Origin of the sequence: Mycobacterium numidiamassiliense (assembly GCF_900157365.1) — a bacterium.
GTDB classification, from domain to species: Bacteria; Actinomycetota; Actinomycetes; order Mycobacteriales; family Mycobacteriaceae; genus Mycobacterium; species Mycobacterium numidiamassiliense.
Genome location: NZ_FUEZ01000004.1, coordinates 2,738,072 through 2,968,757, shown reverse-complemented (window position 1 = coordinate 2,968,757; position 230,686 = coordinate 2,738,072). Strand labels below are relative to the sequence as shown.

Below are 230,686 nucleotides of genomic sequence, written 5' to 3'. Positions count from 1 at the left end.
CGCGATGGGGCTTTCTGCCGGATTTGGAATCGTCCTTCACTTCAGCGATGGCTCCTTTGCCGTGAATGAGTCGCGGTTTGCTGATAAAGCGATCCGACGACCGCCCCCGAGCTGGCAAATTGTTAGTCCCAAGATGATACGGCCGATGGCGACTGCCTGCACCCCGGAGAGCCGAAACGCCGGCGCCTACCACTCGCGGACCGCGGGAGGCGCCTACCCTTCTCGAAAATGCTTGTTAGTCAGAGTCTTTCAGCGAACCGTGACCCCAGCTGCTCGGCAGCATCGGCACTGCCGGACCGTCATGTACACCGTCTCCGGCCAACGTCGTCAGGCCCGCCGCCGGGGCCGTCTCGAATTTGGCTGCCGCCCCGGCAAATCCGAGTAGTCCGGCCGCCTGGCCGGATTCTGCGACCGCTCCCCCGGGCTGGTCGTGCGGCCCGGGGTCGGCCGCGAGATCGTCCTCCACGTCCATGAATTCGTAGCGGTATGCGCGATCCGTGACTGTCGCTGCCCGGCTCCGCCGGGCGCGTGCCCGCTTTTTGGCCGATGCGGCCGCCGCCGCGGCCGGGGCGTCCGCGTCATCCGGCGAGGGTTCCTCGGATTCGCGACGGGCACGACTGCTCGCGCTGCTGCGTGCCGACAAGCCCGACAGACCGACGGCGTACAACGCATCGGACAGACCGATCCCGGTCGAACTGGTCGGACCGAAGCCGACGCCGGGGCCCCCACCGACCGGTCCGGCACCGCTGGAGGGGGCAGCATTCGCCAGTGCGGGGCTGGTTGCGGGTGCCCCGCTGCTCGCGCTTGCCGGAACGCTGGCCGACACCGCCGGAGCCGGCGCGGTCGGCATCGGAGCGGCCGCCGCGGGCAGTGGCGGCTGGGTCGACAGCGGCACGGCAGTTCCGATAGCAATCGCGGCCGTCCCCGCCGCCGCGCCGGCACCAGCGGCGGCCACCACGACCATCGCCGGAATCACCGCGACGACGGCGAGCTGAATGGCCGTCTGGATGAACGGATAGAAGATCATGAAGGTGTGGAACGTGGCCCAGCCGATCGCGGTCGCGAGCGTCGGCGAGAAGCCAAATGCCTGGAAAAAATTTGTGATCGCGTTGACGAACGGCAACGGCGGAAAGGGCCAGCCACCGGGGTTGAGGTCCTTCGAGACCGGCCACGCGAAGCTACTCGTGTACTGCTGCAGCCATTTGGCGAGTTGATCCATCCAGGACGGATAGGTGGGCGTCGTTTGAGCGTCCGCGGCGGCGGTGGTGGTGTCTGACGCCGTGGTGGCCGCCGCGAGGATCCGCGGTGCGGGCGCGGTCTCCGGCACCGCCGCCAACGCAGATTCACTGACGGCCTGATAACTGGTCATCGTCGCGGCGGCCTGCACCCACATGCGTGCGTAGTCGGCCTCGTTCACGGCGATGGGGATGGTGTTGACGCCAAAAAAGTTCGTCGCGACAAGGGCGCCGTGCACGACATGATTTGCCGCGAGTTCGCCCAGGGTGGGCATGGCGGCCAGCGCGACGGCGTAGGCGCCGGCCGCCGTTTCGTGCACCGCGGCCGCGGTCTGACTCTTCGCGGCGCTGTCGAGCAGCCAGCTCAGATACGGAGCATGCGCTGCGACATACTGCTCGGCGCTGGGGCCCTGCCACGCGCCCGCCTGCACCGCGCCCAGCCGCGCGGTGAGTTCGTCTGCCGCGTCGATATATTCGGCGCTCAGCGACGACCAGGTTCCCGCGGCCGCCAGCAACGGACCCGGACCGGGGCCGCTGCTCAGCAATGTCGAGTGCACTTCCGGCGGAAAGGCCATCCAAATCGGAGTGGTCATCGTCGGTGACCTTGGGAAACGAGCACGAGCACCCCTTCGATGGCTGCGGGCTGAGGGACTTGTCTCCAGTGGTCGTTTGCTGGCGCGGATTAGTTCCACTCGCCACCGCATCGCGTCTTTGCGCGCAGCGCGGGCATGCGCGACGATGCAAGGATGCGGTGTGAGGTTGCACGTGAGGCGCTGTCAGCGCGACTGGACGGCGAGCGTCCCGACGTGCTCCCACAACAGGTCGATGCGCACCTGGACACCTGCCGCGGCTGCCGCACCTGGCTGATCAGCGCGGCGGTACAGACGCGGCGCCTCGCCTCTATTCCGCCCGGAGAGGGGCCGGATCTGGTCAACAAGATCCTGGCCAGCCTCCACGAGGACTCGACGACGCAGCAGCGCTGGATGCGCGCGCTGCGGTCGCACTACCGGCGGTGGGGCCTCATTGCGGTGGGCCTGTTCCAGGTCGCGATCGCGGCCGCACAGATCAGCGGCATCAGCTTCGGCATGGTGTCGGCCCACCACATGCACGGGGCGATGTCGGGTGAGCACCTGATGCACGAGTCCACCGCGTGGTTGCTGGCGCTGGGGACGGCGATGATCGCCGCCGGCATCTGGCCCGTCACCGCAATCGGTGTCGCGGCGATTGCCGGCGCGTATTCGTTGGCGCTCGTGGCGTACGTGGCCGCCGATGCCCTCAAGGGAGAGGTGACCGCGACGCGCGTCGCCAGCCACGTTCCGATACTGCTGGGCCTGGTGTTCGCGGTGTTGGTGGCCCGCGAGCGGGCGGGGGCCGACCGGCCACGGGACTTCGACTTCGACACCGAAATCCCCGCCCGGCCCGCCGGATCCTCGGCCGAACGACGACGCGGCCACCTGTGGCCGATCAACCGCGTGTTGCATTTGCCCGCCCCGGCCGCGGGCACTACGACGGACGGTCGTAGACTCAGCGGACCCGCGCAATTAAGGTGGTTTGCCATGACCGCGTCAAGCGACGACGAGGCCGTGACCGAACTCGCCTTGGCAGCCGCGCGTGGCAATCAGCGAGCGCTCGAGGCGTTCATCAAAGCCACCCAGCAAGACGTGTGGCGATTCGTCACCTACCTGTCGGACGCGGGCAGCGCCGACGACCTGACGCAAGAGACGTTTTTGCGGGCAATCGGTGCGATTCAACGATTTTCGGGCCGCTCGTCGGCCCGGACCTGGCTGCTGGCCATCGCGCGTCGCGTCGTCGCCGACCACGTGCGACACATCCAGTCCCGGCCACGTACGGCACCGGGCGCCAACCCCGAGCACGTGCGCACCAGCGACCGGCACGCCCGCGGATTCGAAGACCTGGTCGAGGTGACCACCATGATCGCCAACCTCACCACCGAACAGCGCGAAGCCCTGCTGCTCACCCAACTGCTCGGCCTGCCCTACGCCGACGCCGCAGCGGTATGCGGTTGCCCCGTCGGCACCATCCGATCCCGGGTGGCCCGCGCGCGCGATGCGCTGCTGGCCGACGCCGAACGCGACGACCTCACCGGTTAGCCCAGCCCGGCGACCCAGTCGGCGGCTTGATTGACGCTGCCCACGGTCTTCACGCCGTGTGGCGCCGGCGGGCGCGCCACCATCACCACCGGAACATCAAGTGCGACAGCCGCATCAAGCTTCGCCCGGGTCATATTGCCGCCGCTGTTTTTGGTGACAAGTGCGTCGATGCGATGCGTCTGCAACAGCGCGAATTCGTCGTCGTAGTAGTACGGGCCGCGGGACAACAGCAGCTGATGCGAGCGCGGCAGTGAGGCGCTGTCCGGTTCCGTGACCGCGCGGATCAGAAACCACGCGTCGCTGCCTGTGAACGCGCCGACCCCGGTGCGGCCAGTCGTGAGAAAAATTCTTGAATAGCCTTGTTCTGCAATCGCTTCCGCCGCTTTAGCGTCTGATTTTACGACAATGGCAGCACCGGGGTCCCACGCCGGACGAGCCAGCACCAGGTGCGGTACGCGCAATGCGTCGCACGCTTCGGCGGCGTGCGCGGTCATGGTGGCCGCGAACGGATGGGTGGCGTCCACGACGGCGTCGATGCCTTCGTCGCGCAGCCAGCGCTTTAACCCGTCGACGCCACCGAAACCGCCGATGCGCACCGGCCCGACCGGTAGGGCGGGATCGGGCACCCGGCCGGCCAGCGAGCTGACGATGTCGACGTGGCGATGCAGGGCTTTCGCCAGCGCCCGGGCTTCGCCGGTCCCGCCGAGCAGCAGCACGCGCATCAGTGCGCGCCTTTGGCACGGCGTGCCGTCGAGTAGAGGTAGCTGTCGGTGAATCCCTCGGCGGCCAACACCTGTCCGACGATGATGACCGCGGTTTTGGTGATGTTGGCTTCGTGCATCTGGGCCGCAAGGTCGGCCAGGGTGCCGCGCAGCACAGTCTGCTGCGGCCAGCTCGCGAAAGCCACTGCCGCGGCTGGGGTTTCGGGCGTGTAGCCGTTGGCGAGCAGTTCGGGAACGATGGTGTCGATCTGGGCCGCAGCCAGGTACAGCACCAGGGTGCCGCCGAATTGGGCGAGGGTTGCCAGGTCTTCGCCGGGCGGCATGGGCGTTGACAGGGTCGACACGCGGGTCAGCGTGACCGTCTGCGCCACCCCTGGAACGGTGAGTTCGCGGTTGAGCGCCGCGGCGGCGGCGGCGAAAGCCGTTACGCCCGGGACGATTTCGTAGGTGATGCCTAGCGCGTCGAGCCGGCGGCATTGCTCCGCGAGCGCGCTGTACAGCGACGGATCCCCGGAATGCAGCCGCGCCACGTCGTGGCCGGCGGCGTCGGCGTCGGCGAGTTCGGCGACGATCTGCTCGAGTGTTAACGGTCCGGTGTCAACGATTTTCGCGTCGGGCGGGCAGAGGGCCAGCAGGTCGTCGGGCATGATCGAACCGGCGAACAGGCACACCGTGCAGCGCTGCAGCAGGCGCTGACCGCGGACGGTGATCAGGTCGGCGGCACCGGGGCCCGCACCGATGAAATAGACCGTCACCTCGTCACCGCCCATTGGGTGACCGGGTGCCGGGGTCGCCAACCGGTGAATCCGCCCAGCGGTTCCCCCTGATAGTGCTGGAAGCGTCGCAGCTGCCCGCCAAGTCGCGAATATGACTGGGCTAGCAAGCTTTCCGATTCGATGGTGACGGCGTTGGCAACCAGACGTCCACCGGCGGGCAGCCTGTCCAGGCAGGCGTCCAGGAGACCGGGCTGCGTGAGGCCGCCGCCGATGAAGATGGCGGATGGGGCCGCCGCACCGTCGAATGCGTCGGGGGCTTTGTCACGTATGTCGATAGCCACGCCCGAGGCCGCGGCGTTGATGCCGATGTTGTGGCGGCGCTGCTCGTCGTGTTCGAACGCCACGGCGGCGCAGCCGGGCCACTGCAGGCACCATTCGATCGCGATGCTGCCCGAGCCCGCGCCGACGTCCCACAGCCGCTCCCCCGGCCGCGGCTGCAGCGCCGCAAGGGTCAGCGCCCGGATTCCGTGTTTGGTGATCATGCCGTCGTGGGCGAACGCATCGTCAGGCAACGGCGACAGGCGCTCGTCGGGCAGGTAACGGACGGCGATCACGTTGAGATCGTCGATGTCCTCGGGTGCTTGACGGGCCCACTCGCCCGCGGTGCCGTCGCGCCTTTTTTCGGCTGGGCCGCCAAGTTGTTCAAGCACGCTGATTTCGGATTCGCCACGGCCATGCGTGTTGAGCAGTGCCGCAAGCGTTTTCGGTGTGGATCGGCCTTGCGACAGCACGATCGCCTGACCGCCGCGGCGCACCGCGGTGTGCGGCTGCGCCGTGACCAGACTGATCACCTCGGTGTCGTGCACGTTCCAGCCCATGCGGGCACACGCCAGCGTCACTGACGACACGTGCGGTAGTACCCGCACGTTGTCGGCGCCGTGCAGGCGGATCAAGGTGCCGCCGATGCCGTGCAGCAGCGGGTCACCGCTGGCGATGACGTGGATCTCGTCGTCTACGGGCAGCGATTCCAGTGCGGGCAGCATCGGCGACGGCCACTCGCGGCGGGGGGCCATTACAGTGTCGTCAAGCAGGGCGAGCTGACGCGGCGATCCGTAAATGACAGTGGCCCTGCGTAATTCGTCTATCGACGATTGCATAAGGCCCGCCATGCCGTCGGCGCCGACGCCGACCACGATGATCATCGCGGCATCCTGCGCCAGATGAATTGCGGCAGCAGCCGCACGACCGGCCAGCCCCGCAATGCCCAGGGAATCCAGACGACCCGGCGACCTTTGGCCAGCGCACGCGCGGTGGCCGCCGCCACCTGATCGGGAGTGCTGGACAGCGGTGCGGGCGCCATCCCTTGAGTCATCCGCCCGATGACGAATCCCGGGCGCGCGATGAGCAGGTGCACCCCCGTGTCGTGCAGCGCGTCGGCCAGCCCGCTGGCGAACCCGTCCAGCCCGGCCTTGGCCGAGCCGTAGACGTAGTTGGCGCGACGTACCCGAACGCCGGCGACCGAGGAGAACACCACCAAGGATCCGCGCCCGGCAGTCCGCATCGCGACGGCCAGATGGGTGAGCAGGCTGACCTGCGCGACGAAATCGGTGTGCACGATGGCGGCCGCGTGCGTGGCGTCGACCTCGGCGCGGGCCTGGTCGCCGAGGATGCCGAAGGCCAGCACCGCGACGCCGATGGGGCCATGGTCGGCGATGACCGAGGCGACCAGCGGGCCGTGCGAGGCCAGGTCGTCGGCGTCGAATTCCGTGGTGTGCACCGCTGCGGCACCGGCCTCTCGCAACGTCGCGACCTGGTCATCGAGCTGTTCGGCCCTGCGCGCGGCCAGTACGACCGTTGCGCCGGGCGCCAGGAGTCGCGCGAGTTCGATGCCGATCTCGCTGCGGCCACCCAGGATGAGAACTGGTCCCGCGCCCGTGTCGTCCACGGCTGCGATTATCACCTGCGCTAGCGTGGGCAGTGATGACGAACACCACTACACGGCTCACTGACGACGCCTTGGCGTTTCTGTCCGAACGTCATCTGGCCATGCTGACCACGCTTCGGGCCGACAACTCGCCTCATGTGGTGGCCGTGGGATTCACCTTCGACCCCAAGACGCACATCGCGCGGGTCATCACCACCGGCGGGTCGCAGAAGGCCGTCAACGCGGATCGGGCCGGGGTTGCTGTGCTCAGCCAGGTGGACGGGGCCCGGTGGCTGTCGCTAGAGGGCCGCTCCAAGGTGAACAACGACGCCGATGCCGTGCGCGACGCGGAATTGCGCTACGCGCAGCGGTATCGCACTCCCCGTCCCAACCCGCGACGCGTGGTCATCGAGGTCCAGATAGAGCGCGTGCTGGGCTCGTCGGATCTCCTCGACCGCAGCGAGTAGCCGGTCGGGTTACTCGGTTCGGTCCCACTTTTCGGGGCAAGCTCATCGCCGTGGTGAATTGACCGGCATTCGTACCGTGATTAGCCTCGCCATCAGGGCATGCGGGGGCATGTTGTCCAATTCGGACCTGCCTCATTCATGAATGGAGACCGCTCGATAGCGATATCGAAGTCGCGATAGCTGGGGAGGATGGGATGTTGCTCCGCACCGATTCGCTGCGCTGTGCAGCCGACCCGTCTTTCCGTGCGGGTGCCGACGTCAAGCGTGAGCCGCTGGGCGGGAGGTCGTCGTGAGCGGGGACCGGATACAGATCGACCTCGACTCGCTTGCCAAGCTGGGCGGGGGACCTCCCCCTCCTGGGATCACACCCGATCAGCTGGCCATGGGACGCTCGCTCATGAGTCAGTTGCTGGCAATCTTTGGCGTCGCTGCTAATACCGGTGATCCTGCTGACACCTCCGCAGCCGATGCCGGGTACGCGGAACGTGACGCGAAGACCAACGACGCCCTCGCCAAATTCCCCGCTAACGAAGCGGACTCGGCGCAGAAGGCGGCCCAGCCGAGCGACATGGCACAGATGGTCCAGCAGATTCCGCAGATGATGTCGGGCATGTTAGGCGGCCTGTCGGGGGCCATGAGCGGTTTGACGCAACCCCTAACCCAGCTCCCGCAGCAGGCGATGCAGGCCATGCAAGCCGGTATGGGTGCGCTGCAGCATGGCGCGGGAGGAGCGGCTGCAGCGGGCGCCTTACCTGCCTCGTTGACGGGCGCCACCAGCGGCGCTGGGCTTGGCGGCGGTGGTGGAGGTCTCGGCGGCGGAGGTCTCGGCACCACACCTACCGCGATGCTGGGGCCGCTTCCTGCTCCGACGGCTGGCACCGAGCCCGCGGCGGCGCACAGCGCATCAACGGGTTCACCGGGTTCCGGAGCACCAACCAGCGCGCCGCGAGGCGGAATGGGCGGGATGCCGATGATGCCGCCCGGCGCCATGCACGGCGCCGGGGGTTCGAGCAAAGACGAAAAGCCGGACACCAAAAGGATTGTCGCGCCGACGGTCAAGAACGGCGCCCCGGTACAGGGTCGTATCACCACGCCCCCGCCATCGCCCGAGGTTGTCAAACGTCTTGAGGGCAAACCGATTGCGAGTCGGCGAATCCTCTTGCCGGATCAGAAGCGGGACGAAAATGATCCAGACTCAAACCGCCAGTAGTCGACCGGCTGAGTCTTGCTCAGCACTAGAGGCGTTGCCTACGAACGTCTTTCGACTTGATTCTGAGCGTAGTCGGTCATCCGAGCTCCAAGATTCGTGCGGCGTCACCAAACAGGAAATGACTCTCCGAACCACATACAGCCGATAGGATCACGCAGTGTCGAATCTGCCCCCGCACCCGACCGGTCCGCCCGTCCCACCGCCCTGGCCACCGGCGATGCCGCCGCCACAGAGACGGCAGTGGCCGATGTTCGCATTTTTGTCAGTCGCACTTCTCATAACGCTCGGCGTCGCCATAGTTGGTTGGTTTCGGCCCGTGCCGGCGAAGCCACCGGCCGCTGCCGCGCCCACCTATTCCAACCAGCAGATCTCTGATGCCAAGACAGCGATATGCAGCGCCTACGCACAGGTGCGCAAAGCGGGGGATGTAGCTGGTGCGCGAAACGGGGGTAGCGATCCGACAGGAATGCTCGCGGTAGCGACTAGCTCCCGGCAAGTTTTCGATGTGGGAAGCCGCTACCTTTCGACAAAACTTGCCGAACTGCCAGCAACGCCATCTGACCTCGCGGCAGCGGTCCGAAATCTGGCAAACATCTATCAACAGCTCGCAATCGGATACCTCGCCGAAGCGCCCGATTCGGAACTCGACCCCTTGGTTCGTGCTGGAAATGACGCACACACAACAATCTCAGGTCTCTGCAAATGAAATTATTGCAATGAGGCCACATCCGCTATAGACAGGCTGCACAAATGATGTTTCCTAGTGGCGAATGGTCACTGACGCTCATCGGTGATCAATGGCCCGATGACGAAGATCTTGCGGCGCTATCGCACGGCAAGTTAAACCGCGGAAATATCAAGACAGGTTTTACGCACTTCGCGGATATGCTGCGCAACGCCCAAAGTGGCCCACTCGCGAACCAACAGGGCTATACGGCCGACGATCTTCGCAATGCTTTCCGTCAAGGCGAAGAACAAGCTCGCCAGGTAGCCGAAAAGAATGGCACTAAAGAGGGCGCGTACGAATCCGCCTACAACAGCATGGTGAGCCTCCAACAAGACTTGACCCATTTGGCTAACGAATACAACCAACAGATCGACGATATTAAAAAGTCGAAGGAACCAACGGAAGCCAAGGTTACGCAGATCGTTGCCGCAATCAATCAAGGCCGAACGCTGGCTAGCATGGCAGCAGCAAAATGGTCCGGCAACGTCTTCGATGCGATGCAGCGGGTTCTCGACGCTGAAGGGCCAGGAGGACAATCGGCTCGGCAGTTCGCGCAGGCTCACGGTCTCGACGCCGGGAATATGTTCCGACACCCAGAGGACCAACAGACCTTGGAACAAGGAGCAAAGAAGTTCATCGAGAACGATGGCTCACCGATGGGCTTCGCCAACGGCGCCAAGCTTCCGCTTAACCAGAACCCCACGCCTCCCGACTCGCCGATTTCGTTGACACACAGCGCCCGTCTTCCGCCTGGGACACTCCCGCCCACGTCTTCGCCATCTAGTACCCCGTCCCCGATGAATCTGGCAAAGAACGCCAAAATCCCAGGACCACAAGCGCCGCCACCCGCACCCGCACAGCCCGCAGCGCCGATGGCGTCCGCTCCTTCGCTGTCTCACGGCGGTGGTGGTGGCGGCTCAATGCCGGGAGCGCCATCGCTCGGCTCGCCTAGCTCGGCCATGTCTGGCCCTCCGACGTCGGGCATGCCCGGCGGACAGTTCGCAGGCGGCGGCCCGCCCCAGACCGCAACCCCGGGCGAGTTGATGCACAGTTTCGACAAGGGTCTGCAGGCCGGCACACCGCTCTCAGGCACTGGCGCAGTACCTCCCGCGCAGACGGAGCCGCAGCTTCCGCCATCGGCACCGACGACCCCGATGGCGGGCACAGGTGTCCCAGTGACCGCGCAGGCATACGAATCGCCAGCGCCCATCTCCCATGCGTCCGCGCCCGAGGCGGCCCCGGCCCCACAAATGATGGCCGGCCCTGCCGCTTCATCTGGCCCCGCCTCGGTCGCACCACCGACGTCGGGTCAACTGCCTGCTTACGCCTCCGATATACGACCCGCCGTCCCGGCAGCCACTGCACCCGCTGCATCACCGAGTCTGCCGCCGTCAATGACACCCGGCTCAGCACCCGTGCATCCGTCTGCTGGGCAAGGCGGTCCCGGCACGCCTACGGTCGTTAGGCAAGCAACCCCGCCGCCGCCACCGGCGTCGCCCTCGGGGTTGGGGACCGAGTCCGTCGCGGCCACCGCCACCGGGGCGCTCGCCGGAGCGGCATCGGCTAACGCCACCGCGCGGGGCCGCCTGCAGCGACTGGTCTCATCAGTCGCCCGCCAACAACCGCGACTGGCCTGGGCAGCCGGAGATCGTCCCGACAACACCACAGTGCTGGCAACCGATTTGGCCAGCGGTTGGATCCCACCAGGAATCGAACTGCCTGCGGCGATCACACTGCTGCCGCCGGAACGCCGTCGCGGCGACCTCGAAACGCTGCTCGGCGAAGTCTCTGTCGCCGCCGGCTACACCCCGATCCACCACATCCCAGAAGAGGACGAGCCCATCCCGACATCACCCCGTCCCCGGCACGTGGCTGAGATCGACGAACTCGGTTGGGAATTAAGCCAAGCCACGCAATGGCGCGACGGGTTACCACGCCTCGCCCACACCTTAGCCAAAGCGGCTTCTGGCGGTACTGGCGTGCTGGACAAAGAAGTTGAGCTCCTGCAACAGCACCTCGCGACCGTCAGCTCCCGCGTCCTCGACAGCTATCCGGAAAACGTCGATCCCCACGATGTCGGCAACTGGCAGCTGCTAGCCGCCATCGACGCGTTGGTAACCGGCGACAAGTCAACTGCCACTTACCATCTCGCGTGGTTCCAGGCGTGCAGCACTACCGCCGAACAAGCACACCAGTAAGCACGGCGCCGGATGCAACTTAGCTGCCTAGACATCAACCAGCTCATCGCGGCAGCGGGCGGCGATCCTTGGAAGATCGACGAGAGTCTTCAAAGTGGCCGTCCGATACAGATTTCCGACTTAGCCAAGGCATTTCATGATGCGGGCCGCTGCACAGCCGAATCCAGCAAGGCATTCGACGAAGCGTGCAGGCGCTTCGAGGCGTCATGGAATCGCGAGAATGGTGATCACCCGATCAACGACTCCGCCGAGGTACAGCGTGCTACGCAATCGCTCGGCGTTCAGGCTGCGCAATTGCCCAAGATCGGTGTCGACCTGGAAGACATCGCAGCCGTCCTTGCCGAGACGCAACGCGTCTCTGCAACGCAGATCTCATCATTGGACGCCCAACTCAAAGATATCGACGGGGCGCTCGGTCACCTCCTCTATGACGACCACGATCCTGCGGAAACGCCCGCGATTCAGCAGCGCATCAATGAGCTGATAAACCTCGCCGACGCCGATACCAAATCGACTTTGAACACGCTGGAATCACTGCGCGACGGCTACACCGATCACCTCGAGAAGGCGGTGACCAATCTACGGGTCGACGACGGCTACGATCCGGCCCCCATTCAGGGAATCGATGACGACGGCAAAATCAGCCACGACGAACACGACCAAAACGCGGTCAAAAACTACGACGCGAAGCAGCGCGAACTCGATCAGGCGCTAGTCAATAGCCCCGGTGGCATGACACCTGAAAAGGCTGATGCCGCAGCACGTTTGCGCGACTATGCCACGGCCACCAACCCGGCTGCCGACCTGGATGCCCGCCGACTGGCCAGCGAACGCCTCGACGATTTCGCTATGGCGCGATTCACCGGCCCCCTACCGACAGATCCGATCCTCGGCGGCGATGCGCGCAGCCGCGCTCAAATGCGACTGGAATGGCAGAAGAAGTTTGAACAAGGGCTCCCTGGTGGACCGCCGATGAACCCCGACCAGGTCACACAATTGCTGGACAATGGCGAGCAAGAGGCCCGCGCCGTCGTCATGCAGCAGGCAGTCAAAGGCCTAGTATCGCAAGGGATGTCACCCAATGCCGCGAAGGCGGTGGCGGGCGATGTCGCGCGGGGCATTCCGTGGGCCGAGATCACCAAACAACAGGGCCAGATTGTCACCCTGGCCGGCGCCGGCGTCGATGGCACGGTTGCCGCACGTGGCGGCCGTCACGCCGTTGATGCATTCACGCCAGAAGATGTAAAGGCATTTGAGCGCGTCGGCAAGGTGCTGGGCGGAGCGGGCGCGGCTGTGGACGTGGCACTGGCATTAAACGATTGGGCGCACGGCGCGGGCTTTGCCGAGTCAGCGGGCAAAGCCGGTGGGAGCATCGGTGGTGGTTGGTTGGGCGGAATGGCCGGTGGCGCTGCGGCTGGATCTGTCATCGGCCCGGAAGGCGCTTTCGTCGGCGCGATTCTCGGAGCGGCGGCAGGCGCGTGGGGCGGGGAGAAGTTAGGAGGATTCGTTGGCGGGCAGCTGGACAAATGACGGCATTTCCCTCATGACTGCCTCAGGCCACGGGCAAATGACGCTTGCCCCTTGGGCCTACGGACTGTTCATTGCGGGAGCCTGCGCGGGACTTGGCGGCGCAGTCGCCAGCTCATTGATCGATGACCGCAAACTTGGGCGAAGGATCTACTGGCTAGGCTGGTTGGTCAACACGTTGTGCTTTTCTCTGGCCGCGCTGCAGCGAGGTTGGCAACCGAGCTTAGGGTTCGGTCTGCTCTGTGTGTTCGTCGCAGTGTTTTACGCCTACATGCGTACGCCGTATTTGAAAATCGGCGGCCGAATCTACGCATTATCGCTCAACGACAGCCAGCCGGATTCGGCTGCGGGCAAAACGACCGGTCCACCCCCGGCGGCACGACCCGATAGCTATCCGACTCATATCGGGCAAGTGTCCGCGCGCAAGATATGGTGGATCTTGGTGGCGTTTACCTGCCTGGTGGCCGTTAACGTGTATTTCTTCGGATGGCCTGCGCAAGCAATTTTCGGGACGGCGGTATTGACGCTTTTCTGCGCGGGTTTCGGTGTCGACGATGCCACGCGCAAACTCCCGATCGCGCGGGGCCAGTACGTCCAGGCCGTCATCGCATCAGTCGTGTCCCTCTTGCTGTGGCTCGCCCCGTGCATCGCCTACCTCCTCGGCTATGCAATCGGGCAGCGGTGGCCGATGGGGCAGGGCAAGCATGCAGCTCCCCCCGATGCGTAACGTGAATTGCCTAGCCGCCGCGCATCAGTAGGCTTGGCTCAGGCTCGAAGGAGGTAGTCGTGTTCGTTGACCCAAAAGCATTGCACTCGGGCGGCAATCAGTCGTACCGCGCGGGTGACCACGCTCAAGAAGCGGCCGGCCATTTATCGCGGGCAGGGTTGCCGTCAGGGATGTTCGGTGAATTCCCGGCAGCTGATGATTTTCACGGTATCGTCAGCGCGGCCCACGTACACCACATGAAAACGCTTCAGGCACACCAAGAGACGCTGACGGGAATCGGTGGCAAAGCACACAAGGCCGCCAGTGGTTTCGTCGACATGGATGAGCAAGGCGCCGCAAAACTGCAAGCGGTGCGGCCCAGCTAACCGGTGCCAGCCACTACGACACAGGCACCACGATCAACTCGTGTGGGCGGTTGTTGACGGCAAGCGCGCCATCCTCAGTGACAACCACGATGTCTTCAATCCGCGCGCCCCACTGGCCCGGGAAGTAGATGCCCGGCTCGATGGAAAAGGCCATTCCCGGAGCCAACGGTAAGTCGTTGCCCGCGACGATATACGGCTCTTCGTGAACCGACAGCCCGATACCGTGGCCGGTGCGGTGTACGAAGAACTCCCCTAGCCCGGCCTCGGCCAACACATCACGCGCGGCGGCATCCACCTGCTCGGCGGTCACACCCGGACGAACGAAATCCAACGCCGCCCGCTGGGCCCGCTGCAACAATAAATATTGTTCCGCCACAACACTACTCGGCTCGCCGAGGCTATACGTCCGCGTCGAGTCGGAATTATATCCCGGCTCATACGTCCCGCCGATGTCGACGACGACGATGTCACCGACCTGCAGTTCACGATCTGAATACCGATGATGCGGATCGGCGCCATGCGGCCCGGAGCCGACGATGATGAACGAAACCTCCGAATGCCCTTCGGCAACAATGGCTTCGGCGATATCGGCGGCAACATCGGCCTCGGTCCGGCCCGGAACGAGGAACTCGGGCACCCGCGCATGCACCCGGTCGATCGCCGACCCGGCCTTGCGCAGCGCGTCGACCTCGCACTCCTCCTTGACCATCCGCAGCCCCCGCAACACGTCGGTGGCCAACACCGGTAGCACGCCCAGCACGCCGACCAACGGCAGCACATGCAGGGCGGGCATCGAATCGGTGACGGCGGTCGCCGCCGGTGCGCCACCCAACGCGGCACTCACCAACTCATACGGATTGTCGCCGTCCACCCAATCGCGCACCGCCACGCCCAGTTCCGAAAGAAACGACCCCCTGAACGAGGCCAGCTCGAGGCGCGGCACCACGACCGTCGGATCACCTGAAGCCGGCAACACCAGCGCGGTGAGCCGCTCGAACGTATCGGCGCGCGACCCAATCAGGTAACGCAGGTCGTAGCCCGGACTGATCACCAGACCCGTCAGGCCGGCCTCGGCGGTCGCGGCAGCCGCCGCGGAAAGGCGGCGCGCATACACCGAAGCGTCGAATCGAGGAGATTCCATGGCAGCCAGGCTAACCGCGCCGCGGCCGCGCTGGCAGGATAGCCCGCATGCCCGCGCCCGTTCTGCTGCTCGACGGGGCCAGCATGTGGTTCCGGTCCTACTTCGGCGTGCCGTCGTCGATCACCGCGCCCGACGGCCGACCCGTCAACGCCGTCCGCGGGTTCATCGACTCGATGGCCGTAGTCATCACCCAGCAGCAACCGAAAAGGCTGGCGGTCTGCCTGGACCTGGACTGGCGCCCGCAGTTCCGGGTCGACCTGATCCCGTCGTACAAGGCGCATCGGGTGGCCGAGCCAGAACCGCAAGGCACCCCCGACATCGAGGAAGTCCCCGACGACCTGACACCCCAGGTCGAGATGATCATGCAGCTGCTGGACGCGTTCGGCATTGCGACGTCAGGCGCCGAGGGTTTCGAGGCCGACGACGTGCTGGGCACATTGGCCGCACAAGAACGCAACGACCCGGTCGTCGTCGTCAGCGGAGACCGCGACCTACTGCAGGTCGTCGCCGACGAACCCGTCCCGGTCCGGGTGCTCTACCTGGGCCGCGGCCTGGCCAAAGCCACCCTGTTCGGCCCGGACGAAGTCGCCGAGCAGTACGGCGTGCCGATCGACCGGGCCGGGGCCGCCTATGCCGAACTCGCGCTGCTGCGCGGCGACCCGTCCGACGGCCTGCCCGGTGTGCCCGGCGTCGGGGAGAAAACCGCGGCGACCCTGCTGACGCAGCACGGTTCGCTGGAGCAGATCCTGGCCGCCGCGCACGACCCAAAATCCAAGATGGCCAAGGGGTTACGGGCGAAACTGTTGGGCGCGACCGACTACATCGAGGCAGCCGGTCAGGTGGTCCGCGTCGCCACCGACGCGCCGGTCACGCTGTCGACGCCCACCGACCACCTACCGCTGGTCGCCGCGGACGCACAAACCACCGCCGAGCTGGCGACCCAGCTGGGCGTCGGTTCCTCGATTGCCCGCTTGCAGAAAGCGCTCGACACGCTCCCGGCGTGACGGCTACTGCGGCCGGCCGACCTCGTAGGTGCCCTTGTCGTCCTGGAAGGTCACCGTCACCTTCTTCTGCGCACCGTCGATGCTGACACTGCAGTCGAAGCTGCTGCCCTTCTTCACGACGGGGTCCGTGCCGCTGTTGCATTTGACGTTCTGGACGTTCTTGGCGCCGTAGCCGTTTGTCTCGTCGCTCAGAATCTGCTGCACACCGGCCTGAGCCTTGTTGATGTCCAGCTTGGTGGTGACGAAAAACCCTGGCTCCCAGAAACCGAGGACCAACACGGCCGCGATCAGCAGGAACGCGACCACGCCGCCAATCCCGCCGATCAGCGCCATCGAACGCTTCTTCGGCGGTTGCTGGTCATAGGACGGGAACTGCTGCGGATACTGGCCGGGCTGACCGTACTGGCCGGGCTGGCCATACTGGCCGGGCTGACCGTACTGGCCCGGCTGGCCATACTGACCCGGCTGGCCGTACTGGCCGGGCTGGCCCGGCTGCGCGTACTGGCCCGGCTGCGCGTACTGACCCGGCTGGCCGTACTGGGCGGGTTGCTGTGCACCGTACTGCTCGGGCTGCGGATATCCGGGCTGTTGCTGGCCGTACTGCTGCGGGTAGGCCTGCTCGCCCGGCTGCTGGTAGGGCGGGTAGCCGGGCGACGGCGTGTACGCCGGGGCCTGCCACGTCGCTTCCTGACCGGACGGCTGCTGTTGCCAGGGCGATCCCACCTGAGTGGGTTCCGAGGACCGATCGACACCCTCGCCGGGCGGTTGCCACTGCTGGCCCGGGTCCGATCCCTGCGGTCCGCTCATCGTCTCTCCTCAATCCCCTTGTGCCTTGCCCGCGTTCTAACGGTAGCCGGGGCCCAGCCTACCCGGCGTCAACTGCGACGACGCCGCGCCGAACGTCATTGATGGCGCGTTTGGCGGTGGCCCGCAGCTCAGCGTCGGGTGCGGCGTTGCGGACCTGGTCGAGCAGATCGAGCACCTGGCGGCACCACCGGACGAAATCCCCCGCCAACAACGGCGAGCCGGTGCCGGTCGCGTCGGCGGCCGCCAACGCCGCGGTCAAATCGCCGCTACGAGCCCAGCGATAGATGACGCCGACGAAGCCGTCATCGGGCTCGCGGCTCGGGGCGATCCGGTGCGTCTGCTCGTCGGCTCGCAGCGCCGTCGACAGCCGCGAAGTCTGATGCAGCGCATGCCGTAATCCCGCCGTCGGCGCCTCCGCGGCGAACGGACCGCCGGGACCGTCACCGCCGCGACTTTCGTAGAGCACCGAGGACACCACGGCCGCCAGCTCGGCCGGCTTCAGCTCCGCCCACGCACCGCTGCGCAGGCATTCGGCAACCAGCAAATCGCTCTCGCTGTAGATGCGGGCCAGTAGCCGCCCGTCGTCGGTCACCCGCGGATCGGTGGCGGGACCCTTGATGAACTCCCGCTCGGTGAGCAGCCCGACGATCCGGTCGAAGGTGCGGGCCAGCGAATTGGTGGCGGCGGCAACCTTCTTTTCCAGCTGCGCATTGTCGCGGTCGATCCGCAGGTAGCGCTCGGCTTCGCGCACCTGGGACTCGACGCCGGGGCTGCTGTGGGAAGGATGCTGACGCAGCTGGGTGCGCAACGACGCCAGCTCCGGATCGTGAAAGCCCCCATCATCGCCGCCACCACCCCGGCGGGTCGACGGAAGCACCAGTTCCGCGGCGGCCGATCGCAGCGCCGACGCCAGGTCGCGCCGCACCCGCGGCTGGCGGTGTTCGACTCGTTTGGGCAGCGACATCGACCCGACCGGTTCCGATGCGCCCGAGTAGTCGGCCGACGAAATCCGGCCCGCCCAGCGATGTTCGGTCAGCACCAGGGGTCGCGGATCGTCGCCGTCGCGGGCCGACTCGATTACCACCGCCAGCCCGTTGTGCCGGCCCTGCGTGATGGTGATGATGTCGCCGCGGCGCAGCCCTGCCAGCGCGTCGCTGGCCGCCTGCCGTCGATGCAGCCGAGATGCGCGGGACTGCGCCTTCTCCATCTCCGAAATCCGGGCGCGGATGCGGGCGTATTCGAGGATCGGCGCGTCAGCGCCGCCCAGCTCGGCGGCGATCTCGTCCTGCAGCCGCTTGCCCCGCTCGATGCCGCGAACCAATCCGACGACGGAGCGGTCGGCCTGGTACTGGGCGAACGACTGCTCCAGCAGCTGGTGCGCCTGCTCCGGGCCCATGTGCTGCACCAGGTTGATGGTCATGTTGTACGACGGCGCAAACGAGCTGCGCAGCGGGAACGTCCGGGTGGACGCCAGGCCCGCCACCGCCGACGGCTCACTGGTCTCTTCGCCGGGGTGCCACAGCACCACGGCGTGGCCCTCGACGTCGATGCCGCGCCGGCCGGCACGCCCGGTCAGCTGCGTGTACTCCCCCGGCGTCAGCGGCACATGTTGCTCGCCGTTGAACTTCACCAGCCGTTCGAGCACCACCGTGCGGGCGGGCATGTTGATGCCCAGCGCCAACGTCTCGGTGGCGAACACCGCCTTGACCAGTCCGGCGGTGAACAACTCCTCGACGGTGTGCCGGAAGGCCGGCAACATCCCGGCGTGGTGGGCCGCCAAGCCGCGCAGCAACCCCTCCCGCCACTCGTAATAGCCGAGCACTTCCAGATCGGCGTCGTCGAGCTCGCCACACCGGTGATCGATCACCTCGGCAATCTGCGCCCGCTCCTCTTCGCTGGTCAGCCGCAGCGGCGAGCGAAGACACTGCTGCACGGCCGCGTCGCAGCCGGCCCGGGAAAAGATGAAGGTGATCGCCGGCAGCAGCCCCGCGGAATCCAGGGTCGCGATCACGTCGGGGCGTGGGGGCGGACGGTAAAAACGCGGCCGGCTCGGTCGTCCCCGGCCCGAATTGCGGTGGCGGGGTTGCCAGTCCGTCATCCGGTCGGCCTCGCGGCGATGTGCGATGTGGCGCAACAGTTCTGGGTCGACCCGCGGTTTGTGTTTGTCGCCGGATTGATCGTTGCCGTAGTCGAACAGGTCGAACAGACGCTTGCCCACCAGGACGTGTTGCCACAGCGGTACCGGCCGGTGCTCGTCGACGACCACCGTCGTGTCGCCGCGCACGGTCTGAATCCAGCCGCCGAACTCCTCGGCATTGCTGACGGTGGCCGACAGGCTCACCAACCGCACCTCGTCGGGCAGATGCAGGATGACCTCTTCCCACACCGGGCCGCGCATCCGGTCGGCGAGGAAATGGACTTCGTCCATCACGGTATACGAAAGTCCTTGCAGCGCAGGTGAATCAGCGTAGAGCATGTTCCGCAGCACCTCGGTGGTCATCACCACCACCGGCGCTTCGGCGTTGACCGACATGTCGCCGGTCAACAGGCCGATCTTGTCGCGGCCGTAGCGCGCGGTCAGGTCGGTGTGCTTCTGATTGCTCAGCGCCTTTATCGGTGTGGTGTAGAAGCATTTACGGCCGGCCGCCAGCGCCAGGTGTACGGCGAATTCGCCGACCACCGTCTTGCCGGCGCCGGTCGGCGCGCAGACCAATACGCCGTGGCCGTGTTCGAGCGCGGCGCAGGCCCGCCGCTGAAAGTCGTCGAGCGCGAAAGGGAGTTCGGCGGCGAACCGGTCCAGCTCGCCCAGCGAGGTCACGCGGCCGCCGGGTCGCGCCGCGGCCTAGGTGACGTCGTCATGCTGTCCGGCGGTGAACGACGGCTCGGGTATCGGCGAAGGCTCCTCGATCACCGACGCTTCGTCGTCTGAGATCTGAACTTGGGCTTCGCGCTTGGCCTTGCGCCTGTCGTGTAGGCGGGCGATCTGGATGGCGAACTCGAGTAGCACCGACAATGCCACCCCCAGCGCCGTCATCGAGAACGGATCGGATCCGGGGGTGAACACCGCCGCGAACACGAACATCCCGAAGATCAGGCCCCGCCGCCACTCCTTGAGCTTTTGATACGGGAGCATCCCCACCACGTTGAGCATGACGATCAGCAACGGGAATTCGAAGCTGACGCCGAACACCACCAGCAGGTTGATCAGGAAGCCGAAATAGCGGTCACCGGACAGCGCGGTCACCTGCACGTCACTGCCGACGGTCAGCAGGAACCCCAACGCCTTGGCCAACACGAAGTACGCCAGCACCGCGCCGCCGACGAACAGCATCGCGGCGGGGATCACGAAGCCGATCGCGAAGCGGCGCTCCTTCTGATAAAGGCCGGGGGTGATGAACGCCCACAATTGGTAGAACCACACCGGGCAGGCCAGCACGATGCCGGCCGTCATCCCGACCTTGAGCCGCAACATGAATTGGTCGAACGGCGCCGTGGCCAGCAGCCGGCACTGCCCGTCGGCGCTGATGTCCGCGCGCGCCGACTGCGGCAGCGAGCAGTAGGGATGGCGCAACCATTCGCCCAGGCTTTCCAGCCCGAACATGGGATGCGAATACCACAGGAATCCGAAGATCGTAGTGGCCAGGATTGCGGCCAGCGAGATCAGCAGCCGGGTGCGCAGTTCGGTCAGGTGATCCACCAGCGACATGGTCGCGTCGGGATTGACGCGGCTACGCCGATGGCGAGGGTTGAGCCGCTTCAGCAGGGCAGCAGTGCGTGCTGAAGTTTTGAAAACGTTCACGAAGCTCGATTAAGGGTGCTCGGGCACCGCGACGGCTTACCGGGATCCAAGCCGGGCTAAGCCGGGCGCGCCTCGGTGTGACCCTGCTCGGTCGCCGCCGGCGGGTCCACCCGCTCCGACTGCACGGGTTGCGGGACCACAGCGGGCGTTACGGGCGTTGCGATGGAAGGCGCTTCGGGCTTGCTTTCACTCTGCATTTCCCGCATCTCGGACTTGAAGATGCGCATCGACTTGCCCAGCGAGCGCGCCGCATCGGGGAGCTTCTTGGCACCGAAGAGCAGGATCACTACGACAGCGAGGATCGCCCAGTGCCACGGACTAAGACTGCCCACTTTGATTACCTCCAGACGTCCACCCGATGCTACCGCAGCACAGCCAATCGCCGGTGGGCCCGCGCCGGGGCCCTACGAGGAAACAGCCTGGTAGGACTCCAGGGCCGCCGCGGCCGCATCCCGTACACGCTGGGCGAGTGATTGCGGTTCAACCACCTGTACGGCCGACCCGAATCCCAGCACCAGACGCGTCATCCAATCCTCGGACGCGTACGTCATGACCGCTTCGCACGATCCGTCCGGCAGCTCGTGCAGCTCACGCATCGGGTAGTACTCGAACATCCAGGACGCCGACGGCGCCACCCGCACTTTGGCCGACGGCAGCGCCGGGTCGCCGTCGAACAGCGAGGTGTCGGGGGGTGCTTGCAGTACCGGTTCGGGCGGGGCGGCGGGCTCACCCAGCTCGGTGGCATCGACGATCCGGTCGAACCTGAACAGCCGAACCCCCTCGGCCTCGCGCGACCACGCCTCCAGATAGCTCTGGCCACCGATCAGCAGTACTCGGATGGGGTCGACGATTCGGCTGGTCAGGGTGTCGTGGGACGCGGAGTAGTAGTCGATGGACAGCGCGTGTTTGTACTGCACCGCGGTGCGCACGGCGGCCGCGGCCCGGCTCTCGATGGGCGCCGGTTCGTCGACGGCGGCCACCGAACCCGAGGCCTCGTGCCCGACCGTTCCCGCTGCGGCCGCGATCTTGGCGATCGCGCTGCGTGCCGCCTGTGGATCGACCACGCCGGGGATGTCGGCCAGCGCCCGCAGCGCCACCAGCAGGCCGGTTGCCTCGGGTGAGGTGAGCTTGAGCGGACGGTCGATGCCGGCCGAAAACGTCACCTCGATGGTGTCGCCGGAGAACTCGAAGTCGATGAGATCACCGGGGAAATAGCCGGGCAGCCCGCACATCCAGAGCTGGTTGAGGTCCTCCTCCAGCTGCTTGGCGGAGACTCCGAGATCGGCCGCGGCCTCCGCGCGGGTGATCCGGGGGTTGGCCTGGAAATACGGCACCATGTTGAGCAGCCGCACGAGCCGCGTGGATACGGGTGTCATGCCGAAACTCCAGCGTGGGCCCGTAACCGGGCCAGCACATCTTCGCGAAGGGCCGGCGGATCCAGTACGACCGCGTCGACCCCGTAGCCTGCGATATCGCGCGCCAGCCGATCGGCCGACCCGATGTCGAGTTCGATCACCTCTCCGCTGCGGCCGCCCAATTGCCGGGGGCCCGCGGGCGTTCCGGCACGCCGCAGGGCGGTGGCCCGCCCGTCTGCGACCCACACCTTGGCCTGCAGACCGGTAGGCGTCTCGGCGACGGTCTCGGCGACGATCTTGCGCAGGTCGACGTGATCGGGCACGGTCACCGCACCTGGCGGACCGATCACCGCGACCTCGGCACCGATCCGCGAGAGCCGGAAGGTGCGAGTGTCGTCGCGGTCGCGGTCATGGCCGACCAGATACCAGCGGCCCTTCTCGGTGACCACGCCCCACGGCTCGACGGTGCGCGTGGTGTAGGGCTCGGCACGAGACGGCCGGTGTGGAAATTGCACCGCCTGCCGAGAATCGATGGCGGACAACAGGATTCCGAGCACATCCTCAGACCCGCGCAGCCCAGGCACCCCCGCCGGAGAAGCGATGGCCACCTGCGCGTCGGGATCGACGTCCACCCCGGCGGCACGCAGCTTGAGTAATGCGCCCTGGGTGGCGGTGATGAGCTCGGGTGACTCCCACAGTTGGGTGGCGACGGCCACGGCGGCCGCCTCGTCCGCGGTCAGCTCGACCGGCGGCAACGAGTAGGCATCGTGGTTGATCCGATATCCCTCGGCCGGATCCAGTGCCGAGACCCTGCCGACCTCAAGGGGGACGCCGAGGTCACGCAATTCGTTTTTGTCCCGTTCGAACATCCGGGAGAAGGCCTCGATGCTTGGACTCTCCGCATAGCCGGCGACGCTCGTCCGGATCTTTTCGGCGGTGATGTAGCCGCGGGTGGACAGCAGCGCGATGACGAGATTGACCAGCCGTTCGACTTTCGAGGTCGCCATTTGTTTCAGAGTAGAGGGCCCCCGCCCGCCGCGTGCACCGACGTGCCGGGGTCCCAGCAGTCACAGAGGCCACATGTGTTTCTGAATGGGCGGGCACGAGTTCCCTGGAAAGTTGATAGCGCAGGCGCTATCAACTTTGCGATCAGACCGTGCCGGCCCGCGGCGGTGCCAGTGTGACTCGTGTGAACGATGCTGGATCTGCAGCGGCTACATGCTGGCGATGAGCCGTTTGACCCGCTCGTCGACCGCGCGGAACGGGTCCTTGCACAGCACTGTGCGCTGCGCCTGGTCGTTGAGCTTGAGGTGCACCCAGTCGACGGTGAAGTCGCGGCCCGCCGCCTGCGCGGCGCTGATGAACTCGCCGCGGAGCCGCGCGCGGGTGGTCTGCGGCGGGTTCTCGACCGCCTCGGCGATGTCCTCGTCGGTGGTGACGCGCGCCGCCAGGCCCTTGCGCTGCAGCAAATCGAAGACCCCACGGCCCCGTTTGATGTCGTGGTAGGCCAGATCCAGCTGGGCGATCTTAGGGTCGGACAGCTCCATGTCGTAGCGATCCTGGTAGCGCTGGAACAGCTTGCGCTTGATCACCCAGTCGATCTCGGTGTCCACCTTGGCGAAGTCTTGGCTCTCGACGGCGTCCAACTGACGGCCCCACAGGTCGACGATCTGCTCGATCTGCGCATTGGGCTCGCGGGTCTGCAGGTGCTCCACCGCGCGGCTGTAGTACTCGCGCTGGATGTCCAGCGCGCTGGCCTGGCGACCACCGGCCAGCCGCACCGGCCGCCGGCCGGTGACGTCGTGGCTGACCTCACGAATAGCGCGAATGGGATTGTCCAGCGAAAAGTCCCGGAAGGGCACACCGGCTTCGATCATCTCGAGGACGAGAGCGGCCGCACCCACCTTGAGCATGGTGGTGGTCTCACACATGTTGGAGTCGCCGACGATGACGTGCAGGCGCCGATACTTCTCGGCGTCGGCGTGCGGCTCGTCGCGGGTGTTGATGATCGGCCGGCTCCGGGTGGTCGCCGACGAGACGCCCTCCCAGATGTGCTCGGCGCGCTGGGACAGGCAGAAGGTCGCGGCTTTGGGGGTTTGCAGCACCTTGCCGGCGCCGCAGATCAGCTGGCGGGTGACCAGGAACGGCAGCAGCACGTCGGAGATCCGGGAGAATTCGCCGGCCCGCACGATCAGGTAATTCTCGTGGCAGCCGTAGGAGTTGCCCGCGGAGTCGGTGTTGTTCTTGAACAGGTAGATGTCGCCACCGATGCCCTCGTCGGCAAGCCTCTGCTCGGCGTCGACCAGCAGGTCTTCCAGCACCCATTCGCCGGCGCGGTCATGGGTGACCAGCTGCACCAGGCTGTCGCATTCGGCCGTCGCGTACTCGGGGTGGCTGCCAACGTCCAGGTACAGGCGAGCGCCATTGCGCAGGAACACGTTGGAGCTTCGGCCCCACGACACGACACGCCGGAACAGATAGCGCGCGACCTCGTCGGGGCTCAGTCGCCGATGACCGTGAAACGTGCAGGTGACACCGAACTCGGTCTCGATGCCCATGATTCGTCGCTGCACATATTCGAGGGTACTTGTTGTCTCAGCCCGAATGTGAGCAGCCGCGCCAGAACGCCGCAGAACGTCGCGCTACTAGCGCCGCGGCGGCCCACGGGGTGGCGCCCCTACGGGGCCCGGAGGCCGCCCGCATCCCCGGCACAGGCTTCCTCAGCCGAAGGGTTCAAGCCACGACCGCTAACGTCCGGCCCGCGCACCGATCCCTCGAACGTCGAATCGCCACCAATCACTTTGGCGCGCAAGTTATCTGGGTCATATGTGACCCCGAGTACAACGGCAAGCCGCAATGCCGGCGCGCTGCCCATGGTCAGCACGCGGGCCGAACATCCCATCGTCAGGCGTACCGCAAATTGCCGTACCTGGGAAAAAGGGGAATTTGAGCTGTAGATTACCTGTGAATTAATTGGTGGATACATAGGATTATAGTCGCCTACTACCAATATCTCGCCGTCAAGGAACCGTCAGGATTCGCCCTCCTGCGTTAACAACACATGACGACGTTAAGAACACGTAATGGAATGATCTCACGCCTGCGCCGCTGTTGCATTGCGTTTCGCCGCTGGTTATACAAGATCCAACCGGGGTCATCGACGCGACCGGTGACTCGGCAAGCCCAAACCGCTTAATGCGTGTGACGCGAGCGCGCACGCATGACTTTTCCATCGATCGAACCTCACAGGTGGGGAAATAACGATTCCAAAAGACGTAGAACAAGCCGCAAACAGAATGTGCCTAAATAGCCCTTTAAGCGATCTCTTACCAATAGAACTCTCACATTTCAGTAATCCCAATCGGTTACTCAGGAGAATCGATGCCACTCGGTAGTGTGCTGCAAGCACTAATGGTGCTGTCCGCAGTTTTAGCTGGCTCAGTACTTGTCGGAACCCTATTTCGTCGGATTAAGCAGCCCGCGGTTGTTGGGGTAATCTTTTTCGGCCTCCTGATAGGCACAGTCCTGTCCGCCAGCCCCCCCTCCATCCAGTCCGCACTCCTGTCGCCGACCGCAAAATCCCTGATCGAGGCCGTGGGCCAAGCGGGCCTCTTGCTGCTGCTGTTCTTGGTCGGAATTGAGCTGCGTACCTACAGCAAATCAAGTAAGCAGGCACCACTCTGGCAGTTGGTGCCGTGCGTGGCCATTCCGATCGTCGTTTGCGCCGCCGCGACCTTGCCCTTCGCGAACCAACTCGTTGGCCCGGATCACAATCCAGTCCATGTGTGGATGTTTGTCGGAATTGCGCTGAGCGTCACCGCCGTTCCGGTTCTCGTCCTGATCATCAAAGACCTCACAGTGCCGGCGCCCATTCCGGGCGTTGCGCTGCGGATAGCGGTCGCGACCGACGCGACGGCCTGGGCGCTGGTGACCGCGTTGATCCTGGTGACCACCGACTTGAGCACGATCTCGGTGACTGCCATCTGTGTTGGCGTCGCCTTGTTGCTGGTAGTGATGTTCGTGCTGCCGCGGCTTCTCCAACGCTGGTACAAGCCGACCCAGCATGGCGCGCCGTTCGTGATCGCCATGTTGGCCTACGCGCTTGTCGGTGGGGCGGCAACGCAGGTACTGGGCATCCACCCCGCCATTGGCGCCGTGATTGCCGGCCTGTTCTTCCCGGCAGGACTGGCCAACGAGGCATCGCAGCGAGCCCTGGCCATTGTTGCGGACATGCTCATTCCGGCGTTCTTCGTTTCCAGCGCCCTGTCTGTGCCGCTGCAGGTGCTGGCGGATTTGTGTCAATGGACTGGTCTGCTATGCCTGCTGACCCTGACCACCGCCGCTTTCGGCTCCAAGATCGCGGTCGGTCTGGTGTCCGGCAGGATGCAACGCTGGCCGCTGAAAAAGTCGGCCGAACTCGGCGTCCTGCTGAATTGCCGCGGCGTCACCGAACTCGCCATTGCGTCGGTGGGTCTGCAATCTCATTTGATCGGTCCCTATGCGTTTGCCATGTTGTGTGCGCTTGCCATCGTGACCACCGCCGTGACAGCTCCGCTATACACGGCGATCAACAGCCGCCCGCGTGTTTCTACGCCACGCGAGGAGGTCCCGGAAGTGGCGCGTGCGGCCTAGGCCTAAGCCCAAAGGCGTCTGTACGAGCCTTCCTGCCTACGTGATGGGCAGGAAGGCTCGTCGCCGGGACACGACCACGTCGATCGCGATCGGTTAAGGGCGCCAGTGGATTTCGCGTCCTTGCCGCCGGAAGTCAACTCCAGCAGGATGTACCTCGGTCCCGGGTCGGACTCGATGCTGTCCGCGGCCGAAGCCTGGGAGGGGTTGGCCGCTGAGCTGTATGCGACCGCCAGCTCGTACCAGTCGGCCATCGCGAGCCTGACCGCCGGGCCGTGGATCGGTCCCTCCTCGGCCTCGATGGCGGCCGCGGCCGCTTCTTATGTCAGCTGGCTGGAGGGCGCGGCCGTACAGGCTGAACACGCCGGGACCCAGGCCAAAGCCGCGGCCGCGGCGTACGAGGAAGCGTTCGCGTCGACGGTGCCGCCTCCGCTGGTCACCTCGAACCGCACCCGGCTCGCGAGGCTGCTCGCGACAAACGTCTTCGGGCAGAACACCTCCGCAATCGCCACCGCCGAGGCCCAGTACGCCGAGATGTGGGCGCAGGATGCCGCGGCGATGTACCGATACGCGGGATCCTCGGCATCCGCGACGGCACTGACACCTTTCGAGTCGCCTCGACAGAACACCAACCCCAGCGGGCAGGCCACGCAATCGACCGCCGTCACCCAGGCGGCCGGAACATCGGCGGGCAATGTGCAGCAGACGTTGTCCGCGGTACCGAGCACCCTGCAGAGCCTGGCGACCGCGGCACCGGCGGCCTCTTCGTCGTCGTCCACGTTGGACACGCTGAACTTGTTGAGCGACCTGATTGCCATCTTCCTTGACCTGCCGGCCGACGTCGCAGCCCTGACCGTCGGCTTACCGCTGAGCATCCTTGGCCTGGTGTCCCTGCCGTTCGACATCGGTGGTTACGGCACCGGTGTGCACACCGACGACATCGTCAGTGGTTGGAACGGCGAAGAGAGCTGGCCGGGCAGAGGGCCCGCGCCCGTCAAGGAATTCCCGGCGCATCTTGCCAATCTCCCCCCGGGCACGGTGCCGCCGGCGCCGAGAGTCTCGGCAGGGCGGGGCGATGCGAACTCCGTCGGCCCCTTGTCCGTGCCGGCGACATGGACCATTGCCACGCCGGCGGTTCGCGCCACCGCGTACACCATGCCCGCGCTGCCCGTCGCGGGGGGCGCCGACTTGGGGCCCACGCTTGGGTCGAGCACCACCTTGGGCCAGATGGCTGTGGCGGGAATGGCCGGGCGGGCCATCGCCGGCACCCTGGGCACAGGTGTCGCCAAAGACGGCGGCAAAGCACAGCGACGAGAGCATGTGCAGGACGCCTCCGGTGCCGTAAGGACCGCGGAAGATACGGCTGCGAATTCAGGTAGCGCGCCGGAAGGCGAGCCCCGGCCTGTCATCACCGGAGTCGCGGCCGAGCTTCGTGAGTTCGTCAAGCTCCGCAACGAGGGAATTTTGACCGAAGACGAATACACCGAGCAGAAAAACCGTCTGCTCGGTCGCTGAGGCACATCTCGTCCAATTTTTGGGGGGTAGCTCCGGCTGTCTGGAAGAGGAATGCGCGAGCAATGGATTTCGGGATTTATCCGCCGGAGATCAACTCCGGCCGGATGTATGCCGGTCCTGGCTCGGGGCCATTGCTCGCGGCTGCGCGGGCGTGGGCGGCATTGGCCGACGAACTGTATGCGGCGGCTGGCGCATACCAGTCCGTCGTATCGGGGCTGAGCGCAGAAGTGTGGACGGGCCCGGCGTCGGCGTCCATGGCGGCCGCTGCCGGACCGTTTGTGCAATGGCTGAGCGGCACCGCCGCCCAGGCAGCGGAAACCGCCACCCAAGCGATCGCCGCGGTCGCCGCCTACGAGACGGCGTACGCCATGACGGTGCCGCCCCCGGTGATCGCGGCCAACCGGAGCCTGTTGGCGGCGCTGGTGGCGACCAACTTCTTAGGGCAGAACACTGCAGCCATCGCGGCCACCGAGGCGCAGTACGCGGAGATGTGGGCACAAGACGCCGCGGCGATGTACACCTACGCCGGCTCGTCGGCGGCCACATCTGTACTGACTGCCTTTGCGTCGCCGCGACAGAACATCAATCCCGGTGGGCAAGCCGCGCAAACCACCGCGGTCACCCAGGCGACCGGCACATCCGCCGGCAGCACCCAGCAAACGCTGTCGGCTGTACCCACCACGTTGGAGGGCCTGGCAACGGCCGCCCCGTCGGCCGCTCCCTCGAGTTCCCTCGACAACTTGAGCAACTTGATCGCAATCTTCCTCGACGCGCCGGCCAGTGTGGCCGGCCTGCTTTCGGACCTTCCCCTGGCGATTGTGGCAGGGCCGGTGGATCTTCCCTTCGGCATTGGTGGAACCCTGACCGGTCTCCACGCCGATGAAATCGTCAGCGGCTGGGAAGGGGTCGCCCCCTGGCCGGGCACCGGACAGGCGCCCGTCCAAGAATTCCCGGCGCCTCTGCTCGACCTGCGTTCCGGCACGGTGCCAACGTTTTCGGCCGGTCTGGGCAACTCCGGCACCGTCGGCGCACTATCCGTACCCTCGGCATGGACCACCGCCGCACCGGAAATCCGTCCGCTCGCAATGGCATTGCCGGTCACCTGCGTCGACCCTGCCGTGGCGGCACCTGTGGAAGCAGGTTCGAGCACCACCCTCAGCGACTTGGGGCTGGCGGGGATGACTGGCCGCGCGATGGCCGGTCCGTCGAGCTCCGGCGGCAGCACAGGCGGTACGACGACGGGAGCACCCGTGACCACCCGCATCGGAAACCCGCCAGCCCCCGGTGACGGCGACGTCGGACACCCCAGACCCCGGATCGTGGTCACCGGAATCGCGCTAAAGATCCGCGAGATCACCAAGCTCCGCGATGAAGGAGAGCTGACCGAGGAGGATTACACCGAACTGAAGAATCGCCTGCTTGGGCACTGACCAGCCAACGCGATCAGGTCTTCTTTGATGTCGCTCTCGCCCAGGCCGCGATATACAGCAGCATCGAGATCACCAAAGCCACCAGAACCCACAAAACAATCGTGAGATCGATCCAGCTTCCGAACACCGGCGAGCCTGGAAGCGCATTTCTCAGGGGTACCACCGCAAACAGCATCGCCGCATACCACGTTGTCAGTGGCGACTGAAACTTCGATGGATCGCGATACGTCTGAATCGCAACATACAAACCAATCGCTGCGATCGCGACAAAAATAAGCAGGATGACAATCGCAAATAGCATCGTGCTCGCCGATCTCTGCAATTCGACCACGTAGGGTGAGGTCTGGTTGGCGCTATTCACCCGATTCACGTGAACTTTCCAGCCGGTCAATCGATCGACGAATGTCACGTCGGCGCGCTGCGGCGCGTCGGTACCCACGAACAATTCCACCGTAACCGGCCCGGTGTAGTAGCTATCGAAGGGCCACCGTTCGATGTCACGCGCCAGAGTTAGCGGAACGGGAAAAACACCGGGCAACATTCCCTTGGACCAGGTGCGCTTGATCGGTGTCGTCGTGGATGTGACTGCCACGGTGAGGTCTTGCTTGAGGCCGTCGGTCGCCGGATCCAACAACTCGGGCCCGGGCTTGACGATAAGGTCGCCGACCAGCTCGCTGTAGGTGTTTTGAATGTTTGCCACATTGAACGTGACGGTGGTGCCATCGCGGGTGGGCGTCCCACGAATTGGCGCGCGTTGGGCCCCTTCGCCGTCGACGTACAGAACGACCGCCGTCAGCACCGCGCAGGCACTTATGCCAACCAAAGCAGCCGTGCCGAGTTTCGTGCGCGGCCACCACCGGCGACGGCGGACCCCTGATTGCGAGTGCTCATCTGGCCGCATCCGCACCCAGTCACCTTTCCTTTTGCGAGTAATTCACCGGCACCCGGACCGGCGTTTAAACGTGGGATCAAGCAAGGGGCGAACCCAGGACCACCGAATTCACGACACGCAGCCTCTAAATCCCGGTGGCTGCCGGTACCCTACTACGCCGCGGGCTGATTTGCCCTGCTGAGAAGGGGTGCTATCAGCTACTCGGACGCTTTCTTATCGGACACATCCTTATCGGACACATCCGCCTCGTCGGAAAGAGCCTTCGGGAGCAGCGTTTCCAGCTGCGAGCGACCAATCCGCCGAAACGCGCGCCGTGGTCGGCCCACGTCGAGGATGGCCACCTCGAGACTGGCCACATCGAGCGAGGATTGGTCGCCGTTCGAGGAATCTGCACTGCCAGCCCGAAGCGCCTCCAGCGCGATCGCCAAAGCGTCGTGCAGATCGGCGTTTTCGGCGTAGGACTCCTTGAGCGCGTTGGCGATCGGCTCGGTGGTGCCACCCATCACCACGAAATGCGGCTCGTCATTGATGGACCCGTCGTAGGTAATCCGGTACATCTCAGGAGGTTTCGTCTCGCCGTAATGCGCGACCTCGGCGACGCACAGCTCAACCTCGTAGGGTTTTGCCTGTTCGGTGAAGATGGTGCCCAGCGTCTGCGCGTAGACGTTGGCCAGCTGACGGCCGGTGACATCGCGGCGGTCGTAGGCGTAGCCGCGTGTGTCGGCGAACTGGATGCCGCCGCGACGCAGGTTGTCGAATTCGTTGAACTTGCCCGCGGCGGCGAACCCGACGCGGTCGTAGAGTTCGCTGATTTTCTGCAGTGACCGCGACGGGTTCTCCGCGACGAAGAGCACACCCCCGGAATAAGCCAGCGCCACCACGCTGCGGCCCCGGGCGATACCCTTGCGCGCGAGTTCGCTGCGCTCGCGCATCGCCTGCTCAGGCGAGATGAAATACGGGAAGCTCACTGCTCACCCCTCGACTCGCTGTCGGGGCCGAAAGTATCTGCGCGCGAACGATTTTCGATGATCTCGCGGGCCAGTCCGGCGATGCGACTTTCCGCCACCTCAACCGCCCCGTCGGCGCCGATGGTGACCGCCGTCGGGAAGATGCCCCGGACAAGGTCCGGGCCACCGGTCGCCGAATCGTCGTCGGCCGCGTCGTAGAGGGCCTCAATGGCGACTCGCAGAGCGGAATCGGCATCGCTGACTTGTGAGTACAGCTTCTTGATCGACGACTTTGCGAAGATCGACCCCGACCCCACCGACTGGTAGCCCTCTTCCTCGATGTTCCATCCGCCTGCGGCGTCGAACGAGACGATGCGCCCTGCGCCTTCCTGGTCGGCCGCGTGGATGTCGTATCCCGCCAGCAGCGGCAGGGCCACCAGGCCCTGCATTGCGGCCGCCAGGTTGCCACGGACCATGATGGCGAGCCGGTTGACTTTGCCGGCAAAGGTGAGGGGCACGCCTTCCAGCTTTTCGTAGTGCTCGAGTTCCACCGCGTAGAGACGAGCGAACTCGACGGCGATCGCGGCCGTGCCGGCGATACCGGTGGCGGTGTAGTCATCGGTGATGTACACCTTGCGCACGTCGCGCCCGGCAATCATGTTGCCCTGCGTCGAGCGCCGGTCACCTGCGATCAGCACGCCACCGGGGTACTTCAGCGCGACGATGGTCGTCCCGTGCGGCAATTGGCCACCCGGACCGCCCGCCGGCGCCCCGCCACCGAGTACCGGAGGCAGCAGCTCGGGCGCCTGACGGCGCAGCATGTCGGCGAACGAGGACTGATTTACAGCGGGGATTCCGGAGAGTGCGGAGTTGGTGGACAGGCGATCAGAGAACGGCCAGGTCACTGTCCGCCCTTTTGGACATACGCACGGACGAAGTCCTCAGCGTTTTCCTCAAGGACGTCGTCAATTTCGTCGAGTAGATCGTCGGTGTCCTCGGACAGCTTCTCGCGACGCTCCTGACCTGCAGCAGAGGTGCCGACGACGTCGTCTTCATCACCGCCGCCACCGCCCCGCTTGGTCTGCTCCTGCGCCATCGCCGCCTCCTGCTTTGTCCGGGCTCATTAGAAAGCCACGCCAGCGCTTGCTGGTATCCCTCTACCCTACCGGTCAACCCCGACGTTTCCCGGCCTAACGACACTTAGCTCGTCAGTTGTTCCACCAGCTCGGCGGCACTATGCACCGAGTCCAGCAGCGCTCCGACGTGCGCTTTACTGCCCCGTAACGGCTCCAGCGTCGGGATGCGCACCAGCGAATCACCACCCAGATCGAAAATCACCGAGTCCCAGCTTGCTGCGGCGATATCGGCGCCGAATCGGCGTAGACATTCGCCGCGGAAGTACGCGCGCGTGTCGGTCGGCGGGTTGTCCACCGCCTCGATCACCTGATGTTCGGTGACCAGACGCTTCATCGAGCCTCGCGCAACCAGCCGGTTGTACAGGCCTTTGTCCAGCCTGACGTCGGAATATTGCAGGTCGACGAGGTGTAACCGGGGCGCCGACCAGCTCAAGTTTTCGCGCTGCCGGAAACCCTCGAGCAGCCGCAACTTGGCCGGCCAGTCCAGCAGCTCGGCGCACTCCATCGGGTCGCGTTCCAGCTGGTCGAGCACGTGCGCCCAGGTTTCGACGACATGGGCGGCCCGTGGGTCAGGGTCGCGACCGTCGACCAGTTTGGCCACCCGATCGAGGTAGATCCGTTGCAGCGCAAGGGCGGTCAGTTCGCGGCCGTCCGCCAGTGCCACGGCGACCCGCAGCGACGGATCCCGGCTGATCGCGTGGACGGCGTGCACCGGCCGGGCCAACGCCAGGTCGCTCAGGTCTATCCCGTGCTGTGGGCCTTCCTCGATCAGGTCGAGGACCAGCGCCGTGGTGCCCAGCTTCAGGTACGTCGACGTCTCGGCGAGGTTGGCGTCGCCGATGATCACGTGCAGCCGCCGGTATCTGTCCGCGTCGGCGTGCGGCTCGTCGCGAGTGTTGATGATGCCGCGTTTGAGCGTGGTCTCCAGCCCGACCTCGACCTCGATGTAGTCGGAGCGCTGGGACAGCTGGAAACCGGGCTCGTCACCCGAGGGGCCGATGCCGACCCGGCCGGAGCCCGTGACGACCTGGCGGGACACCAGGAAGGGGGTCAGCCCGGCGATGATGGCCGAAAACGGCGTCTGCCGGCTCATCAGGTAGTTCTCGTGCGAGCCGTAGGAGGCACCCTTGCCGTCGACGTTGTTCTTGTAGAGCTGCAGCTTCGCGGCTCCGGGCACGCTGGCGACGTGCCGGGCAGCGGCCTCCATCACGCGCTCGCCGGCCTTGTCCCAGATCACGGCGTCCAGCGGATCGGTGCATTCGGGCGCGGAGTACTCGGGGTGGGCGTGATCCACGTAGAGCCGTGCCCCGTTGGTCAGGATCATGTTGGCGGCGCCAACCTCGTCGGCGTCGACCACCGGCGGCGGCCCGGCCGAGCGGCTCAGGTCGAAACCGCGGGCGTCACGCAACGGCGATTCCACTTCGTAGTCCCAGCGGGTGCGTTTGGCGCGCTGGATGCCGGCAGCGGCGGCATACGCCAGCACCGCCTGGGTCGAGGTGAGGATCGGGTTGGCGGTCGGGTCGGACGGCGACGAAATGCCGTACTCGACCTCCGTCCCGATAATCCGTTGCATGCCAACAGCCTAGGCCGGGCGGCGATGTGCCCGCCGCGGCGGGGCGCTGTGGGGGCGCCGCCCGGCCGCGAAGCGCGAGGGGCGACGGCGCAGGGGCGAGGCAGCGGGGTGACTCAACCCGGCGAAGATGGCGCCACGGCGAAGGGCCGACAAACGGCCCGCACGCTGGCGAATGCCCGTTAGGGTAAGGCGCGATGGACCTTTCACTCCGTCGCACCGGACGCGGCCGAGCATCGGCGGCCGCCGCGGCTGAAAGCTGGTTCCTGCAGCGCGGTTTGCCCTGGGTGTTGACCAGGAGGGCCCGCTGGCGACGAATCTGGCCGCGATCGGCACCCGCGCTGGCGGCGTACGCCACGCTGCAGGCCTGCGTGCTGGCGGTCTACTCGATCGTGGGGGGCGGCGACATCGAGATCACCGGGACTCCCACGGCCGCCGAATGGGTCGTGCTGGTCATCGTCGCGTTCGTCCTGCCGCTGATGGCGCTCGTCGGCTGGCTGGTGTCGCGGCTACGGAGCGGACGGACACGGACGGTCGCGGCGAGCGCGTCGGTGGCCGTCGTGGCATGCGGGGCAGTGATCGTATCGGGCCCCACCCAGTTGCTGCAGGAAGCCGTTGTCATTGTCGCGGTGCTGATCCTGACCGGCTGCGGGGCCGGCTCGGTTTTCGGCTGGGCGGTCCGCATGATGCTGTCGCATCTCGCGACGGTGGGCGCGCTGGCCGTCCGGGCGTTGCCCGTGGTGCTACTGACCGCATTGGTGTTCTTCAACACCTATGTCTGGCTGATGGCCGCGACGATCAGCGGCAACCGGCTCGGGTTGGCGATGGCGTTTCTGATCGCCATCGCCGCGGCATTCGTCACCTCCGCAACGGTGGAACGGGTCAGGCCGATGCTCAACTCGACCACGGCGCTGCCCAAGGACACGGCAAGGCTTGCCGATACCCCGTTTTCGACGATGCCAGACGTTCGTAACTGCGCACCGTTGAAAAAGTCAGAACGGCTGAACGTGGTCTTCGTGCTGGCTACCTCGCAGCTGGCGCAGATCCTGGTGGTAGCAGTGGTGACCACTACGATCTATTTGATTCTCGGGCTGATCATCATGAGCCCATCACTACTCAACGAATGGACCCACACCTACGCCAGCACTGCGACCGTGCTGGGATGGACTCTGCCAATACCGGATTCGCTGATCCATATGTGTCTTTTCTTGGGGGCGTTGACGTTCATGTACATCAGCGCGCGCGCCGCCAGCGACGCCGAATACCGTTCGACGTTCTTGGACCCGCTGATCGATGACCTGCACACCACGCTCATCGCACGCAACCGCTACCGCAGCGCCATCGCCACATCGACAGAAAGCGAGTGAACACGTGGCCGACTTGTCTGGAAAGCGTTACGGCGAAGTACTTCTCGTCGAGATCACCGAGTCCGGCCCGCAGGCCACCGTCTACAACAGCTTTCCGCTCAACGACTGCCCGGCCGAACTGTGGTCAAAGCTGGACCCGCAGGCCCTCGCCACCGAAAACGGTGCAGCCGCAGTACTACTCAACGGTCCGCGCTATTGGCTGATGAACGACATCGAGAAGCAGGCCCAAGGGCCGCGAGAGACCAAAACCTTCGGCGGAATCGAGATGATCAAGCAGGCCACGGTTCAACTCACGTCGATGAACCCCGCGCCCTATCTGGCCAACGAGGTGAGCCGCAATACCGTTTTCGTGTTCAACGCGGGCGAAGAGATCTACGAACTCATCGACCCCGACGGACATCGCTGGGTCATGCAGACCTGGAGCCAGGTCGCCGACCCCGACCTGTCACGCGCGGACCTACCCGGGCTCGCCGGCCGGCTCGACGTCCCCGAAGGCTGGACGTATGCGCCGCGGGTGCTCACCGAGACGCTGCGAGTGGACACCACAACCCGGCCCGCGCAGGTGCTCCAAGACAACCTGACGAACAGCTACTCACTCGAATTCGACTGAGAAACAGCAGAACTGGGCTGGGGCCGACATCCGGCCCCAGCGCTACAGGTACTGGCCCAGGTTCGATTCGGTGTCGATGGCACGCGACGCGCTCGACGACTTGCCGGTGACCAGGGTGCGGATGTAGACGATCCGCTCGCCCTTCTTGCCCGAGATCCGCGCCCAGTCATCGGGGTTGGTGGTGTTGGGCAGGTCCTCGTTCTCGGCGAACTCGTCGACGATCGAGTCGAGCAGATGCTGGATACGCAGACCGGGTTGCCCGGTCTCCAGCACCGACTTGATCGCGTTCTTCTTCGCCCGGTCGACGACGTTCTGGATCATGGCACCGGAGTTGAAGTCCTTGAAGTACATGACTTCCTTGTCACCATTGGCGTAGGTGACCTCCAGGAACCGGTTGTCGTCGATCTCGGCGTACATCCGCTCGACAACCTTCTCGATCATCGCCGCGATGCACGCCCCACGGTCGCCGTCGAACTCGGCGAGGTCGTCGGCATGCACCGGCAGCGTCGTGACAAGGTACTTCGAGAAGATGTCTTGCGCCGCTTCGGCATCGGGTCGCTCGATCTTGATCTTCACGTCCAAGCGGCCGGGCCGCAGGATCGCGGGGTCGATCATGTCCTCGCGGTTGGAGGCGCCGATCACGATGACGTTTTCGAGTCCCTCCACCCCGTCGATCTCGCTGAGCAACTGCGGGACCACCGTGGTCTCGACGTCCGATGAGACGCCGGTGCCACGGGTGCGGAAGATCGAGTCCATCTCGTCGAAGAACACGATCACCGGCGTTCCCTCCGACGCCTTTTCGCGGGCGCGCTGGAAGATCAGCCGGATGTGCCGCTCGGTCTCGCCGACGAACTTGTTCAGCAGTTCCGGGCCCTTGATGTTCAAGAAGTACGACTTGGCCTCGCGGGCGTCGTCGCCACGGACCTCGGCCATCTTCTTGGCCAGCGAGTTCGCGACCGCCTTGGCGATCAACGTCTTTCCGCAACCGGGCGGGCCATAGAGCAGCACACCTTTGGGCGGACGCAGCGCGTACTCGCGGTAGAGCTCCTTGTGCAGGAACGGCAGCTCCACGGCATCGCGGATCTGCTCGATCTGGCGAGTCAGGCCACCGATGTCCAGGTAGCTGACGTCGGGCACCTCTTCGAGCACCAGGTCTTCGACCTCGGCCTTGGGGATGCGCTCGAAGGCATAGCCGGCCTTGGTGTCCACCAGCAGCGAGTCGCCCGGCCGTAACTTGCGCGGCCGGGTGTCGTCGTTGAGGGCGTCGGGGTGCCCTTCGGGTAGGTCCTCGGCAACGAGCGGGTCGGCGAGCCAGACGATGCGCTCCTCGTCGGCGTGGCCGACGACGAGGGCGCGGTGCCCATCGTTGAGCACCTCCCGCAAAGTCGAGATCTCGCCAACGGATTCGAATGTGCCGGCCTCGACGACGGTGAGCGCCTCGTTCAGCCGGACCGTCTGGCCCTTCCGCAAGACGGACATGTCGATGTTGGGCGAGCACGTCAAACGCATCTTGCGACCCGACGTGAACACGTCGACGGTTTCGTCCTCGTGAGTGGAGAGGAGCACGCCGTAGCCGCTGGGCGGTTGGCCCAGTCGGTCGACTTCTTCTCGCAGTGCCAACAGTTGTTGGCGGGCCTCTTTAAGAGTTTCCATTAATTTGGAATTGCGGGCCGCCAGCGAGTCGATGCGGGCTTCGAGCTGATGGACATCGCGCGCGGAGCGCGTGCCACCATTTGATTCGGCCGCTTGCTCGAGTTGCTCGCGCAGTACTGCCGCCTCACGACGTAGTTGTTCCAATTCGGCAGCATCGCCGCTGGATAGACCTGCTTCTGGATTGATGCCGAATGCTTCAGAACGCTCTGAGTCACCCATGTTGCGCTCCTTTCCCGCCCCGAAATGATGCGGTGGATCCCTCAACGCTACCGGCCGTTGGCCGTTCATGCGTGTAGTCAAATGCGGTCAAAAGTCGCGTCTTTGCTCCCACTGGTAACCTCGGCGTCGATTTGGGACCACCGAGAGGACACCCCGTGACCGCAAAACCCCTCGCCACAGGCGTAGCGGCCGCCGCGGTCATCAACGCTGTGTTTCCGACTGTGACTTCCATTGCATCCGCTGGTTCGGCGTCCGCTACAAATCACCCCGAGCCTGAAGTCGACGCCGCCACATCGGCCGACTGACTGAGTGGATGCATCGACACCTGCCCGTACTGCTGACCGCCGCCACCGCCGTAGTGGCAGTCGGACTCGCAGGATGTTCGCACACCGAACCCAAGGTCCCGGCGTCGGCGACGTCGTCGGTGGTCCCCCCGGCGTCGACTCCGGTCGTCGTCACTGCTCCCCCGACGGCTCCGCTGCCCGTCCCCGAGGCGCTGACCGACGTGCTGAACCGGCTTGCCGACCCGAACATTCCCGGCGCCAACAAGGTCGGCCTGGTCGAGGGCGCCACGCCGGAGAGCGCGGCCACCTTCGACAAGTTCATCAACGCGCTGCGCGACAACGGCTATCTGCCCATGACTTTTGGGGCGGACAACATCGCCTGGTCGGACAAGAACCCGTCCAACGTGATGGCCTCGATCCGGGTCAGCACCGCCCAGCCGAACCATGCGTTCACGTTCCCGATGGAGTTCACGCCCTTCCAGGGGGGTTGGCAGTTATCCCGCCGAACTGCGGAAATGCTACTGGCTCTGGGTAACTCACCGGCATCGACGACTCCGCCGGTCCTGACGCCGCCGCCGCCGGCCCCACCACCGGCCCGGTGCGCGGCGCCGGCCGGCCGTCAGCTGGGCGGGATGCGAAGGCGGCGCGTCGCCCCGCCGCCCGCTTAGTCGAGGATGAGCGCTCGCGCCACGCAGCGAGGGATACTCGGCCGACCCCGAACAACCTTGCAGCGGGGCGCCTCGCCGAGGGGGCTGTGTTGGGAGGGGGAACCGGCCCCGACGGAAGCCCCGCCGCCGTAGATGTGGATCGGCTGGCTCGAATTCGACGTCTTGCTGGGCGACGTGCGATCGCTCAAGGAAAAGCGTTCGGTGATCCGGCCCGTCGTCGCCGAACTGCGGCGCAAGTTCAGCGTGTCGGCGGCCGAGACGGGTTCGCAGGAGCTGTATCGGCGCGCGGGAATCGGCGTGGCCGTCGTCTCGGGCGAGCGTGCCCATGTGGTCGACGTTCTCGACGCCGCCGAACGCTTGGTGGCCGCACATCCGGAATTCGAACTGCTGTCGGTGCAGCGTTCGTTACGGCGCAGCGACGACTAGCCGTCCCGGCCGGGTCGCTTGCGACCCAGCGGCATCGGGGCGATCACGCCGGGGGCGAGCCGGCGCGTCGCGATCAGGAACGCGGTATGGCCGCGCATCGAATGCTGCGGCCGCACAGCCAGGCCGACGGCGTGCCAGCCGCGCTGCAGCGACTCCCACGCCCGCGGTTCCGTCCAGCACTGTGCCGCCCGCAACGCCTCCACGGCCCTCGACAGCTGGGTGACGGTGGCGACGTAGATCATCAGCACACCGCCGGGCGTCATCAGTCGCGCGACCGCGTCCAGCACCTCCCACGGGGACAGCATGTCCAGCACGGCCCGGTCGAAGGAGCCGTCCGGCAGATCGGAGTCCACGACATCGCCGATGATCAGCCGCCAATTGTCGGGTGCCTGACCGAAAAAGACCGAGACATTGCGCTGCGCATGCTCGGCATGATCGGCGCGCACTTCGTAGGAGACCACCCGCCCCTCGGGGCCCACCGCGCGCAACAGCGAACAGGTCAGCGCGCCGGAACCCGCCCCGGCCTCAAGCACCCGCGCGCCCGGGAAGATGTCGCCCTCGTGCACGATCTGCGCGGCGTCCTTCGGGTAGATGACCTGCGGGCCGCGCGGCATCGACATGATGTAGTCGACCAACAGCGGGCGCAGCACCAAGAACGGGGCGCCGCTGGTGGATTTGACCACGCTGCCCTGTTCCAGGCCGATCAGGTCGTCGTGGGCGATCGCTCCGCGATGCGTGTGGAACTCGGCGCCAGGAGTGAGCTCCACCGTGTAGTGACGGCCCTTGGGGTCGGTGAGCTGGACTCGTTCGCCCACGGTGAGTGGGCCGGTTCCGGACACGCCGTCTAGCGTGCCAGCCGACTCGCTGCTCCGGGTGCTTGGGGTTGTCGGCGCCCGGTCCTAGGCTGCGAGAATGACCGACCAGCCGCAGGAAGGGGTACGACCGGCTTCCAGACCGGCCCTGTCCCCGTCGCGAGCGGCTGACTTCAAGCAGTGCCCGTTGCTGTACCGCTTCCGGGCGATCGACCGACTGCCCGAGCCACCGTCGACGGCGCAGCTTCGAGGGTCGGTGGTGCACGCCGCGCTCGAGCAGCTCTACGGGTTGCCTGCGGCCTCGCGCGGCCCGGACACGGCCAAATCACTGGTGCAGCCCGCGTGGGAAAAGGTGATCGCCGCAGAGCCCGATCTGGCCGACGAGCTCGGAGCCGAACTGCAAGTCCAACTGCTCGAGGAAGCCCGCGCACTGCTGGCCGGCTACTACCGCCTGGAAGACCCCACCCGATTCGACCCGCAGTCGTGCGAACAGCGTGTCGAGGTCGAACTCGCCGACGGCACGCTGCTGCGCGGGTTCATCGACCGCATCGATGTCGCCGCGACCGGCGAGCTACGGGTGGTCGACTACAAGACCGGCAAGGCGCCGCCGGAGGCCAGAGCGCAGGCCGAGTTCAAGGCCATGTTCCAGATGAAGTTCTATGCGGTCGCGCTGTTGCGGTCACGCGGCGTGCTGCCCACCCGGCTGCGGCTGATCTACCTGGCCGACGGCCAGGTATTGGACTACTCCCCGGATCACGACGAGCTGCTGCGCTTCGAGAAGACGCTGATGGCGATCTGGCGTGCCATCCAATCCGCCGGTGAGACGGGCGATTTCCGCCCCAAGGCGTCACGGCTGTGCGACTGGTGCCCGCATCAGTCACTCTGCCCGGTTTTCGGCGGGACGCCACCGCCCTATCCCGGGTGGCCGGAAAAGGCTCGGGCACAAGCCATTTCACACCCTACCCAACCTGCTGCCTGATCGTTCGCCTAGAGCAGCGGCGACATCTCCTGCAGCATGGTGGGTATCAGCTCGCTGACGGTGGGATGGATATGCATGGTGCGCGACAGCGTCGTGTACGGCGCCTTGGCCGACATGACGTCCAGAATGCAGTGAATCGCCTCGTCGCCACCGACACCGAGAATGGCCGCTCCCAAAATCTCGTGGGTGTCGGCATCGACCACGACTTGCATAAAGCCTTGCGTCTCACCCTTTTCCACGGCCCTGCCGACCTTGGTCATCGGCCGCTTGCCGACCAGCGCCTTGCGGCCCGATTCACGGACCTCACGCACCGTCATACCGGCCCGCCCCAGCGGCGGATCGATGTAGAGGGCATAGGTGGTGATGCGGTCGCTGACCCGGCGCGGATCGTCGTCGAGCAGGTTGGCGGCAACAATCTCGAAGTCGTTGTATGACGTGTGGGTGAATGCACCCTTGCCGTTGCAGTCGCCCATCGCCCAGATGTGCTCGACGTTCGTCCTGAGCTGATCGTCGACCACGATGTAGCCCCGCGCGTCGGTCTGCACGCCGGCGGCCTCGAGTCCGAGATCGTCGGTGTTGGGCCGGCGCCCGACCGCCACCAGCAGATGACTGCCGTGGATGGGATCGGCCCCCGCCGTCGGTGTGAGTTCAAAGCCCTTGTCGGCCTTGCTGACTCGCACATCGTCGGCACCCACGATGATCTCGATCCCTTCGGCCTCCAGGATCTCTCTGATGGTGGCCGAGACATCCTCGTCTTCGCGGGACGCCAGCCGTGGGCCCCGTTCGACGACGGTCACCCGGGCACCGAAGCGCTGGTACATCTGGGCGAACTCCAGCGCGATGTAGCTACCCCCGACGATGATGAGATGGTGTGGCAGCGTGTCGATGTCGAGGATCGACACGTTGGTGAGGTAGTCGACGTCGGCGAGTCCAGAGATGTCGGGGACGACGGCACGGCCACCGACGTTGAGGAAGATCCGATCGGCGTGCAGGACGTCATCTCCGACCCGCATGGTGTGCGGATCCTCGAAGCGGGCGTGGCCGCGAAAGACGGTGCAGCCGTCCATGCCGTCCAGCCAGTCCTCGACGTCCTTGCGGTCGGCGAGCATGATGCCGTCCTTGCGTGCCTTGACTTTTGCCATGTCCACGCTGATCGATCCGGTGCCGACACCGTATTCCGTACCGCGGCGCGCCTGGTGCGCGGTGTGAGCGCTGGCCACCAGCGTTTTGGTCGGGATGCAGCCGTTGTTGACGCAGGTGCCGCCGATCAGTTTGCGCTCGACGATCGCAACGCGCTGACCGGCGGCCGTCAGCCGACCCGCGAGCGGCGGACCGGCCTGGCCGGCGCCAACGATGATCGCATCGAAATGCGCTGTCACTTAACGGCCGTGAGGAGATATTCGGTCAGCACGTGACCCGTCAAGGCGACGATGGCGAATCCGCCGAGGATCGCGACCGCATCCTCGAGCAGGGCGATCGGCAAGTCCTTGCCACCGCTGGCGGCCACCAATCGCTTGCGGGCTTGATAGCCGCCCAATGTGCCGAGCACCGCACCGATCACACCCGCGCCCAGCGCGGTAAACGTCCAGTGCGGCCAGGCGCCGAGGACGGCGCCGGCGAAGCCGCCCATCACGAGCCGGGCTCCGAACGATGGCGGCGCCGTGCGCGGCGGCGTCTTCGGCAGTTTGTCGCTGACGAGTTCGGCGACCGCGAGAAACGTCAGGACCACGACCGTGATCTTGTTGTCCACCCAGGATGCCCAGGTGTGGTCGAGGTCGATCCAGTCAAGGGCAGCGGCCCAGGCGACCACGGCGGGCGCGGTCAGCGAACGCAACCCGGCGACTACGCCGATGAGTAAAGCCAGCAGCAAGATAAGAGTGTGTGTCACGAAGACCCTCCTGGGGACGAACAGCCCGGCGACGGTAAAAGGGACAGCCTCTCCCATTACTTCGGGCAGTCCCCCAGGGCGGACGCTAACACACAGAGCGGGGCACTAGAAACGGCAGAATCTGATGTCTGAAGCCAGAATCGCTTTGGCGCCGATGGCGGCGAGCTCGTCCATGATCTCGTTGACGCCGCGGCGTGGCACCAGGGCGCGGATGGCGACCCAGGCATCGTCGGCGAGCGGGGCGATGGTCGGTGACTCGAGGCCCGGCGTGATCGCGGTGGCCTTGTCGAGGACCGTGCGCGGGCAGTCGTAGTCGAGCATCAGATACTGCTGGCCGAACACCACACCCTGAATCCGCGCAACCAGCTGATCGCGCGCCGCCCTGGCCTCGCCCTGGGCGGCCTGATCCACCCGCTCGATCAGCACGGCCTCCGAATCACACAGCGGGTTACCGAAGGCCACCAGGTCGTGCAGGCTCAGCGTGCGTCCGGACCCCACCACGTCGGCGATGGCATCGGCCACCCCGAGTTGCACCGAAATCTCCACGGCGCCGTCAAGCCTGATGACAGTGGCGTCGATTCCCCTCTCGGCCAAGTCTTTTCGAACCAGGTTCGGATAGGCGGTGGCGATCCGCTTGCCGGCCAGATCGGCTGTCGTCCAGTCACGTCCGGCCGGCCCCGCATAGCGGAAGCTGGACGATCCGAAACCCAACGCCAGGCATTCGTGCACCGGCGCATCAGAATCGAGCACCAGGTCTCGTCCGGTGATGCCGAAATCGAGCTCACCCGAACCTACGTAGATGGCAATGTCTTTGGGCCGCAGGAAAAAGAACTCGACGTGGTTGACCCGGTCGATGACGGTGAGATCTTTGGAATCGGTGCGCCGCCGGTAGCCGGCCTCCGAGAGGATCTCGGTGGCCGGCTCGCTCAGCGTCCCCTTGTTGGGCACCGCGACTCGCAACATGCTCATAACTTCCGGTAGACGTCATCGAGGGACAGTCCGCGCGCGATCATCAGCACCTGCGTCCAGTACAGCAATTGGCTGATCTCCTCGGCCAATGCCTCGTCGGGTTCGTGTTCGGCGGCCAGCCACACCTCGCCGGCCTCCTCCAGGATCTTCTTGCCCAGCCCATGTATCCCGCCGTCGAGTGCGGCGACGGTGGCAGAGCCCGCCGGTCGAGTGCGGGCTCGTTCGCCCAGCTCGGCGAACAGATCCTCGAAGGTCTTCACGGCCAGCGATTGTTTCACGTGCCGCGTGGCAAAGTCACGGCGGTTTAGCCCGACGGCGATGCGCGCCAGGCAACGACGCCCCGCCGAGACGGGCGTCCAACCTGTCCGGCGTCATGGATCATGTTGTACTAATTGCCTTTTCGAGAGACCCCTGAATTCAGTCCTGCGCGTCTAGTGCATCGCGGCATCCGAGCGGAGAGAGCACCGTTTTGCCCGCCTCCGAGCGACAACGCCGGTGCGGGGCCGACGGCGACGGGCCGGTCGACGAAAGCTGTTGTCGCTCGGAGGCGGGCAAACGGATAGTCAGTCCGGACGGCGGCCGACGCATCCGAGCCCAGGCTCAGTCCTCCGGGTTGTAGCCGAGGTTGGGGCCGAGCCAGCGCTCGGCTTCGGCCAGGGTCCAGCCCTTGCGCTTCGCGTAGTCGGCGACCTGGTCCTGGGCCATCCGGCCGACCACGAAGTACTGCGACTGCGGGTGCGAGAAATACCAGCCGCTGACGGCAGCACCGGGCCACATCGCCATCGACTCGGTCAGCTCGATGCCGGTCCGCTCCTTGACGTCCATCAACGTCCAGAGCGTCACCTTCTCGGTGTGCTCCGGGCAGGCAGGGTAGCCGGGAGCAGGGCGGATTCCCACGTACTTCTCACCGATGAGCGCCTCATTGTCCAGCTGCTCGTCCGGCTGAAATCCCCAGAACTCCTTGCGGACCCGTTGGTGCATCCGTTCGGCGAACGCCTCTGCCAGCCGGTCGGCGATCGACTCCAGCAGGATCCCGTTGTAGTCGTCGTTGGCTGCCTTGAACTCCGCGATCTTGTCCTGGCTGCCCAGGCCCGTGGTGACGGCGAAGGCGCCGACGTAGTCGGCCAGACCGGTGTCCTTGGGCGCGATGTAGTCGCCGAGCGACCGGTTCGGGATGCCGTCGCGGTGCTCGCCCTGCTGGCGCAGGTTGCGCAACGTGGTCAGCACCTCAGTACGGGTCTCGTCGGTGTACACCTCGATGTCTTCACTACCCGAGCCGACCGCGTTCGCCGGGAAGAAGCCGATCACCCCGTTGGCAGTCAGCCACTTCTCCTTGATCAGGGTGTCGAGCATCTCCTGGGCGTCGTCGTACAGCTTGCGGGCGGTTTCGCCCGAGACCGGGTTGTTGAGGATGTCGGGGAACCTGCCCTTCATCTCCCAGGCGTTGAAGAACGGCTGCCAGTCGATGTACTCGCGCAGTTCGGCGAGGTCGTAATCGTGGAACTCCCGCACACCGATGCCCTGGGCGGGCACCGGTGGCGTGTAGCCGTCCCACTCGATCGGCGTCCGGTTCGCACGGGCCTTCTCGAGCGTCAGCATCGGCCGCTCGTTCTTCTGGGCGTGCCGTTCGCGAAGGGCTGCGTAGTCGGTCTCGGTGGCCTCCAGCAGGGCCGGACGCTGTTTGTCGTCGAGGAGCGCTGCGGCGACCGGCACCGAGCGGGACGCGTCCTTGACCCAGACCACCGGACCGCTACGACGCGGCGACACCTTCACGGCCGTGTGGGCGCGCGAGGTGGTCGCGCCACCGATCAGCAGCGGGATCTCCAGTCCCTCACGTTCCATCTCGACGGCGAAGTTGACCATCTCGTCCAGGGACGGGGTGATCAGGCCGGACAGCCCGATGATGTCGGCATCGTGCTCCTTCGCCGCGTCCAGGATCTTCTGGGCGGGCACCATCACACCGAGGTCGATCACTTCGTAGTTGTTGCACTGCAGGACGACCCCGACGATGTTCTTGCCGATGTCGTGGACGTCGCCCTTTACGGTCGCCATGATGATCGTGCCGTTGGTGTCCTTATTCGCGGCGGCACCGGACTGTTCCTTTTCCGCCTCGATGTAGGGCAGCAGGTACGCCACGGCCTTCTTCATCACCCTGGCCGACTTCACGACCTGAGGCAGGAACATCTTGCCCGCGCCGAAGAGGTCACCGACGACGTTCATGCCGTCCATCAGCGGGCCCTCGATCACCTCGATCGGGCGACCGCCTGCGGCGGCGATCTCGGCCCGCAATTCCTCGGTGTCGGCATCGACGTGGGCGTCGATGCCCTTGACCAGGGCGTGCGTGATGCGTTCGCGGATCGGGAGGCTGCGCCACTCGGCTGCCACCGGATCGTCCGCCTTTTCCGAGCTGTTGAACCGCTCGGCGATCTCGAGGAGCCGCTCAGCCGCGTCCTCGCGACGGTTCAGGACGACGTCCTCGATGCGGTCCCGCAGCTCGGGGTCGATCGAGTCGTAGGGCACCAGCGCGCCCGCGTTGACGATGCCCATGTCCAGGCCGGCCTTGATGGCGTGGTACAGGAACACCGCGTGGATTGCCTCGCGGACGGGGTTGTTGCCCCGGAACGAGAACGACACGTTCGAGATACCGCCGGAGATGTGCACCCTGGGAAGGTTCTCCTTGATCCACGCGCAGGCCTCGATGAAGTCGATCCCGTAGGTCGCGTGCTCCTCGATACCGGTCGCCAGCGCAAAGCAGTTCGGGTCGAAGATGATGTCCTCGGCCGGGAAGCCGACCTCTTCGGTCAGGATCCGGTAGGCGCGCCCGCAGATCTCCTTGCGGCGCTCCAGGTTGTCGGCCTGACCCTGCTCGTCGAAGGCCATCACGACGACGGCGGCGCCGTACTTGCGGCACAGCCTGGCCTCGCGGATGAACTTCTCCTCGCCCTCCTTCATGGAGATCGAGTTGACGATCGGCTTGCCCTGCACGTTCTTCAGGCCCGCCTCGATGACCTCCCACTTGGAGGAGTCGATCATCACCGGGACGCGGCTGATGTCCGGCTCGGCCGCGATCAGCTTGGTGAACCGGTCCATGGCGGCGACGCCGTCGATCATGCCTTCGTCCATGTTGATGTCGATGACCTGCGCACCGACCTCCACCTGCTGCAGGGCGACCGACAGCGCGGTGTCGTAGTCCTCGGCCTTGATCAGGTTGCGGAACCGGGCGGAGCCGGTGATGTTGGTGCGCTCACCGATGTTCACGAATAGGGAATCGTCGGTGATGTTGAGCGGCTCCAGGCCCGAGAGCCGGGTGGCCACCGGGATCTCCGGCAGCTCGCGCGGCGGCTTGCCGTCGACGACCTTGGCGATCTCGGCGATGTGCGGCGGCGCCGTTCCGCAGCAGCCACCGACCAGGTTGACGAGGCCGGCCTCGGCGAACTCGGCGATGTAGCTCGCCTGACGCTCCGGAGATTCGTCGTACTCGCCGAACGCGTTGGGCAGGCCGGCGTTCGGATAGCAGGAGACGAAGGTGTCCGCGATCCGCGCGACCTCGGCGATGTAGGGCCTCATCTCCGGCGCGCCCAGGGCGCAGTTGAGGCCGACAGCGATCGGCTTCGCGTGCCTGATCGCGTTCCAGAACGCCTCGGTCACCTGACCGGACAACGTCCTCCCGGACGCATCGGTGATGGTGCCCGAGATGATCAGCGGCCAGCGGCGTCCGCGCTCCTCGAACAGCGTCTCGACGGCGAACACCGCCGCCTTGGCGTTCAGCGAATCGAAGATCGTCTCGATGATGAGGAGGTCGGCACCACCGTCGACCAGACCGTTGACGGCTTCCAGGTAGGCGGCGACTAGCTGGTCGTAGGAGACGTTGCGGGCCCCGGGGTCGTTCACGTCCGGCGAGATCGATGCGGTCCGCGTCGTCGGCCCGATGGCCCCGGCCACGTAGCGGGGTTTCTCCGGCGTGCTGAACTCGTCGGCGGCCTTGCGGGCCAGGGCAGCGCCGGCGTAATTCAGCTCGTAGGCCAGCTCGTGCATGCCGTAGTCGGAGAGCGAGACCGCGTTCGCGTTGAACGTATTGGTCTCCAGGATGTCGGCGCCCGCCTCGAGGTACTCGCGGTGGATGCCCTCGATGATCTGCGGCTGCGTCAGGTTGAGCAGGTCGTTGTTGCCCTGAAGGGCGGTCGGCCACTCCGTGAACCGCTCGCCGCGGTAACCGGCCTCGTCCGGCCGGTCCCGCTGGATCGCCGTGCCCATCGCGCCGTCGATCACCATAATCCGGTGGCCGAGAGTAGCTGTCAGCTCGTCGGTGCAGTCGGGCCGGATGTTCGGCTCAAAGGCGTTCACGCACTTTCCTTCCGTAACGGAAGGCGTCCTTGACTCTGCCGAGCGTGGCGGATACCGGCACGGACCCGGAACCGTTGCAACGCCTCTCGACCAGAAAATCCTACGTCGTCACCCGACGTCTGGACGCCCAGCTCGACCCGACCCGCTTGGCGATCGTGGTGCCCTTGATCACCAGCTCGCGGATCTTGTCGGCTATGTAGTAGTTACCCAGGTTAACTGAATTGCAGCCGAACGTATTTCGTCTCGACCGCGTCGACGCCGGTTGTTGAAGTCGTCCAAAGTCAGGCCCGCGGCCTGCAATTGGGTGCCCATCGGCAATCACCCCATAAGGATAGACGTGCTATGGAAAAGCCCCGGTCCCGCCGGGTTGGTAGCGACATCGCCGTGCGAGCGCAGCCAGTCGCCCGTAGGCCTTACGCTGATTCTGTGACCCCGCCCGATGGCAGCCCGCTGCCCGAATTGCACAACACCGTCGTCGTGGCGGCGTTTGAGGGCTGGAATGACGCCGGTGACGCCGCCAGCGACGCGTTGGAACACCTCGACGCGATCTGGGAGGCCGATCCGATCATCGAGATCGACGACGAGGCCTACTACGACTACCAGGTGAATCGCCCCGTCATCCGCCAGGTCGACGGGGTGACCCGGGAGCTGGTGTGGCCGGCGATGCGGATCTCGCACTGCCGGCCGCCGGGCAGCGACCGCGACGTCGTGTTGATGCACGGGGTGGAGCCGAACATGCGCTGGCGCACCTTCTGCGCGGAGTTGGTGGCCATCGCCGACAAACTCAACGTCGACACCGTCGTGATCCTGGGGGCGCTGCTGGCCGACACCCCGCACACCCGGCCGGTGCCGGTCTCGGGTGCGGCCTACTCCCCCGAATCGGCGAAACTGTTCGGCCTCGAGGAAACCCGCTACGAGGGGCCCACCGGGATCGCGGGCGTGTTCCAGGACGCCTGTGTGGCCGCCGGGATCCCCGCGGTGACGTTCTGGGCGGCGGTGCCGCATTACGTGTCGCAGCCGCCCAACCCCAAGGCGACGGTGGCGCTGCTGCGACGCGTCGAAGACGTGCTCGACATCGAGGTTCCGCTGGCCGACCTGCCGACGCAGGCCGAGGAGTGGGAACAGGCGGTCACAGAGATGGCCACCGAGGACGACGACCTGGCCGAATACGTGACGGCACTCGAGGAACGCGGCGACGCCGAGGTCGACGTGAACGAGGCCCTGGGCAAGATCGACGGCGACGCGCTGGCCGCCGAGTTCGAGCGGTATCTGCGCCGCCGCAGGCCCGGCCGCGGCAAGTAACCGCGGCGAGTAACCGTGGCTCGTCCTGTTGCCCCGGGTCGCCGACTGCGAAAAGATCGCTAGCTAACCACTCCGGGGCATCCCAGCGGGTTGGACGAACGACGACGATTGGACCCTCCATGGCCGCCCTGTCCGACCCCCCTGACCAACATCCGAAAGCCGAGGCCCCGGCCTCTTTCAACGAAGAAGCCGGTTACCACAAAGGCCTCAAGGCCCGGCAACTTCAGATGATTGCGATCGGCGGCGCGATCGGCACCGGTCTGTTCCTCGGCGCCGGCGGGCGCCTCGTCAAGGCCGGGCCCGGGTTGTTCCTGGTATATGGCGTCTGCGGGATCTTCGTGTTCTTCATTCTTCGCGCGCTGGGCGAGCTGGTGCTGCACCGTCCGTCGTCGGGCTCGTTCGTGTCTTACGCGCGTGAATTCTTCGGCGAGAAGGCCGCTTACGCCGTGGGCTGGATGTATTTCCTGAACTGGGCCATGACATCGATCGTGGACACCACCGCAATCGCCACCTACCTGCGCCACTGGACTTCTTTCGGGGCGATCCCGCAATGGCTTCTCGCGCTCATCGCCCTGGTGGTGGTGCTGTCGATGAACATGATCTCCGTCGCCTGGTTCGGCGAGCTCGAGTTCTGGGCGGCGCTGATCAAGGTTTTCGCGCTCATCGCGTTCCTGGTCGTGGGAATTGTGTTCCTGGCCGGGCGATTTCACATCGACGGGCACGACACCGGACCCGGGATATGGGCTGACCATGGCGGCCTGTTCCCGACCGGTGTGATACCCCTGCTGGTGACAGCCTCGGGAGTGGTATTCGCTTATGCCGGAGTCGAATTGGTGGGTATTGCCGCCGGTGAGACCGCCGAGCCGGAGAAGATCATGCCGCGGGCGATCAACTCGGTGATCGCCCGGATCGCGGTCTTTTACGTCGGGTCGGTGGTGCTGCTGTCACTGTTGTTGCCGTACACCTCCTTCAAGGCCGGTGAAAGTCCGTTCGTCACGTTCTTCTCCAAGATCGGCTTCCATGGCGCAGGCGATCTGATGAACATCGTGGTCCTCACCGCCGCGCTGTCGAGCCTGAACGCGGGACTGTATTCGACCGGCCGCGTCATGCACTCACTCGCAATGAGTGGCAGCGGCCCCAAGTTCGCCACGCGGATGACGAAGCGCGGCGTGCCTTACGGCGGAATCGCGATGACCGCCGTCATCTGCCTTTTCGGCATCGTGCTCAACGCCTTCAAGCCCGGCGAAGCCTTCGAAATCGTGCTCGAGGACGCCGCTTTGGGCATCATCGCGTCCTGGGCCATGATCGTCGCGTGTCAGCTGCGCTTTTACAAGCGGACGCAAGCCGGAACCCTGCAACGGCCGAGTTTCCGCATGCCCTTCACCCCGTACAGCGGCTACCTCACCCTGGTGTTCCTGGTCTTCATTCTGGTGCTGATGGCTTTCGACGAACCGATCGGCACCTGGACCGTCGCCTCGTTGGTGATCATCATTCCGGCACTGTTCGGGGGTTGGTTCCTGGTGCGCAAGCGCGTGCTGGAGGCAGCCGGACACTGGTGAGCGGTCGCTAGGGCTTGCGTAGTTCCTCGTTGTAGGCGCTCGTGGAGCGACCGAGCGCGGCGACTTCGGCGTCCATCTGGGTCATGAGTGCGCCTGCGGTTCTGCGGACCGGGAATTCACCGATGGGAGTGGACAGCACCGGCTTGAGCCAGCGGAACAGGGCCACCCACCGCGGGCAGTACACGCGCTCTTTGCGGCCCTCGATGCCCTCGACAAAGGCCGTCGCGCACTTGTCCACCGAGGTCGTCTTGTTCAGCGGCCACGGCAGCGAGGCGAGCTGCTGCTGGAAAGACGGCAGGTCGGCCTTGCTGTCGCGGACCAGGGCGGTGTCGATCCACGACATGTGTGCCACACCGACGCGCACGCCCAGATGGGCGACCTCGAGCCGCAGCGAGTTCGCCAGATGCTCGTTGCCGGCCTTCGACATGTCGTAGGGCGCCATGCCGGGGGCCGCGGCAAACGCCGCCAGCGACGAGACGATCAGCACGTAGCCGCGTCGTTCGATCACGGCGGGCAGCGTGGCGCGCACGGTGTGGAAGACGCCGAGCAGGTTGACGTCGAGCACCCGCTTGACCGCTTCGGGATCGGCTTGCAGCACGGAGCCGTAGCTGGCGATGCCGGCATTGGCCACGACGACGTCGATGCCGCCGAAGCGTTCGACGGCCTGCTCGGCCGCCGCCTGCATCGCGGGCAGGTCGCGCACGTCGGCGGCGATGGGGAGCACATGCTCGACGCCGCCGAGCTGGATTGCGAAAGTCTCCAGCGCGTCTTTGTCGAGGTCGGTCAATACAAGCTTGGCGCCCTTGTTGCGCAGTCGCTTAGCAACCTCGGCGCCGATCCCCCTGGCGCCACCGGTGATGAAGATGACTTTGTCCTGCAGCGATGTCATGTTCCGACAACGTACCCCTGTGCCGGAACCTCGACTACAAGCCCACCCCGAGCAGGGCATCGATCGCGGTGGCCACCAGCCGCGGGGCGTCCGCATCGTGCCCACCGTATTCCAGGGCATCGGTGGCCCAGCCATCAAGTGCGGCAAGCGCTTTCGGTGTGTCGAGATCGTCAGCCAGGTACTGGCGGACTCGGGCGATCGCGTCGGTAGCGTCCGGGCCTGCCGGCAGCGCCGTGGCGGTGCGCCAATGATCCAGCCGGGCGATCGCGTCGTCGAGCACCTGCTGGCTCCATGACCTGTCCGCCCGGTAATGCCCGGCCAGCAGCCCCAAGCGAATGGCCGCCGACTCAACTCCTTCGGCGCGCAGCCGGGACACCAGCACCAGGTTGCCGCGGCTCTTCGACATCTTGTGCCCGTCCCAGCCGATCATCCCGGCATGAACGTAATGCCGAGCGAATCTCCGTTCGTTGCTTACACATTCGGCGTGCGCGGCGGTGAATTCGTGATGCGGGAAGATCAGGTCGCTGCCACCGCCCTGAATGTCGAGCCCGCTGCCGATGCGGCTGAGCGCGATCGCCGCGCATTCCACGTGCCAACCGGGCCGCCCGTCGCCGAACGGCGAGGACCAACTGGGTTCGCCGGGCCGCACGGCCCGCCACAGCACCACGTCGAGTTCGTCGGTCTTGCCGGGCCGCTCCGGGTCGCCGCCACGCTCGGCGGACAACCGCAGCATGGTGTCGCGGTCATAGCCCGACTCGTAGCCGAACTGGGGTGTGGCATCCGCCCGGTAGTAGACATCCGCATACTCGTCGTCGACGACGTACGCCGCGCCGGAGGCCAGCATCTTCTCGACGAGTTCGACCACTTCCGGGATCGCTTCGGTGGCCCCCACGTACTCGCTGGGCGGCAGCACCCGCAGCGCGGCCATGTCCTCGCGGAACAGGGCGACCTCACGATCGCCGAGTTCACGCCAGTCCACCCCGTCACGGGCGGCCCGCTCGAACAGCGGATCGTCGACGTCGGTGACGTTCTGCACGTAATGCACGTCGCGCCCGAGGTCCAGCCATTGGCGATGGACGAGGTCGAACGCCACGTAGGTAGCCGCGTGGCCCAGGTGGGTGGCGTCGTACGGCGTAATGCCGCAGACGTACATCGAGGCGGTCGATCCGGGCGCCACCGGGCGGACTTGCCGGTCAGAGGTGTCGTAGAGCCGAAGGTCGGGGCCGCGTCCCGGTAACGCCGGCACCGGTGCGGAGGGCCACGACTGCATGCCCTCGACTTTAGGCCCAGCCGGCTAACGCCACGCGTCGCGGATGGCACCGAGCAGGATCGGCGCCAGCTCGGCCCGGCACATCACGAAGTCGGGCAGGTAAGGGTCGGGCTGGTTGTAGCGCATCGGTGAACCATCGAGCCGCGACGCGTGCATGCCGGCGGCCATCACCACGCCGGCCGGCGCCGCCGAATCCCACTCCCATTGACCGCCTGCGTGCAGATAGGCGTCCACGTCGCCGTCGATGATCGCCATCGCTTTGGCACCCGCGGACCCGATCGCCACCGGCTGGATGGCCAGCGCCTGCCGCATCCGGTGCAGCACGGCCGGTGGCCGGGTGGCGCTCACGGCGATACGCAGGGTATGCGGAATGCCGGCCCGCGCAGCACCGTCGGTGACCGTGTCGCTGCGATACACGATGTTGCCGCGCGCGGGCAAAGACACTGCCGCGTCGGTGATTTCGCGCTGCCCGTCGGTGGGCCGCTGCCACAGCGCGATGTGTACCGCCCAATCGTCGCGACCCGGTGTGGAGAACTCGCGGGTGCCGTCCAACGGGTCGATGATCCACACCCGGTCGGACTGCAGCCGGACCAGATCGTCGTAGGCCTCCTCGCTGAGGACCGCGTCGCCGGGCCGCTCGGCTCGCAGCCGGCGCAGGATCAGCTCGTTGGCCAGGCTGTCCCCTGCGTCGCCGAGATGCCAGGGATGTCCGAAACCGACCTGCTCTCGCACCTTGAGCAGCAACTCGCCCGCATCGGCGGCGAGATCGGCGGCCAGTGCGGCATCGGTCATCTCGTCGGCAGCTGGGCTCACCGCTTCAGTATCGCCGACGGCACGGCGTGCCCTAGAACGCCGGCCAGGGAATGGGGCGGTGCCGGTTGGGCGACGGCATGACCGGGTCGTCCAGCAGCGTGTCCGCGCGCCTGCGCAATGCCGCGATTTCGGCGCGGGTGATCTGCCCGTCCAACTGGTCGCCCAGCTCGCCGGGCAGGGCGTCGGCGAGCCTGGCGACCGCCTCGAGCAGTTTGTCGTCGATCGGCTTACCCGCCCAGCCCCACAACACCGTCCGCAGTTTGTTCTCCACGTGCAGGCACACCCCGTGGTCGACCCCGTAGATGTGGCCGTCAAGGTCGCGCAGCACGTGGCCGCCCTTGCGATCGGCGTTGTTGATCAGCACGTCGAACACCGCCATCCGCCGCAACCTGATGTCGTCGGCGTGCATCAGGGTGACCTCGTCGCCGGCGTAGTCGTAGGCCCGCAGCACCGGCAGATAACCCGGCTGCACCTTGTCGGCGGGAAACAGGTCGACCGGGTCGGGGCCGGGCCTTGGTTCGGAGTCGGCGGTGTCGCCGGGTTGCTGCACCCACAGCTGCAACATGCCGGGGCCCGCGGGACCGTGACGAATGATGGTGTAAGGCACGATGTTCCAGCCCAAATGTGCCGAGACCAGGTAGGCGCCGAGTTCGCGGCCCGCCAACGTTCCGTCCGGGAAATCCCACAGCGGCGCTTCACCGGAGACCGGCTTGTAGACGCAGTGCACGGTCGAATCGCCGCACGCGGCCTCGCACAGAAACGTCGCGTTACTGGCCGAGCGGATGCGTCCGAGGATCGTCAGCTCGCCGTTGGCCAGGACCTCGCGATCGTCAGTCCTCGGGGTCATCGGTGGACCCGAGCAGCGCGCTGCGCTTGTAGCCGTTGGTACGTGCGCAGATGTGGCCCTCGGGGTCCAGCGGTTCGTCGCACAGCGGGCATGGCGGACGTCCCGCCGAGATGACGCGGTTGGACCGGGTGGCGAACTGCCGCGCCGACTCCGGCGTCAGGAACACCCGCACCGCGTCGGGCCCCTCGTCGGTGTCGTCGAGCACGACCGAGGCGTCGAACTCGGCGTCGGTCACGGCCAGCAATTCGACCACCACCGTCTGTGCCTCCGAGTCCCACCCCAGGCCCATGGTCCCGACCCGAAACTCCGCATCGACCGGGGTGACGAGCGGGTCGAGGTCCTCGACTTCGGAGGGCTCGGGCGGCACGGGTGTGCCGAACCGCCGATTCACCTCGATCAGCAGCGCCCCGATTCGTTCGGCGAGCACCGCGACCTGTTGCTTCTCCAGCACCACCGACACCACACGAGCGTCGTGTACCGCCTGAACGTAGAAGGTTCGGTTTCCGGGCTGGCCAACAGTCCCGGCCACGAAGCGGTCGGGTGTGCGGAAGACATGAATTGCGCGGGCCATGGCACTTCCAAAATACCGGCAGTTGGCGTCGCAATGCGATTCGATCCGATCGCCGCCGCGGAATTAGTCGGTGGAGCCGCCGACGACCGCGTCGCTTGACGCTGTCTGGCCTTGCGGCTCTTCGGATTTGTCGCCCTGGGGCTCGCTTTTGGGCGGGGGGCCGGCGCGCAGCGCCGCGGACAGCCGGGCGCCGGTGTGGTTGACGTGCAATACGAACGGACGCAGCTCTGTGTACCGGATCACACTGACCGATGCGGGGTCGGCGGTGACGCGCTGGAAGCCGTCCAAGTGGATGCCGTAGGCATCGGCGATCAAAGCCTTGATCACGTCGCCGTGAGTACAAGCCACCCAGAGCGCGTCGCCGTCGTGCTCAGCGGCCAGCCGCCGGTCGTGCTCCCGGACCGCGGCGACAGCGCGCGCCTGCACCTGAGCCAGACCTTCGCCGCCGGGGAACACCGCGGCGCTGGGATGGGCCTGCACCACCCGCCACAGCGGCTCCTTGCCCAACTCGGCGATTTTGCGGCCGGTCCACTCGCCGTAGTCGACCTCGGCGATCCGTTCCTCGATTACCGGCTCGAGACTCAGCGACTCGGCCAGGGGCTCGACCGTGCGGCGGCAGCGCAGCAGCGGGGAACAGATCAGCGCCTTGATCGGCAGGTCGCCGATCCGATCGATCAGCCCGGCGGCCTGCTCGCGACCCTTGTCATCCAGGTCGACGCCCTCGGACCGGCCGGCCAACACGCCAGCGGTGTTCGAGGTCGACCGACCGTGGCGCAACAGGATGACTGTCACGACGACGACCGTACCGGGTGTGGCGAACGGGGACTGATCAGCGCACGACGGGCATCGCACGGGCGACCGCGTCGCGGACCGCCGCGGTCAGGCTGCGCTCGTCGGTGAGGTCTAGATCGACCAGGCTGCGGACCGCCTTCGCGACGACGTCCTCGACCTGAGGAACCGGGCCGGAAAGACGCGGCCGGTAAACTTCGACGACGAGCGAGCGGTGTTCAATGTGGAAGGAAAAGCTGCGTCCATCACCGACTTGTCCATATCCGCTGGCAAAGATGCCTGTCGAAATGTCTTCGACAGCAAACTCCCCATCAGTGGTAGGACGGTCAACGATGACGGTCATGATCTGACCATACCTCGCCAGTACGGTCGGATGTGCTCGACATGGCCATATTGGATGCGTAAGCGTTCCTTACAATGTCAACTTCACGTTCGGCGATCGAAGGCTATTCGTTGCTGCCATCAGAAAAGGGCAAGGAACATCGCGTTCCGAGCTATCTGGTTGTTCTTGCCCTTTTGCTGACGCTGATCGCTGGATGCTCGCGCAGTCCGCTGGACACCACCCCCCGCACGATTGAACCGGCGCGACCGGCCGAGTCGCCGCCGGTGTCCCAGAATCCGGCCGGCGCAGTGCGACCGCTGGCCGGACATGCCGCGGTCGCGGTGTTCGACGGCGGCACCCACCAACTGGCGGTGCTCACCCCCGGCGCCGACCCGACGAAGCCCGCCAGCCTCACCCTTTTCGGGCCGGGGCAGGCCGCGCCGCAAGCCATCGTCCTGCCGGGGCCGGCGACCGCGCTGACCGATGACGACCACGGCGCGGTGTATCTGTCCGCCCACGGCGGTTATTTCGTGGTGGATCTGTCCGCCGGGCACGCGGCGCAGGTGGATGTCGCCGGCGCTCAACAGACCGATTTCACGGCGATCGCCCGCCGCGCGGACGGCAGGCTGGTGCTGGGCAGCGCCGACGGAGCGGTCTACGTCCTGGCCACCCAGGCAACGGGCGGCGCGTCCACCGCGGCTGTGGACAACCGAACCAAGATCTTCACCCGCGTCGATTACCTTGCCACACAAGGGAATACGTCCGTTGTTCTGGATCGAGGACAGACGTCGGTGACGACGATCGGCGCCGACGGGCATGCCGAGCAGGCGCTGCGGGCCGGCGAGGGCGCCACCACCTTGGCCGCCGATCCGCTGGGCCGCGTGCTGGTCGCCGACACTCGCGGCGGCGAACTGCTGGTCTACGGTGTCGACCCGTTGATCCTGCGGCAGGCCTACCCGGTGCGCGGCGCGCCCTACGGACTGGCCGGTTCGCGGGGATTGGCCTGGGTGTCCCAAACCGCGACCAACACCGTCATTGGTTACGATCTGTCAACCGGAATTCCTGTCGAGAAGGTGCATTACCCAACTGTGCAGCAACCCAATTCGCTGGCCTTTGACGAAACGTCGGACACCTTGTATGTGGTGTCGGGATCCGGTGCGGGAGTTCAGGTGATCGAGCATGCGACGGGAACCAGGTGAGCGCGCCGCGGCGTAGCGCGCTGCCGGCCGGCTGGGACACGGAAATGTCCGACGAATACGAGTGGGCGCCGCTGCGCCTGCCACCGGAGGTGACCAGGCTCAGCGCCTCAATCCGACTGTCCATCGAGGCGGAATACCGAGGCTGGGAACTGACCCGGGTGCGGCTCTACACCGACGGAAGCCGACGAGTGTTGTTGCGCCGCAAGAAGTCTCGAGTGAGTAGCCAGCAGCCCGATCAGCCGGAACTGTGACGGCGGACGGGCGCGGTCATCGCGTGTACGGACTGCTGCGCCGATTGTTCTTCAAGGTGCCGCCCGAGCGCATCCACACGCAGGCGTTCGCCGTGCTGCGTGTGGCCACCGCCGCCGGCGTGCCGCGACGGCTGCTGCAGCGGCTACTCGGTCCGACCGACCCCGCCCTGGCCAGCACGGTGTTCGGGGTGCGTTTCCCGGGACCGCTCGGCCTGGCCGCCGGCTTCGATAAAGACGGCCTGGGGCTATCCACCTGGGGCGCGTTGGGTTTCGGCTACGCCGAAGTCGGCACCGTCACTGCACACGCGCAACCCGGTAACCCCGCTCCCCGCTTGTTCCGCCTGCCCGCCGACCGCGCCCTGCTCAACCGGATGGGGTTCAACAACCGTGGCGCCGGGGAGCTGGCCCTGCGTCTGGCGCGACACCGGGCCGACGTGCCGATCGGGGTAAACATCGGCAAGACCAAAACGACACCCGCCGAGGCGGCCGTAGACGACTACCGGGCCAGCGCGCGACTGGTCGGGCCGCTGGCGTCGTATCTGGTCGTCAATGTCAGCTCGCCGAACACCCCGGGGCTACGCGATCTCCAGGCCGTCGAGTCGCTGCGGCCGATCTTGGCTGCGGTTCTCGCCGAAACGTCGACGCCCGTGCTGGTGAAGATCGCCCCGGACATATCCGATTCCGACGTCGATGACATCGCCGACCTGGCCGTCGAACTGGGCCTGGCCGGCATCGTGGCAACCAATACGACCGTGTCGCGCGACGGCCTGCTGACACCGGACGTCGACAAGCTCGGTGCCGGCGGCATCTCGGGGCCGCCGGTGGCGCGGCGCGCCACCGAGGTGTTGCGGCGGCTCTACAGCCGGGTCGGCGACCGCCTGGTGCTGATCAGCGTCGGGGGCATCGAAACCGCCGACGACGCCTGGGAACGCATCACCGCGGGCGCCTCACTGCTGCAGGGCTACACCGGCTTCATCTACGGAGGGGGCTTGTGGCCCAAGCACATTCACGACGGCATCGCGCAGCGGCTGCGCGAGGGCGGGTTCGCCACGCTGCGCGACGCGGTCGGGTCGGCCGCCGAGCGACAGCGACCCCCGGGCTAGATCTCGCGTGCGTCACGCGGACGCCGATGGCCTCTTTTGGCTGATGGTTTCGATGAGCAGTGTCGCGGCCACCGTCGCCCCGTCGGTGCGGATCGTGCCGGCCACGGCGCTCGATCGTGCGCGTGTCTCGGGAGCCAGGGCCGTCTTGAGCGCGGCGGACAGCGACTCGGTGGTCACAGTCGGGCCGATGTGAGCGGTGCCGATGCCCAGTTCGGCCACCCGGCCGGCCCAGTACGGCTGGTCCCCGACCTGGGGTATCACCACCTGAGGCGCGCCGGCCAGCGCGGCAGTCCTCGTCGTGCCCGAGCCGCCGTGATGGACGACTGCGGCCACCCGGCCGAACAGCGCCTGCTGGTTGACCTCACCGACGGCAAAGCAATCGTCCCGTTCGTCGATCAGCGCCAGATCGGCCCAGCCACGGGCAAGCAGCGTGCGGTGGCCCTGCGCGCGGATCGCCTCGATGGCGACCCCGGCGATGTCCTTCGAACCGCCCATGGCCATGCTGCCGAAGCCCACATACACCGGTGGTGGGCCAGCGTCGAGGAATGCCAGCAACTCGGGCGGCAGTGGGCGATCGTCGCGCAGTAGCCACGCGCCGGTTTGGACGACGTCGAGGTCCGCCGGCTTTTGCCACGGGCCCAAGATCGGGTCCGCCGCCAGCCACGGGTGATCGGTCAGGGCATGTCTGCGGACGCTGAATACCGGTGGCAGGCCGATCGACGCCCGGTGACCGTTGAGCATGGGGCCGAATATCGCGTTCGCGTTCTGGCCGTGGATGTCCCACAGCATCTGGTTGTCGATCAGGCCCGGCGGGACCGGCGCCCCCGCAGATGTCTCCGGCGGGTGGTGCGGCGACGGCAGGTTGGTCGGGCTATAGGTCGCGTATTGGTAGTGGATGCCCAACTTCTCGGTCGCCGACCGCGCGCCGGCCGCGATCGGCATAAACCCCGTCGCCAACAGCGCATCACATCCCTCTGCTGCGGCGGCGACCGTCTCGAACTGTTCGCCGATCAGCTCGTTCACGTACTGGTGCAGGTCCGGCGTCGTCGCGCTCGCCGCCGCGCGCAGAGAATCGCGGAACGGCACCATCGGCACGCCGTAACCGGCTATCCGCTCTGCGAGCTGCTCGTCCGGCGGCGCACACACTCGCACCTCCGCGCCGAGGGCCTGCAGCTGCACCGCGAGTCCAATCAGCGGTTCGATGCCCCCACGCGTGTCGTATGTCCACAACAACACCCGCACTTCGCTACTCCCAGTCCCGAAACCCAAGTGAGGCAAGTGATTTGGCGGGGTCGCCAGGCCCTCGGCGGCTACTTCTGTTCGTAGGTGGCGTGGATGTAGGCCCGCGCGATCGCATGGTGGAACAGATTGAACCCGAGGAAAGCCGGGCTGGCGTCCTCGCTGAGGTCGAGTTTGTCGACGTCCACCGCGTGCACCGCGACGTAGTAACGATGCGGGCCGTGTCCGGCAGGCGGCGCCGCGCCAATGTAGCGGCGCATGCCCGCGTCGTTGACCAACTCGAGCGCGTCGCCCGGCAGTTCGCCCCCGCTGCCGGCGTCCTCGGGCAGCTCGGTGACGTCGGCCGGCAGGTTGGCCACGGCCCAGTGCCAGAACCCGGACAACGTGGGGGCGTCGGGGTCGTAGACGGTGACCGCGAAGCTGCGGGTCTCCGCGGGGAAGCCCGACCAGCTCAGTTGCGGGCTGACGTCTTCTCCGCCGGCGCCCATGATTCCGCTGACCTGCGGAGTGGCCAGGGGTTGGCCGTCGGTGATGGAGTTCGAGGTCAAGCGGAACGACGGCAGCTTGGGCAGCGCGTCATACGGGTCAGCCGTCTTGCTCATGGGCAGTCCTCTCGTGTCTGATGTGTTTCCGGGTCGCAATTCTTCACTAGCAATGGGTCAGGAAGTGGGCCAGCACGTCGGTGCCGAACCGTAACGCATCGACGGGTACCCGCTCGTCGACGCCATGGAACAACGAAGAGAAGTCCAAATCCGGCGGCAATCGCAGCGGCGCAAAGCCGAAGCAGCGAATACCCAAGCGCGCGAACGCTTTTGCGTCGGTCCCACCGGAGAGCATGTACGGCACCGTGCGCGCGCCGGGGTCCAGCGCCAACAGGGCGGCGTTCATGGCGTCGACCAGGTCACCGTCGAAAGTGGTCTCATACGGGTCGAGGTCCCTGATCCATTCCCGGGAGACATCCGGGCCGATCAGCTGGTCGACCTCGGCCTCGAACGCCGCCTTGCGGCCCGGGAGAATCCGGCAGTCGATCACCGCTTCCGCCGTGGCCGGGATCACGTTGGCCTTGTAGCCGGCCTTGAGCATGGTCGGGTTGGCGGTGTCGTGCAGCACGGCCGTGAGCATGCGGGCCATCGGTCCGAGCTTTTCGATCATGCCCTCCAGATCTGCCGAGTCGTGGTCGAACGTAAGCCCGGTCTCGTCGCTGAGGGCCGCCAGGAACTGCACGACGGTGTCGACGCGCACCAGCGGAAACCGGTGCCGGCCCAGCCGGGCAACGGCCTCGGACACCGCGGTGACGGCGTTCTGGTTGTGCGCCATCGAACCGTGCCCCGCGACGCCCCTGGCGGTCAGCCGCATCCACGACAGGCCCTTTTCGGCGGTCTCGATCAAATAGAGCCGGCGTTCACCCCCGTCGGGCCGCGGCACCGTCAGCGAGAAGCCGCCCACCTCGCCGATCGCCTCGGTAACGCCGTCGAACAGATCGGGCCGATTGTCGACCAGCCAGTGGGCGCCGTAGCGTCCGCCGTGTTCCTCGTCGGCCACGAACGCGAACACCAAATCGCGTCGCGGCACGATGCCCGCCCGCTTCAGCTGACGGGCGACGACGATCATCATCCCGACCATGTCCTTCATGTCGACCGCGCCGCGGCCCCAGACATAGCCGTTTTCGACCGCTCCGGAAAACGGGTGCACGCTCCAATCGGCCGGCTCGGCGGGTACCACGTCGAGGTGCCCATGGATCAGCAGCGCGCCACGCGAACTGTCGGCGCCTTTGAGGCGGGCGAACACATTCCCGCGCCCTGGTGCCCCCGACTCGAGGTATTCAGGCTGGTAACCGACCTCGGCGAGCTGTGCGGCGACCCATTGCGCGCAGTCGGCCTCGCCCTGCGTCGTCTCAGGCTCGCCGGTGTTGGTGGTATCGAAGCGGATCAGCCTGCTGACAACTGCGACCACGTCATCGCTCGAGTGGTTCAGGTCCTCGGTCTCAACTGTCACAACCACCTTTCCTACCATTGCCCGCGCTGCCCGGCTCGGCGCTGCAACGCTCGCCGGAGGCCCGGCGAGCTGGATTGGGTCCGGGCGGGCCGATCCGATAGCCTTAGCTGCCAACTCTCGTTGGTCTTGTCCGAGTGGCGGAATGGCAGACGCGCTAGCTTGAGGTGCTAGTGCCCTACTAATGGGCGTGGGGGTTCAAGTCCCCCCTCGGACACCGCATACTACTTGTGTTGCCGCACAAGGAAATTCGTTTCGCATCCGCAAGCACTCGCCGTCAGAAGTAGGCTGGACGCACGCCGATGGCCGGGAGTGCAAATCGATGAGTGGTGGCTTTCTCCGGCGGACAGCGACACGGACGTTTCGCGACCGTCACGAGGCCGGCCGCGTGCTGGCCAAGGACCTTGCAACCTATCGCGGGAACGACGGCGTGCTGGTGCTCGGGTTGGCCCGCGGCGGCGTTCCGGTGGCCTGGGAAATCGCTTCGGCGCTGAGCGCCGAGATGGACGTGTTTCTGGTGCGCAAGCTGGGTGTGCCGCGCTGGTCGGAGCTCGCGATGGGCGCGCTGGCCAGCGGCGGGGGCGTGGTGATGAACGACAACGTGGTGTCGCACCTGCACATCACCGACGAGCAGGTGCGCGAGGTAATCGACAGCGAGACAGCCGAGCTGATACGGCGTGAGCAGGCGTACCGAGGCGGGCGACCGGCCGCCGACCCGACGGGCAGGATCGTGATCGTCGTCGACGACGGCATCGCGACGGGCGCCAGCATGCTGGCGGCGGTACGGGCCATTCGGGCCGGTGGACCTCGGTCGATCGTGGTCGCCGTGCCGGTGGGGCCGCGGTCGACCTGCGAAGAGCTAGCGCAGGTGGCCGACGACGTGGTGTGCACGACCATGCCGCCCGACTTTGAGGCGGTCGGACAGGTCTACGGCGATTTCCACCAGGTCAGCGACGATGAGGTGCGAAAACTGCTCGCGACGCCGACGACATGACGCCGCCTACTTGACGGAGTCCTCGCCGCGGCCCTCGGCCGAAACCGCCGACTCCGCGGTCGACGCGGCGGCGGACTGCTCCGTCTCGGCCGGAGCTTCCTCCGGGTAGTCGACGGCGGCGTCCTCGTCCCCGGTGGCGTCGACCTTCTGGTCGACGCCCGCGTCATGTCGCTGACGTTCCCGCAACGCGTCGATGATGAGCAACACCACACCCAGCACGCTGGCGCCGATGCACACCCAGGCCACCAGTTCGTTGCTGGTGACGACCGCGAAAACCAACGCGACAAGCCCGATCAGGGCTAATACCAGGGCAATGATCAGCATCGGTCATCCTCCAGCCGGAGTGCGGGACTGCCATCTAGTGCAGCGTTCGGGTGCCGTCCTCGAAATTTGCCGAGCGTCCGGCACCACAACCGAGGTTAGTTGGCGCCCCGATTGAATTGGTCGAACCCCCCAGCATCCGCGCTGGAGTCCACCGGTGCCGCCGATCCGCGCTGGCCGAGCTCCTCGAGCTGAGATTCCAGGTAGGTCTTGAGCCGGGTGCGGTATTCGCGCTCGAACGTACGGAGTTGTTCGAGGCGACCTTCCAGCACCGTGCGCTGCTGGTTGATGGTGCCCATGATCTCGGAATGCTTGCGCTCCGCGTCGGCCTGCAGGGCGTCGGCCTTCTCCTGGGCCTGGCGCAGCTGGGTCTCCGAACGGGTCTGCGCGTCGGCCAGCATCGCGTCGGCGCGCTGGCGGGCCTCGGTGACCGTGGTGTCGGCGGTGTGCCGGGCCTCGCTGAGGATCTGGTCGGCGTTGGCGCGGGCATCGCTGAGCAGCTTGTCCGACTCGGCCTGGGCGGTGCTGGTGAGCCGGTCGGCGGTGTCTTGCGCCAGGCTCAGCACGCGGGCGGCCTTGAGGGCCTGCTCCTCGTTGGTGCCCGTCGGGGCAGCGACCGGGGCGGCCTTGACCGGCTCCGGCTCGGGCTCGGGCTGGAAGACGGGAGCCACCGGGACGGGCTGGGCGCTGGTGGCAGCGGCGGCGCCGCCACCGGCGGCCACCTCGCGGTCAAGCTCCTCGATCCGCTGGCGCAGATCGGAGTTCTCTTCGATGAGCCGCGTCAGCTCGTTCTCGACCAGATCGAGGAATGCGTCGACCTCATCTTCGTTGTAACCGCGCTTGCCAATCGGCGGCTTACTGAACGCCACATTGTGGACGTCGGCTGGTGTAAGCGGCATTGTTCGTCCCCTCAAGTTCCTGTCAAACGTTCTGGAAAGTGTAGAACGGAGTAGCGGCGGTTGTGCAACTGCCGTCCATCCTGTCACACCAGACTCGGCGGTCGCCGATTAGGCCAATAAATAAGAATCAATTTCAAACACTAAGAGCAATAAAATCCCAATCCTTAGAAATTAGAAATCGCACGCATCAAACCGAAGCCAAACCGTGGCCAAACCGTCTCCGGTGCCGTGCAACGTCGGTCACGCCGCGGCGCCAAACGCGAGCTGCATCCCGATGAACGCGACCAACAGCAGCACCATGATGGACAGATCGAACCGGACCGCCCCGATGGTGAGCTGCGGGATGAGGCGCCGCAGCAGCTTCACCGGCGGATCGGTGATCGACATGATGATTTCCAGGATCACGACGGTGATCCCGGTGGGATGCCAGTCACGGCTGAACGAGCGAATGAACTCGACGACGACCCGAGCGATGAGCAGCAGCCAGAAGATGAACAGCGCAAACCCAAGGATCTGAAAGAACAGCACCAACGAGAGCCCCGACCTTACGATGAGATGTCAGACGCCACGCACTGGCGTGGCAGTCGCCAGCGTACCGACTCGCCGGGCGAGCAGACATCTCACCTGCGGTTCACGTCACGATGGCGGGGCTGCCGCCCTGCGACTCAGCGGGGCAAATCTCGCCTATTGGTAGGCGTAGAAGCCGGTTTCGGCGATCCGGCGACGCTCCTCCGGGCTCACGTCGACATCGGCGGGCGACAACAGGAACACCTTGGTCGCGACCTTGTCGAAGGAGCCACGCAACGCGAAGGCCAGGCCGGCCGCGAAGTCGACCAGCCGTTTGGCGTCGGCGTTATCCATCGAGACCAGGTCCATGATGACCGGGGTTCCGTCGCGGAACCGCTCGCCGATGGTGCGCGCCTCGCTGTAGTCCTTGGGCCGCAGCGTGGTGATCTTCGACAGCGGGTGACCTTCTTCGAACATCATGGCCATCCGGCGCGGATCCATCGCCAGCGCTCCGCGGGTGGAACCGCGCAGCCACGAGCCAAGCCGCGGCCGGCCCATGTCGGGACGGTCGAACTCGCGGGGCGGGACGGGACCGTACCGCGGCTCGTCGGCGTAACCGCCGCGGTAGCCCCCAGGTGCGTAGTCCGCCGGGGCGCTGCGCGGCTCGTCGTAGTCGCGTCCCTCGTAGCGGCCGTACTCATCGTCGAACCGGGCGCGCGGGAAACCGCGGGAGGGAGCGCGGTCGTCGTAGTACTCGTCCTCGTAGTCGTCCATTGGGGCCATACCGAAATAGGCCTTGACCTTGTGCAGTGTGCTCATCTGGTGTGACCCCTTCTAGCCCCTGGGATTATTGATGTCTGTGATGAAGGTGTGACTACAGTGACTACTCACGGTGACGGTAGCCGCCGCGGACCCAATAGCGCGGTACCGACACGCACACACGTCGAACCATGTTTTACGGCCGATTCGAAGTCGTTCGACATGCCCGCGGACAAACCGATGGCCTGCGGATGCGCTTCGAGCACCCGCCGATGCTCCGATTGCAGCCGCTCGAACGCCCGATCGGGATCCCAGTCCAGCGGCGGCACGGCCATCAGCCCCACCAGCTCCAGGCTTTCCGACTCCTCGACCTGCGCGCATACCTCGTCGACGGTCTCCGGCGCCGTCACGTCCACGCCGCCGCGGGACACATCGCCGTCGAGGCTGACCTGGACGTAGACGCGCAACGGGTGGTCCCGCTGCCCCTCGGCCAGCGCCGCCGCCACCCCCCGATCGAGGGCATTGACCAGTTGTGGGCTGTCGATGGAGTGCGCGGTGTGCGCCCAGCGGGCCACCGATCGGGCTTTGTTGCGCTGAATCCGGCCCACCATGTGCCAGTGCAGTTCCCGCGAATCCGTCCGCCCGGAAGCGGCAGAAGCCGCTAGCAACGGGGTGAGTTCGGCCACCTTTGCCGACGCTTCTTGTTCCCGGGATTCGCCGACTGATCGACAACCCAATCGATACAAAATCGCAACATCGGTTACCGGAAAGAATTTGGTAATAGGGAGCAGTTCAATTTCGCCGACATTGCGACCCGCTCGTTCCGCGGCCACCGCTAGTCGTGAACGAACAGCCGCCAGCGCGTGGGTCAATTCCGATTCGCGGTTTTCGGAAGCCGGCATGTCCCCCACCATCGCGGTCACTCCATCCAGATCAGCGACGCCAGCCGCCCAGTGGGCGCGCCGCGCCGATGACTGAAAAGCGCCGCGTCAGCCACCGTGCAGCGCGGATCGATATCGATCGATGTGATGCCCAAATCCTTTAGCTGAAAAGCGATTCCGGCCCTGAGGTCGAGACCGGGAGTTCCGGCCGCCGTGGTGGTGCGACTACCCGGCAGCGCCGCCTCGACCTCGTCGGCCATCGCCGCGGGCACCTCGTAATTGCGGCCGCTGACCGCCGGTCCGAGCAGCACCGAGATGTCACCGACCTGCGCGCCGAGCTTGAGCATCGCCTCGACCGTGCGCGCCACCACTCCTCGCTGCGCCCCGACCCGGCCGGCGTGCACCGCCGCGGCCACCCCGGCGCGTGCGTCGGCCAGCAACACCGGCACGCAGTCGGCGGTCACCACCGCCAACGCCAGCCGCGGTGTGCTGGTGACCAAGGCATCGGTGCCGTCGATCACGGCGCCCGGTGCCTCGTCGACCACCGCGACCCGATCTCCGTGAACCTGGTTCATCCACACCACCCGGTCGGCGCCCAGCCCGATGGCGGTGCCCAGCCGGGTGCGGTTCGACGCCACCGCCGCGGGGTCATCACCGACATGGTCGCCCAGGTTGAAGCTGTCGAAGGGCGGCTTCGAGACGCCGCCCGCGCGGGTGGTGGTCACGCGCCGGATGCGAACGCTCACCCGACCAGTATCCCGGCGCGATCCGGGCGCGGCGCTGAGGTCAGCGGCGCATGAAGGGCGGCACATCGACGTCGTCGTCATCGCCGCCGATGCTCAGCGTCGCGCCGTTGGTGTGCACCGGCACGCTGACGGCGTCGACTGGCTCGAACAACGTCGAGGTCAGCTTGCCGGCCTTGGCCGACTCGATGCGGTGCGCGCCGCCGGTCTTCTCGCCGGGAGTGCCGCTGATGACGGGCTTGCGGCCAGCGCCTGCGGCGTCGAAGCCCGCGGCGATGACGGTGACGCGCACCTCGTCGCCCAGCGAGTCGTCGATGACGGTTCCGAAGATGATGTTGGCGTCTTGGTGGGCCGCGTCCTGCACCAGCGACGCGGCCTCGTTGATCTCGAATAGGCCCAGGTCGCTGCCGCCGGCAATCGACATCAGCACGCCGTGGGCGCCCTCCATCGAGGCTTCCAGCAGCGGTGAGTTGATGGCAATCTCGGCCGCCTTGAGGGAACGACCTTCACCACGGGCGGAGCCGATGCCCATCAGCGCGGTGCCCGCACCGGACATGATGCCCTTGACGTCGGCAAAGTCGACGTTGATCAGCCCAGGGGTGGTGATCAAGTCGGTGATGCCCTGCACGCCGTTGAGCAGCACCTCGTCGGCGCTGCGGAAGGCGTCCATCAGCGATACCGCGGCGTCGCCCATCTGCAGCAGTCGGTCGTTCGGGATCACGATCAGGGTGTCGCAGCTTTCCCGCAACGACGAGATGCCGACCTCGGCCTGGTTGCCGCGCCGCTTGCCCTCGAACGAGAACGGCCGCGTCACCACGCCGACGGTCAGCGCCCCCAGCTTGCGGGCGATGCTGGCGACGACGGGCGCGCCGCCGGTGCCGGTCCCGCCGCCCTCGCCCGCGGTGACGAACACCATGTCCGCCCCACGCAGCAGCTCCTCGATCTCGTCCTTGGCGTCCTCGGCGGCCTTGCGCCCGACCTCCGGGTCGGCGCCGGCGCCCAGCCCGCGGGTGGAGTCGCGCCCGACGTCGAGCTTGACGTCGGCATCGCTCATCAACAACGCCTGCGCGTCGGTGTTGATCGCGATGAACTCCACGCCCTTGAGGCCTTGTTCGATCATCCGGTTGACGGCGTTGACGCCGCCGCCGCCGATACCCACGACCTTGATAACGGCCAGGTAGTTATGCGGGGGGGTCATCATTCGTCTTCCTCCCTGGTGGCTTTGTTCTCCCCGGTGGGGTTCCTCGCGTACAGTTACGGTTCCCTGGCAAACTCTCAACCTCAACCATAGAGTTAGAGTTATGTCAAGTAGTTCCGTGCAACACGAACGGTATGGGTACGACCCGCACTAACCCCGCAGGCGCGCCGACGCGCGTCGTGCAAATTTTCGGCGTGGCATTGCGCGGCCCTGGGTGGCCGAGCGCTACTCGGTAGCGCTACTTGACGGTCGGCAGGTCGGGACTCGACACGTCGTAGGTCTTCCCGGGTTGGGTCAACAGCGCGGCGAGCTTCTCGGCCTTTTCGTCGGTGCGGTCGGTGGTCCCCCAGATGACCACTCGGCCGTCGCCGAGGGTGAGCGTGATCGACGCCACCGAGGGGGCGGCGATCCGGCCCACCTGGCTGGCGACCTCGGGGCGCAGCGCGAGCAGCACCTGTAGCGCGGCTTTGGTCGCCGGGTCGGTGGGCCCGGGATCGGCGACATCGATGTAGGGCAGCGCCGGCGGCGGCGGGCCGGTCGCGAAATCGACGCCGTCACGGTCGAACAGGTGCGGACCATCCGGAAAGTCCTTGACCGCCACGGGAACTCGCTCGACGACGGTGATCCGCAGCGCCGAAGGGTACTGACGCTGCACCCGGGCGCTGGCGACCCGGCGGATCGCTGCCACCCGGTCGGCGACCTGGTTGGTGTTGATCTGCAGCAGGGGCGTCCCGATCCGCACCTGCGCGGCGTCCAGGACCTCTTCGCGGGTCACCGCCCCGATTCCGGTGATGACGATGTTGCGCGCCGACATCGCGGGCGTGAAATACAGGATCAGCGCAAGCCCGATCCCGACGATGACCAGCAACACCGTCGCGAGCAGCATCTTCAACCCTCGAACGACGCCTCGCGCAACGGGTTTGGGCTCGTTGGCCATGCGCCCGTTGGCCCGGCGTTTGGCGTCACGGCGGGCTTCCTCGATCGCGGTGGCGCGGGCCTGCGCGGCGCGGCGCTCCTCGCGTTCCCGGCGGGCGCGGCGCCGCGGACCCTCGAATTCGGTCTGGTCGTCGGCGGTTTCACCGGTTTGCGGCGCGGCGCCCTCGACCAGGATCGGTTCGGTGATGGCGTTATCGGTCGATTCGGCGGCGGAGCCGGCGACCACGTCGGTGGGTGTGGCGTCGTTGGGCTCGGTCATTGCAAGACCCCGGGCCTTCCGGGAGCGCTGCGATTGGCCCGCACGCGCAGCGCGGTCACAATCTCAGGACCCAGCAAGGTCACGTCGCCGGCACCCATCGTGACGATGATGTCGCCCGGGCCCGCAGCGGCGGCCACCTGTTCTGCAGCAGCCGAGAAGTCCGGCAGGTAGCGTGCCGGCACGCTGACGTGCTCGGCCACGCTGGCCCCGCTGATGCCGGCGAGCGGTTGTTCGCGGGCGCCGTACACGCCCAGGACGAACACCTCGTCGGCGGCGTCCAGAGCGTGGCCGAATTCGGCGGCGAAAGCCTTTGTCCGCGAATATAAATGGGGCTGGAACACCACCAGCGCGCGACCGTCGCCGCTTTGATCCAGCAGCGTGCGGACGGCCGCCAGTGTCGCGCCGATCTCGGTCGGATGGTGTGCGTAGTCGTCGAACACACGCACCGAGGCCTTGCCCGCACCCGAGGTGCCGACCAGCTCAAAGCGGCGTCGCACTCCTTCGAATCCGGCCAGCCCGTCCAAGACCTCGTCGGCGGGGGCGCCGACCTCGACCGCGGCCAGCAGCGCGCCCAGTGCGTTGAGCGCCATATGCCGCCCGGGCACCGACAGCCGCATCACCCGCGCCGGCTCGCCGACCAACTGGATGTGCGCGACGGCTTCGGTGCCGCGTTGTTCCCAGGACAGCAATGTGCCGGCCAGATCACGGCCTTGCCCAGATCCGTAGCGCAGCACCCGAATTCCCAGTTCGGCGGACCGCTCCGCCAACCCGGCCGCGCCCGGATCGTCGGTGCACACCACCAGCGCGCCGCCCGGGGCAAGGCGTTCCACGAACGAGTCGAACACCGCGACGTAGGCGTCGGCACTGCCGTAGAAGTCCAGATGATCGGTCTCGATATTGGTGACCACCGCGACGTTGGGGGTGTACTCCAGTAGCGAGCCGTCGCTTTCGTCGGCTTCGGCGACGAAGAAGTCCCCGCTGCCGTGATGGGCGTTGGTGCCGGCCTCGCCGAGTTCCCCGCCGACCGCGAAGGACGGGTCACGCCCGCAGTGCTGCAGCGCGACGATCAGCATCGACGTCGTCGTCGTCTTGCCGTGGGTGCCGGTGACCATCAGCGTGGTCCGCCCGTGCATCAGCTTGGCCAGCACGGCCGGACGCAGCACCACCGGGATGCCGCGGCGCCGGGCCTCGACGAGCTCGGGATTGGTCTTCGGGATCGCGGCGTGGGTGGTGATGACGGCGGTGACGCCGCCCGGCAGCAGATCCAGGGACGAGGCGTCGTGTCCGATGCGGATCACGGCACCCCGGGCCCGCAGCGCGTGCACACCGCGCGATTCCTTGGCGTCGGATCCGGACACCATTCCGCCGCGGTCCAGCAGGATGCGGGCGATGCCCGACATCCCGGCTCCCCCGATGCCGACCATGTGGACCCGCCGCAGCTCGGGCGGCAGCTGATCGGCGCTCACCGTCGTCCCCTGGCTGCCTGCCCCCTATCGCGGGCTCGTCGCGCGATGTCCAGCGCCGCCTCCGCGACTTGGAGCGCCGCGTCCCGATGCCCCACCAGCGCGGCGGCCGATGTCATCGCCGCCAGCCGCGGCGGATCGGTGAGCAGGCCGGCGACCTCGCGGGCGACCAGGTCCGGCGTCAGTTCAGCGTCAGCGACCAACATGCCGCCGCCGGCGTGGACCACCGGCAGCGCGTTGAGCCGCTGCTCGCCGTTGCCGATCGGCAGCGGCACATAGATCGCCGGCAGGCCGACGGCGGACACCTCTGCCACCGTCATCGCGCCGGACCGACAGATCGCCAGGTCTGCGGCGGAGTAGGCCAGGTCCATCCGGTCCAGGTAGGGCACCGCTACGTACGGCGGATCGCCGGGATCGGGGGTGCGCAGCTCGAGGGTGTTCTTGGGTCCGTGAGCATGCAGGACGGCCACGCCGGCGGCGGCCAGGTCGGCGGCGGCGGCGGACACCGCCCGGTTGAGCGAGACCGCGCCCTGCGACCCGCCGAACACCAGCAGCACCCGCGCGTCGTCGGCGAAGCCGAAGTGCCTGCGCGCTTCTGCCCGCACTGCGGCGCGGTCGAGCGAGGTGATCGCCGCGCGCACCGGCACCCCGACCACTTCGGCGCGCCGAAGGCCGGAACCCGGTACCGCGGAAAGGATCCGGTCGGCGGTGCGGGCGCCGACCCGGTTGGCGATCCCGGCACGGGCGTTGGCTTCGTGGATCAGCACGGGGACACGCCGCCGCACCCCGGGGATGCCGCGGGCGGCCAGGTAGGCCGGCAGCGCCACATATCCCCCGAATCCGATCACCACATCGGCATGGACGACGTCGAGCACCGCGCGGGTCTCCCGGACGGCGCGCCATACCCGCGGTGGCAGCCGGGCCAGGTCACCGGTGGGTTTACGCGGCAGCGGGACCGGCGTGATCAGCTCGAGGTGGTAGCCGCGCTCGGGCACCAGCCGCATCTCCAGCCCGCGTGCCGTGCCCAGCGCGGTGATGCGGACGTCGGGATCAAGGGCGCTCAGGGCGTCGGCGACGGCCATCGCGGGCTCGACATGGCCCGCGGTACCGCCGCCGGCCAGCACGACCGACAATGCGGCACCGGCGGGCGAGGGACTTGCCCCCTGCCCGCCGGTCGGCTGCCTGATGGTGTTGTTCACCCGTAACGCTGACCTTCCAATGCGCGAGTGCGCCGTGGTTGACGCTGACCGGCCGCTTGGCTGACGCGGCGTTGGCCAGATCCATGATGCCTTGAACGGGGGTCCGAGCGGGCAGCTGTTCGGGGTATAGCCGGCCGCATGGGCGGATCGGGGTTGCGGGCGGGCTTGCGCGCGGGCGCCTCGGACGCCTTGCGGGCGGCGCCTTGGGCCGGCGACCTGGTCGGCTGCGCGCGGGTGCGCTTGCGATCGCGAAACGCCTCGAGACGGGTCGGCACATACGGCTCGGGCAGCGACAGCCGCAGCAGCCGGTTCACCTTGTCATCGCCCCCGGCCCGTAGCGCGGCCACGGCCTCCGGCTCGTGCCGGGCCGCGTTCGCCATCAGCCCGATCATGAAAAGTGTTGCCGCCGTTGATGTTCCACCCGCCGAGATGAGTGGCAGCTGCAGGCCGGTCACCGGGAGCACGCCGATCACGTAGCCGATGTTGATGAACGCCTGGCCCAGCACCCACATCGTCGTGGTGGCGGTCAGTAACCGCAGGAACGGGTCGGCGGAGCGACGCGCGATCCGCATGCCGGTGTAGGCGAACAAGCCGAACAGCGCCAACAGCCCAAACGCGCCGATGAAGCCGAGTTCCTCGCCGATGATGGCGAAGATGAAGTCGTTGTGCGCGTTGGGCAGATAGTTCCACTTCGCGGTGCCCTGGCCCAGGCCGTCGCCGAAGATGCCGCCGTGGGCCAGCGCATACTTCGCCTGCCGCGCCTGATAGCCGGTGTCCTGGGGGTCGTTGTCGGGGTCCAGCCAGGACCGCACCCGGTCGGACCGGTAGCCCGCGGACATCGCCAGGACCGCGCCGGCCATGAACACCGCCGCCAGCGAGGTGCCGAAGACGCGCAGCGGCAGCCCGGCGTACCACAGCAGGGCCAGCAGGATGATGCCCAGCGACACCGTCTGCCCGAGGTCGGGCTGCGCCACGATCAGCGCCAGCGCGATGACCGCGGCCGGTACCAGCGGGACCAGCATCTCCCGCAGCGAGGCCCGCTCCATGCGCCGGGCCGCCAGCAGATGCGCACCCCAGATGGCGAACGCGATTTTCGCCAGCTCGGAGGGCTGCATCGAGAAGCCCGCGACCACGAACCACTTCCGCGAGCCGTTGGCCAGGTGGCCGATCCCGGGAACGAGCACCAGCACCAGCAAAATGATGGTGACGACATAGCCGGTGAAGGCGACCCGCCGCAGGAACCGTACGGACATCCGCATCGCGACGTAGGCCGCGATGAGCCCGATGACCGTCCACAGCACCTGCTTGCCGAAGATCACCCACGCCGAGCCGTCGGCGCCGTAGGACCGCACCCCCGACGCCGACAGCACCATGATCAGGCCGAGCGTCGTCAGCAACGAGGTGACGGCGATGATCAGGTGGAACGAGGTCATGGGCCGGCCCAGCCAGGCGCCAAACCGGGCCCGTGTCCCGCCCTGGCTGTTGACCTGCGCCTTTGTCGGCTCTTTTGCCCGCCCCGCGGTCTGCTTCGAGTCCTCGGCCCCGGTATCACTCGCGGTTTCGATCGCGTCCGTCGCGGCGTCGGCGTCGGTGTTGAGGGCTGACTCCGGCGCCGCGGCCGACGAGTCCTGGTCGGCCTGCGGCGTCTCGTTCGTTGCTTTGCCCCGGCGCAGTCGCCGGGTCAGCGGGTTACCCACACCCGCCTACCGAAGCGCCGCGTGAACGGCGGCGGCGAAGGCGTCGCCGCGATCCGCATAGCCCTCGAACTGGTCGAACGATGCGCCCGCGGGAGCCAGCAACACCGTGTCGCCCGCTTTGGCCAGGTTCCGCGCCGCGGCGACCGCGGCTGTCATGACACGAGTGCCGAGTTTCTCACCAGAATCATCCGTCACATCTGCATCAGGAATCACAGCAGTCGCATTCATACCAGCATCCTCGCCTGTCACAACCTGGACGACGGGGACATCCGGCGCGTGTCGCGATAACGCCTCTGCAACCTCTTGGCGGTCCTGGCCGATGAGCACCGCGCCGACCAGCCGCGATGCGACTCTGGCGACCTCGGCGTCCACCGATGCGCCCTTCAGCAAACCGCCGGCCACCCACACCACCCGGGGGTAGGCCATGATCGACGCCTCGGCGGCGTGCGGGTTGGTGGCCTTGGAGTCGTCGACGTATCTGATCCCGTCGGCGACGAGCACCACCTCGGCCCGGTGCCGCCCCAGCCGAAACGAGGCGATCGCCTCCGCGATCGCCGCCGCGGGCACATCCACGCTGCGGGCCAGCGCCGCGGCGGCCAGGGCGTCGAGCACGCCGACGGGCCCCGGCACCGGTATCGACGCGACCGACAACAGCGCCAGGTCGTCGGCGAACGCCCGATCCACCAGCCGCCCGTCGCGCACCCCGAGTTCACCGGCGGCCGGTTCACCGAGCCGGAAACCGGCCCGCACCGGTGCTGCCGCGGTGTCCAGCAGCGCGGCAGCCCGGCTGTCGTCCAGCCCGACCACCGCGACCCGCCCGTCCAGCACCCGGGCCTTCGCCGCGGTGTACTCGGCCATCGTCGAATGCCAATCCAGATGGTCCTCGGCGATGTTGAGCACCGCGCCGGCCTCGGGCCGCAGCGACGGCGCCCAGTACAGCTGGAAGCTGGACAGCTCGACGGCCAGCACGTCGGCGGGCTGCTCGAGGACGTCCAGCACGGGGTCGCCGATGTTGCCGCACAGCACGCTGCGCAGGCCGCCTGCGGTCAACATGTCGTGCAGCATCGACGTCGTCGTGGTCTTGCCGTTGGTTCCGGTCACCACCAGCCAGCGGCGCGGCGGCCCATAGTGCCCCGCGGAGTCCAGCCGCCAGGCCAACTCGACGTCGCCCCAGATGGGGATTCCCGCCGCGGCGGCCGCGGCCAGCACCGGCGTCGACGGCTGGAATCCGGGACTGGTGACCACCAGCGCGTACTCGGCGATCCCGGCGATCGCGGCGGTGGCGTCGACAGTCGTGACGCCGCTCTCCGCATACGGGCGCAGCATGGCCGGGTCGTCGTCAAACAGGGTTACCGCTGCTCCAAATCGCTTGAGCGCGAACAGGATTGACCGCCCCGTCACCCGCGCGCCGGCCACCAGCACGGGCGCACCCGGCGCCAGGGGCTCCAGCCCGGTCACGTCAGGCGCCGATCGCGGCTAGCCACTCACCGTAGAAGAGGGCAACGCCCAGACCGCAGGTGATGGCGGTGAGCAGCCAGAACCGGATGATCACCGTGGTTTCGGCCCAGCCGCTCAGCTCGAAGTGGTGGTGAAACGGCGCCATCCGGAACACCCGGCGCCCGGTCGTGCGGAAGGCCAGGATCTGCAGCACCACCGAGCCGGCCTCGGCGACGAACAGCGAACCCAGCACCACCGCAAGGATTTCGGTGCGGCTGGTGATCGACAAACCCGCGACGATGCCGCCCAGGGCAAGGGATCCGGTGTCCCCCATGAAGATCTTGGCCGGCGCGGCGTTCCACCATAAAAAGCCGATGCACGCTCCGGCGGTCGCGGCGGCGATCAGCGCCAGGTCCAGCGGGTCGCGCACGTTGTAGCAACCCAGGCCCGGCGCGGTGACGCAGGCGTTGCGGTATTGCCAGAAGGTCACCAGCACGTAGGCGCCGGTGACCATCGCCATGCTGCCCGCGGCCAGCCCGTCCAGGCCGTCGGTGAAGTTGACCGCGTTGGACCAGGAGGTGACGATGGCCACGCAGAACAGCACGAACAGCGCGGGAGTCAGTGTGACGGTGGCAATTTCACGCACGTAGGACAGATCCGGGCTGGCCGGTGTCAGGCCGTTGGCGTTGTGGAACTGCAAAACCAGCACGCCGAACAGCACCGCGGCGGTGATCTGCCCGACCGTCTTGGCCGTCTTGTTCAGTCCCAGGTTGCGCGAGCGGCGCAGTTTGATCAGGTCGTCGAGGAAGCCCACGCCACCCAGCACGGTCGCCAGGCCCAGCACGAGCAGGCCCGAGGCGGAAATTCCTTCGCCGTCGAACGCCAGCCCGGCCAGGTGGGTGCCCAGGTAACCGGCCCAGATACCCGCCAAAATCGCCACGCCGCCCATCGACGGCGTGCCGCGTTTGGTGTGGTGGCTGGGCGGACCGTCCTCACGGATCTGATGGCCGAAGCCCTGCTTGGTGAACAGCCGGATCAGCGCGGGGGTCAGCAGGATCGACACGGTCAGCGCGATGGCGACGGCGACGAGGATCTGTCTCACGGGCGAGCCTCGGCGTCCGCGGTCAGCGCTTCTGCCAGGGCTCCGAGCCCGGCCGAGTTCGATGCCTTGACCAACACCACATCGCCGGGTTGCACTTCGGCCCGCAACAAAGCCAGGGCGGCGTCGCTGTCGGGCACGTTGACGGCCCCGCGATCAGCCGCTGGATCGGTTTCAGAGCCCCACGAGCCCTCCATGACCGCTCCGTGGTGCATGGCGCTCATCGACCTCCCCATTCCCACGACAACGAGTCGAGACACATCTAAGCGCACCGCCAACCGGCCGATGCGATCGTGCTCGGTAATCGCGTCCTCGCCCAGCTCGGCCATTTCGCCGAGCACCGCCCAGCTGCGCCGCGGCTGGGCGTCGTGTTGCTGCGCGCCGTGGGCGATCCAGGCCAACGCCTGCAGCCCGGCCCGCATCGAGTCCGGGTTGGCGTTGTAGGCGTCGTCGATCACCGTGACACCGTCGGCGCGGGTGATCACCTGCATCCGGTGCCGCGACACCGGGCCGGCGCCGGCGAGCGCGTCGGCGACCTGCTCGACGCGGGCACCGCATTGCAGCGCCACCGCACCCGCACACAACGCGTTCGTGACCTGATGATCGCCGTACACCCCGAGTTGAACCTCCGCTTGGGTGCCTTGTGCATGCAACGTAAAACGCGGCCTGGCCAATTCGTCCAGCGACACGCCTTCGGCCCACACGTCGCTGGGACCCGAGTCGGTGATCGATTCCCGGCTGACCCGGATCACCCGGGCCTCGGTGAGCTGGGCCATCGCGGCCACCGTCGGGTCGTCGGCGTTGAGGACAACCGCGCCCGATGCTGAGACCGATTGCGGCAGTTCGGCTTTCGTTTGCGCGATGGCTTCGCGCGAACCGAACTCGCCCAGGTGCGCGGTACCGACGTTGAGCACCACTCCGATGGCCGGCGGGGCGATCTGGGCCAGCGCGGCGATATTGCCGGGGTGGCGCGCCGACATCTCGAGAATCAGGTAGTCGGTGCGCCGCGTAGCGCGCAACACGGTCCAGGGATGGCCCAGCTCGTTGTTGAACGATCCCGGCGGGGCCACCACCTCGCCCAGCGGGGCCAGGACCGCGGCCACCAGGTCTTTGGTGGACGTCTTTCCCGACGAGCCGGTGATTCCGATGATGATCAGGCCCTCGGCCACCAGTTCGGCGGCGACGGCGGCGGCCAGCTTGGCCAGTGCCGCCAGCACCGCCGCGCCCGAGCCGTCGGTGTCGTGCTCGAGCACACCGGCCCGGAGGTCGTCGGCCGCGCGCGGGGCCACCACGATCGCGGGGACGCCGACCGGACGGGCGGCCAACACCGCCACCGCGCCGGCCGCGACGGCCGAGGCCGCGTGGTCGTGGCCGTCGGATCGTGCGCCGGGCAGGGCCAGAAACAGTCCGCCGGGGCCGATGGCGCGGGAGTCGAATTCGACGGTGCCCGTGACGTGCAATTCCGCGGCGGCCTCCGGCGAGATGTCGGCCAGGGTTCCGCCGACGATCTGGGCGATCTGGGCCACGGTCAGGTCGATCATCGCTGTGCCTTCAAGGCCTCTAACGCCTGGGCGAGCTCCACCCGGTCGTCGAATGGGCGCACCTCGCTGCCGCTGCGTTGCCCGGTTTCGTGGCCCTTGCCCGCGATGACGACGACGTCGCCGGGGCCGGCCCAGCCGACGGCGTGCCGGATCGCCTCGCGCCGGTCGCCGAGCTCGACGACCTGGGCTTTGCCTCTGGCGGCCCCCGCCACGATCTCGCGCCGGATCGCCGCGGGATCCTCGCTGCGCGGGTTGTCGTCGGTAACGACGACGAGATCGGCCAGCTCGGCGGCCACTTCGCCCATCGGCACCCGCTTGCCCGGGTCGCGGTCGCCACCGGCGCCGAACACAACGGCCAGCCGACCGCCCGGCCGCTTCAGGGTGGTCAGCACCGCCCGCAACGCACCCGGCTTGTGGGCGTAGTCGACCAGGGCAAGGAAATCCTGGCCGCAGTCGATTTCTTCCAGCCGCCCGGGGACACGGGTTGTCAGCATTCCCGGCGCAGCCTGCTCGACGGAAACCCCGACCAAATCTATAATCGCCAGTGCGACAAGGCAATTGGCGATGTTGTAGCGGCCCGGCAGCCGGATGCCGACCCGGCTCGCAGCCCCGTCGGGCCCGACGGCAGTAAACTGCTGGCCCCCGGCGCCCTCCAGCGCGATGTCGATGGCTCGCCAATGCGCGGGCTGGCCTTCGGCGCTGACGGTGATTGCGTCACCGGCCCGGGCGGCCATCGCGCGCCCGGCATCGTCGTCGACGCACACCACGACGCGTCGCGCGCGCAGCGGCGAGGCCGGATCGAACAGCAGCGCCTTGGCATCGAAGTAGTCGGCCATGGTCGGGTGGAAGTCCAGGTGATCACGGGACAGGTTGGTAAAGCCGCCGACCGCGAACCCGGTGCCGTCCACCCGCCCCAACGTCAGGGCGTGGCTGGATACCTCCATCACCACCGTGTCGACCCCGCGGTCGGCCATCGCCGCCAGCATGGCCTGCAGCGCGGGGGCCTCCGGAGTGGTCAGGGCGCTGGGGATGTCGGCGCCGTCGATGCGGATGCCGATGGTGCCGATCAGCCCGGCCACCCGTCCCGCGGCGCGGAGACCGGACTCCATCAGGTACGTCGTCGTGGTCTTGCCGGACGTTCCGGTGATGCCCAGGACCGCCAGCCGGCTGGACGGGTCGCCGTACACCGTCGCGGCCAGGCCGCCGAGCACGCGACGTGGATCCGGATGCACCAGCGTGGGCACCGCGCTGGCCTGAGCAGCCATTTCGGTGACCCCTGCGGCATCGGTGAGCACCGCGACGGCGCCGCGTTCGATCGCATCGCCGGCGTACCGGGCGCCGTGTGTGGTCGCGCCGGGCAGGGCGGCGAACAGGTCGCCGGGCGCCACGTCCTGGGCGCGCAGCGTCACGCCGGTGATCGGCACGTCCGGGACGGGGGCATCGCGGTCGGCCAGCACCGCGCCGACCTGCGCCGCCAGCGCAGGCAACCGCACCCCCGCGCCGGCGGTGGGCCGCAACTCGGTGGGCACCGGCACTCCTGTCACACCTCCGTTAGCCATGATCAGCCATGACACCCTACCTAGGCAGGCCAACGCCCGCGGTCCTCCCGCCCTACCGGGCGCCCGCCGGTCGGGTGTGCGGTGACGGCTTCGCGGGTGCGGTGGTGGCGCGACTCCGGCCCCGATCCCGCCCTGAGCGCACACCCGAATCCGTCAGCGCACTGTCGATGCCCTCATGGGGTCCACCCGGCGACGAACATGCCCTCGGGAGCCGCCCGCAACACCGGGTCGATCAGCAGCGCGTAGGTGTGCGGGCGCACGCCGCCGATCATGGCCGGGAGAGCCGAGTTTCAGGTGGCCTGCAGGGTCAGCGGCGGACCCGGGTCCGGCGACAGCGGGACGTTCTCACGCTGCATCAGCCAGCCGGCGATGTTATGGAACAGCGGGGCCGCCGAGTGTCCGGGGGTGCCGTCGGCGTTGCGCTCCGGGTTGTCCATCATGATGCCGATCACGTAGCGCGGATTGTCGACCGTGGCCATCCCGGCGAAGGTTATCCAGTAGACGTTGTCGAAGTAGCAGCCGCAGCCGGGGTTGATCTGCTGGGCAGTACCGGTCTTGCCGGCCATCTGATAACCCGGCACCGCCGCAGACGGGCCGGTGCCCTGCTGGTAGCCCATCGGATCGCGTTGCACGACGGCGCGCAGCATGCCGCGCACGGTCTGCGCGGTCTGGGGGGAAACCACGCGGACGCCCTCGGGGCGGGGTTCCTCGGTCCGGGTGCCGTCGGCGGCGATGGTGGCCTTGATGATCCGCGGCGGGATTCGCAGGCCGTCGTTGGCGATGGTCTGGTACATGTCCGTCATCTGCAGCAAGGTCATCGAAAGACCCTGGCCGATAGGCAAGTTCGAGAAGGTGCTGCCCGACCATTGGTCAATGGGCGGGACCAGCCCGGCGCTCTCGCCCGGCAGCCCGACGTTGGTGCGCTGACCCAGCCCGAACTTGCGGACCATATCGTAAAACCGTTCTGGGCCAACGCGTTGCGCCAGCATCAGCGTGCCGACGTTGGACGACTTCCCGAAGACGCCCGTGGTCGTGTACGGCATCACACCGTGGTCCCAGGCGTCGTGGATGCTGACGCCGCCCATCTGGATGGAGCCGGGGACCTGCAGCACCTCGTCGGGGTTGGACAGGCCGTATTCGATGACCGACGAGGCGGTGATGATCTTGTTCACCGAACCCGGCTCGTAGGGCGACGACACCGGCAGATTGCCCAGCTGCTTGTCGCCCTGACGCCCGATGTCCTGGGACGGGTCGAAGGTGTTGTCGTTGGCCATGGCCAGCACCTCACCGGTCTTGGCGTCCAGGACGACGGCCGAAACATTGTGCGCCCCAGACACGTTCCTGGCCTGCTGCACCTGCTGCTGCACGTAGAACTGGATGTCGTCGTCGAGGGTGAGCTGGACGGTTGAGCCGTTGACCGCCTTGTGCCGGTTGCGATAGCTGCCGGGGATGACCACGCCGTCCGAACCCCGGTCGTAGGTCACCGAGCCATCGGCGCCCGCGAGGACGGAATCCAGGCTGTCCTCGAGCCCCAGCAGCCCATGCCCGTCCCAGTCGATGCCCCCGACGATGTTGGCGGCCAGCGATCCCCCGGGGTACTGGCGCAGATCCTGTCGCTCAGAACCCACTTCGGGATACTTGTCCGAAATCGCGCTGGCGACAGCGGGATCGACGGCGCGGGCCAGGTAGACGAAGTTGTCGCTGGTTTGCAGCTTCTTCAGTACGGTCGCGAAATCGGGCTTGTTGTTGAGCCGGGCCGAAACCTCCTTTGCGATGTCCTGCAGCCGAGCCTGCGGATCGGGGGCAGCCGGGTTCTTGCGCTTGGCCTCCTCCAATTGCTCGCGAATCTTCTTGGGCTGGAACGTCAAAGCGCGTGACTCGATGGTGAAGGCAAGTTGTTCGTTGTTACGGTCGACGATGCTGCCGCGGACGGCCTTTTGAATGTCGGTGACCTTGAGCTGCCCCGCGGCCTGTGCCCGCAGCGCTGGAGCATCGGTCACCTGGAGCATGAACAGCTGCGCGCCCACCACCAGCATCAGCACCAGGATGACCGCGTAGCCGGCCCGATGCCGGAACGCGAATGACCCTCCGCGGCCGCCCATTTCCATGACCTGGCGGGTACGCCGCTCCGTTGCCGAGTGACCAGTACCGCCCTCGGATCGTGCTGCCCCCTGAGACTGACTGGCTTCCTTTGCTTTCCGGAATCTCTTCGGTTCCCGGATATCCTTCGGGCTCACGGCTGTCTCCGTCCGGGTTCGCTTCGACTGCCGGGTCGGCTTGGCAACCGGCGACTTGCCGGGACCATGTGTCGGTTGCGACCGGCGCGTCCGCCGGGATTCGCCGCGGCTCACCGGCGAGCGCCCGGCGTCACAGCGACGGGCGGGACGGACGGCTGGCCGTTATTCGGCGCGAACCCCGGCACGGCGGGCGGCAGCACCCAGGCCCCGGGTATCAGCGGGCCGCCAACGACGGGCGCCGGCGGCGCCACTCCCCGTTGCACCGGAACCGGCACCTCCGGGGGTAACTGTGCGGGCACCTGCCCCGGCACTGGAACGGGCAATCCACCAATCGGAATCGGCACTTCGGCGGGCGCGGCAACGACCGCCGGATCCGCCGGCGCCGGTAGCCCCGGCAACGGCAGCGGCTGCACACCCGGAGGTTGGCCGAAGGCCGGTCCGCCGGGCATGCCCGGCAGCGGCGGAGCCGCCGGTGGCAGGTGCTGACCGCCGACGGTCGTCGACCCGTCCGGCGCGCGCAGCAGCGCCTCGGGCCCAGACCTGCCCGGCACCAGCGGAGCACCGGGAGCGGGCTGCATGCGAACCGGGACCTCCGGCGCAATCGCCGCCGGTGGCGGTGGGGGTAGCGGAACCGCGTCAGGAATCTTGGCGTTCAGCGGCGGCGGCGGGACACCGTCTGCCGGCTTGGGCGTCCCGACCACCACCCAGTTGCCGGTCGGGTCCTGGACCAGGTGGGCGGTGTCGCGGGTGGGGATCATGCCCTGCTTGCGGGCCGCCTCGGCCAGGGCCGGCGCGGCCTCGGCCTCGCGCACCTCGCGTTCCAGCGACTCCTTTTGCTGTTGCAGCATCCGGTTCTTCTCGCGGGCGTGACTCAACCGGTAGGAGCGCTCGGCAGAGTCGGTGGACAACCACAAGGTGAGGCCCAGCCCGAGACCGAGCGCACCGATGACCAGCACGACGAAGGGAACCTTGCTCATCAGCGTACGCGGCCGCAGGTCGATGGACGCCAGCCGGGCCGCCAAGCGCTCGGTCAGCTTGGGCCGAATAGTCCTGGGCGCCTTGGCTTTCCGCGCTTTGGCGCGCGCCCGCGCCTGCCGGGTACTCTTGGCGCGGCCCGACCGTTCGACCGGCCGGGCGTTGGGGCTGGTCTGCGGACCGGAATTGTGCACCCGCGCTTCGCGACTGGAGGTCGACGCCTTTTTGGGCCGGCTGCCACGCGAGGCCGTCTCGGCCGCGGTACGCCTGCTCGTGCGGGCGGAACCGTCGCGTCCACGCCGGCGATCACTGCCGCCTGCGCGTTTCGGCGCCTCGCGCTTGGATTTCATGCGTCGCCCTTCCCGGTTGCCTGGCGCTGCGGTTCCACGTCGTGTTCCACCCGTTGCACGGCTCGCAATCGCACCGCGTTGCTGCGCGGATTGCGTTCGACCTCGGCCGCGTCCGCGCGTTCGGCCCCGCGCGTCAACGACCGGAACCGCGGTCCGCGACCAGGCAATTCGACCGGCAGGTCAACCGGCGTCCGCGACGCGACCGCGTCGGCGAACACCCGCTTGACGATCCGGTCTTCCAGCGATTGGTAGGCCATCACCGCCACGCGCCCCGCGACCCTGACCGCATCCAGCGCGGCCGGCAGGGCGCCGCGCAGCGAATCCAGCTCGTCGTTGACCGCGATGCGCAGCGCCTGAAAGGTCCGCTTGGCCGGATGCCCGCCGGTGCGCCGGGCCGGAGCCGGAATCGCTTGGTAGAGCAGCTCTACGAGCTCGGACGTCGAGGTGAACGGAGCGCGGGCACGCTGGCGGACGATATGCGACGCAATACGACGGGCGAAGCGCTCCTCGCCGTAGCGGTGCAGGATCTGCGCCAATGCTGCCTCGTCGTAGGTGTTGACGATGTCGGCGGCGGTCAGCGGTGATTCCGGGTCCATCCGCATATCCAGCGGCGCATCCTGGGCGTAGGCGAAGCCCCGTTCGGCACGGTCCAGCTGCATGGACGACACGCCGAGGTCGAACAGCACTGCGTCGACGGATTCGCTTGCTGCATAGCCTGATTCGACCAGCGCATCCTCGATGCCGTCATACCTGGTGTGCACCAGCGTGACCCGGTCGCCGAATGGCGCCAGCCGGTCCCGGGCGATGTCCAGGGCGCTGGGGTCGCGATCGAGCCCGATCAGCCGCAGGCCGGGCAATTCGGTCAAGAACCGTTCTGCATGTCCGCCCGCACCCAGGGTGGCGTCGACCAGGACGGCCTCTGATCCGTCCGGGTGGAGGCGAGTCAGCGCCGGGGTAAGCAACTCGACGCAGCGCTGCAGCAGCACAGGGATATGACCGAAATCATCTGGATTCCCTGCCACTGCCACACCTTCCCACGTCTGAGGGAACGCCATCGCACTCCATTCGGCCCGAAGTGCCGCCCCTGCACCGAGGTCTCTGTCCGAAGAGACGAACCTGGCGTTGGGGAAGTACGCCAGGGTCGGTTCGGGCAGAGGCCACGATGCACGGGCACGCGCCTCAGATAATGTCGCCGAGTGCTTCATCGCTGGCCGCGGAGAAGTTCTCTTCGTGGGTCTGCTGGTAGTCGTTCCAGGCCTGCGCATCCCAGATCTCGAGGTAGTCGACCGCCCCGATCACCACACAGTCCTTCGAGAGGTTCGCGTAACGGCGGTGGTCGGCGGACAGGGTGATGCGGCCCTGCGCGTCGGGATGCTGTTCGTCGGTACCGGCGGCGAGATTGCGCAGAAACGCTCTCGCTTCCGGATTGCTGCGTGAGGTCTTGCTCGCCCGGCGGGCCAGCTGCTCGAATTCCGTTCGCGGGTAGACAGCGAGGCTGTGGTCTTGGCTCTTGGTGACCATCAACCCCCCTGCCAGCGCGTCGCGGAACTTGGCGGGCAACGTGAGCCGCCCCTTGTCGTCGAGTTTGGGCGTGTAGGTGCCGAGAAACACCAGCTCACCTCCTACCGAGACCGGCTCTCGTCTCGCCCAAACACTTCAGCCACCATACCCCACAACCCCCCACTTTTCCCCATAAATCGAGTGTCGTCGCCGTGTTTCGCGGGCCATTTCCCACACCTGGCCGCATCGGGGCCACCCGGGGGCACCGCGGCATCCGCGGGCCACGATGAGAAACCGCATCTCAAAGGGCAGAAGTTGCCCAGTGGGGCGAAGTGGGGCATCTCGGTGGGGCCAAGTGGGGCTCAATCCGAGCTCGATTGGGGCTCAAATCGGTCTCGCGCACAAAACTCGCGCACAAAAAAGGGGCAGCCGTTGTGGCTACCCCTTAGCGCCGGTGTGTCAGGTGGTCCCGCTACTCATCGAAGCGGCGGCGGAACCGGTCCTCCATCCGGCTGGTGAACGAACCTCCGCCACCTTTATTGCGACGGCGCGGCGCCCCTGGCGCCGGTCCGGAATGGTCCGAACGTCCGGACAGCCGCGGGCCGGTGATGGCATACACCACGCCGCCGAACATCACGATGAAGCCGACGACGCTGAGAACCGGGAAGCTACCGATCATCGTGGCTTTGAACGCCACCCCGGAAACCAGCATCGCCAGACCGATGACGAACAGCGCCACGCCTTGCAGGCGCCGACGGGCGGTCGGAGCGCGGAATCCTCCGCCACGGACGCTCGACGCGAACTTGGGATCCTCGGCGTAGAGAGCGCTCTCGATCTGATCGAGCATCCTCTGCTCATGATCGGAGAGTGGCATTCGTCCCTCCTTGCCGGCAATCTGGCACGTAACTATCGGATAGCACGCGGGTCCCCATTGTAGGGGCATCTAACGCAAATGATACGAGGTCAATCAGCGCCGTACCACCGGTTCGGCACCGATTCTATCCCCGCAGCATCCAGACAATACTGTCGTGGACCAACGGCCGTGCGTTACAACCTGCTTGGGAGAACTTGTACAGTTGTGCGCCCGTTGCCGCCACCGCCCCGTATTGCGAGCACCAGCGGGTCCGATAATGGCGGTTGCACGGGCACGGCACAGGCGCTAACGGCCGGATCACCAGATGAGGAGGGCACCGCGAGTTGGCGATATTCCTCATCGATTTCCCGCCGGAGGATATGGAGCGCCGTCTCAGTGACGCCCTGGCAGTTTATGTCGACGCGATGCGATATCCGCGGGGCACCGAAAATCAGCGGGCCGCCATGTGGCTCGAGCACATCCGGCGACGCGGATGGCAGGCGGCGGCCGTGGTCGAGTCCAAGGTCGGTTTGGGTCGCAAAGCGCCGTCGGCCGAAGAACTGAGCGATGCGCCGTTGCTGGGCGTCGCCTACGGCTACCCCGGAGCGCCCGGCCAGTGGTGGCAGCAGCAGGTGGTGTTGGGCTTGCAGCGCGGCGGCTTGCCACCTGATGACATCGCCCAGCTGATGAACAGCTATTTCGAGCTGACCGAATTGCACATTCATCCCCGCGCCCAGGGCCGTGGCCTCGGCGAGGCGCTGGCCCGCCGGCTGCTGGCAAATCGCGACGAGCGCAACGTCCTGCTTTCCACGCCGGAAGCCGGCGATGATGAGGCCAACCGCGCCTGGCGGTTGTACCGGCGGCTGGGTTTCACCGACATCATCCGGCGCTACCACTTCGCCGGTGATCCACGGGCATTCGCGATCCTGGGCCGCCGACTGCCGCTTCCGTGACGACCGGGGCGCAACGCAGCGGCCCGCATATCGGACGACTCGCCGAAGCGACACACCGGATCTGGCACGATGACCTGGTGCACGCCAGCTCTCCCCCGCGTCAAGCCCGAGCTGCCACCCCTCGGCACCGCCGACTGCTGGCCCTCGCGATGCTGCTGCTCGTGGTGCCGCTGGCGACCGGATGCCTGCGGGCCAGGGCCTCGCTGACCATCTCGCCCGATGACTTGGTGTCCGGCGAGATCATCGCCGCGGCAAAACCGAAAACTCCAAAGGACACCGGTCCCCAGCTGGACAACAACAATCTCCCGTTCAGCCAGAAGGTGGCGGTGTCGACCTACGACAGCGACGGCTATGTCGGGTCGCAGGCGGTGTTCTCCGACCTGACCTTCGCGGAGCTGCCGCAGCTGGCCAACATGAACTCCAACGCAGCCGGGGTGAACCTCTCACTGCGCCGAAACGGCAACCTGGTGATTCTCGAGGGCCGGGCGGATCTGACGGCGCTGACCGATCCCGACGCCGACGTCGAGCTGACCATCGCCTTCCCCGGGGCCGTGACCTCCACCAACGGCGACCGCGTCGAGTCGGACGCGGTGTCGTGGAAGCTGAAACCGGGAGTCGTGAGCACGATGACAGCCCAGGCCCGCTACACCGACCCCAACACGCGGTCCTTCACCGGGGCGGGCGTCTGGCTGGGCATCGCGTCCTTCGCGGCCGCCGGCGTGGTGGCACTGCTGGCCTGGCTCAGCCGCGATCGCTCCGAGCGGATCACCGCCCCGCGCGACCAGCTGCCCGGTTAAACCCGCTGCCCGGTCAGACCAGCTGCGCCGGCGACCAGTAGGAGATCATCTCCGCGAACGTCTGGAATGCGGGGGCGGACAGCCCGTACGTCGCCTCGAGGTGGATGCTCAGCGGGAAACCGAGCTCGGCAACCCCGTCGACCACCCGCTTGTACAGGTCGAGCATCAGTTGGCGTTTCCGCGCGGGGTCGCAGCCGCCCAGCCGTTTGACGAAGTCCTGCTCAGCGGCCACGGCTTCGTTGCCGGGGTCCTGGATGAGCCAGTTGATCAGGCCGACGCGGCTCTCCACCTGCGGGACGAACCCGAACGACAGCAGGATTTCGGGCCGGTGATCGGTGGTCTTAGCGAACTCGGTCAAAAAGCCCACAATCGCGTCGGAATACAGCAGCTGGGTCATCGCGTAGGTGGCACCCTGGTCACACTTGAAATTGAACCTGCCGATTTCGCCCTCGCGGGTGGGGATCAGGATCACCCCGCGATTGGGCAGCAAGTCGCGATAGATCGACAGGGCATCGGTGGGCGCGACCCCGGACCCCTCGCCGTCGTTCATGGTGCGCGGAACGCCGACGAAGACCACACCTTCCATGCCGGCGTCACGCAGATCGGTGAGCCGCCGGCGTAGCGCTGGTTCGTCGGTGAACGCGGTGACCTGCGTGCACAGGCCGTTGATCCCGGTCAGCTCGGGCTTGATGATCGACCAGAAGTCGAGCACGTCGAACTTGGGCTTGATCGGCACGGGACGATCGTCGTCCTCGGCGATGATTCCGGGGATCATGACGTGCCGGATCCGGCCGTCGAGCCCGGACTCGGCCGAGTACCGCACCACTTTGTGCGCCTCTTCTTTGGCCCGTTCCCGACTTTCGTCCGTGTTCGGCGGCACCAGCTCGAGCGCGATGGTGTTGAGAGTCACGCGACTCAATCTCCTTCAAGACGACGATTGCCCGGGCCGCCTCGCGGCCGCGAACCCTCGCCAGCATAGGGGCGTAATAGTGAGGCAGTCGAAGCAACTCGGTCTAGCCGCGCCGAATACACTGGTCGGGCCTACAGAGCACCAAGTCACGCCAGCAGAAAGGGGCGCGGCGCTGAGCGTCGAAGCAGCGGCCACCGTCGAATTGACCGGCGCCATCACCGAGCAACTGCGCCGGTACTTGCACGACCGGCGCACCGAGACCGCCTATATCGGAGACGACTACGGTCTGCTGGTCGCCGTGCTGGAAGACTTTGTGCTCACCGGGGGCAAACGCCTGCGGCCCGCGTTCGCCTATTGGGGCTGGCGCGCGGTGGCCGGCGGAGAGCCCGATTCGGATGTGCTGCTGCTGTTTTCGGCACTGGAGTTGCTGCACGGCTGCGCTCTGGTGCACGACGACGTCATCGACGACTCCTCCACCCGCCGCGGCCGGCCGACCGCCCACGTCCGCTTCGCGTCCCTGCACCGCGACCGCAAGTGGCGCGGTTCGGCCGATCGGTTCGGGATTTCGGCCGCCATCCTGCTCGGCGACTTGGCACTGAGCTGGGCCGACGACATCGTCTTCGGCGTGGATCTGTCGCCCGACGCGCAGCTGCGTATCCGCCGGGTCTGGGCCGACATCCGCACCGAGGTGCTCGGGGGGCAGTACCTCGACATCGTCGCCGAGGCCAGCGCCGCCGAGTCGATCGCGTCGGCAATGAACGTCGACACCTTCAAGACCGCGTGTTACACCGTGTCGCGGCCGTTGCAGCTGGGCGCGGCCGCCGCGGCCGACCGACCCGACGTCCACGAGGTCTTCCAGCAGTTCGGGACCGACATTGGCGTGGCCTTCCAGCTGCGGGACGACGTGCTGGGCGTATTCGGAGATCCGGCGGTGACGGGCAAGCCGTCCGGTGACGACTTGCGCTCGGGCAAGCGCACCGTACTGCTCGCCGAGGCCGTGCAATTGGCGGACGCGTCGGACCCGTTGGCGGCCGACCTGTTGCGCAGCTCGATTGGCGCCCAGCTGACCGATGCGCAGGTGGCCGAGCTGCGCGACGTGATCGAGTCGGTGGGCGCGCTGGCCGCCGCCGAGGACCGCATCGCCACGCTGACCCGACGGGCGCTGGACGCGCTGGCGGCCGCCCCGATCAACCCGGCGGCCAAATCCGGGCTGTCCGAACTGGCCAAGTCGGCCACCAACCGATCCGCGTGAGCCGATGACCACTCCGACTCCCCTCCCCACCGCCGACTCCGTTCAGACGAAAAAGTCTGCGCGACAGCGCATTTCAGAGATCGTTGCGTTCGCGGCGACGCCGCAGGCCCGACCGGCCAGGCTGGGCCTCCTGGGTTCGGTGCTGATCACCGTCGGTGGCCTGGGGGCAGGCAGCACCAAGCCACACGACCCGCTGCTGGAATCGCTGCACATGTCCTGGCTGCGCTTCGGCCACGGGCTGGTGCTGTCGACGATTCTGTTGTGGGCGGGCGTCGGCCTGATGCTGGTCGCCTGGCTGGTGCTGGGCCGGCGGGCCCTGGCCGGTGAAACTTCCGAGTTCATCATGCGAGCCACCACCGGCTTCTGGCTGGCGCCGCTGCTGCTGTCGGTACCGGTCTTCAGCCGCGACACCTATTCGTATCTGGCCCAGGGCGCGCTCCTGCGCGACGGCTTCGACCCCTATGCCGTGGGCCCGGTGGCCAACCCGAATACGTTGCTGGACAACGTCAGCCCCATTTGGACGATCACCACCGCGCCGTATGGTCCGGTCTTCATCATGGTCGCCAAGCTCGTCACGATCGTCGTCGGCAATCACGTGATCGTCGGGACCATGCTGCTGCGTCTGTGCATGTTGCCCGGTCTGGCATTGCTGATCTGGGCCACCCCCCGCCTGGCCCACCACCTGGGCAGCAGCGGATCGATCGCGCTGTGGATCTGCGTGCTCAACCCGCTGGTGCTCATCCACCTGATGGGCGGTGTGCACAACGAAATGCTGATGGTGGGCTTGATGGCCGCCGGCATTGCGTGGGTGTTCCAGGGCCGGCACACGCTGGGCATCACGCTGGTCACCATCGGGATCGCGGTCAAAGCTACCGCCGGGATCGCGTTGCCTTTCCTGGTCTGGGTGTGGGCGCGTCATCTGCGCGAGCAGCGGGGGTATCGCCCGTTTCGGGCGTTCGTGGCGGCCAGCGCGATGTCGCTGCTGATCTTCTCCGCGGTGTTCGCGATCTTGACCGCCGTCGCCGGTGTCGGCCTCGGGTGGCTGACCGCGCTGGCCGGCTCGGTGAAGATCATCAACTGGTTGAGCCTCCCGACTGCCGCGGCCAACGCGATTCACTGGGTGTTCAACGGGTTCTTCGCGGTCAACTTCTATGCCACGCTGCGAATTACCCGCTACATCGGCATCGCGATCATCGTGATGATGCTGCCGCTGCTGTGGTGGCGATCTCGGCGCGACGACCGGTCCGTGCTGACGGGCATGGCCTGGTCGATGGTGGTCGTGGTGTTGTTCGTGCCCGCCGCCCTGCCGTGGTATTACTCCTGGCCGCTGGCGGTGGGGGCCCCACTGGCCCAGTCACGCCGGGCCGTGGCAATCATCGCAGGTCTCTCGACGTGGGCCATGTTGATCTTCAAACCCGACGGATCGCACGGCATGTATTCCTGGCTGCACTTTTCGCTGGCCACCGCCGCGGCGCTGGCGGCCTGGTACGCACTGCGCCGCGAGCCGGCGACACGCGCCGACGAATCCGAAGAGCCCGTCGCCGCCTGACCAGCGGTTCAGTACGCCATGGCTTGTGCCCGGCGCACGACTTCTCGCGCCTGATGGGCGTGTAGCGCGTCGACCGGACGGGCGTTGTTGATGCAGTCCCTGCTGCCGTCGCGCGTCACCGTCAGGGACGGGTCGGGGGTGAACAGCCACCGCACGATCTCGGTTTCGTGATAGCCGCCGTCGTGCAGGATTGTCAGCAGCCCGGGCAGGCTTTTCACCACCTCACCGGTGCGCGTGAAGAACACCTGCGGTACCACCACGCCCCCGGCGCGCCGGACCGCCAGTAGGTGGCCTTCTCGCAGCTGCTGCTGCACCTTGCTCACCGGCACGCCAAGCAACTCGGCGACCCGAGGCAGGTCATATGTCGGCTCGTCGGGGTCTAACACATCATCACCGGCGGGAATACTGCCCACCCGCGCAAGTGTAGGCCCTGGTGCGCGCGTTGCGCCGCTGTTCGGCTCGCAATCCCGGCGTCGCACCTACGATTGGCCCCGTGGCCGGAGCCGGGACGGGCGACCCGTTGGAGAACACCTTGCTGGATGGCCGCTACCTGGTCCAATCCAAGATTGCCAGCGGCGGCACCTCCACGGTCTACCGCGGACTCGACGTCCGGCTGGACCGCCCGGTCGCGCTGAAGGTGATGGATTCGCGTTATGCCGGCGACGACCAATTCCTGACCCGCTTCCAGCTCGAGGCCCGCACCGTCGCCCGGCTGAAGAATCCCGGGCTGGTCGCGGTCTACGACCAGGGCCTGGATGCCCGGCACCCGTTTCTGGTGATGGAGCTCATCGAAGGCGGCACCCTGCGCGAGCTGCTCGCCGAGCGTGGTCCCATGCCGCCGCATGCCGTGGCGGCGGTGCTCCGCCCGGTCCTGGGTGGGCTGGCCGCCGCGCACCGGGCCGGCCTGGTGCATCGCGACGTCAAACCGGAAAACGTGCTGATCTCCGACGACGGCGAGGTCAAGATCGCCGATTTCGGGTTGGTGCGTGCGGTTGCCGCTGCCGGAATCACCTCGGCCAGTGTCATTTTGGGCACCGCGGCGTACCTGTCCCCCGAGCAGGTTCGCGACGGCAACGCCGGTCCGCGCAGCGACGTCTACTCCGTCGGGATCCTCACCTACGAAATACTCACCGGGCGAACACCTTTCACCGGCGACTCCCCGTTGTCGATCGCCTACCAGCGGCTGGATAACGACGTGCCGCGCCCGGGCGCGCTGATCGCCGGGGTGCCAACGCAATTCGACGAATTCGTCGCACGCGCGACCGCCCGCGACCCCGGCCAACGGTACGCCGACGCCATCGAGATGGCCGCCGAATTGGACGCGATCGCCGACGACCTGGAGCTGCCGGACTTTCGGGTGCCGGCGCCACGCAACTCCGCTCAACACCGGTCCGCGGCACTGCACCACAGCCAGATGAGCGAGCGGCGGCCCTCGGCGCCGCAGCCACCTCGGGTGCAGAACCCCACCCGCCAACTGACCCGTGGCCCCCAGGATTGGCCCCCGAGCCGTCCGGACGCGCCCGAGGCCGACTCCGAACCTGAGGGTGACTACGAATACGAGCCCATATCAGGGGAATTCGCGGGAATCGCGATGAGCGAATTCGCGCTGGCCCGTCAGCAGGCCCGACGCATGGTGCTGGTCTGGGTGGCCGTGGTGCTGGCGCTCACCGGGATGGTGGCGACGGCCGGATGGACGCTCGGCAGCAATCTGACCGGCCTGCTGTGAGGCCGCGCTGGCGACGCGGATCTTAGTGTTATCTTAAAAAGATCTTATTTTTCTTAATTTTGGTGTAGCGTACTGCTGCATGAGTTCGACAACGCACCGCGTCGACTCGCCGAACCGGCTCGGCGAGCATGCAGTCGTACTGGGTGCCGGGATGGCGGGTTTGCTTGCCGCGCGCGTACTTTCGGAGTTCTACGATTCGGTCAGCGTGATCGAACGAGACAGATTGCCCGACTACCCGTGCCATCGCAGGGGCATCCCCCAGGGACGCCACGTGCACAACTTCTACAGCCGCGGCCTGCAGGTGTTGGGGGAATTGTTTCCCGGATTGCTCGAGGACCTGGCCCGAGCCGGGGCGGTCGTGGTCGACGACGGTGAGCTGTCGAACTTCTACGTGCGCTTCGGCCGCTACGAGATGAAGCGCTCGGGCAAGTTCGCCGATCCGGCCGCGCTATCGCTCCATATGGCCAGCCGGCCGTTTGTGGAATTTCACCTGCGCCGGCGGGTCAAGGCGCTGCCCAATGTGACCTTCCTTGACGGCCACGACGTGGTCGAACTCGTCACGACCGGCGACATCGTCAACGGCGTGCGAATCATCCGGCGCTACAACGGTTTTCTTACGGAACTGGATGCCGATCTGGTGGTAGACGCCATGGGCCGGTCAGCGCGCACCCCGGCGTTCTTGGAGAACCTGGGATACGAACGGCCCACCGAGAACCGGTCGGTGGCCAGGTATAAGTACGCGAGCCAACAGTTGAGCATTCCCGAGGGATCGATCACCCAGCGGCTGGTGATGTTCAACCCGGGCGGCGGCAAACCCGGCGGCCTGTTACTCGCGTGCGAGCACGACACCTGGACGCTGGCGATCGGCCAGCCGACCGACGCCGGCGAGCCGCCAACCGATTTCGCCGCGATGCTCGCGCTGGTCGAGCCGTCCCTACCTCCGGCCATCGTCGAGGGGCTGCGCCGGGCCCACCCCATCGGCGAGGCCGTGACGTATCACCACTCCGCCGCAATCTGGCGGCGCTACGACCAGATGTCGCGATTTCCTTCGAGTTTGCTCGTGCTCGGCGACGCCTTGTGCAGCTTCGATCCGACCTACGGCCAGGGCATGACGATCGCCGCGCTGGAAGCTCTGACCCTGCGCGACTGCCTGCGGGTCGGCGATGCGCAACTGGCACAACGCTTTTTCCGCGCGTCGGCGCACTACATCGGCCAGACGTGGGCCGCCAATCAAGCCAGGTCGCGAGTCACTTCCCCGACTCACGACCGGAATTCCATGCGGGAGCGGCTGCAGGGCTGGATGTCCCGAGCAGCCCTGAACGCGTCTACCCGCGACGTCGTCCTGACCGAACGCTTCTTCCGGGTCTCCAACTTCGTCGACCCGCCGTCCAGGCTCCAAGATCCCGCGCTGATACCGCGCATCGTGTGGGGCAACCTACGGGCCCGGTTCGCACGCAAGCGAACCCGCGCAGCCGTGGTTGCGGTCACCCCGCTGCCCGAGCCACTTTCGGTGCGCGCCTAGTTAGTCGCGCAGCATCTCCGCGACCAGGAACGCCAACTCCAGCGACTGCTGGGTGTTCAGCCGTGGGTCGCACGCCGTCTCGTAGCGGCCGGACAAATCGGTGTCCGAAATATCTTGCGCCCCACCCAAACACTCGGTGACGTTCTCACCGGTGATCTCGACGTGGATGCCGCCGGGATGCGTGCCGAGCGCGCGATGCACCTCGAAGAAGCCCTGCACCTCGTCGACGATGCGGTCGAAGTGCCGGGTCTTGTAACCGGTGGACGATTCGTGGGTGTTGCCGTGCATCGGGTCGCATTGCCAGACCACTTGATGACCGGTGGCCTGAACCTTTTCGATGATCGGCGGCAACACGTCGCGCACCTTGTGGTTGCCCAGCCTGCTCACCAACGTCAGCCGTCCCGGCTTGTTGTGCGGATCGAGCCGCTCGACGTATTCGACGGCCAGCTCGGGAGTCATCGTCGGACCGATCTTGACGCCGATGGGGTTGGCGATCACCTCCGCGAACGCGACGTGCGCACCGTCGAGTTGACGGGTGCGCTCGCCGATCCAGACGGTGTGCGCCGACAGGTCGTACAGCTGCGGCTCCCCGTCTTCGCCGTGTGACAAGCGCAACATGGCCCGCTCGTAGTCGAGCACCAAAGCCTCATGGCTGGCGTAGATTTCGGCGGTCTGCAGATTGCGGTCGGCCACGCCGCAGGCACTCATGAAGCGCAGCCCGCGGTCGATCTCGTTGGCCAGCGCCTCGTAACGCGCGCCGGCGGGCGATGTCCGGACGAACTCCCGGTTCCAGTCGTGCACCAGGTGCAGCGACGCCAGGCCCGACGACGTCAGCGCCCGCACCAGGTTCATCGCCGCGCTGGCGTTGGCGTAGGCGCGCACCAGCCGCGACGGATCGTGCTCGCGCGCAGCGGCATCCGGGGCGAAGCCGTTGATCATGTCGCCGCGGTAGGACTTCAGGCCCAGGGCGTCGATGTCGGCGGAGCGCGGCTTGGCGTACTGGCCGGCGATGCGGGCTACCTTGACCACCGGCATGCTGGCGCCATAGGTCAGCACCACCGCCATCTGCAGCAGGGTGCGGATGTTGCCTCGGATGTGGGGCTCGGTGTTGTCGGTAAACGTCTCGGCGCAGTCGCCGCCCTGCAAGAGGAACGCCTTACCGCGGGCGACCTCGGCCAGATGGTCCTGCAACCGCACGATCTCGGACGGCACCGTCACCGGCGGGACGCTTTCGAGGACCGTGCGCATCGCGGAGGCCTGATCGGTGGGCCAGCTGGGTTGCTGAGCAGCCGGCTTGGCCAGCGCGGCATCCAGCCGGGCCCGCAAGTCGGCGGGCAGCGGCGGCAGGTCCGGCAGCTGGTCGATCGGAATGTCGACAGTCCAGTTCATCGGTCCATGGTAACCGGCTCGCGGCAGTGCTTGATCAGGGCGAACGTGACCTCCGAGCGCGCTCAGCGGCCCGGATCGTTTGCAGCGGTGATGAGCTGATAGCGCCTCAGCTGATCGCGGGCATCGACGAGCGCGTCGTGGACATCGGGTGGCCGCGGTGGCATCCGGGGCGATCCCCGGTCTTCCCACAGCTGCCGCAGTTCGCGGGTGAAGCGGGGTATGGCCTTCGGCAGGCCCGGCATCGGACCCCACAACTGGCACAACGCCACATGGTCATAGGCCCCCACCCACGCCCACAGCTCGATCGGTTCGGAGGCCGCCTGGGCTGAATTCAAGCCGAAGAACTCCTCCAGATCCTGACGAATCCGCTTGCGCGAGCGCCACAATTGCGAGGCAGGCGGCGGTAGCTTGGGCAGCACGTTGGCGCGCACCCAGCTACCGGCGCGCTCCGGATCGAACTCGGTGGACACGGCGTAGTACTCGCGGCCGTCTTCGGCGACCACCCCGATCGAGATCAGCTCGATAGTGCGGCCGTCTTCGATGAACTCGGTGTCGTAGAAGTACCGCACCGAAGAGAGCCTATCCGCCGACCAGGATGGGCTCGCTTCCCTCCGGCGGCGGCGCGGGATGCACCTCTTGGTCGAGCTGGGCGGCGATGGTGCGTTCGTCGGGCAGCCGCGGCGTGCCCGCGATCGCGTATTGCAGCCACAGTTTGGCCTGCACTACGGGCCTGCGCCATTTCCGTTCCCGCTGCATAGCCCGCCGCATCTTGACCGGCTGCGTGGTGTATCGCCAGCGGGCCCACGGGGCGTGCGGGCGCGAAAGCCGGATCGCCCCGATGACCAGCAGGACGACGATGAACATCCCGAGCAGACCGGTCCACACCTTGCCCTTGAGCACCACTACCAGGGCCATCGGCAGTGTCAGCACCATCGCGCTGCCAACGGCCGCCCGCCAGGCAAACGAGTCGGCGCCGTGCCAGATCGGCAGGAAGAACATCAACGGATGCAGGCCCATGATCAAGAGTCCGGCCACCGCTATCGCGGCGAAGACGGCATCCACCGACGTGCGCCCGTCCTCTTCCCAGTAGACGTCGGACAAGTGGAGGATCAACGCGTACTCGTCGAGCACCAACGCGGCGCCGATTCCGAAAAGTGTTGCCGCCAAAGTTAATTCGAGTTCCTGGCCGTTGACGGACAGGGTCACCAGGCTCAGCCCGGAGATCATCACCAACACCACCCCGAACGTCACGTGGTGGATGTGCACTCCGCCGATGTAAACGTTGCGCGGCAGCCACCACCTGGGCGGGCGGCCCCTGTCCCTGCGATGGCGAATGAAGCGCACGAACGTGCGGGTGACGAAGAAGGTCAGGATGAAGGCGACCAGGCAGCAGAGCAACGGCAGCCGGCCACGGTGGACGATGTCATGGGAGAACCAGTGGGTGACCGTGGGAACGAACCAACCGAACACCTTAGAAACCTACGCCCGCGCATCCCGGCACCGTGGGAGCCGCGCTGCGCCGGTGCCGGTCGTGCGCACCTACTACGCTGATTTGCGACATGAGTAAACGACAGGCGCCCGAGGCGGGCGGTCGACTCGGGCGGGCGTTGCTGTGGTGCGTGCTCTGGTTGTCGGCCGCCTACGTGCTGGGTTACGCGGCCTGGGGCTTGTTCGCGCACACCCCGTACCGCATCGATATCGACGTCTATCAGATGGGCGGTCAGACCTGGCTGGACGGGCATCCGCTGTACGGCGATGTGTTGTTCCACACACCTATCGGGCTGAATCTGCCGTTCACCTATCCCCCGCTCGCAGCCATCATGTTCAGCCCATTCGCCTGGTTGCACATGCCGGCCGCCAGCATCGCGATCACCGCGTTGACGCTGGTGCTGTTGATCGTCTCGACGGTGATCGTGCTGAGCGGCCTGGGCGTCTGGAACGCCTCGACGCTGCTGCCCGGCCCTGCCTGGCTGCGCCGGCTGTGGTTGGCGATCGTCATCGTGGCCGCGGCCTCGATCTGGCAGGAGCCCATCAGCTCGAATTTCGCGTTCGGGCAGATCAACGTCGTATTGATGACGTTGGTGATCGCCGATTGTGTACCGCGGCGGACGCCGTGGCCCCGCGGGCTGCTGCTGGGCCTGGGAATCGCGCTGAAGCTGACGCCCGCGGTCTTTCTCCTCTACTTCCTGCTGCGCCGCGACACCCGGGCCGCCCTGACCGCGCTGGCCTCGTTCGCGGGCGCCACGCTGCTCGGGTTCGCACTCGCGTGGAGCGATTCGTGGGAGTACTGGACACGGACCATCCGTCACACCGATCGCATCGGTGAGGCATCGCTGAACACCGACCAGAACATCGCCGGTGCCCTGGCCCGCATCGGGCTCGGGGAGCACGCGCGGTTCGTGCTGTGGGTTCTCGGCTGCTTCCTCGTGCTGGCGCTGACGGTATGGGCGATGCGACGGGTTTTGCGGGGCGGCGAGCCGACGCTGGCGCTCATCTGCGTCGCCCTGTTCGGCCTGGTGGTCTCGCCGGTGTCGTGGTCACACCATTGGGTGTGGGTGCTGCCGGCCATCCTGGTGACGGCAGTCGTCGGCTGGCACCGACGCAATGTCGCGCTGGCGCTCGTCAGCGCTGCGGGAATCGCGCTGATGTACCGGACGCCGATCGACCTGCTGCCCAAGCATCACGAGTCAACCGCGAACTGGTGGCACCAGCTGTTCGGCATGTCGTATGTGTGGTGGGCCCTGGCGGTCATCGCCGCGGCCGGGCTCACCGTCGTCGCCGGGGAAACCCCACGCGCCGAAGGGCGGCGTGCGGAACGCGAGCCCGCATTGATCAGCGACGTCAACGTCGCGCGTTAACCGGCGGCGGTTTCGGGGATCCGCGTGACGCCGTTGGTCGATCCGTGAGCGGTCGCGCCGTTGCTGCCGTTCTTGACGGTGGCCGCGTAGATGTCGACGTACTCCTGACCGGACAGCCCCATCAGCTCGTAGATCACCTCGTCGGTGATCGTCCGCTCGATGAAACGGTTGCCGGCTAACCCCTCGAAGCGGGAGAATTCCATCGGCTTGCCGAACCGCACCGTCACCCGGCCGAAGCGCAACCGGGAGGTGCCCGGCGGGTTGACGACGTCGGTACCGATCATCGCGACCGGGATCACGGGCACCCCGGTCTCCAGCGCCAGGCGGGCAAGGCCAGTCTTGCCCTTGTACAGCCGGCCATCGGGTGAGCGGGTGCCCTCCGGGTACATGCCCATCAACTTGCCTTCGCCAAGCAGTCGCTGCGCGGTGTGGAGCGCGGCCTGAGCGGCGTCGGCATCGGTGCGGTCGATCGGCACCTGGCCGACGGCGGTGAAGAACCACCGGCTGAACCAGCCCTTGATTCCGGTGCCGGTGAAATATTCAGCCTTCGCGAGGAAGGTGATCCGGCGTCGCACCACCAGCGGCAAAAAGAAACTGTCCATCACCGCCAGATGATTGCTGGCCAGGATCGCCGGGCCCGAGGCCGGAATATGTTGCAGGCCTTCGACTTTCGGACGACCCATCAAGATCAGCAACGGCCCGAGGAGGACGTACTTGAATAGCCAGTACCACATGGCCCGCCCTCTCGCCCAATCCGATGGTGTTCTGCGCCAACTGTACCGACCCGTGACAGAAGGGACCACCTGCGACGCGGGTTCGGTCATTCCTCGATGGTGACCGGGATCGGCTGGTAGTGGGTGCCCGCGGCGGTTTCGGCTTCGGGCTCGGGGTGCGGGCCGCCGCCGGGCGGACCGTCCGGTGGCGGCTTCGCCGAGCGGTCGATGTCGTCGACGATCGAACGGATCACCTCCAGCAGGGCGATGCTGTGGTCCGCGATCACCGTGAGCAGCGGGTGCTGATCGCCGGTTGCCACAGCGGCCAGCGCGCACACCGGGCACCAGATCTGCTGACACTTGCCCGTCCCGGGCCCGTCGCCGGCGGTCAATGAGGCCGCCATCCGCACGGCGGGATCGATGCCGTCCAGAATCGCCTGGGCAAGCTTGCGAAGCTCGGGACCAAGCTCGGGATGCGCCGCATTCACTTGGGCCACACCTCCGGATCTGGTCTGAATCGAACTGTCAGCTCACCGCCTCGCAAATGCGCGTCGAGCACCGTGCACCGCCGCAACACGGACGCCAACCGAACCCTGCGCCGCAGTCCGCCTGCGCTGATGATCAAGTCGTCGCCGGCCCGGCCCAGCGCCAGCGATCCGGCGTCAAGCTGGGGCAACGTTAGCCGCATACGGTATATCGCCCCAAGTCCCGATCCGGATTCGAGGTCCACAATAGGACGCACCGGCCCCGGCGGGGCCGATCCGCGCCGAAGACGCGCACTGTCGAGCAGTGCGCCCAGCGCCTTGGGCCCGATCGGTTCGCCCGACAGGTGCGGGGTCAGCACCAGCGCCACGTCGCCGATGGTGGCGTCGAGTTCGTCGAGCACTACCCGTTGTTCCGAGATGCGCTCGCCATACCAATAGAACGCCGGGTGTTCGGGCAGGTTGCGGTACTCGTAGGACTCGTCTTCCACCAGGACCTGGTTGACGATCAGCTCCTCGACGCGCACCCCCATCAGAGCCAGTGAACCCAGTGTGCGCACCGCCTCGGCGGCAACCACGCGCTCGGGGGTCAGCACCAGGTGTGCGCTCACCAGATCGCCGTCGGTCAGCAGCGCGCTGAGCTGATCCACGCTGCCGCTGATGCGCTCCAGCAATTCGACCACCGCCGCCGAACGCGGGTCGTCGGTCGCGATGGACAGCCGACGATGCCGCGGCCACGCCCGCTCGACATATAGCCCAAAAGTGGCGGGCAGGGTCAACATTCGCAACGCGTCCGCGGTCGAGGCGCAGTCGACGACGATGCGATCCCATCGCCCGGAGGCCGCCAGTTCCCCGACCGCGTGCAGGCCCAGCACTTCCTGGATGCCTGGCAATGCCGAGAGTTCTTCGGGCGCAATGCTGCTCAACTCGGAGTCGGGAAACCGCCGATCCAAGGCGCTGACCACGTCGCGCCAGCGAGACTCGAGCAGGGCCAAGGTGTCGAGCGCCAGCGCGTCGAGAAATCCGCCGCCGGCCTCGGTGTCGTCGCCGAGCACCCGGACCAGCTCACCCTGGCCGCTCGGCGGAATCGGGACACCCAGGACGTCGCCCAGCGAGTGCGCCTGGTCGGTGGAGACGGCCAGCACCCGCTGGCCGTCGATCGCATCACAGACCGCGGTAGCAGACGCCAGGGTGGACTTTCCTACCCCGCCCTTACCAACGAAGAGACTGATCCGGGCCGGGGTAAGCGCACCGGACTCACTCAGCCTCGACTCGTTTCTTCAGATCCTTTAAAGCGGTGTCGGTCAGCCTGCGCTCGGCCTTGCGCTTGAGCAGACCGATCATCGGCATGGCCAGGTCAACGGAGAGTTCGTAGGTGACGTCGGTTCCAGATCCCTTGGACGCCAAGCGATATGAGCCTTCGAGGGAACGCAGCAAAGAGCTGGAGACCAGACTCCACGACAGCGACTTGTGGTCGGCCGGCCACCGGTAGGACATGACCATGGTGTCCTTGATGACACCCGCGTCCATCACGAACCGCACCGTCTTCGGGTAGCCGTCGGACCCGCGCTCCTGCACCTCGGCTTCCTTATATTCCGAGATCCACTGCGGGTACGAATCGATGTCGGCAATCACCTGCAACACCGTGTCTGGGTCCGCTTCGATGTGAATGGTCTGCGTGGTTTTCTCCGCCACCTGGCTGCTACCTCTCTCCCGCACGTCTCCCGCACGCGGGTCGATCCCCGGCGATCTGCGGCAGTACCTGCTCCCGGCCGAAACGGTACTCTCGCCGGGCGAACTTGACCGCAGTTAAACTACCGGAGAAACTCCGACCGGACGTGACCGTTCCAGCGTCGTCTTGAGCTCAAAGGCCATTTTCTTTCCCGCCACGCGACGGCTGTGCGTCATCTTCGGCAAGTTCAGCTTGGCCAGTTGCCAGGCCGCCACGCCGGTCGGTTCGGCATGCAGGAAGTAGTGCAGCACCACCCCGTCCAGTGACGGTTCCAGCCAGATCTCCATGGTGCCCGTCAATGCTCCGGTCACCGCCCAGCGAATCCCCTTTTCGCCGCGTTCCTCGACGGTTTGCAGCCGCAGATCGGGCCACCACCGGCGCCAGCTCGACTGGTCGGCGACCGCGGCTCCGACCTGTGCGGCGGCCGCGGCGACGTACGTCTGGTCCGCGATCTGGATGCTGTTCACCGCCACAGCTTCACACACCGATCCCGCACGCCCGCATCTGAGGGCACGCGTTTGACGTGCTGGGCGAATGTGCGGATTACGCTGGACGAGAGCAAGCCGGGGCCAGCCGGCAAGTCAACGAAGATCGAACGAGGTCAGCACAGTGCGTCAGTACAGCGTCCCTGCCCGCTTTTCCGTCGGCGAGCACGACAACATCGCCGCTACGGTCTTCGAGCACGAACGCGATGACCCCGACTTTGTCATCTACAACCGTCAGATCGACGGGGTGTGGACCGACGTCACCTGCGCAGAGGCCGCTGGGCAGGTTCGGGCCGCGGCCCTGGGCCTGATCTCGCTGGGTGTGCAGGCCGGTGACCGGGTGTCCATCTTCTCGGCCACCCGCTACGAATGGGCGATTCTTGATCTGGCGATCCTGTCCATCGGTGCGGTCACGGTGCCGATCTACGAGACGTCGTCCGCCGAGCAGGTGCGCTGGGTGCTGCAGGACTCGGGAGCCGTACTGGTCTTCGTCGAGAACGACGAGCACGCCAAGATGGTCACCGAGCTCACCGGCGAGCTTCCCGCCCTGCGCCGGGTGCTGCACATCGACGGTTCGGGCCCGAAGGCACTCGACCAGCTCGCCGAATCGGGCGCGGCGGAGGACCCCGCCCAGCTGACCGCCCGCCAGGAGGCGCTGCGCTCCACTGACCCAGCCACTCTCATCTACACCTCGGGCACCACCGGTCGCCCCAAAGGGTGCCAGCTCACGCATAGCAACTTGCTGTACGAAACCCGGGGCACCCAGGAGTGCCTGCCGACGCTGCTGAACGAAGGCCAGCGACTGCTGGTATTCCTGCCGTTGGCCCACGTGCTGGCCAGGGCACTGACATTGTCGGCGTTCGCCAGCAAAGTGACCGTCGGGTTCACCAGTGACATCAAAAACCTGATGCCCATGCTCACGGTGTTCAAACCCACGGTCGTGGTGTCGGTTCCGCGGGTGTTCGAGAAGGTGTACAACACCGCCGAGCAAAACGCCGAAAACGACGGCAAAGGCTGGATCTTCAAATCCGCCGCCCAAACCGCGGTGCAGTGGAGCCAGGCGCACGAAGACGGCAAGCCCGGATTGGTGTTACGGGCCCGCCATGCGCTGTTCGACCGGTTGGTCTATTACAAGCTGCGGGCGGCGCTGGGTGGCGACTGCCATGCGTCGGTCTCCGGCGGGGCGCCGCTGGGGGCCCGGCTGGGCCACTTCTATCGCGGGGTGGGCCTGACCATCTACGAGGGCTACGGCATGACCGAGACCAGCGCCGCGATCACCGTCAACCAGATCGGCGGCGTGAAGATCGGGACAGTCGGAAAGCTGGTGCCCGGCAACAGTTTGCGGATCGCCGCCGACGGCGAGTTGTTGGTGCGCGGCGGCGTGGTGTTCAGCGGCTACTGGCACAACGAGCAGGCCAGCCAGGACGCCTTCGCCGACGGCTGGCTCAAGACGGGCGATCTCGGTGCAGTCGATGAGGACGGGTTCTTGACGATCACCGGCCGCAAGAAGGAGATCATCGTCACCGCCGGCGGCAAGAACGTCGCCCCCGCCCAGATGGAGGACCAGCTGCGGGCGCACCCGCTGATCAGTCAGGCGATGGTCGTCGGGGACGCCAAGCCGTTCGTCGGCGCGCTGATCACCATCGATCCGGAGGCCTTCGACTTCTGGAAACAACGCAACAGCAAGGCCGCCGACGCGTCGGTGGCCGACCTGGTGACCGACCCCGACCTGATCGCTGAGGTGGACGCGGCCGTCAAGCAGACCAACCTCTCGGTGTCGCACGCCGAGTCGATCCGCAAATTCCGCATTCTGCCGGTCGACTTCACCGAAGACACCGGCGAGCTGACGCCGACGATGAAGCTCAAGCGCAAGGTGGTTGCCGAGAAGTTCGCCTCCGACATCGAAGCGATCTACGAAAAGGATTAGCCCGGTCTCACGACAGCGTGGCGCTGGACGGTTCCCCGCGGAGGAGATCGGCCAGCCTGCCGGCCAGCGTGTCCCAGCGCCACTCGGTGGTCACCCACTCGCGCCCGGCGGCGCCCATTGCGGCGGCCCGGTCGCGATCGATCAGCAACTCGGCGACGGCGTCGGCGACCTTGTGCACCGAGCGCCCATCGACGACCAGCCCAGTTTTGTTGTGCTGCACAGCTTCCGGGGCTCCGCCCGATTGGCCCGCGATCACCGGCACGCCGGTCGCGGAGGCCTCCAGGTAGACGATGCCCAGGCCTTCGACGTCCATTCCGGAGCCACGGGTGCGGCACGGCATCGCGAAGACGTCGGCCAGCGCGTAGTGCGCGGGTAGCTCGGCGCTGGGCACGCCACCGGTGAACGTCACGTGCTCGGCGACGCCGCAGTCGGAAGCCAGCTTTTCCAATGCCTCGCGGTGCGGGCCACCGCCGACGATGACCAACGCCGCCCCGTCGACCCGTCGCCGGACCGACGGCAGCGCCCTGATCAACATGTCCTGACCCTTGCGCGGCACCAGCCGGGACAGGCACACGACGGTGGGCCGCTCGCCCAGCCGGTAGCGGGCACGCAACTCGGCGCGACCGGCTGGATCCGGCCGGAACCGGTCGCTGTCCACGCCCGACGGCAGGTATTCCAGCGCCGCGTCGGGCCCGAACGCCGTCGCAAACCGGGACCGCGTGTAGCGACTCACGAACGTCACCACGTCGGTGGTGTCGCCGATCCGGCGCAGTACCGACCGCGCAACCGGAAGCATCGACCAGCCGACTTCGTGGCCGTGCGTGCTGGCCACCACCCGGGTCGCCCCGGCCTGCCGGGCGCGCTGGGCCAGCAGGGCCAGCGGGGCGGCCGCGCCGAACCACACGGTGTCCACGCCGTGCTCGGCGATCAGCCGGCGCATCCGCACGGCGACCCCGGGGCCGGGCAGCATCAGCGAGCCCGGATGGCGCACCACTCGATAGCCGGCCGCGTCGTCGTAGTCATCGGCGCCCTTCCACTGCGGGGCGTACACGGTCACCGAGTGCGCCCCGGCGTCAACCAGCCGCCGCACGTACTCGCCCAGGTAGGACTGGATGCCGCCGGGTCGCGGGGGAAAGTCGTTGGTTACCAGCAGCACCCGGCTCACGTGCGTCAGGCTAGCCGACCATCCACTGGCTCCACCGGGCGAGCAGGCCGGCCGGGTCGACGCCCAGGACGTCGTGGGCGGCGGCCAGCGGGTCGACGTGCCCGACACCCGACGTGGCCAGGTAGTAGGCCCGCAGGTTAGGCGTTCCGTAGGTGTCGGCGACGAAGCGGGCAAACCACCACGCCCGGTCGTAGGCCAGCGACCGCTGTGGCCCGGGCGTATCCAGCTCGATGTCCGACGGCAGCGACGGGTACGCGGAGCGTGCCTCGGCCGGCACCGGGGCACTGGGCCGGGCGACGAAATCGGCGACGCCTTCGGCGACCCAGCGAGGGGCGTCCATGGCGGTGTCGGCGCGCGCCGCGTAGTGGAAAAGCTCGTGGGTCAACACAATTCGCAGTGCCGATTCACTCAGGCTTGCCGCGCCGGGGGCGAACACGATCCGCTGGCCGAGAGCGACCCGGTGCGCGGGATCAACCTGGTCGGCGACGGTCACCGCCGCGATGTCGGCCCACTGCGATTCCGGGCCGCCGCCGGCGGCAGTGCGAAACTGCTCGTCGGACGCGGTGGCCACGACCGAGATCTCGCGTGACCAATCGACGCCCCAGAACGCCTCTACGCGCTCGACGGCGGAGCCCATGTTCGAGGCGATGCGCGACAGCAGGCGGTCGGCGACCGGACCACCGAGGCTGATCAGCCGGATCGACCGGTCCCCCACGACCAGCGGTTTGGCGGCGCCCGACGAGGCCCGGGCGGGCTCGATCAGCTCAGCGGGTCGCGCCTGGTGTTCGCGCGCCGGGTCGAAAGGCACGGCCGCGGCCACCGCCAATTCGACGACAAAGACCCAGGCCAACAGCACCGGAAGCCACCGGCGGTGGCGCGAGGCGTCCAGCAAATACCCCGGGCGGGGTCGATCAGTAGCGGCGGGCGTCGTAGATCGGGCCCGAAGAGTTCATCGGCACCACCCGTACCGGCACGCCGTAAGTGGAGGAATGGATCATCATCCCGTCACCGACATAGATGCCGGCATGTGAGGCATCGGAGTAGAAGGTCAGCACGTCGCCGGGCTGCAGGTCAGACAGCGATACCGGCTGACCGCCGTGTGCCAGCGCCTGGCTGGAGTGTGGCAGCGCGATACCGGCCTGCTGGAACGCCCACATCACCAATCCGGAGCAGTCGAACCCGCCAGGTGCGGCACCACCCCACGAATACGGCGTCCCGACCTGAGTCAGCGCTGCCTGCACGACGTTGGCGCGATCACCCCCACCCCCGCCGGGAGGCGGCGGTGCGAACATTCCACCGAAAGGCGGAGCGTCACCCGGCGGCGCGCCGGGCGGTGGTGGTGCACCCGGCGGCAACGCGTCAGGCGCGGGCGGGCCGGGCGCCGCGACCGGGGCACCGGCCGGGACCTGCCCGGGATCGGCGAGCGCGGTGCGCTCCCCCGGCGACAAAGAGAGGTATTGCGACTTGACGACGGCGATCTGAACCTGCAGCTGGCTTTGCTTGGACTGCAGACTGGCCCGCACGGCGGCAGCCTGTTCGGCGGCGCTCTTGGCATCGGCGGCCGACTTGGCGGAATCCTGCTCCGCCTTGGCGGCCTGCTCACCGGCAATCCGGAAATCCGCCATCTGCGTACGCATTTGAGTCGCCATCAGGCGCTGCACGGCGAGCTTGTCGATCAGTCCCTGCGGGGATCCCGCGGTCAGCATGGCCTCCATGCCATCGACGCGGCCACCCATGTAGGTGGCGGCGGCGAGCTTGTTGACAGCGCTCTGGAAGGTGGCCAGGCGGGCCTTCGCGGCGTCCACGGCGGCCTGGTCATCCGAGTGCTTCTTGTCCGCGGCCTGCTGGGCTGCCAGCTTCTGGCTAAGGTCGAGCTGGGCACTGTGCATGGCCTCGGTGGTCTGCTCCGCCTGGCGGGACAGCTCGTTGAGCTTCGCCATGGCCTCGTCGGCCGGGTCGGCCACGGCGTTGCCGGCGCAAATTCCCGATAACACCGTCAAACCCGCTACCGTCCCGATCAGGGAACGAGTCAAAGCACGCGCAATCTGGCCATTAGAGCCGAAACTCAAGATATTGCTTCCTTAAACTGCCATCGAGCCTGAGGGCTGAGCTGGTTTAGGTCTCAAACAGGTTACGAAACGATATCGGCGTTTGTCCAAACCAGGCCGTTAAGAAAATGGCAAGATTTCTGTCATAACTATGTGAATCTTGATCGATTAACGGGGTGGTCAGCGGTTATGGCACTTAGAGCCATTAAGCGGCACCCGACCCGGGATGACGATGTAGCGGCACCAGACGCAGCTTAGGCGCCAATCCGACCTCAGCGAGGACTTCCAGCGCGGCCCGTTCGTCCTGCAGCAAAGTCTCGGGCACCCCAAGCAGCACGCTGATGACGCAGTCTTGGCAGCCCGTTCCGCGGGCCGCGCAGTCTTCGCAGTCGATGACCACCGGCGCGCCCGGCGGGCCGCCCTTGTTGTCGGGCCTACTGCTGTGTGCCATCACGATCGATCCTCTCGACGTCGCTTGGTCGTGCTGCCCGAACGCTAACCGCGGGTACCGACAACTTTTCGCGGCAGCGACCCCGGCGTGGGAACCCCGCGGCTGTCGGTGCGGGTGCTTAACGTCACGCCCATGGGTGTGACGGGTGTGACTCAGCTGAGTTTCGCCGACCTGGGGCCGGGCGGGGACCCCGCCGCCTTTCCCACCGACGACGTCTCGTTGCGCGAAACCACATTCGTCGTCGTCGATTTGGAAACGACCGGCGGGCGCGCTAGGAGTACCGACGGCAGACCCGCCGACGCCATCACCGAGATCGGAGCGGTCAAGGTCCGGGGCGGTGTCGTCCTTGGCGAGTTCGCCACCCTGGTCGACCCGCAGCGCAGCATCCCGCCGCAGATCGTGCAGCTGACGGGCATCACCGGCGCAATGGTGTGCGATGCCCCGACGATCGACGGCGTGCTGCCGATGTTCATGGAGTTCGCCGGTGATGCGGTGTTGGTCGCCCACAACGCCGGATTCGACATCGGTTTTCTGCGGGCCGCCGCCGAGCGCTGCGAAATCGGCTGGCCCCGACCGCAGGTGCTGTGCACGGTCCGGCTGGCCCGACGGGTGCTGAGCCGCGAGGAAGCCCCGAGCGTGCGACTGGCCGCCCTGGCGGGGCTGTTCGCCGTCGCGGCCCAACCCACCCACCGCGCCCTCGACGATGCGCGGGCCACCGTCGACGTATTGCACGCGCTCATCGAGCGCGTCGGTAACCGGGGCGTGCACACCTACGCCGATCTGCGCTGCTATCTGCCCGACGTGACGCCGACCCAGCGGCGCAAGCGGGTGCTCGCGGACGGCCTGCCACACCGGCCGGGCGTCTACCTGTTCCGCGGGCCGTCGCGCGAGGTGCTGTACGTGGGGACCGCCGTCGACCTGCGCCGCCGGGTCAGCCAATACTTCAACGGCACCGACCCTCGCGGCAGGATGAAGGAGATGGTCGCGCTGGCCAGCGCGATCGACCACGTCGAGTGCGCCCACGCGCTCGAGGCCGGGGTGCGCGAACTGCGCCTGCTGGCCGCCCATGCCCCGCCCTACAACCGCCGGTCGCGGTTCCCGCAGCGCTGGTGGTGGATTGCGTTGTCCGACGAGGCATTTCCCCGCCTGTCGGTGGTGCGCTCGCCACGCCACGACCGCGCCATCGGCCCGTTTCGCTCCCGCGCCGACGCCTCCGATACCGCCGCCCTGCTGGCCCGGTTTACCGGGCTCCGCACCTGCACCACCCGGCTGGCGCGTTCGGCCCTGCACGGGCCGGCCTGCCCCGAGCGCGAGGTGTCGCCCTGCCCCGCCGCCCGCGACGTGACGGCCACCCAGTACGCCGCGGCGGTGGGCCGGGCCGCGGCCTTGATTGACGGCCAGGACAACGACGCGCTGGGCGCGGCGATTTGTCGGGTGAGCGCACTCGCCGAACAATGTCGCTACGAAAGCGCCGCGCGATTGCGCGACCACACGGCCACCGCCGTCGAGGCCCTGTGGCGCGCCCAGCGCCTGCGCACGCTGGCCATGCTGCCCGAGCTGATCGCCGCCGCCCCCGACGGCGGCGGTGGCTACCACCTCGCCGTGATCCGCCACGGCCAACTCGCCGCCGCGGGAGCCGCCAGACGCGGTGTCCCGCCGATGCCGGTCGTCGACGCGATTCACGCTGGCGCACAAGTCATCCTGCCCGAGCCGGCCCCACTGGGCGGGGCTCTGGTCGAGGAGACCGCGCTCATCGCGCGCTGGCTGGCCACTCCCGGGGTGCGCATCGTGCGGACATCGGAGGGCTGGGCCTCGCCGCTGCGATCGGCCGGAGTGTGGGCGGCATGGGCGGCAGCGGCGCGTTCGGCGCGGCTGGCCTCGCAACAGGATCGGGCCGTCGGGGAAAGGGACTCAGACCTGCTGGCTGAACCGCACCCAACGCGCGAGCAGCTGTTCGGCCGCCCCGGAGTCGACGGCCGCGCTGGCACGGGCCAACCCGTCCTCCCACGCAGGCAGCCACTCGGCGCGGCTGGATAGCCCGGCGTGGGCGACCAGAGCGCCGGCCGCGTTGAGCACAACGGCGTCGCGCACCGGCCCTTTAGCGCCGGCGAACACGGCCCGCGCTTCGGCGGCGTTGGCCTGCGCGTCGCCGCCGACCAACTCGTCAAGATCAGCGCGGTCGAACCCGAAGCCGGCGGGATCGAAGGTCAGCTTGTCCACCGTGCCCGCCTGCACACGCCAGATCGTGCTGGTGGTGGTCGTGGTCAATTCGTCGAGTCCGTCGTCGCCGTGCACCACCAGCACGCTGGCGCGGCGCGCGGCGAATACCCCGGCCATCACCTCGGCGAGGTTGGCGAACGCGCAGCCGATCAGACCGGCCCGCGGCGAGGCCGGATTGGTAAGCGGTCCAAGGAGATTGAAGACCGTCGGCACCCCGATCTCGCGGCGCACCGCTGAGGCGTGCCGGTACGACGGGTGAAAGACCGGCGCGAAACAGAACCCGATCCCGACCTCGGTCAGGCTGCGCGCGACCTGCTCGGGCCCGAGGTCGATGCGCACCCCGAGCGCCTCCAGGGTGTCCGCGCCGCCGGACAGCGAGGACGACGCCCGGTTGCCGTGCTTGACCACCGGCACACCCGCGGCCGCGGCGACGATGGCCGCCATGGTGGACAGGTTGACGGTGTTGACGCCGTCGCCGCCGGTGCCCACGATGTCCACGGTGTCGCCGGAGAGCCCGGGTATGGGGCACGCGTGGCTGAGCATGACGTCGGCCAGCTCACCGACTTCGGCCGCGGTGGGCACCTTCATCTTCATCGCCACCGCGAACGCGGCGATCTGAGCCGGCCGGGCGTTGCCGGTCATGATCTGTTCCATGGCCCAGGCCGCCTGGCCCCTGGCCAGGTTCTGGCCCTCCGTCAAGCGACCCAGCACCTGGGGCCATGACGATGCGGCCCCGGACGATTGCCGGGGCGACGCCCCCACCGAAGACGCCTCAGATGATGCGGCCACGCGCCGATGGTCCCACGACGATCGACCGCCACCCAAGCGTCGTCACGGCCGGGCCGAAAACGACGCGCCCAAGCGAATTTCCGCCCCGGGTAGAGTTCGACAACTACAAAGCGTCATACTTGCGGATGTGACGAGTGCTGTTGGGACCTCGGGGACCGCGATCACCTCGCGAGTGCATTCGCTGAATCGGCCCAATATGGTCGCCGTCGGCACCATAGTGTGGCTTTCCAGCGAGCTCATGTTCTTTGCTGGCCTGTTTGCGTTCTACTTCACGGCGCGAGCTCAGGCCGGCGGGAACTGGCCCCCGCCGCCGACCGAGCTGAATCTCTACCAAGCCGTTCCGGTGACGCTGGTGTTGATCGCCTCGTCGTTCACCTGCCAGATGGGCGTGTTCGCCGCCGAGCGCGGCGACGTGTTCGGGCTGCGCCGCTGGTACGTGATCACGTTCTTGATGGGCCTGTTCTTCATCCTCGGTCAGGCCTACGAGTACTTCCACCTCGCGACGCACGGCACCACCATTGCCGGAAGCGCGTACGGCACTGTCTTCTATCTGGCCACCGGTTTCCACGGGCTCCACGTCACCGGCGGTCTGATCGCCTTCATTTTCCTGCTGGCCCGGACCACGATGAGCAAGTTCACTCCCGCTCAGGCAACGGCAAGCATCGTCGTCTCCTATTACTGGCATTTCGTCGACATCGTGTGGATCGCGCTTTTCGCCGTGATCTATTTCATCCGGTGAACCGGCGCTAGACGAAGAGGAGTGCTCGGTTGAAGAAACTGGGGTTCACCCGATCCCATGGCCGCAAGCCGCCAGGTCAGCCGCGAAAAGAGCGGGCCCCCCGCTCGCGGCGGCGGTTGCGCCGGCGCTTGTCCGGCGGGCTGCTGCTGCTGATCGCGCTGACCATCGCCGGCGGTATGGCCGCCGTGCTGACCCCCACCCCGCAGGTGGCCGTCGCCGACGAGAACTCCTCGGCGCTGCTGCGCAACGGCAAGCAACTCTTCGAAACCTCGTGTGTCTCCTGCCACGGCGCCAACCTGCAGGGTGTACCCGACCACGGCCCGAGCCTGATCGGTGTCGGCGACGCGGCCGTGTACTTCCAGGTGTCCAGCGGCCGGATGCCGGCCATGCGCGGGGAAGCCCAGGCGGCGCGTAAAGACCCGATCTTCGACGAGTCGCAGGTCGACGCGATCGGCGCCTACGTGCAGGCCAACGGCGGCGGCCCCACGGTGGTGCGCAACCCCGACGGCAGCCTCGCGATGCGATCGCTGCGCGGCGACGACGTGGCCCGCGGCGGCGACCTGTTCCGGCTCAACTGCGCTTCGTGCCACAACTTCACCGGCAAGGGCGGGGCGCTGTCGTCCGGTAAATACGCCCCCGACCTCGAGCCCGCTAATGAGCAGCAAATCCTCACCGCGATGCTGACCGGCCCGCAGAACATGCCGAAGTTCTCGAACCGCCAGCTTTCCTTCGAGGCCAAGAAGGACATCATCGCGTACGTCAAGACCGCCACCGAGGCGCGCCAGCCGGGTGGCTATGGCCTGGGTGGATTTGGACCCGCACCCGAGGGCATGGCGATGTGGATCATCGGGATGGTCACCGCCATCGGGTTGGCACTGTGGATTGGGGCGCGATCATGAGCGACGCGAAGACGGGGCCGGCCGGCGAGCCGGACGAGGCGACGCTGGCCGGGATGTCGCAGCAGGAACTGCTCGATCTGGGCGGCAAGATCGACGGCGTCGAGACGGTCTTCAAGGAACCGCGCTGGCCGGTCGAGGGCACCAAGGCCGAAAAGCGCGCGGAGCGCGGCGTGGCGCTGTGGCTTTTGCTGGGTGGCTTCTTCGGCCTGGCGCTGCTGCTGGTCTTCTTGTTCTGGCCGTGGGAGTACAAGCCGCTCGAGGCCGAGGGCAACCTCCTGTACACCCTCACTACCCCGCTGTACGGCGTGACGTTCGGCCTGTCCATCCTGTCGATTGCTATCGGCGCGATCCTCTTCCAGAAAAGGTTTATCCCAGAGGAAATTTCGATCCAGGAACGTCATGACGGCGCCTCGCGCGAGATCGACCGCAAGACGGTCGTGGCGAACCTGGGCGACGCTTATCAGAGTTCGACGATCGGGCGCCGCAAGTTGATCGGAGCGTCACTCGGCGTGGGTCTGGGCGCGTTCGGCCTGTCCACCTTGGTGGCGTTTGCCGGCGGCCTGATCAAAAACCCATGGAAGCCGGTGGTGCCCACCGCCGATGGCTTGAAAGCGGTGCTCTGGACGTCTGGCTGGACGCCCCGCTATCACGGCGAGACGATCTATCTCGCGCGGGCTACCGGCGCGAGCGACTCGGCGCCGTTTACCAAGCTGCGCCCAGAGGACCTCGACGCCGGCGGAATGGAGACGGTCTTCCCGTGGCGGGAGTCCGACGGCGACGGCACCACCGTGGAGTCACACGAGAAGCTGGCAACGATCAAGATGGGTGTCCGTAACCCGGTGATGCTGATTCGCATCCGGCCCAGCGATATGCCCCGAGTCGTCAAGCGCCAGGGCCAGGAGAGCTTCAACTGGGGCGAGTTCTTCGCCTTCACCAAGGTGTGCTCGCACTTGGGTTGCCCGTCATCGCTGTTCGAAGAGCAGTCCTACCGAATCTTGTGCCCTTGTCACCAGTCGCAGTTCGACGCATTGCATTTCGCCAAGCCGATATTCGGTCCGGCGGCCCGTGCGTTGGCGCAACTGCCGATCACGATCGACTCCAACGGGTATCTGGTTGCCAACGGCGACTTCATCGAGCCCGTCGGACCGGCATTCTGGGAGCGCACCACAACATGAGCCCGAAACTCAGTCCCCCGAAAATCGGTGATGTCCTGGCCCGCCAAGGCGAGGACATCGACACCCGCTATCACCCGTCGGCGGCAGTGCGCCGACAACTGAACAAGGTCTTCCCGACGCACTGGTCGTTTTTGCTCGGCGAGATCGCGATGTACAGCTTCATCGTGCTGCTGCTCACCGGGGTGTACCTGACGCTGTTTTTCGACCCGTCCATGACAGAGGTCACCTACAACGGCGTCTACCAGCCGCTGCGCGGGATCGAGATGTCACGGGCCTACCAATCGACGCTCGACATCACTTTCGAAGTGCGGGGCGGCCTGTTCGTCCGCCAGATCCACCACTGGGCGGCGCTGATGTTCGCTGCGTCGATCATGGTTCACCTGGCGCGTGTCTTCTTCACCGGCGCCTTCCGGCGCCCGCGTGAGGCGAACTGGCTCATCGGTTCGCTGCTGTTGATCCTGGCCATGTTCGAGGGGTACTTCGGTTACTCGCTGCCCGACGACCTGCTCTCGGGGACCGGTCTGCGGGCAGCGTTAGCGTCGATCACGCTGGGCATGCCGGTGATCGGCACCTGGCTGCACTGGTTGCTGTTCGGTGGCGACTTCCCCGGCACCATCATCATCCCGCGCCTGTACGCCCTGCACATCCTGCTGATTCCGGGGATCATCCTGGCGCTGATCGGTATTCACCTGGCATTGGTGTGGTTCCAGAAACACACGCAGTTTCCCGGCCCGGGACGCACCGAGCACAACGTCGTCGGCGTGCGGGTGATGCCGGTGTTCGCGGTCAAGTCCGGCGCGTTCTTCGCCGCCATCGTGGGAGTGCTGGCGCTGATGGGCGGCCTGCTGCAGATCAACCCGATCTGGCAGTTCGGCCCGTACAAACCGTCGCAGATATCGGCGGGCAGCCAGCCCGACTTCTACATGATGTGGCCCGACGGCCTGGCCCGGCTTTGGCCACCGTGGGAGTTCTACTTCTGGCACCACACCATTCCCGCCTCGGTCTGGGTGGCGTTGCTGATGGGCCTGATTTTCACCCTGCTCATCGTCTACCCCTTCCTGGAGAAGCGGTTCAGCGGCGACCGCGCACACCACAACCTGCTGCAGCGGCCGCGGGATGTCCCGGTGCGCACCGCGATCGGCGCGATGGCGATCACGTTCTACATGGTGCTCACCCTGGCGTCGATCAACGACATCATCGCGCTGAAGTTCCAGATCTCGCTCAACGCGACGACGTGGATCGGCCGCATCGGGATGGTGATCCTTCCGCCGCTGATCTACTTCATCACGTATCGGTGGTGCATCAGCCTGCAGCGCAGCGACCGGGCGATCCTCGAGCATGGTGTCGAGACGGGCATCATCAAGCGGCTGCCGCAGGGTGCCTACATCGAGCTACACCAACCGCTCGGCCCGGTCGACGACCACGGGCACCCGATACCGCTGGAGTATCAAGGCGCTCCCGTGCCGAACAAGATGAACAAACTGGGCTCGGCCGGAAGTCCGGGTGCCGGTAGCTTCTTGTTCGCCGATCCGGCGTCCGAGGATGCGGCATTGCGCGAGGCGGCGCATCACCACGAGCAGCTTGCCCTCACGGCGCTGCGCGAGCACCAAGACGGCTCCAACGGGTCGTCGAACGGCTCATCGAACGGCGAGCACGGCGACCACTAGGCCCCGCCAGCGCACTGGCCCCGCCGGGGGCTAAGGCGCCGTATGCCGCCGGTCAGATCCGCGCCAAAGCGCGCTTCGTGCCGGGGCTACGGCGCCGTGCGTTGCCGGTCAAAACCGTGCCAACCGCGTCAGAGCCGGGCTAGGGCGTGCCGATCAGCTGACGTAGCTGCCGCACCTGAAACCACTCGGCCACGGGCATGGCCGCGGTGATGAGCCCGGCGATGCCGTAGCCAACCCACGACGGTCCGTCGTGCCCGACGGCCATCGAGTAGGTCGCTGCGGCGACCGCGATCAGAGCGGCGCCCATCGTTGCGGTCAGAATTACGGTGCCGCGCAACCAGACCCGGTCCACCTCGGCACCGGACCAGACCGCCGTCGACTCCCCCGCCTGCGCCCTGGGCTCGCGGGCACGCTCGGCCACGGTGCGCGCGGTGGGCGAGCCAGGCCGCAGCAAGGGCCTGCCGGTCCCCCGCGCCGGCGTGCTCGCCGGCCGGGCTTCCGTGTCGGGCTGAGTCATCCGGCGGGCCCGCACCAGCACCGGGACGGCGCCGGCGATGATCAACGCGGACACGATGATGACCGCATACAACACCCAGGTGGTGTGCGGACTGCTGGCCGTCTTGTGAAAGCCGCGGCTCAGATCGGAAAGCGCGACGGCGGCGGCCACGCTCACGCCCAGCAGCACCAGCCAGATCGCGGCGCACGCACCCAACAGGATCCGATCGATGACGTCCGGCGGAATGGCGTCGGATCCGCGCCGGTACGCGGAATATCGGCTGACCATCAGCAGCTCGTCTGCGGTGCGTCGTTGTTGTTCGACGACAACACCGTTCCGTCACTGGTGGTGATCGAGCAGTTGAGCCTGCTCAGCCGGAAGAGGCTGGACGCCTGGACCGAGCCGACGTCGGATGTCGAAATCGGCGTCACGGTCATCGACCACGGGATGTAGACGTTGTGTTGGGTGCGTGACCGCCCCGAGGCATCGACGTAGGTCACCGAGATGATGTCGCCCGGCGCTTTGGTCCCGGTCACCGAATACGTCACCTGTCGCGGACCGGCCGGCGTCGTGCTGGTGGCGGGCGGCGGGGCCGCGACAGGTGACGTATTCGGTGACCGGGACCGGGTGGGGGCTTCGTGGTGGTGATCTCGTCCTGCAGGGGCGGCTGCGACGGCGTGGTGGTGCCGGGGTTGGCCAGCTTGCTGGTGTCGGTCCCAGCGACCAGCAGGGAAACCGAAACGACCAGCGCGATCGCGGCCACGATCGCCGCGACGCCGACCACCCAGGGCCACCGCGGAGCCGACTCTTCGTCATCGTCGTCGGCTGACTCGTCGTAGGCGTCGTAGTCGTAGAGACTCAAATCGGCCGGTACGTATGGGCCGCTGAGGAAATGCTCGGACTCGGGTGCCGAGTAGGCCCGGGAATACGCATCCAGGTCGCCGGTGTGGTCGCCAGCTATTTCCGCATTCTCGTCGAGCGGTTCAACGTCGTCGGGATCGATCTCGTCGTCGTGCTCGCCGGCCGGTTGCACATCGTCGCGGGCATCTGCGGCGGATTCGCGGTGGGCCTCGCTCGCAGGATCGGGTTCTTCAGATTCCCGTCCCGGGGGTTTCGGCCCGCTCATGTCTGCCTGCCCTGTCCGACTGCATCACCGGCGCGCGGGGCTACTCGGCTATCTCGTAGCGCGCACGCTCGTCTCATTGCCTGGGCAAACCCTACCGAACCGAGTAACGCAAAGAAGTCTCGGCAAAGGTGCCGCGGATCAACTGATGCCCGGATTGTTATCTTTGCGCCGCAAAATCAGTGCTTCTCGGGACCGAGGTAGTACTCGAACACCAATCCGGCGGCCGAGGAGAGAATGAACACCACCCCGGCGACGATCAACCACGGCAGCCAGAGCGCTATACCGACCGCGGTCACCGAGCCGGACAGTGCCACCAGAATCGGCCACCAGCTGTGCGGGGCGAAGAATCCCAGTTCCCCTGCCCCATCACTGATTTCAGCGCCCTCGTAGTCTTCGGGCCGAGTGTCGAGACGGCGGGCTACAAATCGGAAAAAGGTCGCCGTAATCAGCGCCAAGCCGCCGGTCAAGACCAGCGCAGTGGTGCCTGCCCATTCCTCACCACCGGTAGCGAAAAGTGCGGTCAGCACCCCGTAAAGCACCGCGGCGAAAACGAAAAAGGCGGCGATGAACTCGAACAGCCTCGCTTCGATATGCATTGCGTGTCCTAACCTACGGGTTGGGTCTTTTCGCCGCGGCGAGTGTCAAACGGGTGGGTGGTCACCGCTAACGGGGGCTGGGCGATCGCCTGCAACGCTTCGGCGTTCGTTTTTCCTTCGATGCGTTGCTGCAGGTAGGCCTTGAAGTCGTTGGCCGACACCACCCGAACCTCGAAATTCATCATCGAGTGATACGTGCCGCACATCTCGGCGCAGTGCCCGACGAAAGCCCCGGTCTTCTGGATCTCCTCGACCTGGAAGACGTTGACGGAGTTGTTTTCCTTCGGGTGGGGCATTACGTCGCGCTTGAACAAGAATTCCGGCACCCAGAATGCGTGGATGACGTCGGCGGAATTCAAAACGAATTCGATGCGCTTACCGGCGGGCAGCACCAGCACCGGAATTTCGGTGCTGGTTCCCAGGGTTTCGACCTTGTCGAAGTTCAGGTAGGTCCGGTCCTCGGTGTTGAGCCCGCGAATCGGCCCAACCCGCTCCTCGCCGTGCTCATCCTTGCCTTCCGGCTTGGAGACCATCGCCTTCTTGCGCGCCGCGTCGGCGCCGTCGTACGTCAGGGTGCCGTCTTTGAAATTGACGCGCTGATAGCCGAACTTCCAGTTCCACTGGAAAGACGTGACGTCGATCACGACGTCGGGATCCTTGGCCAGGTGCAGCATCTTCTCCTGCACCACGACGGTGAAGTAGAACAGCACCGAGATCACCAGGAACGGCACGACGGTCAGCACCAGTTCCAGCGGCATGTTATAGCCGAATTGGCGCGGCAGCTCGGTATCGGTCGCCTTCTTGCGGTGGAAGGCCGCCGACCAGAACATCAGGCCCCACACGATGACACCGACGACCAGGGCCGCGATCACCGACCCGATCCACAGCTCCCGGTTGACGTGGGCCTGCGGCGTGATGCCCTCTGGCCAGCCCAGGCCCGCCACTTCCGACCAACTGCAGCCGCTCAGGCTTACCGCCAGCACCCCCAGCGTCGCGGCCACCGCCAGCGGACGCCTGCGACGGCAAATACCGCGGGCAACGCCTGGAAGAAGGTGCTGAAACCTAGCCTGCGACAAACGGTGCGAACGGAACTGCTCGCGAGGTGTCACGCTGGCGCCTCCTGCTCGAATGTCGAATACTACGCAGCGTAGACCACGCCGCTCGGCCCGGCGACCAAACCCCGACCGGCCAGTCGGTGTGGCCGCCGCGACCTGGGCGGTGCGGCGTCCCCAAGCACCGCCAAAGTGCGGCATACTGGGGCGCCGTGTGTGGACTGCTGGCGTTCGTGGCCGATCCGGCCGCCCTCGATGAGGACACGGCCGGCGCCGGCTCGCTGAGCACCGACGACACCATTACCCGCGCGCTGCGGCTGATGCGTCACCGCGGGCCCGACGAGCCCGGTGGGCTCTTCGACCCGAACGCCGACGGGGCCGTCGTGTTCGGCTTCAATCGCCTGTCCTTCATCGACATCGCGCATTCGCATCAGCCGCTGCGCTGGGGACCGCCGGAGTCCCCCGACCGCTATGTGCTGGTGTTCAACGGCGAGATCTACAACTACCTGGAGCTGCGTGCCGAATTGGCGGCCCAGCACGGCGCCGTCTTCGCCACCGACGGCGACGGCGAGGCCATCGTCGTCGGCTACCACTACTGGGGCACCGACGTACTCACGCGGCTGCGCGGCATGTTCGCCTTCGCCTTGTGGGACACCGTGACCCGCGAATTGTTCTGCGCCCGAGACCCTTTCGGCATCAAGCCGCTGTTCATGGCAACCGGATACGGCGGAACGGCGGTGGCCAGTGAGAAGAAATGCCTGCTGGACCTGGCCGACCTGATCGGCTTCGACACCTCGATCGACACTAGGGCGGTCCAGCACTACACCGTCCTGCAATACGTCCCGGAACCCGAGACGTTGCACCGCGGCGTGCGCCGGCTCGAATCGGGCTGCTACGCGCGGATCCGCGCCGGGCTGCCGCCGGAAACCACCCGCTACTTCGTGCCTCGGTTCGCCGCCGTGCCGATCACCCGCGACACGGAGCAGGCTCGCTACGACGAGATCACCGCGGTGCTCGAGGACTCGGTGGCCAAGCACATGCGCGCCGACGTCACCGTCGGGGCGTTTCTCTCCGGCGGCATCGACTCCACGGCCATCGCGGCCCTGGCCATCCGCCACAACCCGCGGCTGATCACGTTCACCACCGGTTTCGAGCGGGAGGGTTTTTCCGAGATCGACGTGGCGGTGGCCTCGGCCGAGGCGATCGGCGCCCGCCATATCACCAAGGTGGTCAGGCCCGACGAGTTCGTCGCCGCCCTGCCCGAGATCGTCTGGTACCTCGACGAACCGGTCGCCGACCCGGCGCTGGTCCCGCTGTTCTTCGTCGCGCGCGAGGCCCGCAAGCACGTCAAGGTCGTGCTGTCCGGCGAGGGGGCCGACGAACTGTTCGGTGGTTACACCATCTACCGGGAGCCGTTGTCGCTCAAGCCTTTTGACTATCTACCCGGCCCGCTGCGGCGCTCGGTGGGCAAGATGAGCAAGCCGCTGCCCGAGGGCATGCGCGGCAAGAGCCTGCTGCATCGCGGATCGCTGACGCTCGAGGAGCGCTACTACGGCAATGCGCGCAGCTTCTCCGACGCGCAATTGCGCGACGTGCTGCCCGGATTCCGCGACGAGTGGACGCACACCGATGTGACCGCGTCGGTGTACGCCGAGTCGGCGGGCTGGGATCCGGTGGCCCGCATGCAGCACGTGGACCTGTTCACCTGGCTGCGCGGCGACATCCTGGTCAAAGCCGACAAGATGACGATGGCCAACTCGCTGGAGCTCCGGGTGCCTTTCCTGGATCCCGAGGTGTTCGCCGTCGCGTCCCGGCTTCCGGTGGAGGCGAAGATCACCCGCACCACCACCAAGTACGCGCTGCGGCGCGCGCTGGAGCCCATCGTTCCGGCGCATGTGCTGCATCGGCCGAAGCTCGGGTTCCCGGTGCCGATCAGGCACTGGCTGCGCACCGGCGAACTGCAGGAGTGGGCGTATGCGACCGTCGCCGCCTCGCAGGCCGACCATCTGGTCGATCTCGACGCCGTGCGCCGGATGCTCGACGAACATCGCAACGGCACCAGCGACCACAGCCGGCGGCTGTGGACGGTGCTGATCTTCATGCTCTGGTACGCGATCTTCGTCGAGCACAGTGTGGTGCCCCAGATCAGCGAGCCGGTGTACCCGGTGCAGCTCTGACATGAAGTGACGCCGTCGAGCGTGCAGCGACGGCGTCGACCGTGAATCCCGGGCGGGAAAATCCGGGATTTTCCGCCCTCATCGCACACTCAACGCCGTGAGGTCACACTCGGCCGGATGGCTACCGCTGGACGGCCCCGCCTAGGCCAGTACCGCGGCGATCTCGGCGGCCGCATCGTCGCCGTAGGCACCGGCCAACCGGGTCTTGGCGACCGCGTGGTCCCACGACCACTCCTGCGTCCCGGTGGACTCCAGCACCAGCACGGCGACCAGCGAGCCCAGCTGCGCCGAACGCTCCAGGCTCAGGCCTGCGCTGCGTCCGGTCAAGAAACCGGCCCGGAATGCGTCGCCGACGCCGGTGGGATCGGTCTGGCTGGTCTCGGGCACCACATCGACGTGCGTGGTGGTGCCGTCGCGCTCCACGATGTCGACACCCTTGGGGCCGAGCGTCGTCACCCGCAAGTCCACCTTCCCGAGGACGTCGTCCTCCGACCACCCCGTCTTGTTGAGCAACAGCTCCCACTCGTAGTCGTTGGTGAACAGGTAGGCGGCGCCGTCGATGAGGGTGTTGATCTCGTCTCCGGACAGCCGCGGCAGCTGCTGGGAGGGGTCGGCGGCGAAGGCCAGCCCGAGTTTGCGGCACTCCTCGGTGTGCACCACCATCGCGTCGGGGTCGTTGGCGCCGATGATGACGAGGTCGGGCTTGCCGACGGAGGACACCACGTCGGCGAGCTTGATGTTGCGAGCCTCGGACATCGCGCCCGGGTAGAACGACGCGATCTGGGCCATGTCCAGGTCGGTGGTGCAGACGAAGCGTGCGGTATGCGCGGTCTGCGAGATCAGCACGTGGTCGGTGTTGACGCCGTGGGACTGCAGCCACTGGCGATAGTCGTCGAAGTCGTCACCGACCGCGCCGACGAGTGCGACGTCGCCGCCCAGCACACCGATGGCGAAGGCGATGTTGCCGGCCACGCCGCCACGATGGATCACCAGGTCGTCCACCAGGAAGCTCAGCGACACCTTCTGCAGGTGATCGGCCAGCAGGTGCTCGGAGAAGCGGCCCGGGAACCGCATCAGGTTGTCGGTCGCAATCGAACCGGTTACCGCGATCGTCACTAAATCTCCACCCTTCATTAGTAAGGACAGCTATCTTACTCACCCGCTTAGACCGTCGCCGCGTCCGCCGACGTCGCAAGCGCGTGCGCTAGCCTCCCTAGGGAACTCACTCAAGTCGCCGGGAACGAACACTCGGGCAGTACCCGCTCGTCGTCCCGTTTTACCACCGTAGGAGAACCACGATGGGCGGTCCGCACTCGCCGAACCACGCTGTCGGCGGGGACGGACCCGTGCCCTACGCCCAGCGCCAGCCGGTCGATTTCCCCCATGATCACGCTCCCGGCGATCCGGCCTTCCCGCCGCCGCCCACCGGGTACCCGAAACGACGGTCCAAGCGGCGGTTGATTGTTGGCGTGCTGCTGGCCGTCGCGCTGGTGGCCGCTCTGACAGTGGCTATCGTGTACGGGGTCCGCACCAACGGGGCCAGCGCCGGCGCCAGCCTGTCCGAGGGCGCGGCAAAGACCGCGATTCAGGGGTATTTGGACGCTCTGGAAAACCGGGACACGGACAACATCGTGCGCAACGCGCTGTGCGGTCTGTACGACGGTGTGCGCGACAAACGCTCCGACCAGGCGCTGGCCAAGCTCAGCAGCGACGCGTTCCGCAAGCAGTTTTCGCAGGTCCGGCTGACCTCGATCGACAAGATTGTCTACTTGTCGCCGTACCAGGCCCAGGCCCTGTTCACCATGGAGGTCTCGCCGCCCACCGGGGGCCCGATGCGTGGACAGGTCCAGGGCGTCGCGCAGTTGCTGTTCCAGCGCGGTGACATCCTGGTGTGCTCATACGTGCTGCGCACCGGGGGCTCGTACTAGCCCCGGGTGCTGATCAGGTCAAGATCAGTTGAACGAGTCTCCGCAGGCGCACGAGCCGGTGGCGTTCGGGTTGTCGATGGTGAAGCCCTGCTTCTCGATGGTGTCGACGAAATCGATCGACGCGCCTTCGATGTAGGGCGCGCTCATCCGGTCCACCGTCAGCTTCACGCCGCCGAAGTCGGCGACCAGGTCGCCGTCCAGCGTCCGGTCGTCGAAGAACAGGTTGTAGCGCAGCCCCGCGCACCCGCCGGGCTGGACCGCGATCCGCAGCGCCAAGTCGTCCCGGCCCTCCTGGTCGAGCAGCGACTTCGCCTTGATCGCGGCGGCCTCGGTGAGGATGGCGCCGTGGGTCGTGACGTTCGACTCGTTTTGCACCGTCATTGCTTCTCCTACATGCCTCATGGTCGGGTGAGGTTCCCGCGTGCTCGGAATCAGCCGGGTAACACCCACTGCCTTAACGGTACCTTGCTGGACCGCTATTCCCGAGTCGCGCCGCTACCTGTGACGCTAATCCCATCAGCTGGTTTGCGGCGTCGGCCTGCGCCAACCCCACCGAACCGGCGTATTCGGCCATGGACAGCGCCGACATGATGCCCGACGAGCGCACCGCGGACTTTTCCAGGCTGACCTGACCGGCCAGGACGATCACCGGAATGCCCAGCGGGCCCGCCGCCGTCGCGAGCGCGCCGACGACTTTGCCGTGCAGGGATTGCTCGTCGAAACGGCCTTCACCGGTGACGATCATGTCCGCCGTCTCGAGGTCGTCAGCCAAATTGGTGTGCTCAGCGATGATCTCTGCGCCCGACTCACACCGGCCGCCGACCGCAAACAACGCGGCGCCGATACCACCGGCCGCCGCCGCGCCCGGCTCGGAGCTCACATCCCGCCCGGCCACCGCCTCGAGTTTGAGCGCCCACGCCTCGAGCCGGACTTCCAGCGCCGCCACGGCGGCGGTATCAGCGCCCTTCTGCGGCCCGAACACCCTGGCCGCGCCCCACGGCCCCACCAGCGGATATTCGGTGTCGCAGGCCGCGATGAGCTCAACGTCGGCCAATTGCTCGCGTGCCGCCTCCAAGCCCCCGAGCACGTCGATCATTCCCTGCCCGCCGTCGGTGCAGGCGCTGCCGCCCAGACCGATCACGATGCGCCTCGCCCCGGCCCGCAGCGCCTCGGCGATCAGCTGTCCGACTCCCCTGCTGTGGGCGACCAGCGCGGTCTCCGGGGTGGGTGCACTCCCCAGCAAGGCCAAGCCGCAGGCCTGCGCACCCTCCAGGTAGGCGGTCGAGGGGCCGGGATCAAACACCCACTCGGCTTCCACCATGGTGTCCAACGGCCCGGACACCCGCAGCCGCCGTCGCTCCCCCAGCCGTTTGGCCAACACCTCGACGAAGCCCGGGCCGCCGTCGGACTGCGGGGCGACGATGAATCGATCGCCAGGACGTGAGCGGCTCCAGCCCGTCGCGATCGCGGCCGCAGCATCGACGGCGGACAGGCTGTCACCGAAGCAATCCGGGGCCACCAGGACTCGCATGGCCGGCAACTGGAGACGACCGGGCGAAAGGCCGGCGCCAGCGTCATCAGAGCCCATGGAGCCGTCGTCCATCACCAGCAGCCGTTCATCACCGTCAAGCCTAGGTGCGGTTGCGCCGCCGCATAGGGTTTCCGGGCCCATTACCAGGCGAACCGGCCGCGAAGTAACCTGGCGACTGTGAAGCTGTTGGGCCGTAGGAAATCCCAAGAAACGGGTGTGGGCGAGGTCGTCCTGGCACCCGATGACGCCCTTGCGCCGGGCGAGGCGCCTCGTCGAAAGCGCACCGACCCCAAGGGCAGGCCGACGCCCAAGCGCGGCCAGGCCCGCGGAACCGCGAAGAAAGGGCCGATCGCACCGGCGCCCATGACGGCCGCCGAGGCGCGGGCCCGGCGCAAGACGCTGGCCGGCCCCAAACTCAGCCGCGACGAGCGCCGGGAGCAACGGCTCGCCAGCCGGGCGAAGATGACCGACCGCCGCGAACGCATGATGGCCGGGGAAGAGGGGTACCTGCTGCCGCGCGATCAGGGGCCGGTGCGCCGGTATGTGCGCGACGTGGTGGATTCCCGGCGCAATTTGCTCGGCCTGTTCATGCCGTCGACCCTGACCCTGCTGTTTATGACGTTCGGTGTGCCACAGCTCCAGCTCTACTTGTCGCCCGCCATGCTGGTTCTGGTGGTGTTGATGAGTGTCGACGCCCTTGTCCTGAGCCGCAAAGTCAGCAATCTGGTCGACGCGAAGTTCCCCGATAATACCGAAAGTCGTTGGAAGCTAGGTCTTTATGCGGCTGGCCGGGCTTCGCAAATGCGCCGGATGCGCTCGCCGCGGCCCCAGGTCGAGCGCGGCAGCAGTGTCGAGTAATGCTCGCCGGAAAGCCGCCTGACACCGGTGCGCACCCTGGTGCTCGGCGGGATCAGGTCGGGCAAATCCCAGTGGGCAGAAGAAGCGATCGCCACGTCGCTACCACCCGGTGAGGCGGTCCGCTACCTGGCCTCCGGGCTCAGCGGGCACACCGACCCGGACTGGGCACAGCGGGTCGACCGGCATCGCAGCCGCCGACCCGCGCACTGGTCAACAGTCGAAACCAAAGACATCGCAACCGAATTGCGGCGGTCACCCGGCACCCCGACCCTGATCGACGACCTTGGCGGCTGGCTGAACTGCACGATGGATAGCCAGCAGGCACGGGAGAACGGTTCGGTGGCGGCGGCGGTCCAAGACATGGTGGACGCGGTCGGCGCGTTCGGGTCCACCCTGGTGCTCGTCAGCCCCGAGGTCGGGTTGACCGTGGTGCCCGCCACCGCGTCCGGACGCCGGTTCGCCGACGAACTCGGCATCCTCAACCAGCGCGTCGCGGCGGTGTGCGACCGGGTGGTGCTGGTGGTGGCCGGACAGGCGCTGTCGCTCAAACCGTCTGGAAAATAATGGAATTCACGCCAATCTCGCCACCCGACGCGGATGCCGCCGTGGCCGCCCGCGCCCGCCAGGACACCCTGACCAAACCCCGTGGTGCACTGGGCCGGCTCGAGGACTTGTCGGTCTGGGTAGCATCATGCCAAGGCCATTGCCCGCCAACGCAATTCGAGCGTGCCCGGGTGGTGGTCTTCGCCGGCGATCACGGTGTCGCCCGCTCTGGAGTATCGGCGTACCCGCCCGAAGTCACCGCGCAGATGGTGGCCAACATCGATGCGGGCGGGGCGACGATCAACGCTTTGTCCGACATCGCCGGGGCGACAGTGCGCATCGCCGACCTGTCGGTGGACGCGGACGCACTCTCGGAACGGATTGGCGCACACAAGGTGCGCCGCGGCAGCGGCGACATCGCGGTGCAGGACGCGCTGACCGACGAGGAGACCGCCGCCGCGATCGCGGCGGGCCGGCGGATCGCCGACGAAGAGGTGGACGGCGGCGCCGACCTGCTCATCGCCGGCGACATGGGGATCGGCAACACCACTGCGGCGGCGGTGCTGGTGGCCGCACTGACCAACGCCGAGCCGGTCGCGGTGGTCGGTTCCGGAACCGGAATCGACGACGCGGGCTGGGCCCGCAAGACGGCGGCGATCCGGGATGCGCTGTTCCGGGCGCGGGGCGTCCTGCCCGACCCGGTCGGACTGCTGCGCTGCTGCGGCGGCGCGGATCTGGCGGCGATGGCGGGCTTTTGCGCCCAGGCCGCGGTGCGCCGGACGCCCTTGCTGCTCGACGGCATGGCCGTCACAGCGGCCGCGCTGGTCGCGGAGCGGCTGGCCCCCGGTGCCCGGCAGTGGTGGCAGGCCGGTCACCGGTCCACCGAGCCGGGCCACACACTTGCCCTGGGGGCACTGGAATTGGACCCGATTCTGGACCTGGGCATGCGACTGGGCGAGGGCAGCGGCGCCGCGGTGGCACTGCCGGTGCTACGGGCGGCCGTGGCAGCGCTGGCGTCGACGGCGACGTTCGCCGAGGCCGGTGTCTTTACCCGGCCCGACACCGCACACCCGCCGGCCGATTCACCGTGATACGTTCGCTGGCAACGGCTTTCGCGTTCGGCACGGTCCTGCCCGCACCGGGTTCTCGCAGCGCGGCGATGGGCCGCGGCGCCATGACCGCACTGCCCGTGGTGGGCGCCGCCCTGGGGGCGTTGGCGGCGGGCATAACCTGGGGCGGCGAGCTGGCCTTCGGTGGGTCCAGCCCGCTGGCCGGACTGCTCGCAGTGGCAGCGTTGTTGCTGGCGACCCGCGGCCTGCACATCGATGGCGTCGCCGATACGGCCGACGGGCTGGGTTGCTATGGGCCACCGGCGCGTGCGCTGGCGGTGATGCGCGACGGGTCGACGGGGCCGTTCGGGGTCGCGGCCGTCGTCTCGGTGATCACGTTGCAGGGGTTGGCGTTTTCCGCGCTGGGCGCGACGGGGCTGCACGGGCTGCCCGGGATCGTGGTGGCCGTCGCCGCCGGGCGGGTGTCCGCCGTGCTGGCCTGCCGCCGTTCGCTGCCCGCGGCCGACGGCAGTGCGCTGGGTGCGCGGGTTGCCGGTAGTCAACCCGCGGCGGTGGTCGCGGGGTGGGTGGCCGCGCTGCTGGCCGGTTCGCTGGTGGCCGGGCCGCGACTGTGGCAGGGACCGGTCGCAGTGCTGCTGGGGGTGTGCTGCGCCGCGGCGCTGGTGCGACACTGCGTGCGCCGGTTCGGCGGGGTCAGCGGCGACGTGTTGGGTGCCGCAATCGAATTGACCACGACGGTCTGCGCGGTGGCGCTGGCGGCGTTGGTCCGGATCTAGCCGCAGGGCAGGATTGCGGGGGCTCTGCCCGGGACGTTGATCGGCTTCAGGTCGACGTCGGTCGCACTCGAGGCCGCGGTGCCCGGTGGCGTGCTCGGCCGAATCACCCAGAGCCACACCACAATCTGGCCGGTGATCGTCGTGCTGACCCTGGCCGTCGTCGCAGTGGCCGCGGCGCTGGGCGCGCCTGCTCGAGTCGAGGACGCGGCGCACGAGTCGGGCCGAGCCGCTACCCCAGCGGCGTCATCCAGCCGTGGGTGTCGGCGAAGGTGCCCCGCTGGATCCCAGTGAGGGTGTCGCGCAAAGCCATCGTGACCTCGCCCGGTTGGCCGTCGGCGATGGTGAAGTCGGCATCTCCGTATTTGACTCGGGCGACCGGCGTGATGACGGCGGCGGTGCCACAGGCGAACACCTCGGTGATCTCCCCAGCGGCGGCTTTCTTCTGCCACTCGTCGATGTCGATCTTGCGCTCCTCGACACTGAACCCGGCGTCGATAGCCAACTGCAGCAACGAATCCCGCGTGATCCCGGGCAGCAGTGAGCCGGATAGCTCCGGTGTAACCAGCCGCGACGTCCCACCGCTGCCGAACACGAAGAACAGGTTCATCCCGCCCATCTCTTCGATGTAGCGACGCTCTACCGCATCCAGCCAAACCACTTGGTCGCAACCGTTTTCCGCGGCTTCGGCCTGCGCCCGCAGCGACGCGGCATAGTTACCGCCGAATTTGGCCGCCCCGGTGCCACCGGGGCAGGCCCGCACGTACTCCGAAGAGACCCAGACATTGACCGGGCTGATGCCGCCCTTGAAATACCCGCCCGCCGGCGAAGCGATCAGCAGATACCGGTACTGGTTGGACGGCCGTACCCCCAGACCCGGCTCCGTCGCGAAAACGAATGGCCGAAAATACAACGCCTCTTCGCCGCCGGCGGCCGGAACCCAGGCGCTGTCGACGGCGACGAGTTGGCGCAGCGACTCGAGGAAAACCTCGTCGGGAAGTTCCGGAATCGCCAGTCGCCGGGCCGACGACCGCATTCGGGCGGCGTTGGCGTCCGGGCGAAACGACAGGATGGAGCCGTCGGCCCAGCGGTACGCCTTCAAACCCTCGAACACTTCTTGGGCGTAGTGCAACACGATTGCCGATGGGTCCAGCTGGATCGGCCCGTACGGGATGACTTGCGCGTTGTGCCAACCGCGGTCCGCGGTGTAGTCGATCGACACCATGTGGTCGGTGAAATATTTGCCGAATCCCGGGTCACGCAGAATCGATTCACGTTCGGCGTCGGTCGCCGGGTTCGACGCGCGCGAAACCGTGAACTCGAGTGAGCCGGTTGTCATGGCAGCGATTGTATCGGGGCGCGCCAACGGGTTTTTGGCACATGCGGCCCGCGGCTAGCGGGTTTTCAGTTCGACGAAGGGCGGGCGCACGACTTCGCACTCGGCGGCGCGACCGCGGACGTCGACAATGATTTGCTCGCCGTCGTCGATTCCGGCGTCGGTATCGATCAACGCCAGCGCAATACCGATCTGCAGTGTCGGGGAGAACGTTCCCGATGTGGTCACCCCGACCGGGGTATCCCCCGCCAGCACGGTCAGCCCGGGACGCAGCACACCGCGCCCGACCATCCGCAGCCCGCGCAACAGCCGCCACGGGCCCGCCGATTTCTCGGCCAGCAGCGCATCCCGGCCAAAGAACGCGTCCTTCTTCCAGCCGATGGCCCAGCCGCACCGAGCCTGCAGCGGCGAAATGTCGAGCGAGAGCTCGTGCCCGTGCAGCGGGTAACCCATCTCGGTGCGCAGGGTGTCGCGGGCCCCCAGGCCGGCGGGCTCGCCGCCGGCTCGGGACACCGCGGTCACCAGCGCGTCGAACACCACACCCGCGGAATCCCAGGGCGGCAGCAGTTCGTAGCCGTGTTCGCCGGTGTACCCGGTGCGACACACCCGCACCGGTACGCCCGAGAACGTCGCATCGGCATAACCCATGTAGTCCATGTCCGTCGGCAGCCCGAGCTCCCCGAGGACGTCGGACGACCGCGGCCCCTGCACTGCCAAGACGGCGTAGGAGCGATGCTCGTTGGTGATCGTCAGGCCGGCCGGAGCGGCCGCCTGCAACGCCTCCACCACCGCGGCGGTGTTGGCGGCGTTGGGCACCAGGAAAATCTCGTCATCGTCGACGTAGTAGGCGATGAGGTCGTCGATGACACCGCCGGATTCGTTGCAGCACAGTGTGTATTGCGCCTTTCCCGGCGCGATGCGGCCCAGGTCGTTGGTGAGTGCGGAGTTGACGAACTGCGCGGCACCCGGTCCGCGGATCAGCGCCTTGCCGAGGTGGCTGACGTCGAACAGGCCCACCGCGTTGCGCGTCGCGTTGTGCTCGCTGACGGTGCCGGCATAGGACACCGGCATCAGCCAGCCGCCGAACTCGGCGAAGCTGGCGCCCAACTCGCGATGACGATCTTCCAGCGGTCCCTTGATCAACTCCGACGCATCGCTCACGCCGACTCACCCTAATCGTCACCGCTGCCTGGCACACTTGGGTGGGTGGTCGACTTCGATGAGCTCGAGGCCGCCGGAATCGCAAATCCGCGCGAACGGGCCGACCTGCTCAAGTATCTGGGCGAGTTCGGGTTCACCGTCGAGGAGATGGCGGAAGCCGAACGTCGCGGCCGGCTGTTCGGCCTGGCCGGCGACGTGCTGTCCTGGTCGGGCCGCCCGATCTACACGTTGCAGACCGCGGCCGAGGAACTCGGGATAGCGGCCGAGGATGTCGCGCGCGCCTGGACCCTGCTCGGCCTGACCATCGCCGGTCCGGACGTTCCGGTGCTGAGCCAGGCCGACGTCGACGCCCTGGCCACCTGGCTCGCGCTGAAGACGGTGGTCGGCGAGGACGGTGCATTGGGCCTGCTGAGGGTGTTGGGCGCCGCCATGGCCCGACTGGCGGAGGCCGAAGCGACACTCATCCGCTCCGGCACGCCGGACATCCAGATGACCCACACCCACGACGAGCTCGCCACCGCACAGGCGTACCGCTCGGTCGCCGAGTTCGTCCCGCGGCTCGGGGCGCTGATCGACATCGTGCACCGCCACCATCTGATCAGCGCCCGAACGCACTTCGAGGGCGTCCTTCGCGACACGTCGTCGGCGGTGGTCTGCGGCGTCGGTTTCGCGGACCTGTCCGGCTTCACCGCGTTGACCCAGGCGCTGACGCCGGCGGAGTTGTCGCACCTGCTCAACGAGTTCGCCGGCACCGTGTCCGACGTCGTGCATGCCGACGGCGGCCGGGTGGTGAAGTTCATCGGTGACGAGGTGATGTGGGTGAGCTCGTCACCCGAGCGGCTGATGCAGGCCGCGGTCGATCTCGTCGAGCACCCCAAGGCGCGCGAGGAGGGGCTGCAGGTCCGCGCGGGCCTTGCGTGGGGCACGGTCGTGGCCATCAACGGCGACTACTTCGGCAACCCGGTGAACCTGGCTGCCCGACTCGTGGCCGCGGCCGCGCCAGAACAGATCCTGGCCACGTCCGAACTGCGTGCCGTGTTGCCCGACCGTCCCGCGGTCGCCCAGGGCCCGTTGACGCTCAAGGGCTTTGACCACCCGGTGACCGCCTTCGATCTGCACGCGGGGACTCTGGACTAGGGTAATTGCCCGTGACCAGCGAACCGGGCTACCAATCCCCCTCTGTCAACGTCGCCACCTCGCTGCCCAAGCGTGGGGCCGGCTCCTCGGTACTGCTCGTCCCGGTCGTGTCGACCGGCGACGATGACCGGCCGGGCGCAGTCGTTGAGGCGGCAGACTCCTTCCTTTCCGCCGAAGCCATCGAGGAAATCGAGGCCGACCTACTCGCGTTGGAGGCCACCGGCGGCAGTGAACAGGTACACCGGCTGGTGGTGCCGGCGCTGCCGGTGGCCAGCGTGCTGACGATCGGCCTGGGCAAACCGCGTGACGAGTGGCCGGCCGACACGATCCGCCGTGCCGCCGGGGTGGCGGCGCGCTCGCTGGGCGGTGCCGAGGCGGTGATCACCACGCTGGCCGAGTTGCCCGGCGAGGACGTCGGCGCCGCCGCGGTCGAGGGGCTGATCCTGGGCAGCTACCGGTTCACCGCCTTCCGCAGCGACAAGACCGCGCCCAAAGACAAAGGGCTGACCAAGATCACGGTGCTTGCGACCGCCAAGGACGCCAAGAAGCAGGCCGCGCACGGCGCGGCCGTCGCGACCGCGGTTGCCACCGCCCGCGACTTCGTCAACACCCCGCCAAGCCACCTCTTCCCCGCCGAATTCGCCAAGCGCGCAAAGGCTTTGGGCGAGTCCGTCGGCCTCGAAGTGGAAATTCTCGACGACAAGGCGCTGCAAAAGGCCGGGTTCGGCGGGATCATCGGCGTGGGGCAGGGCTCGTCGCGGTTGCCGCGGCTGGTGCGGCTGATTCATCGCGGTTCGAAGCTGGCCAAGAAACCGAAGCAGGCGAAAACAGTTGCCCTCGTCGGCAAGGGCGTCACCTTCGACACCGGCGGCATCTCGATCAAGCCGGCCGCCTCCATGCACTACATGACCTCGGACATGGGTGGGGCCGCCGCGGTGATCGCGACCGTCACCCTGGCCGCCCGGCTCGAGCTGCCGATCGACGTGATCGCCACCGTGCCGATGGCCGAGAACATGCCGTCGTCGACGGCGCAGCGCCCCGGTGACGTGTTGACGCAGTACGGCGGAATCACGGTCGAGGTGCAGAACACCGACGCCGAGGGCCGGCTCATCCTGGCCGACGCCATCGTGCGGGCCTGCGAGGACAATCCCGACTACATGATCGAAACGTCCACGCTGACCGGTGCGCAGACCGTGGCGCTGGGTGCCCGCATCCCCGGAGTGATGGGCAGCGACGAGTTCCGCGACCGGGTCGCGGCGATCTCGCAGCGCGAAGGCGAGAACGGCTGGCCGATGCCGCTGCCCGACGACCTCAAGGACGACCTGAAGTCGCAGGTGGCCGACCTGTCCAACATCAGCGGCCAGCGCTTCGCCGGCATGCTGGTGGCCGGGGTGTTCCTGCGGGAATTCGTCGCCGACGGAGTCCAGTGGGCACACATCGACGTGGCCGGCCCGGCCTACAACACCAGCGGCCCATGGGGCTACACCCCCAAGGGCTCCACCGGCGTACCCACCCGGACCATGTTCGCGGTGCTGGAAGATATCGCCGAAAACGGCTGAGCCGGAGTTAGATCACCCGCATTCGCGCGGTGCTGCGCAGCGCCTGCGGCAGGACACGCGAAACGCCGTACAGCGCATAGGCTTCCGGTGCGACCGGGCGAATCGGCTTGCCCTTCCTGACCGACGACAGGATCGCGTTGGCGACCTTGTCGGGCCCGTAGTGGCGCAGCGCGAACATCTTGCCCAGCTGTCCGCGGCGGCCGTCCACGTCTTCGTCCTGCTTTCCCGCGGGCGCGTCGAAGCGGGTCGTGTTGATGATGTTGGTGTCGATGACACCGGGGCAGATCGTGGTCAGCCCCACCCCGGCGGCGTCGAGTTCGGCGCGCAGGCAATCGGAGAACATGTAGGTCGCGGCCTTGGACGTGCAGTAGGCGTTCAGCGACTGCAGCGGGGCGTAGGCGGCCATCGACGACACGTTGACGATGTGTCCGCCGGTGCCACGTTCGACCAGACGCCGCCCGAACGAGCGGCAGCCGTTCACCACCCCGCCGAGGTTGACGTCCAGCACGCGGTCGAACTGCTCGGCCGGGGTGTCCAGGAAGTTCCCGGCCTGCCCGATGCCGGCGTTGTTGACCACGATGTCCGGCAGGCCGTGTTCGGCGCCGATTCGCTCGGCGAATGCTTCGACGGCCTCGCCGTCGGACACATCGAGCACATAGGCATGTGCGGTACCGCCGCGGGCGGTGATCCCGGCGGCGGTGTCCTTGACGGCGGCTTCGTCGATGTCGCTGATGACCAGCTCGGCGCCCTCACGGGCGAACGCGAACGCGGTCTCGCGGCCGATGCCGCTGCCGGCGCCGGTGACCGACACCAGTGTGTCGCCGAAGCTGCCCCGGGGCCGCCCCACCTGCGCGCGCAGCAGCGCGCGGCTCGGCTGCCGGCCGTCGGCCAGGTCCGCGAAATCGTGCACGGCTGCGGCCATCACCCGCGGGTGCGACATCGGCGAGAAGTGACCGGCTTTGATGTCGCGGCGCCACAGCCGCGGCACCCAGCGCGCGGATTCGTCGTATCCATACGGCCGCACGTACTTGTCGTGGGTGTTGACGACGAGTTGCACCGGCACGTCGACGATGCCGGGCGGTTGACGCTTGGTGAACGACCGAAAGTAGTTGGCGGGATAGGTTTTCACCGAGCGTGCGGCGTCGGAGGCGAGGTTGTCCGCGTGGTGGATCTGCTCGACGGGGATGTTGTCGACGATGTTGCGCCGGACCGCCTTGCTCGCCAGCGCCGCGCGGAGAAGCAGCGACGGCAGCACCGGGATCGAGAAGAACACCATGTACGTCAGCCGCAGCGCCTGACTGATCGAGCGGGCAAACCGTCGGGGGCGCCATGGCTGGCGCAGGCCGCTGAAGATGTACTCGACGAGTTGGTCCTGGCTCGGGCCGGATACCGACGTGAACGTGGCGACCCGGTCACCGGCACCGGGGCGCTTCAGGAACTCCCAGATACCCACCGAGCCCCAGTCGTGGGCCAGCACATGCACCGGCTGGCCCGGGCTGCGCTCGCCGATCACCGCGGCGAAGTCGTCGGCGAACCGCGCCATGGTGTACGCCGAGACCGGCTTGGGCGCCGACGAGAGGCCGACGCCGCGGTTGTCGTAGCGGATGATTCGAAACCGCTCGGCCAGCAACGGGACGACGCCGTCCCACAGGACGTGCGAGTCGGGCCAACCGTGCACCAGCACGACCGTCGGCCCCTCGGGGTTGCCCTCTTCGTAGACCGCGACGCGTACTCCGTCGGCGCTGTCGACGAAATGCTGTGTTTCCGACATCAGACCCTCACCTGCACTCTGCTCTGAGTATTCAGTGGCCACACCGTAGCAAGCGGCCCCGTTGCGGCCCGGCAGCCTGACGGCGGTTCAGCCCTGGCTGTGTGCCGGTCCGGCGGCAGTGACAGGATGGGTTTCGGACATCCGCTGGCGTTCCACATCGGTACACCGCCGTGTGGTAAGCAGATGTCGACCTGCGCCGACCACGAGCGATCGAGGAGCCAAAGGATATGTCCTTCTCCGTCCAGATGCCGGCACTCGGTGAGAGCGTCACCGAGGGGACGGTGACCCGCTGGCTCAAGCAGGAGGGCGACGCGGTCGAACTCGACGAGCCGCTCGTCGAGGTGTCGACCGACAAGGTGGACACCGAAATCCCCTCGCCCGCTGCCGGTGTGCTGACTAAGATCGTCGCCCAGGAGGACGACACCGTCGAGGTTGGCGGCGAGCTGGCGGTTATCGGCGACTCAGCTGCCGACGGCGCGTCGCAGGCACTCAGCCAACCCGCGTCCGAGCCCCAATCCGAGGCACCGCCACAGCCGGAGCCCGAACCAGAGCCCGCGGCGCCGGCCCAACCGGAACCCGAGCCCGAGCCCGCCGTCCAACAGAGTTCCGGTGGCGGCACCGCGACCCCGGTGCTGATGCCCGAGCTCGGCGAGTCGGTGACCGAGGGCACGGTGACGCGTTGGCTGAAGAAGGTCGGCGATTCAGTGCAGGTCGACGAAGCGCTGGTGGAGGTGTCCACCGACAAGGTGGACACCGAGATCCCCTCGCCGGTGGCTGGCGTCCTGGTCAGCATCACGGCCGACGAAGATGCCACCGTGCCGGTGGGCGGCGAGTTGGCACGCATCGGCGACAGCTCCAGTGCCGCCGCCCCTGCCCCGCCCAAGCCGCAACCCACGCCCGAGCCGGCGCCTCAGCCCAAAGCGGAGCCGGCACCCGCGCCCGCCGCCAAACCGGCCCCCACGCCGCAGGCCAAGCCCGAACCGAAGCCGGAGCCGAAACCCGAACCGGCACAACCCCAGCCGGCGGCGCAGACCGGTGACTCGGGTGCAGAAGGCTCACCGTATGTCACTCCGCTGGTGCGAAAACTGGCCAACGAAAACAACATTGACCTCGCCCAGGTGAAGGGCACCGGCGTCGGCGGACGCATCCGCAAGCAGGATGTGCTGGCCGCCGCGGAGGCGAAGAAGAAACCGAAGCAGGCGCCCGAGGCACCCGCGCCTGCCGCAGCCCCACCGGCGGCCAAAGCGGCCGCGCCCACTCCGGCGCCCGCGCTTGCCCACCTGCGGGGCACCACGCAGAAGGCCAGCCGGATCCGCCAGATCACCGCCAAGAAAACCCGCGAGTCCCTGCAGGCCACCGCCCAGCTCACGCAGACCCACGAGGTCGACATGACCAAGATCGTGGGATTGCGGGCCAAAGCCAAGGCGTCGTTCGCCGAGCGCGAGGGGGTGAATCTGACCTACCTGCCGTTCATCGCCAAGGCCGTGATCGACGCCCTGAAGATTCATCCCAACATCAACGCCAGCTACAACGAGGACACCAAGGAGATCACCTACTACGACGCCGAGCACCTGGGCTTCGCCGTCGACACCGAGCAGGGTCTGCTGTCCCCCGTCATCCACAACGCGGGTGACCTCTCGCTGGCCGGGCTGGCCCGCGCCATCGTCGATATCGCCGACCGCGCCCGCTCGGGCGACCTGAAGCCCGACGAGCTCTCGGGGGGCACCTTCACCATCACCAACATCGGCAGCCAGGGCGCCCTGTTCGACACCCCGATCCTGGTCCCGCCGCAGGCCGCCATGCTGGGCACCGGCGCGATCGTCAAGCGGCCCCGCGTGGTCGTCGACGACAGCGGCAACGAATCGATCGGTGTTCGGTCGATCTGCTATCTGCCGCTGACCTACGACCACCGACTGATCGACGGGGCCGACGCGGGACGCTTCCTCACCACGATCCGACACCGTCTCGAAGAGGGAGCGTTCGAGGCCGACCTCGGACTCTGAGCGGCTTCGCGAACGTGTCTCCAGATGGTCATAAGGCCGTCATCGCAATAGCGGGGTCGTCCGGGCTCATCGGGTCCGCGTTGACCGCCGCCCTGCGGGCCGCCGATCACCGGGTGTTGCGCATCGTGCGCCGGACGCCGGCGAATTCCGAGGAACTGCACTGGAATCCCGCACGCGGCGAGTTCGACGTCGACACGCTGACCGATGTCGATGTCGTGGTCAACTTGTGCGGCGTCAATGTCGGGCAGCGTCGGTGGTCGGGCGCCTTCAAGCAGAGCTTGCGCGATAGCCGCATCGGCCCCACCGAGGTGCTGGCCACGGCGGTCGCCGACGCCGGGGTCGAAACCCTGATCAACGCCAGCGCGGTGGGCTACTACGGCAACACCAGAGATCGTGTGGTCGACGAAAACCAGCGGGCGGGAAGCGGTTTCCTCGCGCAGCTGTGCGAGGACTGGGAGGCCGCCACCCTGCCGGCTCAATACGGCGGGGCCCGGGTGGTGCTCGCCCGCACCGGCCTGGTGCTGGCCCCGGCCGGCGGAGCGCTGCGCAGGTTGCGGCCGCTGTTCTCGGTGGGCCTGGGCGCGCGGCTGGGCAGCGGCCGCCAGTACATGTCGTGGATCAGCCTCGAAGATGAAGTGCGCGCACTGCTTTTCGCGATCTCCCGCTCGTCGCTGTCCGGCCCGGTGAACCTGACGGGACCCGCACCCGTCACCAACGCCGAGTTCACTACCGCGTTCGGCAGCGCCGTCAACCGCCCGACCCCGCTGATGCTGCCAGGGTTCGCGGTGCGGACCGCGCTCGGCGAGTTCGCCGACGAGGGCCTGCTCATCGGTCAGCGCGCCATTCCATCCGTGTTGGAGCGCGCGGGTTTCGACTTCCACCACAACACGATTGGCGAGGCGCTCGACTACGCCACCGCCCGGCGCGAACACGACTGATTACGCGATGGCTGGTGTGAATCCTGACCGGACACCCACATCTTCGATGTTGACGCTGCGCGCGGTCGCCGATCAGCTGACCGGCGTCCAGGCGGCGCGGTAGCGCTAACCCGCGCTGCGGTGCTTACGCTGCGCGGCGAAGAAGTCGGCCCACGACACGACCTCGGGGTGCTGCTTGAGCAGGGCACGGCGATGGCGTTCGGTAATCCCGCCCCAGACACCGAATTCGACGCGGTTATCGAGCGCATCGGCGGCGCACTCGACGATCACCGGGCAGTGTCGACAGATCACCGCGGCTTCTCGCTGGGCTGCGCCGCGCACGAACAATTCGTCTGGGTCAATGGCGAGACAGCGGGCTTTAGACACCCACGCGGCGCGGGCCTCGGCCTGCCCACCGTAGTCAACGCTGTGGACTGAAGTGCTGGTGGTGTTCCTTCGTCCGGTGTCGCCAGTGGCTGACATCAGGCCCCCTTCCGCTCCGGGCCGCGCGGGGCGAAAACGGGGGGTCGAAAATTCACCTGTTAATGCCGGACCCGAACGCGTGTACGTCCCAGGCTCGCCGACTGGCCGACCCCCCTTGTAATGCTCAAGCCCCGTTCCCCGAAAGATAGATCGGTACAACCGTACGAAATGGCCTGAGGTAGGACTAGGGCCTATTGTCACAAGTGTCGGCGGACATCGAGGCATCTGCGCTGGTCAGCACGCCGAAGTTCAGGCTGACAAACCCCGTCGACGGCGGTGGCGAATGCATCGAAGCCACGGTAATCGCCTCCGGATCAACAACGCCGCCGTTCCATACGTGAAACGATCCGAGGGCACCGACAAAATGCCCGCCGTGAGGCGGTTGAAATCACTGTGGCACAAGGGATTTCAGCTGCACAGCGGCCCCGTGTCGACTTGCCAGCCCATCGTCAGGAACACGCGAGTAACCTCGCGGCCATGAGCTCCATCAGGTCGCAGCAGGCCGCCGTCGACGTCCGCCAACTCGGGACCGTCGACTACCTGACCGCCTGGCAGCTGCAGCGCGACCTGGTCGACGCCCGCCTCGCCGGCGGCAGCGACACACTGCTGCTGCTGGAGCATCCGCCGGTCTACACCGCCGGACGGCGCACCGAGCCGCAGGAACGACCATCCGACGGCACTCCCGTCGTCGACACCGACCGCGGCGGCAAGATCACCTGGCACGGCCCGGGGCAGTTGGTCGGCTACCCGGTCATCGGGCTGGCCGAACCGCTGGATGTGATCAATTACGTTCGGCGCCTTGAGGAATCGCTGATCAAGGTGTGCACCGATGTGGGGCTGGACGCCACCCGGGTCGAGGGCCGCTCGGGTGTGTGGGTGCCGGGCGGCGCAGGCCGGCCCGACCGCAAAGTCGCGGCCATCGGCGTCCGGGTGTCGCGCGCCACCACGCTGCACGGCTTCGCCCTCAACTGCGACTGCGATCTGGACGCGTTTCGGGCCATCGTGCCCTGCGGCATCAGCGACGCCGGGGTGACGTCGTTGACGGCGGAATTGGGGCACCGGGTTGGCGTCGACGACGTGCGCGCGGCGGTCGCCGAGGCCGCCTGCGCGGCCCTGGACGGCGATCTCGCCCTTAGCTGGCAGCCCACGCCCGCGCGCGTAGCATCGATACCGTGACCGTTGCGCCCGAAGGCCGCAAGTTGCTGCGCTTGGAAGCGCGCAACGCGCAGACCCCGATCGAGCGCAAACCGCCGTGGATCAAGACCCGGGCCCGGATGGGACCGGAGTACACCGCGCTGAAGAGCCTGGTCCGCCGCGAGGGTCTGCACACCGTTTGCGAAGAGGCCGGCTGCCCCAACATCTTCGAATGCTGGGAGGACCGGGAGGCCACCTTCCTGATCGGCGGCGACCAGTGCACCCGTCGCTGCGACTTCTGCCAGATCGACACCGGAAAGCCCGCCCCGCTCGACCGTGACGAACCGCGAAGGGTCGCCGAGAGCGTCCAGACGATGGGCTTGCGCTATGCCACCGTCACCGGTGTGGCCCGCGACGACCTGCCCGACGGCGGCGCCTGGCTGTACGCCGCGACCGTGCGCGCCATCAAAGACCTCAACCCGTCCACCGGCGTCGAACTGTTGATCCCCGACTTCAACGGCGAGCCCGCGCGCCTGGGCGAGGTCTTCGAATCGCGGCCGGAAGTGTTGGCGCACAACGTCGAAACCGTGCCGCGCATCTTCAAGCGGATCCGGCCCGCCTTCACCTACCAGCGCAGCCTGGGGGTGCTCACCGCGGCGCGCGCGTTCGGGCTGGTCACCAAAAGCAACCTGATTCTCGGCATGGGCGAGACTCCCGAGGAGGTCCGCACCGCGCTGGCCGACCTGCATGGCGCCGGCTGCGACATCGTCACGATCACGCAGTATCTGCGCCCGTCGGCCCGCCACCATCCAGTGGAACGTTGGGTGCGCCCCGAGGAGTTCGTCGAGTTCGCGCAGCACGCCGAAGGGCTGGGCTTCGCGGGTGTGCTGGCCGGGCCGCTGGTCCGGTCGTCGTATCGGGCGGGCCGCCTGTACGAGCAGGCCGCCCGCACCCGCACCCCGGGTGCCTCGGCCCGGGGCTGACCGGCGCGTCCGTATCCTTATTGACTATGGCTAAATCTCGTAACGCCGCAGAGAGCAAGGCCGCGAAGGCAGCAGCGCAGGCGGCCCGCAAGGCGGCGGCCCGGGAGCGGCGCACCCAGTTGTGGCAGGCGTTCAACCTTCAGCGCAAGCAGGACAAGCGCCTGCTGCCGTACATGATCGGCGCCTTCGTCGTGATCGTCGGCATCGCGGTGACCACGGGCGTGCTGCTCGGCGGCGCGCTGACCCTGATCACGTCGATCATCCTCGGCGTGACGCTGGGCCTGCTGGTTGCGTTCATCATCTTCGGCCGCCGGGCCCAGAAATCGGTCTACCGCCAGGCCGAAGGCCAAGCCGGCGCGGCGGCGTGGGTGCTGGACAACCTGCGCGGCAAGTGGCGCGTCAGCCCGGGCGTGGCCGCCACCGGGCATTTCGACGCCGTGCACCGAGTCCTCGGCCGCCCCGGCGTCATCCTGATCGGCGAGGGCTCAACGACCCGGGTGAAACCGCTGCTGGCCCAGGAGAAAAAGCGCACCGCGCGACTGGTCGGCGAGGTGCCGATCTACGACATCATCGTCGGCACCGGCGAAGGCGAGGTTCCGCTGGCGAAGCTGGAACGCCATCTCACCCGGCTGCCGGCCAACATCACCACCAAACAAATGGACACCCTGGAGTCGCGGCTGGCCGCGCTGGGATCGCGGGCCGGCGCCGCCGTCCTGCCCAAGGGGCCGCTGCCGAACGCCGGCAAGATGCGCGGCGTCCAGCGCACCGTGCGCCGCAAGTAAGACCGCCTGCTGCTAGCGGCGAGCGCACGCGCGGCGGAGCCGGGTGCATTCGGGCACCTCCCGCTTGCCGGGGAGGGTCGCCGCCGTCGGATTCAGCGCCGTACCACGGCCGTGCCGGTGACCCGGTCATGCAGGCCGCGCCCATCCCAGTCGGTGAACAACGCCGGAACCACCAGCGCGAGCAACAGCCCGCGCACCGCCAATCGGCCGATCCCCGCCGCTCGTCCGTCCACCGAGACCACGGTGAGACCCAGCGCAAACTGGCCGGGCGTAAAGCCGAACAGCCGCACCGAGACCAGGCCGAGCAGAAGCCAGATCACCAGAATCGCCGTCGACAGCATCTGCGTCCTGATGCCGCCCAAACCTAGGGCCAGCAGCGCAAGGCCGTAGGAGATCAGCCAATCGATGACCAGCGCCGCGACCCGGCGTCCCATCGGCGCCAGCGATCCCGGACCGCTCTCGGGCAAACCCAGCGCCTCGCCCGGATATGCGGGCTTCGATCCCGTCATCGGGCCAAAAGACCGGGGTAGCCGACCGCCCTCTCGCGGGTGACAGATACGATTTTGCGGTCCATGAGCACCACAATAGAACCCGCCGGTGTTCCGAATTTGATTTGTGGGAAGCGTGGGCACGTAACCTCCGCGCAACATGGGGTTGACGGGCGGGCAACATCATCTCCATAGCGTCGGCCGCGGATCACCGAGCAAAGGAGCATTCAGTGACGGATAAGACGCCCGATGACGTCTTCAAACTCGCCAAGGACGAAGCCGTCGAATTTGTCGACGTCCGGTTCTGTGACCTGCCGGGCACCATGCAGCACTTCACAATTCCGATTTCGTTCTTCGATCAGAGCGTGTTCGACGACGGCTTGGCCTTTGACGGTTCGTCGATTCGTGGATTCCAGTCCATCCACGAGTCCGACATGCTGCTCCTCCCCGACCCCGAGACGGCGCAGATCGACCTCTTCAACGAGGCCAAGACGCTGAACCTGAACTTCTTTGTGCACGACCCGTTCACCCTCGAGCCGTATTCGCGCGACCCCCGCAACATCGCTCGCAAGGCGGAGAACTATCTCATCAGCACCGGGGTTGCCGACACCGCCTACTTCGGCGCCGAGGCCGAGTTCTACATCTTCGACTCGGTGAGCTTCGACTCGCGCACCAACGGTTCGTTCTACGAGGTCGACGCGATCTCGGGTTGGTGGAACACCGGCGAGCCGACGGAAAACGACGGCAGCCTCAACCGCGGTTACAAGGTCCGCCCCAAGGGTGGGTACTTCCCGGTTGCCCCGACCGACCACTACGTCGACCTGCGCAACCGGATGCTGCAGAACCTGATCAAGTCCGGCTTCAGCCTGGAGAAGGGCCACCACGAGGTGGGCACCGGTGGTCAGGCCGAGATCAACTACAAGTTCAACACGCTGCTGCACGCGGCCGACGACATGCAGCTGTACAAGTACATCGTCAAGAACACCGCGTGGCAGAACGACAAGACCGTCACGTTCATGCCCAAACCGCTGTTCGGTGACAACGGCTCGGGTATGCACACCCACCAGTCGCTGTGGAAGGACGGCAAACCGTTGATGTACGACGAGACGGGCTACGCGGGTCTTTCCGACACCGCCCGCCACTACATCGGCGGTCTGTTGCACCACGCGCCGTCGCTGCTGGCGTTCACCAACCCGACGACGAACTCCTACAAGCGCCTGGTCCCCGGGTTCGAGGCGCCGATCAACCTGGTCTACAGCCAGCGCAACCGGTCGGCGTGCGTGCGTATCCCGATCACCGGCAGCAACCCCAAGGCCAAGCGCCTGGAGTTCCGTTGCCCCGACTCGTCGGGCAACCCGTACCTGGCGTTTTCGGCCATGCTGATGGCCGGGCTGGACGGCATCAAGAACAAGATCGAGCCGCAGTCGCCGGTCGACAAGGACCTCTACGAGCTGCCGCCGGAAGAGGCCGCGAACATTCCGCAAGCACCCACTCAGTTGTCCGCGGTGATCGACCGTCTCGAAGCTGACCACGAATACCTCACCGAGGGAGGCGTTTTCACGCCTGACCTGATCGAGACGTGGATCAGCTGGAAGCGCGACTACGAGATCCTGCCGGTCCAGGTGCGGCCGCATCCCTACGAGTTCGCGCTGTACTACGACGTATAAATCCGTCTAGACGGGGCCACCCGTGCTGCGGCCACATTGGTTGCGGGGCGGGTGGTTTCGTCTAGGTCGAGCTAAATACCTTGTGCGACAGGAGGTTTCATGTCGACAGGTCACGATGGCAAGGCCGACGTCGTCGTGGTCGGCGCCGGCCTCTCTGGGCTCTGTGCGGCTCGTGAACTCGTCGCGCGGGGCAAAGACACACTGGCGCTGGAGGCTCGCGACCGTGTCGGCGGTCGAATGCTCCGCAGGCCCGTCATCGACGGCGGGTGGATCGATCTCGGCGGACAGTGGATCGGCCCCACCCACATCGGGGTTCTGTCCCTCGCAGAGTCGTTGGGCGTCAAGCACTTCGAGAGCTATGCCACCGGGCGTACCATCGTCAATTACCGCGGCGCCCGGTCCATCATTGAGGATTCCTTTCCCCCGGCCGTCGCCCTGCCGGCGACATCCGCCGCCGATGCGGCTGAGGCACAACGAGTGTGGCAGCGATTCCGCGCAGTGGCCGCGACCGTGGACACTCAGCGTCCCTGGCTCACCCCGGACGCCCACGCTCTGGACGCTCAGACCGTCACCAGTTGGCTGGCCACAGCCACCGAATCCGAATTCGCCCGGTTCTGCATCAACCACTGGGTGCTTGGCGAAGGCGGCGCCGACCCGGGTGCGACGTCGATGCTGTTCGCCGTCGCTTCGTATGCGGCCGGGCCCGACGAGGAGCAGCCGGAACGATGGCTTTTCGACGGCGGCGCGGGGCAAATCGCCGAGCTGCTGGCGGCCGAACTGGGTGACCGAATTCTACTCGGACGGCCCGTGGTGCGAATCGAGCACGACGACCGGGGAGTGACGGTCACGACCGGCGACGCAAGCTACCGCGCCGACTTCGTGATCGTCGCAGCCCCACCGCATCTGGCCGGAGCCATCGACTACCGGCCACCCTTACCCTCCCGCCGCAGCCAATTCACCCAGCGAGCCCCGATGGGGTCGGTCCTCAAATACGCCGCCATCTATCCGACGGCGTGGTGGCGCGACATTGGACTCAGCGGAGAAGCGGTGAGCGATGGCATCGTCCTCGGCACCGCCGACAGCTCGCCACCCGGCGGCAAACCGGGGATCCTGACCGGCTTCGTCGCGGGAAGACCAGCCGTCGACTTTGCCGACCGATCCGACGACGACCGCAAGCAATCGGTGCTCCGCGAGCTGGCGGCCTGCTTCGGCGACGAAGCGATGCACCCCGTCGATTTCGACGAGAAGAATTGGGCCGCTGAGTCATGGACGGGCGGGGCCTACAACGCGGTGCTGGCGCCGAACACCCTGACCACCTATGCGACTGCCATCGCGCTGCCGATCGGCCGTATTCACTGGGCCGGCACCGACGTCTCCCCCGTCTGGACGGGCTTTTTCGAGGGGGCGGTGCAGGCCGGGTACGCCGCGGCCCGCGCGGTGTGTGATGCGTCGAAATCCAGACGAGCGCGGTGAGCAGGGCTTAAGGTCGCGTTATCCCTGATCGCCGATGGACGTCGGAGGGGCCCAGTGGAAGGAACGCCGTTCGGCCGCTACACGCTGACCGAGTTGCTGGGCCGCGGCGGCATGGGCGAGGTATGGCGCGCTTACGACCCGGAGATGGATCGCGTGGTAGCGCTGAAAGTGTTGGCGCCGAGCTTTGCCAACGATCGGGCATTCCAGGAGCGATTCCGCCGCGAAGCGCGGTCAGCGGCCGGGCTGGACGAACCCCATGTGGTCCCGATCCATGACTTCGGTGAGGTCGACGGCCGCCTGTACGTCACCATGCGGCTGATCAAGGGGCGCGACCTGCACGCCCTGCTCGACGAAGGCCCGCTGCCGCCCGCCCGCGCGGTGGGAATCGTCGAGCAGATCGCCTCGGCGCTCACCGCCGCGCACGAGATCGGGCTGGTGCACCGCGACGTCAAGCCGTCCAACATTTTGGTTGCCGAGGACGACTTCGCCTACCTGATTGACTTCGGCATTGCCCGAGCGGCTGGAGAATCGACGATGACCGCCGCCGGCGCGACGATGGGCACGGCCGCGTACATGTCCCCCGAACGGCTTAACGCGGGGCACGCCGACTCCCGCGCCGATATCTACGCCTTGACCTGCGTACTGCACGAGGCGCTGACCGGCCAGCAGCCCTATCCGGGCGAAACCCCCGAACAACAGGTCGTCGGGCATCTGACCTTGCCTCCGCCGCGGCCATCGGTGCTGCGGGCGGGAGTGCCGGAAGCGATGGATGCCGTCGTCGCCACCGGCATGGCGAAGGATCCTGACCAGCGATACGCGACGGCGAAAGACCTCGCCTACGCCGCACACCTCGCGCTGACAACCACGGGCGCCACCATCAATGCCGGAACCGCGACGCTGCCGGCCAGTGTCGTCGATTCGGCCACAGCGAAAGCACCCACCCAGTTCGCACCGGCCCCGGAAACCGCTGACCGCGTCTCACCGACCGCGGCCCCCACATCCGGACGTACCAAGCTCGTCCTGGGCGCGGTCGGTCTGCTCGTCGCGGCCGTTGTCGTGGTTGCCGTCGTCGTCGGAACCACATCGTCGTCGGGCGGTGGCGTCGCGTCGTCATTCCGACGTTCGACCGCTTCCGGTGCCGGGACCGCGTCCGCCGGCGACCCCGTATCACGATTGCTGGCCATGGTGCCCAACAGCGACCGTTGCACACCCGCCGCGCCTTCCCACCCTGGGTCGCTGGCGGCAGTGCATTGCACGGCGACGGCAAGTGGCAACGCCTTTGTGGCGTTGGTGTATCACCTGTATCCGGACCAGGCCACGCAGAACAACGCATTCAGCAGCCTCAACTTTGTACCGTGCCCGGGAACGACCATGTCACCCCAACCGTGGCAACGTTCTTCGGCCCAGCACACCGAAGGTCAGGTTGGGTGCCTCGTCAGCGACGGGTTCGAAGTGATATGGACGATTCAGTCGCAACTGGTAACCGGTGACGCAAGAGGCCAGCCGCCAACTGCGAGCCTCGACAGCATGTATCAATGGTGGGCAGCCCAATATCAATGAAGCACAGAAAGTTTCAATAACGTCGAATTCAGTCGTACCGTGAGGGAACTGCGATGACTTTGTTCATGAGCTACTCGAGCCAGGATCGGTCAGCCGTCGACGCACTGGCGGCAACTCTTCGGCGGGCCCGCAAACAGGTTTGGTTCGACCAAGAGCTCGGCGGCGGCGACTCCTGGTGGGCCCAGATCCTGGAGCAGATCCGCGCCTGCGACGTGTTCGTCGTTGCGCTGTCCAGCAACTGGTTGCAGTCCAAGCCCAGTCAGTCCGAGCTGCGTTACGCGCAGGCCCTGAATCGGCCGATCCTTCCCGTTCGGATTGGTGACATCAGCAGCATGCGCGTCAATCCCCTTGCCGCGCTGCAGATCATCGACTACCGGGACCCGACGGTTGACGCCAGCATTCAATTGGTGACAGCCATCCACTCGCTCGTCGATAAGCCCCAACCGCTGCCGGACCCGCTGCCCGACGAGCCGCCGGTGCCGTTCGGCTACATCACCCGGTTGGGTAACCAGCTCACGGAAAAGGAGCTCAGCCCGCAGCAGCAGCTACAACTATTGGTCGAACTGCGAAGCGGACTCGACGAGGACGGCGACGACCCCAGCGCCCGCAGCGATATCGCCCAACTGCTGCGCATGATGCGTATGCGACACGACGTCACCTACCGCACGCGAAACGACATCGACAACGTGCTGGCCTCGATCGAGTCGTCCGATTCCCCGGCAGATCAATCGACGACGGCCACTGTGGAGGCGACGCCCCCCAAACAATCGAATGCATCCAGTGATGCGACGACACAACGTGTCTCGACTGAGCCGGCCGGACGTGCAAGCGCCACTCAGGATTCCCGCAAGCGGATGATCCTCGTCGGCGGTGCCGTAGCGGCGGTCGTCATCGCGATCGTCGTGGCAATTGTGATCGCCACCCAGGGTCCGGCAAAGAAGACGGCGACCACGCCCAAGGCCGCACCATCGGCACCGGCACAGCCTGGGAGCGCCGCGCCCGGCGGAGCAGCGCCCACGGCGCCGGGCGGCGCGGTCCCTGCGCCGGCACCGTCTACTCCCCTCGACTCTGTCCTGCTCGGCGCGCCGGAAGTCAGCACCATCATGGGCGTGCCCAGCATGGACATCGGCAACCAGTCGCAGGACATGGCACCGGAGTGGCAGCTGTCAAACCCGAACTGTCTCAATGCTTTCTATCCGACACAGGGTCCGGCCTACGCGGGCAGCGGCTTCACTGGGGTGCGCGGTCAGTTGTTGCACACCGGCGGCGATTATCGAGTCTACGAAGCCGCGGTGAGCTTTCCGACCGCCGATGCGGCCAACGCCTTCGTGGCGGCGTCGGCGAACAATTGGAAGGCTTGTGCCGGCTCAGCCGTGACAGTGACCGCCTCCGGCGGCACGGGCCACTGGAATTTTGGGACCCCTAGCGGCGCCGCCCCCAAGATCACGCTGCAGCGCACGCGCAAAGATGGCACCAGTCAATGCCAGCGCGTGCTGAGCGCGGTGTCCGGCGTTGTCCTCGACGTGGTGGCCTGCGCCCCCGTCGTCCAGAGCCAAGGTGTCCAAATCGCGGACCAGATGGCCAACAACGTGAAGCAGTAAAGGCTCTGGCGCTCAACGCTTCCCAGAAGCCGGAGTCCACTAGACCGCCGGAAGGCGAATCCGCCGCCGAAATCGGTGCCGAAACAAAACAGCTCCGGTGACTCCAGCGGCGCACCCGGCTGCGTATGGTGAGCCGGTGGATGGCACTCCGTTTGGTCGCTACCGCCTCATCGAACTGCTGGGCCGCGGCGGCATGGGCGAAGTATGGCGCGCGCACGACACGGCGACCAACCGAACCGTGGCGATCAAACTGCTGCCGCCGCAGCTGGCCCAGGACCACACGTTCGTGCAGCGCTTCCGCCGAGAAGCAGAAGCGGCAGCGCAGCTAAACAGCCCGCATATCATCCCAATTCACGACTACGGCGAGATCGACGGCCGGCTATTCGTGAACATGCGGTTGATCGAGGGCCGTGACCTGCACGAGATACTGGCGGACGGGCCGCTCGAACCGGCGCGAGCGGTACGCATCATCGAACAGATAGCCAAAGCGCTCAACGCCGCGCACAAAATCGGCTTGGTACACCGCGACGTCAAGCCGTCGAACATCCTGCTCGATGAGGACGACTTCGCCTACCTGATCGATTTCGGGATCGCCCGTGGCGCCGACGAGACCCGATTGACCGGCACCGGCAGCATTATCGGCAGCTGGCACTACATGTCCCCGGAGCGGATGCGAGCCGGTGAGGTCGACGCCCGCTCGGACGTCTATGCGTTGGCGTGCGTGCTGTATGAGTGCCTGACCGCGGCCACTCCATTTCCGGGAGACAGCGCCGAGCAGCAAATCACCGCGCATTTGATGGCCCCGCCGCCGCGCCCGTCGATCAGCCATCCCACCGTGCCTGCCACGCTCGATACGGTGATTGCGATCGGCATGGCCAAAGACCCGGACCAACGGTACCCGACCACCGCTGAGCTGGCCACCGCCGCCCAGCGTGCGATGAGCACCCGGCAGCCCGACCAAAATCATTATTTTCCACCATCTTTCGCGTCTCCCCCGGCGCCGGCCATGCCGGTGACCCAGGCCGCCGCGCCGCGGCTACCGGTCGACCCGAATTTCGTTGCGACGCAACAAGCCCCAGCTGGCCAGCAGCGGGTCGACCCCCGCACACGACGAAACGTGCGGCGGCGACAGATGCAATTGGGGCTAATCGCTGCGCTCGTCGTAATACTTGTCGCCGGCGCCGGCGTCACCGGCTATGTTCTGCTGCAGCCCAGAACCACCTCACAGTCCGCCGGCGCCCCGCAGCCATCCGCCGCCTCTCGCCCGAGTGCCCCCGTCGCGGAGGCCGCACTGGATGGGCTACTGCTCACTCCCGACCAAGTCGACACCACGCTCGGCATCACTGGGGCGACGGTCGCCGAAACGACCACAGATATGGAGGACAACAGCAGCCATGTGGCAGACGCGGCCTGCCGCCCCTTGGCGGGCAACGCGATCGCGCCGGTCTATGCCGGCAGCGGGTGGAAAGCTTTTCGTGAGAACGTGATCCGTGAACCCGGTGGCAAGTGGACTCGTGGCGTCGATCAATCTGTGGTGCTGTTTCCCTCCGCGCAGGATGCGGGTGCGTTCTTCACCACCTCGGCCCAACAGTGGCCGGCCTGCGCCAACCGGCAATTCACCATGACCCGGGTCAACGCACCCGATCAGCTGTGGACCGTGGGGCCGGTCGCCAACACCGGCGGCACCCTGAGCGCCACGTATACCCGCAACGCCAGCCCCGGTTGGTCATGGGAATCCTGCCAGCGCGCGCTGACGGTGGCCAACAACGTCGTCGTCGACGTCGATGAGTGCAACCTCAATCAGTCCGACGCCCCGCGCGACGCCGGAGTCAACGTCGCGCGCCAGATCGCCGCCAAAGTCGCCAGCTAACCGAATCCACTGCCAGGCCAACGTGTTTCAGAAGCCGGAGTCCCCCCCGCCGCCGGAATCGAACCCGCCGCCGAAGTCGGAGCCGCCACCGAAGTCGAAGCTGCCACCGCCGGAATCGGACCCGCCGAATCCGCCGAAGTCGAAGCCTCCGCCACCGGAGTCGTAACCGCCGCCGTCGTTACTGCCGGCGAAGCTGACGTCGCCGCCGCCGGAAGACGAGCCTTGGTTGCCTCCGTCGAATCCGACATTCCCCTGCTGGCTGTCGTAGTCGACGTTTTGGCCGCCGCCGTAGCCGGTGTCCGCCCAAGCCGAATCTTGACCCGCCTCGAAGCCCCGCTCGTAGCTGCCACCCCAGTGGTCATCCAGGAGCGCGTCCATCAGCAGGATGTCGGTGAGCCCCCAGCCCCAGCCCGGCCCCCAGAATGCGTACGGGTAATAGCCGGGGTAGAAGAACATCCCGTTGTGGTAGCCGCCCCCGTAGTAATTCTGGTATCCCGGCTGCGGCGAGGTGCTGTAGTTGTTGTTGTTGATCGTCACGCTCTGACCGGTTTCCGGGTTCGTCGTCTGCACGCTCGCCTGCTTGCGGTCCGCCTCCGGGACCGACTTCACCGCATTCACGTCGGGCTTGGCATCGGGGTAAAGCTTCTGGTAAGCCCTGGCTACCGTCGACTCCACCACCCGCAGGTGCGCCCGCGCCGAGGTGTAGTCACGATGCTGGTAGGCGTTACGTGCTTCGTACAGGCTGGAATTGGCCTTCGTCGCCTCGGCGCTGACGTCGACGCCGCTACCGGTGACCACCGCGTTGTTGATGTCATTGACACCCGATTCGGCGTTGATCAACTCCTGCTTCACCTGGTCGCTCGCCTCGGCGTCCTTGCGGCGCTTACTGTTTCGACTCACGGCGAACACGATCAGCCCCACCACCGCCACCACGATGCCGATGAGGATCAGCATGGTCCACAGCGCGGATGAGCTGCTGTGCTTCTGGCTCGTCACAGGAGACGTCGTGACGTGTGAACCGGATGCCACACTGACGTCGGCCAGTTTCTGGACGAACTCAGTGGTCGCGCCAAACGGATCATTGCGGTGATCCCGAGCCGACTGACTCAAGAGTGAGTCCACATTGTCCGCAACGGACTTCGGCACGTTGTAGGCGCGGACGTGGTACCCGCGGGAGTCGATGACCAGGATGACGCCGCTGAACTCAGCGTTGCGACCCAGGATGACATCGTGGATGGCGTCCGGCGTCGTCGTGCCGGTCTGGTTGGGCGCGACCGCCGCGACCCAGAGCGGCGGTGCACTGCTCCACGCCCACCGGGTGGTCAGGATCTGCTGGTTGACCTGGTCGGCGTTCTGCAGCGGCGGCCTGGCCGCCGAGTCGGCCACCACGTGCGTGCGCGCGTCGAACCGAGCCACCAGCTGGTCTGTGTAGGTGTCGGCGGCGGCAGGGGGCGCGAGCAGCAAGCCCAGCGCCAAAATGGTCGGGGCCAGAGCAACGACCCGGCTTCGTACTGTCACGTTTCTCCCGCAGTTGATTCGTTATCGACGGTGGCCGCAGGAGGTGTCCGACGGCTTCGATGGCCAAGCGCAGGCATCGATGTCGGTGGTGCCGCCCCAGCCGCCTCCGTTGAACATTCCGAAGGCGTTGCCGTTGGTCGCAGTGTAGGTGGCCCCGCCGCCTCCGCTGCCACCACTCGAACTATCGACGATCAGCGACCAGTTCTTCTGTTGCAGCGCAGTCTTATACGCGCCCATGACGTCCATGGGTGCTCCGTTGACCAGGAAATGCAGACGGATCCCGTTTTCTCCGATGGAGTCAGGACCGTCGGTTCGCGCGGTGTTCGGCGGCACGGGTATCAGCGGCCGCAAGTCGGTGTTGGCGCCTGTGGTGGTCGTGGCTTGCGACACCGACGCCGTGACGGTCTTCGAGATCGTCGTGCTGGTCGATGTCGTGGTGCCGGAGTTGGGCGAACTGCCACAGCCCGCTGCGGCCAAGCCGATCGCTGCCATGACGACATACGATCCGTGTTTCATGTTCCCGCCGTCCTCGTGCAGCAACGTTGCCCCATCAACCGTACCAACTTCGGCGGGCCGCCCTAACTGACGATATTGGGGTTCGTTCGGGTGGCCAATATCCCCCGCGACCCTTTGATGGGATGGCCGTCGGCCATCTCGACGATCTCGAGCCAAGCGCCCGGAGCGATGTAGTGCCGGCTGACGTCCTCGCGTTGCATCTTGATCAGCAGCACGCCCGAATCGCTGACCTCGAAGGTGTCAAATGCGCCGTAGTCGCGCGGGCTGCCGTTGCTGAAAACCACCGTGAATGTCATGCGACGAGTATGGGGGCAAACTCAGCAGCAACGCGGAAGTTGTCGAAAAGTTCACGTCTACCGGTCGAGCGCCAGGTCCTTGCGGAACCGCTGCATGCCGTCGATCTTGTCGTGAAGCGTCGCGTCGGGCCCCGTGTAGAACATCCACGGCATGGTGATGATGCCGCTGATGCCTGCGTCTTCGGCGCGCTGGTAATCGCTGGGGGTGAACGCGTCGGTGAGCGGTGTCAGGACGGTGAAATCCGCTACAGATAACCCGTTTTCACGACGAAGTTCGTGCAGCCTGCCGACGGCCTCAATGGCACGATCGGTGTTGATCAGGTCGCCGATCCACCCGTCGTTGCGGGCGGCGCGGCGCAGTGCGGCGTCGCTGAGCCCCCCCGCGTACACGGGTATCGGCGGCGGGGTGGGCTGCATCTCGAGCCGCGGCGTCGGATAGAACTCTCCGTCGAACTCCGTCCAACCGGGTTGCCACAGCGCCCGCATCAACTCGATGATCTCGTCGGTGCGCTTGCCGCGGGCGGCGAATTGCTCGCCCATCAACGCGAATTCTTCACGGCACCAGCCGACGCCGATGCCCAGCTCGATCCGGCCCGACGCCAAAACTGCCGCAGTACCAATGGCTTTGGCCGCCGAGTAGGGATTGCGCATCGCCGGGATGTACACGGTGGTGACGAATCGCAGCCGGGAGGTCACCTGGGCCAGTGCGCCGACCAGGACCCAGGGATCGGGCCAATCGGTGAAGGGCTGCCAGCGTCGTTCCCCGTCTTTGGTGTACGGGTACGGCGTTTCCAGGGTCTCCAGGTTGACCACGTGGTCGGGTATCCCGATGCCGTCGTAGCCGAGCTCGTCAGCGGCCCTGGCGATCTCGACGATCTCGCGGGTATTCAGGAAGGCACTACTGATGTAGAACTTCACTGGCCGTCCCTTGCCCACGCCGGTTCGATGAAGACGCCATCGGCCTCCACCGTCACCCCTGCGGCGTCCGAGATCGTCCCGCGCGCAAAGACTTTGACGCCCTCATGGCGCTCGATCCACGCCTCGGAGCGGAGCGGCCCCAGCGGGGTGCCGCGCAGATACTTCACGGTGATCGTCCCGGTGAAGCGCGCCTTGGACAGCCCCTCGCTGGCGGCTTCGCCGAGCATGTGGTCGAGCACCAGGGCGCTGACGCCGCCGTGCACCAGACCGGGCGGGCCCTCGTAGGCCAAGCCCAGGACGAACTCACTCCAGCACCGGCCGCCGCCCTCCTGATGCACGACGATCGGCGGGGCGATGGGATTGCACACGCCGACCGCGGCATTGCCGAGCGGCAGCGGGCGACCGTCGACGCGATAGCTCACCTTGGCCGAACGGGTGCGTTGGCGAAGCGACTCGGTGACACCCTCGATGGCCGCCCGGGCGTTGTCGACGACGCCGCCGTCGACCTCGGTAAGGATGGTGGCCTCGATGAGTTCCCTTACCGCGTCGGCCAACGGAGCGTACCGGCCCGTCACTCGGACAGCCTCTTCCACGCTGAGCACCTCGAAGGAGGCGTCAAACGCGCGCGCTTCCGGGTTCAACTGCCAAACACCTTGCGCACCACTACTTTTGCGCGGCGCGTCACTCGCAGATAGTTGTCCAAGAACTCACTTCCATCGTCGTTGGGCCAGCCCGCGGCGACCGCGACCGCGTTGAGCTGACGTCCGGGGCCGGGCAGCTGGTCGGTTGCCTTGCCGCGCACCAGCACCAGCGCGTTGCGGGCCCGGGTCGCGGTCAGCCAGGCCTCGCGCAGCAGGTCCACCTCGTCGGCGGGCACCAGCTCGGTCTGGGCGATCACGTCCAGGGATTCCAGCGTCGAGGTGTTGTGCAGCGCCGGGATCTCGTGTGCGTGCTGCAATTGGAGCAGCTGCACCGTCCACTCGATGTCGGCCAGCCCGCCGCGGCCCAGCTTGGTGTGCGTGTTGGGGTCGGCGCCGCGCGGCAACCGTTCGGACTCGACGCGGGCCTTGATCCGGCGAATCTCCTGCACCGCCTCCGCCGACACTCCGTCTTTCGGGTAGCGCGTCTTGTCGGCCATCAGCAGGAACCGCTCGCCCAGCTCCGCGTCGCCGGCGACTGCGTGCGCGCGCAGCAGGGCCTGGATCTCCCACGGCTGTGCCCACTGCTCGTAGTAGGCGGCATACGAAGCCAAGGTGCGGACCATCGGACCATTGCGCCCCTCGGGCCGTAGATTGGCGTCGATTTCCAGCGGCGGGTCGACGCTGGGCGTGCCCAGCAAGGCCCGGACCTGCTCGGCGATCGACGCCGACCACTTCACCGCCCGAGACTCGTCGGCCCCGTTGGCCGCCTCGCAGACAAACATCACGTCGGCGTCGGACCCGTAGCCCAGCTCGGAGCCACCCAGCCTGCCCATCCCGATAACAGCAAGGGCTGCAGGCGCTTTGCCGTCTTCGGGCAGATTGGCCCGCATCAACGCATCCATCGCGGCCTGCAGCACGGCCACCCAGACCGACGTCAGGGCCGCGCACACGTCCCTGACCTCGAGCAGGCCAAGCAGGTCCGCCGAACCGATCCGCGCCAGCTCCCGGCGGCGCAACGCGCGGGCACCCGCGATCGCGCGCACCGGGTCGGCGTGCCGGGCCGCGGAAGTGATCAGTCCACGGGCCACCGTGGCGGGGTCGGTCTGCAGCAGCTTCGGCCCGCCCGGCGCGTCGCTGTAACTCTCAATGACCCGGGGTGCGCGCATCAACAGGTCCGGCACATAGGTCGAGGTTCCGAGCACATGCATCAGCCGCTTGGCCACCGCGGGCTTGTCGCGCAGCGTGGCCAGATACCAGGTCTCGGCGGCCAGCGCCTCGGACAGGCGGCGATAGGCCAGCAGGCCGCCGTCGGGGTCGGGCGCGTACGACATCCAGTTGAGCAGCCTCGGCAGCAGCACCGACTGCACCCGGCCACGCCGGCCGCTCTGATTGACCAGCGCCGACATGTGCTTCAGCGCGGTCTGCGGCCCCTCGTAACCCAGGGCGGCCAGCTGGCGCTCGGCAGCGGCCGACGTCATACCGCCGGCAAGCTCCAGCCCGGCTGGACCGATCGATTCGAGCAGCGGCTGATAGAAGAGCTTCGCGTGCAGCTGCGACACCCGCAGGTTCTGGTGCTTGATCTCATCGCGCAGCACCCCGGCAGCATCGTTGCGGCCATCGGGCCGGATGTGCGCGGCGCGGGCCAGCCAGCGCACCGCCTCTTCGTCGTCGACCTCGGGCAGCAGGTGGGTGCGCTTGAGGCGTTGCAGCTGCAGCCGGTGCTCCAGCAGCCGCAGAAACTCGTAGGAAGCGGTCAGGTTCGCCGCGTCCTCGCGACCGATGTAGCCGCCCGCGCTCAGGGCGGCCAACGCATCGACGGTGGAGGCGACGTGCAGTGACTCGTCGCCGCGGCCGTGCACCAGCTGCAGCAGCTGCACGGCGAATTCGACGTCGCGCAATCCGCCACTGCCGAGCTTGATTTCGCGGGCCCGAACATCCTTGGGCACCAACTGCTCGACCCGGCGCCGCATCGCCTGGACTTCGACCACGAAATCCTCACGCTCGCAGGCGACCCAGACCATCGGCATCAACGCCGACAGGTAGCGCTCACCAAGCTCGGCGTCACCCACCGCCGCCCTGGCCTTCAACAACGCCTGGAACTCCCAGGTCTTCGCCCAGCGCTCGTAGTACGCGATATGCGACTCGACGGTGCGCACCAGCTCACCGCTGCGCCCCTCGGGCCGCAGCCCGGCGTCCACCGCGAAGCAGGCCGCCGAGGCCACCCGCATCGCCTCGCCGGCCACCCGCGCCGACGTCGCATCGGCATTCTCGGCGACGAAGATGACGTCGACATCGCTGACGTAGTTCAATTCGCGGGCACCGCATTTGCCCATCGCGATGATCGCCAGCCGCGGCGGCGTCCGGTCGCCGCACACGGTGACCTCGGCGACCCGCAGCGCCGCGGCCAGCACCGCGTCCGCCGTGTCCGACAGCTGGGCACCGACGACGGTGAAGGGCACCACCGGCTCGTCCTCGACGGTCGCGGCCAGGTCGAGCGCCGCCAGCACCAGCAGGTGGTCGCGGTACGTCGTGCACAACCGCGGAATCGCCGCCGCGGGGTCGCTCAACGTGTCCGCAACGCAGCGGAGGAACGTCTCGTGCAGCTGGTCGCGTGTGGGCAGTTTCACCTTGCCCCGCAGCAGCTTCCACGACTGCGGATGGGCCACCAGGTGATCCCCGAGGGCCAGCGACGAGCCCAGCACCGCGAACAGCCGGCCACGCAGCGGACGTTCTTTCAGCAGGGCGGCGTTGAGCTCATCCCAGCCGCTGTCCTGGTTCTCGGCGAGCCGAACCAACGCCTTCAGCGCGGCGTCCGGGTCGGGCGCGCGCGACAACGACCACAGCAGGTCGACGTGCGCCTGGTCGTCTTCGCTATTCCAGCCCAGCTGCGCCAGACGCTCGCCCGCGGGGGGGTCGATCAACCCGAGCCGACCCACGCTGGGCAGTCTGGGGCGGTCGGTCGCGGGTTTGGTCACGCCCAAAACGGTAGCGCAACCCGGCGTTCACTCAGACCAGCCGTCACCAAACGCGTTACAGCGACAGGTAGGTGCTCAGCTCATATGGTGTGACGTGGCTGCGGTAGTTCGCCCATTCCGAGCGCTTGTTTCGCAAGAAGAAGTCAAAAACGTGCTCCCCCAGGGCTTCTGCGACGAGCTCGGAAGACTCCATGCAGCGCAGGGCGGCGTCCAGACTGGTCGGCAGCTCGCGGTAGCCCATGGTGCGGCGCTCGTCGGGTGTCAGGTCCCACACGTTGTCCTCGGCCTGCGGGCCCAGCACATATCCCTTCTCGACCCCGCGCAGCCCGGCGGCCAGCAGCACGGCGAACGCCAGGTACGGGTTGCAGGCCGAGTCGGGGCTGCGCACCTCGATGCGTCGCGACGATGTCTTGTGCGGGGTGTACATCGGGACCCGGACCAACGCGGAGCGGTTGGCCGCTCCCCAGGAGGCGGCCGTGGGCGCCTCGCCGCCGTGCACCAACCGCTTGTAGGAGTTGACCCACTGATTGGTGACCGCGCTGATTTCCGATGCGTGCTCGAGGATCCCCGCGATGAACGATTTGCCCACGTCCGACAGTTGCAGCGGATCGTCGGGACTGTGGAAGGCGTTGACGTCGCCCTCGAACAGGCTCATGTGGGTGTGCATGGCCGAGCCGGGGTGCTGCCCGAACGGCTTGGGCATGAACGATGCCCGGGCGCCGTTCTCCAGCGCAACCTCTTTGATGACGTAGCGGAACGTCATCACGTTGTCGGCCATCGATAGGGCGTCGGCGAAGCGCAGGTCGATCTCCTGCTGGCCGGGCGCGCCCTCGTGGTGGCTGAACTCGACCGAGATTCCCATGAATTCCAGGGCGTCGATCGCGTGCCGGCGGAAGTTGGACGCGGAGTCGTGCACCGCCTGGTCGAAGTAGCCGGCGTTGTCGACGGGGATGGGCACCGATCCGTCCTCGGGCCCCGGCTTGAGGAGGAAGAATTCGATTTCGGGGTGCACATAGCAGGAGAAGCCCAGGTCGTTGGCCTTCTGCAGCTGACGCCGCAAGACGTGCCGCGGGTCCGCCCACGACGGCGAGCCGTCCGGCATGGTGATGTCGCAGAACATCCGCGCCGAGTGGTGATGGCCGGAGGCGGTCGCCCAGGGCAGCACCTGGAAGGTCGACGGGTCCGGGTTTGCCACGGTGTCAGATTCCGAAACCCGCGAAAAGCCCTCGATCGAGGACCCGTCGAAGCCGATACCTTCCTCGAACGCGCCCTCGAGTTCGGCCGGGGCGATGGCGACCGACTTGAGGTAACCGAGGACGTCAGTGAACCAAAGCCGCACAAAGCGGATGTCCCGTTCCTCCAGCGTGCGGAGGACGAATTCCTTCTGTCGATCCATACCCCGCACAGTAGGAGCTACCTGTTAAATCTGTGTTACGGAAGCAATTAGTGCCGCGCACACACGTTAAAAAAGCCGCAGGTCAACGGAGTGCGGGGGACCCGGTTTCCGGGCGTGTCAAACGGGTGCGTCGCCGCGGCCCAGAGGTGCGCCAGCAAGGCGGGAAGCGACCGACGCCACAAGTCAGCGAGTTACACCCCGCGGGCAAATTGGCATGATTCAGCAGGGGAATCTGACCGTGTTTATCCGGGCAGACCTCGTTCGGCACGTTGGGCGGCGGCGAGGCCCTGCGCCCCTTTGCAGCATCTGCGGCCGCTCCGGCTTCGGCTAGGCGCACATTACCGATCCGCTGTGAGGACGCCGTGCCGGCCGGCACTAACGGCACTGCAGGGCCGCCGGCGGCAACATCCCGGAGATCAAATACCGCGTCGCCGCGGTGTCCACACACTGGTCACCGGCGAACACCGCGGTGTGCTGGGTCCCGTCGTAGGTGATCAGCGGGGCGCCCAGCTGGCGGGCCAGGCTCACCCCGGCCTGATACGGGGTCGCCGGATCGTGCGTAGTGGAGACGACGACGACCTTGCCGAGCGGCACCGGCGACGCCGCGTGCGGCTGCGACGTTGCGGGCACCGGCCACAGCGCGCACAGGTCCCGCGGTGCACTCCCGGTGAATGGCCCATAACTGAGGAACGGGGCCGCCTGCCGGATCTGCTGATCGGCGGAAACCCAGGTCGCCGAGTCCGTCGGTGACGGCGCGTCCACGCAGCGCACCGCGTTGAACGCGTCCTGGTCGTTGCTGTAATGCCCGTTCTTATTGCGGTCGTTGTAGTCGTCGGCGAGCATCAGCAAGTCACCGGCGTCGCTGGCACGCTGCAGGCCGAGCAGGCCACTGGTCAGGTACTTCCAGTGCTGCGGGGTGTACAGCGCGTTGATGGTGCCGGTGGTCGCGTCGGCATAACTGAGGCCGCGCGGGTCAGAGGTCTTTCCCGGCTTGGCGACCAGCGGGTCGACCAGGGCGTGATAGCGGGCGACGAACTGGGCCGGGTCGGTGCCCAACGGGCACGCCGGCGAGCGGCCGCAGTCGGCGGCGTAGTCGTTGAACGCGGTCTGGAAGCCGGCCATCTGGTCGACGTTTTCCTGGACCGGGCCGACGGTCGGGTCGATGGCACCGTCAAGCACCATCGTCCGAACGTGGTCACCGAATTCCTCGAGGTAGGCGGTGCCGATCTCGGTGCCGTAGCTGTAGCCGAGGTAGCTGATCTGCTCCTCACCGAGGGCCTGGCGGACGGCGTCCATGTCGCGCGCGACGGCTACGGTGCCGACGTTGGCCAGGAACGCATTGCCCATGCGGCTAGAACACTGCTGGGCCAACTGGCGGTAGAGCTGCTCGATGTGCGCCACACCGGCCGGGCTGTAGTCGACCATCGGTTCGCGCCGGTAGGCGTCGAACTCGGCGTCCGTCCGGCACCGCAGCGCCGGGGTTGAGTGCCCCACCCCGCGCGGATCAAATCCCACTAAGTCGAAGTCGCGGGTGATGTCGCTGCCCTTCAAGTCGGACGCCATCCCGGCCACCATGTCGACAGCGGACCCGCCGGGTCCGCCCGGGTTGATCAACAGCGATCCGATGCGCTGACCGGTGGCGGGGACGCGAATCACCGCCAGCTTGGCTTGCGCCCCACCGGGATTGTTGTAGTCGACCGGGACCGACACATTGCCGCATTGCGCGGTGGGGACATCGCTGATGTTGTTAAGGAATTTGCTGCAGCTGCCCCATTGCAGCGGGGGCGCGGCGGCGGCCGGCGGAGCCGGGTTCGGAGTCTGGCCCGCACCGGGTTCCGGGGTTGCGTGAGCCTTCGGCAGCACCAGACCTTGTTGGCCCGCGAACAGAATTCCTAACGACAGCAGCGCCAAACTCAACGGTTTCAGGCGCGACATGCAGGACATCGTGTCAGCTTCGAGTAATCCGTAACATCGCGAAAAGGTCACGCCTTGGTCTCGGCCCGCGTGGCTACTCGGTGTGGCTAATGCGCCGGGTTACAAGGCACTAGCACTTTGCGCCGCTGGGCGGCGTGGTGCCACCGATCAGATACGCCGCCACGTAGTCGTCGATGCAGCTGTCACCCTGGAATACCACCGTGTGCTGGGTGCCGTCGAACGTGAGCAGCGAGCCGTGCAGCTGATTGGCCAGATCGACGCCGGCCTTGTACGGGGTCGCGGGATCGTGGGTAGTCGACACCACCACGGTCGGGGCCAGACCCGGCGCCGAGACGGCGTGCGGCTTGGTGGTGGGCGGCACCGGCCAGAACGCGCAAGTGCCCAGCGGGGCATCACCGGTGAACTGCCCGTAACTCATGAACGGGGCAATCTCACGGGAGCGGCGGTCTTCGTCAATCACCTTCGCGCGGTCGGTAACTGGCGGCTGGTCCACACAGTTGATCGCCACTCGCGCGTCGGTGGCATTGGTGTAATGGCCGTGCGGATCGCGGCGCATGTACATATCGGCCAGGGCCAGCAGGGTGTCGCCGTGGTGGTCGACCAATTCGGACAGGCCGTCGGTCAGGTGGTGCCAGAGCGTCGGTGAGTACAGCGCCATGATGGTGCCCACGATGGCGTCGCTGTAGCTCAGCCCGCGCGGGTCGTTGGTGTGCACCGGCCGGCCGATCATCTGGTTGTTCGGGTCGACCATCGGGTCGACCAGGCTGTGATAGACGTCGACGGCTTTGGCCGGGTCGGTGCCCAGCGGACAGGTCGGCCGCTTGGCGCAGTCGGTCGCGAAGTCGTTGAACGCGTCCTGGAATCCCTTGGCCTGCCGAAGATCCGCTTCGGTGGGGTCGGCGTTGGGGTCGACGGCGCCGTCGAGGATCATCGCCCGCACTTTCTGCGGGAAGGCCTCGGCGTATGCCGAGCCGATGCGGGTGCCGTAGGAGTAGCCGAGGTAGGTCAGTTTGTCGTCACCCAGCGCCGCGCGGATAGCATCCAAATCCCTTGCGACCGCCACGGTTCCGATGTTGGCGAGAAAATCCTTGCCCATCTTGTCGACGCAGCGGCCGACGAATTGCTTTGTCTCGTCTTCGATATGGGCGACACCCGCAGGGCTGTAGTCGACGTTCGGCTCGGTGCGCAACCTGTCGTTGTCGGCATCCGAGTTGCACCAGACCGCCGGCCGCGACGACCCGACGCCGCGCGGGTCGAAGCCGACCAGATCGAAGCGCTCGCGGACCCGCTTGGGCATCGTCTGCACAACTCCCAGGGCGGCGTCGATCCCGGATTCGCCGGGGCCGCCGGGGTTGATCACCAACGAGCCCAGCCTGTCCCCGGTGGCCGGAAAGCGAATCATCGCCAGCACCGCGACGTCGGTGCCGGTTGGGTGGTCATAGTCGATCGGCACGGCGAGCTTGCCGCACAGCGCACCACTGGGCAGCTTCACCGAGCTGCCGACGACCCGGCACGGCGTCCACTCCACCGGCTGGCCCAGCTTGGGCTCCGACATGAGGCCACGTCCGTTGACGACGCGGACACAGCCCACCAGGACCAACGCCGTGGTCGTGATCGCCGTCGAGATCAGCAAAATACGCGCGATCTTGTCGCGGCGAGACAGGCCCATGCCCACCTATGCTGCCAGAGCCAACCTGAGATTCTGATGTGCGGCCGACATCGGCTGGCTACCTGGTGGCCGCAGCCAGTTCGCCCATCCCCGCCCATTCGCCGGCCATTTTTCAATGGCATGTCTCACACATATCGGGCGGTGCATCTGCGCAACAGAGATGGCAGAATGGCCTGAGTCAGACGAACCCGGGGACCTTGACGGCCACGAGGATCGACCCGACCACCATTTAGGGACAATGATGTCTGAGCAGAACGTTTACGGTGCAAACGCGGCGCAGGAAGCTTCGAAGGCGCCCCGAACCAGAATCCGCACCCATCATCTGCAGAAAATGAAGGCCGAAGGCCGCAAGTGGGCCATGCTCACCGCCTACGACTATTCGACTGCGCGCATCTTCGACGAGGCCGGCATCCCGGTGTTGTTGGTCGGCGACTCGGCCGCCAACGTCGTGTACGGCTACGACACCACGGTGCCCATCTCGATCGATGAGCTGATTCCGCTGGTGCGCGGCGTTGTGCGCGGAGCGCCCCACGCATTGGTCGTCGCCGACCTGCCGTTCGGCAGCTACGAGGCCGGTCCCGCCGCCGCACTGGCCGCCGCCACCCGGTTCATGAAGGAGGGCGGCGCGCACGCCGTCAAGCTCGAGGGCGGCGAGCGAGTCGCCGAGCAGATCGCGTGCCTATGCGCCGCGGGCATCCCGGTGATGGCGCACATCGGTTTCACGCCCCAAAGCGTCAACACGCTGGGCGGCTTCCGGGTGCAGGGCCGCGGTGACGCCGCGGAGCAGACCGTTCACGACGCGATCGCCGTCGCCGAGGCCGGTGCATTTTCCGTCGTAATGGAAATGGTGCCAGCGGAATTGGCCACTCAGATCACCGGGAAGCTGACCATTCCGACCGTCGGAATCGGCGCCGGGCCCCACTGCGACGCCCAAGTACTGGTGTGGCAGGACATGGCCGGAATGAGCAACGGCAAAGCCGCCCGATTCGTCAAGCGTTTCGCCGACGTCGGAGGCGAATTACGCCGGGCCGCAACGCAATACGCAGAAGAAGTCGCCAGCGGAACCTTTCCCGCCGAAGAACACTGCTTCTGAATCAGTCCATGTTGCACCGACTGTGAAAGTCGGTGAGCGGCTGGCGAATGCCTTCGAGGTCGGTGTGCGTCTGCGGGTTGGCATCCATGTACTGCTTGACCTGGTCAACCTGATCGCTGCGGGGCTGGCCCTTGAGGCTGGTGAAGTAGGCGTTGACGTCCGGATGGCTGAACAGATACACCGAGGTCGCCGCGGCCACGCCCGCGGACACCTGGGCCAGGTCGGCCGCCGTGCAGTTGGGTGCCGGCGCCGGACCCGCGGGGTCCGCGGCAGCCGATGCGACGGCCCCGAAAAGCATTGCACCGCTGATCGCGCCGGCGGCAATTCCGCCGGTAATCACGCGGGATGTGGCGTGTGCGAAAGACACCATCGATGGCTCCTCTTTTCCGGAATCCGTAACTACGCGCACCGAAACCATAAGCGGTTTCAGCGCGACATAGGGGCTAAATACTCGGCAAAGAATTTGCGCATCAATAAGGCAAAACCCCACCGGCTGTCGATGGCGAACTCGATATACTCCAATCCTCTGTCCGCCCACCGCAGTGCGACCGACCACAGCAGCTCGCCTGTGGCAGGAAGGAGTCTGACGATGACTCAGCGTCGCTGGATGGCGGGACTGCTGGCCTTGTTCGCGATCGGCCCCGCGATCGTGATCGTGACGCAACCCGCCGGGCGGGCCGACGCGAGTGTCTGTGTCAACGCCGGTCGGCGCGTTTCGGTGAGCGGTTGCGCCAACGTCGGCGACGCCATCGCGCGCTGGGCGCCGCCGCCGGGGGATTACGCGCCTATGCCGGAAGACCCTCCGCCGCCGCCCCCGCCGTAAGCGCTGGCGGACACGCCGCAGCCGCCACAGCTGGCCGCCTCGTCACCGTGGTGTGGCACCCTATGAGTGTTCATCCCCGACCGTCGACGACCGTCTAAGACCGCGGCGACGCGCCCTCAACGGAGCCGAAAATGCCTGGAAACGCGCCAAAAACCTCGCGCCATCTGGAGGTAGAGCGCAAGTTCGACGTCGTCGAATCGACGGTCACTCCGTCGTTCGAAGGCATCGCGGCGGTGGCCCACGTCGAGAAGTCGCCGATCGAATCGCTGGATGCGATGTACTTCGACACGCCGGGCCAGGATCTGGCGCGCAACAAAATCACGTTGCGGCGCCGCACCGGTGGCCATGACGCGGGCTGGCACCTGAAGTTGCCCGCCGGGCCCGATGCCCGCACCGAGATCCGGGCGCCGTTAGGGCCCGAGGCCGAGGACTCCGTGCCAGACGACTTGCTGGACGTGGTGCTGGCGATTGTCCGGGACCGACCAGTCAAGCCGGTCGCCCGGATCACCACCCAGCGCGAAAGTCAGGTGCTCTACAGCGCGGCGGGCACGGCACTCGCGGAGTTCAGCAACGACCATGTGACCGCCTGGGCAGCCGGCGCGACCGAGGACCCCGACTCCGGTCCGGTCGAACAAGAGTGGCGCGAGTGGGAGCTCGAGCTCGCCGAATCCAGTGGGGATGCGGACACCGAGCTGCTGAGTCGGCTGAGCAATCGGTTGCTCGATGCCGGCGCCGAACCCGCCGGTCACGCTTCCAAGTTGGCGCGGGTGCTGGGCACCACGGTGCCGTCCGACAACTCCCAGCTGCCCGAGGACCCAGTGCAGCGCGCGGTGGCCGAGCAGGTCGACGAGCTCTTGGTGTGGGATCGCGCCGTGCGCGCCGACACCGACGATTCGGTGCACCAGATGCGGGTGACCACCCGCAAGATCCGCAGCCTGCTGCGCGACGCCCAAGAGTCGCTCGGGATAACCGACGACGGCGCATTCGCCTGGGTTCTCGATGAGCTACGCGAACTCGCCGGTGTCTTGGGCGTGGCGCGCGACGCCGAGGTGCTCGCGCAGCGCTACGAGCAGGAGCTGGACCGGCTCGCGCCGGAGTTGGTGCGGGGGCCGGTGCGGGAGCGTCTGGTCGAGGGCGCACAGCGCCGGTATCAGAACGGGCTGCGACGGTCGTTGATCGCGATGCGCTCGCAGCGCTACTTCCGTCTGCTCGACGCGCTGGATGCGATAGCGGTCGAAAGCCCGGAAGCCGCGCCGGGCGAGGAAACCCCGGCGGTCACCATCGACGCTGCCTATAAGAAAGTGCGCAAGGCGGCGAAGGCCGCCGCCCAGGCCGAGCAAGCCGCCGAGTCGGACGACGCCGATCGAGAAGATTCCGAAGACCACGATCCCGAGCACGACGTCGATGAGGCTCTACATCGAATCCGTAAGCGCGCCAAGCGACTGCGGTACACGGCTTCTGCTACCGGCGCGGACGAGGTGTCCAAGCAGGCCAAGGCCATCCAGACGATACTCGGCGATCATCAAGACAGTGTGGTCAGCCGTGAACACCTGTTGCAGCAGGCCGACGCCGCGTACGCCGCCGGCGAGGACACCTTCACCTACGGTCTGCTGTACCAGCAAGAGGCTGAGCTGGCCGACAGCTCTCGTCGGCAGCTCGACGACGCACTGAGCAAACTCGACAAGTCGGTGCGCAAAGCGCGGCACTGACGTCGCGGCTCGGCGGGGCGGGCGAGTTGGCCTGTAAGCCGGATTCTGTTCCCCACCGCCGCGGCATAGCCAACGGCGGTGCGGCGACGACCATCCATCTGGACACACCGTTGCCGGGTGCCTCGAGCGGCCTACCCGCAGGCTCGGGCGAGCAGCCCTCGAACGCCTGCGCGGCCGCACACTCGGTGCGGCCTTCTTGGCCTTGCTTCGGGTGGGGTTTGCCTAGCCACTCCGGTCACCCGGAATGCTGGTGCGCTCTTACCGCACCGTTTCACCCTTACCACCACGAAGGTGGCGGTCTGTTTTCTGTGGCACTTTCCCGCGAGTCGCCTCGGATTGCTGTTAGCAATCACCCTGCTCTGTGAAGTCCGGACTTTCCTCGACTCAAAAGAGCCGCGGCCGCCCGGCCAACTCGTCCGCACGAACACCGTACTCGCTGGACAAACTCCTGGCCAGCGGCCTACGCGCCCAGGTCGGCTATTTGCCCTATTAATTCAATCATTGCAAAAATACGGGCGCTGGAGGCAGGCTGACCGCATGACAGAAACCGACGGGTACGTAAACCAGGCGGCGATAGGTCTCGACGAGCCCCAGCCGATGTACAAGGCGTTGCGCGAGTCGTCTCCGGTGTTCCGGTCGCCGCAAGGGATAGTGCTGAGCCGACTCGCCGACATCGAGATGGTTCTCAAGCACACCGAGCTGTTCTCGTCCAAGGACGCCGTGGACCTGGGCAACACCCGCCCGCTGATTCCGCTGCAGGTCGATCCGCCTGAGCACGCGAAGTACCGCCGCATCCTCGACCCGCTGTTCACCCCGCGGGAGATGGCGCGGCTCGAACCGCGCGTCGCCGAACAGGTGAACCAGATGATCGACCGGTTCGCCGATCGGGGCGAATGTGAGTTCCACGAGGAGTTCGCGGTACCGCTTCCGTGCACCGTGTTTCTTCAGCTGCTGGGCCTGCCGCTGGACGACCTCGACAAATTCCTCGAGTGGAAGGACGGCATCATCCGTCCGGAAGGCGCCGACGGCTTCGAGGACCGCCACGAGGCCTCGGCCCCAGTGGCGCAAGAGATTTACGACTACTTCGATCGCGCGATCGACGACCACATCGCCAACCCCCGCGACGACGTGCTGTCGCAGATGATCGCCGCGACGGTGGCCAGCGAGAATCGGCCGTTGTCGCGCGACGAGCTGCTCGACATCTGCTTCCTCTTCCTGATCGCCGGCCTCGACACGGTCACCGACTCGCTCGACTGTTTCTTCGTGTACCTGGCACGCCACCCCGACCACCGCCGCCAGCTGGTCGAGCAACCCGACATCCTGCCGCACGCGATCGAGGAGATGTTGCGTTGGGAGACACCGGTACCGGGCGTCGCGCGGGTCGCGACGCAGGACCTCGAGATCGGCGGCTGCCCGATCAGCAAGGGCGAGCGCGTCAATCCGCTGCTGGGCGCCGCCAACACCGACCCGGAGGAGTTCACAGACCCAGAGGTCGTCGACTTCGCCCGCACCCCCAACCGGCATCGCGCGTTCGGCGGCGGCGCACACCGGTGTCTTGGATCCCATCTGGCGCGCATGGAGCTGCGGGTGGCGTTGCGCGAATTCCACCGGCGCATACCGGATTACGAGATCAAGCCGGGCACCCAGCTGGCCTATACGGCAGCGTTGCGCTCGGTGGAATCGCTTCCACTGATCTTCGGAGTTTCATGACCCGCGTCGTCGTCGACGCCGACCGCTGCACCGGACACGGACGCTGCTACAGCCTGGCTCCGGACGTCTTCGATGCCGACGAGGTCGGCCACTGCGTCGTGCTCGTGGAAGACGTCCCCGGCGAACTCGAGTCGCAGGCCAAAACCGGTGAGCAGAACTGTCCGGAAGAGGCCATCACTGTGTCCCGCTGACCCGCAATGCCTGCTACGGTACTGCCCGTACTGGACATCACGTCGCTGGGTCTGCTGGAAGTAGGCGGTCGATTATGGAATTAGCTGCCCTGCTGTGCAATCACGCTGAGGTTCAGAACAACCGGCTCTACCTATTGGGAGGCGGGATCGATCAAACCGTGGTTCCGGCGGGCCGGCGTGGCCCTTGGTCGGTCTCACTGGCGATAGGGCTCACCATTGAAGTCCCTTGGCTCGAGACGAACAAAGACCATGCAGTTAGAATTGCCCTCCTGAGCGCTGATGGTAAACCGGTTGAAGTACAGGCGAATTCGACCGATCCTCAGCCGTTCGGCATCGACCTCTGGTTCAACCTCAGCCGTCCGCTGCACCTCGAGACCGGCGCGAGCCAGAATGTTGCGCTAGCCGTTAACCTGCCGAGTCTGCCCTTCGAGGAGATGGGGTCATACTTTTTCGTCTTCAGCATCGACGGCACCGAACTACGGCGCCTGCCCTACCGGCTGGTTCGGCAGCAGACTGTGACGGTCGCGGCTGACGGCCCAGCGGGAGGCGGGCGTGTCATCCCAACCGTGAGCTAGAGATAGCTGGTCTGATTCACCAGCCGCACCGAAGACGCTCCGTCGGAATAGAATTCGGCGATGCTCAACGATGCCAGGTCGAGGTGCAACCGGTACAGAATGCCCGACCCGGCGTCCAGGGCCAGGCGCAACATCATCTTGATCGGCGTCACGTGTGACACCACCAGCACCGTGGTGCCTTGATGGTTGGCGATGATCCGCGCTCGCGCCCGGTGCACCCGGTCCAAGGCCTCGTCGAAGCTTTCGCCGTCCGGCGGCTGCGTGCCGGTGTCGCGCAACCAGCGACGATGCAGTTCGGGATCACGCTCGGCGGCCTCGAGAAAAGTCAGTCCCTCCCAGGCGCCGAAGTCGGTCTCGATCAGGTCGTCGTCCACGGTCACGTCCAGGCCCAGCGCCTTCGCGGCCGCGGCGGCGGTGTCGTACGCGCGCTGCAGCGGCGAACACACCACCGCGGCGATTCCGCCGCGCTCCGCCAGATAGCCTGCCGCGGCCGCGGCCTGGCGCCGGCCCAGCTCCGTCAGTTCGGGATTACCCCGTCCGGAATAGCGACGTTCCACCGACAACTCGGTTTGTCCGTGTCGCAGCAACAGCAGCCGGGTAGGGGTGCCGCGTGCACCGCTCCATCCCGGCGATGGTTGTGCCGCAACCGCTTTCGCGGGCTCCGGAATCTCGGGCTTCTGGACCTGGTCATCGGCGGCGTCCATCGCCTCGTTGGCCAATCGATCGGCGTGCGCGTTGTGGGCCCGCGGCATCCACTGGTAGCTGATCCGGTCGAACCGCGATGCCAGTGCGCGAGCCTGCGCGTGCAGCTCGGCCAGGTCGGGGTGCTTGACTTTCCAGCGCCCGGACATCTGTTCGACCACCAGCTTGGAATCCAGGAAGACCTCGGCCTCGGTGGCACCCAGCCGAAGGGCATCGTCCAAACCGGCTATCAGGCCGCGGTATTCGGCGACGTTGTTCGTCGCGGTGCCGATTGCTTGTTTGGACTCGGCCAGCACGGCCGAGCGGTCCCCGGTGTGCACCACGGCGCCGTAGCCGGCCGGGCCGGGGTTGCCGCGCGATCCGCCGTCGGCTTCGATGACAACCTTCACTGGCTGATTCCCTTGATCCGCAACAGGATTGCACCGCACTCGGGGCAGCGCACCAGCTCGTCCTCGGCGGCCGCCGTGATGCGGGCCATCTCGCCACGGTCGATCTCGATCCGGCAGGCGCCGCACCGGTGGCCCAGCAGACGCGCGGCGCCGGCTCCTCCCCCGGCGCGCTGACGTTCGTAGGCGGCCGACACGTCGGGATCCAGTGTCGCGGCCAACGCGTCACGTCGCGACGAATGGGACTGGCGGGCCTGTTCGAGTTCGGCACGGGCCGCGTCGAGGGCCTGCTGCGCGCTGGCCAGGTCCGCTTGCAGCGCCTCGATGGCGCTTTGCTCGCCGGCCAGCTGGCTTTGCAGCTCCTCGCGCCGCTCCATCACCTCCAGCAGCGAATCTTCCAGGCTGCCCTGCCGGCGTTCGAGTGTTTCGAGTTCGTGTTGCAGGTCGGCCAACTGCTTGGCGTCGGTCCCCCCCGACTGCAGTAGGGACCGGTCCCGCTCTTCGCGCTGGCGCACCGCATCGATCTCGGACTCGAACCGCGACACCTGGGTATCCAAGTCCTCGATCGCCATGTTTACCGCCGCCACCCGATCGCCGGCGGCGATGTGCTCGGCCTGCATCTTCTCAATGGCCTCGCTCTGCGGCAGATGCCCGGCCCGATGCGCGATGCGAGACAGCTCAGCATCCACCTCGGACAGCTCCAGGAGCGAACGTTGTTGTGCTATTTCGGCTTTCATGACTCTTCTCCCCCGCTAGCATCGCCAAGATTCCACGGGTCGGTGCGCAGTGTGGACACGCGGACCCCCAGCGCCGTCCCGAAATGGGACCGCAGCACGCCGGCGGCCTGGTCACACCACGGGAATTCGCTTGCCCAGTGCGCGACGTCGACCAGGGCTACTTCCGACGCCCGGCGATGCTCGTCGGCCGGGTGGTGGCGCAGGTCGGCCGTGACATAGGCCTGCACACCCGCGCGCGATGCAGTGCACAGCAGCGAGTCTCCGGCGCCGCCGCAGACCGCGACCCGTGATACCACGGTGTCAGGATCGCCCGCGGCGCGCACCCCCCAGGACGTCCGCGGCAGCGCGGCGCCGACTCGGGAGACGAACGCGCGCAACGGTTCCGGTCGTGGCAGCACGCCGACGCGACCCAGCCCGGCGTCGCTGGGCGGCGGCACCATCGCGAAGATGTCGAAGGCGGGCTCCTCGTAGGGATGGGCGGCGCGCAGCGCCGACAGGACATCGGTCCGCACTCGCGCGGGTGCGACGACCTCGAACCGGTCTTCGTCCACCCGCTCGACGTGGCCGATGCTGCCCACCGCCGGTGAGGCCCCAACATGTGGCAGGAACTGCCCGATACCGCTGACGCTCCAGCTGCAGTGCGAATAGTCGCCGATTTGACCGGCGCCGGCGTCAAACACCGCCGCCTGCACGGCTTCCGCGTTCTCGCGCGGCACGTAGATCACCCACTTGTCCAGATCCGCGGTCGCCGCGAGCGGCTCGAGCACGGCTTCGACGGTGAGACCCAGGGCCTCGGCCAGCGCATCGGACACTCCCGGTGCTGCCGAGTCGGCGTTGGTGTGTGCGGTGAACAGCGAACGCCCGGTTCGGATCAGGCGGTGCACGAGGGCGCCCTTGGGAGTGCTGGCCGCGACCGTATCGACGCCGCGCAACAGCAGCGGATGATGGGCCAGCAGCAGGCCGTCCTCGGGAACCTCGTCGACGACTGCCGGCGTCGCATCCACAGCGATGGTCACCGAGTCCAGCACCTCGTCGGGGTCGCCACACACCAGGCCGACCGAATCCCACGACTGGGCGAGCCGCGGCGGGTAGGCCTCGTCGAGCACGTCGATCACGTCGGATAGCCGCACACTCACCGATGTCCCCCCTTGCTCGCGCACATCGATACCTGGGAGATCTCGTGGATGGCCTGCACCAGCAGCGGCCACTCCCGGCGCACGGCGGCCCGCAGGTACCGCTCGTCCAGGCCGACGAAGGTATCACAACGCCGAACGGCAATCTCCCTGCGCTGCAGGCTTGTTCGTATGTGGGCGGCGTCCGGCAATCGGAACAGGACAAAGGGCGCTTGCCCCGCGACGATATCGGCACCCACCGAGGTCAGACCGACCACCATCTCGGTGCGCAACTGCGCCAGCCGTATGGCATCGGCGGCGGCATCGGCGACCGCGTCGGCGGCACAACAGGCTTCGATGGCCGTCAGCTGCAGCGTGCCCACCGGCCAATGCGGTCGCTGAGCGGTCAATCGCTCCAACACTTCTGGCGAGCCAAGCGCGTAGCCCACTCGCAGGCCGGCCAACGACCACGTCTTGGTCAGGCTGCGCAGCACCAACACATCGGGTAGCGAGATACCGGCCAACGACGCCGGCTCGCCCGGAACCGAATCGGCGAACGCCTCGTCGACCACCACGATTCGGCCCGGCCTGCGCAATGCCAGCAGCTGTTCGCGGGTGTGCAGCACCGAGGTCGGGTTCGTCGGATTGCCCACGACGACCAGGTCGGCGTCCTCGGGCACGGCATCCATCACCCCGTCGAGGACGAACGGCGGCTCGAGCACCACGTGGTGCACCGGCACTCCGGCCGCGCTCAGCGTCACGGCCGGCTCGGTGAACGAGGGCGCGACGATCGCCGCCAGCGCCGGACGAAGGTTGGGCAACAAGGCGAAACCTTCGGCCACACCGGCCAACGGCAGCACCTCCTCGCGGGCCCGGCCGTGCCGCTGCGCGACCGCGTCCTGCGCGCGGCGCTGGTCCTGGGCACTGGGGTAACCCGCGAGATGGGGCAGCCGGGCGGCCAGCCGCTCTATCAGCCAGCCCGGCGGTCGCGGATGACGCACATTGACGGCGAAGTCCAGCATGCCGGGCGCGACGGCCTGGTCACCGTGATAGCGCGCCGCGGCAAGCGCGCTCGGGTCCAGACTCGCCATCCGTGAAACACTAGTGCGCCGCCGCGCGGCGGATCACGCGACCGCGAGAACAGCCCAAACGGCAGTGGCGCGAAATCAGGTGAAGCGCTGAACGAACTTCACGGCAACGTCGGCGACCTCTTTCCACCCGTCGTCGATGACCAGGGAGTGGCCGCGGCCGGGAATCCGCTCGATCTCGGTCACTCCCGGGTTGTGCTTGGACTGGATTTTGAAGGTGGCCTCGGTGATCGCCAGCGGTATGGTGTGGTCGTTTTCGCCTGCGATCACCAGCAGCGGACCGCGGTTGGGATTCTTGGAGTCCACCCGGGTTTCGCTGAGCGGGTTGAAATTCGACACCGCGGCCTGAAACAGCGGCACGGCCGGCGCCGGCACGTGGAATGTTTCGTAGAGTTCCTTGGCTTCGGTGTCGTCGAGGTTGTTGGCCCATCCGTATTTGAACTGTTCGAGGGTCAGCGCGATCGCCTTGCCGTAGTTGGCCGGGTTTCCGAGCACCGGGAACGACGACTTCAGCGACGAGATCGGCAGCGGCAGAACACCTCTGAACGGCGCGTTGTCGATGGACACGGTCGCCGCGGACACTCCGGTACCGGCGATTTTCTGCGCTATCAACCCGCCAAACGAATGACCAACGACCGCAGGCTTCTTCGTCAGCGCCTTGATGGCGTCCAGGTAGTGATCGGTGACCGCTTGAACCTTCTTGTGCGCGAACACTTCTGGATGCCGGAAAGCTTCTTGCACGGTGGCCGGATCGCCGGGCCAGCCGGGAGCTATGGTCGCGTAGCCACTGGCCTCGAACTCCTCGCACCAGCGTTGCCAGCTGCCGGAAAGCAGCCACAGACCGTGGACGAACACCACTGGAGTCAGCCCAGAGGCGTTGGCTCTTTCGATCTCCGCCTGTTCGGCGGCCGTGAGGGTGCTCTCTGTCATGGATGTTTCCTTCCCGAGTGCCAGGCGCTGGCAAAACGGTATGCCGGGAAACGTTTGCCAGTCACAGTAAGAATCCCCCAGAAATGAAACGGGCGCGTCCCCGGCCAGACCGTCGGCGCCGCACAAGACCCGATCAACGACAATGGTGGGGTGACAGGCACAGTCTCAGCCGATGGCGCGGCGCCGCAGCTGGTGATATTCGATCTCGACGGCACCCTGACCGACTCCGCCGAAGGGATCGTCTCCAGCTTCCTGCACGCACTCAGCCATATCGGCGCCGCCGTGCCCGAGGGTGACCTGACGGCCATGATCGTCGGCCCACCCATGGACGAGACGTTCCACTCCATGGGCCTTGGCGAGGATGCCGATGCGGCGTTCGCGGCATTCCGCGCCGAGTACGGCGCCCGGGGGTGGGCGATGAACAGCCTGTTCGAAGGGGTCGAGACTTTGCTGGCGGACCTACGCGGTGCCGGCGTGCGGCTGGCCGTGGCCACCTCCAAGCTGGAGCCAACGGCGCAGCGCATCCTGGCACACTTCGGCCTCGACCAGCATTTCGAGGTCATTGCCGGGGCGTGCCCCGACGGCTCGCGCAAGAGCAAGGAAGAGGTGCTGGCCCACGCCCTGGCCCAGCTGGATCCGCTGCCCGAGCGGGTGCTCATGGTCGGCGACCGCAGCCACGACGTGCACGGGGCCGCCGCGCACGGTATCGACACGGTGGTGGTCGGCTGGGGCTATGGGCGGGCAGATTTCCCCGACGGATTCTCCGTCACCGGCGTGACGCACGCCGCGACCATCGACGAGTTGCGGAGGGCGTTGGGTGTCTGAGCTACACGTGACGTTCGTCTGCACCGGAAACATCTGCCGGTCGCCCATGGCCGAGAAGATGTTCGCCGACCAGCTCCGCGCGCGCGGTCTCGAGCACGCGGTGCGGGTCACCAGCGCGGGCACCGGCAACTGGCATGTCGGCAGTGGCGCCGACGAGCGAGCGGCGCGGGTGCTGCGTGCCCATGGGTACTCCACCGATCACCGCGCCGCCCAGGTCGACGACGACCACTTGGCCGCCGATCTCGTAATCGCTTTGGGCCGCAATCATTTCCGTCAGTTGCAGCAGCTGGGGGTGGACGACGACCGGATCCGGATGCTGCGGTCGTTCGATCCGCGCTCGGCCGCCTATGCCCTCGACGTCGACGATCCCTACTACGGCGACCACGCCGACTTCGAAGAGGTTTTCACCGTCATCGAGGCTGCCCTGCCCGGTCTGCACGAGTGGGTCGACGAGCAGTTGGCGCAGAACGGGCACGGTTGATGCGTCGCCTGGGATTCGTGCTGCGGCCGGGCTGGATAGCGCTGATCCTGGTGGTCATCGCCTTCACGTATCTGTGCTTCATGGTGCTCGCGCCGTGGCAGCTGGGAAAGAACAGCAGGACGTCGCGGCAGAACCACCAGATCGAGGATTCCCTCAACACTGCCCCCGTCCCGCTGAAAACCCTTCTACCACAGCAGGATTCGTCGGCACCGAATGCGCAGTGGCGCCGCGTGACGGCGACCGGCCATTACCTGCCCGACGTCCAGCTGCTGGCCCGGCTGCGAGTCGTGGAGGGCGACCAGGCCTTTGAGGTGCTGGCGCCGTTCGCCGTCGACGACGGGCCGACCGTTCTCGTCGACCGCGGTTACGTCCGCCCCGAGCCGGGCTCCCACGTTCCGCCGATCGCCCGTCCGCCGCAGGAGACGGTCACCATCACCGCCCGGCTGCGCGACTCGGAGCCGACCGTGGCGGGCAAGGACCCATTCACCAGAGACGGCTTCCAGCAGGTGTATTCGATCAATACCGAACAGGTCTCGACCCTGACGAAGACCCCGCTCGCCGGGTCCTATCTGCAGCTGGTGGAGAACCAGCCCGGTGGGCTCGGCGTGATCGGCGTGCCACATCTGGACGCCGGGCCGTTTCTGTCCTACGGCATCCAGTGGATCTCGTTCGGCATCCTGGCGCCCATCGGGCTGGGCTATTTCGCCTACTCCGAGGTCCGGATCCGCCGTCAAGAGCGCGAAGCGCGCGAGGCGCGCCAGGAAGCGCAGGCGCAGACGCCCGAAACTCCGATGACCGTCGAGGAGAAGCTCGCCGACCGCTACGGCCGCCGGCAGTGAGCGTTCGCAGAGGGCGTTGAGCGTGCGCTGAGGGCTTTGAGCGTGCACTGACGGCTTTGAGCGTGCACTGACGGCGGGAAAACGGCGATTTCGGCGCCCTGGCCGCACACTCGACGCCGCCAGCGCACACTCGACGGCGCCCTGGCCGCACACTCGACGCCGCCACCGCAAACTCAACGCCACCGCATACTCAACGCCACCGCACGGCCGCGGCAGCGACCAGTAGCGCCGCCGCGGCCTGCACCGCCCGCGATAGCTCCACCGCACGGTGCAGGTCGGCGACCGAGGGCGCCGGGCCGTCGCCGAGGGTCGGGCGGATCTGCAGCTCATGGAGGTATTGGGTGGGCCCACCGAGCCGCACGCCCAATGCCCCCGCGAAGGCCGCTTCGACAACGCCGGCGTTGGGGCTGGGGTGACGCGCCGCGTCCCGCTGCCAGCTGCGCAGCGCACCCAACGGTGATCCGCCGACGATCGGCGCGCAGACCGCTACCAGCACGGCGGTCACCCGGGCACCGGCATAGTTGGCCAGATCGTCCAATCGCGCTGCGGCCCAACCGAATCGGTTGTAGCGCGCAGAGCGGTACCCGATCATCGAATCCATGGTGTTGACGGCGCGGTATCCCAGCGCCGCGGGCGCCCCACCCGCGGCCGCCCACAGCAGCGGCGCCACCTGGGCGTCGGACGTGTTCTCCGCGACCGACTCCACCGCCGCGCGGGTCAACCCCTCTTCGTCCAGCCGGTTCGGATCACGCCCGCACAGCGAGGGCAGCAACCGCCGCGCCGCCTCGACGTCGCCGCGGTCCAACACCGCCGCCATCTCCCACCCGGTCCGCCCCAAAGAAGTGCCACCCAGCGCCACCCAGGTGGCCGTCGCGGTGGCGGCGCCCGACCATAGCCGGCCGCGACGGGCGGCGGACCGCTGCGCGACCGTCGCGAGCAGGCCCACGGTACCGACCGCGAGGCCCACGTGCATCGCTCCGGCGAGTCTCGAGTCGCGGTAGCTGAATCGCTCCAGCCGGGCCGCCGCCTGACCGAACAGCGCGACCGGATGGCCCCGTTTGGGGTCGCTCAGCGCGAGGTCGGCCAGGTAGCCGGCCAGCACGCCGGCGATCCGGGCCTGCCGCGTCGTCACAAACACCCCGGCAGCGTCTCATAGGTGGTCTACTCGAACTCATGGTGCCGACGAAGCGGCGCGTAACCCGGGTCGCCGACCTGCTGAACCCGGCAGCGACATTGCTGCCCGCCGCGAACGTGATCATGCAGCTGTCATTGCCGGGTGTCGGGTACGGCGTGCTGGAAAGCCCGGTGGACAGCGGCAATGTCTACAAGCATCCATTCAAGCGGGCCCGTACCACCGGCACCTACCTCGCGGTCGCGACCATCGGAACCGAGTCCGACCGCGCGCTGATCCGCAATGCGGTGGACGTCGCGCACCGGCAGGTCCGGTCTCGGCCGTCGAGCCCGTTGTCCTACAATGCTTTTGACCCCAAATTGCAGCTGTGGGTGGCCGCGTGCCTGTATCGCTACTTTGTCGACCAGCACGAGTTTCTCTATGGCCCTCTAGACGACACGACCGCCGATGTGGTCTACCGCGACGCCAAGCGGCTGGGCACCACACTGCAAGTGGCCGAACGGATGTGGCCGGCGGACCGGGTTGCATTCGACGAGTACTGGAAGCGCTCACTCGAGGAGCTGCGCATCGACCCGCCGGTCCGCGAGCATCTGCGCGGAGTGGCATCCGTGGTCTTTCTGCCGTGGCCGCTCAACGCGCTGGCGGGGCCGTTCAACCTTTTCGCGACGACGGGATTCTTGTCCCCGGAGTTCCGGTCGATGATGCAGCTCGACTGGTCACCGGGCCAGCAGCGCCGATTCGAACGTCTGCTGACCGCCCTGCGGCTGGCCGATCGGCTGATCCCCCAACGTGTCTGGATCTTCGGCTACCAACTTTACTTGTGGGACATGCGTTTTCGGGCGCGACGCGGCTGGCGGATCGTCTAGACGAGCGCCTAGCGCACGGTCGCGAAGAATGCACGGACGTCGTCGACGAACAATTCCGGTTGCTCGAAGGCCGCGAAATGCCCACCCTTCGGCATGTCGGTCCAGTGCGTGATGTTGTAGGCCGGCTCGCACCAGCTGCGCGGCGGCTTCAACAACTCACGAGGGAAAGAGGCTACGCCCGTGGGCAATTCGACGCGATCTCCGCCGCGGAACGTTCGGAAGCTCTCCCAGTACAAGCGGGCCGAGGAAGTGGCCGTGCCGGTCACCCAATAGATCATCACGTTGTCGAGGAGTTCGTCTCGGGTCAACGCGTTCTCGGGGTGCCCGTCGCAATCCGTCCAGGCCCAGAACTTTTCGACGATCCAGGCCAGCTGGCCGGCGGGCGAATCGACCAGCCCGTAGCCCAGCGTCTGCGGCCGCGTGGACTGCTGCTTGGAATAGCCGGTGCCCCACTTCTGGTGCTCACGCAGCGAAGCCAGGGCCTGTTGTTCCTCAGGGGTGGGATCAGCGAGCGCCTCCTTCGTTGGCGCGCCGATCGGCATATTCAAATGTATTGCTGCGCAGTGGTTGTCGCCAGTGCTGCCGTTTCGCCCGAGCTGGGTGGTGACGGCCGCGCCCCAGTCGCCGCCCTGGGCGCCGTAGCGGTCGTAGCCGAGGCCTCCCATCAGCGTCTCCCACGCCTCGGCGATCTTCTCCACTCCCCACCCGGTGCGGCTGGGCCGGCCGGAGAAGCCGTAGCCGGGCAGCGATGGGCACACCACATGGAAGGCGTCTTCGGCGCGCCCGGACGCCGGATTGGTCAGCGGCTCAATCACCTTCTGGAACTCCACGATTGAGCCGGGCCAGCCGTGCGTGATCACCAAGGGGAAGGCATTCTCGTGTGGCGAGCGCTGGTGGATGAAATGAACGTCCAATCCACCGATTTCGGTGACGAACTGGTCGAAGCGGTTGAGCGCGGCCTCCCGCGACCGCCAGTCGTATGTGGTCGCCCAGTAGTCGGCCAGGTCTCGGGTGTAGTCCAGTGGAATGCCCTGCGTCCAGTCGTCCACGCATTCGGCTTCCGGCCAACGGGTGCGCGCCAAACGCGTGCGCAGATCCTCGAGTACGTCGTCGGGAACGTCGATTCGAAACGGCTTCACCCGTTCATAGTGCCGCCGACCGCGAACCCGGCCACAGCCGCCCCGGCTACCGCCGTGTCACCACTGATCGTCGTCGAAGGTGCCGGGGTGCGCGCCCTTGGCCCGCTCGGCCTCGCCGACAAGGCGATCGGCCTGCCGAATCAGCTTGCGGACCTCGTCGAGCAGCTCGCGCACGTCGCCGCGTAGCGCGTCCACCGCCGCATACAGATCCGCCTTGGTCGCCGGCTGCTGATCGGCCGATAGTGGCCCAACGGCCGGCGCTGTCCGTCCCGCACTCGCGCCTTCAAGACCGGGTAGCTCGCCCACGTCCCCAGACACTGCCACAACCGGCACCACGGCGCCCGTTAATCTTTTGCGCTCGCGCACGAGTCGAGATCGATTAGGAAGCGACGACTGCTGCGGGTCGCAGGCGCACTGGCAAGTGACTGAGGCCGTGCAGTGCCATGCTGTCATTCAGCGTCGGCTCACCCGCCAGGGTCAACTGCGGGAAACGCGCAAACAACGACTGCAGGCCGATCTGCAGTTCCATGCGTGCCAGTGCCGCGCCCAGGCAGACGTGAATACCGCTGCCGAAACTGACGTGTTCGCGCGCGTTGGCGCGGGTGCTATCGAATTCGTCAGGGCGGTCGAAGATTGCCGGATCGCGGTTGGCTCCGCCAAGCAGCAGCAATATGAACTGGCCCGCATGAACGGTTTGACCATGTATGTCGAGTGCCTCGGTAGCAACCCTGCCTCCCCATTGAATGGCAGTGTCGTAGCGCAACATCTCCTCGACCGCGTTGGGCCAGCCCTCCGGATTCGCCAGGAGGCGGTCCAGCTGATCGGGATGCCGAACGAGTGTCACGACCGCTTTACCGAGGACGTGGGTCGTCGTAATGAACCCCGCGCCGAGCAGCAGCGCCGCGAACATCCGGACCTCGGAATCGGAGAGGTCACCGTCCTGCAAGACGGCCGCCAGGATGCTGTCGTCGGCGCCGCGCTGACGCAGCCGCTCGACATGCATCGCGAGGTACTGCTCGAACTCGGTCAATGCCTCCATCGATACCTGGAAGTCCCACCAGGATGGCGCCGCGCTGGCGATGAGCCTGGTTCCAGGCTCACCGAATTCATGCAGATATGGGATCTCCGCACGGGGTATTCCGAGCATTCCAGCGATGACTTCGAGGGGAATTCGAGCCGTGTAGCCGGCGATCAAGTCGCAGGTGGCGTCGCCGTCCAGGCCATCCAACAGATTGTCGGCCGTCTGCTGAATTTGACGCCGAAGCCCCTCGAGTGCCCGCGGAGTAAACGCACGTGACACCAGGCGACGCAACCGCGCGTGCTCGGGAGAATCGGTGACCAGCATCGACGGCGGCTCGGTAGCATTCAGCACGTTCGGATCGGTCTTGGCCAGGATCCACCGGGCGAGGCGACTCGGTGACCGATCCCGCGGTTTGATCGTCCTGAATCGGTCGTCTCTCAACACTTCACGGACGATCGACGCGTCAGCGGTGGCCAAGCCACCACCCAGGAATGCCGAGAAACGCCCGCGCAGGCGTACCTCTTCGACAAGTTGATACACGTTCTCAGGCTGGTCGGTATCGATGACCAGCTGTGCCAACGGATCACCTCGGCGTGCCAGCAGCTTTAGCAGCGCGCGGGAAACTCCGTACCCCGCCGCCCAATGCACTCGGCGCTTGATGCCCAGGTTCATGTGCTCGCCTCTGACAATCGAATACGTCGAGGGTACTCGCCGACCTCCAAGACCTGGCCGAATGACCTGCACGAATGTTGGTGGGCGCGGACGGTATCGAACCGCCGACCGCTGGTGTGTAAAACCAGAGCTCTACCACTGAGCTACGCGCCCGTGCCGCAGGCAGGTTACACGCCCAGAGGGCAAGCACTCAAAACGTTGCGCCCTTCAGAGCCGCCAAGGCCTCGGTCCACAACCGCTGATCGCGCGCCTCTCCGGGCTCTTTCATCTCCGCGAATCGGATGATCCCCGCCCGGTCGATGACGAAGGTGCCGCGGTTGGGGTAGCCCGCGTGCTCGTTGAAGACGCCATAGGCCCGGCTGACTTCACCGTGCGGCCAGAAGTCCGACAGCACCGGAAACAGAAAGCCACTCTCGGTCGACCAGACCTTGTGCGTGGGCGGCGGCCCCACCGAGATGGCCAGCGCCACACTGTCGTCGTTCTCGAAATCGGGTAGGTGATCCTGCAACCGGTCCAGCTCGCCCTGGCAGATCCGGGTAAACGCCAGCGGGAAGAACGCCAGCAGGACGTTTTTGGCACCGCGATAACCGCTGAGGGTGACGGGCTGCTGGTTCTGGTCGCGCAGGGTGAAGTCCGGGGCGGTTGTGCCGACCGGCAGCATCAACGCTTCCCGGCGCGCGACTTCGGCTGTACCAGCCGACTGGCGCTCCAGTCACCGAGGTTGACCGACGAGGTCGGCATCAGCCCGGCCGTGGGCGCGGCCTCAGCGATTTCGGCCGGCAGGACGTGGCCGGGCTTACCGGTCTTGGGGGTCAGCACCCAGATGACGCCGTCTTCGGCCAGCGGGCTGATCGCGTCCATCAGGGTGTCTACCAGGTCGCCGTCGCCGTCTCGCCACCACAGCAGGGCGACGTCGACCACCTCGTCGGTGTCCTCGTCGAGCAACTCGCTGCCGCAGGCGTCCTCGACCGCAGCGCGGATGTTGTCGTCGGTGTCTTCGTCCCAGCCCCACTCTTGGACAACTTGATCTCGTTGGACGCCCAGCTTGCGAGCGAAGTCAGAGGCGTCATCCGCCGCGACCACCGTGGAGCCTCCTTCAACATGCGCGCCGTGCGATTGGGGATTATCGTCGCACAACCCGAAGCCGGGTCACACTCGGCCTCAGAAGGAGGCCAGGCAGAGTTTGAGCGCCTTGGTCTTCGTGTCGTTGAGCTGATCGACCCGCTTGTTGAATTCCCCGGTCCCTGCGTGGGTGCCGATGGCGTTCGCCACGGCGTGGGCGGCGTCCACATAGGCGTTGAACGCATCCTTCAACTGCGACGACAGCGCATCGTTGAAGCTGTTGGAAACCGTTGCGGCGCTGTCATTGAGGGCAGCGATCGCCGGGCCTTCGGTCGGGCCGGTGTTGCGGCCCGCATTGAACGCCCCCACAAAGAGATTCACCTTGTCGATTGCTTCTTTGCTCGAGTTGGCAAGCGACTCGCAAGAGGAACGAATGGCCTTGGTCGTCAGGGATTGCTGCCGCTGGGACTCCCGGACGCTCGACGTCGCCGACGACGCGGACACCGACGCCGACACGGACTGCCGGTACGCGGGGGCGACCTTGGTGTCGGGCGTGGCCGTTCCGTTGGTGACGGTCGTACATCCGACGATGCCCATCAGCGCAGCGGCAACGCACCCGATCGCCAGCACGCCTCGCTTCGAGACGTCCCCGCCATGCGTGCGTGAGATGGCACGCCCTCTGTTGAGCACGGCTTCTGACGTTACCGGGTCAGGATTCCCCAAGCCCCCGACGCACCGACTTCGTGTCGGCTTCGAAACTGGAGGGGAACCCTTCGCTAGCGAATCGGTTGCGGTTACCCGCCCGAGGCGCCGGTACGGCACGATGGTGACGAACACGCACGCAGAAAACCCCGCCGACAACAGGAGCGGAAGTTGACCACCGAGTTCGCGCGCCACGATTTGGCCAAATCCCCAAGCAGCGGAAGCGAACCCGACCGGGTTCGGGTGATTCGCGAAGGTGTGGCGTCGTATCTGCCCGACATCGACCCCGAGGAGACCTCGGAGTGGCTGGAGTCCTTCGACGGACTGCTGGAGCGCTCCGGACCGTCGCGCGCGCGGTATCTGATGTTGCGGTTGCTGGAACGGGCCGGCGAGCAACGGGTGGCCATCCCGGCGCTGACGTCGACCGACTACGTCAACACCATCCCCACCGAGCTCGAACCGTGGTTCCCCGGTGACGAAGACGTCGAGCGTCGCTACCGGGCCTGGATCCGGTGGAACGCCGCCATCATGGTGCACCGCGCCCAGCGTCCGGGAATCGGTGTGGGCGGCCACATTTCGACCTATGCCTCGTCGGCGGCGCTCTATGAGGTCGGCTTCAACCATTTCTTCCGCGGCAAGACGCATTCGGGCGGAGGAGACCAGATCTTCATCCAGGGCCACGCCTCCCCGGGGATTTATGCGCGCGCCTTCCTCGAAGGGCGGCTGAGCGCCGATCAGCTCGACGGCTTCCGTCAGGAGCACAGCCACCCCGGCGGTGGGCTGCCGTCCTACCCGCACCCGCGGCTGATGCAGGATTTCTGGGAGTTCCCGACGGTTTCGATGGGCCTGGGCCCGATGAACGCGATCTACCAGGCCCGCTTCAATCACTACCTGCACGACCGCGGCATCAAGGACACCGCCGATCAGCATGTGTGGGCGTTTCTCGGCGACGGCGAGATGGACGAACCGGAAAGCCGTGGGCTGATCCAGGTGGCCGCCAACGAGGCGCTGGACAATCTGACCTTCGTCATCAACTGCAACCTGCAGCGCCTGGACGGGCCGGTCCGCGGAAACGGCAAGATCATCCAGGAGCTGGAGTCCTTCTTCCGCGGTGCGGGCTGGAACGTCATCAAGGTGGTGTGGGGACGCGAGTGGGATGCGTTACTGCACGCCGACCGCGACGGCGCGCTGGTGAACCTGATGAACACCACGCCCGACGGCGACTACCAGACCTACAAGGCCAATGACGGCGCCTATGTGCGCGACCACTTCTTCGGCCGCGACCCGCGCACCAAGGCGCTCGTCGAGGACATGAGCGATTCCGAGATCTGGAACCTCAAGCGCGGTGGGCACGACTACCGCAAGGTTTACGCCGCCTACCGGGCCGCCGTAGACCACAAGGGTCAGCCGACGGTGATCCTGGCCAAGACCATCAAGGGCTATTCGCTGGGCGCACACTTCCAGGGGCGTAACGCCACGCATCAGATGAAAAAGCTTGCGCTGCAAGATCTTAAGGACTTCCGCGACGCCATCCGGATCCCGATCAGCGACGGCCAGCTGGAAGAGGACCCCTACCTTCCGCCGTACTATCACCCCGGCCCCGATGCCCCCGAGATCCGCTACATGCTGGACCGCCGCCGCACGCTGGGTGGCTTTTTGCCGGAGCGCCGGACAAAGGCCAAGGCCCTCAAGCAGCCCAGCCGCGACATCTATGCCCCGCTGAAGAAGGGATCGGGGCACCAGGAGGTCGCCACCACCATGGCGATCGTGCGAACCTTCAAAGAAGTGATGCGGGACAAGGAGGTTGGCCCGCGCATTGTGCCGATCATTCCCGACGAGGCCCGCACCTTTGGCATGGACTCGTGGTTCCCGTCGCTGAAGATCTACAACCGCCTCGGCCAGCTGTACACCGCCGTGGACGCCGATTTGATGTTGGCGTACAAGGAAAGTGAGATCGGGCAGATCCTGCACGAGGGCATCAACGAGGCGGGCTCGACGGCGTCGTTCACCGCGGCCGGCACGTCGTACGCGACGCACAACGAGCCGATGATCCCGATCTACATCTTCTATTCGATGTTCGGATTCCAGCGCACCGGCGACGGCCTCTGGGCTGCCGCCGACCAGATGGCGCGCGGATTCGTGCTGGGGGCTACCGCGGGACGCACCACGCTGACCGGCGAGGGCCTGCAGCACGCCGACGGGCACTCGCTGTTGCTGGCCGCCACCAATCCGGCTGTGGTCGCCTACGACCCGGCGTTCGCCTTCGAAATCGCCTACATCGTGGAAAGCGGGCTGGCCCGGATGTTCGGGCAGAACCCGGAGAACGTGTACTTCTACATCACCGTCTACAACGAGCCGTACGTTCAGCCGCCGGAGCCGGAGAACTTCGATCCCGAAGGCGTGCTGCGGGGCATGTACCGGTACCACACCGCCACCGAGCAACGCTCGAACAAGGCCCAGATCCTGTCGTCCGGGGTGTCGATGCCGGGGGCGCTCAAGGCCGCCGAGATGCTGGCCACGGAGTGGGATGTCGCCACCGACGTGTGGTCGGTGACCAGTTGGGGCGAACTCAACCGGGACGGGGTGGCGATCCAGCGCGAGCAGCTGCGCCACCCCGACCAGCCCGCCGGTGTGCCATACGTGGCGAAGGCGCTGTCCGGGATCACCGGGCCTGTCGTCGCGGTGTCGGACTGGATGCGCGCGGTGCCCGAGCAGATCCGGCCGTGGGTCCCCGGCACCTTCGTGACGCTGGGCACCGACGGGTTCGGCTTCTCCGACACCAGGCCCGCGGCGCGGCGATTCTTCAACACCGACGCCGAGTCGCAAGTGGTGGCGGTGCTCGAAGCGCTGGCCCGCGACGGCGAAATCGACCCGTCCGTGCCGGTCGCGGCGGCCCGTCAATACAAGATCGACGACGTGCGGGCCGCTCCGAAGCAGACGACCGATCCCGGCCCCGGCGCATAACGCCTGAGTCTTCATGGTCGACCGGCTCGAGCGGAACTCCGTAAGACACCCCTAAGACCCGCGAGCCGCTTTGGCGGATAGTTCCAGAAATCGGGCGTAGCTTTTAGGGGTGAATGACAATCCCTTCGCCGGTCCGTTTGCCAAGCATCCGAGGTCTCCCCTCGAGCTGCTGGACTCGGTCCCCGAGTCGGTGCTACGGCGATTGAAGCAGTACTCGGGCCGGCTGGCCACCGAGGCGGTATCGGCCATGCAGGAGCGGTTGCCGTTCTTCGCCGATCTGGAAGCTTCCCAGCGCGCCAGCGTGGCGTTGGTAGTGCAGACGGCCGTGGTGAACTTCGTCGAGTGGATGCAGGACCCGCATAGCAACGTCAGCTATACGGCGAAGGCGTTCGAACTGGTTCCCCAGGACTTGAGGCAACGCATCGCGTTGCGGCACACCGTGGACATGGTGCGGGTCACGATGGACTTCTTCGAGGAGGTCGTGCCGCTGCTGGCCCGGTCCGAGGAACAGCTGACCGCCCTCACGGTGGGAATTCTGAAGTACAGCCGCGACCTGGCCTTCACCGCCGCGAGCGCCTATGCCGACGCGGCCGAGGCCCGCGGCACCTGGGACAGCCGAATGGAGGCCAGCGTCGTCGACGCCGTGGTCCGCGGCGACACCGGCCCCGAACTGCTGTCTCGTGCGGCCGCCCTGAACTGGGACACCACCGCGCCCGCGACGGTCGTGGTGGGGATCCCGGCGCCCGGCCCGGACGGGACCAACGGCCAGGGCGGCACCGAGCGGGCCAGCCAACACGTCCGCGACATCGCCACCCATCACGGCCGCGCGGCGCTGACCGACGTGCACGGCACCTGGCTGGTGGCCATCGTGTCGGGCCACCTGTCGCCGACGGACAAGTTCCTGGGCGACCTGCTGGGCGGCTTCGCCGACGGCCCGGTGGTCATCGGGCCGACCGCACCGATGCTCACCGCCGCCTATCACAGCGCCAGCGAGGCGATATCCGGGATGAACGCCGTCGCCGGGTGGCACGGCGCACCGCGGCCCGTGCTGGCGCGAGAACTGCTGCCGGAGCGCGCCTTGATGGGAGACGCCTCGGCGATCGTGGCATTGCACACCGACGTCATGGGACCCCTGGCCGACGCCGGTCCCACCCTCGTCGAAACCCTTGAAGCTTTCTTAGACTCCGGCGGCGCGATCGAAGCCTGCGCCCGCAAGTTGTTCGTTCATCCAAACACGGTGCGTTATCGACTCAAGCGCATCACCGACTTCACCGGCCGTGATCCCACCCAACCGCGCGACGCCTACGTCCTGCGAGTGGCGGCCACGGTGGGCCAGCTCAGCTACCCAACGCCGTCCTCTAGTGTCGGTAGCAGTGGAATGACTCCGGTGCCGCTCCCGGTCAGAGGGGCTTCTGCGGCCCCTCAGCGGCAATAGTGATCCAGGCAACAGATCGCGGCACGGTCTCAAAACCGTAGCTTAGGGGCCTGTTTTGTAGGGTCTATACAAAAACCTAAGACAAGGTTCATAATCTGTTACACCGCACAAAACCGTTTCCACAGTGTTCTCTTAGACACGTGATTGCATTGCTTGCGCCCGGACAGGGTTCGCAGACCGAGGGAATGCTGTCGCCGTGGCTGGAATTGGCCGGCGCAGCGGACCGGCTTGCGCTGTGGTCGAAAGTCAGTGGCCTGGATCTGGTGCGACTGGGCACCACCGCCACCACCGAAGAGATCACCGACACCGCCGTTACCCAGCCCTTGGTCGTCGCTGCCACGCTGCTCGCTCACCAGGAGATGACCAAGCGCGGCCTGCTCAGCAGCGAAGAACTCATTTTCGCCGGCCACTCCGTCGGCGAGATCGCGGCCTACGCGATCGCCGGTGTGATCTCCGCCGACGACGCCGTGATGCTGGCCGCCACCCGCGGCGCCGAGATGGCCAAGGCGTGCGCCACCGAGCCGACCGGCATGTCCGCATTGCTGGGCGGCGACGAGGCCGAGGTCCTGGCCCGCCTGGAAGCGCTCGACTTGATCCCCGCCAACCGCAATGGCGCCGGCCAGATCGTCGCGGCCGGCCCGCTGACCGCGCTCGAGAAGCTCGCGGAAGACCCGCCGGCCAGGGCCCGGGTCCGCGCCCTCGGCGTCGCCGGAGCGTTCCACACCAGGTACATGGCGTCGGCCCTCGACGGCTACGCGGCCGCTGCGGCCGGTATCGCGACCGCCGAGCCCACCGCCACGCTGCTGTCCAACCGCGATGGCAAGCCGGTGACCTCGGCCGCCGCCGCGATGGACGCACTGGTCGCTCAGCTGACCCAGCCGGTGCGCTGGGACCTGTGCACCGCGACGCTGCGCGAGCGCGACGTCAAGGCGATCGTCGAGTTCCCCCCTGCGGGCACGCTCGCCGGTATCGCCAAGCGCGAACTTCGGGGGGTTACGACGCGAGCTGTCAAGACACCCGCGGACCTGGACTCACTGGCAGAACTCTGACGCCAGCACGTCCGGAGCACAAATAAAAAGCACATCAATTCGATTTGCACACAACACATTACGAAGGGAAGCAAGGCTGTGGCCGTATCTCAGGAAGAAATCATTGCCGGTATTGCCGAAATCATCGAAGAAGTAACCGGTATCGAGCCGTCCGAGGTCACCCCGGAGAAGTCGTTCGTCGACGACCTGGACATCGACTCGCTGTCGATGGTTGAGATCGCCGTCCAGACCGAGGACAAGTACGGCGTGAAGATCCCGGACGAGGACCTGGCCGGTCTGCGCACCGTTGGTGACGTCGTCTCCTACATCCAGAAGCTCGAGGAAGAAGACCCCGAGGCCGCCGCCGCGCTGCGCGCCAAGCTCGAGGCCGAGAACCCCGAAGCTGTTGCCAACGTTCAGGCAAGGCTGGAAGCGGACAGCAAGTGACCAAGCCTTCCACTGCTAACGGCGGTTACCCCAATGTTGTGGTAACCGCCGTCGCGGCGACGACATCGATCGCGCCCGACGTCGAGAGCACGTGGAAGGGATTGCTGGCCGCCGAGAGCGGCATCCGCGTGCTCGAGGACGAGTTCGTCACCAAGTGGGACCTGCCGGTCAAGATCGGCGGTCACCTCAAGGAACCGATCGACAACCACATGGGTCGACTCGACCTGCGACGGATGTCCTACGTGCAGCGCCTGGCCAAATATTTGAGCGGCCAGCTCTGGGAGAACGCCGGTAACCCGGAGGTCGATCCGGACCGCTTCTCCGTTGTCGTCGGCACCGGACTCGGTGGCGCCGAGCGAATCGTGGAGAGCTACGACCTGATGAACGAGGGCGGCCCCCGCAAGGTGTCGCCGCTCGCCGTTCAGATGATCATGCCCAACGGCGCCGCGGCGACCGTCGGGCTGCAGCTCGGGGCCCGCGCCGGGGTCATCACCCCGGTGTCTGCCTGTTCGTCGGGCTCGGAGGCAATTGCCCACGCATGGCGACAGATTGTCATGGGCGATGCTGAGGTTGCCGTCGCCGGCGGTGTCGAGGGGCCCATCGAGGCGCTGCCCATCGCGGCGTTCTCGATGATGCGGGCCATGTCGACCCGCAACGACGACCCCGAAGGGGCCTCGCGACCGTTCGACAAGGACCGCGACGGCTTCGTGTTCGGTGAGGCCGGAGCACTCATGCTCATCGAGACCGAAGAGCACGCGAAGGCCCGCGGCGCCAAGCCGTTGGCCCGCTTGCTGGGTGCCGGTATCACCTCGGACGCCTTCCACATGGTGGCCCCCGCGCCCGACGGCGTCCGTGCCGGTCGGGCCATGACCCGCGCTTTGGAGCTGGCCGGCCTGGACGCCAAGGACGTCGACCACATCAACGCGCACGGCACGGCGACGCCGATCGGCGATACCGCAGAGGCCAACGCCATCCGCGTTGCCGGATGCGACACCGCCGCGGTGTACGCGCCAAAGTCGGCGCTGGGCCATTCGATCGGTGCGGTCGGCGCGCTGGAGTCGGCACTCACGGTGCTGACGCTGCGAGACGGCGTTATCCCGCCCACACTGAACTATGAGACCCCTGACCCCGAGATCGGCCTCGATGTTGTCGCGGGCGAACCCCGCTACGGCGAGTACCGGTACGCGATCAACAACTCGTTCGGTTTCGGTGGGCACAATGTGGCGCTCGCCTTCGGGCGTTACTGAGCACGGAAGGAAGCTTCGCTACACCAATGACGCGATCGCCAGACCTGGTTACGGGGAAAGCCCTCCCCACTGTGGTCGTCACGGGCATGGCCATGACGACCGCACTCGCGACCGATGCGGACAACACGTGGAAGCTCTTGCTTGACGGCCAAAGCGGAATCCGCACGCTCGAAGACCCTTTCGTGGAGGAGTTCAACCTCCCCGTCCGCATCGGCGGACACCTGCTCGAGGAGTTCGACCATCAGTTGACCCGCGTCGAGCTACGCCGGATGGGTTATCTGCAGAAGATGTCGACCATCCTGAGCCGGCGCCTGTGGGAAAACGCGGGCAATCCCGAGATCGACACCAATCGGTTGGCGGTGTCCATCGGCACCGGACTGGGTTCGGCCGAGGAACTCGTCTTCAGCTATGACGACATGCGCGCTCGCGGCATGAAGGCGGTGTCTCCACTGGCCGTACAGAAGTACATGCCCAACGGCGCGGCCGCGGCGGTGGGTCTGGAACGGCACGCCAAAGCCGGTGTGATGACACCGATCTCGGCATGTGCGTCGGGGTCCGAGGGCATCGCGCGGGCGTGGCAACAGATCGTCCTCGGTGAGGCCGACGCCGCGATCTGCGGAGGCGTGGAAACACGAATCGAGGCGGTGCCGATCGCCGGGTTCGCCAACATGCGCATCGTGATGTCCACCAACAACGACAATCCCCCCGGTGCCTGCCGACCGTTCGACAAGGATCGCGACGGCTTCGTGTTCGGCGAGGCCGGCGCGCTCATGTTGATCGAGACTGAGGCGAGCGCGAAGGCTCGCGGCGCCAACATACTGGCCCGGATCATGGGCGCCAGTATCACCTCGGACGGCTTCCACATGGTGGCACCGGACCCGAACGGGGAACGGGCCGGGCATGCGATCACCCGGGCGATCCAGCTTGCGGACCTCAGTCCCAGCGACATCGACCATGTCAACGCCCATGCCACCGGCACCCAGGTCGGCGACCTCGCCGAAGGCAAGGCCATCAACAACGCCCTCGGCAACAACAAGCCGGCGGTGTACGCGCCCAAGTCCGCCCTCGGCCACTCGGTCGGCGCGGTCGGAGCCGTGGAGTCGATCCTGACCGTGCTCGCGTTGCGCGACCAGGTCGTTCCGGCGACGTTGAATCTTGAAAACCTTGATCCAGAAATCGATTTGGACGTGGTAGCGGGCAAACCACGGCCCGGTGACTATCAGTATGCGATCAACAACTCGTTCGGATTCGGCGGTCACAACGTCGCAATCGCGTTTGGGCGGTACTAAGACCAACCGGCAGTAACCCGAGCAGCATTAGCGATACAGGAGAATTGAGATGACACTCATGGCCCCCGAGGCGGTTGGCGAGTCTCTCGACCCCCGCGACCCGCTGTTGCGTCTGAGCAACTTCTTCGACGAGGGCACCGTCGAACTGCTGCACGAGCGTGACCGCTCCGGTGTGCTTTCGGCCTCGGGCACCGTCAACGGAGTGCGCACCGTCGCCTTCTGCACCGACGGAACCGTCATGGGCGGCGCCATGGGCATCGAGGGTTGCCGGCACATCGTCAACGCCTACGACACCGCCATCGAGGAGCAGAGCCCGATCGTGGGTATCTGGCACTCGGGTGGCGCCCGGCTGGCCGAAGGCGTCAAGGCGCTGCATGCCGTCGGAACGGTCTTCGAGGCGATGATTCGCGCGTCGGGCTACATCCCGCAGGTCTCGGTGGTCGTCGGTTTCGCGGCCGGCGGCGCCGCCTACGGTCCGGCGCTGACCGACGTCATCGTGATGGCGCCCGAAAGCCGGGTCTTCGTCACCGGACCCGACGTGGTCCGCAGCGTCACCGGCGAGGACGTGGACATGGCCTCACTCGGTGGCCCGGAGACCCACCACAAGAAGTCGGGCGTGTGCCACATCGTCGCCGACGACGAGCTGGACGCCTACGCTCGCGGTCGCCGGTTGATCGGATTGTTCTGCCAGCAAGGGCATTTCGACCGCAGCAAGGCCGAGGCCGGTGACACCGACATCCACGCGCTGTTGCCCGAATCGTCGCGTCGCGCCTACGACGTGCATCCGATCGTCACCGCGATCCTGGACGAGGAGGCGCCCTTCGACGAATTCCAGGCCAACTGGGCACCGTCCATGGTCGTCGGGCTGGGCCGGCTGTCCGGCCGCACCGTCGGCGTGCTGGCGAACAACCCGCTGCGCCTCGGCGGCTGCCTGAACTCCGAAAGCGCGGAAAAGGCAGCACGTTTCGTGCGCCTGTGCGACGCCTTCGGCGTTCCGCTGGTGGTCGTGGTCGACGTTCCCGGTTACCTGCCGGGTGTTGACCAGGAGTGGGGCGGCGTGGTTCGCCGCGGCGCCAAGCTGCTGCACGCGTTCGGCGAGGCCACCGTTCCCCGGGTCACGCTGGTCACCCGAAAGACCTACGGCGGGGCCTACATTGCGATGAACTCCCGTTCGCTGGGCGCCACCAAGGTGTTCGCGTGGCCGGATGCCGAGGTTGCCGTGATGGGTGCCAAGGCTGCCGTGGGCATCCTGCACAAGAAGAAGCTGGCGGCCGCGCCCGAGGACGAGCGCGAAGCGCTGCACGACGAGTTGGCCGCCGAGCACGAGCGGATCGCCGGTGGTGTGGACAGCGCCATCGAGATCGGCGTGGTCGACGAGAAGATCGATCCGGCCCACACCCGCAGCAGGCTCACTCAGGCACTTGCTCAGGCCCCGGCTCGCCGCGGCCGCCACAAGAACATCCCGCTGTAACCCCCGGCTACTGGCGACACAGAATGGCCGAAACTGCCTCGCGCAGTTCGCCTTCCGGGTCGTCGGGCATTTCGTCGGCGCGCCAGCCGACAAAGTCGTCTGGACGGATAAGCAGCGCACCGTTCGGCCCGAGTTCGCTGATCGCCGCCCACTCCTCGCTGTGGATGCAATGCGCCGCGAGCGATGCCGAAGCCGCAGCGGCGCACCATCGCTCGTCGCGGGTGAGCACGGTGAATCCGGGGCCGAGCAGATCCAGGGTCGAAACCCTGTCGCGCACCCACGCGTGCGGCACGCGGGTGCCCGGTTGTGCGTGTAACTCCTCCACGAGACCGCCCGGCTCGCCGCCCAGGACCGCAGCCGAGTGGTACCGGTAGCCCACCATCAGGGCGAACATCGAGCACTGTTCCTCAGGCGGCAGTAGCGGCCGGTCATCGTCCAATCGGAGCAACGGAATCGTCGGGCCCGCCAACGACTGACGAGCCGCGAAGCTCCCGACCGGACGCCGCTCGGCGTGAAACGTGGCCAGCAGCGCCGGTCCAGCCGTTCCCTGCAGGACGGCGGCCAACTTCCAGGCCAGGTTGTGCGCGCTCTGGATGGCAGTGTTCGCTCCCCCGGCTTTGAACGGCGGCATCGTGTGCGCCGAGTCGCCAACGAGAAAGACTCGCCCGCACTGGAATCGGTCGGCCACCTGCTCGTGTGGCTGCCACGCCGCGGCCTCGACGATGTCGAGATCGATGGGTTCACCGATCGCCTCGATGAGTATCTCGCGGCAACGTTGCGGGGTGAATTGATCGGCCGTCTCCCCCTTGCCGGGGAAGTAGGTGGTGATGAACATTCCGAGGTCGCCCTCGGCGGGGACGAAAATGCCCTGCACCTCAGCGTTTTTCACCTGCACCCCGCCGCCTTCGCCCAGCTGCGCGACGAACTTGCGCCAGGGACCCCGAAAGTAGATGAAGACGACGAAGATCGGTAAAGCACCGAAGCCGGACGTTGTGATGCCCAGCGCGTCGCGGATCGGGCTGTGCACACCGTCGGCGCCGACGAGGTAGTCGGCCCGCACCGTCTGGGGCTCTTCGGTGTCGCGATCGCGGATGACGGCCGTGACGCCGGACTCGTCGGGCTCGAAGGAGCAGAGCTCGGTCCCGTAGCGCACTTCGCCGCCACGCCGTCGAGTCTCGTTGAGCAGCAACGGCTCCGACTTGCTCTGCGGGCAATACTGCCCGGGCGGTTCGGGGCTGAGCGTGTCCAGGCCGGCGAAGATCGCGTCGAGGTCGATGGCGGGCTCTTCGTGTGCACTGTTCAGCGTCGGCCTGGTAACCAAGGTTGATTCGCGCCGAGCGATTGCGTGGACCTGGTCGCTGAGGCCAAGGCCGCGCAGAATCTCCAAGCTGCGAAAGCTGAGATTTCGAGCCTTCGGATAGATGAAGACCTCGCGCCGCTTCTCGACCAGCAGTGAGCGGACCCCGTGCTTGGCCAGCAACGCGGAGGTGGCCAGTCCGGCAGCCCCGGCGCCGACAATGAGCACCGGGACACGTGTGACGTTCTTGCTCAATTTCCCTCCGCCGCCATATACGGAACCAGTCAGTTCCGTTCTTTCCTCAGATTGGCACGGGCGCTCGTCACGCGCAAGGGTCCGCGCCCTACCGGGACGCCCTACTCGCCGGGGTCGGCGGCGGCGAGCGGCAGTATCAGCGTCTCGAGAGCGCGCCGAACGTAGACACGATCGATCGGCCGTCCCGTCATCACTCGCAGGACATTGAGGCCCATCAGCGCGTCGGGCACCAGCGTCAAATCGCGACCGGCTGGGATGTCGCCGCGGGCCACGGCGTGGTCGAGGACCGCACTGATGATCTGACGGGGCGTGGACAGCGCGAGATCGTCCAGCGCTGCCGCGAGAACGGGATGGTGCATCGCGGCCGTCGCCACACCGACGATCACCTTGATCGTGTTGAGCGCGTCCGCATCGAAGTCCGGCACTGCGTCCACCAGTGCGTCGATGTCGCTGCGCAGGCCACCCGTATTCGGCGGCTCGACGGGCCCCAGCGTTCGTCGCCAGTGGGCGATCGCGTCCGCGACCACGGCAGGCTTTGACGACCAGCGCCGATAGATCGCGGCCTTGCCCACCCGCGCGCGGGATGCGATGTCGTCCATGCTCATCCGCTCGTAGCCCAGCTCGCCAAGCCCCGCGAGGGCGGCCTCGAGAATCGCGGCATCGAGCGACGGATCGAAGCGTCCCGACTTATTCACCGGGGATCGGCGTGCCGTGCGCGGCGGTCGGTCGCGTCGGACGCCCTCGGTAGCCATGGCGAAAATCCCCCGGTTCGACGCGATACGGATCGGTTCCGATAAAAGCTACCGAGCGGTGAGCCTCGCTGCAAGAACCGCCCGCGATGCGGTCAGCCCCGCAACGCCAGGAACTCCTCGGCCACGGCCACGACCCGCTCGCGATCACCCGGCACCAGGCCGATCCGGGTCCGCCGATCGAGGATGTCGTCGACGTCCAGGGCGCCCTCATGGGTCACCGCGTATTCGAACTCCGCCCGGATCACATCGATGCCCTCGGCCACCGGCTCGGCTGGCCGTTCGCAGGTGGCGGCGGCGAGCACGCTGGGCGCCTCGGCGCCGTAACGCGCGACCAGCGAGCCAGGCACATCACCCGGCCCGGCGGCCGGACCGGGGTTCGCCGGCGCGCCGATCAGCGGCAGGTTTCGGGTTCGGCAACTCGCGGCGCGCAACCGTCGCAGACCGATAGCGCGGTCGAGGACATCCTCTGCCATGTAGCGGTATTCGGTCAGCTTGCCGCCGATCACGCTGATCACGCCCGAGGGCGACTCGATGACGTCGTGCTCGCGGGAAACATCGGCGGTGCGTCCTTCCCCGGTGTCGACGAGCGGACGCAGCCCCGCGTAGGAACCGATCACATCCGCCGTCGTGAGCGCCGTCTGCAGCGCGGTGTTCACCGTGTCGAGAAGAAACGAGATCTCGCCCGCGGACGGCTCGGGCACGTCCGGAATCGGGCCAGGCGCGGCCTCGTCGGTCAGGCCGAGGTAAACCCTGCCCAGTTGCTCGGGCATCGCGAACACGAAGCGGTTGAGTTCGCCGGGGATCGGAATCGTCAGCGCCGCAGTCGGATTGCCGAAAGTGTTGGCGTCGAATACCAGATGCGTACCGCGGCTGGGCCGCAATCGCAGCGAGTCATCGATCTCGCCCGCCCATACTCCGGCGGCGTTGATGACCGCAGCCGCGGACACGTCGAACGATTCCCCGCCGCGCTGATCGGTCAACCGGACTGAGGTGCCGGTCGCCTCACTCGCGGCCACGTGGGTCAATATCCGGGCGCCGTGCTGGGCGGCGGTCCGCGCGACCGCGACGACCAGTCGTGCGTCGTCGACCAGCTGCCCGTCGTAGGCCAGCAGGCCGCCGTCCAGGCCGTCGCGGCGAACCGTCGGCGCGATGCCAACCACGCGCTGGGCGGAGATTCTGCGCGATCGAGGCAGGATGGCCGACGACGTGCCCGCGAGCGCCCGCAACGCATCGCCGGCGAGAAATCCGGCACGCACCAGGGCGCGCTTGCTGTGACTCATCGATGGCAACAGCGGAACCAGCTGCGGCATCGCGTGTACGAGGTGAGGGGCGTTGCGCGCCATCAGGATTCCGCGCTCGATGGCGCTGCGCCGGGCGATTCCGACATTGCCGGTCGCCAGGTAGCGCAGACCACCGTGGACCAGTTTGGAACTCCAGCGGCTGGTGCCGAATGCGAGATCGTGCTTCTCGACCAACGCGACTCGCAGACCGCGCGAGGCGGCATCCAATGCGATCCCGGCGCCGGTGATGCCGCCGCCAATCACCAGCACGTCCAACGGTTCGCCGTCGGCCAGTGCGGTCAAGTCGGCTGCGCGGCGTGCGGCGTTTAGGGCTGCGGTCATCAGGACAGATATCCGTTCAACGAGTGGGCGAGTTCGGTGGCCAACGCGTCGGCATCGAGAATCGGCCGCACGATCTGCTCCGACTGAATGGTCGACTGGGCGATCAGCAACACCATGGTGGCCATCTGCAGGGGGTTGCCGGCCCGGACGCTGCCATGACGCTGGGCGGCGCGCAGTCGCTCGGCAAGAGCGTCGATCAACATCTGCTGGCTGGCTCCGAGGCGTTCGGTGATGTAGGTCGAGGCCAGCTGCGAGTGCATCACCGACATGACCAGTTCGTCGCGGCGCAGCAGATTGGACACCGTAACAATCTGGCGCACAAGCGATTCCCGGTCGTCGCCGTGCAACGGCGCCTCACGCATCACGCCAATGACATGTTCGGTCAACAGCGCCGACACGATCGACGGGGTGTCCGGCCAGCGGCGGTACACGGTCGGCCGGCTCACGCCCGCTCGCCGCGCGATCTCGGCGAGCGTCACCCGGTCCACGCCGAAGTCGACGATGCAGCTGGCCGCGGCGGCAAGAATTCGCTCGCCGATGTCCGCGGGTGCGTTACTGATTGACAGCATGTGTAATACTGTAACGCATGACGGATCTCGACGAACTCCTGCCACCGATGAAATGGAATGCCTGGGGGGATGCCGCGGCGGCCAAGCCGCTCTCCGACGGGATCCGCACACTCCTGAAACAAGCTGTCGGACTGGATGATTCGCCGGCAAAAGAACTGGATCTGGACAACGTTCAAGTGCTCGGATCGGCATTATCGCAAGCAGACCGGGACGCGCTGGCGGCCATCGTCGGTGCCGAATACTGCCGCACCGACGACCGCGACCGGGTGCTGCACGCCGGCGGCAAGTCCACCATCGACCTGCTGCGCCGCAAGGACACTGAGGCCCAAGATGCACCCGACGCGATTCTGCTGCCGGGCGACGAGGACGCCGTTGCCGCGATCCTGCGCTACTGCTCGGAGCACGGCATCGCGGTCATCCCGTTCGGGGGTGGCACCAACGTGGTCGGCGGCCTCAATCCCACCCGCGGCATATTCAACGCGGTGGTCTCCCTCGACCTGCGCCGTTTCGACCAGCTGATCTCCCTCGACGAGGTGTCCGGCCAGGCGGTTTTCGGCGCCGGTGTCACCGGCCCGGACGCCGAACGCCTACTCGGCGCACACGGCTTTTCGCTGGGGCATTTCCCGCAGAGCTTTGAATACGCCACCATCGGCGGCTTCGCGGCGACCCGATCCTCCGGCCAGGACTCGGCGGGCTACGGCCGGTTCAACGACATGGTCCGCGGGCTACGGATGATCACTCCGGTGGGCACGTGGGATCTGGGTCGCGCCCCGGAATCGGCCGCGGGCCCCGACCTGCGCCAGCTGCTGATCGGCTCGGAGGGCACCTTGGGCGTCATCACCGAGGTGCGGCTGCGCGTGCATCCAACGCCGGAGGCCGTCCGCTACGAGGCATGGTCGTTTCCCGATTTCGCCACCGGGGCTGCGGCCATGCGCGCCGTCACGCAAAATGCCACCGGCCCCACCGTCATTCGACTCTCCGACGAGGTGGAGACCGGCATCAACCTGGCCACCACCGAGGCGATCGGCGAAAACCAGATCACCGGCGGCTGCCTGGGCATCACCGTCTTCGAGGGCACCAAGGAACACGTCGAGAGTCGGCAGGCCGAAACCAGCGCACTGCTGGCCACCCACGGTGGCACGTCGTTGGGTGAAGAACCGGCGCGGGCGTGGGAGCGAGGCCGGTTCGCCGCGCCGTATCTGCGCGACTCGCTGCTCTCCGCGGGCGCGCTGTGCGAGACGCTGGAAACCGCTACCAATTGGTCGAACGTCCCCGCACTCAAGGCCGCCGTCACCGAAGCCCTCACCGCGGCCCTGGCCGAATCGGGCACACCGACGCTGGTGATGTGTCACATTTCGCATGTGTACCCCACCGGCGCTTCGCTGTATTTCACGGTCGTCGCGGGCCAGCGCGGCGATCCGATCGAGCAGTGGCGGACCGCCAAGAAGGCCGCGTCGGACGCGATCATGGCCGCCGGCGGGACCATCACCCACCACCATGCGGTCGGTGCCGACCACCGGCCCTGGATGCGCGAGGAGGTTGGCGATCTGGGCGTGCAGGTGTTGCGCGCGGTCAAGGCGACACTGGATCCGGCGGGAATCCTCAACCCCGGCAAGCTGATTCCGTGACTGCCGATGTCTAGCAATCACCCCGCCTCCGCCGGCCAGCGGCACCGGCGTGAGATCGGCAAGGTGACCGCACTGACCAACCCCGCGTCGGGGCATGGCGCGGCCATTCGCGCCGCGCAGATCGCCATCGCCCGGCTCCAGCACAAGGGCATCGAGGTCGTCGAAATCATCGGCGACGACGCGCAAGACGCCCGCTATCTCGCCGGTGCGGCACTCGAACGAGGCACCGACGCTTTAGTGGTGACGGGCGGCGACGGCGTCGTCTCCAATGCGCTGCAAGTCTTGGCGGGCACCGGCATTCCTCTCGGCATCATTCCGGCGGGCACCGGAAACGATCATGCTCGTGAATTCGGTATTCCCACAAAGGATCCCGAGGCCGCCGCGGATGTCGTCATCGACGGCTGGACCGAAACCATTGACCTGGGCCGGATCCGCGACGGCAACGGTAACCAGAAGTGGTTCGGCACCGTGGCCGCCGCTGGCTTCGATTCCCTGGTGACCGACCGGGCCAACCGGATGAGGTGGCCGCACGGGCGATTGCGCTACTACACCGCGATACTGGCCGAATTGTCGCAACTGCGGCTGCTGCCATTTCGAATGGTGCTCGACGGCACCCACGAAATCGATGCCGACATCACGCTGGCGGCCTTCGGCAACACACGCAGCTACGGCGGCGGGATGCTGGTCTGCCCCAACGCGGATCACACCGACGGCCTGCTCGACATCACCATGTTGACCGAAGCGTCCCGGACAAAGCTGTTGCGGCTGTTTCCGACGGTGTTCACCGGCACCCACGTCCAGCTGGACGCGGTGAAGACGGCACGCGCCTCAACGATCTACGTCGAATCCCCCGGTATCAATGTCTACGCCGACGGCGACTTCGCCTGCCTGCTGCCCGCGGAGATCTATGTGGTACCCGGCGCACTGGACATTCTTCGTCCCGCGCGACCCCGGTGATGTAACAACTGAACCCCCGAATTCGACATCTTGGCAGATCTGCGTTTTCGCAGCATGGCCGCTCCTGCGGGAGGAAAGAATGTCCGGACATCGCACTATTACGGCTGTTTTTCTGACGGCGACGCCGTTGGTGGGCCTGATGGGACTCGCCCCGGCGTCTTTGGCCGCGGATCCGCTGTGGAACGGCGAGTATCTGCTGACCCTGTCGGCCAATGCCAAGACCGGCATCAGCGTGGCGGCCAGCCAGCCGGAAAGCCCGCACCGCACCATTGTCTCGATTAGTTCGAAATGCTCGTCGGGCACCTGCATTGCCACGGTGGACAATCCCCCGCCGCCGAAAAACGACTCCATGCCGCGCACCATCGAATTCACCTGGAATGGGTCGCAATGGGTGCGCGAGATGACGTGGAATTGGGACTGCCTATTGCCCGACGGGACAATCGAACCCGACCCCGCCAAATCCATCACCGTCTATACGCCCGGCGCCAACGGGGTGCTTACCGGTGTCTTTCACACCGATATCAAAAGCGGGGCGTGCAAGGGCAATGTCGACATGCCGGTGACGGCCGCCCCGACGCACCCGCCGGTTGTCTGACATTTCGTCGCACGTCAAGAATGCTTTGAGTTCCCCACGATCTACTGGTGGCAACAAGCAAGCCCGTGGGAAACCAAAGGAGTCAACGTGAACGGATCAGCTCAGATGGCGGGGATCGTGGCGACGCTCGCCGCAGCAGCGGCCATCGCGTGGCCCGCGGCCGCCAGTGCCGACGCGCAAATGTGCCCGCGCGTGGACGGAAATCAGATGTGCCACTTCGAGGCATCGGGACCGTTCTCGAACATCGACATGGTCTTCCCGGCCAACTATCCGGACGAGCAAGCGATAACCGGCTACCTCAGCAAAGTCGCCGACGACTACGGCAATGCCCGCGGGCCACTGAGCACTTTGACGTCACCCACCGAGCTGGACGTCACCAGCGACCGCTACAGCTCCGGGCCGCCGCAAAGCGGTACCCAATCAGTGGTGGCCAAGATCTACCAGAACCTGGGCGGTGCCCACCCGTCGACCTGGTACAAATCGTTCAACTACAACCTGGCCACCCACACGCCGATCACTTTCGACGCACTGTTCCGGCCGGGAACCCAACCGCTACAGGCGATCCTGCCGATCGTGCAAAAGACCCTGACCGACCGGTACGGGTCGGCCGTGTCGATTCCTACCGACGCCGGACTCAATCCGGCGAACTACCAGAGCTTCGCGATCACCAACGACGCCATCGTGTTCTTCTTCGATCAGAACGGGCTGCAGCCGGCGTTAGAGGCCACCCAGGTGTCGGTGCCTCGCAGTGCGATCGCGTCGGTGATCAGTCCCGGTATCTGATGGTCGCAACCGCCTAGCCGACGCCGCTATCGCCTAACCGACGCCGCGGCTGAGCCAGGTCATTTCCCCGGCGTCGCCGCCGTCGCGGTAGACCTCGAGCGCGTCGTCCCATGCCGTCCCGAGCACGGAGTCCAGTTCGGCGGCCAGCGTGTCGGCGCCCTGCGCCATCATCGACCGCAGCCGCATCTCCCCGACCATGATGTCGCCGTTGGCGCTCATCGCTCCGCTCCACAGGCCCAGCTGCGGGGTGTGGCTGAACCGCTGGCCGTCGACTCCCGTGCTGGGGTCCTCGGTGACCTCGAACCGCAGCACGGACCAGGAGCGCAGCGCGTTGGCCAACCGGCTACCGGTGCCCACCGGCCCGATCCAGTTGGTGACGGCGCGCAGCTGTCCGGGCATCGCCGGCTGCGGTGTCCAGACCAAGTTGGCCTTGGATTGCAGGGTCGACGACAACGCCCACTCGACATGTGGGCAAACCGCCGCAGGCGAGGCGTGCACATACACCACACCCGCCGTAACGTCGGCGAACTGATTCGACGTGCGCATCTGCTGCTCCTTCGGTTCCGCGAGGGACGTCTTCCCCAACGACCTGGCGAACCCGGTAAGCACAGTGCTACATCGAATTTTTGTGTCCTGCGTGTCTAGTGTGCCTTGTGAGACCCCTGTTGCGCTAGTGTGCAGTCCCAATTAGCTGAATTGGGATAACACGGCGTCCGATAGCTCGGGCCAAATCTGCAGCGCCCAGTCGCCGAAATCGCGGTCCGTCAGGACCACCAGCGCCAGCTCGGCATCGGGATCTGCCCAGATGAAACCCCCCGCTTGGCCGAAATGACCGTAGGTTCGCGGCGAGTTCCGCCCGCCCGTCCAATGCGGTGATTTCGAGTCCCTGATCTCAAAACCCAGACCCCAGTCGTTGGGGCGCTGCACGCCGTATCCGGGCAGCACGCCGTCGAGACCGGGAAATTGCACCGTAGCGGCCTCGCGATGCAGCTGCGCCGACACCGTCGACGGAACCAGCAGGTCACCGGCGAATGCCGCCAGATCCGCCACCGTCGACGTCGCCCCGAACCCGGCCTCCACCGCGCCGCCGTCCAGCCGGGTGTTCGCCATGGCCAGGGGCTCGCACACCGCCTCGGACAGGTAGCGCCCGAATTCGATGCCCGACTCCCGCTCGATGGTCTGGGCCAGCACGGTGAAGCCGTAGTTGGAATACATCCGCCGGGTGCCGGGGCTGGCCAGCACCCGATCGGTGCCCATCGCCAACCCCGATGCATGCGCCAGCAGGTGGCGGATCGTGGAGCCGGGCGGCCCGGCCGCGGTGTCCAGATCCACAACACCCTCTTCGGCGGCGACCTGCGCGGCCCGGGCCGCCAACGGTTTGGTCACCGACGCCAGCACGAACACCCGCTCAGAGTCGCCGTGGCTGGCCAGCACGCCGCCGGGTCCGATCACCGCCGCGGCGGCATGAGCAACGGGCCACTCGGCAAGGAGGCCCAGGGCGTCGGGAGCCGCCATTACTTCCTGGCGATGTAGTAGTTGTTGATCGGGTCCGACTCGAGCTCGGCCACCCGGACGTCGCCAAAACCGGCGCCGGCGAGCATCGAGGTGGCCAGCTGGGTTCCCCACGCTGTCCCCAGGCCGGCGCCGTCGAGCGCCAGCGACACCGTCATGCAGTGCATGAGCGAGGTCGTGTAGAGGTAGGTGCTCATCGGGACGTCGACGTTGTCCTCGAGTCGGCTCGACGCCTTGATGTCGGCCATCAGCAGCACACCGCCCGGCCGTAGTGCCCGATAGATGTTTTCCAGCACCCGCGCCGGCTGGGCCTGATCGTGGATGGCATCGAACACGGTGATCAGGTCGTAGCCGGCCGCCTTGTCCAGCTCGGCGAGATTGTGGCTTTCGAAGGTCGCGTTCGTCAGGCCCAGGCGAGCCGCCTCCCCGGCGCCCGCCGCGATGGCCTCGCCGGAAAAGTCGATGCCGGTGAACCGGCTCGCCGGAAACGCTTGCGCCATCAGGTTGATCGCGTGACCGCTGCCGCAGCCGAAGTCGGCCACGTCTGCACCCGCCCGCAGGCGCTCGACGAGGCCTTCGACCAACGGCAGCACGACGTCGACGAGCGAGGCGTCGAACACCGCCCCACTCTCCTCGGCCATCAGCGTGTGGAAGCGCGGAAATTCGCTGTAGGGCAGCCCGCCGCCGACGCGGAAGCAGCCGACGATTTTCTGCTCGACCTCGCCGAGCAACGGCAGGAACTGCGCCACCACGGCGAGGTTGTGGGGTCCGGCCGCACGGGTCAACACTCCGGCGCGGTGGGCGGGCAACGAGTAGGTGGCCGTGTCGGCGTCGTAGTCGACGACGTGTCCGGTGACCATGCCGCCCAACCACTCCCGGACGTAGCGCTCGTTGAGTTTCGCGGCGTCGGCGATCTGCGAACTGGTCGCGGGCGGCAGCCCGGCCATGGTGTCCAGCAGACCTGTCTGATGGCCGATGCTCAGCAGCAGCGTGAGACTGGCGCCGTCGAGGGTGGCGACAATCCTTTCGGTGAATTCTTCGGTGGTCTCCAAAGCCGTCACGCCCACGGACGCTACACCGGGTTGTTGGCGAGCCGGTTGACACACTTTGTGGGTGGACGCCCGGCCGCGCCGTGTATGGCGTCCGACAGTAGGTTGTAGGCCATGAGTCAGACCGTGCGCGGCGTGATTTCACGCAAGAAGGGCGAACCCGTCGAATTGGTGGACATCGTCGTCCCGGACCCCGGACCCGGAGAGGCCCTGGTCGATGTCATCGCCTGCGGGGTATGCCACACCGACCTGACCTATCGCGAGGGGGGCATCAACGACGAGTACCCCTTCCTGCTCGGCCATGAGGCCGCCGGCACCGTCGAGGCCGTCGGGCCGGGCGTGACGTCGGTGGCGCCGGGCGACTTCGTGATCCTCAACTGGCGCGCGGTGTGCGGCCAATGCCGGGCGTGCAAGCGCGGCAAGCCCCACCTGTGCTTCGACACGTTCAACGCCGAGCAGAAAATGACGCTGACCGATGGCACCGAGCTCACCCCGGCGCTGGGCATCGGCGCGTTCGCCGACAAGACGCTGGTGGCCGCGGGCCAATGCACCAAGGTCAACCCCGAGGCCGACCCGGCGGTCGCCGGGTTGCTCGGTTGCGGCCTGATGGCCGGGCTGGGTGCGGCCATCAACACCGGCGCGGTCAACCGCGACGACACCGTCGCGGTCATCGGCTGCGGCGGCGTGGGCGACGCCGCGGTCGCGGGGGCAGCGCTGGTCGGTGCCAAGCGGATCATCGCCGTCGACACCGACAACACCAAACTCGACTGGGCCCGCAAGTTCGGCGCCACCCACACCGTCAACGCGCGAGAGTTCGACGTCGTGGAGACTATCCAGGACCTCACCGACGGCTTCGGCGTCGACGTCATCATCGACGCCGTCGGCCGGCCCGAGACATGGAAGCAGGCTTTCTACGCCCGCGACCTGGCCGGAACCGTTGTGCTGGTGGGGGTTCCGACGCCCGACATGCGGCTGGACATGCCGCTGGTGGACTTCTTCTCCCGCGGCGGCTCGCTGAAGTCGTCGTGGTACGGCGACTGCCTGCCCGAGCGCGACTTCCCCACCCTCATCGACCTCTACCTGCAGGGCCGCCTGCCGCTGGAGAAGTTCGTCTCCGAACGCATCGGGCTCGGCGACATCGAGGACGCCTTCCACAAGATGCACGAGGGCAAGGTGCTGCGCTCGGTGGTGCTGCTCTGATGTCCGCGATCCAGCATCTCGTTACCCACGGGACCTTCGAACTCGACGGCGGCAGTTGGGAAGTCGACAACAACATCTGGATCGTCGGCGACGACTCCGAGGTCGTCGTATTCGACGCTGCGCACACCGCCGAGCCGATCCTCGACGCCGTCGGTGGCCGCAAGGTGGTCGCGGTGATCTGCACCCACGGCCACAACGACCACGTCACCGTAGCTCCCGAGCTCGGCAAGGCGCTGGAGGCGCCCGTGCTGCTGCACCCCGGCGATGAGGTGCTGTGGCGAATGACGCACCCGGACAAAGACTTTCGTGCGTATTCCGACGGGGACACCCTGACCGTGGCGGGCACCGCGCTGCAGGCGCTGCACACCCCGGGCCACTCCCCCGGATCCGTCTGCTGGTACGCCCCCGAGCTCGGTGTCGTCTTCAGCGGCGACACGCTGTTCTCCGGCGGCCCGGGCGCGACGGGACGTTCGTACTCGGACTTCCCGACGATCCTCAAGTCGATCTCGGAGCGGCTGGGCGCGTTGCCCGGCGACACCGTCGTTCACACGGGCCACGGGGGCAGCACCACCATCGGCGACGAGATCGTCCACTACGAGGAGTGGGTGGCCCGCGGGCACTGACCGATCGGCTCAGTGACGGCACGCCCGCTCCGCTCGCTCGCTCGCTCGCGAATCTAACCGCACTGCGAAATTCGGCGGCCAAATTCGCAGCCCCGTTAGGCTCGCGGCCGGCGGATCGGCTCAGTGACCCTCCAGGATCCGGCGTTTCTCGGTTTGAAATTCCTCTTCGGTCAGCGCGCCCGAATCCCGCAGCGCCGCCAGGGTTTTGAGCCGCTCGAGGCGAACTCCCTCGTCGCCGGGATGCTGAGCCGTGACCGGCGGCTCCCCGGGCGCCGACAGCGACACCACCGGCGGCGGTACTCCCTGCACGACGGTGGTCGCGGCCTTGCGCCGGGCGCGGCCCAACCACCGCCCCGCGATAATCGAAATAACCAGGCCCGCAACGAATAGACCGACAAACACCCAGACCACAAATCCGTAGGAACTCGAATGCCCGAAAGCCAGCCGGGGCTCGATGAATCCGCCGACCTGGCCGTCGGTCGTGATGTTGTAGGTGCCGTCGGCGGGAATCTGAGCCACCCACACCCGCACATGAGCGTCATTGTTGACTGTTGTTGTGCTGCCGATGTTTTCCGTCACCGCCGGCTGCGGCACACCGTCGGGCGGGCTGATCGTGACGCCGAGCGGCGGCACCGGCAGGCCGCCACTGTGGGAGCCGCCCATCACCAGGGCGTGCAGGCTGACGGTGACTTCGCCGCGGGGTAAGCGCACGCTGCCCGAGCCCGGGATCGGCACTTCGCCGTAGGCGTTGTACTCGTCCAGAAGAAAGGCGTTGAGCATCAGGGCGACGACGAAGCCGACCACCGACACGATCATCGTGGCGACGGCCGCGGACAGAGAGATCTTGGCGAGCCGTCTGCTCCTCATCTCCGGAGTGTGTCACTGCGCGCGACCCGGTGCCATGGCTAGCGCGCGGGGAGCACACTAGGAGCGGGCTCACACGAAGGAGTGATACGCATGGCCAATCATCTTGTCGCCACCGTGCCTGACCTGTCGGGCAAGCTGGTAGTCGTCACCGGGTCCAACAGCGGCCTGGGGTTCGGGCTGGCCAGGCGGCTCTCCGCTGCGGGCGCTGATGTGGTGATGGCGATTCGCAACAGGACCAAGGGCGAGCAGGCGATCGAGGAGATCCGCGCGACGGTGCCCGACGCGAAGCTGACCATCAAAGCGCTGGACTTGTCGTCGCTGGCCTCGGTCGCGGCGCTGGGTGATCAACTCAACGCCGAGGGCCGTCCCATCGACATCCTGATCAACAACGCCGGAGTCATGACGCCACCGCAGCGCGACACCACCGCCGACGGCTTCGAATTGCAGTTCGGCAGTAACCATCTCGGCCACTTCGCGCTGACCGGGCACTTGCTGCCGCTGTTGCGCGCCGCCCACGGTGCGCGGGTCGTCTCGCTGAGCAGCCTCGCCGCCCGCCAGAGCGGTCAGATCCATTTCGACGATCTGCAGTTCGAGAAGTCCTACGCGCCGATGTCGGCCTACGGCCAGTCGAAGCTGGCGAACTTGATGTTCGCCCGCGAGCTCGACCGCCGCAGCCGTGAGGCGGGCTGGGGCATCCTGTCCAGCGCGGCGCACCCCGGCCTGACCAAGACCAACCTGCAAATCTCCGGACCTTCCTACGGCCGCGACAAGCCCTCGTTCATGGAGCGGCTGTACAAGACCTCCTGGCGGTGGGCCCCGTTCCTGTGGCAGGAGATCGACGAGGGCATCTTGCCGGCGCTGTATGCGGCCGCCGCCCCGCATGCCGAGGGCGGCGCGTTTTACGGGCCGAGCGGCTTCTACGAGATGGTCGGCGGCGGCGTCAAGCCAGCGCACGTGCCCGCGCGCGCCCAGAACGAGGCCGACAGCCGACGGCTGTGGGAGCTGTCCGAACAGCTCACCGGTGTGAGCTACCCAAAGTAGTGAGAGTTTGGACACAACTCCGCAACGGGTAACCGGCCGGGTAGCGACAACGAGGGGGACGACACATGACTGTGCAGGACGATAAAGAAACTGGTCAGACCGAAAAGCCAGAGCCTAACGAGGAAAACAAGAAGCAAGCCGCCGAAATGATGGAGGTGTACGCAGAAAACCGGGCCACCGTGGTGTTGCCGGGATCCGGCGGGGCGATCTCGGGAACGGCGGTCAACGATTGGCTCGACGACGACGGCAACCCGAAATTCAACGCCATCTCGGGCTCGGACGACGACACCAAGGACGATCAGGCCAAGAAGGACCAAATCGAGAAGGACAAGGCCTGGAACGACGACCTCCGGAAAGCCGCAGCGGAGGAGAACAAGGGCGAAACGCGTTGAGCTGCAGCCCTTCTCAGGACTAACCCAGCCCGGGGATCACTAACGCCAGTCCGGGGATGTGCGGAATGGGCGGTAACGCCGGAATCCGCGGGACCTGAGGGATGGCCGGCGGGATCGGCGGCGCCTGTGGCACCGGCGGTGGCACTGGCGCCGCGGGCACTGGATCCTGGGGGACCGCCGCGGGAGGATCCGCTGCGGCAGGATCTGCCGCGGGCGGTCCAGCATCCGCCGGCGGTGCCTGCGGTGCGGGTGCCGCGGGTGCCGCGGCGGCCGGTGCTTGATTGGTCGGCGCGGACTGCGGAGTTGCGCCGGCCGCGGGTAGCGGCGCGGCGGGAGTGCTCACGTTCGGCACTGGCGTCATGGCGGGTTTGTTGTCGGAGAAGCCCATCGCCACCGCGATGCCGACCAGCAGCACCGCCACCGCCGTGCCGATGACCACCAATCCCGGCAGTCGCTGCCAAGGCAGGATCGGATTTCCCGCCGCTCGCTTCCACGGCAAAGCCAGATTCTTCTTCTCCGGGCGCGAGCGCTCGGGGGCCTCGAAATTCAGCGCCGGGCGCGCCGAGGTATACCCCGAGCCACCCACGGCCGGCATCATGACCTGCGACCTGTCGTCGGTCTCCGACCACGCCAGCGCGGGCATCATGCCGGAGACCGGTTCCGCCGGTCGCGCTTGGGTCAGCACGGCCCTTCCCTCCTCTTGCAGGGGCAGCGCCGCCGCCTGCGACGCAGGGGCCGCCGCTGCAGCCGCGGCCGCGGCGGCAGGGCTCAGTGTGGTGGCAGTTGTGTCGCCGGGCCCGCGCGCCGCGCGCAACGCGCCGCCGATCGCCGCGGCCAGGTGCGGACGCGGCGTCGTCACGACCGGCACCCGAAAATGCCCGGACAGCATAGTGGTGACCGCCGGGATGTGCGCCCCACCGCCCACCGAGACCACCGCGACGAGATCACGAATCCCGTTGCGCGCCAATGCCTCATCCAAGACGGCCACGAAGCCGTTCAGGGAATCACGAATCGCGTCGTCGAGTTCGTTTCGGGTGAGCCGGATGTCGCCGTCCACACCGGGCAACTCTTCGGTGAGCGTGGCCACCGTGCTCGACGAGAGCTGCTCCTTGGCGATTCGGCAGCCGGTCCGCAGCCTGCTCAGCGAGCCGATCGCCGAGGTGCCGGACGGATCGAATCCACCCGTACTCGGCAGATTGGCCATGACGGTGGTCAATAGGGCCTGATCGATCAGGTCGCCGGAGAAGTCGTGGTGACGCAGCGTCGGCGCCAACGGCTGATAGTCGCCGGCGGCGTCCATCAACGTGATGCTGGTTCCACTGCCGCCGAAATCGCATACCGCCACGGTGCCGCGCGCCGGTATGCCCGGGTTCGCCCGCACGGCGAACAGCGTGGCCGCGGCATCCGGGATCAGCGTGAGCGGCCGGGACGGGTTCGACCATTCCGTCACTCGACTCAGCGCCGAACCCAGCGCCTCGACGGCGGTCGATCCCCAGTGCGACGGGTGGGTCACCGCGATGTCGCCGGGCAAGGACCCGCCGGCGGTCGCGGCGTACGCCAGCGCCCGCAGCCCGTCGGCCAGCAGTGCCTCGCTGCGGTGCACCGAGCCGTCGCCCGCCACGATGCCGATCGGGTCTCCGACCCGGTCCACGAAGCCGCCGATTACCAGGCCGGGCTCATCGAGCCTGGGGTTCTCCGACGGCACCCCGATCTCGGGTGGACGCTGACGAAACAGCGTCAGCACAGGTGTGCGGGTAATGGCGTGATCCGCGGTGACGGCGGCCAGGTTGGTGGCGCCAATCGAGAGCCCCAGCGCGGGCGTCGCTCCGTCTGACATTGGTCCAATCCCTGCGTCTAGCGGCGTGCCCCCCGCACCCGCTTACCCAGAAATTGTGCCGCCCATACCTATAGCCAGCCTCTGCTGTGGCTATGTGCCCGCTGTGTAAGCAATGAGCCGCCTATCAGCGGATATTGCCGGCCCCGGCGATCAACGGGAGATCCAGCGGAGTGACCCAGCCGGGCGGCAGATCGTTGACCGCCGGAACGGCGTTCAACGCACGCAATCCGGTCGCCAGGCAACCGGCCGCGGCCGCGTCACGGCCGGAGCCGTCGGTGAATCGGAAGGCGGTTTCCTGGAAGATGCTCGGGGTTCCTTCGATGTCCACCCGATAGACGTCGTTGTCGTGGCCCGTCGGCCAGTCGGGGGCGGCGTCCAGGCCGATGCGGTTGACATGTTCGAGCTGGATGCGCGTTTCGCCCTTGTAGATGCCGTTGATGGTGAAACGGACGGCAGCGACGTGGCCCGGTTTGATGACGCCCCGGGCGGAATTGCGTTCGGTCGGCGTCACCCATTTGTCCCAGGTGGTGGTCATCTCGTCGAGCATGATGCCCGCGGCGTGCGCGATCATGGGGATGGTCGCGCCCCACGCGAAGATCAGCATGTCGCGGTCTTCTAGCATCGGCTTGAACTCAGGCTCGCGGCCGATGCCCATCTCGAACTCGTAGTCGCCTTCGTAGTTGGTGTAGTCGAGCAGCTCGGAAGCCCGGACCTTGCGCACCTCCGAGCACAAGCCCATCAACGTCATCGGGAACATGTCGTTGGCGAATCCCGGATCGATGCCCGTGGTGAAACAGGACGACTCGCCCAGCTCGCAGGCTTCGGTGATCGGCTGGATCCAATTGGGCGGGTTCAGGTGCATCGTCGGCCAGACCCATGGCGTCATCGCGGTCGAGCACACGTCGATGCCGGCGCGCAAAAACTTGGTGATCAGCGAGATGTTCTCCTTGGCGTGCATCGCCGTCGGGCCATAATGCACCAAGGCGTCGGGCTTCAAGGCAATGAGCGCATCGATGTCGTCGGTGGCGATGACGCCCACCGGTTCAGGCAGCCCGCAGATGTCGCCGACGTCGCGGCCGACCTTGTCGGGATTGCTGACGCCGACGCCCACCAACTCGAACAGCGGATGCTTGACGATCTCGGGAATCACCATCCTGCCGACGAAGCCAGTGCCGTAGACCACCACACGCTTTGAGCCAAGTTCCGACATACGCACCTTCCGATCAGCAGTCCCCGCTCCCGCCACACTAAGCGCGCGGCCGAATGACCTCTAGCACCCCGTCCCGCTAGGTGACACGATGCAAACCATGACCAAGCATCTCGGCGTCCCCTCGATCCTGTTCGCAATCGGTGTCGGGGTCGCGAACACGTGCGCAGTGGCTCATGCGAACGGCTTTCCGACGGTTCGGTACGAGATCAACGGTCCCGCCGTGGCCCAATACATCTCGTACCAGACCGACACCGGCCAGCTGCATCAGGTCAACGCACCACTGCCGTGGTCGACGCAGTTCACCGCCTTCGGGGGCCAGGTGTTCGTGATCAGCGCGCAGGGGCCGGGTCCCATTTCGTGCAAGATCCTGGTCGACGGCAACGTGGTCAGCAATGCGACGGCGACGGTGGGTACGCCCGCCAGAACCGTCTGCACACACTGATCGCGGTCTAGGCTCGCCAATGTCACCTCTTCAAAGGCGAAGGAGGGCCGAGTGAGCCTCGAAACAGGTATTGCGACGCAACCGAATGGGACCCCACCGCCCGAGATCCCACTCGCCGAAATCCAGCTCGAGTCGCTCGACTTCTGGGTTCGCAACGACAACGTCCGCGACGCCGCCTTCGCCACCTTGCGCCGGGAAGCCCCGATCTCGTTCTGGCCCGCGATCCAGATGGAGGGGTTCGAAACGGGTGCCGGATATTGGGCGCTGACCAAGCTCGACGACGTCCACTTCGCCAGTCGCCATCCCGACATCTTCAGCTCCGCCGGCGGGATCACGATCAACGACCAGACGCCGGAGTTGGCCGAGTACTTCGGCTCGATGATTGTGACCGACGATCCGCGACACCAGCGGCTGCGCTCCATCGTCAGCAGGGCCTTCACCCCAAAAGTGGTGGCGCGCATCGAGACGTCGGTGCGGGAGCGGGCCCACCGGCTGGTCAGCTCACTGATCGCCAACCATCCTGACGGCCAGGCCGACCTCGTCACTGAACTCGCCGGGCCGCTGCCCCTGCAGGTCATCTGCGACATGATGGGAATTCCCGAGGAGGATCATCAGCGAATCTTCCACTGGACCAACGTGATTCTCGGGTTTGGCGACCCCGATCTGACGTTGGATTTCGAGGAGTTCTTGCAGGTTTCGATGGACATCGGCGCCTACGCCACCGCGCTGGCCGAGGACCGCCGCGTCAATCACCACGACGATCTCACCTCGAGCCTGGTCGAAGCCGAGGTCGACGGCGACCAGCTCACCTCCCAGGAGATCGCGTCGTTCTTCATCCTGTTGGTGGTGGCCGGCAACGAGACCACACGCAACGCGATCAGCCACGGCGTCCTGGCGCTGTCACGCTTTCCCGAGCAACGCGACAAGTGGTGGTCCAACTTCGACGACCTGACACCCACCGCGGTCGAGGAGATCGTGCGGTGGGCCTCCCCGGTGATCTACATGCGACGCACCCTGACCCAGGATTTCGAGTTGAGCGGCGTCAAGCTCGCGGCCGGCGACAAGGTCGCGCTGTACTACAACTCCGCCAACCGCGACGAATCAAAGTTCGCCAATCCGTGGGCTTTCGACGTCGCACGCAACCCCAACCCCCATCTCGGATTCGGCGGCGGCGGAGCCCATTTCTGTCTCGGCGCCAACCTGGCTCGTCGCGAGATCCGGGTCGCCTTCGACGAATTGCGCCGTGAAATCCCGGATATCGCCGTGACCGGCAAACCGGCGCGACTGCTGTCGCAGTTCATTCACGGCATCAAGAGCCTGCCGGTCTCCTGGACTCCCCCGGGTTCATAGAAACGAATCCGGCCTAGCGGGGCGATTCTGATAGCGCATGCGCTATCAGAACTGGCGACGACCTATATCCTCCATCCGCCCTTATCCTCCGTTCGCTCTTTTGGAGGGCATACCGCACTTTCAAAGTCGATATCGCATGCGCTATCACTTTCCCGACGGCACCCGCGACGCCAAAATCCTGGCTTACGCTGACCAGATGACAGCTCTGGCGTTTCCCGCTCCCGACGTGCTGGCCGCACGCCAAAAACTCGTACTCGACCACTTCCATGACGAGGTCCGTCAGGACTGGGACGACGTGTTGGCGACGTTCCCGCACCCCCGCTACGAGTTGATCCCGCAGCTGGTCGTCCACGACGGAAACGAGGCGGTGCGTGGCTATTACAACTACACGCGCACCGCGTTCCCCGATCAGGATCACGAGATCATCGCGCTGCGGCACAGCGCCGACGCGGTGATCGTCGAGTTCTGGTTGATGGGCACACATCGGGGCTTCCTCGGCAAGGTTCCGCCCACCGGCAGCCGCTTCCGGGTCCGCATGACCGCATACTTCGTGTTCGATGATGCGGAAACCCTTGTCTGCGAACGCATTTACTTCGACACGCTGACCATGATCAAGCAACTGCTGGGCGGCCTGGACCTGAAGAAGCCGTCGAACTGGCTGCTCGCAGCGCGGTGCGTACGGGGCTTGCTGTCGATGTCGGCGGAGAAGCCCGATCCCGCGCTGACCAATACGGTGCCGCCGTCGTTCACCGACGGCTAAAATCCTCCGCTAGGCGATATCGCAAGGAGGCCGCCATGGCGGCGTGGAGTCTTCATCCGCTGTGCGGCTTGGCCGCGCTGTGCATACTTAGCGCCGGGCTCGCGCCTGCGAACGTCGCTGGAGCCCCGCTGAGCTCGCACACCGAGAAGTGGATCGACCTGCAGGTCGGCGATTGCGTTGCCGACCTGCCGCCGGCCGACCTGAGCCGGGTGACTATCACCGTCGTCGATTGTGCCGCAGCACATTTGGCTGAGGTCTACCTGCGCGCCCCGATGGCCGTGGACACGGCCATCGCCAACGTGGCCAACCGGGACTGCGTGGCCGGGTTTGCCCCCTACACCGGCAAACCCGTCGACGGCAGCTCGTTGTCGATCACGTATCTCATTGACTCGAACCAAGATCGGACCGGAGCCAATCCGACTCCCAGCACGCTGATCTGTCTACTGCAGGCCGCCAATGGTCAACCGCTGACCGGTTCGGCACATCGCTGATGGTCGAGCTGATCGAGGGCGGTTACCAGCTGACGGCGCAGCAGCTCGTGCCGCTGAGCCCGGCCGATCTGCTGGACTGGCTGTGTCAGCCCGAGCTGATGCGGCAGTGGATGCAGGGCGTCGGGCGGGTCGACGTGGTCGACGGCAACCCGTGCTCGCGGGGTTGCCTGACAACGGTCTCGCTGGGCATGCATTCGCCGTTCGGTGGGGGCGAATGGAATCTGACCGGCCGGATCGACGACATCGGTCCCGCCCGGCTGGTGCGGACGTATTCAATGCAGACCTTCCACTCCGGGTATACACGCACCGTCAGTTACGACCTGGCTCCCGATTCCGTTGGCACCCTGCTGGATTGCCAGGTTCGCACCAAAATCCCGGGATTGCGGCCACGTGCCGCGCGGTCCGGGGGCAAGGGGGAAGAGAAGTCGCTACGCCATTCCCTCACACTGCTGTCGCGGTTGAGCGCGGGCGAGCGTGTTGCCCCACTGCGCCGGTTCATCTCGGTGAGCAGCCGTTCGCCGCAGGCCCTATAACCGGGCCATCAGCTGGTCGGCAAGGTCGAGGAAGTCGGCTGCGTTGATGTCGAATTCGTCCGAGTAGGCCACGTCGGCCTCACCGCCCACCCCGAATTCCAGCGGCCGCGCGACGAAGGCCGTGCGGAAGCCGAGGTCGCCCGCCGCGCGGATGTCGTATTTGTGGCTTGCCACCATCATGATCTCGGCGTGATCCAGGCCCAGGTAGGTCGCGGCCATCCGATAGATCGCCGGGTCGGGCTTGAACACCCCGGCCATCTCCGCGGCGAAGATCGCATCCCATGGCAATCCCGCACGCTTGGAGATGTTGATGACCGCGGACACGTCGGCATTCGACAATGTCGCCAGCGTGAACGCACTTTTCAGCCGGGTCAATCCGGGCACCACGTCGGGCCACGGCCGCAGGCGCCGCCAGGCCAACGTGAGTTCCTCACGCTCGGTATCCGACAGTTCGGAGACGCCGTGCTCGTCCAGGACGGCATCGAGCGCGTCGCGATAGACAGTGTGCACAGAGACCCACCCGCCGCCGCGACCCTGCGCGGCCTTGAGCGTGGTGAAGTAGCCGGCCCGCCACCGTCGCACCACATCGGGCCAATCGACACCGGGGTGCCGCCCGGCGCTGATCCGCCTCGCCTCGTCGCAGACGGTCGAATGAAAATCCGTCGCCGTTCCTTGCACGTCAAACAACAACGCCTGTACCACAAGCTTCATCATGGCCCGGCGCCGCGGAGCGGGGTACGGGGGGCGGCACCATATAGTTAAAATCTTCTACGTCTAAACGCTTGCCCCTAGATGCTCTGCGAGGTAGCCCGTGGCCGATCGCACCGCCGACACCTCGGAAGAGCACGAGCTCGACTATCGGTTCACCATGGCCAACGAGCGCACCTTCCTGTCCTGGCAGCGCACCGCGCTGGGGTTGCTCGCCGCAGCGGTCGCTCTGGTGCAGCTTGTTCCGGAGCTGGTAATCCCTGGCGCACGCCACGTGCTGAGCGTGGGCCTTGCGGTGCTGGCGATCCTGACCAGCGGGATGGGCCTGCTGCGGTGGCAACAGGCGGATCGCGCCATGCGCAATGACGAACCACTACCCCGGCACCCCTCGCCGGCCTACCTTGCGGTCGGTCTGTGCCTGGTCGGGCTCGCCGCGCTCGGATTGGTCATCCTCAAGGTGGTCTCGGGTTGACCCGGCCGGGTGCCGCTAACTCTTTACCGGCCGAGCGCACGATATTGGCCTGGACCCGAACATCATTCGCGTTTCTTGTCAACGGTGTGCTGCTGAGCATCAAGAACCTGCACGGTCACGAGCGGCCGACAACGCTGATGGCGGCGGGCATCGCGGTCACGGCGGCGGTGTGCTGCTACGTCATCGCGTTGCGACGTCAGCGCGTGCTGCAGCTGCGACCACTACCCGCCCGGATTACGCCCCGCCGCCAGGTGTATCTCGTCGGAATAGCCACGATGGTGCTCATCACGGTCACCACAATCGCCCAGCAGATTCACTAGGCCGAAATCCGTTGGCGCCCCGCGTGGTCAGCCGGCAGTACCGGTGATCAGCTCAGGGTTCGCGAACGCGCGCTTGCGCTGGTATCGCGGCATGTTCAGGCCGCGCAGCTTGTCCCGCAGCTTGGCGAAGGTGAATTGCAGGTTCTCCAGGTCATAGAAGAACCGCATAGTGCGAAACGGGTAGTAGAGCGCCAGCAGCGTGATGATCGACGTCCACGCCGCGGGGCTCGTGATGCCGTGCAGGTTTGTCGTCCTGGTGTACCGGGTGACGTACCGGTAGAAATCGGGCAGTGAGGATTCCACCCGGTCGGCCGACATGCCCACCACCATGCCCGCTTCGTAGACGATCTCGAAGTCGTTTTCGAACAAGGTGAGCGCCAGGTCGACGTCTTCGTGCAGTTTGTCTTCGAGGTCTAGCTGCGTCAGATGACGCACCGACTTCCAGGCCTGAGCGCGGAGCGCCATGTTCGCGCCGATGAGGAACCGCTCATTTTTCGCCTTGCTCTGCACCTTGTCACGCAGGATGCAGTCAAGCCAGAAGAGGAAGCTGCGAAACGGCATGTCGTAGAACATGATCGGCCCGCTGGTGGCGTCGATGTCCGGATTCTCGAATCGGCGGCGAATGGTCTCGACCCAGTCGTTGGCCACGATGGAATCGGCGTCGGTTCGGCTGATGATGTCGCCCTGCGCAAGGTCGAACCCGCAGTTGCGCGTGGGGGCGATGCCCTGGTGCTCGTTCTGGTCGACCAACCGGATGTCGATATCGGGGTTGGCTTCTTGATACCCCCGCACGATCGATGCCGTGTTATCGGTCGACCTGTTGTTGACGACGATGATCTCGTCGGGTGCCGAGGTCTGGTCGATGCACGACTCCAGGCACTTGCCGATGGAGCGTTCCTCGTTGTAGGCGGGGATGACGATCGTGACGGAAGGTTGCTGGGGCATGCTTACCGCCGACCAGCCGCGTGCGCTCCGGGCGCGTCGGATGTTGGTGCGGCCCCGCTGGCCGCTGGTCTCGCCGAGCGCATGTGGCCCCCAACCCCTTGGTGACTCTCGCGGCGGCGCGCATCATCGCCGAGCCCGCACCGGTGCGGGCGACTCCGAATTAGCTTCCGTCAGCGAATAATTGACGCCTATGTCGGCTGACGCTATGACACTTACCACCGCGCCGCTGGGCGAGTAGCCGGGTCTTCGCTAGACATTAACCCCGACACGCCCAGTTGTTCAACTCGAGTCAAAAGGCGCGGGTACCGCTGCCGCGCTGGCGTTCTCCTGCTTCAGGTGGACCGGAGGTTAACGCAAGGTTCATAATTTGCGGGCCGGCTGCCGGCGTCGTACCGTTCGCATTATTGCGACCATCATTCGTTTCGATGCCAGGTCCGCGCGGCAACGAACCGATGGCGTCCGTTTGCGCCGGCCACTGACGGCTTTATCGCCAGCCATGGGAAACACTCTGGCTCAACGTGACTGACAAACGCACGGCCCAAGAACACACCGCACAACCGTTCATCGCGCGCACGCTCCGTCGCTTTTCGGCTCCGATCGTCTTGGGCTGGCTTGCAATCACGGTGATCGTTTCTGTGTGGGTCCCGTCCCTGGAAAAGGTCGCGCAAGAGCGCTCGGTATCGATGACGCCCAGCGAGGCGCCGTCGATACAGGCGATGAAGCGCATCGGAAAGGTGTTCAAGGAATCGGATTCCGACAACGTCGCGATGATCGTCTTGGAGGGTGAGCAACCCCTCGACAACAGTGCGCACAAATACTACGACGCGCTGATTCGTAAGTTGAAAGACGATCCGGCGCACGTCCAGCACATCCAAGACTTCTGGAGCGATCCCCTCACCGCCGCCGGCGCGCAAAGTGCCGATGACAAAGCCAGCTACGTGTTGTTGGACCTGGCCGGCAACCAGGGCCAGCCGCTGGCCAGCGAATCGATTGAGGCGGTTCGACGTATCGTCGCGCTCACGCCGCCGCCCAGCGGGCTCAAGGTCTACCTCACCGGCCCGTCGGTACTTGTCGCCGATATGCACACCGTCGGCGACAAGTCCCTGCTGGCAATCACGGGGACGACCGTCGCCGTCATATTCATCATGCTGCTGATCGTCTACCGATCCCCCATTACCGTGATTCTGCTGCTGCTGATGGTCGGCGTCGAATTCGCCTGCGCGCGGGGAATTGTCGCGCTTCTAGGCGAGCTCGGAATTGTCGGGTTGTCGACCTTTGCGGTCAACCTGCTCACCTCGCTGTCGATCGCGGCCGGGACCGACTACGCCATCTTCCTTGTCGGCCGGTATCAAGAAGCCCGGCAAGCCGGCGAGGATCGGGAAACCGCGTACTACACCATGTATCACGGCGTCGCCCACGTCATCTTGGGCTCCGGTCTGACTATCTCTGGGGCGACGTTTTGTCTGGGGTTTGCGCGATTGCCCTATTTTCAATCGCTGGGCGTGCCGTGCGCGGTCGGCATGCTCGTCGCCGTCGTCGTCGCGCTCACACTGGGCCCCGCAGTTCTGAGCCTCTGCAGTCGTTGGGGGCTGTTCGACCCGACGCGGATGATCGAGGTTCGCGGCTGGCGCCGGGTGGGCACGGTGATCGTTCGCTGGCCGGCACCCGTTTTCGTTGTGGCATGCGCCATCTCCCTGGTCGGCCTGTTGGCCCTACCCGGATACACCACGAGCTATAACGACCGACAGTATGTACCCGGGTACGTACCCGCTAACGCCGGCTATGCGGCCGCGGATCGCCACTTTTCTCAGGCGCGGATGAAACCCGAAATACTGCTGCTCGAGGCCGACCACGATCTGCGCAACCCGGCTGACTTTCTGGTTCTCAACAGATTGGCCAAGGGCGTTCTTGCCATTCCGGGCATTTCCCGAGTGCAGGCCATCACCCGGCCGAACGGAACCCCACTCGAGCACACGTCGCTGCCCTTCTTGTTGAGCACGCAAAACGCCGCCCAGACGCTGAGCATGAAATTTCAGCAACAGCGCTCGAGCGACCTCCTCAAACAGGCCGACGAATTGGCGGCGATGATCGAGGTCACGCAGCGGACCTACGACTTGATGCGCCAGCTGGTCAGCACGACGCATGACACGACCGGGCTCACGCATGACATGGCGGCCACCACTGACGAGGTGCGAGATCACCTGGCCGATTTCGAAGATTTCGGGCGGCCGATCCGCAGTTATTTCTATTGGGAGAAGCACTGTTACGACATCCCCGTCTGCTGGTCGCTGAGATCGATCTCCGATTCGATCGACGGTCTCGACGAAATCACCGAAAAGCTCCACGAACTCGTCACCGACCTCGATCAGCTCGACGTGCTCATGCCGCAATTTCTCATGGAGCTTCCCCAGTTGATCGCAATCATGCAGAGCATGCGGACCCAACTACTCACCATGCACAGCACCCTGTCCGGCATCTACGGCCACATGGACGAAAACAGCGGTAATGCGGCCGCGATGGGCAAGGCTTTCGACGCCGCGAAAAACGACGATTCGTTCTACCTGCCGCCGTCGGTGTTCGACAATGCGGATTTCAAGCGCGGCATGAAGCTGTTCCTGTCGCCGGACGGGAAAGCCACCCGAATGTTCATCTCGCATCGGGGGGATCCCGCGACGCCCGACGGCATCGCGCGCGTCGACGCGATCAAGACTGCGGCCGAGGAGTCGCTCAAGGGAACTCCGTTGCAAGACGCCAAGATTTACGTGGGCGGCACGGCGGCGGTGTTCAAGGACATCTCCGAGGGCGCCCAGTATGACCTACTCATCGCGGCCATTTCATCGCTCTGCCTGATTTTCATCATCATGCTGACGGTCACCAGAAGTTTTGTCGCGGCCCTCGTCATCGTGGGGACGGTGGTGCTCTCCCTGGGCGCCTCCTTCGGGCTCTCAATACTCCTCTGGCAACACATCATCCGGCTGGAATTGCACTGGCTGGTGCTCGCCATGTCGGTGATCATCCTGTTGGCCGTCGGATCTGACTACAACTTGCTCTTGGTCGCCCGACTCAAACAGGAGATCGACGCCGGGTTGAATACGGGGATCATCCGTTCCATGGGCGGTACCGGGAAGGTCGTGACGAACGCCGGCCTGGTGTTCGCGTTCACCATGGCCACCATGGCCGTCAGCGAATTGCGCGTACTCGGCCAGGTGGGCACCACCATTGGCCTCGGGCTCTTGTTCGACACCCTGGTGGTGCGCTCGTTTTTGACCCCTTCGATCGCCGCGCTGCTGGGACGCTGGTTCTGGTGGCCGATGAGGGTGCGCCCGCGCCCGGCCAGTGCATTACTGCGCTCGTTAGCGCCCCGTCCACTCGCTCGTTCCCTCGTCTTGAGGGACTAGGCGACCAGTGTTCACTGCATCCCCAATTATGGCTTCTGTCATATATTTTCGCTCGAAGTCGTTGCGGATGCGGCCTAGCTGACTCGCTCCTTACAATCACATTTGTCGCGTGAGCCGCCAGGCGCGAATTCATCGAGACATCTCCGGAGGCTTGAGTGACGTTATCGAAATTGCCCGAGGCATTGCCCGCGGAGCCGGCGAATTCCCGCGACCCTGGCATTACCGACCTCCGCCGAAAGGTGAACCTCGCGGCCGGATTCGGTTCAGCGCTGCCGCTCGCGGCGGGTGCGCTGGGAGTCGGCCTGGTGACCCGCAGCCGCCGCCGTGGGCTGAACTTTTTCAGCTCCACGTGGACTCCACTGCTGCTTGCCACCAACGGCATCCGAGTCAACGCCGTCGGCCAGCAGAATCTGACGGTGCAACGCCCAGCGGTGTTTGTCTACAACCACCGCAATCAGGTCGACCCCTTCGTCGCCGGCGCACTGGTGCGGGACAACTGGATCGCGATCGCCAAGAAGGAACTGACGCGCGACCCAATCTTCGGCACGATTCTCAAGTTGAACGACGCCGTGTTTCTCGACCGAGACGACACCACTGCCGCGGTGGAAAGCCTGCAGCAGGTCGAAGAGCGCATGAATCGAGGCCTCTCCATCCTGATCGCCCCGGAAGGCACAGCGCACGAAACCACCACGGTGGGGCCGTTTAAGAAGGGGGCATTCCGCATCGCGATGGCGACGGGTGTTCCGATCGTGCCGATCGTGATCCGCAACGCGGACATCATCAGCCCGCGCAAGAAGCTCAAGGTCACTCCGGGCACAGTGGATGTCGCCGTGCTTCCGCCGATCCCGGTCGACGGCTGGACGCGGGAGAACTTGGCGGATCACATCGCCGAGGTCCGCCAGCTGTACCTGGACACGCTGGCCGAGTGGCCCACGGAGATACCCGCGGGCTAGTCGAGGCGCGCCAGCCAAATGGTGTGCAGGCCGCAGTCGGGATCCTCGACGGCGTGCGCTACCACACCGAAACCGTTGTCGCGCAGCAGTTTACGGTACTCATCGCCGTCGAGGCTCGCGTGGTACAGCGGCTCGCCCTGGTAGCTGCCAATCTGTTCGCCGGCCGCCGGGCCGCTGGTGAACAGCAACGCGGCTCCTGCCGCGGCGTGGCGCGTGAACACGGGGAACATCGAGCGTTGATCGGCCTGGGGCAGGTGAAAGAAGCTGTCCCAGGACACAATTCCATCGAAGGTGCGGTTCAAGTCCAGCTGTCGCATGTCGGCGACCTGCCAGTGCTGCTCCGGGAACCGGTCGGCGCACATGGAGATCATCGCACTCGAGGCGTCCACGCCGGCCACCCGACAGCCATTGGCGACGAGGTATTCGGCGATCGGGACACCGGGCCCGCACCCGATGTCGAGCACCGACGGTTGCGCCGGAAGCAGACCCAGAAATCGATCCAGCCAAGCTCGTTCCGGCAGCCGGTCGCCGCGCTCACGCGACCAGGTGACCGCGTGCCGCTGGTAGATCTCGACGACTCGGCCGGCGGCGGGATCCACGGCTAACCGGTCGCCGGTTTCGCGTTCAGAAACGTGACGATGCCGGCGGTGACAGCCGCGGCATACTTTGCCCGGCCGTCGGCGCTTTCCATCCGGGCGGCGTCGTCGGCGTTTTTCATGTTGCCGAGCTCGACGAGGACGGCGGGGTATTGGGCCAGGTTCAGGCCGGCGAGGTCGGCTCGTCCGTAGAGGCCGTCGGAGCCGATGTAGGTGGACGGGTGCAGGCCGGCTTGCACCAGGGCGTCGCGCATTGTTTGGGCCAACCGTACGGCGGGCCCGGCTTGGACGTCGTTAAGCGGCGGGCTGGAGTAATTCACGTGGAACCCGCTGCCGGAGGCGGGGCCGCCGTCGGCGTGGATGCTGACGATCGCGTCGGGGCGCATCGCGTTCGCCTGGGCCGCGCGTTGGTCGATGCAGGGTCCGACGGCGTTGTCGCCATCGCGGGACAGCTGGGTACGCACGCCCATCTGGGTGAGCGAATCGTTGATCAAGCCCACGACGGCCCAATTGAACGCGTGCTCCGAATATCCGTCATAGGTGGCGGTCCCCGACGTCTGGCACGGTTTGGTGCCGCCCCGGCCGTTGGTGACTTGCGCATTGATCGACGCATCGTTCACGGCGTTGTGCCCCGGGTCGAGAAAGACGGCCGCTCCGGAAACACCGGCGCCCGCGCGCGGGGCGCCCAGTGCCGCGGCGGTCAGCGCCGCCGGTGTGACACCGACAACTTTCAAGACATTGCGTCTTGAAAGAGATCTCGCCCGGCCGACCCCGCTTGCCGCGGGTGAATCTTTCACCGACTGAGGGTAACAATCGGCCGACTCCCAGTGCGGTTACACACTTTTAACGAACCCGGCCGAACACCCGTCACGCACGAGTTCTGCCAGCGTCGACACGGTAAATCCCGAGGTCGCCGCGGCCGGCGCGCGATCGAACAGCGTCCGTCCGCGCGTCCGGCTTGTGGATGCGGCCCAGGTGTGCGGCAATAGTTGTGAACGGTTTCGTCCTCACAGGTTTGGAATGCACTGGTATGGGCACTTATTGCGACATGGTCTCCCCTTACGTCACTCGTTTCGTTGGCCCCGTCTTCGGAGCGGCGTTGGGCATCGCCGGCGCTGTCCTTCCTTCCGCTGTTCCGCTCGCATCCGCCGAGCCGTGTCCGGATGTGCAGATCGTGTTCGCCCGCGGCACCGGCGAGGAACCGGGCATCGGTCCGACCGGACAGACATTCGTCGATCAGGTCCGCGCACGCGAGGTCGGCAAGTCTGTCGACGTCTATGCGGTCAACTACCCCGCCAGCAACGAGTGGTCCACCGGCCTGCAGGGCATCTCCGACGCGGGCGCCCATGTCGTCAACATGGCGACCAACTGCCCCAAGACCAAGATGGTGCTCAGCGGCTACTCTCAGGGCGCGGCCGTGATGGGTTTCGTGACGTCGGCCCAGGTGCCTGACGGCGTTGACCCCGCGACGGTGCCCAAGCCGCTGGACCCCTCGATCGCCGATCACGTCGCTGCCGTCGTGCTGTTCGGCACCCCCAACACGCGGGCGATGAACGTTCTCGGCCAGCCGCAGGTGGTCATCGGTCCGATCTATCAGGCCAAGACCATCAAGGTCTGCGCCCCCGGAGACCCGGTGTGCTCGGACGGCATGAACTTCGCCGCGCACGACACCTACGCCGGCGATGTGACTATCGTCGACCCAGGGACGGATTTCGCGGTCAGTCGCCTGGACGTCACTCCCCCGGCTAGCCCCGCGGGACCGGCAACAGTGGTGCGCGCGCAGACCCCAGCCCCAGCTCCGGCTCCCGGCGCCTGAGCTGCCCGACCGATCCGGCGCACTCCGGCCGCCTGCGGTCAGCGTTCGACAGTTCGCTGCGCGATGTTGGGCAGCCGGGCGGTCTCGTCCAGGTCGACGTCGAGCGCATTGAGCATCAACGCCAAGCCGGCGTACCGGCTGATGAGCATCAGCAGTTCGACGGTGGCCTCGACGCCCAGCGCCGTGTGCACCTGGTCGAACAGTGACTCCGGGACCCGGCGGGTGGTCAGCAGCTCAGTCGTCAACTGCAGGACCGCGAGTTCGATAGGGTCGAAATCGCCCGTCTGCCAATCGGAGTCGGAGGTGACCGCGCTGATCTCGCTGACATCGAGCCCGGCCGTGCGCGCGATGTCCTTGTGTTGGCCGAGCTCGTAGGGGCTGTCCATCAGGTACGCGGTGCGCAGCACGACAAGTTCGCGCAGCCGACGCGACAGCACCGGGCTAGTCAGAGCGTCGCGCCCGGCCAGCATCCAGCCGTTGAATACCTTTTCGGCGTTGGCCAGCACGCGGTAGACGTTGAGATTGCCGCGCTCCTCGGTCAATTCGCGGGCCCGCTCATTCATGTCCTCGGGCCGGCGGTACGGGATGCGAGTCATGCGGGTTCTCCTTGTCAGGGCTGGAATCGTGCCTCGGCGTCGATGTCGACATCGGCGGCGTTGAGGACCAACGCCAGGCCGTAGTAGCAGCTGACGATCATCAGCAGTTCGGTGAGCGCCTCGTCGCCGAAGAGGGCATGGGCCGCGGCGAAGGACTCGTCGCTGAGCCGGTGGGTCGTGCACAACTCGGTGACGGTGTCGATGACGGTGCGCTCGGTGCTGCTGAAGCCGGCCGCAGCGAGATCCCCGTCGCCGACGAGCGCGTCGATCTGTTGCTCGGTGAGCCCCGCGGTGCGGGCGAGGCCGACATGCTGGGCAAGCTCGTAGGGTGAGTCCTGCAGGTGGCCCACCCGCAGGATGATCACTTCGCGCAAGCGGGCGGTGAACGTGTCGCTGGCGAAGATCTCGCCGACCATCTCGGCCCAGCCGCCAAACACGTTGGGCGCGTTGGCAAGCAATCGCAGCACATTGAGGGCGCCGCGGCGTTCGATGAACTGGCGCACCCGCTCGGGTTGCGCATCCATGTCGGCCAGTGGAACTCGGGTCATCGTCGGGCTCCTCTCGTTACTGGCCGGTGTCGGCGGCGAGGGTGAAGGTCCAGTCCAACGTCACGAACGGCTCGTCGACCAGGGTTCCGTCGGGGGCGGTGCCGGGCCCGTGGTGCACGAAATCGGCCTGCAGCGACGTCTGGTCGGCGAAGACGGCGTCCCTGCCGATGTAGGGGTCGTCCTTCAGGAACAGCTGCGTGATCAGCGAGTGGTAGCCCTGCGCGTGGAACCAGAAGTGCACGTGCTGAGGCCGCATGATGGATCGGTTTGCCGCGCGCATGATTTCGCCGCAGGGGCCGTCGGTCGGCACCGGATAGTAGCGCGGCGTGATCGAGCGATACCAGAACCGGCCGCCGTCGTCGGTGGTCAGCAGCGCCCGCATGGCGAATTCGTTGTGCAGCGGCTCAGTCATCTGGACGTCGTAGAACCCTTCGCCGTCGCTGTGCCAGGTGTCGACATGCGCGCCGGCAATCGGTTTTCCCTGCTCGTTGACCACCCGTCCGGTGACGAACATCGGTGTGCCCGCAACACCATTGGAGATGTCGGCGCCGTTGTCGACCGTCGGACGGCCTTCCACGTAGAACGGGCCCAGCAGGGCGGAGTCGGTGGCCGAGCCGCCCGGGCTCTCGTTCATCGTGTCCAGCAGCATGGACAGGCCGAGGATGTCGGAGAGCAACACGACTTCCTGACGGGTCGGGCTGGAGATCTTGCCCAGCCGCTCGATGAAATCCATTGCGGTGAACCATTCGTCGCCGGTCAGTCGCACGTCGCGCGCGAAATCGTGCAGGTGCTGCACCAGGCTGACGAACACCTCGCGGAATCGGTCGTTGGTGGACGCGTCGAACGTCCGCTGCACGACTTCGGTGATCGTCTCTTCGGTCAGATTGCTCGGCATGTCCTTGCCTTTCTCACGGGTTGATGACGACACGGCCGGCGATGTGGTCGGCGACGGCTCGGTATGCCGCCACCGCCTCGTCGAGGGGATAGCGGGCGGCGATGGGCAGTGGCTGAAACTGTCCGGACTCGAAATACGGTGCCATCTGTTGCAGGCGCGCAGCGGAGTCGACAACGGTGAGCTTGGTGCTGTCGACACCCAAGATGCGAGTTTCGTTGCGATACATGGCCCGCAGGTCGAGTTCGACGGTGTCGGATCCCACCGCGCTGATCACCACGAGCCTGCCACGCGGCGCGAGTGCGGCCAGCGCGGCCGGGGTGGTCACCCCGCCGACGGCGTCGTAGACAAGCTCCACGCCGCTGCCACCGGTGAGCCGCTTGATCTCGCCACCGACATCGGCTGCGGGGTCGAACGTGACGAAGTGGTCGATGATGTCGGCGGCGGGTGTGTCCGGGCTGGGCTTGCGGCGGTCGACGCCGATCACGGTGGCGCCGACGGCGCGGGCGATCTGCGCGACCGCGCCGCCCACTCCCCCGGAAACACCAAAGATCGCAATGGTTCCCCCGCCGGTCAGTTGAGCGGTCTCCACCGCTCCGTACCAGCCGACGATGAAGTTGACGCCGACGGTGGAGGCTTCGTCGAAGCTGAGTCGCTCGGGTTTGCGCACCAGTGCCTCGACCGGCACCGACATCAGCTCGGCATGCGACCCATCTCGGGTGAACCCGGTGTCGCCACCGGTTCCCCATACGGGGGCGCCCTCCCATGCGGGCGGTCCGCTGACGACCACGCCGGCGAAATCACGTCCCGGGGTGCGCGGCAGCGTCGTCCATTCCATCGACCCCGCAACGTTTTTCACGTCGGAGGGGTTGACCGAGGCCGCTTCCACCCGGATCACCGCCTGCTCGTCGCTGCCTTGCGGGTCCGGTATCTCGGCGATGTGCAGGACATCGAGGTCGCCAAACTGGTTGAACCGCAAGGCTCGCATGGTCACATCCTTCTGTCGAGCTGATCGTTGTCGCATCGGGCTGTCAAAACAAGATCGAACATCAAGAGCGCCGCTGGCGGTCGAGCTCCCACTGGTACACCACCTTCTGCACGCAGTTGTGGGCCGGGGCAGCCGCGGCTCCATCGTGACCCGCAAGAACATCTGCGGGCCGTCCGGGCGTACCGCTGGTTTTCACCAGGGCAGGTACCCGCTGGTGTGGGTCGATGTGTGGGTGGACTGCGGTCGTCGCGCATGGGGTCGTTGCGGTCGGCGCGGCAGCCATCTCTGGCGCCAAGGACACGGTGCCGGCGGCCACGAGCAGGCCGACCATGATCACCCACAAGAACCTCCGGAAAGACCGGCCGTGGGTACCGTTCGTTGAGATCCAGCGCGATGTACGCATGATCGCCTCCTTTCGTGCGGTGCAAGTTGCGTGACTTCAGACAACACCCAATAAACGATCGCGTCCAACGAACAAAATTGATCAGACTAATCGCGATTAGCGATAGATTATTCGGGTGGAGCTTCGCCAGCTGGAACACTTCGTCGCGGTGGCCGCCGAGCTCAACTTTTCTCGGGCGGCCCAGCAGATACATGTCGTCCAGTCGGCCCTGTCGGTGTCGGTGGGCAGGCTGGAAAAGGAACTGGGCACCAAGCTGTTCGATCGCTCCAAGCGACAAATCGCCCTGACGCCGGCGGGTGAGGTCTTCCTGCAGCAGGCCCGCGATGTCATCCACACAGCTCAGCGGGCCCGCTCCTCCGTCGAGGGTTATCGCGAGCAGCTCACCGGCACAGTAACCCTCGGGACCCTGATGTCGTGGGGAACCCTGAACCTGCCGGCCGCGTTGCAGGAGTTCCGGCAGCTGCATCCGTTGGTCACGGTGCGGCTTCGGCAAAGCCTGACGGGATCGGCCGGGCATCTGGATGCGATCGCCGACGGCAAGATGGACCTGGCCCTGGTCTCGATTTCGTCGTCGTCATCTTCGCTGCTCGCGTTCCGCCAATTGACCGAGGAACCGATGGTCTTCGTCTGCCAACACGGCCATCCGTTGGCGCGTCGCCGACGGGTGCAGCTGTCCGATCTCGACGGCCAGGACTTCATCGACTTCCCGCAGGGCTGGGGCATCCGCCGGCGTCTCGATGCGGGATTTTCAGCCGCCGGTGTGCACCCGGTCAATGCGTATGAGGTCGCCGACTATGCGATCGCCGCCGAGCTGATCCGGCACCAGCTGGCCGCGACCGTGCTGCCGATCAGCGCGGCCAACCGGTTTCCCGACCTACACACCGTTGCGCTGCACCCGCAGATGACATGGACGCTGTCGCTGGTGTCGGCGGCTCGCGAAACCACCAGCCGCGCCATCAAGGCGCTGGTCGACACCATCACCCGGCACGTCGACGGCTGATGCTAAGTGCTCGGCGGGTCGGGCAGGTTGGGGCACAGCTTGATGTACTCGATGCTCGGCGAGACCCATTTGTCCCACTCCGCATGCGTCATGTTCGCGGATAGCTTGTCGCACAATTGGTTTACCCAGTCCTCCTTGGGAGGTGCCGGCCACAACCGCAATTCGCCGTCGTCCGAGGCTGATACGACGCGATGCCTGTCGGGACTGAAGGCGACGCTGTTCACCGCCTGGCTGTGACCGGCCAGCGGCTGACCGATCGGCTTGCCGGTGTCGGCATCCCACAACCGCAGATACTTGTCTTCGCTGCCCGACATGACGCGGTGGCCGTTGGAGCTGACCGACACTCCGGTGACCGTGCCGGTGTGACCCTTCATCGGATCGCCGACGGTTTTGCCGCTGCTGACGTCCCACATGCGCAGGGTGTCGTCCTGGCTGCCGGAGACCAGGTGGCGGCCATCAAGGAAAAAGGCCAGACTCGTGACGCCACCGGTGTGGCCCGACCACGGTTGACCGATCAGGTGGCCGGTGCCGACGTCCCAGAGCCGGATCAGGTTATCGAAACTGCCAGAAGCGATTTGGTGCCCGTCGGGGCTGAACACCACGCTCGACACCGCGTCGGTCGCACCGACCATCGGCTGGCCGACCAATGTTCCGGTGTTGGCGTTCCACAGCCGCACGGTTTTGTCGTGGCCGGCCGACGCGACGAGGTTGCCGTCCGGACTGAACGCCACGCTGGTCACCCACCCGGTGTGGCCGACGAACGGTTGGCCGATCGGGCGTCCAGTGTCGGGATCCCACAGGCGCACGGTGCCGTCCTTGCTCGCCGAGGCGACGCGGTGCCCGTCCGGGCTGAAGGTCACGCTCGTCACCGCATCGGTGTGACCGGTCATGGGCTGGCCCATGGGCAGGCCCGTGTCGGCGTTCCAGAGCCGCACCGTCTTGTCTTCACCGCCGGAGACGATGCGATGCCCGTCCGGACTGAACCGCGCGCTGAGCACATTGCCGTCGTGACCACCCATGGCGTGCAGGCCCGAATTCCACACCCACACCGTGCCGTCATTGCTGCTGGAGTAGAAGCGACGGCCATCGGGGCTGTACTGCACGCCGGTGACCCAGCCCGTCGGGCCCGCGCGTGGATCACCAACGGCCTGACCGGTATTCGCGTCCCAGATGCGCACCACGTCGTCCTCGCCGCCGGAGATGATTTGTTGTCCGTCGGGGCTGTAGGCGACGCTGGCCACTGATCCGGTGTGACCGACGAGCGGCTGTCCGACGGGTTGTCCGGTTGCCGGGTCCCAGATCCGCAGCGTCTTGTCGAAGCTGGCCGAGACGAGCCGACGCCCGTCCGGGCTGTAGGCCAGGCTCTGCACCCAGTCGGTGTGGCCGAGCAACGGTGGGCCGATCTGTTGACCGGTGTCGGCGTTCCACAGCCGCACGGTCTTGTCGTCTCCGCCCGAGGCGAATTGGTGTCCGTTGGGGCTGAATTCGACATCGCCGATCGGTCCGGTATTGCCGAGCAGCGGCGCGCCGATGGGCTGACCGGTGTCGGCGTTCCACATCCGCAGGGTGCGATCGTTGCTGCCCGAGACGAGCCGGTGCCCGTCCGGACTGATCGCGATGGCGGTCACCTTGTCGGTATGGCCGAGCAGTGGTGCGCCGATCTGCTGACCGGTATCCGCATTCCACACACGGACGGTGTTGTCGTCTCCGCCGGAGAAGATTCGGCGCCCGTCGGGGCCGAACACGACGGTTTCCACCGGGCCGCGGTGTCCAGTGAGGGGGGATCCGATGGGCTGGCCGGTGCCGGAGTCCCACAATCGCAGCGAGCCGTCGAATTGCGCGGTGGCGATGCGATGTCCGTCGGGGCTTAACGACATGTCTTGCGACGGGTTTGGGGTACCAATGATTTTGAGGGTGACCGATAGGCCGACCAAGCCGTCGTAGAGGGCACCGCTATCCGCGGTCGAGGCGATGCGGGGTGCGGCGAGGATCTCTTGGATGGCGCGGATGTCACCGCCCTCCAGGTCGCCCCCGAGGATGGCTCGGCCATCCGAGGTCAACCGGACTGCGATCGCCTCGCGGGTGCGCGCATTGGCTTGCTTGCGCGCTTGGGTCGCAGTGACGAAGCCGTAGATTGCGGCGCCCGCGGCCAGGATGGCGACGAGTGCGACGGCGGCGAGTACCCGCGAGCGTCGCCGTAAAACACGGGCATGGCTTTCGGCGGCCTGCTGGCTTTCCTTCGCGTGCCGTGCCGCTTCCTCGGCGTGGCGCAGCTTTTCGTTGCGCTGCTCTTCTTCGTCGTGCAGTCGTTGGTCTTCGGCGTCCCGGCACGCTTTCAGGTACGCCTGAGAGCTGGCCAGCAGTGTGTTGAATCCTTCTCTGGTGGAGAGCTTTTCGGCGTCGTCCAGCCTGGTCCCGGTGAACAGCCACGATTCGTCGCGGCCCTGGCTTTCCCATGCCGCGGCGTTGCGCTCGATGTCGTCGGCGATCTTGAGGTTGAGGCGTTCCTCGGTCAACCAGCCGGCGAGCGTGTCCCATTGGCGCAGCAAGCTTTCCAGCGCGACCTCGATCACCACCTTGCCATCCCGCTCGTCGCGCACGAGCAGCCGCTTCGCCACGAACGCGTCGATCAGTGGTCGGCCGTCTCGGGGTAGATCGGACTCGAGTGCCACTCGCCTTAAGGCTTGGTCGTTGAGCGAGTTGATGGTCGCCAGCCAGGGAATGAACGCCGAGCGCAGCAGTTCCAGTGCGGCACTGCGGCCTTCGGGATATTGACTGAGCAGTTCCTCGATGACGTTCTTGACCACGTCGGTCATGCCGCCCATGGCCTCGTAATCGGCTGCGCTGATTTCGCCGGTGCCGCCGTAATCGGCATACAGCCGCGACAGGGTCAGGGCGACCAGCGGCAGGGTGTCCGCGCCGTCGCCGGCGTCGCGAAGCAGGCTGGCCACCAGGCCGTCCTGGATGACCAGGCGCTTGCCGCCCTCGGTGGCGCGGGCGGCGGGGCCGATGATGACCTCTTTGAACTCCTCGCGCGGCATGGGTTTGAGATCGTCGAAAATGGCGGTGCCGATGCCGTCGAGGGCGGGGTGGCTTTGCATGGCCTCGTAACAGTCCGTCCGGATCGTCACTGCCACAATCATTCCCACCTCGTCGGCGTTCATGCGTTGGATCAGTTCGGCCAGCATGCTCAGGAATTCTTCGGTCTGCGGGCCGGCGTCGGCGGAGAACAGTTCCTCGGCTTGATCGATCGGCAGCACCAGCGTGGGCACGGAGGCTTGGGGTTTGGCGTGGCTGGCGAGCTGCGCGGCGGCCGCGAGGCGGATTTCGCGCAGCAAGTGCACGACCTGATCGACGTCGCGGTGCCCGCAGGCCTTCTTGATGTCGCCCAGCGACGGGCTAGGCAGGTCGAGAGATTCACGGCCGGCGTGTATGGCCGCGGCCAAACCCGAGTCACCGGTGAGCGCATTGCCTTGTGGCCGCATGATTCCCAGCACCACGAACTGGCGGTCCTGGCGGCGCAGCCGCGGAATCAGCCCGGCGCGCAGGAAGGATGACTTGCCGCTGCCCGAGGGGCCGAGCACCACGAACAACGATTTGAGTCCCGACATGCTCGCCAGTAATCGAAACCGCATGCCCTGCAACGCATCTACGCCACGCGCGATCACCGCATCGCGCCCGAAGAACACTCCGGCGTCGATTTCTTCGAACGGCTCCCACCCGCGGTACGGGGCGCGGTTGGGATCCGTTCGGGGCGGCCACACGAACTGGCGCGGCCCGGTGCCGCTGCCGTCGACGGCCTCCATGATGCTCGTCAACGCCGCGGTGTTGAAGCGCACCGGGGGGCCGCCGGGGACCTCGACGTCGCTATGCTCGCCGTCGGCGAAGAGATCGCAACGCTGCCAGGCCGAGGTGATGTCGTGGGTGACGCCCAGATCCTCCAACCGCGCGACCAGGATTCGCTTACCCAACCCCTCGGCGGTGCGGTATTCGACGTTGCACTCGGTGGAGTTCGCCCAGCTCTGCGACAGCAGGCAGATGAAGTGCTCGCAGCGCGACTTGCCGGTAAATAGCTGGGTCTTCCAGTGCTCCCCCAGCTTCAGGCCGGTTTCGCTGTCGACATCGATGAAGATCTCGTCGCGCAGCTCGGGCCGCTGCTCGGTCAGCCACGTCTTGAGCGCGATCGCCTCGCGGGTGTCCTTGCTGGAGTGGCTCAAAAAGATCCGCGACACCTACGTGCAACCCCCTTTCGTGGAGGCCCCCGATTCACAGCGCGCGGCATTTAGCGCCGCGAACG

The 230,686-nt window shown here is 66.7% G+C and carries 212 protein-coding genes, 2 tRNA genes, 1 other RNA gene and 6 pseudogenes (1 of these 221 only partly in view); 92 read left to right on the top strand and 129 right to left on the bottom strand.

All coding sequences use genetic code 11. The features are described from left to right. Positions 1-40 carry the beginning of a class I SAM-dependent methyltransferase gene (locus MNAB215_RS22520; protein ID WP_077080765.1) on the bottom strand. It extends 1,169 nt beyond the left edge of the window, so 40 of the gene's 1,209 nt are visible here — the first part of the coding sequence; the start codon lies at positions 38-40; its stop codon lies beyond the left edge, outside the window. A gap of 195 nt (positions 41-235) precedes the next feature. Then, positions 236-1,828, bottom strand: a complete 1,593-nt coding sequence (locus tag MNAB215_RS22515) for a PPE family protein (protein WP_077080764.1) — start codon at positions 1,826-1,828, stop codon at positions 236-238. A gap of 135 nt (positions 1,829-1,963) precedes the next feature. On the opposite strand from MNAB215_RS22515, the pseudogene MNAB215_RS30340 reads away from it, so the two are divergent. Both MNAB215_RS30340 and sigC read left to right on the top strand, forming a co-directional pair. Continuing rightward, positions 1,964-2,602: pseudogene (locus MNAB215_RS30340) on the top strand (DUF2275 domain-containing protein); the annotation flags it as partial. Positions 2,603-2,791: 189 nt separating this feature from the next. Continuing rightward, complete coding sequence (gene sigC, locus MNAB215_RS30335) at positions 2,792-3,346, top strand: RNA polymerase sigma factor SigC (RefSeq protein WP_245830468.1); 555 nt, start codon at positions 2,792-2,794, stop codon at positions 3,344-3,346. Here the strand turns inward: sigC and MNAB215_RS22505 are convergent. From MNAB215_RS22505 to dprE2, 4 genes are read right to left on the bottom strand one after another with little or no spacing between them, the layout of a single operon-like run. Continuing rightward, entirely contained in the window at positions 3,343-4,068 is a 726-nt protein-coding gene (locus tag MNAB215_RS22505; protein ID WP_077080763.1) for a cobalt-precorrin-6A reductase, read from the bottom strand. The two genes, sigC and MNAB215_RS22505, sit on opposite strands and share 4 nt — an antisense overlap. Continuing rightward, a complete protein-coding gene (gene cobM / locus MNAB215_RS22500; RefSeq protein WP_077080762.1) occupies positions 4,068-4,823 on the bottom strand; it encodes a precorrin-4 C(11)-methyltransferase in 756 nt (251 codons plus the stop codon). Before cobM ends, MNAB215_RS22505 begins: the two co-directional genes overlap by 1 nt. Continuing rightward, entirely contained in the window at positions 4,820-5,986 is a 1,167-nt protein-coding gene (cbiE, locus tag MNAB215_RS22495) for a precorrin-6y C5,15-methyltransferase (decarboxylating) subunit CbiE (RefSeq protein WP_077080761.1), read from the bottom strand. Before cbiE ends, cobM begins: the two co-directional genes overlap by 4 nt. Next, a complete protein-coding gene (dprE2, locus tag MNAB215_RS22490; protein WP_077082238.1) occupies positions 5,983-6,729 on the bottom strand; it encodes a decaprenylphospho-beta-D-erythro-pentofuranosid-2-ulose 2-reductase in 747 nt (248 codons plus the stop codon). Before dprE2 ends, cbiE begins: the two co-directional genes overlap by 4 nt. Before the next feature lie 35 nt (positions 6,730-6,764). Between dprE2 and MNAB215_RS22485 the strand changes: the two genes are divergently transcribed. Both MNAB215_RS22485 and MNAB215_RS22480 read left to right on the top strand, forming a co-directional pair. Continuing rightward, on the top strand, positions 6,765-7,175 hold the full coding sequence (locus MNAB215_RS22485) for a F420-dependent biliverdin reductase (RefSeq protein WP_077080760.1): 411 nt from the start codon (positions 6,765-6,767) through the stop codon (positions 7,173-7,175). Positions 7,176-7,464: 289 nt separating this feature from the next. Further along, a complete protein-coding gene (locus tag MNAB215_RS22480) occupies positions 7,465-8,385 on the top strand; it encodes a hypothetical protein (RefSeq protein WP_083746214.1) in 921 nt (306 codons plus the stop codon). An 840-nt stretch (positions 8,386-9,225) separates the two neighbouring features. Here MNAB215_RS22480 and MNAB215_RS22470 read toward each other — a convergent pair. Further along, a complete protein-coding gene (locus MNAB215_RS22470; RefSeq protein ID WP_131829163.1) occupies positions 9,226-9,705 on the bottom strand; it encodes a hypothetical protein in 480 nt (159 codons plus the stop codon). Positions 9,706-10,617: 912 nt separating this feature from the next. Here MNAB215_RS22470 and MNAB215_RS22465 point away from each other — a divergent pair. From MNAB215_RS22465 to MNAB215_RS22450, 4 genes are read left to right on the top strand one after another with little or no spacing between them, the layout of a single operon-like run. Further along, a complete protein-coding gene (locus MNAB215_RS22465; RefSeq protein WP_077080757.1) occupies positions 10,618-11,310 on the top strand; it encodes a DUF5631 domain-containing protein in 693 nt (230 codons plus the stop codon). Positions 11,311-11,322: 12 nt separating this feature from the next. Next, on the top strand, positions 11,323-12,840 hold the full coding sequence (locus MNAB215_RS22460; RefSeq protein ID WP_077080756.1) for a putative alpha/beta hydrolase: 1,518 nt from the start codon (positions 11,323-11,325) through the stop codon (positions 12,838-12,840). After that, positions 12,818-13,564 (top strand): hypothetical protein, encoded by a 747-nt coding sequence (locus tag MNAB215_RS22455; RefSeq protein ID WP_131829162.1) that lies wholly within the window; start codon positions 12,818-12,820, stop codon positions 13,562-13,564. The genes MNAB215_RS22460 and MNAB215_RS22455 overlap by 23 nt, the downstream gene beginning before the upstream one ends. 59 nt (positions 13,565-13,623) lie before the next feature. Next, positions 13,624-13,929: a DUF2563 family protein gene (locus MNAB215_RS22450; RefSeq protein ID WP_077080754.1), complete on the top strand. Its 306-nt coding sequence runs from the start codon at positions 13,624-13,626 to the stop codon at positions 13,927-13,929. Positions 13,930-13,942: 13 nt separating this feature from the next. Here the strand turns inward: MNAB215_RS22450 and MNAB215_RS22445 are convergent, their stop codons facing one another. Then, positions 13,943-15,070 (bottom strand): M24 family metallopeptidase, encoded by a 1,128-nt coding sequence (locus MNAB215_RS22445; protein WP_077080753.1) that lies wholly within the window; start codon positions 15,068-15,070, stop codon positions 13,943-13,945. 47 nt (positions 15,071-15,117) lie between these two features. Here MNAB215_RS22445 and MNAB215_RS22440 point away from each other — a divergent pair, with 47 nt between their 5' ends. Next, complete coding sequence (locus MNAB215_RS22440; RefSeq protein WP_077080752.1) at positions 15,118-16,074, top strand: 5'-3' exonuclease; 957 nt, start codon at positions 15,118-15,120, stop codon at positions 16,072-16,074. Positions 16,075-16,077: 3 nt separating this feature from the next. Here the strand turns inward: MNAB215_RS22440 and MNAB215_RS22435 are convergent, their stop codons facing one another. The 7 genes from MNAB215_RS22435 to pafA all read right to left on the bottom strand — a co-directional run bounded on the left by MNAB215_RS22435 (position 16,078) and on the right by pafA (position 24,608). Then, positions 16,078-16,881, bottom strand: a complete 804-nt coding sequence (locus MNAB215_RS22435; protein WP_077080751.1) for a DUF4333 domain-containing protein — start codon at positions 16,879-16,881, stop codon at positions 16,078-16,080. A 58-nt stretch (positions 16,882-16,939) separates the two neighbouring features. After that, the gene (locus tag MNAB215_RS22430; RefSeq protein ID WP_077080750.1) at positions 16,940-19,699 is read right to left on the bottom strand and encodes a DEAD/DEAH box helicase; all 2,760 of its coding nucleotides are present in this window, start codon (positions 19,697-19,699) and stop codon (positions 16,940-16,942) included. 24 nt (positions 19,700-19,723) lie between these two features. Beyond that, complete coding sequence (gene tatC / locus MNAB215_RS22425; protein ID WP_425436498.1) at positions 19,724-20,680, bottom strand: twin-arginine translocase subunit TatC; 957 nt, start codon at positions 20,678-20,680, stop codon at positions 19,724-19,726. Between the two features lie 56 nt (positions 20,681-20,736). Continuing rightward, positions 20,737-21,012 (bottom strand): Sec-independent protein translocase subunit TatA, encoded by a 276-nt coding sequence (tatA, locus tag MNAB215_RS22420; RefSeq protein WP_077080748.1) that lies wholly within the window; start codon positions 21,010-21,012, stop codon positions 20,737-20,739. A 72-nt stretch (positions 21,013-21,084) separates the two neighbouring features. Further along, positions 21,085-22,056 (bottom strand): helix-turn-helix transcriptional regulator, encoded by a 972-nt coding sequence (locus tag MNAB215_RS22415; protein ID WP_077080747.1) that lies wholly within the window; start codon positions 22,054-22,056, stop codon positions 21,085-21,087. Beyond that, entirely contained in the window at positions 22,053-23,042 is a 990-nt protein-coding gene (locus MNAB215_RS22410; RefSeq protein ID WP_077080746.1) for a helix-turn-helix transcriptional regulator, read from the bottom strand. Before MNAB215_RS22410 ends, MNAB215_RS22415 begins: the two co-directional genes overlap by 4 nt. 207 nt (positions 23,043-23,249) lie before the next feature. Then, positions 23,250-24,608 carry a Pup--protein ligase gene (gene pafA / locus MNAB215_RS22405; RefSeq protein WP_108637688.1) on the bottom strand — a complete coding sequence of 453 codons (1,359 nt, stop codon included), beginning with the start codon at positions 24,606-24,608 and terminating at the stop codon, positions 23,250-23,252. Between the two features lie 808 nt (positions 24,609-25,416). On the opposite strand from pafA, the gene MNAB215_RS22400 reads away from it, so the two are divergent. The 3 genes from MNAB215_RS22400 to MNAB215_RS22390 all read left to right on the top strand — a co-directional run bounded on the left by MNAB215_RS22400 (position 25,417) and on the right by MNAB215_RS22390 (position 29,609). Then, complete coding sequence (locus MNAB215_RS22400; RefSeq protein WP_083746212.1) at positions 25,417-26,667, top strand: cation:proton antiporter; 1,251 nt, start codon at positions 25,417-25,419, stop codon at positions 26,665-26,667. Positions 26,668-26,772: 105 nt separating this feature from the next. Beyond that, positions 26,773-28,179 carry a PPE family protein, SVP subgroup gene (locus MNAB215_RS22395; protein ID WP_077080743.1) on the top strand — a complete coding sequence of 469 codons (1,407 nt, stop codon included), beginning with the start codon at positions 26,773-26,775 and terminating at the stop codon, positions 28,177-28,179. Positions 28,180-28,241: 62 nt separating this feature from the next. Next, entirely contained in the window at positions 28,242-29,609 is a 1,368-nt protein-coding gene (locus MNAB215_RS22390; RefSeq protein ID WP_077080742.1) for a PPE family protein, SVP subgroup, read from the top strand. Positions 29,610-29,622: 13 nt separating this feature from the next. Here the strand turns inward: MNAB215_RS22390 and MNAB215_RS22385 are convergent, their stop codons facing one another. The 5 genes from MNAB215_RS22385 to dop all read right to left on the bottom strand — a co-directional run bounded on the left by MNAB215_RS22385 (position 29,623) and on the right by dop (position 34,157). After that, entirely contained in the window at positions 29,623-30,510 is an 888-nt protein-coding gene (locus MNAB215_RS22385; protein WP_083746211.1) for a DUF4436 domain-containing protein, read from the bottom strand. Positions 30,511-30,698: 188 nt separating this feature from the next. Continuing rightward, on the bottom strand, positions 30,699-31,469 hold the full coding sequence (gene prcA, locus MNAB215_RS22380; protein ID WP_077080740.1) for a proteasome subunit alpha: 771 nt from the start codon (positions 31,467-31,469) through the stop codon (positions 30,699-30,701). Further along, on the bottom strand, positions 31,466-32,353 hold the full coding sequence (prcB, locus tag MNAB215_RS22375; RefSeq protein ID WP_077080739.1) for a proteasome subunit beta: 888 nt from the start codon (positions 32,351-32,353) through the stop codon (positions 31,466-31,468). Before prcB ends, prcA begins: the two co-directional genes overlap by 4 nt. Further along, positions 32,350-32,544, bottom strand: coding sequence for a ubiquitin-like protein Pup (locus MNAB215_RS22370; protein WP_077080738.1), 195 nt, complete (start codon positions 32,542-32,544; stop codon positions 32,350-32,352). The genes prcB and MNAB215_RS22370 overlap by 4 nt, the downstream gene beginning before the upstream one ends. 104 nt (positions 32,545-32,648) lie before the next feature. Next, the gene (gene dop / locus MNAB215_RS22365; RefSeq protein WP_077080737.1) at positions 32,649-34,157 is read right to left on the bottom strand and encodes a pup deamidase/depupylase; all 1,509 of its coding nucleotides are present in this window, start codon (positions 34,155-34,157) and stop codon (positions 32,649-32,651) included. Positions 34,158-34,351: 194 nt separating this feature from the next. Here dop and MNAB215_RS22360 point away from each other — a divergent pair, with 194 nt between their 5' ends. Together MNAB215_RS22360 and MNAB215_RS22355 are read left to right on the top strand one after the other, a co-directional pair. Next, positions 34,352-35,521, top strand: a complete 1,170-nt coding sequence (locus MNAB215_RS22360; RefSeq protein ID WP_083746210.1) for a hypothetical protein — start codon at positions 34,352-34,354, stop codon at positions 35,519-35,521. 4 nt (positions 35,522-35,525) lie between these two features. Next, positions 35,526-36,131, top strand: coding sequence for a hypothetical protein (locus MNAB215_RS22355; RefSeq protein ID WP_077080736.1), 606 nt, complete (start codon positions 35,526-35,528; stop codon positions 36,129-36,131). Positions 36,132-36,173: 42 nt separating this feature from the next. On the opposite strand, the gene arc is transcribed toward MNAB215_RS22355, so the two are convergent. Next, positions 36,174-38,003, bottom strand: a complete 1,830-nt coding sequence (gene arc / locus MNAB215_RS22350; RefSeq protein ID WP_077082235.1) for a proteasome ATPase — start codon at positions 38,001-38,003, stop codon at positions 36,174-36,176. A 313-nt stretch (positions 38,004-38,316) separates the two neighbouring features. On the opposite strand from arc, the gene lppK reads away from it, so the two are divergent. Together lppK and MNAB215_RS22340 are read left to right on the top strand one after the other, a co-directional pair. After that, positions 38,317-38,955 (top strand): lipoprotein LppK, encoded by a 639-nt coding sequence (gene lppK, locus MNAB215_RS22345; protein ID WP_245830379.1) that lies wholly within the window; start codon positions 38,317-38,319, stop codon positions 38,953-38,955. Between the two features lie 132 nt (positions 38,956-39,087). Next, complete coding sequence (locus MNAB215_RS22340) at positions 39,088-39,381, top strand: DUF503 domain-containing protein (RefSeq protein WP_077080735.1); 294 nt, start codon at positions 39,088-39,090, stop codon at positions 39,379-39,381. On the opposite strand, the gene trmI is transcribed toward MNAB215_RS22340, so the two are convergent. Next, the gene (gene trmI / locus MNAB215_RS22335; RefSeq protein WP_077080734.1) at positions 39,378-40,220 is read right to left on the bottom strand and encodes a tRNA (adenine(58)-N(1))-methyltransferase TrmI; all 843 of its coding nucleotides are present in this window, start codon (positions 40,218-40,220) and stop codon (positions 39,378-39,380) included. The genes MNAB215_RS22340 and trmI overlap by 4 nt on opposite strands. A 73-nt stretch (positions 40,221-40,293) precedes the next feature. On the opposite strand from trmI, the gene MNAB215_RS22330 reads away from it, so the two are divergent. Continuing rightward, positions 40,294-41,172, top strand: a complete 879-nt coding sequence (locus MNAB215_RS22330) for a RecB family exonuclease (protein ID WP_077080733.1) — start codon at positions 40,294-40,296, stop codon at positions 41,170-41,172. A gap of 8 nt (positions 41,173-41,180) precedes the next feature. Here the strand turns inward: MNAB215_RS22330 and MNAB215_RS22325 are convergent, their stop codons facing one another. The 5 genes from MNAB215_RS22325 to metH all read right to left on the bottom strand — a co-directional run bounded on the left by MNAB215_RS22325 (position 41,181) and on the right by metH (position 48,301). Further along, positions 41,181-42,551: an FAD-containing oxidoreductase gene (locus tag MNAB215_RS22325; RefSeq protein WP_077080732.1), complete on the bottom strand. Its 1,371-nt coding sequence runs from the start codon at positions 42,549-42,551 to the stop codon at positions 41,181-41,183. Then, on the bottom strand, positions 42,548-43,060 hold the full coding sequence (locus MNAB215_RS22320; RefSeq protein ID WP_077080731.1) for a DUF4126 domain-containing protein: 513 nt from the start codon (positions 43,058-43,060) through the stop codon (positions 42,548-42,550). Before MNAB215_RS22320 ends, MNAB215_RS22325 begins: the two co-directional genes overlap by 4 nt. 105 nt (positions 43,061-43,165) lie before the next feature. Beyond that, on the bottom strand, positions 43,166-44,023 hold the full coding sequence (gene hisG, locus MNAB215_RS22315) for an ATP phosphoribosyltransferase (RefSeq protein ID WP_077080730.1): 858 nt from the start codon (positions 44,021-44,023) through the stop codon (positions 43,166-43,168). A 2-nt stretch (positions 44,024-44,025) separates the two neighbouring features. Then, the gene (locus tag MNAB215_RS22310; RefSeq protein WP_067310353.1) at positions 44,026-44,307 is read right to left on the bottom strand and encodes a phosphoribosyl-ATP diphosphatase; all 282 of its coding nucleotides are present in this window, start codon (positions 44,305-44,307) and stop codon (positions 44,026-44,028) included. A 322-nt stretch (positions 44,308-44,629) separates the two neighbouring features. Next, complete coding sequence (gene metH / locus MNAB215_RS22305) at positions 44,630-48,301, bottom strand: methionine synthase (protein ID WP_245830467.1); 3,672 nt, start codon at positions 48,299-48,301, stop codon at positions 44,630-44,632. Positions 48,302-48,417: 116 nt separating this feature from the next. On the opposite strand from metH, the gene MNAB215_RS29825 reads away from it, so the two are divergent. Then, on the top strand, positions 48,418-48,573 hold the full coding sequence (locus tag MNAB215_RS29825; protein WP_165691602.1) for a hypothetical protein: 156 nt from the start codon (positions 48,418-48,420) through the stop codon (positions 48,571-48,573). On the opposite strand, the pseudogene MNAB215_RS30850 reads toward MNAB215_RS29825, so the two are convergent. After that, positions 48,513-48,685 (bottom strand): annotated as a pseudogene (locus tag MNAB215_RS30850) (homocysteine S-methyltransferase family protein); the annotation flags it as partial. The gene MNAB215_RS29825 and the pseudogene MNAB215_RS30850 overlap by 61 nt on opposite strands. A 114-nt stretch (positions 48,686-48,799) precedes the next feature. Here MNAB215_RS30850 and MNAB215_RS22300 point away from each other — a divergent pair. Both MNAB215_RS22300 and MNAB215_RS22295 read left to right on the top strand, forming a co-directional pair. Then, positions 48,800-49,675: a PAC2 family protein gene (locus tag MNAB215_RS22300; RefSeq protein WP_077080728.1), complete on the top strand. Its 876-nt coding sequence runs from the start codon at positions 48,800-48,802 to the stop codon at positions 49,673-49,675. 119 nt (positions 49,676-49,794) lie between these two features. After that, a complete protein-coding gene (locus MNAB215_RS22295) occupies positions 49,795-51,234 on the top strand; it encodes an amino acid permease (RefSeq protein ID WP_077080727.1) in 1,440 nt (479 codons plus the stop codon). A 7-nt stretch (positions 51,235-51,241) separates the two neighbouring features. On the opposite strand, the gene MNAB215_RS22290 is transcribed toward MNAB215_RS22295, so the two are convergent. The 7 genes from MNAB215_RS22290 to MNAB215_RS22260 all read right to left on the bottom strand — a co-directional run bounded on the left by MNAB215_RS22290 (position 51,242) and on the right by MNAB215_RS22260 (position 56,756). Continuing rightward, positions 51,242-52,123 carry an SDR family oxidoreductase gene (locus MNAB215_RS22290; protein ID WP_077080726.1) on the bottom strand — a complete coding sequence of 294 codons (882 nt, stop codon included), beginning with the start codon at positions 52,121-52,123 and terminating at the stop codon, positions 51,242-51,244. Between the two features lie 34 nt (positions 52,124-52,157). Continuing rightward, positions 52,158-53,393, bottom strand: coding sequence for a cysteine--1-D-myo-inosityl 2-amino-2-deoxy-alpha-D-glucopyranoside ligase (mshC, locus tag MNAB215_RS22285; protein ID WP_077080725.1), 1,236 nt, complete (start codon positions 53,391-53,393; stop codon positions 52,158-52,160). A 24-nt stretch (positions 53,394-53,417) separates the two neighbouring features. Then, positions 53,418-54,185, bottom strand: coding sequence for a 3'(2'),5'-bisphosphate nucleotidase CysQ (locus tag MNAB215_RS22280; RefSeq protein WP_077080724.1), 768 nt, complete (start codon positions 54,183-54,185; stop codon positions 53,418-53,420). Between the two features lie 52 nt (positions 54,186-54,237). After that, positions 54,238-55,053 carry an SCO1664 family protein gene (locus MNAB215_RS22275; RefSeq protein WP_077080723.1) on the bottom strand — a complete coding sequence of 272 codons (816 nt, stop codon included), beginning with the start codon at positions 55,051-55,053 and terminating at the stop codon, positions 54,238-54,240. Then, on the bottom strand, positions 55,037-55,624 hold the full coding sequence (locus MNAB215_RS22270; protein WP_077080722.1) for a DUF3090 domain-containing protein: 588 nt from the start codon (positions 55,622-55,624) through the stop codon (positions 55,037-55,039). Before MNAB215_RS22270 ends, MNAB215_RS22275 begins: the two co-directional genes overlap by 17 nt. Positions 55,625-55,687: 63 nt before the next feature. Next, positions 55,688-56,416 carry a histidine phosphatase family protein gene (locus MNAB215_RS22265; RefSeq protein ID WP_077080721.1) on the bottom strand — a complete coding sequence of 243 codons (729 nt, stop codon included), beginning with the start codon at positions 56,414-56,416 and terminating at the stop codon, positions 55,688-55,690. Positions 56,417-56,453: 37 nt separating this feature from the next. Then, positions 56,454-56,756 (bottom strand): hypothetical protein, encoded by a 303-nt coding sequence (locus MNAB215_RS22260; RefSeq protein ID WP_077080720.1) that lies wholly within the window; start codon positions 56,754-56,756, stop codon positions 56,454-56,456. Positions 56,757-56,830: 74 nt separating this feature from the next. On the opposite strand from MNAB215_RS22260, the gene MNAB215_RS22255 reads away from it, so the two are divergent. Genes MNAB215_RS22255 through MNAB215_RS22245 form a run of 3 tightly spaced genes read left to right on the top strand, consistent with a single transcriptional unit; the run spans position 56,831 to position 59,288 of the window. After that, positions 56,831-57,934 (top strand): SMP-30/gluconolactonase/LRE family protein, encoded by a 1,104-nt coding sequence (locus MNAB215_RS22255; RefSeq protein ID WP_245830378.1) that lies wholly within the window; start codon positions 56,831-56,833, stop codon positions 57,932-57,934. Then, positions 57,931-58,185, top strand: coding sequence for a DUF5703 family protein (locus MNAB215_RS22250; RefSeq protein ID WP_077080719.1), 255 nt, complete (start codon positions 57,931-57,933; stop codon positions 58,183-58,185). The genes MNAB215_RS22255 and MNAB215_RS22250 overlap by 4 nt, the downstream gene beginning before the upstream one ends. A gap of 23 nt (positions 58,186-58,208) precedes the next feature. Continuing rightward, positions 58,209-59,288, top strand: a complete 1,080-nt coding sequence (locus MNAB215_RS22245; RefSeq protein ID WP_165691601.1) for a quinone-dependent dihydroorotate dehydrogenase — start codon at positions 58,209-58,211, stop codon at positions 59,286-59,288. A 12-nt stretch (positions 59,289-59,300) separates the two neighbouring features. On the opposite strand, the gene MNAB215_RS22240 is transcribed toward MNAB215_RS22245, so the two are convergent. The 3 genes from MNAB215_RS22240 to MNAB215_RS22230 all read right to left on the bottom strand — a co-directional run bounded on the left by MNAB215_RS22240 (position 59,301) and on the right by MNAB215_RS22230 (position 62,540). After that, positions 59,301-60,530: a glycosyltransferase gene (locus MNAB215_RS22240; RefSeq protein WP_077080718.1), complete on the bottom strand. Its 1,230-nt coding sequence runs from the start codon at positions 60,528-60,530 to the stop codon at positions 59,301-59,303. Positions 60,531-60,598: 68 nt separating this feature from the next. Continuing rightward, entirely contained in the window at positions 60,599-61,129 is a 531-nt protein-coding gene (locus MNAB215_RS22235; protein WP_077080717.1) for a YbhB/YbcL family Raf kinase inhibitor-like protein, read from the bottom strand. A 46-nt stretch (positions 61,130-61,175) separates the two neighbouring features. Next, entirely contained in the window at positions 61,176-62,540 is a 1,365-nt protein-coding gene (locus MNAB215_RS22230; protein WP_077080716.1) for a M20/M25/M40 family metallo-hydrolase, read from the bottom strand. 110 nt (positions 62,541-62,650) lie between these two features. On the opposite strand from MNAB215_RS22230, the gene MNAB215_RS22225 reads away from it, so the two are divergent. Together MNAB215_RS22225 and MNAB215_RS22220 are read left to right on the top strand one after the other, a co-directional pair. After that, positions 62,651-62,736: transfer RNA gene (locus tag MNAB215_RS22225), tRNA-Leu, on the top strand. A 114-nt stretch (positions 62,737-62,850) separates the two neighbouring features. Next, positions 62,851-63,513 (top strand): annotated as a pseudogene (locus tag MNAB215_RS22220) (phosphoribosyltransferase); the annotation flags it as partial. Positions 63,514-63,519: 6 nt separating this feature from the next. Here the strand turns inward: MNAB215_RS22220 and MNAB215_RS22215 are convergent. The 20 genes from MNAB215_RS22215 to MNAB215_RS22115 form a co-directional block, all read right to left on the bottom strand. Further along, on the bottom strand, positions 63,520-63,837 hold the full coding sequence (locus tag MNAB215_RS22215) for an SUR7/PalI family protein (RefSeq protein ID WP_077080714.1): 318 nt from the start codon (positions 63,835-63,837) through the stop codon (positions 63,520-63,522). Between the two features lie 95 nt (positions 63,838-63,932). After that, a complete protein-coding gene (gene wag31, locus MNAB215_RS22210; RefSeq protein WP_077080713.1) occupies positions 63,933-64,733 on the bottom strand; it encodes a DivIVA-like cell division protein Wag31 in 801 nt (266 codons plus the stop codon). A 240-nt stretch (positions 64,734-64,973) separates the two neighbouring features. Beyond that, a complete protein-coding gene (locus MNAB215_RS22205) occupies positions 64,974-65,264 on the bottom strand; it encodes a YggT family protein (protein WP_007170773.1) in 291 nt (96 codons plus the stop codon). Between the two features lie 153 nt (positions 65,265-65,417). Beyond that, positions 65,418-66,059 (bottom strand): cell division protein SepF, encoded by a 642-nt coding sequence (locus MNAB215_RS22200; protein ID WP_077080712.1) that lies wholly within the window; start codon positions 66,057-66,059, stop codon positions 65,418-65,420. Between the two features lie 68 nt (positions 66,060-66,127). Continuing rightward, positions 66,128-66,913, bottom strand: a complete 786-nt coding sequence (locus tag MNAB215_RS22195) for a YggS family pyridoxal phosphate-dependent enzyme (protein ID WP_077082232.1) — start codon at positions 66,911-66,913, stop codon at positions 66,128-66,130. A gap of 5 nt (positions 66,914-66,918) precedes the next feature. Beyond that, positions 66,919-67,626: a peptidoglycan editing factor PgeF gene (gene pgeF / locus MNAB215_RS22190; protein ID WP_077080711.1), complete on the bottom strand. Its 708-nt coding sequence runs from the start codon at positions 67,624-67,626 to the stop codon at positions 66,919-66,921. A 40-nt stretch (positions 67,627-67,666) separates the two neighbouring features. Continuing rightward, the gene (ftsZ, locus tag MNAB215_RS22185) at positions 67,667-68,821 is read right to left on the bottom strand and encodes a cell division protein FtsZ (protein WP_077082231.1); all 1,155 of its coding nucleotides are present in this window, start codon (positions 68,819-68,821) and stop codon (positions 67,667-67,669) included. 238 nt (positions 68,822-69,059) lie between these two features. Beyond that, positions 69,060-70,016, bottom strand: a complete 957-nt coding sequence (locus MNAB215_RS22175) for a cell division protein FtsQ/DivIB (protein ID WP_077080710.1) — start codon at positions 70,014-70,016, stop codon at positions 69,060-69,062. Beyond that, positions 70,013-71,482: a UDP-N-acetylmuramate--L-alanine ligase gene (gene murC, locus MNAB215_RS22170; protein WP_077080709.1), complete on the bottom strand. Its 1,470-nt coding sequence runs from the start codon at positions 71,480-71,482 to the stop codon at positions 70,013-70,015. The genes MNAB215_RS22175 and murC overlap by 4 nt, the downstream gene beginning before the upstream one ends. After that, a complete protein-coding gene (gene murG, locus MNAB215_RS22165) occupies positions 71,479-72,678 on the bottom strand; it encodes an undecaprenyldiphospho-muramoylpentapeptide beta-N-acetylglucosaminyltransferase (RefSeq protein WP_077080708.1) in 1,200 nt (399 codons plus the stop codon). Before murG ends, murC begins: the two co-directional genes overlap by 4 nt. Further along, complete coding sequence (gene ftsW, locus MNAB215_RS22160) at positions 72,675-74,375, bottom strand: putative lipid II flippase FtsW (RefSeq protein WP_077080707.1); 1,701 nt, start codon at positions 74,373-74,375, stop codon at positions 72,675-72,677. The genes murG and ftsW overlap by 4 nt, the downstream gene beginning before the upstream one ends. A 6-nt stretch (positions 74,376-74,381) precedes the next feature. After that, a complete protein-coding gene (murD, locus tag MNAB215_RS22155) occupies positions 74,382-75,824 on the bottom strand; it encodes a UDP-N-acetylmuramoyl-L-alanine--D-glutamate ligase (protein ID WP_245830466.1) in 1,443 nt (480 codons plus the stop codon). A 10-nt stretch (positions 75,825-75,834) separates the two neighbouring features. Next, on the bottom strand, positions 75,835-76,914 hold the full coding sequence (gene mraY / locus MNAB215_RS22150) for a phospho-N-acetylmuramoyl-pentapeptide-transferase (protein WP_077080706.1): 1,080 nt from the start codon (positions 76,912-76,914) through the stop codon (positions 75,835-75,837). Next, positions 76,911-78,452, bottom strand: coding sequence for a UDP-N-acetylmuramoyl-tripeptide--D-alanyl-D-alanine ligase (locus MNAB215_RS22145; protein ID WP_077080705.1), 1,542 nt, complete (start codon positions 78,450-78,452; stop codon positions 76,911-76,913). The genes mraY and MNAB215_RS22145 overlap by 4 nt, the downstream gene beginning before the upstream one ends. Beyond that, positions 78,449-80,011, bottom strand: a complete 1,563-nt coding sequence (locus MNAB215_RS22140) for a UDP-N-acetylmuramoyl-L-alanyl-D-glutamate--2,6-diaminopimelate ligase (RefSeq protein WP_077082229.1) — start codon at positions 80,009-80,011, stop codon at positions 78,449-78,451. The genes MNAB215_RS22145 and MNAB215_RS22140 overlap by 4 nt, the downstream gene beginning before the upstream one ends. Positions 80,012-80,301: 290 nt before the next feature. Then, a complete protein-coding gene (locus MNAB215_RS22135; protein ID WP_077080704.1) occupies positions 80,302-82,362 on the bottom strand; it encodes a peptidoglycan D,D-transpeptidase FtsI family protein in 2,061 nt (686 codons plus the stop codon). Further along, positions 82,359-83,573 carry a cell division protein FtsL gene (gene ftsL / locus MNAB215_RS22130; RefSeq protein ID WP_077080703.1) on the bottom strand — a complete coding sequence of 405 codons (1,215 nt, stop codon included), beginning with the start codon at positions 83,571-83,573 and terminating at the stop codon, positions 82,359-82,361. The genes MNAB215_RS22135 and ftsL overlap by 4 nt, the downstream gene beginning before the upstream one ends. Then, positions 83,570-84,778, bottom strand: coding sequence for a 16S rRNA (cytosine(1402)-N(4))-methyltransferase RsmH (rsmH, locus tag MNAB215_RS22125; RefSeq protein ID WP_108637686.1), 1,209 nt, complete (start codon positions 84,776-84,778; stop codon positions 83,570-83,572). Before rsmH ends, ftsL begins: the two co-directional genes overlap by 4 nt. Beyond that, on the bottom strand, positions 84,753-85,184 hold the full coding sequence (gene mraZ, locus MNAB215_RS22120) for a division/cell wall cluster transcriptional repressor MraZ (RefSeq protein WP_077080702.1): 432 nt from the start codon (positions 85,182-85,184) through the stop codon (positions 84,753-84,755). The genes rsmH and mraZ overlap by 26 nt, the downstream gene beginning before the upstream one ends. A 361-nt stretch (positions 85,185-85,545) precedes the next feature. Further along, positions 85,546-85,947, bottom strand: coding sequence for a DUF3040 domain-containing protein (locus MNAB215_RS22115; RefSeq protein WP_077080701.1), 402 nt, complete (start codon positions 85,945-85,947; stop codon positions 85,546-85,548). 323 nt (positions 85,948-86,270) lie between these two features. On the opposite strand from MNAB215_RS22115, the gene MNAB215_RS22110 reads away from it, so the two are divergent. Together MNAB215_RS22110 and lppM are read left to right on the top strand one after the other, a co-directional pair. Continuing rightward, positions 86,271-86,879: a GNAT family N-acetyltransferase gene (locus MNAB215_RS22110; RefSeq protein WP_077080700.1), complete on the top strand. Its 609-nt coding sequence runs from the start codon at positions 86,271-86,273 to the stop codon at positions 86,877-86,879. A 149-nt stretch (positions 86,880-87,028) separates the two neighbouring features. After that, on the top strand, positions 87,029-87,676 hold the full coding sequence (gene lppM / locus MNAB215_RS22105; protein ID WP_077082227.1) for a lipoprotein LppM: 648 nt from the start codon (positions 87,029-87,031) through the stop codon (positions 87,674-87,676). A 13-nt stretch (positions 87,677-87,689) separates the two neighbouring features. On the opposite strand, the gene MNAB215_RS22100 is transcribed toward lppM, so the two are convergent. Continuing rightward, positions 87,690-88,586, bottom strand: coding sequence for a mycobacterial-type methylenetetrahydrofolate reductase (locus tag MNAB215_RS22100; protein WP_077080699.1), 897 nt, complete (start codon positions 88,584-88,586; stop codon positions 87,690-87,692). A gap of 202 nt (positions 88,587-88,788) precedes the next feature. Here MNAB215_RS22100 and idsA2 point away from each other — a divergent pair, with 202 nt between their 5' ends. Both idsA2 and MNAB215_RS22090 read left to right on the top strand, forming a co-directional pair. Next, the gene (idsA2, locus tag MNAB215_RS22095; RefSeq protein WP_077080698.1) at positions 88,789-89,838 is read left to right on the top strand and encodes a bifunctional (2E,6E)-farnesyl/geranyl diphosphate synthase; all 1,050 of its coding nucleotides are present in this window, start codon (positions 88,789-88,791) and stop codon (positions 89,836-89,838) included. Between the two features lie 4 nt (positions 89,839-89,842). Further along, the gene (locus MNAB215_RS22090; RefSeq protein ID WP_077080697.1) at positions 89,843-91,387 is read left to right on the top strand and encodes an alpha-(1->6)-mannopyranosyltransferase A; all 1,545 of its coding nucleotides are present in this window, start codon (positions 89,843-89,845) and stop codon (positions 91,385-91,387) included. Positions 91,388-91,395: 8 nt separating this feature from the next. On the opposite strand, the gene MNAB215_RS22085 is transcribed toward MNAB215_RS22090, so the two are convergent. Further along, positions 91,396-91,800 (bottom strand): Rv2175c family DNA-binding protein, encoded by a 405-nt coding sequence (locus tag MNAB215_RS22085; protein WP_077080696.1) that lies wholly within the window; start codon positions 91,798-91,800, stop codon positions 91,396-91,398. Positions 91,801-91,880: 80 nt separating this feature from the next. Here MNAB215_RS22085 and MNAB215_RS22080 point away from each other — a divergent pair, with 80 nt between their 5' ends. Together MNAB215_RS22080 and MNAB215_RS22075 are read left to right on the top strand one after the other, a co-directional pair. Continuing rightward, complete coding sequence (locus tag MNAB215_RS22080) at positions 91,881-93,113, top strand: protein kinase domain-containing protein (RefSeq protein ID WP_165691600.1); 1,233 nt, start codon at positions 91,881-91,883, stop codon at positions 93,111-93,113. 79 nt (positions 93,114-93,192) lie between these two features. After that, positions 93,193-94,635: an FAD-dependent oxidoreductase gene (locus tag MNAB215_RS22075; protein ID WP_077080695.1), complete on the top strand. Its 1,443-nt coding sequence runs from the start codon at positions 93,193-93,195 to the stop codon at positions 94,633-94,635. Here MNAB215_RS22075 and MNAB215_RS22070 read toward each other — a convergent pair whose 3' ends face one another. The 3 genes from MNAB215_RS22070 to MNAB215_RS22060 all read right to left on the bottom strand — a co-directional run bounded on the left by MNAB215_RS22070 (position 94,636) and on the right by MNAB215_RS22060 (position 97,494). Then, entirely contained in the window at positions 94,636-96,024 is a 1,389-nt protein-coding gene (locus MNAB215_RS22070; RefSeq protein WP_077080694.1) for a class II 3-deoxy-7-phosphoheptulonate synthase, read from the bottom strand. Between the two features lie 62 nt (positions 96,025-96,086). Next, positions 96,087-96,593: a polyadenylate-specific 3'-exoribonuclease AS gene (locus tag MNAB215_RS22065; protein ID WP_077080693.1), complete on the bottom strand. Its 507-nt coding sequence runs from the start codon at positions 96,591-96,593 to the stop codon at positions 96,087-96,089. 10 nt (positions 96,594-96,603) lie between these two features. After that, complete coding sequence (locus tag MNAB215_RS22060; protein WP_077080692.1) at positions 96,604-97,494, bottom strand: hypothetical protein; 891 nt, start codon at positions 97,492-97,494, stop codon at positions 96,604-96,606. Between the two features lie 89 nt (positions 97,495-97,583). Between MNAB215_RS22060 and MNAB215_RS22055 the strand changes: the two genes are divergently transcribed. Then, a complete protein-coding gene (locus MNAB215_RS22055; RefSeq protein ID WP_083746208.1) occupies positions 97,584-98,882 on the top strand; it encodes a glycosyltransferase 87 family protein in 1,299 nt (432 codons plus the stop codon). On the opposite strand, the gene MNAB215_RS22050 is transcribed toward MNAB215_RS22055, so the two are convergent. The 5 genes from MNAB215_RS22050 to MNAB215_RS22030 all read right to left on the bottom strand — a co-directional run bounded on the left by MNAB215_RS22050 (position 98,879) and on the right by MNAB215_RS22030 (position 102,276). After that, positions 98,879-99,616: a lysophospholipid acyltransferase family protein gene (locus MNAB215_RS22050; RefSeq protein WP_077080691.1), complete on the bottom strand. Its 738-nt coding sequence runs from the start codon at positions 99,614-99,616 to the stop codon at positions 98,879-98,881. The genes MNAB215_RS22055 and MNAB215_RS22050 overlap by 4 nt on opposite strands. Positions 99,617-99,702: 86 nt before the next feature. Continuing rightward, positions 99,703-100,083 (bottom strand): hypothetical protein, encoded by a 381-nt coding sequence (locus MNAB215_RS22045; RefSeq protein WP_077080690.1) that lies wholly within the window; start codon positions 100,081-100,083, stop codon positions 99,703-99,705. Then, positions 100,080-101,342, bottom strand: a complete 1,263-nt coding sequence (locus tag MNAB215_RS22040) for an ArsA family ATPase (protein WP_083746207.1) — start codon at positions 101,340-101,342, stop codon at positions 100,080-100,082. The genes MNAB215_RS22045 and MNAB215_RS22040 overlap by 4 nt, the downstream gene beginning before the upstream one ends. Then, on the bottom strand, positions 101,335-101,772 hold the full coding sequence (locus tag MNAB215_RS22035) for an SRPBCC family protein (RefSeq protein ID WP_077082225.1): 438 nt from the start codon (positions 101,770-101,772) through the stop codon (positions 101,335-101,337). The genes MNAB215_RS22040 and MNAB215_RS22035 overlap by 8 nt, the downstream gene beginning before the upstream one ends. 114 nt (positions 101,773-101,886) lie before the next feature. Continuing rightward, positions 101,887-102,276 carry a polyketide cyclase / dehydrase and lipid transport gene (locus MNAB215_RS22030; RefSeq protein ID WP_077082224.1) on the bottom strand — a complete coding sequence of 130 codons (390 nt, stop codon included), beginning with the start codon at positions 102,274-102,276 and terminating at the stop codon, positions 101,887-101,889. A 142-nt stretch (positions 102,277-102,418) separates the two neighbouring features. On the opposite strand from MNAB215_RS22030, the gene MNAB215_RS22025 reads away from it, so the two are divergent. Further along, entirely contained in the window at positions 102,419-104,221 is a 1,803-nt protein-coding gene (locus tag MNAB215_RS22025; RefSeq protein ID WP_077080688.1) for an AMP-dependent synthetase/ligase, read from the top strand. Positions 104,222-104,228: 7 nt separating this feature from the next. On the opposite strand, the gene pimB is transcribed toward MNAB215_RS22025, so the two are convergent. The 4 genes from pimB to MNAB215_RS22005 all read right to left on the bottom strand — a co-directional run bounded on the left by pimB (position 104,229) and on the right by MNAB215_RS22005 (position 107,885). Continuing rightward, positions 104,229-105,386, bottom strand: a complete 1,158-nt coding sequence (gene pimB, locus MNAB215_RS22020; RefSeq protein ID WP_077080687.1) for a GDP-mannose-dependent alpha-(1-6)-phosphatidylinositol monomannoside mannosyltransferase — start codon at positions 105,384-105,386, stop codon at positions 104,229-104,231. 10 nt (positions 105,387-105,396) lie between these two features. Next, positions 105,397-106,239 (bottom strand): hypothetical protein, encoded by an 843-nt coding sequence (locus MNAB215_RS22015; RefSeq protein ID WP_245830465.1) that lies wholly within the window; start codon positions 106,237-106,239, stop codon positions 105,397-105,399. 58 nt (positions 106,240-106,297) lie between these two features. Beyond that, positions 106,298-107,455 carry a peptidoglycan hydrolase RipC gene (gene ripC, locus MNAB215_RS22010; RefSeq protein WP_077080686.1) on the bottom strand — a complete coding sequence of 386 codons (1,158 nt, stop codon included), beginning with the start codon at positions 107,453-107,455 and terminating at the stop codon, positions 106,298-106,300. 184 nt (positions 107,456-107,639) lie between these two features. Further along, positions 107,640-107,885 carry a hypothetical protein gene (locus MNAB215_RS22005; protein ID WP_077080685.1) on the bottom strand — a complete coding sequence of 82 codons (246 nt, stop codon included), beginning with the start codon at positions 107,883-107,885 and terminating at the stop codon, positions 107,640-107,642. A 132-nt stretch (positions 107,886-108,017) separates the two neighbouring features. Here MNAB215_RS22005 and MNAB215_RS22000 point away from each other — a divergent pair. Continuing rightward, positions 108,018-109,859 (top strand): annotated as a pseudogene (locus MNAB215_RS22000) (DEDD exonuclease domain-containing protein); the annotation flags it as partial. Here the strand turns inward: MNAB215_RS22000 and trpD are convergent. Further along, complete coding sequence (gene trpD, locus MNAB215_RS30050; RefSeq protein WP_245830376.1) at positions 109,797-110,894, bottom strand: anthranilate phosphoribosyltransferase; 1,098 nt, start codon at positions 110,892-110,894, stop codon at positions 109,797-109,799. The pseudogene MNAB215_RS22000 and the gene trpD overlap by 63 nt on opposite strands. 127 nt (positions 110,895-111,021) lie before the next feature. On the opposite strand from trpD, the gene ctaE reads away from it, so the two are divergent. The 4 genes from ctaE to qcrB are packed head-to-tail and all read left to right on the top strand — an operon-like array spanning position 111,022 to position 115,374. Further along, on the top strand, positions 111,022-111,633 hold the full coding sequence (gene ctaE / locus MNAB215_RS21990; protein WP_077080683.1) for an aa3-type cytochrome oxidase subunit III: 612 nt from the start codon (positions 111,022-111,024) through the stop codon (positions 111,631-111,633). Between the two features lie 29 nt (positions 111,634-111,662). After that, a complete protein-coding gene (gene qcrC, locus MNAB215_RS21985) occupies positions 111,663-112,532 on the top strand; it encodes a cytochrome bc1 complex diheme cytochrome c subunit (RefSeq protein ID WP_077080682.1) in 870 nt (289 codons plus the stop codon). Continuing rightward, positions 112,529-113,707, top strand: a complete 1,179-nt coding sequence (gene qcrA, locus MNAB215_RS21980) for a cytochrome bc1 complex Rieske iron-sulfur subunit (RefSeq protein ID WP_077082221.1) — start codon at positions 112,529-112,531, stop codon at positions 113,705-113,707. Before qcrC ends, qcrA begins: the two co-directional genes overlap by 4 nt. Then, positions 113,704-115,374 (top strand): cytochrome bc1 complex cytochrome b subunit, encoded by a 1,671-nt coding sequence (gene qcrB, locus MNAB215_RS21975; RefSeq protein ID WP_077080681.1) that lies wholly within the window; start codon positions 113,704-113,706, stop codon positions 115,372-115,374. Before qcrA ends, qcrB begins: the two co-directional genes overlap by 4 nt. 139 nt (positions 115,375-115,513) lie before the next feature. Here the strand turns inward: qcrB and MNAB215_RS21970 are convergent, their stop codons facing one another. The 4 genes and pseudogenes from MNAB215_RS21970 to ctaC all read right to left on the bottom strand — a co-directional run bounded on the left by MNAB215_RS21970 (position 115,514) and on the right by ctaC (position 118,701). Next, a complete protein-coding gene (locus tag MNAB215_RS21970) occupies positions 115,514-116,158 on the bottom strand; it encodes a DUF2561 family protein (protein WP_077080680.1) in 645 nt (214 codons plus the stop codon). Then, positions 116,158-116,996 (bottom strand): annotated as a pseudogene (locus MNAB215_RS21965) (MmpS family transport accessory protein). Before MNAB215_RS21965 ends, MNAB215_RS21970 begins: the two are co-directional and overlap by 1 nt. A 176-nt stretch (positions 116,997-117,172) precedes the next feature. Next, positions 117,173-117,592, bottom strand: a complete 420-nt coding sequence (locus MNAB215_RS21960) for a cytochrome c oxidase subunit 4 (protein WP_077080679.1) — start codon at positions 117,590-117,592, stop codon at positions 117,173-117,175. A gap of 8 nt (positions 117,593-117,600) precedes the next feature. Beyond that, the gene (gene ctaC / locus MNAB215_RS21955) at positions 117,601-118,701 is read right to left on the bottom strand and encodes an aa3-type cytochrome oxidase subunit II (RefSeq protein WP_077080678.1); all 1,101 of its coding nucleotides are present in this window, start codon (positions 118,699-118,701) and stop codon (positions 117,601-117,603) included. A 155-nt stretch (positions 118,702-118,856) separates the two neighbouring features. Here ctaC and asnB point away from each other — a divergent pair, with 155 nt between their 5' ends. Further along, positions 118,857-120,821, top strand: coding sequence for an asparagine synthase (glutamine-hydrolyzing) (gene asnB / locus MNAB215_RS21950; protein ID WP_077080677.1), 1,965 nt, complete (start codon positions 118,857-118,859; stop codon positions 120,819-120,821). 141 nt (positions 120,822-120,962) lie between these two features. On the opposite strand, the gene MNAB215_RS21945 is transcribed toward asnB, so the two are convergent. Then, complete coding sequence (locus MNAB215_RS21945; RefSeq protein ID WP_077080676.1) at positions 120,963-121,937, bottom strand: carbohydrate kinase family protein; 975 nt, start codon at positions 121,935-121,937, stop codon at positions 120,963-120,965. A gap of 182 nt (positions 121,938-122,119) precedes the next feature. Between MNAB215_RS21945 and MNAB215_RS21940 the strand changes: the two genes are divergently transcribed. After that, entirely contained in the window at positions 122,120-122,749 is a 630-nt protein-coding gene (locus MNAB215_RS21940) for an Rv0361 family membrane protein (RefSeq protein WP_077080675.1), read from the top strand. 24 nt (positions 122,750-122,773) lie between these two features. Here the strand turns inward: MNAB215_RS21940 and MNAB215_RS21935 are convergent, their stop codons facing one another. Then, entirely contained in the window at positions 122,774-123,130 is a 357-nt protein-coding gene (locus MNAB215_RS21935) for an iron-sulfur cluster assembly accessory protein (protein ID WP_077080674.1), read from the bottom strand. A 73-nt stretch (positions 123,131-123,203) separates the two neighbouring features. Then, positions 123,204-124,280, bottom strand: coding sequence for a glycerate kinase family protein (locus MNAB215_RS21930; RefSeq protein WP_077082220.1), 1,077 nt, complete (start codon positions 124,278-124,280; stop codon positions 123,204-123,206). Positions 124,281-124,511: 231 nt separating this feature from the next. On the opposite strand from MNAB215_RS21930, the gene MNAB215_RS21925 reads away from it, so the two are divergent. Genes MNAB215_RS21925 through MNAB215_RS21910 form a run of 4 tightly spaced genes read left to right on the top strand, consistent with a single transcriptional unit; the run spans position 124,512 to position 127,527 of the window. Then, positions 124,512-125,138 (top strand): DUF3043 domain-containing protein, encoded by a 627-nt coding sequence (locus tag MNAB215_RS21925; protein WP_245830463.1) that lies wholly within the window; start codon positions 124,512-124,514, stop codon positions 125,136-125,138. Between the two features lie 27 nt (positions 125,139-125,165). Continuing rightward, the gene (locus MNAB215_RS21920) at positions 125,166-125,702 is read left to right on the top strand and encodes a bifunctional adenosylcobinamide kinase/adenosylcobinamide-phosphate guanylyltransferase (RefSeq protein WP_077080672.1); all 537 of its coding nucleotides are present in this window, start codon (positions 125,166-125,168) and stop codon (positions 125,700-125,702) included. After that, positions 125,702-126,772, top strand: a complete 1,071-nt coding sequence (gene cobT / locus MNAB215_RS21915) for a nicotinate-nucleotide--dimethylbenzimidazole phosphoribosyltransferase (RefSeq protein WP_077080671.1) — start codon at positions 125,702-125,704, stop codon at positions 126,770-126,772. Before MNAB215_RS21920 ends, cobT begins: the two co-directional genes overlap by 1 nt. Continuing rightward, a complete protein-coding gene (locus MNAB215_RS21910) occupies positions 126,769-127,527 on the top strand; it encodes an adenosylcobinamide-GDP ribazoletransferase (RefSeq protein WP_077080670.1) in 759 nt (252 codons plus the stop codon). The genes cobT and MNAB215_RS21910 overlap by 4 nt, the downstream gene beginning before the upstream one ends. 229 nt (positions 127,528-127,756) lie before the next feature. Here MNAB215_RS21910 and MNAB215_RS21905 read toward each other — a convergent pair whose 3' ends face one another. After that, positions 127,757-128,863: a branched-chain amino acid aminotransferase gene (locus MNAB215_RS21905; protein WP_077080669.1), complete on the bottom strand. Its 1,107-nt coding sequence runs from the start codon at positions 128,861-128,863 to the stop codon at positions 127,757-127,759. Positions 128,864-128,917: 54 nt separating this feature from the next. Next, a complete protein-coding gene (gene gcvT / locus MNAB215_RS21900; protein ID WP_077080668.1) occupies positions 128,918-130,021 on the bottom strand; it encodes a glycine cleavage system aminomethyltransferase GcvT in 1,104 nt (367 codons plus the stop codon). Positions 130,022-130,066: 45 nt separating this feature from the next. Between gcvT and MNAB215_RS21895 the strand changes: the two genes are divergently transcribed. Beyond that, positions 130,067-131,158, top strand: coding sequence for an adenylate/guanylate cyclase domain-containing protein (locus MNAB215_RS21895; RefSeq protein ID WP_077080667.1), 1,092 nt, complete (start codon positions 130,067-130,069; stop codon positions 131,156-131,158). A gap of 11 nt (positions 131,159-131,169) precedes the next feature. Continuing rightward, the gene (locus tag MNAB215_RS21890; RefSeq protein ID WP_077080666.1) at positions 131,170-132,717 is read left to right on the top strand and encodes a leucyl aminopeptidase; all 1,548 of its coding nucleotides are present in this window, start codon (positions 131,170-131,172) and stop codon (positions 132,715-132,717) included. 7 nt (positions 132,718-132,724) lie between these two features. Here the strand turns inward: MNAB215_RS21890 and MNAB215_RS21885 are convergent, their stop codons facing one another. Continuing rightward, positions 132,725-134,488 carry an SDR family oxidoreductase gene (locus MNAB215_RS21885; RefSeq protein WP_077080665.1) on the bottom strand — a complete coding sequence of 588 codons (1,764 nt, stop codon included), beginning with the start codon at positions 134,486-134,488 and terminating at the stop codon, positions 132,725-132,727. A gap of 227 nt (positions 134,489-134,715) precedes the next feature. On the opposite strand from MNAB215_RS21885, the gene sucB reads away from it, so the two are divergent. Further along, entirely contained in the window at positions 134,716-136,491 is a 1,776-nt protein-coding gene (sucB, locus tag MNAB215_RS21880) for a 2-oxoglutarate dehydrogenase, E2 component, dihydrolipoamide succinyltransferase (protein ID WP_077080664.1), read from the top strand. Between the two features lie 14 nt (positions 136,492-136,505). Then, positions 136,506-137,429 (top strand): TIGR01777 family oxidoreductase, encoded by a 924-nt coding sequence (locus MNAB215_RS21875; RefSeq protein ID WP_077080663.1) that lies wholly within the window; start codon positions 136,506-136,508, stop codon positions 137,427-137,429. A 105-nt stretch (positions 137,430-137,534) separates the two neighbouring features. Here the strand turns inward: MNAB215_RS21875 and MNAB215_RS21870 are convergent, their stop codons facing one another. Beyond that, a complete protein-coding gene (locus MNAB215_RS21870) occupies positions 137,535-137,891 on the bottom strand; it encodes a WhiB family transcriptional regulator (RefSeq protein ID WP_077080662.1) in 357 nt (118 codons plus the stop codon). A gap of 477 nt (positions 137,892-138,368) precedes the next feature. Between MNAB215_RS21870 and lipB the strand changes: the two genes are divergently transcribed. Genes lipB through MNAB215_RS21855 form a run of 3 tightly spaced genes read left to right on the top strand, consistent with a single transcriptional unit; the run spans position 138,369 to position 140,790 of the window. After that, positions 138,369-139,067 carry a lipoyl(octanoyl) transferase LipB gene (gene lipB / locus MNAB215_RS21865; protein WP_077080661.1) on the top strand — a complete coding sequence of 233 codons (699 nt, stop codon included), beginning with the start codon at positions 138,369-138,371 and terminating at the stop codon, positions 139,065-139,067. Next, entirely contained in the window at positions 139,064-140,008 is a 945-nt protein-coding gene (gene lipA, locus MNAB215_RS21860; RefSeq protein ID WP_077080660.1) for a lipoyl synthase, read from the top strand. Before lipB ends, lipA begins: the two co-directional genes overlap by 4 nt. 26 nt (positions 140,009-140,034) lie before the next feature. Then, a complete protein-coding gene (locus tag MNAB215_RS21855) occupies positions 140,035-140,790 on the top strand; it encodes a DUF4191 domain-containing protein (RefSeq protein WP_077080659.1) in 756 nt (251 codons plus the stop codon). A 92-nt stretch (positions 140,791-140,882) separates the two neighbouring features. On the opposite strand, the gene MNAB215_RS21850 is transcribed toward MNAB215_RS21855, so the two are convergent. Beyond that, on the bottom strand, positions 140,883-141,299 hold the full coding sequence (locus MNAB215_RS21850) for an RDD family protein (RefSeq protein WP_077080658.1): 417 nt from the start codon (positions 141,297-141,299) through the stop codon (positions 140,883-140,885). 209 nt (positions 141,300-141,508) lie between these two features. Between MNAB215_RS21850 and glnA the strand changes: the two genes are divergently transcribed. The 5 genes from glnA to MNAB215_RS21810 all read left to right on the top strand — a co-directional run bounded on the left by glnA (position 141,509) and on the right by MNAB215_RS21810 (position 149,449). Continuing rightward, positions 141,509-142,945 (top strand): type I glutamate--ammonia ligase, encoded by a 1,437-nt coding sequence (gene glnA / locus MNAB215_RS21845; protein WP_077080657.1) that lies wholly within the window; start codon positions 141,509-141,511, stop codon positions 142,943-142,945. A gap of 99 nt (positions 142,946-143,044) precedes the next feature. Next, positions 143,045-144,418, top strand: coding sequence for a flavin monoamine oxidase family protein (locus MNAB215_RS21840; protein WP_077080656.1), 1,374 nt, complete (start codon positions 143,045-143,047; stop codon positions 144,416-144,418). Positions 144,419-144,472: 54 nt separating this feature from the next. Beyond that, positions 144,473-145,978, top strand: a complete 1,506-nt coding sequence (locus MNAB215_RS21835) for a serine/threonine-protein kinase (protein ID WP_077080655.1) — start codon at positions 144,473-144,475, stop codon at positions 145,976-145,978. Between the two features lie 53 nt (positions 145,979-146,031). Next, complete coding sequence (locus tag MNAB215_RS29820) at positions 146,032-147,579, top strand: sensor domain-containing protein (protein WP_077080654.1); 1,548 nt, start codon at positions 146,032-146,034, stop codon at positions 147,577-147,579. A 136-nt stretch (positions 147,580-147,715) separates the two neighbouring features. Beyond that, complete coding sequence (locus tag MNAB215_RS21810) at positions 147,716-149,449, top strand: serine/threonine-protein kinase PknH/PknJ (RefSeq protein ID WP_077082219.1); 1,734 nt, start codon at positions 147,716-147,718, stop codon at positions 149,447-149,449. A gap of 27 nt (positions 149,450-149,476) precedes the next feature. Here the strand turns inward: MNAB215_RS21810 and MNAB215_RS21805 are convergent, their stop codons facing one another. From MNAB215_RS21805 to MNAB215_RS21765, 9 genes are all read right to left on the bottom strand, one after another. Continuing rightward, positions 149,477-150,967, bottom strand: coding sequence for a tetratricopeptide repeat protein (locus MNAB215_RS21805; RefSeq protein ID WP_077080653.1), 1,491 nt, complete (start codon positions 150,965-150,967; stop codon positions 149,477-149,479). A 21-nt stretch (positions 150,968-150,988) separates the two neighbouring features. Next, positions 150,989-151,483: a hypothetical protein gene (locus tag MNAB215_RS21800; RefSeq protein WP_077080652.1), complete on the bottom strand. Its 495-nt coding sequence runs from the start codon at positions 151,481-151,483 to the stop codon at positions 150,989-150,991. Positions 151,484-151,545: 62 nt separating this feature from the next. Beyond that, complete coding sequence (locus tag MNAB215_RS21795) at positions 151,546-151,779, bottom strand: hypothetical protein (protein ID WP_077080651.1); 234 nt, start codon at positions 151,777-151,779, stop codon at positions 151,546-151,548. 57 nt (positions 151,780-151,836) lie between these two features. Beyond that, entirely contained in the window at positions 151,837-152,697 is an 861-nt protein-coding gene (locus tag MNAB215_RS21790) for a TIGR03619 family F420-dependent LLM class oxidoreductase (RefSeq protein ID WP_077080650.1), read from the bottom strand. Continuing rightward, on the bottom strand, positions 152,694-153,338 hold the full coding sequence (locus MNAB215_RS21785) for a PaaI family thioesterase (protein WP_077080649.1): 645 nt from the start codon (positions 153,336-153,338) through the stop codon (positions 152,694-152,696). Before MNAB215_RS21785 ends, MNAB215_RS21790 begins: the two co-directional genes overlap by 4 nt. Then, a complete protein-coding gene (locus tag MNAB215_RS21780; RefSeq protein ID WP_077080648.1) occupies positions 153,335-156,319 on the bottom strand; it encodes a bifunctional [glutamine synthetase] adenylyltransferase/[glutamine synthetase]-adenylyl-L-tyrosine phosphorylase in 2,985 nt (994 codons plus the stop codon). Before MNAB215_RS21780 ends, MNAB215_RS21785 begins: the two co-directional genes overlap by 4 nt. A gap of 49 nt (positions 156,320-156,368) precedes the next feature. Continuing rightward, a complete protein-coding gene (locus MNAB215_RS21775) occupies positions 156,369-157,709 on the bottom strand; it encodes a glutamine synthetase family protein (protein WP_077080647.1) in 1,341 nt (446 codons plus the stop codon). Positions 157,710-158,084: 375 nt separating this feature from the next. Next, positions 158,085-159,653, bottom strand: a complete 1,569-nt coding sequence (locus MNAB215_RS21770; RefSeq protein WP_108637683.1) for an alpha/beta hydrolase — start codon at positions 159,651-159,653, stop codon at positions 158,085-158,087. Between the two features lie 100 nt (positions 159,654-159,753). Continuing rightward, positions 159,754-161,319 (bottom strand): alpha/beta hydrolase, encoded by a 1,566-nt coding sequence (locus MNAB215_RS21765; RefSeq protein WP_108637682.1) that lies wholly within the window; start codon positions 161,317-161,319, stop codon positions 159,754-159,756. 235 nt (positions 161,320-161,554) lie between these two features. Between MNAB215_RS21765 and panB the strand changes: the two genes are divergently transcribed. Then, positions 161,555-162,406 (top strand): 3-methyl-2-oxobutanoate hydroxymethyltransferase, encoded by an 852-nt coding sequence (gene panB, locus MNAB215_RS21760; protein WP_077082218.1) that lies wholly within the window; start codon positions 161,555-161,557, stop codon positions 162,404-162,406. 1 nt (position 162,407) lies between these two features. Here panB and MNAB215_RS21755 read toward each other — a convergent pair whose 3' ends face one another. Next, positions 162,408-162,776 (bottom strand): heme-binding protein, encoded by a 369-nt coding sequence (locus MNAB215_RS21755; protein ID WP_077082217.1) that lies wholly within the window; start codon positions 162,774-162,776, stop codon positions 162,408-162,410. Between the two features lie 219 nt (positions 162,777-162,995). On the opposite strand from MNAB215_RS21755, the gene MNAB215_RS21750 reads away from it, so the two are divergent. Together MNAB215_RS21750 and MNAB215_RS21745 are read left to right on the top strand one after the other, a co-directional pair. Further along, the gene (locus tag MNAB215_RS21750; protein ID WP_077080644.1) at positions 162,996-163,229 is read left to right on the top strand and encodes a hypothetical protein; all 234 of its coding nucleotides are present in this window, start codon (positions 162,996-162,998) and stop codon (positions 163,227-163,229) included. Positions 163,230-163,360: 131 nt separating this feature from the next. Further along, positions 163,361-164,938 (top strand): CYTH and CHAD domain-containing protein, encoded by a 1,578-nt coding sequence (locus MNAB215_RS21745; RefSeq protein ID WP_077080643.1) that lies wholly within the window; start codon positions 163,361-163,363, stop codon positions 164,936-164,938. Between the two features lie 18 nt (positions 164,939-164,956). On the opposite strand, the gene rnpB is transcribed toward MNAB215_RS21745, so the two are convergent. Continuing rightward, an RNA gene (gene rnpB / locus MNAB215_RS21740) (RNase P RNA component class A) lies at positions 164,957-165,353 on the bottom strand. Positions 165,354-165,475: 122 nt separating this feature from the next. Here rnpB and MNAB215_RS21735 point away from each other — a divergent pair. The 3 genes from MNAB215_RS21735 to MNAB215_RS21725 all read left to right on the top strand — a co-directional run bounded on the left by MNAB215_RS21735 (position 165,476) and on the right by MNAB215_RS21725 (position 167,414). Further along, a complete protein-coding gene (locus tag MNAB215_RS21735; RefSeq protein WP_077080642.1) occupies positions 165,476-166,648 on the top strand; it encodes a cytochrome P450 in 1,173 nt (390 codons plus the stop codon). After that, the gene (locus tag MNAB215_RS21730) at positions 166,645-166,839 is read left to right on the top strand and encodes a ferredoxin (protein WP_077080641.1); all 195 of its coding nucleotides are present in this window, start codon (positions 166,645-166,647) and stop codon (positions 166,837-166,839) included. The genes MNAB215_RS21735 and MNAB215_RS21730 overlap by 4 nt, the downstream gene beginning before the upstream one ends. Before the next feature lie 74 nt (positions 166,840-166,913). Next, a complete protein-coding gene (locus MNAB215_RS21725) occupies positions 166,914-167,414 on the top strand; it encodes a DUF6941 family protein (protein WP_077080640.1) in 501 nt (166 codons plus the stop codon). On the opposite strand, the gene MNAB215_RS21720 is transcribed toward MNAB215_RS21725, so the two are convergent. The 5 genes from MNAB215_RS21720 to MNAB215_RS21700 form a co-directional block, all read right to left on the bottom strand. Beyond that, positions 167,411-168,505, bottom strand: coding sequence for a bifunctional RNase H/acid phosphatase (locus tag MNAB215_RS21720; protein WP_077080639.1), 1,095 nt, complete (start codon positions 168,503-168,505; stop codon positions 167,411-167,413). The genes MNAB215_RS21725 and MNAB215_RS21720 overlap by 4 nt on opposite strands. Continuing rightward, complete coding sequence (locus MNAB215_RS21715; RefSeq protein WP_077080638.1) at positions 168,502-169,239, bottom strand: zinc ribbon domain-containing protein; 738 nt, start codon at positions 169,237-169,239, stop codon at positions 168,502-168,504. Before MNAB215_RS21715 ends, MNAB215_RS21720 begins: the two co-directional genes overlap by 4 nt. Then, positions 169,236-170,375, bottom strand: a complete 1,140-nt coding sequence (locus tag MNAB215_RS21710; RefSeq protein ID WP_077080637.1) for a Nif3-like dinuclear metal center hexameric protein — start codon at positions 170,373-170,375, stop codon at positions 169,236-169,238. The genes MNAB215_RS21715 and MNAB215_RS21710 overlap by 4 nt, the downstream gene beginning before the upstream one ends. Continuing rightward, positions 170,372-171,442, bottom strand: a complete 1,071-nt coding sequence (cobC, locus tag MNAB215_RS21705; RefSeq protein ID WP_077080636.1) for an Rv2231c family histidinol phosphate aminotransferase CobC — start codon at positions 171,440-171,442, stop codon at positions 170,372-170,374. Before cobC ends, MNAB215_RS21710 begins: the two co-directional genes overlap by 4 nt. Before the next feature lie 75 nt (positions 171,443-171,517). After that, on the bottom strand, positions 171,518-172,369 hold the full coding sequence (locus tag MNAB215_RS21700; protein ID WP_077080635.1) for an alpha/beta hydrolase: 852 nt from the start codon (positions 172,367-172,369) through the stop codon (positions 171,518-171,520). Between the two features lie 150 nt (positions 172,370-172,519). Here MNAB215_RS21700 and MNAB215_RS21695 point away from each other — a divergent pair, with 150 nt between their 5' ends. Genes MNAB215_RS21695 through MNAB215_RS21685 form a run of 3 tightly spaced genes read left to right on the top strand, consistent with a single transcriptional unit; the run spans position 172,520 to position 174,514 of the window. Beyond that, on the top strand, positions 172,520-173,194 hold the full coding sequence (locus MNAB215_RS21695) for an HAD-IA family hydrolase (RefSeq protein WP_174604620.1): 675 nt from the start codon (positions 172,520-172,522) through the stop codon (positions 173,192-173,194). Further along, positions 173,187-173,675 carry a low molecular weight protein-tyrosine-phosphatase gene (locus MNAB215_RS21690; protein WP_077080634.1) on the top strand — a complete coding sequence of 163 codons (489 nt, stop codon included), beginning with the start codon at positions 173,187-173,189 and terminating at the stop codon, positions 173,673-173,675. Before MNAB215_RS21695 ends, MNAB215_RS21690 begins: the two co-directional genes overlap by 8 nt. Then, positions 173,675-174,514, top strand: coding sequence for an SURF1 family cytochrome oxidase biogenesis protein (locus MNAB215_RS21685; RefSeq protein ID WP_077080633.1), 840 nt, complete (start codon positions 173,675-173,677; stop codon positions 174,512-174,514). The genes MNAB215_RS21690 and MNAB215_RS21685 overlap by 1 nt, the downstream gene beginning before the upstream one ends. Before the next feature lie 190 nt (positions 174,515-174,704). On the opposite strand, the gene MNAB215_RS21680 is transcribed toward MNAB215_RS21685, so the two are convergent. Beyond that, positions 174,705-175,652: a cobalamin biosynthesis protein gene (locus MNAB215_RS21680; RefSeq protein WP_077080632.1), complete on the bottom strand. Its 948-nt coding sequence runs from the start codon at positions 175,650-175,652 to the stop codon at positions 174,705-174,707. A 35-nt stretch (positions 175,653-175,687) separates the two neighbouring features. Here MNAB215_RS21680 and MNAB215_RS21675 point away from each other — a divergent pair, with 35 nt between their 5' ends. Continuing rightward, positions 175,688-176,512 (top strand): oxygenase MpaB family protein, encoded by an 825-nt coding sequence (locus tag MNAB215_RS21675; RefSeq protein ID WP_077080631.1) that lies wholly within the window; start codon positions 175,688-175,690, stop codon positions 176,510-176,512. A gap of 8 nt (positions 176,513-176,520) precedes the next feature. Here MNAB215_RS21675 and MNAB215_RS21670 read toward each other — a convergent pair whose 3' ends face one another. From MNAB215_RS21670 to MNAB215_RS21640, 7 genes are all read right to left on the bottom strand, one after another. Continuing rightward, entirely contained in the window at positions 176,521-177,651 is a 1,131-nt protein-coding gene (locus tag MNAB215_RS21670; RefSeq protein WP_077080630.1) for an epoxide hydrolase family protein, read from the bottom strand. Between the two features lie 57 nt (positions 177,652-177,708). Then, the gene (locus MNAB215_RS21665) at positions 177,709-177,975 is read right to left on the bottom strand and encodes a hypothetical protein (RefSeq protein ID WP_245830375.1); all 267 of its coding nucleotides are present in this window, start codon (positions 177,973-177,975) and stop codon (positions 177,709-177,711) included. A gap of 55 nt (positions 177,976-178,030) precedes the next feature. Next, complete coding sequence (locus tag MNAB215_RS21660) at positions 178,031-179,344, bottom strand: cytochrome P450 (protein ID WP_077080628.1); 1,314 nt, start codon at positions 179,342-179,344, stop codon at positions 178,031-178,033. Between the two features lie 78 nt (positions 179,345-179,422). Next, a tRNA-Val gene (locus MNAB215_RS21655) sits at positions 179,423-179,497 on the bottom strand. A gap of 37 nt (positions 179,498-179,534) precedes the next feature. Next, on the bottom strand, positions 179,535-180,005 hold the full coding sequence (locus tag MNAB215_RS21650; protein WP_077080627.1) for a peroxiredoxin: 471 nt from the start codon (positions 180,003-180,005) through the stop codon (positions 179,535-179,537). After that, the gene (locus MNAB215_RS21645) at positions 180,005-180,427 is read right to left on the bottom strand and encodes a DUF3052 domain-containing protein (RefSeq protein WP_077080626.1); all 423 of its coding nucleotides are present in this window, start codon (positions 180,425-180,427) and stop codon (positions 180,005-180,007) included. The genes MNAB215_RS21650 and MNAB215_RS21645 overlap by 1 nt, the downstream gene beginning before the upstream one ends. 78 nt (positions 180,428-180,505) lie before the next feature. Further along, on the bottom strand, positions 180,506-181,003 hold the full coding sequence (locus tag MNAB215_RS21640) for a hypothetical protein (protein ID WP_425436548.1): 498 nt from the start codon (positions 181,001-181,003) through the stop codon (positions 180,506-180,508). 276 nt (positions 181,004-181,279) lie between these two features. Between MNAB215_RS21640 and aceE the strand changes: the two genes are divergently transcribed. From aceE to MNAB215_RS21605, 7 genes are all read left to right on the top strand, one after another. Next, positions 181,280-184,072 (top strand): pyruvate dehydrogenase (acetyl-transferring), homodimeric type, encoded by a 2,793-nt coding sequence (gene aceE / locus MNAB215_RS21635; protein ID WP_077080624.1) that lies wholly within the window; start codon positions 181,280-181,282, stop codon positions 184,070-184,072. A gap of 109 nt (positions 184,073-184,181) precedes the next feature. Further along, complete coding sequence (locus tag MNAB215_RS21630; RefSeq protein ID WP_077080623.1) at positions 184,182-185,507, top strand: PucR family transcriptional regulator; 1,326 nt, start codon at positions 184,182-184,184, stop codon at positions 185,505-185,507. A gap of 140 nt (positions 185,508-185,647) precedes the next feature. After that, positions 185,648-186,556 (top strand): ACP S-malonyltransferase, encoded by a 909-nt coding sequence (locus tag MNAB215_RS21625; RefSeq protein ID WP_077080622.1) that lies wholly within the window; start codon positions 185,648-185,650, stop codon positions 186,554-186,556. A gap of 78 nt (positions 186,557-186,634) precedes the next feature. Next, the gene (acpM, locus tag MNAB215_RS21620) at positions 186,635-186,982 is read left to right on the top strand and encodes a meromycolate extension acyl carrier protein AcpM (RefSeq protein ID WP_077080621.1); all 348 of its coding nucleotides are present in this window, start codon (positions 186,635-186,637) and stop codon (positions 186,980-186,982) included. After that, positions 186,979-188,229: a 3-oxoacyl-ACP synthase KasA gene (gene kasA / locus MNAB215_RS21615; protein WP_077080620.1), complete on the top strand. Its 1,251-nt coding sequence runs from the start codon at positions 186,979-186,981 to the stop codon at positions 188,227-188,229. The genes acpM and kasA overlap by 4 nt, the downstream gene beginning before the upstream one ends. A 26-nt stretch (positions 188,230-188,255) precedes the next feature. Next, entirely contained in the window at positions 188,256-189,518 is a 1,263-nt protein-coding gene (gene kasB, locus MNAB215_RS21610; RefSeq protein ID WP_077080619.1) for a 3-oxoacyl-ACP synthase KasB, read from the top strand. A gap of 49 nt (positions 189,519-189,567) precedes the next feature. After that, positions 189,568-190,989, top strand: a complete 1,422-nt coding sequence (locus MNAB215_RS21605; RefSeq protein ID WP_077080618.1) for an acyl-CoA carboxylase subunit beta — start codon at positions 189,568-189,570, stop codon at positions 190,987-190,989. Between the two features lie 7 nt (positions 190,990-190,996). Here MNAB215_RS21605 and MNAB215_RS21600 read toward each other — a convergent pair whose 3' ends face one another. From MNAB215_RS21600 to MNAB215_RS21585, 4 genes are all read right to left on the bottom strand, one after another. After that, positions 190,997-192,541 carry an FAD-dependent monooxygenase gene (locus MNAB215_RS21600; protein ID WP_245830374.1) on the bottom strand — a complete coding sequence of 515 codons (1,545 nt, stop codon included), beginning with the start codon at positions 192,539-192,541 and terminating at the stop codon, positions 190,997-190,999. A 101-nt stretch (positions 192,542-192,642) separates the two neighbouring features. After that, entirely contained in the window at positions 192,643-193,293 is a 651-nt protein-coding gene (locus tag MNAB215_RS21595) for a TetR/AcrR family transcriptional regulator (RefSeq protein WP_083746203.1), read from the bottom strand. Between the two features lie 92 nt (positions 193,294-193,385). Beyond that, positions 193,386-194,915: a glycerol-3-phosphate dehydrogenase/oxidase gene (locus tag MNAB215_RS21590; protein ID WP_077080616.1), complete on the bottom strand. Its 1,530-nt coding sequence runs from the start codon at positions 194,913-194,915 to the stop codon at positions 193,386-193,388. Next, positions 194,915-195,484: a TetR/AcrR family transcriptional regulator gene (locus MNAB215_RS21585; RefSeq protein ID WP_077080615.1), complete on the bottom strand. Its 570-nt coding sequence runs from the start codon at positions 195,482-195,484 to the stop codon at positions 194,915-194,917. The genes MNAB215_RS21590 and MNAB215_RS21585 overlap by 1 nt, the downstream gene beginning before the upstream one ends. A gap of 47 nt (positions 195,485-195,531) precedes the next feature. Here MNAB215_RS21585 and MNAB215_RS21580 point away from each other — a divergent pair, with 47 nt between their 5' ends. The 4 genes from MNAB215_RS21580 (at position 195,532) to MNAB215_RS21565 (ending at position 199,447) form a co-directional block, all read left to right on the top strand. Then, a complete protein-coding gene (locus tag MNAB215_RS21580) occupies positions 195,532-197,112 on the top strand; it encodes an FAD-binding oxidoreductase (protein ID WP_108637801.1) in 1,581 nt (526 codons plus the stop codon). A 6-nt stretch (positions 197,113-197,118) separates the two neighbouring features. Further along, complete coding sequence (locus MNAB215_RS21575) at positions 197,119-198,069, top strand: diacylglycerol kinase (RefSeq protein WP_077080613.1); 951 nt, start codon at positions 197,119-197,121, stop codon at positions 198,067-198,069. 79 nt (positions 198,070-198,148) lie between these two features. Then, positions 198,149-198,664, top strand: coding sequence for an Rv2253 family sensor-like surface protein (locus MNAB215_RS21570; RefSeq protein WP_077080612.1), 516 nt, complete (start codon positions 198,149-198,151; stop codon positions 198,662-198,664). A gap of 87 nt (positions 198,665-198,751) precedes the next feature. Beyond that, on the top strand, positions 198,752-199,447 hold the full coding sequence (locus MNAB215_RS21565) for an esterase (protein ID WP_245830373.1): 696 nt from the start codon (positions 198,752-198,754) through the stop codon (positions 199,445-199,447). 33 nt (positions 199,448-199,480) lie between these two features. On the opposite strand, the gene MNAB215_RS21560 is transcribed toward MNAB215_RS21565, so the two are convergent. The 3 genes from MNAB215_RS21560 to MNAB215_RS21550 form a co-directional block, all read right to left on the bottom strand. Beyond that, positions 199,481-199,993, bottom strand: a complete 513-nt coding sequence (locus MNAB215_RS21560; protein ID WP_077082214.1) for a DUF3145 domain-containing protein — start codon at positions 199,991-199,993, stop codon at positions 199,481-199,483. 141 nt (positions 199,994-200,134) lie between these two features. Next, positions 200,135-200,962 carry a serine hydrolase domain-containing protein gene (locus MNAB215_RS21555; RefSeq protein WP_077080610.1) on the bottom strand — a complete coding sequence of 276 codons (828 nt, stop codon included), beginning with the start codon at positions 200,960-200,962 and terminating at the stop codon, positions 200,135-200,137. After that, positions 200,962-202,020, bottom strand: coding sequence for a class I SAM-dependent methyltransferase (locus MNAB215_RS21550; protein WP_077082213.1), 1,059 nt, complete (start codon positions 202,018-202,020; stop codon positions 200,962-200,964). Before MNAB215_RS21550 ends, MNAB215_RS21555 begins: the two co-directional genes overlap by 1 nt. 102 nt (positions 202,021-202,122) lie before the next feature. Here MNAB215_RS21550 and MNAB215_RS21545 point away from each other — a divergent pair, with 102 nt between their 5' ends. Next, positions 202,123-203,208, top strand: coding sequence for an S-(hydroxymethyl)mycothiol dehydrogenase (locus tag MNAB215_RS21545; protein ID WP_077080609.1), 1,086 nt, complete (start codon positions 202,123-202,125; stop codon positions 203,206-203,208). Then, positions 203,208-203,831 carry an MBL fold metallo-hydrolase gene (locus MNAB215_RS21540; RefSeq protein ID WP_077080608.1) on the top strand — a complete coding sequence of 208 codons (624 nt, stop codon included), beginning with the start codon at positions 203,208-203,210 and terminating at the stop codon, positions 203,829-203,831. The genes MNAB215_RS21545 and MNAB215_RS21540 overlap by 1 nt, the downstream gene beginning before the upstream one ends. Before the next feature lie 120 nt (positions 203,832-203,951). Here MNAB215_RS21540 and MNAB215_RS21535 read toward each other — a convergent pair whose 3' ends face one another. Continuing rightward, on the bottom strand, positions 203,952-204,698 hold the full coding sequence (locus tag MNAB215_RS21535; protein WP_077080607.1) for an SHOCT domain-containing protein: 747 nt from the start codon (positions 204,696-204,698) through the stop codon (positions 203,952-203,954). Between the two features lie 90 nt (positions 204,699-204,788). Between MNAB215_RS21535 and MNAB215_RS21530 the strand changes: the two genes are divergently transcribed. Together MNAB215_RS21530 and MNAB215_RS21525 are read left to right on the top strand one after the other, a co-directional pair. Further along, positions 204,789-205,739, top strand: a complete 951-nt coding sequence (locus MNAB215_RS21530; RefSeq protein ID WP_077080606.1) for an SDR family oxidoreductase — start codon at positions 204,789-204,791, stop codon at positions 205,737-205,739. Positions 205,740-205,804: 65 nt separating this feature from the next. After that, positions 205,805-206,131, top strand: a complete 327-nt coding sequence (locus tag MNAB215_RS21525; RefSeq protein WP_077080605.1) for a hypothetical protein — start codon at positions 205,805-205,807, stop codon at positions 206,129-206,131. A 19-nt stretch (positions 206,132-206,150) separates the two neighbouring features. Here the strand turns inward: MNAB215_RS21525 and MNAB215_RS21520 are convergent, their stop codons facing one another. Further along, positions 206,151-207,968: an Hsp70 family protein gene (locus MNAB215_RS21520; protein WP_077080604.1), complete on the bottom strand. Its 1,818-nt coding sequence runs from the start codon at positions 207,966-207,968 to the stop codon at positions 206,151-206,153. Positions 207,969-208,092: 124 nt separating this feature from the next. Continuing rightward, positions 208,093-209,178 (bottom strand): NAD(P)H-dependent amine dehydrogenase family protein, encoded by a 1,086-nt coding sequence (locus MNAB215_RS21515; protein ID WP_077080603.1) that lies wholly within the window; start codon positions 209,176-209,178, stop codon positions 208,093-208,095. Between the two features lie 97 nt (positions 209,179-209,275). On the opposite strand from MNAB215_RS21515, the gene MNAB215_RS21510 reads away from it, so the two are divergent. The 5 genes from MNAB215_RS21510 (at position 209,276) to MNAB215_RS21490 (ending at position 212,754) form a co-directional block, all read left to right on the top strand. After that, complete coding sequence (locus MNAB215_RS21510; RefSeq protein WP_174604616.1) at positions 209,276-209,620, top strand: MmpS family transport accessory protein; 345 nt, start codon at positions 209,276-209,278, stop codon at positions 209,618-209,620. Between the two features lie 51 nt (positions 209,621-209,671). Continuing rightward, on the top strand, positions 209,672-210,970 hold the full coding sequence (locus MNAB215_RS21505) for a cytochrome P450 (protein WP_077080601.1): 1,299 nt from the start codon (positions 209,672-209,674) through the stop codon (positions 210,968-210,970). Positions 210,971-211,166: 196 nt separating this feature from the next. Beyond that, the gene (locus tag MNAB215_RS21500; RefSeq protein WP_077082212.1) at positions 211,167-211,730 is read left to right on the top strand and encodes an ester cyclase; all 564 of its coding nucleotides are present in this window, start codon (positions 211,167-211,169) and stop codon (positions 211,728-211,730) included. 35 nt (positions 211,731-211,765) lie between these two features. Next, positions 211,766-212,221 carry a hypothetical protein gene (locus MNAB215_RS21495; RefSeq protein ID WP_077080600.1) on the top strand — a complete coding sequence of 152 codons (456 nt, stop codon included), beginning with the start codon at positions 211,766-211,768 and terminating at the stop codon, positions 212,219-212,221. Beyond that, positions 212,221-212,754: an SRPBCC family protein gene (locus tag MNAB215_RS21490; RefSeq protein WP_077080599.1), complete on the top strand. Its 534-nt coding sequence runs from the start codon at positions 212,221-212,223 to the stop codon at positions 212,752-212,754. The genes MNAB215_RS21495 and MNAB215_RS21490 overlap by 1 nt, the downstream gene beginning before the upstream one ends. Here the strand turns inward: MNAB215_RS21490 and MNAB215_RS21485 are convergent. Continuing rightward, the gene (locus MNAB215_RS21485; RefSeq protein WP_083746202.1) at positions 212,749-213,468 is read right to left on the bottom strand and encodes a haloacid dehalogenase type II; all 720 of its coding nucleotides are present in this window, start codon (positions 213,466-213,468) and stop codon (positions 212,749-212,751) included. The two genes, MNAB215_RS21490 and MNAB215_RS21485, sit on opposite strands and share 6 nt — an antisense overlap. Before the next feature lie 154 nt (positions 213,469-213,622). Here MNAB215_RS21485 and MNAB215_RS21480 point away from each other — a divergent pair, with 154 nt between their 5' ends. Both MNAB215_RS21480 and MNAB215_RS21475 read left to right on the top strand, forming a co-directional pair. Then, on the top strand, positions 213,623-213,934 hold the full coding sequence (locus MNAB215_RS21480) for a YidH family protein (RefSeq protein ID WP_083746345.1): 312 nt from the start codon (positions 213,623-213,625) through the stop codon (positions 213,932-213,934). Beyond that, positions 213,931-214,254 carry a DUF202 domain-containing protein gene (locus MNAB215_RS21475; RefSeq protein ID WP_077080597.1) on the top strand — a complete coding sequence of 108 codons (324 nt, stop codon included), beginning with the start codon at positions 213,931-213,933 and terminating at the stop codon, positions 214,252-214,254. Before MNAB215_RS21480 ends, MNAB215_RS21475 begins: the two co-directional genes overlap by 4 nt. 27 nt (positions 214,255-214,281) lie before the next feature. On the opposite strand, the gene MNAB215_RS21470 is transcribed toward MNAB215_RS21475, so the two are convergent. Then, the gene (locus MNAB215_RS21470) at positions 214,282-215,199 is read right to left on the bottom strand and encodes a glycosyltransferase family 2 protein (protein ID WP_077080596.1); all 918 of its coding nucleotides are present in this window, start codon (positions 215,197-215,199) and stop codon (positions 214,282-214,284) included. 518 nt (positions 215,200-215,717) lie between these two features. Between MNAB215_RS21470 and MNAB215_RS21465 the strand changes: the two genes are divergently transcribed. Both MNAB215_RS21465 and MNAB215_RS21460 read left to right on the top strand, forming a co-directional pair. After that, positions 215,718-218,597 (top strand): MMPL/RND family transporter, encoded by a 2,880-nt coding sequence (locus MNAB215_RS21465; protein ID WP_077080595.1) that lies wholly within the window; start codon positions 215,718-215,720, stop codon positions 218,595-218,597. Between the two features lie 200 nt (positions 218,598-218,797). Next, a pseudogene (locus MNAB215_RS21460) lies at positions 218,798-219,544 on the top strand (lysophospholipid acyltransferase family protein); the annotation flags it as partial. 2 nt (positions 219,545-219,546) lie between these two features. Here the strand turns inward: MNAB215_RS21460 and MNAB215_RS21455 are convergent. Both MNAB215_RS21455 and MNAB215_RS21450 read right to left on the bottom strand, forming a co-directional pair. After that, entirely contained in the window at positions 219,547-220,149 is a 603-nt protein-coding gene (locus MNAB215_RS21455) for a class I SAM-dependent DNA methyltransferase (RefSeq protein ID WP_077080593.1), read from the bottom strand. Positions 220,150-220,151: 2 nt separating this feature from the next. Next, positions 220,152-220,943, bottom strand: coding sequence for an Rv3717 family N-acetylmuramoyl-L-alanine amidase (locus MNAB215_RS21450; RefSeq protein WP_077080592.1), 792 nt, complete (start codon positions 220,941-220,943; stop codon positions 220,152-220,154). A gap of 233 nt (positions 220,944-221,176) precedes the next feature. On the opposite strand from MNAB215_RS21450, the gene MNAB215_RS21445 reads away from it, so the two are divergent. Next, a complete protein-coding gene (locus MNAB215_RS21445; RefSeq protein ID WP_077080591.1) occupies positions 221,177-221,962 on the top strand; it encodes a cutinase family protein in 786 nt (261 codons plus the stop codon). 38 nt (positions 221,963-222,000) lie between these two features. Here MNAB215_RS21445 and MNAB215_RS21440 read toward each other — a convergent pair whose 3' ends face one another. From MNAB215_RS21440 to MNAB215_RS29515, 5 genes are all read right to left on the bottom strand, one after another. Beyond that, positions 222,001-222,558: a carboxymuconolactone decarboxylase family protein gene (locus tag MNAB215_RS21440; RefSeq protein WP_077080590.1), complete on the bottom strand. Its 558-nt coding sequence runs from the start codon at positions 222,556-222,558 to the stop codon at positions 222,001-222,003. A 14-nt stretch (positions 222,559-222,572) separates the two neighbouring features. Further along, the gene (locus tag MNAB215_RS21435; RefSeq protein WP_077080589.1) at positions 222,573-223,106 is read right to left on the bottom strand and encodes a carboxymuconolactone decarboxylase family protein; all 534 of its coding nucleotides are present in this window, start codon (positions 223,104-223,106) and stop codon (positions 222,573-222,575) included. A gap of 16 nt (positions 223,107-223,122) precedes the next feature. Then, the gene (locus MNAB215_RS21430; protein ID WP_077080588.1) at positions 223,123-224,001 is read right to left on the bottom strand and encodes a dioxygenase family protein; all 879 of its coding nucleotides are present in this window, start codon (positions 223,999-224,001) and stop codon (positions 223,123-223,125) included. A 13-nt stretch (positions 224,002-224,014) separates the two neighbouring features. Beyond that, a complete protein-coding gene (locus tag MNAB215_RS21425; protein ID WP_077082210.1) occupies positions 224,015-224,986 on the bottom strand; it encodes a quinone oxidoreductase family protein in 972 nt (323 codons plus the stop codon). A gap of 61 nt (positions 224,987-225,047) precedes the next feature. After that, on the bottom strand, positions 225,048-225,389 hold the full coding sequence (locus MNAB215_RS29515; protein WP_131829161.1) for a hypothetical protein: 342 nt from the start codon (positions 225,387-225,389) through the stop codon (positions 225,048-225,050). Positions 225,390-225,504: 115 nt separating this feature from the next. On the opposite strand from MNAB215_RS29515, the gene MNAB215_RS21415 reads away from it, so the two are divergent. Then, positions 225,505-226,389, top strand: coding sequence for a LysR family transcriptional regulator (locus tag MNAB215_RS21415; protein ID WP_077080586.1), 885 nt, complete (start codon positions 225,505-225,507; stop codon positions 226,387-226,389). A gap of 2 nt (positions 226,390-226,391) precedes the next feature. On the opposite strand, the gene MNAB215_RS21410 is transcribed toward MNAB215_RS21415, so the two are convergent. Continuing rightward, positions 226,392-230,621, bottom strand: a complete 4,230-nt coding sequence (locus MNAB215_RS21410) for an nSTAND1 domain-containing NTPase (RefSeq protein WP_077080585.1) — start codon at positions 230,619-230,621, stop codon at positions 226,392-226,394. Positions 230,622-230,686: the final 65 nt, after the last annotated feature.

Coding starts and splice junctions, on each gene's coding strand:
- MNAB215_RS22515 (WP_077080764.1), bottom strand. CDS start 1,828: ATGACCACTCCGATTTGGATGGCCTTTCCGCCGGAAGTGCACTCGACA.
- sigC (WP_245830468.1), top strand. CDS start 2,792: ATGACCGCGTCAAGCGACGACGAGGCCGTGACCGAACTCGCCTTGGCA.
- MNAB215_RS22505 (WP_077080763.1), bottom strand. CDS start 4,068: ATGCGCGTGCTGCTGCTCGGCGGGACCGGCGAAGCCCGGGCGCTGGCG.
- cbiE (WP_077080761.1), bottom strand. CDS start 5,986: ATGATCATCGTGGTCGGCGTCGGCGCCGACGGCATGGCGGGCCTTATG.
- MNAB215_RS22485 (WP_077080760.1), top strand. CDS start 6,765: ATGACGAACACCACTACACGGCTCACTGACGACGCCTTGGCGTTTCTG.
- MNAB215_RS22460 (WP_077080756.1), top strand. CDS start 11,323: ATGCAACTTAGCTGCCTAGACATCAACCAGCTCATCGCGGCAGCGGGC.
- MNAB215_RS22445 (WP_077080753.1), bottom strand. CDS start 15,070: ATGGAATCTCCTCGATTCGACGCTTCGGTGTATGCGCGCCGCCTTTCC.
- MNAB215_RS22440 (WP_077080752.1), top strand. CDS start 15,118: ATGCCCGCGCCCGTTCTGCTGCTCGACGGGGCCAGCATGTGGTTCCGG.
- MNAB215_RS22435 (WP_077080751.1), bottom strand. CDS start 16,881: ATGAGCGGACCGCAGGGATCGGACCCGGGCCAGCAGTGGCAACCGCCC.
- MNAB215_RS22415 (WP_077080747.1), bottom strand. CDS start 22,056: ATGACACCCGTATCCACGCGGCTCGTGCGGCTGCTCAACATGGTGCCG.
- MNAB215_RS22410 (WP_077080746.1), bottom strand. CDS start 23,042: ATGGCGACCTCGAAAGTCGAACGGCTGGTCAATCTCGTCATCGCGCTG.
- MNAB215_RS22400 (WP_083746212.1), top strand. CDS start 25,417: ATGCCACTCGGTAGTGTGCTGCAAGCACTAATGGTGCTGTCCGCAGTT.
- MNAB215_RS22390 (WP_077080742.1), top strand. CDS start 28,242: ATGGATTTCGGGATTTATCCGCCGGAGATCAACTCCGGCCGGATGTAT.
- MNAB215_RS22385 (WP_083746211.1), bottom strand. CDS start 30,510: ATGCGGCCAGATGAGCACTCGCAATCAGGGGTCCGCCGTCGCCGGTGG.
- MNAB215_RS22370 (WP_077080738.1), bottom strand. CDS start 32,544: ATGGCGCAGGAGCAGACCAAGCGGGGCGGTGGCGGCGGTGATGAAGAC.
- dop (WP_077080737.1), bottom strand. CDS start 34,157: ATGCAACGGATTATCGGGACGGAGGTCGAGTACGGCATTTCGTCGCCG.
- MNAB215_RS22360 (WP_083746210.1), top strand. CDS start 34,352: ATGGACCTTTCACTCCGTCGCACCGGACGCGGCCGAGCATCGGCGGCC.
- arc (WP_077082235.1), bottom strand. CDS start 38,003: ATGGGTGACTCAGAGCGTTCTGAAGCATTCGGCATCAATCCAGAAGCA.
- lppK (WP_245830379.1), top strand. CDS start 38,317: ATGCATCGACACCTGCCCGTACTGCTGACCGCCGCCACCGCCGTAGTG.
- MNAB215_RS22340 (WP_077080735.1), top strand. CDS start 39,088: ATGTGGATCGGCTGGCTCGAATTCGACGTCTTGCTGGGCGACGTGCGA.
- MNAB215_RS22330 (WP_077080733.1), top strand. CDS start 40,294: ATGACCGACCAGCCGCAGGAAGGGGTACGACCGGCTTCCAGACCGGCC.
- hisG (WP_077080730.1), bottom strand. CDS start 44,023: ATGTTGCGAGTCGCGGTGCCCAACAAGGGGACGCTGAGCGAGCCGGCC.
- metH (WP_245830467.1), bottom strand. CDS start 48,301: ATGGTGATCGACGGCGCGATGGGCACGGCGATCCAGCGGGACCGGCCG.
- MNAB215_RS22295 (WP_077080727.1), top strand. CDS start 49,795: ATGGCCGCCCTGTCCGACCCCCCTGACCAACATCCGAAAGCCGAGGCC.
- MNAB215_RS22290 (WP_077080726.1), bottom strand. CDS start 52,123: ATGACATCGCTGCAGGACAAAGTCATCTTCATCACCGGTGGCGCCAGG.
- mshC (WP_077080725.1), bottom strand. CDS start 53,393: ATGCAGTCGTGGCCCTCCGCACCGGTGCCGGCGTTACCGGGACGCGGC.
- MNAB215_RS22280 (WP_077080724.1), bottom strand. CDS start 54,185: ATGACCGATGCCGCACTGGCCGCCGATCTCGCCGCCGATGCGGGCGAG.
- MNAB215_RS22275 (WP_077080723.1), bottom strand. CDS start 55,053: ATGACCCCGAGGACTGACGATCGCGAGGTCCTGGCCAACGGCGAGCTG.
- MNAB215_RS22270 (WP_077080722.1), bottom strand. CDS start 55,624: ATGGCCCGCGCAATTCATGTCTTCCGCACACCCGACCGCTTCGTGGCC.
- MNAB215_RS22260 (WP_077080720.1), bottom strand. CDS start 56,756: ATGACCGTCATCGTTGACCGTCCTACCACTGATGGGGAGTTTGCTGTC.
- MNAB215_RS22255 (WP_245830378.1), top strand. CDS start 56,831: ATGTCAACTTCACGTTCGGCGATCGAAGGCTATTCGTTGCTGCCATCA.
- MNAB215_RS22235 (WP_077080717.1), bottom strand. CDS start 61,129: ATGAGCAAGACGGCTGACCCGTATGACGCGCTGCCCAAGCTGCCGTCG.
- MNAB215_RS22230 (WP_077080716.1), bottom strand. CDS start 62,540: ATGGTAGGAAAGGTGGTTGTGACAGTTGAGACCGAGGACCTGAACCAC.
- MNAB215_RS22215 (WP_077080714.1), bottom strand. CDS start 63,837: ATGCTGATCATTGCCCTGGTATTAGCCCTGATCGGGCTTGTCGCGTTG.
- wag31 (WP_077080713.1), bottom strand. CDS start 64,733: ATGCCGCTTACACCAGCCGACGTCCACAATGTGGCGTTCAGTAAGCCG.
- MNAB215_RS22200 (WP_077080712.1), bottom strand. CDS start 66,059: ATGAGCACACTGCACAAGGTCAAGGCCTATTTCGGTATGGCCCCAATG.
- MNAB215_RS22195 (WP_077082232.1), bottom strand. CDS start 66,913: ATGGTGGGGGACATGCCGGCTTCCGAAAACCGCGAATCGGAATTGACC.
- ftsZ (WP_077082231.1), bottom strand. CDS start 68,821: ATGACCCCCCCGCATAACTACCTGGCCGTTATCAAGGTCGTGGGTATC.
- MNAB215_RS22175 (WP_077080710.1), bottom strand. CDS start 70,016: ATGACCGAGCCCAACGACGCCACACCCACCGACGTGGTCGCCGGCTCC.
- MNAB215_RS22145 (WP_077080705.1), bottom strand. CDS start 78,452: ATGATCGACCTGACCGTGGCCCAGATCGCCCAGATCGTCGGCGGAACC.
- MNAB215_RS22140 (WP_077082229.1), bottom strand. CDS start 80,011: ATGGCTAACGGAGGTGTGACAGGAGTGCCGGTGCCCACCGAGTTGCGG.
- ftsL (WP_077080703.1), bottom strand. CDS start 83,573: ATGAAATCCAAGCGCGAGGCGCCGAAACGCGCAGGCGGCAGTGATCGC.
- rsmH (WP_108637686.1), bottom strand. CDS start 84,778: ATGAAGCACTCGGCGACATTATCTGAGGCGCGTGCCCGTGCATCGTGG.
- MNAB215_RS22115 (WP_077080701.1), bottom strand. CDS start 85,947: ATGCCACTCTCCGATCATGAGCAGAGGATGCTCGATCAGATCGAGAGC.
- lppM (WP_077082227.1), top strand. CDS start 87,029: ATGCTGCTGCTCGTGGTGCCGCTGGCGACCGGATGCCTGCGGGCCAGG.
- MNAB215_RS22090 (WP_077080697.1), top strand. CDS start 89,843: ATGACCACTCCGACTCCCCTCCCCACCGCCGACTCCGTTCAGACGAAA.
- MNAB215_RS22075 (WP_077080695.1), top strand. CDS start 93,193: ATGAGTTCGACAACGCACCGCGTCGACTCGCCGAACCGGCTCGGCGAG.
- MNAB215_RS22070 (WP_077080694.1), bottom strand. CDS start 96,024: ATGAACTGGACTGTCGACATTCCGATCGACCAGCTGCCGGACCTGCCG.
- MNAB215_RS22055 (WP_083746208.1), top strand. CDS start 97,584: ATGAGTAAACGACAGGCGCCCGAGGCGGGCGGTCGACTCGGGCGGGCG.
- MNAB215_RS22050 (WP_077080691.1), bottom strand. CDS start 99,616: ATGTGGTACTGGCTATTCAAGTACGTCCTCCTCGGGCCGTTGCTGATC.
- MNAB215_RS22005 (WP_077080685.1), bottom strand. CDS start 107,885: ATGGCACACAGCAGTAGGCCCGACAACAAGGGCGGCCCGCCGGGCGCG.
- qcrA (WP_077082221.1), top strand. CDS start 112,529: ATGAGCGACGCGAAGACGGGGCCGGCCGGCGAGCCGGACGAGGCGACG.
- qcrB (WP_077080681.1), top strand. CDS start 113,704: ATGAGCCCGAAACTCAGTCCCCCGAAAATCGGTGATGTCCTGGCCCGC.
- MNAB215_RS21970 (WP_077080680.1), bottom strand. CDS start 116,158: ATGGTCAGCCGATATTCCGCGTACCGGCGCGGATCCGACGCCATTCCG.
- MNAB215_RS21960 (WP_077080679.1), bottom strand. CDS start 117,592: ATGCATATCGAAGCGAGGCTGTTCGAGTTCATCGCCGCCTTTTTCGTT.
- MNAB215_RS21940 (WP_077080675.1), top strand. CDS start 122,120: ATGGGCGGTCCGCACTCGCCGAACCACGCTGTCGGCGGGGACGGACCC.
- MNAB215_RS21935 (WP_077080674.1), bottom strand. CDS start 123,130: ATGACGGTGCAAAACGAGTCGAACGTCACGACCCACGGCGCCATCCTC.
- MNAB215_RS21930 (WP_077082220.1), bottom strand. CDS start 124,280: ATGCGAGTCCTGGTGGCCCCGGATTGCTTCGGTGACAGCCTGTCCGCC.
- cobT (WP_077080671.1), top strand. CDS start 125,702: ATGGAATTCACGCCAATCTCGCCACCCGACGCGGATGCCGCCGTGGCC.
- MNAB215_RS21905 (WP_077080669.1), bottom strand. CDS start 128,863: ATGACAACCGGCTCACTCGAGTTCACGGTTTCGCGCGCGTCGAACCCG.
- MNAB215_RS21885 (WP_077080665.1), bottom strand. CDS start 134,488: ATGTCGGAAACACAGCATTTCGTCGACAGCGCCGACGGAGTACGCGTC.
- sucB (WP_077080664.1), top strand. CDS start 134,716: ATGTCCTTCTCCGTCCAGATGCCGGCACTCGGTGAGAGCGTCACCGAG.
- MNAB215_RS21870 (WP_077080662.1), bottom strand. CDS start 137,891: ATGTCAGCCACTGGCGACACCGGACGAAGGAACACCACCAGCACTTCA.
- lipB (WP_077080661.1), top strand. CDS start 138,369: ATGAGCTCCATCAGGTCGCAGCAGGCCGCCGTCGACGTCCGCCAACTC.
- MNAB215_RS21855 (WP_077080659.1), top strand. CDS start 140,035: ATGGCTAAATCTCGTAACGCCGCAGAGAGCAAGGCCGCGAAGGCAGCA.
- MNAB215_RS21850 (WP_077080658.1), bottom strand. CDS start 141,299: ATGACGGGATCGAAGCCCGCATATCCGGGCGAGGCGCTGGGTTTGCCC.
- MNAB215_RS21840 (WP_077080656.1), top strand. CDS start 143,045: ATGTCGACAGGTCACGATGGCAAGGCCGACGTCGTCGTGGTCGGCGCC.
- MNAB215_RS29820 (WP_077080654.1), top strand. CDS start 146,032: ATGACTTTGTTCATGAGCTACTCGAGCCAGGATCGGTCAGCCGTCGAC.
- MNAB215_RS21800 (WP_077080652.1), bottom strand. CDS start 151,483: ATGAAACACGGATCGTATGTCGTCATGGCAGCGATCGGCTTGGCCGCA.
- MNAB215_RS21795 (WP_077080651.1), bottom strand. CDS start 151,779: ATGACATTCACGGTGGTTTTCAGCAACGGCAGCCCGCGCGACTACGGC.
- MNAB215_RS21775 (WP_077080647.1), bottom strand. CDS start 157,709: ATGGATCGACAGAAGGAATTCGTCCTCCGCACGCTGGAGGAACGGGAC.
- MNAB215_RS21770 (WP_108637683.1), bottom strand. CDS start 159,653: ATGTCCTGCATGTCGCGCCTGAAACCGTTGAGTTTGGCGCTGCTGTCG.
- panB (WP_077082218.1), top strand. CDS start 161,555: ATGTCTGAGCAGAACGTTTACGGTGCAAACGCGGCGCAGGAAGCTTCG.
- MNAB215_RS21755 (WP_077082217.1), bottom strand. CDS start 162,776: ATGGTGTCTTTCGCACACGCCACATCCCGCGTGATTACCGGCGGAATT.
- MNAB215_RS21750 (WP_077080644.1), top strand. CDS start 162,996: ATGACTCAGCGTCGCTGGATGGCGGGACTGCTGGCCTTGTTCGCGATC.
- MNAB215_RS21745 (WP_077080643.1), top strand. CDS start 163,361: ATGCCTGGAAACGCGCCAAAAACCTCGCGCCATCTGGAGGTAGAGCGC.
- MNAB215_RS21735 (WP_077080642.1), top strand. CDS start 165,476: ATGACAGAAACCGACGGGTACGTAAACCAGGCGGCGATAGGTCTCGAC.
- MNAB215_RS21730 (WP_077080641.1), top strand. CDS start 166,645: ATGACCCGCGTCGTCGTCGACGCCGACCGCTGCACCGGACACGGACGC.
- MNAB215_RS21725 (WP_077080640.1), top strand. CDS start 166,914: ATGGAATTAGCTGCCCTGCTGTGCAATCACGCTGAGGTTCAGAACAAC.
- MNAB215_RS21715 (WP_077080638.1), bottom strand. CDS start 169,239: ATGAAAGCCGAAATAGCACAACAACGTTCGCTCCTGGAGCTGTCCGAG.
- cobC (WP_077080636.1), bottom strand. CDS start 171,442: ATGGCGAGTCTGGACCCGAGCGCGCTTGCCGCGGCGCGCTATCACGGT.
- MNAB215_RS21700 (WP_077080635.1), bottom strand. CDS start 172,369: ATGACAGAGAGCACCCTCACGGCCGCCGAACAGGCGGAGATCGAAAGA.
- MNAB215_RS21685 (WP_077080633.1), top strand. CDS start 173,675: ATGCGTCGCCTGGGATTCGTGCTGCGGCCGGGCTGGATAGCGCTGATC.
- MNAB215_RS21675 (WP_077080631.1), top strand. CDS start 175,688: ATGGTGCCGACGAAGCGGCGCGTAACCCGGGTCGCCGACCTGCTGAAC.
- MNAB215_RS21660 (WP_077080628.1), bottom strand. CDS start 179,344: ATGAACCTGGGCATCAAGCGCCGAGTGCATTGGGCGGCGGGGTACGGA.
- MNAB215_RS21650 (WP_077080627.1), bottom strand. CDS start 180,005: ATGCTGCCGGTCGGCACAACCGCCCCGGACTTCACCCTGCGCGACCAG.
- MNAB215_RS21640 (WP_425436548.1), bottom strand. CDS start 181,003: ATGGGCATCGTCGGATGTACGACCGTCACCAACGGAACGGCCACGCCC.
- kasB (WP_077080619.1), top strand. CDS start 188,256: ATGACGCGATCGCCAGACCTGGTTACGGGGAAAGCCCTCCCCACTGTG.
- MNAB215_RS21605 (WP_077080618.1), top strand. CDS start 189,568: ATGACACTCATGGCCCCCGAGGCGGTTGGCGAGTCTCTCGACCCCCGC.
- MNAB215_RS21595 (WP_083746203.1), bottom strand. CDS start 193,293: ATGGCTACCGAGGGCGTCCGACGCGACCGACCGCCGCGCACGGCACGC.
- MNAB215_RS21590 (WP_077080616.1), bottom strand. CDS start 194,915: ATGACCGCAGCCCTAAACGCCGCACGCCGCGCAGCCGACTTGACCGCA.
- MNAB215_RS21585 (WP_077080615.1), bottom strand. CDS start 195,484: ATGCTGTCAATCAGTAACGCACCCGCGGACATCGGCGAGCGAATTCTT.
- MNAB215_RS21580 (WP_108637801.1), top strand. CDS start 195,532: ATGAAATGGAATGCCTGGGGGGATGCCGCGGCGGCCAAGCCGCTCTCC.
- MNAB215_RS21575 (WP_077080613.1), top strand. CDS start 197,119: ATGTCTAGCAATCACCCCGCCTCCGCCGGCCAGCGGCACCGGCGTGAG.
- MNAB215_RS21570 (WP_077080612.1), top strand. CDS start 198,149: ATGTCCGGACATCGCACTATTACGGCTGTTTTTCTGACGGCGACGCCG.
- MNAB215_RS21560 (WP_077082214.1), bottom strand. CDS start 199,993: ATGCGCACGTCGAATCAGTTCGCCGACGTTACGGCGGGTGTGGTGTAT.
- MNAB215_RS21555 (WP_077080610.1), bottom strand. CDS start 200,962: ATGGCGGCTCCCGACGCCCTGGGCCTCCTTGCCGAGTGGCCCGTTGCT.
- MNAB215_RS21545 (WP_077080609.1), top strand. CDS start 202,123: ATGAGTCAGACCGTGCGCGGCGTGATTTCACGCAAGAAGGGCGAACCC.
- MNAB215_RS21540 (WP_077080608.1), top strand. CDS start 203,208: ATGTCCGCGATCCAGCATCTCGTTACCCACGGGACCTTCGAACTCGAC.
- MNAB215_RS21535 (WP_077080607.1), bottom strand. CDS start 204,698: ATGAGGAGCAGACGGCTCGCCAAGATCTCTCTGTCCGCGGCCGTCGCC.
- MNAB215_RS21530 (WP_077080606.1), top strand. CDS start 204,789: ATGGCCAATCATCTTGTCGCCACCGTGCCTGACCTGTCGGGCAAGCTG.
- MNAB215_RS21525 (WP_077080605.1), top strand. CDS start 205,805: ATGACTGTGCAGGACGATAAAGAAACTGGTCAGACCGAAAAGCCAGAG.
- MNAB215_RS21520 (WP_077080604.1), bottom strand. CDS start 207,968: ATGTCAGACGGAGCGACGCCCGCGCTGGGGCTCTCGATTGGCGCCACC.
- MNAB215_RS21515 (WP_077080603.1), bottom strand. CDS start 209,178: ATGTCGGAACTTGGCTCAAAGCGTGTGGTGGTCTACGGCACTGGCTTC.
- MNAB215_RS21510 (WP_174604616.1), top strand. CDS start 209,276: ATGACCAAGCATCTCGGCGTCCCCTCGATCCTGTTCGCAATCGGTGTC.
- MNAB215_RS21500 (WP_077082212.1), top strand. CDS start 211,167: ATGACAGCTCTGGCGTTTCCCGCTCCCGACGTGCTGGCCGCACGCCAA.
- MNAB215_RS21495 (WP_077080600.1), top strand. CDS start 211,766: ATGGCGGCGTGGAGTCTTCATCCGCTGTGCGGCTTGGCCGCGCTGTGC.
- MNAB215_RS21490 (WP_077080599.1), top strand. CDS start 212,221: ATGGTCGAGCTGATCGAGGGCGGTTACCAGCTGACGGCGCAGCAGCTC.
- MNAB215_RS21485 (WP_083746202.1), bottom strand. CDS start 213,468: ATGATGAAGCTTGTGGTACAGGCGTTGTTGTTTGACGTGCAAGGAACG.
- MNAB215_RS21480 (WP_083746345.1), top strand. CDS start 213,623: ATGGCCAACGAGCGCACCTTCCTGTCCTGGCAGCGCACCGCGCTGGGG.
- MNAB215_RS21470 (WP_077080596.1), bottom strand. CDS start 215,199: ATGCCCCAGCAACCTTCCGTCACGATCGTCATCCCCGCCTACAACGAG.
- MNAB215_RS21445 (WP_077080591.1), top strand. CDS start 221,177: ATGGGCACTTATTGCGACATGGTCTCCCCTTACGTCACTCGTTTCGTT.
- MNAB215_RS21440 (WP_077080590.1), bottom strand. CDS start 222,558: ATGACTCGCATCCCGTACCGCCGGCCCGAGGACATGAATGAGCGGGCC.
- MNAB215_RS21435 (WP_077080589.1), bottom strand. CDS start 223,106: ATGACCCGAGTTCCACTGGCCGACATGGATGCGCAACCCGAGCGGGTG.
- MNAB215_RS21430 (WP_077080588.1), bottom strand. CDS start 224,001: ATGCCGAGCAATCTGACCGAAGAGACGATCACCGAAGTCGTGCAGCGG.
- MNAB215_RS21425 (WP_077082210.1), bottom strand. CDS start 224,986: ATGCGAGCCTTGCGGTTCAACCAGTTTGGCGACCTCGATGTCCTGCAC.
- MNAB215_RS29515 (WP_131829161.1), bottom strand. CDS start 225,389: ATGCGTACATCGCGCTGGATCTCAACGAACGGTACCCACGGCCGGTCT.